The following is a 230,686-nucleotide window of genomic DNA, read 5'->3' as shown; positions in this document are numbered from 1 at the left end:
CTCGGCGACGACGGCAAGACCTACGGCGTCTCGCTCGGCACCGACACCCGCGGCATCTACTTCAACAAGAGCCTGCTGGAAGCGGCCGGACTCCCCGAGGACTGGCAGCCCGAGTCGTGGGACGACATCCTCGACGCCGCACGTGCCGTCAAGGAGAGCAACCCCGACGTCACGCCGCTGAACATCTACGCTGCGAAGGCGGCCGGCGAGGCGACCTCGATGCAGGGCTTCGAGATGCTCCTGTACGGCACCGACGACGAGCTCATGGACACGGAGTCCAACAAGTGGGTCACCGGCTCGCAGGGCTTCCTCGACGCGCTGACGTTCTACCAGACGGCGTTCGACGAGGGCCTCGGACCCGACCCGGCGGACGCGCTCGACGCGGCCTGGGGCTCGAAGGTGCAGAACGAGCTGCTCCCGCAGGGCAAGCTCGCCATCGCGATCGACGGCTCGTGGCTGCCGAGCGGCTGGATCTCGGGTGACAACGAGTGGCCCGAGTGGAACGACACGCTGGGCCTGGCCGCCATGCCGACGCAGGACGGCGGCGGCGACGGCTTCACCTCGATGTCGGGCGGCTGGACCCTCGCCGTCGGCGCGCACGCGTCCGACCCGCAGGCCGCGTTCGACTTCATCGCGCAGGCGCTGACGCCCGAGAACGCCCTCACCTACCACGAAGAGGCCGGGCAGATCGCGGTGCGGTCGGACGTGGCATCCAGCCAGGAGTACCTCGACTACAACGCGTCGTTCGAGTTCTTCTCGTCGCTGGTGGAGTACACCCACTTCCGCCCGGCCACGCCGGACTACTCGCAGATCTCGTCGAACATCCCCGTCGCCACGGAGTCGGTGATCACGGGTCAGGCGACGCCGGAGGACGCGCAGAAGGCGTACGACGACGCGCTGGTCGGCATCGTCGGCGAGAAGAACACGCAGGCCGGCTGATCGCACGATGACCGCCGTCACCGCCGACGGTCTGGCGGGCCGCGACCGGGGAACCGCTCCCCGGTCGCGGCGCCGCCCCGGCCGCTCGCTCTCACGCCTCCTGCCGCTCGTCCCGGCCGCGCTCATGCTGGCCGCGTTCATGCTGGGGCCCATCGTCTATTCGCTGTACGGGTCGCTCACCGATCGCGCCCTGACCGGGCCGCGCGCGGCGAACCCCCAGTTCATCGGGCTGCAGAACTACGCCGAGCTGTTCGGCTCGGCCGAGTTCTGGAACTCGCTGGTGCTGACCGTCGTCTTCGTGCTCGCGTCGGCCGTCATCGGCCAGAACGTGCTCGGGATGCTGCTGGCCGTGCTGGTGCGCAGCTCGGTGAAGCCGCTCAAATCGCTCGTGAGCGGTGTCGTGGTGCTCGCCTGGGTGCTGCCCGAGATCGTGGCGGCGTTCGCGATGTACGCGTTCTTCGCCAAGGACGGCACGCTCAACGTGGCGCTCGGCTGGTTCGGGCTCGAGCACACCGCGTGGCTCTTCTACTTCCCCATGCTGTCGGTGATCCTCGCCAACATCTGGCGCGGCACGGCGTTCTCGATGATGGTCTACAACGCCGCGCTCTCGGAGGTGCCGCCCGACCTGATGGAGGCCGCGACGATCGACGGCGCGACGGCCTGGCAGCGCTTCACCCGCGTCACGCTCCCGGTGATCCGCCGTTCGATCTCGACCAACCTGCTGCTCACGACGCTGCAGACCCTCGGCGTCTTCACGCTCATCTGGGTCATGACCGGCGGCGGCCCGGGCTCGTCGTCGGCGACGCTCCCGGTGCTCGCGTACCAGGAGGCGTTCAAGTTCGCGCAGGTCGGCTACGGCACCGCGATCGCCACCGTGACCCTCCTCATCGGCGCGGTGTTCTCGATCATCTACATCCGCGCCCTCAAGCCGGAGGTCGACTGACATGGCCGCCCAGACCGCGACCGAGACCCGCACGATCGTCACCGGGCGCCGCTCGCTGAGCGTCGCGGCCCCGCGCAAGCGGACGCACACGCTGACGTCATCCGTTCTTCTCAGCCTGATCGGCCTCCTCTTCCTGGTGCCGCTGCTGTGGGTCGTGTTCGCCTCGTTCGACGGCGACGCGACGGTGTCGATGCGGCTGCCCGAGACCTGGACGCTCACCAACTACACCGACGTCATGACGTGGGAGCTCGCGTGGCAGCCGTTGCTGAACTCCATCGTGATCTCGCTCGGCACGGCGATCATCACCGTCGTGGTCGCGCTGCTGGCGGCGTACCCGCTCTCGCGCTACAACGCGCGGTACCAGAAGCCGTTCATGTACGGCATCCTGTTCGGCACCGGCCTGCCGCTGACGGCGATGATGGTGCCGGTCTACGCGCTGTTCGTGTCGTTCGGGCTGCTGGACTCGACGTGGGGCGTCATCCTCTTCATGGCGGCGACATCGCTGCCCATGGCGATCTGGATGCTCAAGAACTTCATGGACTCCGTGCCCATCTCGCTCGAAGAGGCCGCCTGGGTCGACGGCGCGAACTCGATGCAGGCGCTCGCCCGCGTCGTCGTGCCGCTCATGCGGCCGGGCATCGGCGTGGTGTTCATCTTCGTGTTCACGGGTGCGTGGGGCAACTTCTTCGTGCCCTTCGTGCTGCTGTTCACGTCGAGCAAGTTCCCCGCCGCCGTCTCGATCTTCAACTTCTTCGGACAGTACGGCACCATCGCCTACGGGCAGCTGGCCGCCTACTCGGTGCTCTATGCGGCGCCGATGGTGGTGCTGTACGTCATCGTCCAGAAGCTCTCCGGCGCGTCGTTCGCGCTCGCCGGTTCCGTCAAGGGCTGACGCCCGCTCACCTGAAAGCACAGGCATGCACGACCGTTCCTCCCTCGCCCGTCTTCGCGTCGACCGCTTCGTCCTCGAGCGGCTCGTGCCGCACCTGTACCGCGGCTCGGCTCCCCTGCAGGTCACGCGATGGGATGCCGCCGGCGAACCCGTCCCGTTCGACACCGCCGCCGCGGGCGAGTACTCCCCCATCGCCGCGGGTGACGCGTGGGGTCGGCCATGGGGCACGACGTGGTTCCGCGTGCAGGGCGCCGTGCCCGGGGAGTGGCGTGACGCCGACGGCGCGCTGCCGCCGCGCACGCGCTCCGAGGTCGTCGTCGACCTCGGCTTCACCGCGGGCCAGCCGGGCTTCCAGTGCGAGGCCATGGTGTGGAGCACCGCCGGGCACCCCGTGCGGGGCATCGCGCCGCTCAACAACGCCGTCGCCGAGGCCGTCGACGAGGCGGGTCAGGTCGACGTGTACATCGAGGCGGCGTCCAACCCCGACGTCGGAAGCCTCTTCGTCTTCGCCCCGACGCCCGTCGGCGACCCGGCCACCGCCGGCGACGACCCCATCTACACGCTGCGGCACCTCGACGTGCGACTGCGCGATCTCGAGATCGCCGACCTGCTGGCCGACACCCTCGCGCTGCGCGGGCTCGTCGACGAGCTCGACGAAAGGTCGTCGCGGCGCGCCGACATCCTCGTCGCGCTGGAGCGGATGATCGACACCGTCGACCCTGACGACGTCACGGGAACCGCGGCCGACGGTCGCGCCGTGCTGGCGCCGGTGCTCGCGAGCCCGGCATCGGCCTCGGCGCACACGCTGCACGCCGTCGGCCACGCCCACATCGACTCGGCCTGGCTCTGGCCGGTGCGCGAGACGGTCCGCAAGGTGTCGCGCACGTTCTCGAACGTGCTGTCGCTCATGGACGAAGACCCGGACTTCGTCTTCGTCGCCTCCAGCGCCCAGCAGTACGCGTGGATCAAAGAGACGTACCCCGACCTGTTCGAGCGCATCCGCGCCCGCGTCGAGGAGGGCCGGTTCATCCCCGTCGGCAGCATGTGGGTCGAATCCGACACCAACATGCCCGGATCCGAGGCGATGGCGCGCCAGTTCGTCGCCGGCAAGTCGTTCTTCCTGCGCGAGTTCGGCCTCGACACCCCCGAGGTGTGGCTGCCCGACTCGTTCGGGTACTCCGGTGCGCTCCCGCAGATCGCCAAGGCCGCGGGGGCACGGTGGTTCCTGACGCAGAAGACGTCGTGGAACGAGACGAACCGGATGCCGCACCACACGTTCCAGTGGGAGGGCATCGACGGCACCCGGCTGTTCACCCACTTCCCGCCGGTGGACACGTACAACTCGCGCGTGACGGCGGCCGAGCTCGCCCACGCCGAGCACAACTTCGCCGACAAGGGGCAGAGCACGGTGTCGCTGCTCCCCTACGGCTACGGCGACGGCGGCGGAGGCCCCACGCGCGAGATGACCGCCGCCATCGCGCGCACCGGATCGCTGGAGGGCTCGCCGCGCGTCGTGCACAGCACACCGCGCCGCTTCTTCGAGACCGCCGAGGCGGAGTATCCCGATCCAGAAGTGTGGTCGGGCGAGCTCTACCTCGAATTCCACCGCGGCACGTACACCAGCCAGCTGCGCACCAAGCAGGGCAACCGCCGCAGCGAGCACCTGCTGCGCGAGGCCGAGCTGTGGGCGGCGACGGCGAGCGTGCGGTGCGGCATCCCGTATCCGGCCGAGCGGATCCAGCGGGTCTGGGAGACGGTGCTGCTCCAGCAGTTCCACGACATCCTGCCCGGCTCGTCGATCGCGTGGGTGTACCACGACGCCGAGCGGAACTATGCGTGGGTCGCCCGCGAGCTCGAAGAGATCATCGGCGAGAGCCTGCGCGCGCTGGCGGGTGAGGGCGACCGCACGCTCGTGGCGAATGCCGCACCGCACGACCGCGGCGGCGTGGCGGCGCTGGGCGCGGCGCCCGCCGCCGAGGCCGCTGACGTCGCTCCGGTCGCGGAGGGCAGCGGGTGGGTGCTCGACAACGGGATCGTGCGCGCGACCGTCGACGAGCGCGGGCTCGTCGTCTCGGCGGTCGACCTCGCGTCGGGTCGCGAGGTCGTGCCCCCCGGCCGGGCCGCCGGCCTGCTGCAGCTGCACCGCGACACCCCGACGCAGTGGGACGCGTGGGATGTCGACGTGCACTACCGCAACACGGTCCGCGACCTCACCGACGTCGTCGCGATCGGAGTGGAGGGTTCGGCGATCGTCGTGGAGCGCAGCTTCAGCGGCTCGACTGTCGTCGAGCGCATCAGCCTCGCCGAGGGGTCCCGTGTGGTGTCGTTCGCGTTCGAGCTGGACTGGCACGAGAAGCAGAAGCTGCTGAAGCTCGCCTTCCCGCTCGACCTGCACGCCGACCGCGCCGCGTCCGAGATCCAGTTCGGCCACATCGAGCGTTCCACGCACACCAACACGTCATGGGATGCCGCGCGCTTCGAGACCGTGGCACACCGGTGGATCCGCGTGGCAGAACCGGACTTCGGCGTCGCCGTCGTGAACGATTCGACGTACGGCCACGACGTCACCCGAGAGCAGCGCGACGAACGCGGCGGCACGATCACCATCGCCCGGCTGTCGCTCGTGCGGGCGGCGCTCTTCCCCGACCCGACCCAGGACCAGGGCCGCCACGAGCTGCGCGTCGGCCTCGTCGTGGGCGCGGACGTCGCCGACGCCGTCGCCGAAGGCTACCGCTTCAACCTGCCGCGGCGGCGGGTCGAGGGCGCCGGCGTCGAAGCCATCGCGCCGCTCGTCGCGGTCGACCGCCCCGGTGTGGTCGTCGAGGCCGTGAAGCTCGCCGAGGACGGCAGCGGCGACGTGGTCGTGCGGCTGTACGAGGCGCTGGGCGTGCGCGCCCGCGCCACGCTCACGGCCGGGTTCGACGCGGCCGGAGTGCGACAGGTCGATCTGCTGGAGCGGGAGGTGCCGGCCGACGGCGTGGTCGTCGACGGCGATGCGGTGCGCCTCGACCTGCGCCCGTTCCAGATCGTGACGGTGCGGTTCGCCCGCGCCTGACGGGCCCGGCACCGTGCACGGCGTCGGAACTCCGGCGCGACACGCCGGCGAGGGGATGCCTCCCGCCGGCGTGTCGGCCAGAACCTCCGGCGCCGTGCACCCGTTCTGCTGTGGGCGGAACGGGTCGCCGGGCGGCGGCATCCCGTTCTATCGTGACGCCATGGCCGAGATCATCCCGCTGCCGACGAAGCCCCGCACCGCTCCGCGCGACGTCGAGCCGCTGTGGCGCGACGCGCTCGGCGACCGGCTGCGGCGCCTGCGGCACGAGCGCGGCGAGCGGCTGGCCGACACCGCCGACCGCGCCGGCGTCTCGCCGCAGTACCTGTCCGAGATCGAGCGCGGCCTCAAGGAGCCGTCGAGCGAGATGATCGCGGCCGTGGCCGGCGCTCTCGACGTGACCCTCATCGAGCTCACGACGGGCGTCGTCGACGATCTGCGCTCGCGTGCCGCCGAACGCAGCGTCGTCGGCTGCCGCGCCACCTACGCGCTCGCCGCCTGACGGCTCCCTCCCGCAACCCCCTGGTCGATGTCGCGAGGCGTCGCTAGCGTGGGCCGGGTGACCCCCGCAAAGGCAGAGGCCGAGATCCTCGACATCGGCGGGCACGAGGTGCGGATCTCGAGCCCGACGAAGATCGTGTTCCCCGAACCCGGTGTCACCAAGCTCGACATCGTCCGCTACTACCTGTCGGTGGCCGACGGCGCGCTGCGCGGCGCGGGCGGTCGCCCGATGGTGCTCAAGCGGTTTCCGAAGGGCATCGACGCCGAGCCGTTCTTCCAGAAGCGCGTGCCCGAGAACCACCCCGAGTTCATCGACACGGCGACCCTGCAGTACGCCCGCGGCACGTCCGCCGAAGAGGCCGTGATCCGGGATGCCGCCGGCCTCGCCTGGATCGTCAACCTCGGCTGCCTCGACCTGAACCCGCACCCCGTGCGGGCGGAGGATCTCGACCACCCCGATGAGCTGCGCATCGACCTGGACCCGATGCCGGGCGTCGACTGGTCGCAGATCGTCGACGTCGCGTTCGTGGCGCGCGAGGTGCTCGACGATGTCGGGCTCGTGGGCTGGCCGAAGACCAGCGGGTCTCGCGGCATCCACATCCTCGTTCGGATCGCGCCGCTGTGGGACTACAAGCAGGTGCGGCTCGCGGCCGAGACGCTCGCGCGCGAGGTCGCGAACCGGGCACCCGGCCTCGCCACCGCGCAGTGGTGGAAGGAGGAGCGCGGCGAGAGCGTGTTCGTCGACTTCAACCAGAACGCGAAGGACCGGACGGTGGCCTCGGCGTACTCGATCCGGCCGCTGCCCGACGCGCGTGTGTCGACGCCGCTCGGCTGGGACGAGGTGCGCGCGCGCCGGCCCGAGGAGTTCACCGTGCTCACGGTCCCCGAACGCTACGCCGAGATCGGCGATCCGCACGCGGGCATCGACGACGCGGTCGGCACGCTCGACGGCCTGCTGCGCCTGGCCGAAGAGCTCGGCCCGGCCGAGAAGCCGCCGCGCGGCGGAAGCGCCGACGGCCGTCGCCAGTCCACCATGCCGCTCATCGAGATCGCCCGCACCAAGACGAAGTCCGAGTCGCTGGACGCCCTGAAGGAGTGGATCCGGCGCCACCCCGACGCGAACGCCCAGCTGCACCCCGCCGACGTGCTCATCGACGGCATGCGCGGCTCGAGCTCGCTCTGGTACCGCGTGCGCGTCAATCTGCAGCACGTCGCCCAGGACGATCGCCCCCCGCAAGAGGACCTCATCGCCGACTACGACCCGTGGGAGGGCAAGGTCTGGCCCGGAGCGCCGGGCGGCGCTCCCGGTCGTTGAGCGGAGCGCGCTCTGGCGCGCGCAGACGAAACGCCGTTGGCACGGGGGCATCCGTGCGCTCGAGGCGTTTCGTCTGCGCTCGTTCCTCGCTCCGCTCAACGGCCGGGTCAGGCGTAGCTCGGCACCCGCTCCAGCACGTGGTCGGCGAGGCCGTACGCGACGGCATCGGCGGCGGTGAAGACGCGGTCGCGGTCGGTGTCGGCGCGCAGCTGCGCGGCATCCTTCCCGGTGTGACGCGCGAGGATCTCTTCGACCTCGCCGCGCACGCGCACGAGCTCGTCGGCCTGCAGGATGAGGTCGGGGATCGCGCCGCGCCCCTGCCCGGCGGGCTGGTGCAGCACGACGCGCGCGTGCGGCAGCACCGACCGCTTGCCGGCCGCACCGGCCGCGAGCATGATCGCGCCGACGCCGATGGCCTGCCCCACCACGGTCGTGGCGACGTCCGGCCGCACGTGCTGCATCGTGTCGTATACGGCGAGCATGGCCGACGGGTCGCCGCCCTCGCAGTTGATGTAGAGCTGGATGTCGCGCTCGGGGCTGTCGGCGTCGAGATGCAGCAGCTGCGCGATGAGCGCGTTGGCGACGCCGGCGTCGATGCCGGTGCCGAGGTACACCACCCGCTCGGCGAGCAGGTGCGAGTAGACGTCCATGATGCGGTCGCCGCGTGGATGCTGCGCGACGACATTCGGGATCGTGTAGCCGCTCATGCCGCCACCTCCGCCCCGACGCCGAGGCCGGCCGGTCGCCGGCGGCGGGGAACGACCTGCGCGAAGTCGTCGACGATCGCGTCGATGAAGCCGTACTCCCGCGCCTGCTCGGCGGTGTACCACCGGTCGTGCAGCGAGTCCTCGAAGATGCGGTCGATCGGCTGACCGGTGTCGGCCGACACGATGCCGAGCACGGTGTCGCGCGTGAAGCGCAGGTCGTCGGCCTGCACCTCGACGTCGACGGCCGATCCGCCGATGCCCGCGGAACCCTGGTGCATCAGGATCCGCGCGTGCGGGAGCGCGCGTCGCTTGCCCGGAGTCCCGGCCGAGAGCAGGAACTGTCCTGCGCTGCACGCGAGACCGAGCGCGAGGGTCGAGACGTCGTTGGGGATCAGGCGCATCACGTCGCGGATCGCCAGCATCGACGGCACCGAGCCGCCGGGCGAGTGGATCCACAGGGCGATGTCGGCCGTCTCGTCCTGCGCCGCCAGTGCCAGCAGCTGCGTCGCCAGCAGCGTGCCGTTGTCGTCGTCGAGCGGGCCGTCGAGCACGAGCACGCGCTGCTGGAACAGCTCGCGCCGGGCCTCGGCCCCGAACTGGGGGATCTTGCCTTCTTCTGCCATGACCCCAGCCTGCGCGCGACGCCGGCCTGCGGCATCCGATTCCGCTCCCGGCGGCTCTGCCCACGGCGGATCGCCGCGAGGCCGCCCTAGCTCGAGACCTGCTGCAGGCGGACGCCCAGCTGCGCGTACCAGTCGCGGACCGCCTGCTGCTGGGCGGCATCGCAGGTGCGGCCGTAGCCGATGTTGACGTCCCAGTACTCGTACGCGCTGGTCCAGACGCGGTGGTCGAGCTTCCAGCCGTCGAGGAAGGTCAGCGCGAAGCAGTCGGCCATGAACTCGTCGTCGCCGCCGAAGGCCGGCAGCGCCGCCGCCGTGGCGTCGGGGTTGGTGAACTGCAGCACGTGCGCGAACTCGTGGTACGCGACGCCCGCCCGCAGCTCGTCGGTCATGAAGGGCTGGGCGTCACCGGCCGCGTCGAAGTGGACGAGGTACGGGTCCTCCCCGGCGACGCAGCCCAGAATGCCGTCGTCGCCGGTGCCGCAGTACTTCTCGTCGACGATCGACCGGACGAACCCGCGGCCGAGCCGGTCGATGACGGACTCGTAGGCCGTGCCGGTGGCGTTCGACGCGGCCTCGGCGTCGGCCGCGCTCAATGCGGTCTCGAGCTCGGCGCGCGCGGCATCGACCTGCGCGATGTCGCGGGTCATCGCGGTCGCATCCCGGCGGTGCGTCCAGCCACGGTGCGCGAGGGACTCGTACGTGCCCCACGGCACGAGCGAGGCCGTGAGCACGCCGTCGAAGCGCGCGGCGGTGTCCATCAGTGCGGACATCGCCGCGCCGAACGTCTCCTTCTTCTCGATCAGCTCCTTCTGCTGCTCGATCTCGTCCTGCTGCTCGCGGATCCTGTCCTGCTGCTGCGAGATGCGGTCCTGTGCGAGGACGAACTGCACCGCACCCCACGCGCAGGCCGCCAGCGCGAGGACGAGGGCGACGCCGAGGATCCAGATCGCGACCGTGGCGCCCCGCGAGCGCCGCGGTCGGTCTTCACTCGACCCGAACACGGCCGGGGCGAACCCAGCCGCGGCGCCCGGCGTATCGGCAGCCCGCGTATCGGCACCCGGCGGAAACCCTGCCGCGGCACCCGGCACCCGGCGCACCGGCCGGACCGATCTGGGGCGCCGCTTCCTGGCCTGCGTTCGGCGCGCCCGCGCCCGGATTCGACGTGGCCGGCGGCAGCCGCTCCGGACTGCTGAGCGGCCCGGGTGGGACCGCGTCGTCCGCGGCGCCGGGAGTCGCGGGACGGTCTTGCTCCATGCGGTGATCGGCCTTTCTCGGTCCATCGCCGCGACGCTGCGGCTCGACGCACGTGTGCGGTCGCGTCATCCTATCCCGGTGCCCGCCCGGCGATTTCGGTGAGTCGCCAAGAAACGCCACCGACAGCCGCGACTTCTGGCGAATCGCCAAGACAGACCGCCCGGCGGCTTTCGGCGAGTCGCCGAGAACCGCCGCCACGGAGGCAGATTCTGGCGAGTCGCCGACAACCGCCGCCACGGAGGCAGATTCTGGCGAGTCGCCGACAACGCCCGGCGCCTCAGCGCGCGCGGCGCGAGGGATGCTCGACCGCGGCGCGCAGCGCGGCCACGAGCGCCGGACGCACCGCGTCGGGCGCGAACGCGGCAGCTGCGGCACGGGCGTGCGCCGACAGCTCTGCGCGGCGCCCGTCGTCCTGCAGCAGACCGATGAGCGCGGCCGACAACGCCCCGATCTCTCCCGGCGGCACGAGCACGCCGGCGTCGCCGACGGCCTCGCGCGGACCGTAGCGGACGTCTGTCGAGACCACCGGCAGCCCGCGCGCCAGCGCCTCGGCGATCGAGAGCCCCTGCCCTTCGAACGCGGTGGAGGTGAGGAAGACAGCGGACCGGTCGAACACGGCGTCGCGCTCCGCCGTCGCGCCGTGCAGCGTCACCGAGGCAGAGACGCCGAGCTCGTCGACGAGCGCCTGCAGCTCATCGCGCAGCGGCCCGTCGCCGTACACGTCGAGCTGCGCGTCGGGCACGGCCGCGACGACCGCAGGCCACGCCCGCACGGCAAGGTCGACGCGCTTCTGCGGCGCGAGCCGGTTGAGCATCACCACCCGGTGCGGATCGCGGGATGCCGCGGCTCGGGGCTCGTCGCCGAGCTCGATGGTGTTGGGCGCGACGTGGAACGTGCCCGGATCGCCGAAGCGCTCCGCGACCTCGTCGCGCTGCGCTTCGGTGGGCCACACCACCGCGTCGTACGCGTCGAGCGTCCGCAGCCACCGCTCCCACAGGCCGGTCACCGGCGCGGTGGGGTCGTCGTGCGGAGCCGGAAGATGCGAGTTGTGGATCGTGTGCACGAGCCGCACGCGCGGGTCGTCCCAGTCCACGAGCGCCTCGCCGATCTGCCGGGACTCGCACACCACGACGAACAGGCGGTCGGGGTCGCCCGCGGCGGCGCGGCGCTCATCCGCGATCGCGTCCAGCCATGCGATGTACAGCCCGCGGAACCCGCGCAGCACGCGATCCCCCTCCGCCGTGTGCACCACGACGTTCGCGTCGCGCAGGTGCCACTCCGGGTCGTTCTCGAACACCGGCAGCTCCACGACGGCGCGGCCGCCGGCATCCCGAACCGTGCGATAGGCGACGCCCGGCGTCTGCCCGCCCGGCGAGCCCGCCCGCGACAGCCGCTGCCCGCCGGAGAGGAGCTCATCGAACAGGTTGCGCATGCGCGACACCTCGGGCACGTGCCCGCCGTCCACGAACGCCTGCCGCTGCGCGGCATGCACCTCGGGCGACTGACCGTCGACGCTCAGCATCAGCGGCTCGCGCGCGCCCGCCTCCTCGAGCAGCCGCAGCCGGGCCGGCACCGCCACGGCGAACCCGCCGTCGAGGCCGAGCGCGATCCGGCTCCCCAGTACCACGTAGTCGGCATCGGGCAGCTGCGCGTCAGGGCTCACCCGTCCATCCTCCCCCGCGAACACGTGCCGAAACGAATGGATGCCGCAAGCCAGAGCTTGCGGCATCCATCTCAGATCACTCCCACTCGATGGTCCCCGGGGGCTTCGAGGTGACGTCGAGGACGACGCGGTTGATCTCGCGCACCTCGTTGGTGATGCGGTTGGAGATCTTCGACAGCACGTCGTAGGGCAGGCGCGTCCAGTCGGCGGTCATCGCGTCCTCGGACGACACCGGGCGCAGCACGATCGGGTGACCGTAGGTGCGGCCGTCGCCCTGCACCCCCACCGAGCGCACATCGGCCAGCAGCACGACCGGGCACTGCCAGATCTCGCCGTCCAGGCCCGCCTTCGTCAGCTCTTCGCGGGCGATGGCGTCGGCATCGCGCAGAATCTCGAGACGGTCAGCGGTGACCTCACCCACGATGCGGATGCCGAGGCCGGGGCCCGGAAAGGGCTGACGCGAGACGATGACCTCGGGAAGGCCCAGCTCGCGGCCGATCGCCCGCACCTCGTCCTTGAACAGGGTGCGCAGCGGCTCGACGAGCTCGAACTGCAGGTCCTCGGGCAGGCCGCCGACGTTGTGGTGCGACTTGATGTTCGCGGTACCGGTGCCGCCGCCGGACTCGACGACGTCGGGGTACAGCGTCCCCTGCACCAGGAAGCGGATCGGCTCGCCCTCTGCCGCCGCCTCGGCGACCAGGTCGGCCTGCACCTTCTCGAACGCGCGGATGAACTCGCGGCCGATGATCTTGCGCTTCTGCTCGGGGTCGCTCACACCGGCGAGGGCGTTCAGGAACTGCTCGCGCGCGTCGACGGTCACGAGGCGCACGCCGGTGGAGGCGACGTAGTCCTGCTCGACCTGCTCGCGCTCGCCCTTGCGGAGGAGCCCGTGGTCGACGAACACCGCGACGAGCTGGTCGCCGACGGCCTTGTGCACGAGCGCGGTCGAGACGGCCGAGTCCACGCCGCCCGACAGGGCCGACAGCACGTGGCCGGTGCCGACCTGGGCGCGGATCTTCTCGACCTGCTCGGCGATGACGTTGCCGCTGTTCCAGTCGGCGGGAAGGCCCGCCGCCTTGTGCAGGAAGTTCTCGATGACGTTCTGGCCGTAGTCCGAGTGCTTGACCTCGGGATGCCACTGCACGCCGTACAGCCGGCGCTCGTCGCTGCCGAACGCGGCCACCGGGGTCGCTCCGGTCGACGCGAGGACCTCGAAGCCTTCGGGCGCCTTGGCGACCTGGTCGCCGTGGCTCATCCACACGTTCTGCTCCACCGGCTGACCGCCCAGCAGCACGCCGCCGTCACCCGTGACGGCGGCATCCGTCGCACCGTACTCGCGCAGTCCGGTGTTGGCGACCTCGCCGCCGAGCGCCTGCGCCATGACCTGGAAGCCGTAGCAGATGCCGAGCGTCGGCACGCCGAGCTCGAACACGCCGGTGTCCAGCGCCGGAGCACCCTCTTCGTACACCGACGACGGGCCGCCCGACAGGATGATGCCGACGGGGTTCTTCGCCGCGATGTCGGCCGCCGTCGCGGTGTGCGGCACGATCTCGCTGTACACGCCGGCCTCGCGGACGCGGCGGGCGATCAGCTGCGCGTACTGCGCGCCGAAGTCGACGACGAGGACCGGACGCTGGTCGGTCTCATTTTGTTCGGTCAACGCTTGTTCTCCGTAGGGATGGCGTGAGTGAGGGACGAGTGCTCGGAGCGCGAGTGCAGTTCATCGGCCTCGCGCTGCGCGAGGTAGGACTTCACGTCGCGGGCGACGCGGGCCTCCATGAAGAACGACAGCAGCGGCACGATGCCGCCCGCCGCGAGCATCGCCAGGCGGCCGAGGTTCCAGCGCATGAGGCTCCACACGCGGAAGCACGAGATGAGGTACACGACGTAGAACCAGCCGTGCGCGACCAGGATGCCCAGCGACAGGTTGAACCCGTCACCGGTGGACTCCAGGCCGGAGGCGGTCTCGACGACGGGCGCGAACCACAGGAAGCCGCCGGATCCGCCGAGGAACAGCTCGTAGCCGACGGCGTACTTGACGACCATCTCGGCCACGAGCAGCAGCAGCATGGTGCCCGTGATGATCGAGCAGATCTGGTAGAACTTCAGGGCTCCGCGGATCGCCGGAAAGGAAGCGAGCTTCGGGGCGCGGGGCATGACCCCCAGTCTACCCGCGTGTCGCCGCGGCCCCGCCGGGGCCGTCGTCGGCGCCCTCGGCCTCCTCGTCGTCTGCCAGGTCCTCGAGCTCCTTCTCCCACGCGTCCTTCGCGAGGCGGTACCAGAGGTAGAAGGCGAAGCCCGCGAAGACCGCCCACTCGACGGCGTAGAAGATGTTCAGCCAGTTGACGGTCGACCCCTGTTCGGGCGCCGGCGACGAGATCGCCTCCAGTCCGCCGAACGCCTCGCCCGACGCGAGATACGGCCGGAACACGCTGAGCTCGTCGACGTCGTGCCAACGGCCCAGCAGCGCTGCCGGCGACATCCGCGTCATGGTCTGCGGGTCCGCGCCGTGCGGTGGGAGCACCGGTCCCTCGTCGGCGATCAGGCGACCCGTCACCGTGACCGGATCGGCATCGGATGCCTCGTCCTCGAGCTTCTCGACGGCTGCGTGCGCGGCATCCGTCGTCGGCGCCCAGCCGAGCGCGACGGCCACCGACACCGGGCCGGCGACGTCCGTCTCGCCCTCGTCGAGACGCAGCTGACCGGTCACCCAGTAGCCCTTCACGCCGTCGTTGTAGCGGGACTCGACGATGAGGAAGTCGCCCGGCACCCACGTGCCGTCCGCCTCGACGCGCTGGCCCACCAGGGGGTCTTTGAGGTACTCGCCGGGCTGCACGACGTCGCCGATCGGGCGCACCTCTTCGGTGGCGCCCGGCGGCGTCGGGTTCACCTGCACCGCGCGGGCGAGCTGCCACTGCCCGAGCCACGCGAAGACGCCGGCGACGACCAGGCACAGCAGCAGCATGCCGATCCATCGCGGCCGCAGCAGCACCTCGCGCAGGGTCGGCGGGAAGACCTCCGGTGCGGGAGGAGATTCGGGCGAGGGTGAGCTCATCCCGCGGCGTACGGGGCGACGACGACCTCGACGCGCTGGAACTCCTTGAGATCGGAGTATCCGGTCGTCGCCATCGACTTGCGCAGCGCCCCGATGAGGTTCGCCGTGCCGTCGGCCACGGGCGCGGGGCCGTACAGGATCTCTTCGAGCGAAGCGACCTGGTCGACCTTCACGCGCTTTCCGCGCGGAAGCTTGGCGTGGTGCGCCTCGGGACCCCAGTGGAAGCCGCGGCCGGGGGCATCCGTCGCCCGTGCCAGCGCGACGCCCAGCATGACGGCATCCGCCCCCATCGCGATCGCCTTGACGATGTCGCCCGACGTGCCCACGCCGCCGTCGGCGATGACGTGCACGTAGCGCCCACCCGATTCGTCGAGGTAGTCGCGACGCGCGCCGGCGACGTCGGCGACGGCGGTGGCCATCGGCGCGTGCAGCCCCAGCGTGGCGCGGGTCGTCGACGCCGCTCCCCCGCCGAATCCGACGAGCACGCCCGCGGCGCCGGTGCGCATCAGGTGCAGGGCCGCGGTGTAGGTCGACGCGCCGCCGACGATCACCGGGACGTCGAGGTCGTAGATGAACTTCTTGAGGTTGAGGGGCTGGTCGACGCTCGACACGTGCTCGGCCGACACCGTGGTGCCGCGGATCACGAACAGGTCGACGCCCGCGGCGACGACCGTCTCGTATAGATCCTGCGTGCGCTGCGGCGTGAGCGAGCCGGCCACGGTGACGCCGGCCGCACGGATCTCGGCGAGCCGATCGCGCACCAGCTCGGGCTTGATCGGCTCGGAGTACAGCTCCTGCATGCGGCCGGTCGCGGCGCCCTTGTCGAGGCCGGCGATCTCGGCGAGCAGCGGCTCGGGGTCGTCGTAGCGCGTCCACAGCCCCTCCAGGTCGAGGACGCCGAGGCCGCCGAGCTGGCCGAGCATGATCGCCGTGCGCGGACTCACGACCGAGTCCATCGGGGCGCCGAGCACCGGGATGTCGAAGCTGAACGCGTCGATCGTCCAGGCCGTCGACACGTCCTCGGGGTTGCGCGTTCGCCTCGACGGCACCACCGCGATGTCGTCGAACGTGTAGGCGCGACGCGCGCGCTTTGCCCGGCCGAGTTCGATGTCCATGCTCACGCGTCCAGCCTACCCGCCACCCTCCGTGCCACCCGATTCGGCCTCCCATCCGGGTTCGGGGCGCGCGCCGTGCGTTCGGGGCGCGCGCCCTGCGTTCGGGGCGCGCGCCCTGCGCCCCGAACGGACGAACCGCGCCCCGAACGGCGGGTCCTCACCGGGCACGCACGACGCGGGCCTCGTCCCACACCGGGGCGTCGGACTCGAACACGCGGCCGTCCGAGCCGAAGACGAGGAAGCGGTCGAACGACTTCGCGAGCCACCGGTCGTGGGTGACGGCGAGCACGGTGCCCTCGAAGCGCGCGAGCGCGTCCTGCAGCGCCTCGGCCGAGACGAGGTCGAGGTTGTCGGTCGGCTCGTCCAGCAGCAGCAGCGTCGCACCCGAGAGCTCCAGCAGCAGGATCTGGAACCGCGCCTGCTGGCCACCCGAGAGGCTGTCGAACGTCTGCTCGGCCTGCGCCACGAGACCGTAGCGGTCCAGGGCGCTCGACGCGGCGTCGCGCGGCAGCCCCGCGCGGGCGTCCTCGCCGCGGTGCAGGATGTCGAGCAGCGTGCGTCCGTCGAACTCGGGATGCCGGTGCGTCTGAGCGAACCAGCCCGGCACCACGCGGGCGCCGAGGATCGCACGCCCCTCGTGCGCGACCGGCTCCAGAGCGGCGCCGGTCGCGGTGATGTGCCCTAGCCGCCCGTCGGGGTCGGTGCCGCCACGGGCGAGCAGGCGGAGGAAATGCGACTTGCCCGATCCGTTCGACCCCAGCACGGCGACGCGGTCGCCGAACCACACCTCGACGTCGAACGGCTTCATGAGCCCGGTGAGCTCGAGCCTCTCGGCGACCACGGCGCGTCTGCCGGTGCGCGCACCGCGCAGCCGTACGTCGAGGTCCTGCTCCTTAGGACGCTCCCGCGGCGGCCCGGCCTCTTCGAACTTGCTGAGCCGCGTCTGGGCGGCGCGGTACCGCGAGGCCATGTCGCTGTTGTTCGCGGCCTTCACCTTGAGCATCGCGACCAGCGCCTTGAGCTTCACGTGCTGCTCGTCCCAGCGCCGGCGCAGCTCGTCGAGCCGTGCCATGCGGTCCTCGCGAGCGCGGTGATAGGTGCCGAAGCCCCCGCCGTGCACCCACGCCGTGCTGCCCGCGCCACCGGTCTCGAGCGTCACGATGCGATCGGCCGCGCGCGCCAGCAGCTCACGGTCATGCGACACGAGCAGCACCGTCTTCGGAGTCTCGCGCAGGCGATCCTCGAGCCACCGCTTGCCCGGCACGTCGAGGTAGTTGTCCGGCTCGTCCAGCAGCAGCACCTGGTCGGGGCCGCGCAGCAGCGCCTCCAGCGCCAGCCGTTTCTGCTCGCCGCCCGACAGCGTCGTGAGCTCGCGGTACCGTGCACGCGAGAACGGGATGCCGAGGGCCGCGGTGGTGCAGGTGTCCCAGACGGTCTCGTATTCGTAGCCGCCCGCCTCGGCGTAGTCGGCGAGCGCGCCGGCATAGCGCATCTGCGTGTCGAGGTCGTCGTGCTCGATGATCGCGGCCTCGGAGTCCTCGAGCTCGCGCGCCGCGCGGCGCACCCGGTCGGGCGCGACCGAGATCAACAGGTCATGCACGGTCTGCCCGGGCCCGCCGTGGCCCACGAACTGGTCCATGACGCCCAGGCCTCCGTCGATCGAGACCACGCCCGAGAGCGCGGGCGTCTCGTCGCGGATGATCTTGAGCAGCGTCGTCTTGCCCGCGCCGTTCTGGCCGATGAGCGCTGTCGTCGATCCTTCGCCCACGCGGAACGAGACCTCGTCGAGCAGCGGTCTGCCGTCCGGCAGCGCGTACGAGACGGCGGCGATGTCGATGTAACCCACGGGGTTCCCCTCTGCTCCGGTGCGCCACTTGCGCTGAGCGAGGAACGAGACGAAGCGTTTCTCGCCGAAGGGGAGCCGACCAGACTATCCGAGTCGGCGGCGTTCGTGACCGCGGGGATCAGGCCGCCGGGGCGGCGTAGCGGCCGGACCTGACAGCCCGCTCGCGGGCCTTCGCGGCCTCGACCTCGCGGTTCTTCGGCGGGGCCACGGCGACGAGGTCGTCGAGGAGGTGCTGCGTGATGTGGGCGATCTCGTGGACGGCGTGGTCGAACGCCTCCTGGTTCGCCTTCGAGGGCTTCGTGGTGCCCGCGATCTTGCGCACGTACTGGAGCGCGGCGGCGTGGACCTCTTCGGAGGTCGCGGCGGGCTCGAAGTTGTGGAGCGTGTGGATGTTCCGGCACATGTGCCCGACGATACGCCGGACGCCCGACGTCGTCACCCCGGGCGGAGTACCGCGCGACGAGCCGCCTCGACGACGACCGGATCCGCGCACCCGGCCGCGAACCCCGCGATCCTCCGGTCGATCTCACGCTGCAGCACCCGGGTGCCGATCCACTCGGCGAGCGGCGCGAGCCACGCCGGGCGGCACGAGAAGTTGTAGCGCCACACGGCTCGCGTGCCCTCGCCGGCGGGTTCGAAGCGCCAGCCGCCGCCCATCTTCTCGAAGAACCAGGGCCCGTCGATCATCTTCATGCCCACCGACGTCGGCGGCCGGTACGAGACGTACTCGCTCACCATCCGCAACCCGCTGCGCTGCACCGTGAGCGTGCGCACGCCCTTGCCGGCGGCATCCACTCCGTCCAGGAACTGCTGTCGGCGGATGAAGCGGTCCCACCGCAGGCGCACCGCGCCGGTGGTCTGCGAGACGGCGAACGCGAGATCGGGCGGGAGGGGGACGACGGCGGACGCCTCGACGACGGGCACGCTGCTGCTACCGGCGCTCGTCGCTACCAGCGCTCGTCGCCGCGCGGAAGCACGTCGAGCACATGCGGGAGCTCGGTCGGGAAGCACGAGTGGAAGAGCTCGGTGATCTGCGGGTCGGAGCCGTAGTCGTCGACGATCCGCAGGCCGATCATCGTGCTGATGAGCATGCCTTCCGCCATGAACGTGCGGGCGCCGTCGGCGTCGAGCCCCATCTCGTCGCGGAAGAACCGCCATACCTGCGCGAATCCCCGCCGCGAGGCGGGGCCGATCACGGGATGGCTGCCGAGCAGATACCCGTGGGCGAGGGTCTGGTGCAGGCCGCGCACCTCGATGAGGTCGACGAACGCCTGCCCGATGCGCTTGCCCGCGGCCTTCTCCTCGCTGATCGACGGGTCGGGATCGGCCGACGTGTCGGAGAGCGCCGCGCGGAACGCCGTGAGCGTCCGTGTGAGCGCGTCGTCGAGTGCGGCGAGGAAGAGGTTCTCTTTCGAGCCGAACAGCCGGACGACGTACGGCTGGCTGACGCCGGCGGCTCGCGCGACCTCGTCGGTGGTGGCTCCCTCGTATCCGCGGGCGCCGAAGACGGCGAGCGCGGCCTGCAGGATCTGCCGGCGCCGTTCATCGGACGACAGCCGCCTGCCGCCCTCGGTCGTCTCGTCGACCGCGACTGCTCCGTCGCCCAGTGCTGCAGAAGTCATGTCGAAAGGTTATCAGCGAATGACTTGACTTTGTAATCAGTCGATTACTACATTGTCGTCCAGCAAGTAATCATCGAATAACAACCGGAGATCTCCATGTCCGCAGCAGCACCGCCCACCGCCACCCGGCGGTCGCGCCCGTTCGCCCTCGTCCTCGCCGCGGCATCCCTGCCGATGTTCATGGCGACGCTCGACAACCTGGTCATGACCAACGCGCTCCCGGTGCTGCACCGCGACATGGGGGCCAGCGTCGAAGAGCTGCAGTGGTTCGTGAACGCCTACACCCTCGCGTTCGCGGGCACGATCCTCATCGCGTCCGCCCTCGGCGACCGATTCGGCCGCCGGACGGTCTTCGCGATCGGCATCGCCGTGTTCGGCGCCGGGTCTGTGCTCGCCGCCCTCAGCACGGATCCCGGACAGCTCATCGCCGCGCGCGCCGTGCAGGGATTCGGTGCCGCTGGCGTGATGCCGCTCTCGCTCGCACTGCTCAGCGGAGCGGTGCCGGCGCAGCGCCGTCCGCTGGCCATCGGCATCTGGGGCGGCGTCGCCGGGCTCGGCGTCGCGGTCGGCCCGCTCGTCGGCGGCGCCATCATGGAGGGCTGGAACTGGCAGGCGATCTTCTGGATCAACGTGCCCGTGGCCCTCATCGCCATCCCTCTCGCCCTCGTCGTACTCAACAACGACTTCGGCGCCCGCGCTCGCATCGACGTGCCCGGTGCGGTGCTCGCCGCCGCGGGCGTCCTCGCGCTCGTCCACGCGATCGTCCGCGGCAACGACGACGGCTGGGACTCGTTCGGCGTGATCGCCGAGATCGTCGTGGGCGCGGTCCTCGTCGTCGCGTTCCTCGTCTGGCAGCTGCGCGCGAAGGCGCCGCTGGTTCCGCTGCGGCTGTTCCGCGACCGCTCGTTCTCGATCACCAACATCATCGGATTCGCCTTCAGCTTCGGAACGTTCGGCGCCGTGTTCCTCCTGATCCAGTACCTGCAGGTCGTGCAGGGGTCATCGCCGCTGGAGGCTGCCGTGCAGACCACTCCGTGGACCCTCGCACCGATGTTCATCGCTCCGGTCGCCGGAATCCTGGCGCCGCGGGTCGGCACGCGCCTGCTGCTCGTCGTCGGCCTCACCCTCCAGGGCATCGCGCTCACCTGGATCGCGGCCGTCATGGCGACCGACCTGGATTACCCCACTCTCATCGCGCCGTTCGTGATGGCCGGCGTCGGCATGGCGCTCGTGTTCGCCCCGTCCGCCACGGCGCTGCTGGCCACCCTCGGGCTCGTCGACCACGCCAAGGCGTCGGGCGTGAACTCGACCGTGCGCGAGCTCGGCGTCGCACTGGGCACGGCTGTCATGACCGCGATCTTCGTCGGGGCAGGCGGCGAGCTCCTGCCCGACAGCTACGTCGACGCCGCACGTCCCGCGGTGTTCACCGGGGCCGCGGTGCTCTTCGTCGCGGCAGTCGTCGCACTGTGGCTGCCCGCGGGGAAGTCGGTGGGATCGGATGCCGCCACCCGGGCGACCGCCGGCACCGAGGCCGCCGAGCCCGAGCTCGCGCCCACGGCATAACCTCGCCGCGTGTGCCCACCGCCCTCGCCCGACCGGCGAGGGCGGTGCGGTGCGCGCAGGGCGCGGTCAGTCCCCCTTGCCCCGCATCAGGCGCGTGAACGGTCCGTCGAAGACGAAGAGCAGGAAGGCGATGGACCCGAGCCAGGGCGCGAGGGCCACGACGACGATCGCGATGAGGAGGGCGCTCAGCGCACCGCGACCGTACGCCGCGGCCTCGGCCTGGCTCATGTCGGGCAGCATCTCTTCGCGGTGGCGCATCGCCCAGCGCCACTGCAGCCAGCTGCACAGGATCGCGCACAGGAACGCCACCGGCATGGCGAGCCTGCCGGCGAAGTACTCCGAGTACTCGGTGATAAGGCCCGTGGCGAAGGGGACCAGCACGATGAACAGCAGACGCGCGTTGTTGAGCCAGATCATCATGCCGTCGACGTGAGAGATGTGCTCGAACTGTCGCACGTGCTCGACCCACAGCAGGCACAGCAGCGCGAAGCTCAACGCGAAGTTGAGGAAGAGCTCCCACATGCCGCCGAGCGCCGCCCACATCTCTGCGTCGGTGTCCACGGCGCCCAGCGAGTGCGAGGTGAGGTCGAGCACCAGCAGCGTCGCCGCGATCGCGAACACGCCGTCGGTGAACGCCTCCAGCCGCACGGTGCGCTGCGACGCCTCCGCGTGAGCGCGCTGTCTGATCATGGCGCCAGGCTAGCGACACGGCAGTCGGCGCCCGCCATCACACTCCGTCATGCCGCCGGCCGGCGCTTCGCAGGGCGAGAGGATGGTTGTGCGCCCCGATGCCGCAGCCGGCGGCCGGCGCATGGGGAGGACTCTCGTGACCGAGCACGTTCCGTTCGTCGTCGTCGGCGCAGGCGCCATGGGTCTGGCCACCACGTGGCAGCTCGCCCGGCGCGGTCACCGCGTGCTGACGCTGGAGCGGTTCGCGCGGGGCCACACGCGCGGTGCGTCGCACGGCGCCACCCGCAACTTCAACAACGCCTACGGCAGCGCCCACTACCTCGACCTGCTCACCCTTGCGCGCAGCGAATGGGACGAACTGGCGCGCACGACCGGCGAGCCGCTGCTGCGCCTCCACGGGCTGGCGAGCCACGGCGACCGGCAGCTCCTCGAAGGGGTGCACGGCGCCCTCGTCGCCCGCGGCGAGCGCGCGGAGGTGCTGGCCGCGACCGAGGCCGCGCGCCGCTGGCGCGGCATGCGGTTCGACGGGGACGTGCTGTTCACTCCTGACGCCGGGGTCGTGCGCGCTGCGGCTGCGCTCGAGGCGCTCGAGCGGGCGGCCCGTTCGCGCGGCGCCGACATCCGCTTCGCACACGCGGTCACCGTCGTCGACGAGGGGCCGTACGGGGTGGCTCTGACCGTGGATGCGGGCGGCGAGCGTCTCGACGTCGTCGCCGACACGGTCGTGGTGACGGCGGGCGCCTGGACCGCCGGCATCCTTCCCGATGCCTTTCCGCTCCCGCGCCTGACCGTCACCGAAGAGAGCCCCGCCCATTTCGCCCCGCGGTCGGCCGACCTCGCGTGGCCGTCGTTCAACCATTTCGTGGACCCGCAGCGCGGGCCCATCGGCAATGTCTACGGCATGCCCACCCCCGGCGAGGGCGTCAAGGTGGGCTTCCACATGGTCGGTCCTGTCGTCGACCCGGACGCGCGGAGCTTCCGGCCCGTGCCCGAACAGGCGGCGCAGCTGCGCGAGTACGTCGCGGAGTGGTTCCCGGGCCTCGAACCCCACACCGCCGCGCCGATCAGCTGCACGTACACCTCGACCGACACCGAGGACTTCGTGCTCGATCGCCGCGGCCGGATCGTCGTCGGCGCGGGCTTCTCGGGTCACGGCTTCAAGTTCACGCCCGCGGTCGGTTCGGTGCTCGCCGACCTCGCGACGGACGACTCCGCCCGCGCCGCCGCGCCGTTCCGCCTCGCCTGACCGACGGCATCCGTTTCGCGAACGTCGCAGATGCGCGCGAAGCTCGCAGATCTCCCGCGGAATCCTGCGAGCTCGGTGACATTCTGCGAAGTCTGTGAGGCAGGAGGTGGCCTCAGGCCGCCAGATGAAGGCCCGCGGCGACGGCTCGGCGGACGGTGCGCTCCAGGGTCGGCCAGTCATGGACGACCTGTGCGTAGCTGAAGCGCAGCACTGTGTAGCCACGGAGCCGTAGTTCTGCGTCGTGCGCGATGTTCGCGCTGCGCTGCGCGCTCGACGAGTGGAACTCGTATCCGTCGATCTGCAGGACCAGACGATCCCCGACGAGTACGAGGCACTGAGCAATGTGCAGCAGCGCGTCTGCGGTGGTCCCCACCAAGGAGCGTGCAGCCGGAACGATCGGCTTCGTCCAGTGCGTGACGCCCCGCGCGCCCGGGGTATGCGCGGACGCCGAGCCGGGATGGACGTGCAGGTGCAGCTCATGTCCGATGCCTTCCGGCATCCACCAGCCTCGCCGTTGCGCGAGGGACGTGCAGGTGACCCGCCCACCTGCCAGCGCCGCCAGGCGCAGATCGGCGGGAGCGTCCGGAGCCGCCAGCCACACCCGCCGGATCCGCTCCGCGTGCCGGTCGCGCACGAAGGCGCGGACCACGGCGAGCGCGATTCCCGCTCGCAGCGCCTCATCGCGATGGACGATTCCCCCCTGTCGTGCGATCCAGGCGCCAAGCTGCTCTGTCGTCTGCGTGGCGCGGCCGCGGCCGGGACGGCGAAGAGCGGATGCTGCCGGCCCGGGTGGGCCGACGGCATCCGCTCTTCTTCCCGCGAGGCGGGTTACTTCTTGTAGTTCGGGGCCTCGACGACGATCTGCACGTCGTGCGGGTGCGATTCCTTCAGCCCGGCGGCCGTGATGCGGACGAACTTGCCCTTGGCCTTGAGCTCGTCGATCGTGCGGGCGCCCACGTAGAACATCGACTGACGCAGGCCGCCGACGAGCTGGTAGGCGACGGCCGAGACGGGGCCGCGGTACGCGACCTGCCCCTCGATGCCCTCGGGGATCAGCTTGTCGTCGCTGGGGACGTCGGCCTGGAAGTAGCGGTCCTTCGAGTACGAGGTCTTCTTGCCGCGGGTCTGCAGCGCACCCAGCGACCCCATGCCGCGGTACTGCTTGAACTGCTTGCCGCCCTGGAAGACGATCTCGCCCGGCGACTCGTCGGTGCCGGCGAGGAGGGAGCCGAGCATCACCGTGTCGGCACCTGCCACGAGCGCCTTGGCGATGTCGCCCGAGTACTGCAGGCCGCCGTCCGCGATGACGGGCACGCCCGCCTCGCGCGCCGCGAGCGACGCCTCGTAGATGGCCGTGACCTGGGGCACGCCGACGCCGGCGACGACGCGGGTGGTGCAGATCGAGCCCGGGCCGACGCCGACCTTGACGGCGTCGACACCCGCGTCGATGAGCGCCTGGGCGCCCTCGCGCGTCGCGACGTTGCCGCCCACGACGTCGATGTGGGCGAACGACTCGTCGGCCTTCAGGCGGCGCACCATGTCGATGACGCCGGCGGACTGGCCGTTGGCGGTGTCGACGACGATGACGTCCACACCGGCATCGCGCAGCGCCTCGGCGCGCTGCCACGCGTCCCCGAAGAAGCCGATGGCGGCGCCGACGCGCAGACGGCCCTGCTCGTCCTTGGTGGCGAGCGGGTACTTCTCGCTCTTGTCGAAGTCCTTGATGGTGATGAGGCCGGCCAGGGTGCCGTCCTCGTCGATGAGGGGCAGCTTCTCGACACGGTGCCGGGCGAACAGCGCGATGACCTCGCCGGCGCTGATGCCGACGCGGCCCGTGACGAGGTTCTCGGTCGTCATGACGTCGCGCACCTTGGTGGTCTGGCGCTCGAAGCCCGAGACGAAGCGCATGTCGCGGTTGGTCACGATGCCCACGAGGTGGTTGTCGGCGTCGACGACGGGAAGGCCCGAGATGCGGTACTGCGCGCACAGCGAGTCGACCTCTTCGATCGTCGCGTCGGGGGTCGTCGTGATCGGGTCGGTGATCATGCCGGACTCGCTGCGCTTGACGCGGTCGACCATCGACGCCTGGTCCTCGATGGAGAGGTTGCGGTGGATGATGCCGATGCCGCCCTCGCGCGCGATCGCGATCGCGAGGCGGGCCTCGGTGACGGTGTCCATCGCGGCGGAGGCCAGCGGCGTGGCCACCGTGATGCGCCGCGTGAGCCGCGACGAGGTGTCCGCCTCGCTCGGGATCACGTCGGTGTGCCCGGGCAGCAGCAGCACATCGTCGTAGGTCAGTCCGACGAAGCCGAAGGGGTCGTTGTGCTCCATGGGTCTCCTCGCGCGCGGCGCGTTCGATTGAGGGGTGGGCGGCGGCGGCCGGCGCGTTTGTGACGCTCCGTCTTCGATTCTAAGCGCGCGAAGGGGCCGATTTGTTCCCGCAGAAACGGCACGCGCGAGGGCGCGCGCGTGAGGCCTGTCCGGTGCGATTTCGATCGGATCACGTATCCACAGGTGACCGTAGGCGAAACAGCGACGACACATTACAGTCGTAGCGTCGCCATCACGGCCGATGCGACCCGAGCTTCGGTGTCCGCGTGGTGGCGAACTGGAGGTTCTGTGGGCAATACGACCGCACTCGCGCGGCGGCGACACCGGTCCGCGCGACCATTCGCGCTCGCCGCCCTGTTCACCCTGTTGGTGGCGGCGCTGCTTGTGAGCCTGGCCCCGCCGGCCTTCGCGGCCGACGACGATCCGGCCGACTATCCGTATGCGATCGCCGGCAACGTGCGCTCGGCGGGCGAACCCATCGAGGGCGCCACGATCACCGTCACCGGCGACGACTTCGAGGGCGAGGCGACCACCGCCGAGAACGGCAGCTGGCGCGTGCCGGTGCCGTCGAAGGACGTGACCTACACGGTCGAGCTCGACGAGGACAGCCTGCCCGACACGGTGGCCGTGCCCGATGACTTCGAGTTCACGCAAGAGGTCACCTTCGGCCCGTCGAACACCGTCACCCGCAACTTCACGCTGGGCGCGGCAGAGCGCACCACGGTGAGCTTCTGGGATCAGTTCCTCTCACGCGCGGTCAACGGCCTGAACTTCGGCCTGATGCTCGCCCTCGCCGCGATCGGCCTCTCGCTCGTCTACGGCACGACGGGCCTGTCGAACTTCGCGCACGGCGAGATGGTGACCTTCGGCGCGCTGGCCGCGCTGCTGTTCACGACCGGCTTCGGGCTGTCGATCTGGCTCGCCATCCCCCTCGCGGTCGCGGTGTCCGCCGTCTTCGGATGGGGGATGGATGCCGGGATCTGGCGTCCGCTGCGACGCAAAGGCCTCGGCACCGTGCAGCTCATGATCGTCTCGATCGGCCTCTCGCTGGCGCTGCGCTACACGTACCAGATCTTCATCGGAGGCGGCACGCAGCAGCTGCCGGGTGCGGTGGCGGCCTCGATACCCGGTCTCGGGCCGATCCGCCTCACGGTCACCGACGTCATCAGCATGGCGCTGTCGATCGTCGTGATCGGGATCTTCGCGTGGTGGCTCATGCGCACCCGCATCGGGCGGGCCACCAGGGCGGTGTCCGACAACCCGTCGCTCGCGTCGGCCAGCGGCATCGACGTGGATGCCGTCGTCCGCGTGGTGTGGATCGTCGCGGCCGCGCTCGCGGGCCTGTCCGGCATCCTGTGGGCGTACTTCCGCCCGGGCATCAAATGGGACATGGGCACCAGCATCCTGCTGCTCATCTTCGCGGCGGTGACCCTCGGCGGTCTCGGCACGGCCTTCGGGGCGCTCATCGGGTCGCTGATCGTGGGACTCCTGGTCGAGCTGTCGACGCTCTGGATCCCCTCCGACCTCAAGTACGTCGGCGCGCTGGTCGTGCTGATCGTGATCCTGCTGTTCCGCCCACAGGGCATCCTCGGTCGCCGAGAGCGAATCGGATAAGGCGCGCTATGAACTGGCTCCAGATCATCAACAACACGCTCGCGCAGATCCTCGCGCCGGCGACGCTCGGCTACGTGCTCGCCGCCATCGGGCTCTCGGTGCACTTCGGCTTCGCGGGACTGCTCAACATGGGTGTCGCGGGTTTCATGGCCATCGGCGCTTACGGCTTCGCGATCTCGATCCTCTCGTTCGGGATCCCCTGGCCGCTGGCGGCCCTCATCGGCCTCGCCGGGTCGGTCATCTTCGCCATCATCCTGGGTGTCCCCACGCTGCGGCTGCGGGGCGACTACCTCGCGATCGTGACGATCGCGGCCGCCGAGGTGCTCCGCCTGCTGTTCCTCACCTCGGCCTTCCGGGGCGTGACGGGATCCGCCGACGGCCTGTCCGGATTCCAGGCCGGGTTCCGCGCGAGCAACCCGCTCCCGCCCGGCCGGTGGGGCTTCGGCCCGTGGACGTACCAGTCCGACCAGTGGTGGGTCATCATCGTCGGGACGATCGTCATCGCGATCACTGTGCTGTTCGTCTGGCTGCTCATGAGCAGCCCGTGGGGTCGCGTGCTGCGCGGCATCCGCGAAGACGAGGACGCGGTGCGCTCGCTCGGCAAGAACGTCTTCGCCTTCAAGATGCAGGCGCTGATCGTGGGCGGCATCATCATCGCGGCGGGCGGCATCGTCACGGCGATGGGGACGAACGTCAACCCGAACGTGTACGTGACGTCGCAGACCTTCTACGTGTGGACGGCGCTGCTGCTCGGCGGTGCGGCCACGATCTTCGGACCGGTGCTGGGCGCCGTGCTGTTCTGGATGGTCCGCGCGTTCCTCTCGAACCTGCTGCCGGCGCTCGTCGAGATCGGCTGGCTGCCGTTCCTCACCACCGAGCAGAGCCAGATGCTCGTGTTCGTGCTCGTGGGCGTGGCGCTGATGCTCCTGGTGATCTTCCGCCCGCAGGGCATCCTCGGAAGCAAGAAGGAGCTGACCTTTGTCCGCTGAGGTAGTCCCCCCGACCCGCAGGCCCAAGTCGACGGGCCTGCACAAGGGCGAAGCCCGCCCCGGTGTCGAGAAGGTCGATCCGATCATCGTCGCCGACGGCGTCACGCGCGTCTTCGGCGGTCTGACCGCCGTCGACGTCGAACATCTCGAGATCCCGCGCAACGCCATCACGGCGCTCATCGGCCCGAACGGCGCCGGCAAGACCACGCTGTTCAACCTGCTCACGGGGTTCGACAAGCCCAATGAGGGATCGTGGTCGTTCGACGGCACCAATCTGGCCGGCATCCCCGCCTTCAAGGCGGCCCGCATGGGGCAGGTGCGCACGTTCCAGCTCACGAAGTCCCTCGGCCTGCTCACGGTGCTCGAGAACATGAAGCTCGGCGCCACGCGCCAGTCCGGTGAGCGGATCTGGGCGAGCATCCTGCCGTTCCTGTGGCGCAAGCAGGAGAGCGAGATCGAAGACAAGGCCCGCGACCTGCTCGTGCGCTTCAAGCTCGACGCCAAAGAGAAGGACTACGCCGCGTCGCTGTCGGGCGGTCAGCGCAAGCTGCTCGAGATGGCCCGGGCGCTCATGAGCGACCCGACCCTCGTGATGCTCGACGAGCCGATGGCCGGCGTGAACCCTGCCCTCACCGAGTCGCTGCTCGACCACATCCTCGATCTCAAGGACCTCGGCATGACCGTGCTCTTCGTCGAGCACGACATGCACATGGTGCGTCACATCGCGGACTGGGTCGTGGTGATGGCCGAAGGCAGGATCGTCGCCGAGGGTCCGCCCGAGACCGTCATGAAGGACCAGGCCGTCATCGACGCGTACCTCGGCGCGCACCAGGACGTCGACCTCGGCGTGGTGACCGGTCGCATCGAGGGCCAGCTCACCGCGGAGGCACAGGAGCTGGTCGAGACTGCGCGCGAGCTGGATCAGGCGATCGAGATCGAGAGCGCCGAGCCCCTGCCGCACGACGGCGACGAACCGGAGGAGCAGAAGTGAGCGACACGGCACAGGCGCCCGCGCCCGCCCCCACCCCGACCGCGCAGAACGTGATCGAGGTGCGGAGCGTGACCGCCGGCTACCTCCCGGGCGTCAACATCCTCAACGGGGCGAGCCTGACCGCCGCGAAGGGCGAGCTCATCGGCATCATCGGCCCCAACGGCGCCGGCAAGTCGACGATGCTCAAGGCCATCTTCGGTCAGGTCAAGATCCGCGAAGGCTCTGTCGTCCTCAACGGCGAAGACATCACGGGGCTCCGCGCGAACAAGCTGGTCGCGAAGGGCGTGGGGTTCGTGCCTCAGACGAACAACGTCTTCCCCAGCCTGACGATCGCCGAGAACCTGCAGATGGGCGCCTACCAGCGGCCCAAGATCTACGCGGAGCGGGTCGACTTCATCACATCGGTCTTCCCCGACCTCGGCAAGCGGCTGCAGCAGCGCGCCGGCTCGCTGTCGGGCGGTGAACGCCAGATGGTGGCCATGGGCCGCGCCCTCATGATGGACCCGCACGTGCTGCTGCTGGACGAGCCGTCCGCCGGTCTGTCGCCGTCCCGGCAGGACGAGGCGTTCCTGCGGGTCTCCGAGATCAACAAGGCCGGCGTCACGACCGTCATGGTCGAGCAGAACGCGCGCCGCTGCCTGCAGATCTGCGACCGCGGCTACGTCCTCGACCAGGGCCGCGACGCCTACACCGGCACGGGCCGCGAGCTGCTCAACGACCCGAACGTGATCGGCCTGTACCTGGGCACCCTCGGGGCCTGACGCGTCGGCTGCGGCCGACAGCGAGAAAGCAGAGAGTGGATGCCGCGGCATCCACTCTCTGCTTCTGCTGTCTGCGGGGCCGTCGTCCGCGCGCCGCAGGTGGCTCGAACGAGAGCGGGGCCCCGGTCCGAAGACCGGGGCCCCGCCTGTCAGCTCGTCTCAGCCGATGTTGAGGAACGAGTAGTTGTTGTCGTCGCCGTACTCGAAGACGCCGATCGTCGCCTCGGTCGGGTCGCCGACCTCGTTGAACGTGATCGGACCCGACACACCGTCATAGTCGGCGGTCTCGCCGCTGATGATGATGTCGGCGCACTCCGCGAACGTGGTGCACTTCGTTCCGCCGTTGGTGCCCGAGACGTTCTGCAGGTGCGCAGCCACGTCAGGACCAGCAGACGAGCCCGCCTCGAGGGCGGCCAGCGCCAGCAGGATCACTGCGTCGTACGACTCCGGACCGTAGGTGAAGTCCTTCAGCTCAGGGTTGCCCTGGCCGGTGTAGAAGGCGTTCAGGTCGGTGCGGAACTGCTCGATCGAGGCCGGGTCGACCGCGGGGTAGGTGCCCTTCGCGCCGGTCAGCGTGCCCTCGTCGAACTCGTCGCCGAAGTTCGAGAGGTTGCCGTCGACGAAGTACATCTTGTCCTTCGGGTAGTCGGCGCCCACGAGCTCGGGGATGATCGTCTTGACCTCTTCGAACGTGATCAGCGCGATCGCGTCCGGGTCGGCCGCGAGGACGTCCTCGACCTGCGCCGAGAAGTTCGTGTCACCCGTGTTGTAGAGCGACGCGGCGACGACGTTGCCGCCGGCGGCCTCGAACGACTTCTTGGTGAAGCAGGCCAGACCGGTGCCGTACGAGTCGTTCAGCACGATCATGCCGAGCGTCTCGTTGCCGTCGCCGGCGATCAGGTTGCCGAGCACCTCGCCCTGCAGCACGTCCGACGGAGCGGTGCGCCAGTACAGGCCGTTGTCCTCGTATCCCGTGAAGGCAGCCGACGTGTTGGCCGGCGAGAACTGGATCGCGTTGGCGGCGATCACCTGGTCGATGAACTGCAACGACGTTCCCGACGACGCGGCGCCGATGATCGCGGTGGCGCCTTCGCCGAGCACGCGCGGGATCTCGGTCTCGTAGGCCTTGTTGTCGGTGTCACCCGAGTCGCCCTGCACGAGGTTGATGTTGATGCCCTTGCCGGCCGCGTTGACGTCCGACGCCGCGAACTCAGTGCCCGCGATCTCGGGCGGGCCGAGGAAGGCGAGGTTGCCGGTGACGGGCAGCGCCGTGCCGATCGTGTAGGTGAGATCGGTCGCCGGACCCGTCGACGTTGACGTGTATTCCGGGGAGTACGCAGCGGGCTCTGCCGCGTCGCAATCGATCGGGAACTCGAAGTCGCTGGCCTTGGCATCGTCGGTCGAGTCCGGGGTCGAACTGCCCGAGCATCCGGCCAGGACGAGCGCGCTCACGCCGACCAGGGCGAGGCCGCCGAGGATCGTCGCGGCGCGCGAGCGGGTGAAGACGCTCATAATGCTCCTTGCTTGTATGGACAAGGGACGGCATCGGGGTGCCGTCCCGGTGACCCCAACCTAACCGCGACAAGCGTTCGCGAATGTTGCCGTTCGTTAACGATGTGTAACGGGCTGGACCGGGGGATTTCGATCCGATCTCGTTGATTCGACCCGGTATACCCCTGGTGGGTATAAGCTCGTTCCGCGGTACCCCTCAGGGGTATCCTTGGAACCTCACGAGAAGGGCGACGACATGACCGGCTTCGAGAAGAGCACTGTCGAGTACAAAGTGACGGGGATGAGCTGCGGGCACTGCGAGGCGTCCGTGCGCGGCGAGGTGTCGAAGCTCGCCGGCGTCGAGGACGTGCAGGTGAGCGCCGCCGACGGCACGCTGCGCATCGTCTCTGCGGCGGACCTCGCCGACGAGGCCGTCATCGCGGCCGTCGACGAGGCGGGCTACACCGCGGTCCGCGCCTGATGTCGTCCTCGGCCCCGACCGCCCGGATCGAACTCGAGATCGGCGGGATGACGTGCGCCTCGTGCGCCGCGCGGATCGAGAAGCGCCTGAACCGGATGGACGGGGTCGAGGCGTCCGTCAACTACGCGACCGAGAAGGCCGTCGTGAGCGCACCCGCGGGCGTCGATCCTCAGGCACTCATCGACGAGGTCGTCAAGACGGGCTACACCGCCGTGCTGCCCGCTCCCCCGGCCGCTGCCGCCATCGACACGACGGGTGACGAGCCCGCCGATCCCGAACTCGCGAGCCTGCGCCAGCGGCTGATCGGCTCGATCGTGCTGTCGGCGCCGGTGGTCCTGCTGGCCATGATCCCCGCGCTGCAGTTCACGTACTGGCAGTGGGCGTCGCTCGCGCTCGCGGCGCCGGTCGTGGTGTGGGGCGCCTGGCCGTTCCACCGCGCGGCCTGGATCAACCTGCGCCACGGCGCGGCGACGATGGACACGCTCATCTCGCTCGGCGTCTCGGCGGCGTTCCTGTCGTCGCTGTACGCGCTGTTCTTCGGCCACGCCGGCATGCCCGGCATGACCCACGCGTTCGAGTGGTCGGTGACGCCGAGCGACGGCGCCGGCGACATCTACCTCGAGGTCGCCGCCGGCGTGACGACGTTCGTGCTCGCCGGACGCTACTTCGAGCAGCGGTCCAAGCGCCGCGCCGGCGCCGCCTTGCGCGCTCTCCTCGAGATCGGCGCGAAGGACGTCGCCGTGCTGCGCCCCGCTGCCGACGGCGCCGTCGCCGAGGTGCGCGTGCCGATCGCCGAGCTGCGCGCCGGCGAGGAGTTCGTCGTGCGCCCGGGTGAGAAGATCGCGACCGACGGCGTCGTCGCCTCGGGCACCTCCGCTGTGGACGCTTCGATGGTGACGGGCGAATCCGTCCCCGTCGAGGTCGCGCCCGGCGATGCCGTGATCGGCGCGACGGTCAACGCCGGCGGTCGCCTTGTCGTGCGCGCCACGCGCGTGGGCGACGACACCCAGCTCGCGCAGATGGCGCGGCTCGTCGAGGACGCGCAGTCGGGCAAGGCCAAGGTGCAGCGCCTCGCCGACCGCATCTCGGGGATCTTCGTCCCGATCGTGCTGCTGATCGCGCTCGGCACCCTGGCCGGCTGGCTGCTGACGGGTGCGTCGGCGTCGATGGCGTTCACCGCCGCGGTCGCTGTGCTGATCATCGCGTGCCCCTGCGCGCTCGGGCTCGCCACGCCGACGGCCCTCCTCGTCGGGACGGGGCGCGGCGCTCAGCTCGGCATCCTCATCAAGGGTCCCGAGGTGCTGGAGTCCACGCGCACCGTCGACACCGTCGTGCTCGACAAGACCGGCACCGTGACGACCGGCCGCATGTCTCTGGTCGACGTCGTGGTCGCGGGACAGCGGGTCCCCACGCCCCCTCCGGGCGCCGCCGGCACCTCGCCCGGAGCCTCCGGGCGCGTGGGCCCAGCCGCATCCACCGGCCGCGCGGAGCTGCTGCGCCTCGCCGGGGCCCTCGAGCACGCCTCCGAGCATCCCATCGCACAGGCGATCGCCCGCGCGGCGGCCGACGAGACCGGCGCGCTGCCCGCGGTGGAGTCGTTCCAGAACGTCCCCGGCAAGGGCGTGTCCGGCGTCGTTGACGGGCACGCGGTGCTCGTCGGGCGCGACGCATTGCTGGCCGATTGGGCATTGACCGCGCCCGCCGACATCGCCGCCGCGAAGGACGCGGCCGAGGCTCTCGGCCGCACGGCGGTGCTCGTCGCATGGGACGGCGAGGTGCGCGGTGTGCTCGTGGTCGCCGACCAGGTCAAGCCCACCAGCGCCGAGGCGGTCGCCCAACTGCGCTCGCTCGGACTCACCCCCGTGCTGCTCACCGGCGACAACGCCGCCGCGGCGCGCGCGATCGCCGACGAGGTGGGGATCGACCGCGTGATCGCCGAGGTCCTCCCGCACGACAAGGTTGCCGTGGTGAAGGAGCTGCAGGCCGAGGGCCGCGTCGTGGCCATGGTGGGCGACGGCGTGAACGACGCCGCGGCGCTCGCGCAGGCAGACCTCGGCCTCGCCATGGGGACGGGGACGGATGCCGCGATCGAGGCCTCCGACATCACCCTGGTGCGCGGCGACCTGCGCAGCGCCGCCGACGCCATCCGGCTGTCGCGCGCGACGCTCGGCACGATCCGCGTGAACCTGTTCTGGGCGTTCGCGTACAACGTGGCCGCCCTGCCGCTGGCCGCGCTCGGCCTCTTGAACCCTATGATCGCGGGAGCGGCCATGGCGTTCTCGAGCGTCTTCGTGGTCGGCAACAGCCTTCGCCTGCGGCGGTTCCGCAGCCTCTCGCACTCACGTCGTTGAAGGAGTCAGACATGACCGACACCGCACTGGATCAGGCTCCCCTGGACCACGATCACGGCCACCACGGCTACATCACCGACAAGGACAAGTACCTCAACCGCCTCAAGCGCATCGAGGGGCAGGCCCGCGGCGTCCACAAGATGGTCGAGGACGAGAAGTACTGCATCGACATCCTCACGCAGATCAGCGCCCTCACCTCCGCACTGGAGGCCGTGGCCGTCGGGCTGCTCGACGACCACCTGCGGCACTGCGTGGTGGATGCCGCCCGCCTGGGCGGCGAAGAGGCCGACGCCAAGATCACCGAGGCCACGCAGGCGATCGCGCGTCTCGTGCGCTGACGCCGCGTCTACCACCGGCAATTCTCGCGCCCGCGCATGTCCCCGCCCTATTCGTTCGCGCTGTCGAAATCGGCATGTGCGCACGCTTCTTTCTGGCGCGAATGCCGATTTCGACAGCGCGGACTGACGGGGGTCACCGGAAAGTGCAGCGGATGCCGGTTTCTGCAGCGCGAAGCCGGTCCACGGCCCGCCACGCGCACGAAGTTGCGGGGCGGATCGCGCGTCCCGGGCAGAGCGTGACTGCGCGCACGCGCCGGGCAGAGCGTCAGCGCGCGGCGCGCACCCGCCGGGCGTGGACGATCGAGTCGACGGTCAGCACGATCAGTGCGACCCACACCAGGCCGAAGCCGATCCAGCGCTCCAGCGGCATGGGCTCCTGCAGCACGAGCCAGCCGATGAGGAACTGCAGGATGGGCGCCGCGAACTGCAGCAAGCCGATCGTCGTGAGCGACACCCGCCGCGCGCCGGCGGCGAACAGCAGCAGCGGCACTGCCGTGATGACGCCCGTGAGGCTCAGCAGCACGGTGTGCTCCCAGCCGTAGGCGCCCATCGTGAGGCCCTGCGTCCCCGCCACGACCACGAGCACGATCGCGGCGATCGGGGTCAGCCACATCGTCTCGAGCGTGAGGCCGCTCACGGCGTCGACGGACGGTCCGACCTGCTTCTTCACGAGGCCGTAGAGCCCGAAGGATGCCGCCAGCGTGAGCGCGATCCACGGGAAGGCGCCGTACCCCACGATGATGACGATCACGGCCGCGACCGCGATGCCGATCGCGACCCACTGCGTCGCGCGCAGCCGCTCGTGCAGCACGAGCACGCCGAGCATGACGGTCACGATGGGATTGACGAAGTAGCCGAGGCTCGTCTCGATCACGTGGCCGCTCAGCGCCCCGAGGATGAAGACCTGCCAGTTGATGTAGATGAGCACGCCGGCCAGCGCTGTGAGCCACAGCAGCCGCCGTTGCTTCATGATGGCGACCAGGCGCCCCCACGTCCGCGTCACCGTGAGCAGCAGTGCGCAGAACACCAGCGACAGCACGATGCGCCACGCGACGAGCTCGAACGGGCCGGTCGGCGCGAGCAGCAGGAAGTACAGCGGCAGGAAGCCCCACAGCAGATAGGCGATGAGCCCGTACACCGTGCCGAGGGTCCGCTCCCTGCCCGGCTCGCCCGATGAGGGCGGCAGCGAGATCCCCGCGGTGGAGGCGGCGGATTCCGCCAGGTCTTCGACGCCGGCTTCGGTGGGGCGGGATGCCGGTTCGGAACTCACCGTTCCAGCCTAGGACGGCGTCCGCGGGGCGGACGCCGCGCAGGGGCCGCCGACATCCTTCCGACTGCCGATCGTCGTGCGATGCCTGCCACGCCCGGGAACGACGAGAGGGCCGGATGCCGAAGCACCCGACCCTCTCGGTACGCGGAGTGCGCTGGACTCAGCGGACGACGACCGCGAGCACGTCGCGAGCCGACAGGACGAGGAACTCGTCGCCGCCGAACTTGACCTCGGTGCCGCCGTACTTGCTGTAGATCACGCGGTCGCCGACGGCGACGTCGAGCGGGATGCGGTTGCCGTTGTCGTCGATGCGGCCGGGGCCCACCGCCACGACCTCGCCCTCCTGGGGCTTCTCCTTGGCGGTGTCGGGGATGACCAGACCGCTGGACGTGGTCTGCTCGGCCTCGACCTGCTTGATGACGATGCGGTCCTCGAGCGGCTTGATGGAAACCGACACGGTCTACCTCTTCTTTCTTGAGACTGAAGACTCGTTAGCACTCTGACGTTGAGAGTGCTGACGCCAGTCTAGGCAACGCATTGGCACTCACGCAACGTGAGTGCCAATGCGCGTCACGCACGCGGCCAGCCGGGCTCGCGCCTACCGGACAGCGACGATTCGGTCGAGGTGTATCAGGTCACCCGCCAGCGCCCTCAGGGTTGACATGACCGAGTTCCACGACCCACCCCTCGCGTCATCCCACTCATGGTGGTAGAACTGACCGCGGGGGACCATTGTCCTGAATTGGGGAGTTCGGGCGCATGTCGTTGAGGACGTACGTCCTCGCCGTGGATGTGGGAACGAGCAGGATCGCGGCATCCATCGCGAGCGTCGATGCTGAGGGAAACATCGAGACGACCCGCTTCGCGCTGGGCAGACAAGCGGACAGCGCGCCGAGTGCCGTCTTCGTCTGCGACGAGGACCTGCTGTTCGGCGAGGCGGCCGAACGTCGCGGACTGGCCCAGCCGGAGCGACTGATCCGCGAATTCAAGCGACGCATCGGGGACGACGTGCCCGTCGTCGCGGCCGGCCACCGCTACGCACCCGAGGATCTGTTCGCACGAACCGTCACGTGGGTCGTCGAAGCGGTCGCGGAACGCCAGGGAACCCATCCCGAGGCGATCATCGTGACGGTCCCCGTCGCGTGGGGCGACTACCGGAGGAGCCTCGTCACGGCGGCGCTCGCACGCGAGTCGGAGTGCCGGGTGGAACTGGTGAGCGAGCCGGTCGCCGCGGCCTGGCACTACGAGTCCGCGTCCCCTCTGCCACCGGGCAAGGTGCTGGCGGTCTACGACCTCGGCGGAGGAACGTTCGATGTGGCCCTGGTCGGCAAGGACGTCGATGAGCTGCGGATCATCGGGACCCCGACCGGCATCGGCGACTTCGGCGGCGCGGACTTCGACGACCTGGTGCTGCGCACGACCGTCGCGGCGGCGGGCCTGACCGCCGACGAACTGGCGTCCGACGCCGGGGCTCGCGTGGGACTCGCGTCGCTGCGCCGTGAATGCATCGAGGCCAAGGAGGCCCTCTCGTTCGATTCCGAGGCCGCGATCCCGGTCCTCGTCGCGGGTTCGGCGAGCTCGGTGCGGATCACGCGCAGCGAGTTCGAGGACCTCATCGGAGCAGGCATCGAGCGCACGATCGACGTGCTGCACGACTCTCTCGAGACGTACGACATCGGCGACCGTCTCGATGCGATCCTGCTGACCGGGGGCTCATCACGGATTCCGCGCGTCGCGCAACTCCTGTCCGAGCGATTCGATGTGCGCATCGCTGTGGATGCCGACCCCAAGGCGATCGTCGCCCTCGGCGCGAGCCGAGTCCTCATCGACCGCTTGACGCGCACCCCCGGTGAGCTGGTCGGCCTGGAAGACGGGGCGGCGGCCGCATCCGCACTCGTCGTGGCCGATGCCGCGCGGCCGGCCGCATCCGCCCACGCCGCGGCGGGAAGCTCCGCCACGAGCGAACCCAAGCGTCGCCGGTGGTTCCAACGGCTTCCCGCGACGACGGCGATGGCCGGCGGGGCGCTCGTGCTCGCGAGCGGCATGGTGCTGCTCAGCTCGTCGACTCTCGGCAGCGCGTCGCGCATCGGTCTGGACACCCCCGCGTACGCCGACCCGCGCCAGGCCGCACCCGGTACGGGGCAGGCGGTGGAGGCCGCGGCATCCGAACAGGGACCGACCGCGCCCGAGGATGAGGCGGTCGAACCGGAGACGCGCGTCGCGAACCCCCGGGTCGATGCGCCGAAGAAGCCAGCCCCGGACGATCGTGCGCCCGGCACTTCCGTCGCCCCGCGAGCCGGCAACCAGGTGCCGGCACCCGGTACGACGTCGCCGTCGGCGAACGGCGACGGGGGCTCCGCCGCGGACGGGAACGGCTCGTCGACGTCGACCAGTCCCGAGCCGGATCCCACGACAGATCCTGCGTCAGTGGCCGATCCCGCACCGGTCCCATCTACGGACCCCGACCCGGGCCCGACCACCGATCCCGAGCCCGCACCGGCCGCCGACCCGGAGCCGGCTCCGACCCCCGATCCCGACCCTCAGCCCGAACCCGAGCCGCAGCCGCAACCCGATCCCGAGCCCCAGCCCGAACCCGAGCCGCAGACGCAGCCACAGCCACAGCCGACGCCGGACCCGACGCCGCCCTCCCTCCCCGATCCGCAATGATGTCCGCGCTTCCCACGCTGATCGTCGCACGCGACTGGACGGCATCGCATGCCCAACTCGACGACATCCGGTTCCCGGGTGAGAGCGCGCGGGCAGTCGTCTCTGGCAGCGCCGGGTCCGGCAAATCGACGCTGCTGCGGAGCCTCGCGCGCATGCTGGCGGACGAGGGCGTCGAGACGGTGATGTCGCGCGCCGCGACCGACATCCCCGCGACGCCCCCCTCGACAGTCCTCCTCGTCGACGACGCGCACCAGCTCGACGTGGACCGACTGCGTGTGCTCGCGGATCGCGCAGACGACCCCGATGCCGGACTCATCGTGGCCGCGCGGACGTGGCCCGCCCCGGCGGAACTCGCGCCGGTGCTGTTCCGCCTCGAGCGCAGTCACCCCGCGATCCTGCTGGGCGAGGTGACGCGGCCGCAGTTGCGCTCGGAGCGCCCGGATCTCGGCGACTGCGAGGACGCGGTCCTGCACCTCACCGGGGGCATCGCCTGGCTCGTCCACGAGTGTGTCGGCGCGCATGACGACACGGACTGCGCCGACGACCCGGAACACCGTACGCTGCACGAGAGCCTGCGGCCCCGCATCCTGCACCGACTGATGTCGGTCTCCCCGGATCTGCGCAGGCTGGTCGATGATCTGTCGCTCGGCCTGGCTCCGCTGGCGAATGCCGACGGCCGGGGTGAGGACCTGGAGTCGCTGCTCTCGGAAGGATACGCCGAGGGCCTGCTCACCGGCGACGGCAGGCCTGCGCCGGTCGTGGCCGAGTCGGTGCGCGCTGTGGCGCCGGTCACGCGAGTGATCGACGCCATCCAGTCGCCGGGCTCGTCCGCATTACGAGACGAGGTGGTGCTCCGGAGCTTCGATGGCATCACAGATGCGCGTGCCTCTGCGGCCCTGGCTGCACGGGCCCGAGCCGTACTGCCGGGCGACGCTGCGCTCGCCGCCGCACTGCTCGAGCAGTCGGTGGCCTGCGGCGCCGATCCCGCGGCGATGGTCCGCGAACGCGCCCAGGCCGCGTGGATGCTCGGCCGACTCGATGAAGCGGGGGTGCTGCTCGACACGCACGCCGCGTCGGCACCGGCCGATTCCTCGGGCGAGCTCGCCGACCTGGCTGCTGCGCTCTGGGCCGACCGCGGCATGGTCAGGCTCGCGGACGAGACGTATCGCGCGAGGATCCCGCGCGATGACCCCGCCTCGGCCACGCGAGCGCGCGTCGCGGCCGCGGGGGCGGGGCGCACTCCCGCACCACAGGCGGTCGCGCCCGGATCGCCGATGCCCACACCGCCTTCCCTGCTGCTGACCGCCTACGAGCTCCTCGATCGCGGCCTGGTTGCGACGCTGTCGGCGACGACCCCGATCTCTGCGCTGTCGGACCTGCAGCGGGCGTCGGAGCTGTACACGGCATCGGCCGACTCCGGCCCATCCGTCGAGCTCCCCGCCGTGATCGCGGCCGCGGCGGCGATCGGCCTCGGCGATCTCAAGTCCGCGCAGACGATCGTCGACGACGCGCTCACCGGAGCTCAGGGCGGGTCCCACCGCGAGCCCCGGCTCGAGCTGTGGTCGGCCTGGATCTCGCTGCAGCGGGAGCGTCCCGTCGAGGCCCGCGCGGCCCTGGCGCGCGCGACGCACGGCAGGGCGCTCTCTCCGCGCGACGACGCCTTCGCCGCGACCATCGAGATCGGACTCGCCCGCCGCTACGATGACGCTGCCGGCCTCGCTGCAGTGTGGGAGGCATCGCACGCCCGCATCACCCGCGTCGAGCCTGACCTCTACTCGCTGCTGCCGCTGGGCGAGCTGGTCATCGCCGCGGCGCGTGTCGGCGCTCCCGAAGCGATGGAGGCGTCCTTCGAAGCCGGTCTGAGCCTCGTCGCCGCACTGGGTGAGCCGCCGGCGTGGTCGACCTCGCTCCACTGGGCAGGCATCCAGCGTGGAATCCTGCTCAACCGCCCGAAAGCTCTCATCCCGCACGCACGCGCGATGGTGTCCGCCGCATCCCACAACCGCCTCGCCGCGCGCATGGCACAGGCGGGGCGCGTGTGGACGTCGGTGCTGGCAGGCACGGTCGACCCCGACGCCGTCGAGAACGCCGCTCGGGGTCTGGCCACGGTCGGGCTGGCATGGGACGGTGCGCGGCTGGCCGGACACGGAGCCGGCCGCTCGGACGACCGCAAGGTGATCGCGCGCCTTCTGGCGTGCGCGCGCGAGCTTCACCCGCGCGATTCGCTCCGGCCGGCAGACGGCGGGGAGCACGCCGAAGCCCCCGACTCCGCGGGCGACAGCCCGCTCAGCGAGCGGGAGCGCGAAGTGGCAGAACTCGTGCTGCAGGGCAAGACGTACGCAGAGATCGGCGAGGCGATCTTCATCTCGCCTCGAACCGCCGAACACCACATCGCGCATATCCGGCGCCGCCTCGATGCGACGTCCCGATCGGACCTGCTTGCGAAGTTGCGCATCGCATTGGACGTCGCCGCGCCGCCCACGCGGGCCGCACCCGAGGAGTCGCTCCCGTGACCCCGCACCAGACGCTCCGGAGCATCGGGGGAACTCCCGATGCTCCCGCGATGGTGCTCACCTACCCTGATTCCACCCGCAGATGATCATCACCGTGGAGGTGTTGAGAGATGACCACGCCTCTGGCGACTGTCGCCAACTCGATCATCGAGTTCATCCTGAGCCTGCTGCGCGATCCCGCGGCGCTCAAAGAGCTCGAGGACGACCCTGAGACCACGCTGGCCAAGAACAAGCTGGCGGGACTGTGCGCCGACGACGTCCGGGCAGTCGCACCGGTCATCTACGACCGTCCCGATGTCGTCCCGCGCACAGCTGCGCATCCGCAGCCCGCGAGTACGCACGCCGCCCCCGCGAGTCACGCCGATGTCGTCAACGAGCTCACGCGGATCACCACGAGTTGGACGATGATCGACAACCGCTCCACGATCATCGACCAATCGGTGAACCAGAACATCTGGACCGAGGGCGGTGACGTGAGCCAGATCTTCGACCAGTCCGCCGGGATCGCGTCCGGCGACGGGTCGATCGCCGCCGGCGAGGACACCACGATCGACAACTCGAGCAACGTCGACGCCGATGCGGGCGACGACACCCTTGCCGGACTGCCCGGCGTCGTCGATCCGCCAGACGATGCCACGGATGCCGCACCGGGCGCTGAGGCCGGCGCCGGCGCCGGCGTCGGCGCCGGCTCCGGATCCGGCTCGGATGCAGACTCGGCCGACGATGCGGACGCGGGAGCAGCAGTTCCGGTCGAGACCGACCTCGACGCCCTGGCAGAGGAGACGGTCGACCAGCAGGCGATGCTCCAACCGGATGAACAGCTCGCGGCCTCGGTCGACGCCGGTGTCCCTCAGGACGCGGTCGACGTCGTCGAGAGCGTCCCCTCGGTGCCCGCCTACGACGCTCCGGCACCCGAGGTGGACGATGCGGTGTGGAGCGAGCCGGCCGAGCCGGCCGTCGTCGACGAGGTCGCCTACGCCGACGACCTCACCGAAGAGCAGTAGCGACAGTGGCCGAATCGACGTATCCGGGCGGGCAGGGCTCTGCCCGGCCCGCCGTCGTCCCCTCGCAGCCCGCGACTCCTGCCGATGAGTCGCCGAAAGCGCCGCCCTCTCGCCCGTCGCTCACGAGTCCCAACGCGGCACCCGTGCTCACCAAGCTGACACCGCCCTTCTCGGTGCGGGTGGCGCAGTTCTTCTGGATCGTGAGCTTCCTGGTGGGCGGCTTCGCCGTGGTCTACGACGTCATCATCCGTCGGGAGCAGCTGCCGCTCATCGTCGAAGCAGTGCGTGCGGTCGATCCGAGCCGGAGCGAGCAGACATACACGACAGCGGCCGACATCATCTTCTGGTCGCTGTTCGGTGTTCTGGTAGGCGTGCTGCTCGTGCAGATCACCCTGATGGTGTCGTTCATGGCGCGCAGACCGAACGTGCGCTGGTGGCAGCTGCTGACCTGGGTCGTGCAGGTGGTGACGCTCGCACTGGCGCTGGACCTCGCGCTGACCGGCGAACACGCCGAGCCGCTGCGACTCATCCTGGCGGCGCAGTGCGCGTTGGTGCTGCTCGCGCTGCTCGCAAGCGTCATGCCGAAGGCGATCGCCTGGTCAGCGCGGAAGCACGACGTCGTCCGCCATCGTCAGGACGACGCCGCCGTCGGTTGAGGCGACCTGCTCCAGGCTGCGGATCACGGTATGGCAGAGGCCCACTGCTCCGCGCTCGGTGAGCGGCGACTCCGCGATCCCACGCCATCGCGTCAGCAGTTCGTCCGCGCGGTCACGCACCGTGGCCGCGTCCGCCGACTCATCGAGCCCGAGCCGGACCCGGGGTGCCGCGCCGCTGCCCCCCACGATGCGCTCCGCCTCCTGCAACAGCTCGGGCGACAGCGCGTAGCCCCCGGCGCGTGTGCGCGACAGCGCGCCCAGCTCCCGCAGCGAGTGCGTCGTGGCGAAGATCCGCTCGATCTCGGCGAGCAGCGCGTCGCTCCCCGGCCGGGGATTCTCGCGCAGCACCGCTTCAAGCCCCGGCAGCGATCCGTAGACCTTCAGCGTGCCGGCGCGCGCGCGGAAGTGGTCTCGTACCATCGCCTGCAGCGTGTTCAGCCCGCTGCGCTCGAGGAGTCCCTCCGCGAGCGCGGTCGACGTGATCGCTCCGCCACGGATGAGCGCTGCCGACAGTCGGATGCCGTACAGCCCGAAGCGGGCGAGCAGATCCCGCCGCGCCGCTTCGGTGAGATCGATGGCATCAGTCGGGCGGGCGAACCGGTCTGCGGACAGCAGCATCTTCTCGCGGGTCGCCCGGTCCAGACCCGCGATGAGTGTGAGCGCCTGGAATTCGTTTTCGCGAAGCGTCCGAGCCGTTTCGGCGACCAGCCCCGCCACGGGGATGACGTCCAGGACGAGGGCGTGCAGGTCGCCGTCGTCCGCGTAACGCCGCGCCACCTGTCCGGCTGACAGCAGGGAGTCGATGCGCGCCGAGCCGATCTCGTCGGCGCGCGACAGGACGGCAACGGCGTTGACCGTCAGCGCACCGCCCAGGGCAGCATCCCGGAACGACTCCAGGAAGTGGCGGTCGGACGAATGCAGATGCCGCATCAGATAGATGACGGCGTCGGGGGCGGACGCTGCGCTCTTGCGCGTCAGGAAGTCGGTCGCCCGCGCCGAGACTTCTGTGGAGAGCGAGGCGATGCCTGGTGTGTCGATGAGGATGAGCGACCGCAGGCTCTCGGACGGCCATCCCACGTCGATCCATGCGACCTCGTCGGCCGTCGCGCCGTCCAGGTCGATGACGACACGGCCGCCGTCGCGCTGGAAGCGCAACCGGCGCGGCGCGCCCTCGTGGGGGTACAGCACGATGCCGGGTGTCGACGCGCGCCGGTACCAGGTCACGACGCGCGTGCACTCTCCGGCATCCGTCGCGGCGATCGACTCGCCGAGCATCGCATTGAGGAGCGTCGACTTCCCTGCCTTGACCATGCCCGCCAGCGCAAGACGCAACGGGCTCTGCAGACGACGGTCGAACGCGCGGATGACCTCCGCGACGGGGTCGTCGGCATAGAGTTCGAGCGCCTGCTGCGCGATACGCCGCGCGTCGGCGAGGGCTGCTTCCGTCATGCGATACGGCTCTCCGGCTCTTGGTCGCTCATCGGACGATCGCCGCTCGCTCCGGCGGGGGCGCGACCGCCGGAGCGGCGATCTGCGTGCGCAAGGTCTCGAGTTGACGCAATTGCGCGCCCAGCGTCTTCACGCGCTGCTCGCGCTTGCCGCTGTCGACGCTCGCCGCCTGCTTTGCGGCCGTCATCGCCTCGGTGAACGAGCGGTGCAGCTCGTCGGCGAGCGCGCCGAAGTGGTCCCGCGCGGTGCGCTGCACGACGCGCAGGCGGTCCTTGAGCTGCTTCCCGGCCTGGAAGATGACCTCGTCGATGTGGCGGCGGACGATGTTCTTCGCCTCGGCCTGCCTGCGCGCGAGACGGTTGCCCATGTCTTCGCGGAATGCGCGACGGCCGACGATGACGCCGGCGATGAGCGACAGCGGATTGATGAGGGGGAGCCCGATCAGTCCCGTCGCCAGCCCCACCATCAGCACGCCGCCGTACGAGCCGCGCACGCCGATGAAGATCTTCTCGGCCGCACTCATGCGTCCCTCATCGAGATCGCTGATCGCCTCGACCGGATCGAGCACGCCCGCGGCATCGGCGACGTCGATCGCGGGCAGGCTCTCCTCCCCCTCGAGGAAGAGCTCGGCGACCTGCTCCGAGAGCCACCGCGCCCGCTCGTCGGTCCACACGAACGTCTCCGACACCGCGGACGAGATCCTCTGGTCGAGCCATTCCGTGATCTGGTCCCAGATCGGTCCCGGGTCACCGTCGTCGATGGATGCCTCCGCCTCGCGTTGCACTTTGCGGAGGCGATCACGCAGATCGTGCTCCATGTCGGCGATCAGATCCGCAACGCCGTCGGTGAGCGTCACCTGCCACCGGGCGGAGCGGCTGCGGAACTCGTCGGCACGGGACTTGGCCTCTTCGAGCTGAACCAGCAGCCGGGGGCTCTCATCGGGGTCGACCAGCGCGGTGAGCTCCGACCGCAGGGCGATCGTGAGCTGCTCGACCACCGAGGCGAGGTCGTGCAAGGCGCTGCGCTCGTGGATCTGCTCGGCACGCTCGAGGATCTGCTGACGCAGGTGACCGACGAGGTCGGGGAAGCCGGATTCGTCGTTGAGCTCGGCGTCGCGCGTCTCGGCCGCGAGCAGGCGCAGGTCGCTCGACACCGAGAACATCGGGATGTCGCCGATCTTGGACAGATGGCTCCGGTCGATGCGCTCGATCTCGCGCCACTCGGGATACAGGTCGGTCTTGGCGAGGACGGCCGCGACGTTCGGCGAGACCCGCATCGCGTGTCGCAGGAACTGCATCTCGGGTTCGGTGTACTCCTGCGACGCATCTGAGACGAGGATGACGGCGTGCGCACTCGACAGCGCCGAGAGGGTCAGCAGCGCGCTGCGCGAATCGAGTCCGCCCACGCCGGGGGAATCGACCAGACGCAGCCCGCCGCGGAGGATCTCGCGCGGCAGCAGCACCTCTGCGGAGATGATCCGACGGATGTTCTCGGGGTTGCCCTTCGCCGAGACGAAGTCGGCCAACTCGGCGAGCGGAACGACATCCCGCCGGGGTTCGACGTTGCCCTCGCCCTCGGGCTGCACCAGGACACTCGCCGACGCCTCCGATGCGTATCCCACCACGGTCGGCACCGTGGTGGCGATGTCGTCGTCGACGGGACAGGCCGGCGCGTTGACCAGCGCGTTGACCAGCTTGCTCTTGCCCTGCTTGAACTCGCCCACGATGATGACCCGCACGTGCGGATCCCGCAGGCGATCCCGGGTCTGGATGAGACGGCGCACGAGATCACGACGACCCGCCTGGGCCGCGGCTCTTCCGACCTGGCCCACCAGTTCGAGGAGGGCGCCGTCCGCATCGGGAGGGGCGGCCGGCACTCTGTCGTCACGGTGGGCGTCGTCGTCGTGTTCCGTCAACAGCTGCGCTTCCTTGCTCTCTTCCCGCGCGAGTCCAGGTCAGGCCGGGAGATCGAATGCGGTGGCGTCGGGCTCGCCTCCGAGCTCGTAGAGGTCCGGCCGATCGCCCCACAGCGCGTCGGCATCGACATCCCAGTCGGACACCGACACGTTCTCGATCTCTTCCGTGAAGACGTTTGCGAAGGGATATCCGCCGTCGAACCCGTCAGAATCAGCGTCCGCTGCCCCGAGATGTGCAGCGTCCAGATCCTCACCGGCGATCCCGGCGGCGTCGGCGGGCACGACGTCAGCGGGCGCGACGTCACCCGGCGTATCGCTCATGTCGTCCCAGTCGTGGCCACCGGCCATCGCACTCTCCTCGTCGCTCGGAGATCTCACGGGGTCTGCTCATCAGTATCGCGGTCGATCCGCCATGACGGTATGGGGTGCGTGTGCGCCCGACCGCAGGAGCGGTCGGGCGCACAGGCATCCCCAGTTCGGATGGCGCTCCCCCATTCAGAAGAGGTCGACCTCGTTCTGCTCGGCATCCGGGCTGTTGACGATCCCGTCGTTCTGCAGTTCGACGTCCACATCCACGTCCGACTCGTACTCGTTGAACGCGTCGTCCAGATCCACATCGGTCGAGTTGTCCTGGAACGAGTCCTCGATGTCGGTGTTCGTCGAGTTGTCGGTGTTGAAGGCATCGTCCAGCTCGACGTCCACATCGGTCGAGTTGTCGGAGTTGTCCTGGAACGAGTCCTCGATATCCGTGTCGACATCCCAGTTCGTCGAGTTGTCGGTGTTGAAGGCGTCCTCCATCGCGACATCCACGTCGGTGTCGACCGAGTTGTCGGAGTTGTCCTGGAACGAGTCCATGATCGACACCGAGTTGTCCTGGAACGAGTCCTCGATGTCGACATCGATGTCCCAGTTCGTCGAGTTGTCGATGTCCACATCGTCACCCGCGGCGACAGCGCCGTCTCCGGACGCGAGACCACCCTGCTGCCCGAACATCTGGAACACGCCACCCGAGCCGTTCGCCCAGATGTTCTGGTTCACCGACTGGTCGAACATCGTCGACCGCGCGTCGATGGTCAGACCGCCTGCTGCGGCGGCACCGCCGGCGCCACCGCTGAGGTTGAGGTCGCGGAAGCCGGTCTGGTACTGACGGACGCCGGTCGTGATCGAGTGGTCGTTGAGCGTCTGCTGGTTGAACGAGTCGGTGATGTCGACGTCGGTGTCCCAGTTGCTGGAGTGATCGTCGTTGAACGAGTCGGCGACGTCGACGTCCACGTCGGTGTTGGTCTCGTTGAACGAGTCGTCGATGTCGACGTCCACGTCGGTCTCGGTGGAGTTGTCCGAGTTGTCCGAATTGTCGGAGTTGTCCGAATTGTCGGAGTTGTCGGAGTTGTCCGAATTGTCGGAGTTGTCCGAGTTGTCCGAGTTGTCGGTGTTGGTGGAATTGTCGGAGTTGTCGTTGAGCGAGTCGTCCAGGTCCACATCGACGTCGGTCTCGGTGTTGCCCGAGTCGTCCACATCGATATCGGTGGAATTGTCCGAGTTGTCCGAGTTGTCCGTGTTGGTGGAGTTGTCGTTGAACGAATCCGCCAGATCGACGTTCGTCTGCAGACCCAGAAGGTTCGTGTTGTCGTCGGCCATGATGATCTTCTTTCTTGACAGGTTGCCGGTCGGCGTGTTGGTAACGAGTTTCGGCGCTCGGCAGCATCCGGTCATCGGGAGCTGTCCCCCCAGAACCCCCTCTGCCGCCCGGGGTTGTATGGGGGACGCCCGGCGGCCGCCGGCGAGGGGCCGTAGGCTCGGCGGGTGGACCTCGCCGAACTCGGAGCCCTGCTGACGCGTGAAGGGCTTGCCCTGCTCGACACGCTGCCTCCCCTGGAGTCGTCCGACGATGTCGCCCGCGTCGTGACGCGCCTGCGTCGCGACGGGCACTCCCCTGACCTGGTGTCGGCCGTCGTCGGGCAGGCCCGGCTGCGCACGCGCGCGCGGGCCAAGTTCGGCGATCTGGCGGAGCGCATGCTGTTCACCCGCGCGGGCCTGGAGCAGGCCACCCGGCTTCCGATCGCCGCACGCCACGCGGCGCGGTTCCGCGACGCCGGCCTGTCGCGCGTCGCCGACCTGGGCTGCGGCATCGGCGGTGACGCCCTCGGCCTCGCGGCGCTCGGCCTGCGGGTGGTCGCGGTCGACGCCGACGAGGTGACGGCCGGCATCGCCGCGTACAACCTCGCCCCGTTCGGGGACGACGTCGAGGTGCGGCACGGCACCGCCGAGGCGACGGACCTCGACGGCGTCGACGCCGTGTGGCTCGACCCCGCCCGCCGGACCGCCGGACACAGCGAGACGACGCGCACGCGGCCCGAGGACTGGTCGCCGTCGCTCGACTGGGTGTTCGACCTGGCGCAGCGGATGCCGGCAGGCATCAAGCTCGGTCCGGGCCTCGACCGCACCCTCATCCCCGACGACCTCGAGGCGCAGTGGGTGAGCGCCGACGGGTCGACGGTCGAGCTCGTGCTGTGGTCGGGCGTGCTCGCACGGCCCGGGGTGAGAAGAGCAGCGCTCGTCATCCGCGGGGATGCCGCCCACGAGCTGACGTCCGCGCAGGATGCCGCCGACGAGCCCGCCCGCGAGCTGGGCGCATATCTGCACGAGCCGGACGGCGCGGTCATCCGTGCGCGCCTGATCGGCGAGGTGGCACGGTCGCTCCAGGCCGGGATGCTCGACGAGCACATCGCCTACCTCACATCGGACGAGGCCCTGACCTCGCCGTTCGTGTCGACGTTCCGCGTCCGCGAGGTGCTCCCGGCGGACCCGAAGGCCCTGTCGAAGGCGCTGCGCGACCGCGACATCGGCCGGCTCGAGATCAAGAAGCGCGGCGTCGACCTCGACCCGGCCGTGTTCCGCACGAAGCTCAAGCTGCGCGGCGCGGGATCGGCGACGCTGTTCGTCACCCGCATCGGCACGCGACGCACCGCGATCCTCGCCGACCGCGTCTGACTCCGTCGTGGGTGGGGAGGGAGAGCGGCTCAGCCGATGAGGTTCGCGCGCATCGCAGCGTACAGCAGCCAGCCGGCGCTGTAGAGGATCGACACCGCGCCGATCACGATGGCCCAGACGGCCATGGCGCGGCTCTCCAGCGGCCGCCGCAGCGCGAACACGGCCGACACGACGGCGACCAGGCCGATGGGGAACCCCCACCCCACGAACAGCGACACCACGAGCCCGATGATGGCGAACGCGAGCGCCCAGCCGGCGAGGCCCTTGTGGATCTGCGGTTCGTCGGACGCGAGCCACTGCGCCGACGCGGGGGTGAGGTCGCCGTCGGGCTCCGTCGGGGCCGACTGCACGGTCACGGCGATGGGAGCCGTCGGCAGACGGAAGAATCCGCCCCGGTGCGACCCGGGCAGCATCGACGACGCGGCGACGATGTCGATGTCGGGCGAGGCGGGCTCGACCTTCGGCGGCTCGACCTTCGGCGGCAGCGGCTTCGGCGGCGCGGATGCCGCGGCCTCCGGCATCCCTTCGAGGCCGTCCGTGCCCTCCGAGCTCTCCGCCTCGTTCGCGGCCTCTGCACCCGTCGAAGGGCGCTCGTCCGACGGCGGCGCGTCGGGGTCGGCGTCGGGGGGCGGCATCCGCTCATCGGTCATGAGGACTCCGCGACCTGGATCTCGGTGACGGGCAGCGTCGAGTCGGCGCCGAAGGCGAGCGTCGACGGCTGCCGGCCCGACATGATGAGCTCCGAGGCGAGCGCCGCGATCATGGCGCCGTTGTCGGTGCACAGCGACAGGGGCGGGATGCGCACCGTCACGCCTTCGGCCGCGCCGCGTTCGAGCGCCGTGTCGCGCAGCCGCCGGTTGGCGATCACGCCGCCGCCGAGCAGCAGGCGCGGCACGCCGTGGTCGCGGCACGCGGCGAGCGCCTTCGTCACGAGCACGTCGACGACGGCTTCGCGGAAACTCGCTGCCACGTCGGCCACCGGCACCGGCTCTCCTGCCGCCTCGCGCTGCTCGACCCAGCGGGCGACCGCGGTCTTCAGCCCCGAGAACGAGAAGTCGTAGCGGTGCTTCGCCATGTCGCTCGCGCGCGAGAGCCCGCGCGGGAACGCGATCGCCGTCGGGTCTCCGGATGCCGCAGCCCGGTCGATCTCGGGCCCGCCCGGATACGGCAGGCCGAGCAGACGGGCGACCTTGTCGAAGGCTTCTCCGGCCGCGTCGTCCATCGTCTCGCCGAGCAGCTCGACGTCCGTGGTGAGGTCGCGGACGAGGAGGAGCGAGGTATGCCCGCCGCTGACGAGGAGCGCGACGGTGGGATACTCCAGCGGCTCCGCGTCGTCGTCGAGGATGTCGGCGGCGATGTGACCCACGAGGTGGTTCACGGCATAGAGCGGCCTCTCGAGCGACACCGCCAGCGCCTTCGCGGCGCCGACGCCCACCATGAGAGCCCCGGCGAGCCCCGGCCCGGACGTCACCGCGACCGCGTCGATGTCGGCCAGCGCCACACCCGACTCGGCGAGGGCGGCTTCGATCGACGGCTGCAGCGCCTCCAGGTGGGCGCGTGCGGCGACCTCGGGCACGACCCCGCCGTAGCGCGCGTGCTCGTCCATGGAGCTCGCGATCGTGTTCGACAGCAGCGTGCGGCCCCGCACGATGCCGATGCCGGTCTCGTCGCAGCTCGTCTCGATGCCGAGCACCAGGGGCTCGGTCGCCGAGCTCGTCGAAGCGTTCACGAGCACACCCCTCCGTCCATCCCGGTCGCCGATCCGCCCGTCCTGGTCGCCGAGCCCGCCGACGCGCTCCAGCCGCGCAGGTCGAGCTTCATCACCACGGCGTCCACGTCGTCGGGCTGGTAGTAGCGCGGCTTGCGGCCGATCTCGAGGAAGCCCTCCGACACGTACAGCGCCTGGGCCACCGGGTTGTCGGCGCGCACCTCGAGGAACACATCGGCGACGCCGCGGCTCACCGCCTCCGCCAGCAGGGCGCGCAGCATCGCGCGACCCCGGCCGCGGCCCCGGGAGGCCTCGGCGATCGTGATGGTCTGGACGTCGGCATCCTTCGCGTCCTTCACGGCCCGCAGCCCGGCGTAGCCGACGAGGCGGCCCGCTTCGTCGTCGACCACATACCAGCCGTGGGGCGATGCGAGCTCTTCGCGCATCATCGCCTCGGACCACGCGTCCGTCGGGAACGACGCCCGCTCGAGCGTCATGATCGCGGCGAGGTCATCGCCGGTGGCAGGCCGCAGGGTCATGCTTCGTCTCGCTCCCCGTCGCCGATCGACCGCGGCGCACCGCCCGCCGGCTCGCGCAGCACAGGCACGCCCACCCGCTTCGGCGCATGCGGCAGCGTCACGTCGGGCGAGCGCAGGTACAGCGCGTCCGCCGGTCCGATCGTGCGGCCGGCGGCGAGGGCTCGGGATGCCGCCAGCGCGAGCATCGCGGCGGGGATGCGGTCGGCATCCCGGCGCACCGCGCCCGCGTCCGCGAGCACCGCGTCCAGGTCGTCCCTGGGCACGAGCGCGGGCTCGGCGAGGCGGACCGGCAGGCCGTCGGCGTCGAGACCCCGGTACAGCGTGTACGCGAACTCCCGGCGCCGCGCGTCGGTGACGACGGCGAAAGGCTCGTCGGCGGCATCCTCGTAGCCGCCCGTGAGCGCGTCGTGGAGCAGCAGCTCCAGCGCGACGGCGTCGTGGCTCACCACCGGGACGACGGGCACCGCCCGGCCGAGCGCGAACGTGCGCGCGGCGGCGATGCCCACCCGCAGGCCCGTGAAGGGTCCGGGGCCCATGCCGGCCGCGACGTGCGTCACGTCGGACGGACCGATGGATGCCTCGGCCAGCGCCCGTTCGATCAGTGTGCCGATCATCTCGGCATGGCCGCGGGGGTCGGCGCTGACGGTCTGCGCGCGGATGACGCCGTCGGGCTCGACGACCGCCACCGCGGAGCCGAGCGACGTGTCGATGCCGAGGATCACCCTCCCAGGGTAGTCGGGCATCTCGGGGCGTCGCCCGCCGGGGCCGAGACCGACTCAGAACGCGTCTCGTCTTCGGAGGCCGGAGCCCCCGGCGCTCAGTGACCGGAGGCGGTGTGCCGCGTCACGACCACGCGGCGCGGCGAGTCGGCGTCGAGCTCGGCCTCGTGGGCGACCGTGCCGCACGCGTCGTCGACACCATGGCCGTGCCATTCGCGCTCGATCTCGAGCTCCCACCACACATCGCGAAGGCCGTCGACCATGCCGCGGCCCCACTCGACCACCACGACCGAGCCGTCGTAGTCGATGTCGAGGTCGTCGAGCTCGGCGGGCGATCCGAGGCGGTACGCGTCGACGTGCACGAGCGGCGCGCCGCCGTCGAGCGACGGATGCGTGCGGGCGAGCACGAAGGTGGGGCTCTGGATCGGCCCGCGCACATGCAGTCCCTCGCCGATGCCCCGTGTGAGCGTCGTCTTGCCGGCACCGAGGGGACCGGTGAGCACGACGAGGTCGCCGGGTCGCAGCATCCGCCCGATCCGCCGGCCGAGCTCCTCCATGTCATCAGGAGAGGCGATCTCGTGCGACCCGGCGATCGGGTCGAGGCCGCTCACTCCGCCACCTGCCTGCGGGGAACGCGCGCGCCGATGCGCGTCACGATCTCGTAGTTGATGGTGCCGGCGGCATCCGCCCACTCCGTCGCAGACGGCGCACCCAGCGTCGGATCGCCGAAGAGCACCGCCTCGTCGCCGACCGCGACCGTCTCGTCGCCGACGTCGACGACGAACTGGTCCATCGCGATGCGGCCGGCGACGGTGAACCGTCGACCGCCGATGACGACCGGCCCCGCGCCCGATGCCTGTCGCGGCACGCCGTCTGCGTAACCGACGGGCACGAGCGCGAGCGTCGTGTCGCGGTCGGTGCGGTAGTCGTAGCCGTACGAGACGCCCTTGTCGGCCGGCACGCGGCGCACGGCGGCGACCGCGCCGCGCAGCGTCATCGCGGGACGCAGGCCCAGGTCTGCGGACGTGCGATCCGCGAACGGCGACAGCCCGTACAGGCCGATTCCGATGCGCACGCAGCCGAGCCTCGACTCGGGCAGGTCGATCGCGGCGTGGGTGGCGGCGATATGCCGCAGCGGAGGCGCCAGACCGAACGATGCGGCGACCGCGACGCCGTCTTCGAACGCGCGCAGTGCGGCGCGGTCGTCGTCGTCCGACGCGTTGGAGAGATGGCTGAAGAGCGCGACGACGCGCACCCGCCCGATGCGCTCCAGCCGGGCGGCCTCGGCGAACACCACGCGGTAGTCGTCGGGCGCGATGCCGTTGCGTGAGAGCCCCGTCTCCAGCTTCAGGTGCAGCGCCACCGGACGATCCGCGGATGCCGCCGCCGCAGCCTTCTGCAGCTGGTCGAGGCTCGAGATGCCCAGCTCGATGCCGTGCGCGGCGGCCTCCGCGAAGTCGGCTCCGGGAGCGTGCAGCCACGCCACGATGGGAGCGTCGATGCCCGCGCGACGCAGCGCCAGCGCCTCGGTGATGTCGCTCACCCCGAGGCGGTCGGCCCCGCCGGCGAGCGCGGCGACCGCGGAGCGCACGGCGCCGTGCCCGTAGCCGTCGGCCTTGACGACCGCGATGATCTGCGAACCGGTCAGCCGGCGCAGGTGGCGCACGTTGTCTTCGATGGCACCGGTGTCGACGGTCGCCTCGCGCAGCGCTCCGGTGGGCAGGCGGCTCATGCGGACTCCTCCGGGGCTGCGGGTGGGCGAGACGGGGCGGTCGGGCGAGACGAGGCATCCGGGCTGAGACCGCGGACGCCGTCCTCGGTGGCGGCCGGATCCCCCGGTCTCGGCGAGACCTGGGCTGCCGGGACGGACTCGGCGATGACGTACGCGGTCGCGAGACCGGCGTCGTGCGACATCGACAGGTGCACGACGGTGATGCCGCGCGCGGCGACGACGGCCGCGGTCGACCCGGTGAGTGAGAACACCGGGCGGCCGGAAGGCTCCGACGCGACCTCGATCTCGGTCCAGTGGACCCCGTCCGATCCGCCGAGGGCTTTGATGAGCGCCTCCTTGGCGGCGTAACGGGCGGCCAGTGAGTGCGGCTTCAACAGTCGCTCGTTCGGCGAGAACAGCCGTTCGAGCAGCCGCGGCGTACGCGAGATGGTGCGCTCGAACCGCGGGATGTCGACGAGGTCGACGCCGATTCCGACGATCACGTGCACCTCCTGCCGCGCCGGTGCGCGGCATCCGTCAGACTACCTCGACGGCGCCCCGCCCCGCCCCGCCCCGCGACCATGCCCCACCCCCGCCGACGATGCGCTCCCCCGCACGACCATGCCCCATCCCACGCGACCATGCCCCATCCCGCGCGACCATGCCCTCCCCCACGCGACCATGCCCTATCCCACGCGACCATGCCCGTCCGGGCACGACCTTGCCCGGACATGCTCGGCGCCGAGGGGGCAAGCTCGGCACCGAAGGGGCAGGCTCGGCGCCGAGGGGGCATGCTCGGCACCGAAGCGGCATGCTCGGCGAAGGAAGGGCAGGCTCGGCGAAGGAAGGGCATGTTCGCGGGCCGGGCGACGAGCCACGGCACGCACGAGCGCGTGCTGGTGAGGAGTGGATGCCGGCGGCCGGGGCCGCCGGCATCCACTCACTCGACGGTGACGGACTTGGCCAGGTTGCGAGGCTGGTCGACGTCGAGGCCCTTCGCCGTGGCGAGGCCCATCGCGAAGATGTGCAACGGCACGACGGCCAGGAGCGGCTCGAAGAACGGTCCGGCGAGCGGGATGCGCAGCACCTCGTCGGCCTTCGGCAGCACGGCCGCGTCGCCCTCTTCGGCGATCGCGATGACGCGGGCCCCGCGGGCGCGGATCTCTTCGATCGACGAGACGACCTTCTTGTGCATCTCGGCCGAGGTGACCGGCGACGGCACGACGACGAACACCGGCTGACCGGGCTCGATGAGCGCGATCGGGCCGTGCTTGAGCTCGCCGGCGGCGAAGCCCTCGGCGTGGATGTAGGCGAGCTCCTTGAGCTTGAGCGCGCCTTCCAGGGCGATCGGGTAGCCGACGTGACGGCCGAGGAACAGCACCGAGCGGGTGTCGGCCATCCAGTGTGCGAACTGCTCGATGCGGGGCTGCTCGTTGTCGAGGATGCGCTGGATCTTGGCGGGCACCGCCTCCAGCTCGCGCACGTGCTCGGCGGCGTCGGCGGCCGACACGGCACCGCGCACGCGCCCGATGTGCAGACCCATCAGGTACAGCGCCGTGATCTGCGCCACGAAGGCCTTGGTCGAGGCGACCGCGACCTCGGGACCGGCGTGCGTGTAGACGATGGCGTCGGACTCGCGCGGGATGGTCGCGCCCTGCGTGTTGCACACCGACAGCGTCTTGGCGCCGTGCTCGCGGGCGTACTTGACGGCCATGAGCGTGTCCATGGTCTCGCCGGACTGGCTGATCGAGACGACGAGGGTGTCGGGGCCGATCACCGGATCGCGGTAGCGGAACTCGTGCGCGAGCTCGACCTCGACGGGGATGCGGGTCCACTGCTCGATCGCGTACTTGCCCACCTGGCCCGCGTACGCGGCGGTGCCGCACGCGATGACGATGATGCGCGAGATGCCGGCGAACAGGTCGTCCAGGCCGTCGAGCTCGGGGATGACGACTTCGCCGTCGTGGATGCGGCCGCGCAGCGTGTTGGCGACGGCCTCGGGCTCTTCCGACACCTCCTTGGCCATGAACGACGACCATCCGCCCTTCTCGGCCGCGGCGGCATCCCACGTCACCTCGAACGGCTCGACCTCGACCGGGTTCCCGGCGAAGTCGGTCACCGTGACGGCGTCGGGGGTGATCGCGACGATCTGGTCCTGGCCGATGGCGAGGGCGTTGCGGGTGTACTCGACGAAGGCGGCGACGTCGGAGCCGAGGAAGTTCTCGCCCTCGCCGAGGCCGATCACCAGCGGCGAGTTGCGGCGCGCGCCGACGACGAGGCCCGGCTGCTCCTGGTGCGTGGCGAGCAGGGTGAAGGCGCCTTCGAGGCGCGGCGCGACCGCGCGGAACGCGGCGACCAGGTCACCCGTGCGCCGGTACTCGCGGCCGAGCAGCACGGCGGCGACCTCGGTGTCGGTCTCGCTGCGGAACGTGAAGCCCTCCGACAGCAGCTCGGCCTTGAGCTCGCCGAAGTTCTCGATGATGCCGTTGTGGATGACGGCCAGCCGGTCGTCGTCCGCCAGGTGCGGGTGCGCGTTCCCGTCGGTCGGACCGCCGTGGGTGGCCCACCGCGTGTGGCCGATGCCGGTGGTGCCGTCGGTGAGGGGCCGTGCGGCGAGGTCGTCGCGGAGCACCTGCAGCTTTCCCGCCCGCTTGCGCATGCCGAGGCCTCCGTCGGCGTCGATCACCGCGATGCCCGCGGAGTCGTAGCCGCGGTATTCCAATCGCGACAGCCCCGAGATCAGCACATCCTGGCTCTGACGAGGGCCCACATATCCGACGATTCCGCACATGCGGTCCATGGTAGGCGGACGGTTTTGCGCGGTTCCTTTACGAATAGTGGATGCCGCCGGCCGCGGCATCCACCTGCCAGTTCTGGCGAGTCGCCAAGTTCAGCGTCTCGCGCCGGCAGATCCTGGCGACATGCCGTCGCACGACCGGGACGCCGTTCTGGCGAATCGCCAAGACTGCCGCGCTCGATGTGCCGGATCCGGCGACTCGCCACAATCGCACGCTCGTCGGAGGGCACCGCTCGACGGCCGGGCTCGACGGTCGGGCTGGGCGCTACAGCTTGCGCAGCAGGACGGTCTCGACCTTGTGGTCGGCCGCCTTCTGCAGCACGAGGTTCGCGCGGTGGCGCGTCGGCAGCACGTTCTCTTCGAGGTTGGGAAGGTTGATCGTGTTCCAGAAGCCGAGCGCGCGCTCCACGGCCTCGTCGTCCGACAGCTGGGCGAACACGTTGAAGAACGAGTTCGGGTTGCTGAACGCCGCGCGGCGCAGGGCGAGGAAGCGGTCGACGTACCACTGAGTGATGTGGGCGGCATCCGCGTCGACGTAGATCGAGAAGTCGAACAGGTCGCTCACCGCGACGTCGTTGGGCGTCGGGGGCGGCTGCAGCACGTTGAGGCCCTCGACGATGACGATGTCGGGCCGGCGCACGGTGACGACCGCGTCGGGCACGATGTCGTACCGCATGTGCGAGTAGAACGGCGCGCGCACCTCGGCGGCGCCGCTCTTGACCTCGGTGAGGAACGACACGAGGGCGCGCCGGTCGTACGACTCGGGGAAGCCCTTGCGCTCCATGAGCCCGCGACGCTCGAGCTCGGCGTTCGGGTAGAGGAACCCGTCGGTCGTGACGAGCTCGACGCGGGGCGTGCCCGGCCAGCGCGACGTCAGCTCGCGCAGCAGGCGCGCGATCGTCGACTTGCCGACGGCGACCGAGCCCGCGACTCCGACGATGAACGGGGTCGTGGAGTCGTGCTCGCCGAGGAAGGCCGACTCCTCGGCGCCGAGTCGCTTGGTGGACTCGGCGTACAGCGACAGCAGGCGCGACAGCGGCACATAGACCTGCGCGACCTCGTCCATGTCGAGCCGGTCGCCGAGGCCCCGGATCTGCACGATCTCGGTCTCGCTGAGCGGCTGCGTCATGCCGGCCGCCAGGCGGGCCCAGTCGGCGCGATCGATCTCGCGGTAGAGCGAGAGGGCGGGCGCGAGGGCGCTGGCGTCTTGCACGGTGGCTTCGTCGGCGGACATCGCGCCCATCGTAGCCGCTGGCACGAGAGGAGGACCCACCCGCAGGATGGGTCCTCCTCCTGTGCGACGCGTCAGCTGGTGAGCGTGTCGTGGCCGTGGGCGCCGTCGAGGCCGCCACCGCCACGGCCGAAGGTGCCCTCGGGGCCGGCGGGCTCGGGCAGCAGCAGCCCGCCCGGGACGTCGACACCCGGCACGCCGTTGACCAGTTCGGTCGAGTAGGCGTACGCGAGCACGGCGAGCGCGATGGCGTCGGAGTTGACCTCGAGCGCCTGCATGCTGAGGTTGTCGATGTCGTCGCAGGACTGGTGGTAGCACGGGTCGAGCCACTCGCCCGCGGTTCCTCCCCAGATGGCCGCCTGCTCGGGCGTCTTCTCCTCCTCGGCTCCGGTGAACAGTCCGCCCGCAGGGATGCCGGCGAGGATGAACGCCTCGTAGTCGCTGCGGCCGCTGAACTCGGCGTCGTCGTACGGCTGTCCGATGCTCGTGTAGTAGCGCTCGAAGAGGTCCTCGATCTCTACCGACCCCGGCGGCACGACCACCGGCGCCTCGAAGCTGCTCTCGTCGCCGTCGTAGACCATGAAGACGTAGTTCGGCGACGCGATCATGTCGAAGTTGAGGTACAGGGCGATCCGATCGCGCTCCGTGTCGGTGAGGCCTGCGACGTACCCGGCCGACCCGACCAGGCCGACCTCTTCGGCACCCCACCAGGCCAGGCGCACGGTGTTCTGCGGCTTCAGCTTCGACATGTTCTGCGCGATCTCGAGCAGCGCCGCCGATCCGGAGCCGTTGTCGTTGATGCCCGGGCCCTCGGGGACGGAGTCGAGGTGGGCGCCGGCCATGACGACGTTGTCGGGGTTCGCGCCCGGAAGCTCCGCGATGACGTTCTTCTGCGGGTGGTTCTCGACGATCTGGGTGACCGTGGCCGTGGAGCCGGGCTGGGCGAGCGACGCACCCGCATCGAACGACGTCGAGATCACCGGGATGTCGAGGGCGTCGGGGTTCTCGCCGATCAGCGTGACGTTGGTGAGGACGTCCATGCGGTCGGGCGCGTTGCCCTGGTTCATGATGACGACGGCCTCGGCGCCGGCCTCCTGCGCGTTGCGCGCCTTGACGCCGAACTCGCACGTGCCGCGCTGGACGAGCGCGATGTCTGTGGCGCCCGAGAAGTCGAGGCCCTCGAAGTCTGCGTCTTCGCAGCCACTGGTCACGGGGGTGCGCGGCTGCGCGAGCACCAGGTCGACGGGGATGATCGTGCCCGTCACCGACCCTGAACCCGAGCCCTCCGAGAAGCTGCCGGCCGGGTGGACGACGTCCTGCGGGGTCAGTTGGTGAAGCTCCGGGGTGAGGGGCAGCAGGTAGTCGAACTCGTCGATCGACACCTGCCAGCCGGCCGCCTGGAGGGTCTGGACGACGTAGTCGACGCTCGCCTCGTATCCGGCGGTGTCGACGGCACGGTTGCCGCCGTTGGCGTCCGCGATCTCTTGCAGGGCGTTCAGGTGCTCCATCGCTCCCGCCGCGCTCACGCAGTCGAGCAGCTTCGCGACCGTGTTGTTGTTGCGCTTGTCGCACGCGGTGCCGGGCGCGGCGTTCGCCGCCGCGACGGGCATGACAGCCAGAGCGAGGGCTGTCGCCCCGGTGGCTGCGAGCGCCACCGCGCGGAGCGCGGAGGTGCGTGATCGATTCATGGTCTTCTCCTCGGTGTCGGGCGGTCTTCGTCGGCCGCCGTATGCGCGGACGCCGTCGTCGGCGTCCGCCCTCAGGAACAGGTGCCAGGTCGGCACCCTGCCGCCGACGCTAGGCGCACCGGCGGCAGGGCGGTAGCCCTGCCGTGCGCTTCTCATCCGCCGCTCATCTGCGGTTCTTCGCCCTTCCCCGCCTGGGTGCGCACTCCACGGCGGACTGCCGCACGCACGGGCGGGATGCCGTCCCCGAAACGTGAGGCTGCGACGAGGGTCCGCCCCGCTAACCTGAACGCGTGCGCTTGGGAGTTCTCGACATCGGCTCGAACACCGTCCACCTGCTGGTCGCCGATGTGCGCCCCGGCGGGCGCCCCCTGGCCACGACCAGCCAACGCACCGTCCTGAGGCTCATGCGCTACCTCGCGGAGGACGGCTCCATCACCGAGGAGGGCGTCACGGCGCTCGTGTCAGCCGTCGCCCAGGCGCGCGACCTCGCCGCCGCCGAGCGCGTCGACGAGCTGCTCGCCACCGCGACGAGCGCCGTCCGCGAGGCCACGAACGGACCCGAGGTCATCGCCCTCATCGAAGAGGCGCTGGGCCAGCCGCTGCAGGTGCTCGGCGGCGAGACCGAGGCGCGCTACACCTTCCTCGCCGTCCGCCGCTGGTTCGGATGGGCGGCCGGCCAGATCCTGCTGTTCGACATCGGCGGCGGCTCGCTCGAGCTCGCGGCCGGTGCCGACGAGCTGCCGGAGGCGGCGGCATCCGTCCCCCTCGGTGCGGGCCGCATGACGGTGCAGTTCCTGCCGGACGACCCGCCGGGCGAAGAGGCCGTCGACCGGCTGCGGCGCCACGCACGCGAGACCCTCGCGCCGGTCGCCGAATCGTTCGGCGCCCTCGCGCGGCCCGACCACGTGGTCGGCTCGTCGAAGGCGATCCGCTCGCTGGCGAAGCTCGTCGGGTACCCGGTGCCCGGCTGGTCGGGGATCGAGCGGATGCTGCTGCCCCGCGCCGCGCTCGGCTCGTGGATCCCGCGCCTGGCCCGGATCCCGGCGTCGGCGCGGCAGGAGCTGCCCGGCATCACGCCGGACCGGACCTTTCAGATTGTCGCGGGCGCCGTCGTGCTGCACGAGGCGATGCGCGCGCTCGATGTCGACGAGCTCGAGGTGTCGCCGTGGGCGCTGCGCGAGGGCGTGCTGCTGCGCTACATCGAGTCGCTCAGCTGGAGCGCTGCGGCGGATCGGTGATCACCGGCTGCGGCTCGACGGGTGTGCCGTCCTCGTTCCAGAACAGCGGGCCGTCTGCGGGGAAGTAGAACATCGGCACCGAGTCCGCGCCCTCGGTGGCGGGCTGACGGCGCCAGTGGTCCACCCCGGTCATGTCGGGGTCGTCGAACACCATGCCGTTGAGGTCCCACGGGCTTCCGGGTGCACACGAGGTGTCGGCCGTCACCAGGATCTTCTGCAGGTCGACTTCGACGGTGACCACCGCGCGCCCGACCGGGTCGCCCTCGGCGATCACGTTCCACTGCGCGCGGTCGCCCGAACCGTACACGGCCGTCTCGGGGTCCAGCCCGAGATCCTTGAACGCGGCGACCGCGTCGTCGCTCACCTGCTGCGGGTCGCGGTCCGCCAACGGCGCGCTCCGCCGGTACTCGAACACGTAGCCGTCGAGCGATCCCCCGCTGTTCGGGCACGAGCCGGCGCCGGCGCCGTATCCGCCGGCCGTGGCCTCCCACTCGCCGTCGTCGACAGCCATCAGCACGGAGTGCATCGCGTCCCACATCGCGGTGAACCGCTGCTGCCCGTCCTGGTACAGCGCGTCGCCCTGGGGAGCCTGGGGAGCACAACCCGTCATCGTCAGCACCATTCCGACGACCGTCGCCGTCAACGCCCGCAGCGCGGTGGCGCGCCGCCGTTCAGTAGATGTAGCCATAGCTGCCTGTCTGTGCCTGGATCTCGAGCACCTTCACCCAGAACGGTATGTCGGTGCCCTCGCCGCCCGGCTCGGTGCCCGGCTCACCGGTCTTGATGATCTGCGACACGTTGTAGAACGACTCGCTGCCCTGCTGCAGGTAGCCGCCGGGTGAGCTCTCCCACGGGAAGTTCGCCCCGCCGTGGGCGCTGTGCCCGGGTGTCGGCAGCAGGGGGCGGCCGTCTGCGTCGACGCCGCCGTTGCTGTCGAACTCTGTCACGCCGTCGAGCGACGTCGGCGAGGTGCCGTGCCCGAATCCCGTGCCCTGCCCGACGGGGGCCCAGAAGTCGCGTTCCGACATCGTGGCGTAGATGCGGGGCGCGTCGGGCGACTGCAGGTTCGCCCGCACGTCCTCGTCGTCGGGCAGGCCCGCCGACCCGACGGTGATGAACTTGTCGACGCCCAGGCCGTCCGGCGCCGACCCGATCGCGAGGGCCGCCGTGGTGCTGCCGTACGAGTGGGCGATCACGTCGATCTCACTGTCGGGGAGCAGCGCGCCGATCCCCTGCAGCATCGACCGCAGGGCGGGTGCGCCGTTCTGCGCGCGACTCATGGCGGGCTCTTCGGCGAAGTTCGGCGAGTCGTAGCCGAACCACGCGATCGTCGCCGAGCCGGTGCCGACAGCAGCGTTGAGGTTTCGGGCCGAGTAGCCCCAATCGGCCATCTCGGACACCTGCGACATCATGCCGGGCACGAGCGTCGACACCGTCGTCGCGGCGAACGGCCCGTACCAGAGCGCCGCGGTGGTCTGCTCAGCACCGTCGAGGTCGAACGCGATCAGCCGGCCCTGGCGCTCAGAGACCTCGATGTGGAGTGTCTTGACCTCGGTGGCGAGCGGTTCGGGGAGGTCCGTGCGCTTCACCAGTTCGGCGAGCCGGGCCTCGTTCACCTCGGCGCGCACGTCGAACGGGATGCCGTCGAGGTTCCCGATGATCTCCGGATGCTTCTCGGCGAGCTCGGCCTGCAGCTCGGGGTGCGCGCGCCACAGTGCGAGGACGGCGGCCGGATCGTCGGCGGCCAGGAGCTGGTCGAGCAGATCGCGGGCGTCGCGGGTCAGGGTGACGCCGGTCCCGCCGGCCAGGGCCGACATCGCGGCGTCGTAGGCGGCATCCCATTGCGAATAGTGCGACTCCCACGTCGCCCAGAGATCATCGAGGGCGCTCTCTGCCGCCGCCTTGTCGGCTGCGGCATCGCCTGCCACCCGATCGGCGGCGGCGATGTCTTCGGGCGTGCCCGAGTACGACGTCCACAGGGCGTTCTGGCCGGCGTGCTGGAACGCGGCATCGGCGCTCCGGGCGCGGGCGTGGGCGTCTTCGATCTCGTCGACCATGCGGTTGGCGGGCACGGCGTGCGCCGTGAACGCGTCGGAGTAGCGCGCGAGCACCGTCGACAGGTGCTCGGCCTCGACGATGTCCGCGGTCAGCGCGGTCGAGGTCTCGAGCGCGTCTTCGCGCGACGCGGTGATGGACCGGCCCTTGCCCGGGAGCTCGCGCACCGCCTGCATGCGCGTGCGCAGGTCGCCCGCCCGGTCGCCGATGCTGTCGAACCGGCTGACCCACCACGACATCGACCCGGTGTCGCCCTCGATCCGCTCGAGCGGGTAGCCGTGGTTCGGGGAGATCAGGCTCATCCGCTCAGCTCGGCATCGAGTTCGCTGTACTTGTCGGCGATCGCCTGCACGTCGCCGCCGACACCCGAGGCGGCGGCGGAGTGATCCCGCACCGACGTGCGCAGCGCGGTGAACCGTCGGTGCATCTCGAGCCGCAGCGAGGGCCGGTGTGCGGGGTTCCCGATGCCGACGTCGTCGCCGTTGAGGTCCGCGGCGGCCTCGAGGACCCGCTGCGAGGCGGTCTGGACCGCGGTCGCCGCAGACGTCAGCTCGTGGTAGTACACCTCGACATCCGGCATCCGTCCCCCTCTCGTCGGTTCGATCCTAGGGAACTTCGCCGCCCTCCCGATGGGGAGAATCACCCTCTCGTCCGCGGATTCTTCCTCAGGGACTGCGAAAGGGTGGATGCCGGCGGCCGCGGCCGCAGGAATCCACCCCTTCGCGGGTCGGGTCAGCCGAGCGCGGTGACGGTGCCGAAGAGCCGCAGTTCGGCCACGTTGAGGATCTGGCCGTTCACCAGCCGGATGTACCGGTACGCGGTGTGATCGGCGATGGTCCAGCGCTGCCAGTCCAGCGTCTTGGCGGGCGCGGCGGGCGTGAGCCGGGTCCACGTCTGGAAGTCGTTCGACCCTTCCAGCCGCATGTCGGCGATGCGGGACGTGCCGTACCCGTCCTGGCGGACGAGCAGCTCGGCACCGGTCAGCGACACGGTCGCGCCCTCACCGAAGTCCCAGACGTTTCCGTACAGCCCGGAGTTGAGCCGGGTGTCGGAGTGCGATGCGGGATCGCCGTCGAACATCTTGACGGTGTAGTTCGTCCACGCGGTGTCGACGACGCCGTCGGGCCGCAGCATCCGCGCCCCGCGGAAGGCGTCGTCGACGAGACCCTCGTCCGTCGACACGAACAGCGTCGACCCGTCGGTCGTCGCCTGCACCGGGTCGGCCGCACGGCCGTCGGGCGTCGTGAACGCGACGGTGAACGAGACCGACGCGCCGGCTTCTACGCCCTCGGGAACGGCCGCCGACGCCACCCATTGCCCGGCCGCGGGCGAGGTCACCTGTGCGGCGACGCCGAACACGGTCGCCGTCACGCCCGTGTTCCCCGCGGGTCCGGTCAGGTGCAGCTCGACGTGGTCCCCGGGGACCACGCGTCGCGCGACGCCGTCGGGCGACGACATCGTGACGGTGTCCATCGACCCGACGGCCTCGCTGCGCACGCCGTCGATCCGGATGTCGGCGATGCTCCAGATGCCCGGGTACGCCGGGTCGGACGGGACGCCCGGCTCGTCGACCTGGAACTTCAGGAACCGGAACCGCTGGTCGCGCACGTCCGCGCGCACCGGGACCCATTCGACGGCGGCATCCTGCCCCGCGTTCGGGTGCTCGGTCAGCAGCGTCCAGGTCGCGCCGTCGTCGGAGCCGTACACGTTCGTCCCCTCGGCGCGGTTGGGGAACGTGTCGCGCGCCTGGAACCCGAACCCGGTCGATGCCACGCGGAAGCCCGGGCCGAAGTCGAACACGATGGCGGGCACGCGCTGGTCGCCCCACGACGTCTGGTTGTCGCCGTCGGCGAGCGCGCGCAGCTGCGACGGCGTGAGCGCGGGTGCGGTCACGATGCCGGTGTAGTCGAGCGTGCCGTCGGTCAGCAGCGGGTTGAGCAGCCGCAGGTCGGCGATCGCGGCGCCCAGCTGAGCCAGCAGACCGGCGAAGGTGGCCGCGTCGGCGCTCTTGACGGCGTCCTTCGCCTGCTGGCGAAGGCTCGCGACGCGCTGCCAGTCCGCGGACACGTAGTCCTCGGCGGCGCCCTCGATGCGGTCCATGAGCTTGCCGATCGCCGATGGGCGGGTCGGCGCGACCGTCACGGACACCGGCAGGGCCGTCACCGAGGTGCCGTCCGATGCGACGACGAGCAGGTCGCTGTCGCCGGCACGCGCCGGCGTCCACGAGACCGTGTCGCCCGACAGCGACGCGCCCTGGGGTGCATGCTGCAGCGAGAGCGCGGGGGCGCCGCCGCCGGCATCCGTCACGCCGAACGAGCGCGACCACGCCTCGCCGCGCACGGCCATGACCTGGACGGCAGGCGCGTCCGCGAACACGGGCGGTGTCAGCACGCCGTTCGCCTGTGCGAGGACCCCCGCGACATCGACCGAGGCGTCCGACCCCGTCGCGGTCAGGACGACGATGTTGTCGCCCACGGCACCCGGCGTCTTGTCGGTGCTGAGGTCGAGCCACACGTAGCGCCACTGGCCGTCGGTGTCGGGCACCACGATCTCGGCGAACGGCACCTCCTGCGAGGTGCGCGCCAGCTGCAGTCGCGCCACCCCGTCGCTGCGGACCTTGACGCCCACGAGCGCGGTCTTGCTGCGGTCCGCCCAGACGGCGCGGCGTACGGCGACCTGGGCATCGTCGGCGGCCGCGTCGAGCCGCACGTAGGCCGTGCCGTCGGCGTCGGCGCCCGCCTGCGCGCCCGCACCGAGCGCCGTGCCGAACGTGCCGACCGACAGTTCGGGCGACGGAGCCGTCGGGGCCACGGAGCCCTCGACCTCGGCGAGCTGCTCGGGGAACGCGACCCAGTACTCGGCCCCGGTGTAGTCCGAGCCGCGGTCGTTCCAGAAGTTCTGGATGCCGGTGCCGTAGTAGTACAGCGGCCCGTCGCGGTGGGCGTAGAGGTCGGCGACGTGCGGCGCCTCTGTCTCGACGTCGACCCCGGCCACGTAGCGGTACTGCAGGTACGCCTCGCTGAGCGGATCCTGCAGCCGCCCGCGGTACGCCTGCGAGATCGAGCCGCCCTCGCTGGCCGGGATGTAGGGCACCTCTTCGCCCATCATGAACGCGTAGAACGTGTCGGCGCCGGCGAGGATGCGGTCGTCGAGGAAGCGGTACGGCGACACCGCGTCCGCCGCAGTCGAGACGGTGCCGGCGACCGGGTCGATTTTGGTGCCCTGGTTGTCCACGAGGCGCGCGAGGGCGACGAGGATGTCGACGTCCCCCTGGCCGTGGGCCTGGTCGCGCAGCATCTCCATGTGCTGCACGAAAGGCGCACCGGTGGTGTTGCCGGGGGCGTCGGCGGGGATCTCGCGGAAGATGGAGGCGAGCGCGCCGTTGACGTCGCCGCCGTACAGGTCGTGCTCGCTCTCGTAGGTCGAGTTCACCGTGAACCACTCGACGTACTTCGCGTACAGGTCGGCGTCGTCGAGGAAGATCGCGGCGGCGACCATGCCGATGACGCCGTAGAGGTGCTGGTTCCACAGCCGGTTCTGCGAGTACAGGAACGTGTCGAGCACGGGCCGCACGAGGTTGTCTTCGATGCGCTGCTGGTCCGTCGCCGTCCAGCGCAGGTCGTAGCCGTCGAGCGTGGCGTTCGAGGGCTCGGTGCCGCGCACCACCTCGGCCGCGATCAGCATGTAGTACAGCGGCACGCCGGTGTGGATGTGCGCATCGGCGAAGTACGCGTACTTCGCCGGGTCGAGGCCGCTCCACGTGCGCAGGACGTGCAGCGCGTTGGCGCGGTACTGCTCGTCGCCCGTGACGACGTACTCGAGCGCCTGCGCCATCGCGCCGAGGCTGTCGCGCAGCGCGCTGGAGCGCATGCCGGCGTTGTCGTACGCGTCGTTCTTGGGGGTGTCGGTGCCGGGCTGCGCGATCTCGGGCACGAACGTCCGGGCGGCGTACTTCGTCTGCGACATGGCGTCGTAGTAGCTCGCCCACGGGTCGACGCCCGCGAGCACCTGCGTGCGCATGTTCTCGAGGTGGTCGGCGGTGAACCCGACCCCGGGGTGGGCGAAGCCGGCGTCGCTGAGCGTGCGCACGATCGCGGGCGGGGATGCCGTCGCCACCGGCTCGACGGCGGCTGCGGGCTGCAGTGCCGTGACGGCGCCGGCCGCCGCCAGTGCGGCGGCGGTGACGGTCGCGATCAGGCGCCGGAGGGAGCGTCTGCGATGGATCCTCATCGATCTCTCTTTCCTGTCGCCACGGTCGGCACCGACCGCGGATGGTGGGGACTGCAGGATTGGATAACGTTTGCCACTTAACGATGACGGGTGGACCTGCCCCCGTCAAGGGCCGATCTCAGCCGGTGCGCTCCAGATCGAAGCGCTCCGGATCGAAGCGCACGGTGACGCTGCCGACGTCGGCCGTCCAGCCGCGGCCGTCGAGATCGTCCGCGCGCACGCCGAAGAAGAGGCCGGTGAAGCGCAGGCGCGGCCCGTGGTCGTCCGACAGCGTCCATGCCGGATGCACGCCGGGGACCGGCATCCACTCCTCCGACGCAGCGGCCGCCCACGCGAAACGCAGGTCCGGGCCGTCGAGGGCCATCCGCAGCCGCAGCGCTCCGCCGGGCGCGGGGATGGGCTCCGAGCGCGTGGTGACGCCGCCGTCGCGGCGCACCACCCGCAGGTGCCGTCCGTTCTCGTCGTCGTACGTGACCTGCAGCTGGATCCACCCGGAGCGGTCGTACCAGGCGATCGGGCCGGCCGATTCTCGCGGCGAGCGCGGGTCGGCGTCGAGGGCGGTCTCGAACGACGCGCGATGCTCCTCGACCCGCGTGAGGATCATGGACTGGTCGAACACCGACGCCGCGGAGTGCCCGCCGCGTAGCCGCAGCCATCCCGGCCGGGCGTCGAGGTCGGCGACCCCGGGCGGCAGTGCCGCCCGCAGCGTCGACCAGCGCCGCCCGTCGAGGGCGCCGGCCGCGAAGTCGTCCGTCCAGCCCCGCGGGCCCGGTGCGGCATCCTCGCCCTCGTCCTCGTCCCCGAGCGGGACGTCGACGGATGCGTGGTGCCCGCCGTCGGCGAGGCGCAGCCAGCCGTCGTCGTCGAACACGACCCGCTGCAGGCACGTCTCACGCCCGAGGGTGCTGTAGCGCTCCCCCAGGTGCAGCGTCGGGCGACTGGCGAGATGCACGAGCCACCACTTGTCGTCCGGCGTCTGGACGAGCTCGCCGTGCCCCGCCTTCTGCAGGGGATGCCCGGGCGCATCGCGGGTCGTCAGCACCGCCTCACGCGCGTCTCGCTCGTACGGGCCGAGCAGGCTCCGCGAGCGCGCCACGGTGATGCCGTGGTTCCACCCGGTGCCGCCCGCGGCGATGAGCAGGTGGTACCAGTCGCCGATCCGGTAGAGGTTCGGGCCTTCGACCAGGCCCTCCTCTCGGTAGATCCTGACGGCGTCACCGCTCGTGCGCCGCTCGTCGGGGAGGTACTGCTCCAGGACCAGGCCCGAGAACGAGGGATGCTCGGGACGCTGGTCCCACTGCACGCCGACGATCCAGTGCGTGCCGTCAGGATCGTGGAAGAACGAGAAGTCGAACCCCCGCGAGCCGAGGTGCACCGGCGCGCTCCACGGTCCGTCGATCGACGGCGCCGTCACGAGGTAGTTGTCGATGTCTTTGTCGTCGCCGTCCATCGTGCGCACGATGGAGTACGCCAGCCAGAACCGGCCGTCGGCGTACGAGAGGCTCGGCGCCCACACGCCGCCCGAGTCGGGGATGCCGCGCAGGTCGAACCCGTCGTCGAGGGGGTGCCCGATCGTCGTCCAGTGCACGAGGTCGCGCGAGTGGTGCAGCCGCACGGCGGGGTGGAACTCGAACGTGCTCGTGGCGATGTAGTAGTCGTCGCCGACGCGCAGGATCGACGGGTCGGGGTTGAACCCGCGCAGGATCGGATTGTGGATGACGGGCACGACGGGTCTCCGGGATCGTCAGGGCACGGGGTGGGCGAACGGCTCGCCGGCGACGAACCGCTCGATCTCGGCGAGCGCCGCCTCGCCCAGGCGCTGCAGCTCGACGCCCATCGAGCCGGCCAGGTGCGGCGTGAGGAAGACGTTGGGCAGCGCGTAGAGGACGTGCCCCGCGGGCAGCGGATCGGGATCGGTCACGTCGAGGATCGCGCGCAGTCGTCCGCGCTGCAGCTCGGCGACGAGGGCGTCCTGGTCGACGAGCGAGCCGCGCGCGGTGTTGATGACGGTCGCGCCGTCGCGCAGCGCGGCGAGCACCTCCGCCGACACCATGCCGGCGGTCGACGGCAGCTCGGGTGCGTGGATCGACAGCAGGTCGCTGCGCGCCGCGAGCTCGACGAGGTCGCCGACGAGCTCGGCGCCGAGAGCCGCGGCGTCTGCGGTAGACGCGTACGGGTCGTACAGCAGCACCCGGACGTCGTTGCCGCGCAGCTTCTGCATGACGAGGGTGCCGATGGCCGACGCCCCCACGATGCCGACGGTCGTGCCGTACAGGCCCGCCCGCGGAGCGGCAGCCTCACGGGCGATGAACCGCTGCTCGGCGGTGTACTGCCGCGACAGCCAGAACGCGTCCTTCGCGGCCAGCGTGATCATCGCGTGGGTGAACTCGGCGACCGGGATCGCGTTGGCCGCCTTCGCGGTGGAGATGCGGATGCCGCGGCCCGCCGCCTGCGCGTCGAGCCAGCCGATCCCCCCGCCCCAGTGGACCACGGCGCGCAGCCCGGTGAAGGCGGCGATGTCGTCCGGGCCGGCCGGTGTCGCTCCCCATCCCGCGATCAGCAGGTCGACGCCGGCGGGATCGGGGATGCCTGCGGCCGAGGTGGCGGCATCCCCCTCGATCTCGACCAGCTCGGACAGCCGCGACCGCGTGTCGGGGCCGAAGACGAACGGCACGAGAGCGGGGTCCATCAGCAGCGCCGCCCTCATGCGCCGAGCTCCTGGATGCTCCACTCGTCGCGCCATTCGAGGACGACCTCGCCGTCGCGGATGCGCAGCGGCAGCCACACCGGCTCGGACTCGGCGAGCGCGTCGGGCCTCCAGCGGTCACCGACGTAGACGTACCCGTCGCCCACCGGCACGACGACGCTCACCTGCGAGTCGAAGGTGCGGGTGCCGACCGGCGCGATGGGGCGCCAGTCGTCCCACGGGCCTTCGAGCGCGGGGGCGCTCGTGTACATGTTGTCGTTCAGGTCCCAGCCGGTGAGATCCGAGCCGAAGAGGTAGTAGCGCCCGTCGTCGTGACGCACGAGCGTCGGCGACTCGTACCCGATCTCGGGTCGCGCCTGCTGACGCAGCGTCGCGACGAGCGCCTCGACGCCCAGGCGGTCCTCGCGCAGACGGTAGATGTGCAGCCCGTGGTCGCGGTCCTCCGACAGCAGGTAGCCGACGCCGTCCTCGTGGAACACGCCGATGTCGCGGCTGATGTTGCCGAGCGGCCGCTCGCTGCCGACATACTCGTACGGCCCCTCCGGCTGGTCGGCGATCGCGTACCCGACCCGCGCGTAGGCGTAGTCGTCGCTCTCGACGTGCAGCAGCATGACCCACCGCCCGTCGGGGCGCTGCAGCACCTTGGGGCGCTCGATCACCCGGTCCGCGCCGAGGTCGCCCTCGCCCGCGACCAGGGCGTCGCGCTCGAACGTCCACGTCGCGAGATCGGGCGACGAGTAGCACGCGACGGCGGTGAACAGCCCGCCCGCAGCTTTGTCCTCGCCCCACGCGAACCAGCGGTCACCGATCCGCTGCAGCCCGATCCCGTGCAGCTGCGCGGTGCGGCCGCGGTCGTCGACGAACACGCGGCCGGGGCGGATCGTGCCGCGCTCAGCCACGGGTCACCCGCAGCACGCGCGCGCCGAGGCCGGACGGGGTCACGACGTGCAGCCCGTCGGCTGCAGCATCCAGCCCCCAGTCGGCGCCCTCGCGAGGGAACAGCACTTCTGCCTCGCCGTGCGCCCCCGGGATCGTGAAGCCGGCGGGCGCGGCATCCCGGTCCCACACGAACAGCAGGTCCCTGTCGGGCGTATGCAGGCCGAGGCATACGACGGACGCATCCCAATCCGGCAGCCCGAGCGGCCAGAACGGCGTCGCCTGGCGCAGCTCGTCGCGCAGCCCGCGGTGCAGCGCAACGGCCTCGCGGATGCGGTCGCGCTGCTCGGGGCGCAGCTCGTCGAGGAAGCCCGACAGGTACAGCCGCCCGCTCAGTCCCGTGACGAGCGTGAACACGGTCTCTTCGTCGCTCATGTCGCGTGCCGGGTACGCCCAGTTGCCGCATTGCTCCGGAAGGATCGAGGCCGGCGCCGACGCGGCGATCGGCGGGTACAGGCGGAAGTCCTGCTGATCGCTCGTGGACTGCAGGTGCGTGACGGCCAGCAGCGCGTAGTCCGCGCGCATGGCGCCGGAGCTGCAGTTCTCGATCCGCAGCAACGGGTGGCGCCGCTGCACGCTCACGAGCCAGTCGCGGAAGGCCCTCGTGTGCCCCAGTAGCCCGTCTCCCGCCGCCGTCGCGAGATGCTCGGTGCCCGCACCCGGATTGATGTTGTAGTCGAGCTTGAGGTAGCGCACGCCGTACTCCTCGACCAGATGGTCGACCGTGGCGTCGAGGTGCGCGCGGGCCGCGGGGTGGCGGAAGTCGAGGTGGTAGCGGCGGTCCTCCTGCACGCGCTCCCCGAACCGCACGAAGAACGCCTCGTCGGGCAGCTCCGCTGCGGCGGGGCTGTCGATCCCGACGACCTCGGGCTCGAGCCAGAGCCCGGGCGCCATGCCGGCGTCGCGGATCGCGTCGATCACGCGGCGAAGGCCGCCGCCGGGGAACCGGGCGGGCGCCTCGCGCCACTCGCCGACACTCGACCACCAGTCGCCCACCTCGGGGTCGGCGAACCAGCCCGCGTCGATGCAGAACACCTCGGCGCCCGCCTCGGCCGCCCGCTCGATGAGGGGCAGCAGCTTGTCGGTCGTCGGCTGCCCCATCAGCGTGTTCATGAAGTCGTTGTACACCACCGGCAGCGGCTGCTCTGCGGCGGCGCCGCGCAGCCACCGGCGGTAGCGGGTGAGCTCGGCGATCGCCCCGTCGCGTGAGAGGGGGGATGCCGCCACCGCCACGGGCACGGCGGTGAAGGTCTCACCGGGAAGGAGCTCGCGGGCGAACTGGTGCTCGAGGTCGGTGGGGCCGAGCAGTGACAGCACCCCGCCGTCCCGTGCCTGGCTCAGGTCGGCGTGCCAGCCCGCGCTCGTCTCGATCTGCCATGCGAGCGCCTCGCCGTGGGCGCCCAGCAGGTACCCGCACGGGACGTGCTCGCCGCTCGACCAGGCGCCGTGGCTCGTGAGCGCGCCGTGACCGCGCGCGTCCTGCGCGTGGAGGGCGAGGTCGATCTCAGGCAGCAGCGTGCGCACCGGCACCTCGCTCCAGCGGTCCTCGGCGAGCCATTCGCTGCGCGCCGTGCCCCACACCGCGGTGTCGAGGTCGCTCTGGGCGTGCCCGAACCCGATGGTCGCCGACGACACCGCCGTCACCACCACCGCGGTGCGGCCCGCGTTGCGCACCTCGCTCTCGATGCGCACGGCGCGCGCGCCGGCCGGGGCGGTGACGGTCGTGCGCACCTCGACGCCGGTGCGGGAGTCGCCCTGCACGACGACAGCGCGCGTCGCGTCGGCGTCCGCGGTGACCTGCGATCCCTGCACCCGCAGACGCTCCCCCACCGCCGATCGCCAGTACGCCTGGCTGGTGCGCGCCCGCTGCTCCGTCGACGTGAACACCTCGACGAGCGCGACCGACGCCCGGCCCGCGAACCCGGACGACGGGACGACGAGGGATGCCGGCGCCTCCGGGCTCCAGCGGAGCTCGAAGGCCCCCACCCGCGCCCGGGCGGTCGGGGGCGCGGCCTCGGCGGGGGCGTCACGGGTGATGGCGGTGTCGGTCACGATGTCGAGCTCGTCTCGTCGGTGCGGATCAGACGCAGGGCGTCGTTGCAGATGTGGATGCCGGCGCCGAGCAGCGCCGGGAGGAACAGGGCGAGGGCGGGCCCGAGCAGCGGGATCGCGGTGGCGGCGAGGCCGAGGCCGATCAGCAGCAGCCAGCTCAGCGCGATGTGCGGGCGTCGCCCGATCGCCGTCGCCGCGGCGGCCACGGTCTCGACAGGGCGCTTCAAGTCCTGCGCCGTCGCGAGGACGCACACGCCGACCAGCAGGGCGGCGGCGAGCGCCGCTCCCGCCGCGACCAGCAGCAGCACGGTGTCCGAGCCGCCGAACAGCGCGAGGTCGTACTGCAGCAGCACCGTCACGAGCGACAGCGACGCCGCTGCCCACCAGAGGCGGCGGCATCCATCCGCGAACGCGGTCCAGAACGCGCGCACGGCACGCGCTTCGCCACGCTCGGTCAGCAGCAGACGCGAGGCGCGCAGCAGCGCGTAGCTGGCGGGCGCGACCGGCAGCAGCGAGGCGGCGCCGAGCCACACGGCCAGGTGCGTCGGCTGCCAGCCGACGAGGCTCGTGAACGCGAGCAGCGGCACCAGGCAGGCCAGGTACGACACCGACACGGTGAAGTACCCGAACACGGCGAGCACCGTGGCTGCGAGAGGTCCGTCGAGCGCGAGCAGGGCCCGCGCCTTCGCCGCGATGACGCTCATCCCTTCACCGCCCCGACCGACATGCCCTTGATGAAGTAGCGCTGGAACGCGGCGAAGATCGCCACCGAGGGGATGATCGCGAGGATCGCGCCGGTGTAGATGAGCTGCCACTGCGACGTGAGCAGACCCACCATGCGGTTGATCGCGACGTTGATGGTTCCCGCCGACGACGAGTCGAGGAACACCAGGGGGATGAAGAAGTCGTTCCACAGCCCGAGCGCCTGGATGATGACGAAGGCCGACGTCACCGGCAGCAGCATCGGGAACACGATCGACCAGAACGTGCGCAGTCGTCCGGCCCCGTCGATGGACGCCGCCTCTTCGACGTCGATGGGCACGCTCTTGAGGAAGCTGCAGTACAGCAGGATGCCGAAGCTCGCGGCCCCGCCGAGGTGCACGAGGATGACGCTGGTCAGCGTGCTGTACAGGCCGACCTCGTTGAACCCCTTCACGAGCGGGATCATGCGCACCTGGAACGGGATCATGAGGCCCGCGATGAAGAGGATGTACATGAACCGCGACGTGCGCCCGCCGACGCGTTCGATGCCGTAGGCGGCCATCGGCACGATCGCCACCAGCAGCACGACGGTCGCGACCGTGATGATGAGGGTGTTGACGAGCGCCTCGCCGTAGTCGGTCTGCTGGAACAGCTGCACGTAGTTGTCGAGGGTGAACTGCGTGGGCAGTCCCATCGGGTCCATCGTGATCTCGGCGTACGAGCGGAACGAGTTCAGCAGCGCGTAGATCACCGGGCTCGCCACGATCAGCACCAGCACGGCGAGCACGATCATGACGACGACCTGGCCCGGTGTGAGCCGCTTGCGGGGGGATGCCGTCCTGCGGCGTCCGCGGCCCGGCGCGGGTCGTGGGGCGACGAGCGTGTGCGTCTCGGTGCTCATGCCTGGATCTCCCTCTTGCGCATGTAGGCGTTCGCGGCCACGGTGCTGACGATCACCACGAGGAAGAGCACGATGGCCGCCGCGCTGCCGAAACCGGCGCGGTACTCGCCGAAGCCGACCTTGTAGATGAAGAACGCCATGGTCTCGCTCACGAACCCGGGGCCGCCCGAGGTGAGCACCATGACCTGGTCGAAGATGGTCCAGCCCGCGATCATCGCGAGCGTCATGTTGACGGTGACCGCGCCGGCCAGCATCGGCCAGGTGACGTGGCGGAACACCTGACGGCTGTTCGCGCCGTCGATGCGCGCGGCCTCGATGAGCTCCTGCGGCACCGACTGCAGGTTGGCGAGGTAGATGAGGGTCGTGTTGCCGCCCAGCGTGAAGCACGTGATGAAGAGGATGACGCCCACCACGATCGAGCTGTCGCCGAGCCAGTCGCGCGCCCAGTCCGGGAAGCCGGCGTCGCGCAGGAAGGTGTTCACGGCGCCGAAGTTGTAGTTGAGCAGGTACTTCCACACGGTCGCGAGGATGAACGCGCTCACGAGCGACGGCAGGTACACCGCGGTGCGGAACAGCCCCTGCCAGCGGCCGACCTTGTCGAGCATCAACGCGACGCCGAGCGAGATGGCGTTGACGATCACGGCCGAACCGAGGCCGAGGATCAGGGTGTTCCTGACGGCGTTCCAGAAGCGGCCGCTCGTGAGGATCTCTTCGTAGTTGCGGACCCCCACGTAGTCGTAGTCGGGGCTGATGCCGTCCCAGTTCGTGAAGCTCAGCTGCAGCGACTGCAGCGACGGCACGATCACCATGAGCAGGTAGATCACCAGCGCCGGAGCGATGAAGCCGAGCATCACCCAGCGCGCGGAGCGGAACCGGCGGGTGCGGCGCTTCTCGGCCGCGGGTCCTGCCGGCACGAACGGCACGTCGTCGGGCGCGCCCTCGGGGGCGCCGTCGAGCGGTCCTTCACCGCTGAGGCGGACGGCGGCGCCGACCACCTGCGTCTGCCCCTGCAGGGCACTCTGATCTGTCATGGAGACCTCCTCGCCTCCGCGGGGCGGTGCCCGGGACGACGCCCGGGCACCGCGTCACGCGTGTCAGCCTGCGGCGACCGTCTTGTCGAACTCGGCCTGCACCTTGGCGATCGTGTCGTCGATCGACGACTGACCGTCCTGCATCTCGATGCGCGCCTGGCGGAAGAACGTGTTGAACGCGCTGAACGTCGACAGGTCCGACACGTTCTCGAACCACTGCAGGTTCGGGTTCTCTAGCAGCGCGAAGTAGTCCTTCGACCCGGGGATCGACGTGTTGCGCTCGATCTCGTCGGACGCCACGATGTTGGGCGCGAGCCACCCCTGCGACTCCATGAGGTTCGCCGTGTCGACCTGGTAGAAGTACTCGAGGAACTCGGTCGCCGAGGCGTACTCGTCTTCGTCTTCGGCCGCCTGGGCCGAGATCGCGAGGCCGCCCGCGGTGTCGCCGTTGACGGCGTTCTTCAGCACGTTGATGGTGCCGTCCTCGGCGGGGATGATGAACAGCCCCGCGTTGAAGTCGGGGTCGACCTTGTGGATGTCGTTGAGACGCCCGATGCCGGCCGACGACGTCGCCATGACCGCCATGTCGTTCACGAGCAGCGTCGTGGTCTGGGCGTCCGCCGTGGACTGCCATCCCTCGAGCACGTCCTCGTTCGTGATGTCGAGCAGCTCCTGCAGGGGCTCGCGCAGGTCCTCGATCGACGCGTCGCCGTTCTGCACGGCGGTCCAGAACCCGCCCTCGTCGCCGTACGCCGCGAAGTAGGGCGCGGCCAGCGGCTTCCAGAGCTGGTCGCTGGGCCACACTTCGGCCGCTGCCGTCGCCAAGGGCGCGTCGCCGTTCGCCTTGATGTCGGCGAGCAGGTCGAGGAAGTCGTCGTACGTCTCGGGCACCTCGAGGCCGTTCTCTTCGAAGTAGTCCTTGTTGTAGACGATGTTGAGGCCGATCTCGCCGTTGAGCGCACTGTACGGGACCGTGTAGACGTTGCCGTCCTCGGCGCTGCCGAACGCCTCGGGCTGGATGAGCTCCGTCACCGACTCGGGGATCGGCGCCAGCTTGCCGGCATTGACGTACGTCAGGGTGTCGCGCATGTCGACGACCGCCGGCCAGTTGCCGGTGGCGTCCATCGTCTTGAGCGCCGTGGCGTAGTCGCTGCCCGCGGGGAGCGGGTCGAGCTGCACGTTCGTCGTGTCGCTCTGCTCGTTGAACGCCGTGACGACCGCGTCGACGACCGAGTTCCAGGTCTCGTCGCCGGTCGCGTAGAGGAACCGGATGGTCGTCTTCTCCTGAGCGCCGGAGTCGCCGTCGGAGCCCGAGCCGCTGCCGCTGCAGCCCGTCAGTGCCAGTGCCGCGACAGCGAGTCCCGCTGCCCCGGCGACCCAGGGCGAGCGGCGGCCCAGCCGGGCGCGCACCCCTGCCCGCGTCGTTGCGTCGTGCATGTGATCTCCCTTGATTCGTGCCGGAACGTTTCCGTCTCGGAGAGAGTACCTCAAAGTGGACAACGTTTGCCACTCTTTCTTGTAAAGCGCTTTCCGACCGCTGCCGGCAAGGGAAGTCGGCGAATGGATGCCGCCCGCGTGCGATCGCGGGTCAGCGCGGTTCGAGCGCCAGGCCGTGCAGGATCGGGGTCGCGGTGAGCGCGACGGCGCCCTCGGCATCGGCGTCCTCGTCGAGCACCAGCGCGAGCGCCGCCCCGCCGAACCGCTCGAGCGGCACCTCGACGGTGCTGAAGCCGGGCAGCACGTCGCCGAGCATCGGGACGTGGTCGAATCCGGTCACCTCGATGTCGTCGGGCGTTGCGACGCCGAGCTCGCGCAGCCGGGCGATGACGCCCACCGCCATCGCGTCGCTCATCGCCGCGATCACGTCGAACTCGCCCAGCCGGTCCTGCAGCAGCCCCGCCGCCCGGTACCCGCCGTCGCGAGAGAACTCGGTGTGCACGACATCGCGGTCGTCGACCTCGATCCCGCGTTCCCGAAGACCCTCGACGAACCCGCCGACGCGCTCGAGTGCGGTCACCTCGCCCGCGGGACCCGAGACGATCGCGAAGCGCCGGTTGCCGGCATCCGCGAGTCCTTCCGCCAGCAGCCGGGCGGCATGGCGGTTGTCGACCGTCACCGTGGGGAACCCGAGGTCGTTGTCACCGATGACCACGATGCGGGCGCCGTGGTCGCGCAGCACCGTGAGCTGCTCCTTGACCGCGGCCTCGCGGGCGGCGTCGGTCGTGCGGCTCGTGGCCATGACGACGGCGAGGTGGCGTTCGCCGCGCAGCTGCGTGAGCAGCTCGATCTCTCGCGCCGAGTCGTCGCGCGTCGTCCGGACCGCGACCGAGACGCCGCGCTCCTCGGCGGCGTGCATGACGCCCGAGATCATGGTGGCCGACCCGAAGTCGTCGATGTCGCCGACGATGAAGGCGACGGTGTTGGCGCGGCCACCCTTGATGGTCTGCGCGGCAGGGCTCACCGAGTAGCCGAGGGTGCGCGCGGCCTCCTCGACGCGGCCGCGCAGCTCGGGCGATCCGCTCTGCTTGCCGCGCACGCCGCCGTTGAGCGCGCGCGATGCCGCGGGGACCGAGACCCCGGCGAGGCGGGCGACGTCCGCGAGGGTGGCAGGCTTGGCGCTCTTCGACATTCGTCTCCCCGGGGCATGCGCGTGCTGATAACGCTATCCAGTATCCCGGATGCCTGCGGCCGCGCTGTGCCGTGCCGGCTCAGCGGACGACGGCGGTGACGGTCGCGAGGCGCGCGAGCACCTCCTGGCTGATCGATCCCAGCAGGAACCGGGCGAGCGCGCCTCGGCCGTGCGAGCCGACGACGGCCAGACGCGCGTCCGCGGCGAGTTCGCCCAGAATCTGCGACGGGTAGCCGCGCTCGACGCGCGGGACGATCTCGAGGTCGGGGTACTGCGAGCGCAGCCCCGCGAGCGAGATCGAGAGCGACTCTTCCGTCAGCTTCGCCAGGTTCTCCAGGTACTCCACGGGATACACGCCCATGTTGCGCGGCACCTCCAGCGGCGTCCACACCGACACCGCGATGAGCGGCTCACGCAGGCGGTCGGCCTCTGCCGCTGCGAACGCAACGGCTTTCTCGCCCACGGGCGATCCGTCGACGCCCACGACGACCCCTGAGCGGCCTTCGATGTCGAAGTCCGGAACGACGACGACGGGGCAGCGTGCGCCGGCCGCGATCCGCAGCCCGTGCGCACCGCGCGCGGCCTTCGACCCCGGTCCGCGGTAGTCGCTGCCGATGACGAGCAGCGCCGCACCCTCCGACGCGTCGAGCAGTCGCGAGACCGGGTTGCCGCGCTCGACGCGCGTGCGCACCTCGAGTCCGCCTGCGGCGATGCGGGATGCCTCGGCCTCCGCCCGCGCCTGCGCCTCGGCCAGCGCGGCCTCCACGATCGCCCCCTCGCCCACCGCGCCGGTGGCTCCGCCGACGATCGCGAGCAGCTCGAGGGGCTGACGCCGCTCCGCCGCACGCTGCGCGGCCCAGTCCACCGCGCGGCGCGAGACTGCGGCATCCGTGACTCCGACGACGATCGCTTCACCCACGATGACTCCTCTCGGTCGCCTTCAGGCTAGCCCGACCCGCCGTTCGCGCGCAGGCCTCGGGGCCGTGACAAACCCCGGTCGGACACGGCAAGGTCCCGGCGCGCACTGCGCCGGGACCTTGCCGTGACTGCTCTGAGACCTACAGCGCGAGGCGCTCGCGCACGACGTCGGCGAGGGTCTCGGCCTGATGCCGGGCCTCGTCCTCCGAGGCCGCCTCGACCATCACGCGCACGAGCTGCTCGGTGCCCGACGGGCGCAGCAGCACGCGGCCCGAGACGCCGAGCGCCGCGGTGGCCCGGGCGACGGCATCCTGAACCACCTCGTCGGTGGCGGCGAGGGTGCGGTCGACGCCCTTCACGTTGATGAGCACCTGCGGGAAGACGGTCATGACCGACGCCAGTTCCGCCAGCGTGCGCCCGGTGCGGGCCATCTCGGCCACCAGGTGCAGCCCGGTGAGCAGGCCGTCGCCGGTGGTGGCGAACTCGCTCATGATGACGTGGCCGGACTGCTCGCCGCCGAGCGAGAAGCCGCCCTCGTTCATGCGCTCGAGCACGTACCGGTCGCCGACCGCGGTCGTCTCGACGTGGATGCCGTTGGCCGTCATCGCGCGGTGCAGACCGAGATTGCTCATGACGGTGGCGACGAGGGTGTCGTCCTTGAGCTGGCCGCGTGACTTCATCGACACCGCCAGGATCGCCATGATCTGGTCGCCGTCGACGACGTTGCCGTCGGCGTCGATCGCGAGGCACCGGTCGGCGTCGCCGTCGTGCGCGATGCCCACATCGGCGCCGGCATCCACCACCGCGCGCGCGAGCACGTCGAGGTGCGTCGAGCCGACGCCGTCGTTGATGTTGAGCCCGTCGGGGTCGGCGCCGATGACGGTGACACGCGCGCCCGCGTCGCGGAACGTCTCGGGAGAGACCCCGGATGCCGCACCGTGCGCGCAGTCGATGACCACGTGAAGCCCGTCCAGCCGGTGCGGCAGCGAGCCGAGCAGGTGCACGACGTAGCGGTCCTCGGCGTCGGCGAAGCGGCGGATGCGGCCGACCGCGGCACCGGTCGGCAGCAGCTTGTCGCCGGCCATCGCGGATTCGATGCGCGCCTCGACGACGTCGGGCAGCTTGACACCGCCGCGGGCGAAGATCTTGATGCCGTTGTCGGGAGCCGGGTTGTGCGAGGCCGACACCATGACGCCGAAGTCGGCGTCGATGTCGGCGATCAGGAACGCCGCGGCGGGCGTCGGCAGCACGCCGGCGTCGAGGACGTCGACACCCGACGAGGCGAGGCCTGCCGCGACCGCGGCCGAGAGGAACTCGCCCGACACGCGCGGATCGCGCGCGACGACGGCGGTGAGGCGCTTGCCGGCGGCCTTGCGGGCCTCGGCAGAACGGCCCTGGCCCAGGACGACGGCGGTCGCCTGGGCCAGGGACAGAGCGAGATCGGCGGTGAGGGGGCCGTTGGCCAGCCCCCTCACGCCATCCGTGCCAAAGATCGGCATGCGGAGGTGAAGCCGATCAGCGCTTCGAGTACTGCGGCGCCTTGCGGGCCTTCTTGAGACCGGCCTTCTTGCGCTCGATGACGCGGGCGTCGCGCGAGAGGAAGCCGGCCTTCTTGAGGGTCGGGCGGTTGTTCTCGGCGTCGATCTCGTTCAGCGCGCGGGCGATGCCGAGGCGGAGCGCACCGGCCTGACCCGAGGGGCCACCACCCGAGATGCGGACGATGACGTCGTACGCGCCGTTGAGGTTGAGCACCGTGAACGGGTCGGTGATGAGCTGCTGGTGGAGCTTGTTCGGGAAGTAGTCCTCGAACGCACGGCCGTTGACCGTGATGGTGCCCGAGCCGGGGATGACGCGCACGCGGGCGATGGCCTGCTTGCGACGGCCGACTGCGGCGCCCGAGACCGAGAGCACGGGGCGCTCGGCGGCGACGACGGTCTCGTCGATCGCGGTCTCGGTGGAGTAGCTGGTGGGGGTTTCTTCGATGTTCGCCATCAGTGTGTCCTGTTCTGTGCGGCGCTTACTGGGCGACCTGGTCGAAAACGTACGCGGTGGGCTTCTGCGCCGCGTGGGGGTGCTCCGCGCCGCGGTACACCTTGAGCTTCGACAGCTGGTCGCGGCCGAGCGAGTTCTTCGGGAGCATGCCGCGGACAGCCTTCTCGACGGCGCGCACGGGGTTCTTCTCGAGGAGCTCCGAGTAGGTGACCGACTTGAGGCCGCCCGGGTAGCCCGAGTGACGGTAGGCCTTCTTCTGCTCGAGCTTCTGGCCGGTGAGGGCCACCTTGTCGGCGTTGATGATGATGACGAAGTCGCCCTGGTCGATGTGGGGGGCGAACGTCGGCTTGTGCTTGCCACGCAGGAGCGCGGCGGCGTGCGAGGCGAGACGGCCGAGGACGACGTCAGTCGCGTCGATGACCAGCCACTCGCGCTGGGCTTCGCCAGCCTTGGGGGTGTAAGTGCGCGTCACAGTAGTGCTGCTTTCTTGATTCGAACGGAGAGGTTCGTGAATCCCACTCCGGGGTGGTTCCGCTCCGCTTCGGTCGTTGAGCGAGCGAAGCGAGACGAAACGGAACACGCCAGTGGAGGGCTCACGTTCGTGGTGCCGGGTCAGCTGAGCCGGACACCAAATGACAAGTCTACGTCATCGAAGAGACTCGGCCAAACCGCGCATTACCGCGCGGCGTCACCATAAGAGAAGCGCCACGCCGAGCGCGTTGTAGACGAGGTGGGCGGCGATGGCGCCTCCCAGCCGCCCGGTGAAGAGGGTGAGGATGCCGCACCCCAGCCCGACCAGCGCCCAGGCGACGATCTGCCCGAGAGTCGCACCCGCGTAGCTCGCCATATGCAAGAGGACGAACGCCGCGGTCGAGATCAGGATGGCCACCGCACCCGCGAGCAGACGGCCGGCGGCGAGCGCGTCGCCGAGCGCGCGCTGTACCAGTCCCCGGAAGTAGAGCTCCTCGATCAGCGGGGCCAGCACGACGGAGGCGATCGCCGCGACGACGACGGCCGCGGTGACGGTGCCGAACGGTCCCCCGAGCGTCCCCGTCGTGGGGACGAACAGCTCCACCACCGCGCGCAGCGCCAGTCCGACCGCCAGACCCGCGAGGACGTCGAGCCATCGCCACGGACGAAGGCCGGTCGCAGGACCGACTCGGCGCTCCGCACCGGCGACCACTGCAGCCGCGACCACGGCGAGGGCCAGTGGTGCGAGCACCAGCACGATGTCGAGCAGAGCGCCGCCGACCCCCTCAGGGCTCGGCCAGCCGGGTGAGCGCCGGGCGACGAGCAGGAGAAGGAGCGTGGCACCGAAGGCGATGGCCGCGATACCGATCGCGACCCACGGCCGCGACCACGCCCGACGCGCAGCAAGGACTCCCGGGCGGTCCTGCGACCGCTCGGGAGCCCTCAACGAGCTGCTCGTCAGCGCTGCGAGGCGCGACGACGGGCGACCGCCGCCGCGACCGCGATGCCGCCGATGCCGATGGCGCCGACACCCAGCCAGATGGCCGCGGCCGGAACCGTGCCACCCGTGGCGGGCAGTCCGGCACCACCCCCGCCGCCGGCCGCAGCGGTGACCGTGATGGTCGCCGAGCCGGTCACGGCGCTCTCATCCGGAGCCGTGCCCGAGGCCGTGACGGTGTAGCTGCCGGCGGTGGTCGGCGCCGTGAACACGGTGCTCACCGAACCCGACGCGTCGGCGGTCTTGGTGGCGGTGGTCGCGGTGAACACCAGCGAGGCGATCGAGCCGCCGGTCGAAGTGAACGACACGGTCGAGTTCGGCATGAACCCGGTACACGTGACGGTGGCGTTGCCCCCGACGGCAACAGACGTGGGGCTGACGGTGCAGGTGACGCTGCTCGGATACTCGGCCGCGGTCGCTGCTGCAGCACCACCACCGAAGACGAGCAGGCCCGCTGCAATCAGCGCGGGGAGGATTTTCTTGCGCATCGATCGAACTCCCGAAGTTCATTTCGAAGGGGGCAAGGTGCCCTTTCGTCAGGGATTTTCCCCGACGAGTCGCCACGTTACCCCCGCGTCGAAGCCCTGGCTACCCCTGAACGTTTCGCGCCGGTAAACGTTCGCTCGGAGCCATGCGCCCTCGTCACCCCCAGAAGGTGCCCACCAGCGCCAGTGCCACGAACATCGCGTTGTAGACGATGTGGACGAGCACCGCGCCCCAGATCCGGCCCGTGAGCATCACCAGCAGGGCGCACACGAGACCGAGCAGAGCGACCCCGACGACGGCTCCCGACCCCGCTGCGAGGCTGTGCGCGATCGCGAAAGCGAGGGTACTCACGACGACCGCCACCACTCCGGCCGAGACCTTGCCGAGCGGGCGGCGCAGCACCGTGTACACCGAGACGAGCAGCACACCGCGGAAGAAGAGCTCCTCGATGACCGGCGCAACGGTGACAGGGGCGAGCACGTCGGTGATCCACGTCCCCGCGGGCACCCGGCCGTCGACGCGCAGCAGCGACGGGAAGGCGCCCGACGCGGCATCCCCGGCCGACAGCCATCCCTGCACGACGCGCAGAGCACCCCCGAGCACGAGTCCGTAGAGCACGTCGATGCCCCGCACCCGCAGCAGGCCCGCGGGGCGCGACATCGAGAAGGCCCACACCACGACCACGAGCATCGCCACGAGCGGAACGATCGACGCGGCGATCGCGGTCCAGCCGGCCGGGTTCAGCATCGCCAGCGCGGCCGAGCACAGTACGCCCGCGCCGAGGGCGAGGAGGGATGCCGCGATCAGCCACTCGCGCCACCGCAGAACCGTGCGTCCGCCGAGGCGCCAGTCAGTGCGCGGGGCACGCCGGCCAGAACGGGACTGCGGAGCGCCGGTGCCCTCATCCGCCGGTGGCGGGGGCGGTGGGATCTCGGCCCACGCGATCTCGCCGAAGGCAGACTCGGCGACCGGTGCCGACGGCGGATTCTCGCCCGGCACCCGCGCTGCCGTGGCGTGCGGCTCGATAGGCTGGTCGCGCACGCGCCCACGTTACCCTGCTCCGTGGAGGCCACCCGGTGTTCGAGATCCTCGCGGTGTGCACCGGCAACATCTGCCGGTCGCCGCTGGCCGAACAGCTGCTGCGGCTGCGTCTCTCGGACCTGCGCCCGCGTGTCGCGAGCGCGGGCACCCGGGGCCTCCCCGCCGCGCAGATGACACCTGAAGCAGCGCACATCGCCGTCGCGCTGGGGGTTCCGTCCTCAGAGACGCTGGCGCACCGATCGCGCTGGCTGACCGAGCAGCACCTCACGTCGCCCGATCTGATCCTCACCATGACCCGTGACCACCGCCGCGCGGTCGCCGAACTGGCGCCGTCGCGACTGCGATCGACCTTCACCGTGCGCGAGTTCGCGCGGTTGGCGCAGGCCGCGCCGGCGGACGAGCTTCGCGCCGCAGCATCCACCGCACCCGACGACTCGGCGCGCGTGCGCGCGGTCGCCGCCGTCGTCGCGTCGTACCGGGGGCTCTCGCCCGCACCCGACGACGCCGCGGACGACGACGTGATCGACCCGTTCGGGCAGCCCTGGAGCACGTACCTCACCTCTGCGCAGCAGCTCACGCCCGCCGTCGACAGCATCGCGCGCACCCTGCGGAGCGCATTGGGCTGATCGCGCTCCCCCCGCGGCCCACACCCCTGTGGAACAATGGCCGGATCACCGCCACCTTCGAGAGGCAGCATGGAGCTCACCGACTACATTCGGATCCTGCGCAAGAACTGGGTGATCATCGTCGTGGCCACTCTCGTGGGCATCGGCGTCGGCGCCGTCTGGTCGCTCACGCGCACCCCGGAGTACGAAGCGCAGAGCACGGTGTTCGTATCGACGCAGGCCGGATCGACGATCCAGGAACTGCAACAGGGGTCGAGCTTCACGCAGTCACGTGTGCAGACGTACTCCAACCTCGTGACCACCCCCATCGTCATGAACCCGGTCATCGCCGAGCTCGATCTCGGCATGACAGCGGGCGAACTGGGCGCCGAGGTCGAGGCATCCGCCGCTCTCAACACCACCCTGATCACCATCACGGTCACCGACACCGACCCGGTGCGTGCGGCCGACATCGCGAACGCGCTGGGTGCTTCGCTGACCTCGGCGGTCGAGAAGCTCGAGACGCCGAACGGCACCGAGACGAGCCCCGTGCGCCTGTCGCGGGTGAAGGACGCGCTGCCGCCGCTCACCCCGTCGAGCCCGAACGTCCCGCTCAACCTGGCGCTCGGGGGGCTCATCGGCCTCGCGCTCGGCATCGGCATCGCGGTGCTGCGCGCCGTGCTCGACACGCGCCTGCGCACACCCCGCGACGTCGAGCAGATCACCGATCGACCTATCATCGGCGCGATCGCGTTCGATCCGCGTGCGAAGGAGCGTCCGCTCATCGTGCACGCCGATCCGCTGAGCCCTCGAGCGGAGTCGTTCCGCGCGCTGCGCACGAACCTGCAGTTCCTCGACATGGGCGGGCGGTCGTCGTTCGTCATCACGTCGAGCGTGCCCAATGAGGGCAAGTCGACGAGCACGATCAACCTGGCCATCGCCCTCGCCGATGCGGGCAAGAAGGTCGCGCTGCTCGACACCGACCTGCGTAAGCCGAAGGTCGCCGAGTACCTGGGCATCGAAGGCGGCGTGGGGCTCACCGACGTGCTGATCGGGCGCGCCCGGCTGAGCGACGTGATGCTCCCGTGGGGCAACCGCAGCCTCTACGTGCTGCCCGCGGGCAAGGTCCCGCCTAACCCGAGCGAGCTGCTCGGCTCTGACAACATGCACACGCTGCTCGAGGTGCTCGAGCGTGACTTCGACGTCGTGCTGTGCGACGCGCCCCCTCTTCTGCCGGTGACGGATGCCGCCATCCTGGCGAAGGCCACCAGCGGCGCGATCGTGATGGTCTCGGCCGGCCACACCAACCGCCATCAGCTGTCGAGCGCGCTCGACGCGCTCGAGACCGTCGGCGCACGCATCGCGGGCATCACGCTCACGATGGTGCCGACCCGTGGCCCGGACGCCTACGCGTACGGATACGGCTACGGGTACGGCGGTGGCTACGGTTACAGCCAGCGCCCGGACGCGAAGGCATCGAAGCGCGCGCGTGGCACACAGGCGTCGGCCGCGTCGAGCAAGCCCGACGAACCGGCATCCACTCGCGCAGCAGCGCCGCCCGCGACCGACGGCATCGAGATCCCGCCGCGTCCGGCGCAGCCGGTCGCTCCCGCGGCCTCATCCCGTCGCGCGCAGCAGAGCGCCGCGGCCGACGGTACCGGCACCGTGACCCTCGACGACATCGTCCGTCAAGCCGGCAGCGCTCCCGGCACGTCCAGCCCCGGCGACCCGCTCCCCTGATCCCGGGTACGCGCGTGGACCGCACCGGCATGTCGAGGTGGCTCGCCATCGCCGCGGTGGGCGCACTCGTCGTGGTCGTGGCCGTGCTGGCGGTCGTGGCCTACGAGCACGCCCATCCGCCGTCGCCGACCGGCAAGGCCGAGCCCGTGCCGACGTTCACGCTCGGCGTGCGGGTGCCGACGCCCACTCCGACGGTCGACCCGGACGTCGTACCGCCGGCGCAGCGCAGGCTGCTGGCGACGGGCGGCGAGCTGTGGTGGCGCACGACCGTGGGCGCATGCAACGGTCCGGCGCCGATCGTAGAGCGCTCGACCGACCGCGGCGCGACCTGGACCACCGTGACCCCGAACTACCTCGGCATCTCGCAGGTGCAGACGCTCTCGGCGTTCTCGGCGCGTGACGCCGAGCTTGTCGCCGCGATGACCGCCTGCGACGCCCAGGCGCTGCGCACCTATACGCGTGGCGAGTTCTGGGAGTCGTATCCGGACGTGCTGGCGGCATCCCGCTACGTCGATCCGAAGGATGCCGGTTCGGTGCGGCTCCCGTCCGGCCCGGTCGCGGCACCCTGCAAGGCGGCCTGGGGACTGCATGCCGAAGGCCCGGTGGTCGCCCTGGTGTGCGACGAGCTCGCGTGGTCGTGGTCGGGCTCGGAGTGGTTGCAGCTCGCGCCGGAGGGAGTCGTGGCACTAGCGATCGACGGCAGCGATGTGCTCGTCGCGCATGAGGATGCCGGGTGCCCGGGCGTCGCCGTGTCGCGCATCGCTGTGAGTGCGCCCGACACAGCGACGCCCATCGGCTGCGCGGAGTCCGCAGACCCGACCGCGCCCATCGCGATCGATGACGCCGGTGGTTCGGTCACGATGTGGACGGGCCCGACTTTTCTCGAAATCACCCCCTGACCTGGATGCCGCATCCTGCTAGCCTCCAATTCAGGGACCGTTTCATGACGACACCGGACTCGACTTTGCACGATTCAGCCGACCCCACATCGGCTGGCTGGTCGAGTCCTGCGAACACGAGGAACCCCACTGTGACGTCGACAAACATCGACGCGACACCGGCGTCGCAGAATCACGGCGAGTCCGCCGATAGTGTTCCTGGAGCGCTCTCCGAGGCCGCGTCCGACGAGCGATCGAGGCGCGACTGGCGGTCGTCCTACGCGCGTCGGCTTCGAGCGAGCGACTTCCTCGTACTCGTGTGGGTCGTCTACGGCACCCAGATCCTGTGGCTCGGCATCGAGCCGCCACGGGTGTCGGGACTCGACGAGCTGAACTACTGGATCTTCTCGGCCGGGCTGGTTGTCGGGTGGATGGTCGCTCTGGGCCTGATCGACTCCCGCGACTATCGCGTGATCGGTACCGGTACGACCGAGTATGTCCGGGTCGCTGATGCGAGCCTGCGCCTGTTCGGACTGATCGCGATTGCCGCCTTCCTGCTGCGCGTCGACATCGCGCGCGGGTACTTGATCATCGCGCTCCCCCTGGGAATCGGGATGCTGGTCCTCGAGCGATATCTTTGGCGCCAGTGGCTCGTCGCCCACCGCAGACTCGGTGAGTATTCGGCACAGGTACTTCTGGTGGGGTCGGAGACGTCGGTCGCTCAGATCGCTCGTGAGCTCACACGCACGTCAGCGACGGGCTACCGAGTGGTCGGGGCCTGTGTACCGCGCGGCGGGTCGGGCGCAACGGTGGCTGACACCGATATCCCGATCGTCGGTTCCGTCGACGCCGTCGAGCGCGCCATCGCGATCACCGGGGCCGACACTGTCGCCATCACCAGCACCGACGACCTGCCGCCATATAAGGTGAAGCAGATTTCCTGGGAGCTCGAGTCGGGCCGCCAGCATCTCGTCCTCGCTCCCAGCATCATCGACATCGCCGGCCCTCGCATCCACAGCCGTCCGGTGTCGGGGCTCCCACTGATTCACGTGGAGACTCCTCGATTCTCCGGTGGCCAGCGATTCACGAAGCGCACTTTCGACATCCTCGTGTCCTCGCTGCTGATCGTGGTGTTGTCTCCGGTGCTTCTGGTCGTGGCACTGGCGGTGAAGGCCTCCGACCCCGGCGCTGTGCTGTTCTCGCACGAACGCATCGGCCGCGGCGGCAAGCCATTCTCGATGCTGAAGTTCCGCTCTATGCGGGTGGGTGCCGAGGATGAGCTGGATGCGCTGTTGAAGGCGCAGGGAACGGGAGAGATCCCCCTCTTCAAGGTGAAGGACGATCCGCGGGTCACGCCACTCGGACGCTTCCTGCGCAAGTACTCGATCGACGAGCTGCCGCAGCTGTGGAACGTGCTCGCCGGCTCGATGAGCTTGGTCGGGCCTCGGCCTCAGATCGCCGCAGAAGTGGCACTGTACTCGGATGCCGCCCGCCGCCGTCTGCTCGCACGTCCCGGTATCACCGGGCTCTGGCAGGTGAGCGGGCGGAGCGAGCTCTCATGGGAAGACGCCGTGAAGCTCGACCTGTACTACGTGGAGAACTGGTCGCTGCTCGGCGACATCGCGATCCTGATGAAGACTCTCAAGGCCGTCGCCGCCCCCGGCAGCTCGGCACGTTGATGGCAGCGACGCAGCGGCCTTCAATGGGCCCCACGGTGCGAGAGTGAGGGAGGGGCGACCATTGATCCGAATGCTCGTCGCGTCACACCGCGAGGCGGTTCATCCGGTGGACCCCGCATACTTGCCTGTCCACGTCGGAAAGGCGCGATCGGATCTCAACCTCGGGTATCAGTCGGATGCTGACGGGGCGAATATATCGCTGAAGAACGAGTCCTACTGTGAGCTGACGGCGATCTACTGGGCGTGGAAGAATCTGCAGGCCGATGCGATCGGCCTCAGCCACTACCGGCGCTACTTCCGTGGTGATGCGCCGGGCCCGAGTGGCTCGAACGTGCTCTCCGGGAACCAGATGACCGAGATCATGGCGAAGAGCGACATCGCCATCGGCCGACCGCGGAACTACGTCGTCGAAACTGTGGAGTCGCACTATAGACACGGCCATCACGGCAGTGACCTGGATGCTGTGCGCATGATCCTGGCTGATGCAGCACCCGATTACGTGCCCAGCTTCGAAGCTGTCATGCAAAGCCGCCGACTGTCGCTCTACAACATGTTCCTCATGCGCGCAGAGGTCTTCAATTCATACGCGGCCTGGCTGTTCCCCATCCTTGAGGCCAGCGAACCGCTCATCGATAACGCAAAGCGCGATTCATACCAGCGACGGACCCAAGGCTATCTCGGTGAACGCCTGCTGAATGTCTGGGTTCGCGCGAACATGCGCGAGTTTCGAGTCAAGTTGCTTCCGATCGTCAACACGGAAGGCGAGCCCAAACTGACGAAAGGCGTCAATATGCTTCGGCGAAAAGTGTCGGGAAGCCGGCGTGCCTGATCAGCTGAGTCGCATGCGCGCCTTCTTCGCCCATCGCAGCCCGACAATGGGGGCGTACCAACGGCGCCAGATCACGACGAAGAGCAGCTTCCGCCCAACACTGGCCCGGCTGAGCCTGCCCGAAGTCATCAGTCCTCCCGTGATGACGAACTGGCGGCGAAACGCCCGGTAGGCAGATCGCGACACCCCCGATGCAGGTGCATCCGGATTCGAGAAGACATTGTTGACCGCATCCTTGATCAACTCCAGGGCGTACATCTGTAGCGCCATGTCGGAGACGTGCCCCGAACGACCGGCCGTCTCCATGATTCGCAAATAGCTGTCCAGGATTTCTGGCCTGTACCGGTTGGAGATGGATCCTTTGATGTCGACGCGATACTCGACGAGAGGGTCATCGATGATGACTATCCTCGGGTCCCTGCCCAAGAGACGGATCATCCATTCTGCGTCCGACCGTTTCACGATCGAGCCGTCGAACCTGAGCTCGTTGTCGAGAAGGAAGGCTCGGCGGACGAACTTCGACCACGGAACCCCGATCACGAACGACGGCGATTCACGACCGACAGAATAGAGATCGAACATCTCTTCAAGAAGGCCTGCAGGCGTCGCACCGGCTTCATACGCAGCGAGCGAGTAGGTCTCCGTCACCGGTCCACCATCGGCACTGAACCCACACCCGCTGGTGAGGACAACGTCCATGCCCGACAAGTTGGACAGTCGGCCCCAAGCCTCTGCCTGCGGCCGCACTCTGTCGTCGGGGTCGACGAAGGTGAGCCAGTCCCCTTTCGCCAGGTCGATTCCAAGGTTACGCGCGGCCGCCACGCCCGAGTTCTCCTGACGCACGTACCGGGCCCGCTCGTCGGAATGCGGCAGATCGGCCAGATAGGCGACGAGTTGCTCGTCGGTCGACCCGTCGTCGACGATGATCAGCTCAATCGGTGTATCGACCGCGAGCAAGGATTCGATGGCCTGCCGTACCCAGTCCCGTCTGACGTTGAAGACGGGCACCACGACGCTCACCAGCGAATCCATCCAGCTATTCCGTCCGTCGGAGACACCCTGCTGTCCACAACCTATCCTGCCCGCGGTCTCACACCCGCCAGCAGACCGAACGGCGCCATGCAACCGGAGACGCGTAGAACCCCGAGGGTCTGGGCGGCAGCGAGACTACGGTGCCAAGATGGGTCGCATGCGAGCGTCGGACAGCACCGGTCGTGTCACGGCCGGCAACGCGATGATCCCGGTCGGGGTCGCACTCACCGTGCTCAGCATTCCGCTCGGGATCGAGTTGCCCGTGAAGGGGCTCTCCGTCGCAAGTCTGTTGCAGGTCGCAGCCGTTCTGTGCCTCCTGCCCGCTAGCCGATGGTTCTCGCGGAACGACGTGCTGCTGCTCGCCGCGCTCACCGTCTCGCTTCCCGTGTCGTTCCTGCCTCTGACGCTTATCACGGATCACGAACCAGCATGGCTGCAGATCATCTTCTTCGAGATCTGCTTCGTCCAGCTCTTCCTGTTCATTCGGGCATCGCAGCACTACCCCGTAAGGATCATTTCTCGGCTCTGGGTCAACATCGCTGCAGCGACGGCGATCGTCGTGGGTGGTTACGAATTTCTCTTCGATCGCCAGGGTTACCTGACCCTGTACTTCGACGATAAATCACACGCGGCGGTCGCGCTCACCTGTCTGGCATTCCTCGTGCTGTGGGTCAATGACAGTTTCATCAGCATGCCCATCGCAATACTGCTGTACTTCGTCTCGATGGCTACCGCTTCGCGCTTGGTGCTTTTCGCCATGCCGTTCCTTGCCATCGCAGTCCTGCTCGCCTACGCCAAATCTCGTCGGCGCGCCCGCAACGCGCTCGCCGTCTATGGCCACCATCTGCTGTTGTTCGCTACCCCCGTGCTGACGCTATGGCTGGCCGCCACATCGCTTACCGATAATTTGGCGTCTCGGCTTTCCGCCACTGATCAAGCAGCAGCGAAGTCGACCCTGGCACACTTCGAGTTGATCAGGCTGGCGTTCGAGGTCAAAGTGAGCAACATCTCGTTCCTCCTCTTCGGAATGGGTCCAGGAGGATTCGCGGACGCCGTGACCACCTCTGGCATCGACACAAACCGGCTCGCTGCATACGACCCGGCATCCTATCGGAATGTGCTCCTGGGCTGGCAACCGGTGCACTCTGCCACGGTGTCAATTCTGACAGAATTCGGAATTGTCGTTTCGATATCGGCAATCGTTCTCGTGGTGGCCATCTTCTCGGCGCTCATTCGACGTCGAGAATGGACGATGCTCCTCCTCCTCATCAGCGTGCTGATCATGACGACGTTCTATTCCAGCCACAACGAGCCATTCTTCACAGCTGTGCTGTGCCTGGTAGCCGCATGCGCTTTTGGAGTCGACGCGACATTCCCGCTTCGACAGGGGGTTGAAGCGCCCGTGAGCGCACGTGATGGGTCGTTGCGAGGCCGGACGTAGCCGCGCCCGTGGCATCAATCGACTGGACTCGCGCTGTGGTGCAGCGACAGTTGAGAAGCGATTCTGGTCAGCTCGTCGCGCGCCGCCCGCATCTTCGGTGCAAGCTCCCGCCGGGATTCCAGCACGTGGTCCAGGTATATCGCGAGCTCTCGCTCGTCAGCCTCACCAGGAATCGCAGCCAAATCGAACCCGGCGGCGCGAAGGGTTCGACCGGTCTTCATGTCGGCGTGCCCCAGTAGTGCCCCCGGCGCGGCGCCCTCAACCATGCCGAGGATCAACCCGTGCACTCGATTCCCGAGCACGATGACAGATCGCGCATACATCGCTCGGACGTCTTGCTCCAACTGTTCGAGAGGACGGTCAGTCCCCCCGACATGAAGAGCGCCAAGTGAGCTCGCGAGTCGTCGATTCGCCTCGACATCGCGCCGAACTTGACTGACCACGACCAACTGATATCCGCGATCAGCTGCCCAAGCCTGGACGGCGCCCAGTGCCGTCGGCGACGGAAGTGGCTTGTCGGCCCGGTAGCACAGAGCCACGAACGACCTCGGCTCTCCGGCGTTGCTCGCCGGCAGGGCAAAGGCCCAGTCGGGCGCCACGTGGCCCCGCCCGAACAAGTCCCGGGACTGCTGGTCTCGCCAGATGTTGATTCGCGCGAGCCGGCACGCGAGCTCATGTCCGAGGCTGAGCGGTCGTTGTCTATCGCGGGCGCCGATTCCCACCCTGATGCCTGGGTTTGCCCGAAAACGACCGATGGCAAGGAGCCATACCGCGGTCAACCCGATGAGGAACTCATGCCACGACGACGAGATCTCACCCGGGTTGGCAACGAAAACCGCGCTACTTCGTCGGGCCATTCCTCGGGTGGCAGCGATCAGCCATCTGAATCGGGAGCGATAGACACGGGTCCGGTCGTTCAGATCGAGGGCGGCAACGTAATCCTCCGGCGCCCGACCGATGAACACGTGCCAGTCTCCGAGGCGGGCGAGTTGACTCACCATCGCGCGACGCAGAATGCTGTCGCCCAGGTTGTCGTACTGGCCGGTGAGGATCGTGTAAACCGATCGCGGATGGTGGTCTGCCGGTTGGCTCCGCTTCCTCACAGTCCCGCCCCGCGGTCGCTTTGGGCGCACGGCGTTCGCGCCGCCGTCTCACGGAGAGGTCTGGCCGGAACCCCCACCACGACCAACCCCGCCGCGATGTCGGTGACCACTGCTGCCTGCGCACCGACCGTTGCGCCGGGTCCGACTCGACGGCCGGGAATGACGGTCGCCCCTGCCCCGAGGAACGTGTACTCCTCGATGGTCGCACCGCCGGTCACGGTGCAGCCGGGGCTGAGAGTGGCGAAGTCGCCGATCGTGACATCGTGACTGACCGAGCTTGCAACGTTGATGTGAACATGCGCGCCGATGCGCACATCAGTGGAGACAGTCACGCGCGGAAATACGACGAGGCCCCGCAGATGAGTCACCGTGGGCCCGATGAGGGCATCGTCGTGGATGAAGCTCACAAATCGCGCGCCTCGTGCCTCGAGGGATAGCGCCACGCTCGCCCGATCGACAGGATCGCCGATGGCACAGATGAAGAGGTCCTCGGCATTCGGGATGAAGTCGCGAATCGTTCCGGTCAACGGTGCACCCAGGGGCTTCGCCGGTTCGACGTCATTTATGAACGCAATGTGCTGGATTCCATGCTCGCCCAGGAACCGCGGCGAGGAACGAACCCACGTGAGGATCTCGCGGCCATGACCACCCGCTCCTGCGATCACCAATCTCGTCATCCGGCCTCGCCCTTCGGATCGTCCGGCGCTGGGCGCCGCAGCATTCCTATCCATGCTCGTCTACAGGCTACGAGGCCTATCACTCCGTACGTCACCCAGATCGCGGGCACCGTGACCACTCCGGCTTCGTCCGAGATCACTATCGAGACGATGGCCAGTACGATCGCAAGCCCCATGAGCAGATGAATGCGCACGCGTGGGTAGCGGTACCAGATCCGCGCCGAAGCCTCGGTCTTCATGACGAAGAGCAGCCAGAACGACATTGCCGCGGCAATCACGGATCCACTGGCACCGAGCGGCGGGACGAGGACGAGGTTCAGGCCGATTCCGGCGGCGAGCGCGACCACCGTCGCAACGAGTGCGAATGACGTGCGCCTTGTGACACCGATGCCAGCGCTCGTGATCTCACTCAACGTATAGAGCAGCGGTTGAGCCACCGTGCCGATCACGAGGTAGATCACCGATGAGTACTCATTCGGGAGGATGAAGTCCAGCGTCCATGAGAACGTACCGACGGCCGCGAACGCAAGGGCCACAATGGCCAGTCCCCGATCACGCACCTTCTCGACGAGTTCCACGTGCACGCCTTCCGACACCCTGCGATACAGAATCGGAGCCCAAACGATTGAGAAGATCGACTGGATCACCGTGGCGACACCCGCAACGCTCACGGCGACCGAATACACTCCGAGTTCCTCAAAGGTCGAGCGTCCCCGCAGGGCGAAGCTCCCCACTGCCGCCAGGGAGACTGACGCCAATGAGGCAAGACACAGCGAGACGCTGTACGCGAGCATGCGTCGCATCAGCCCTAGGCTCTCGCCGTCTATCCGGGCCCGCGTCCAGGTATGCCAGGTACCGATCGCGAGCGGAACCAGCGCGAGCATGGTGGCAGAGACGAAGAACACCATCAGCACGGCGAAGGTCGAGGGTAGTAGCGAACCGATCAAGACGACTGCCGCTACCAGCGCGAGTTTCGGCACCGACTGCGACACCGCGAAGAGCAGTCCCCGCTCCTCCATGCGGACGACAAGCGAGAGCGACCTCACGGCGATCGTCGTCGCGATGGTGGCCAGCACCCCCCACGCCCACATCGGCTCGTCCACGCCGAAAAGCAGCCGCGAGATCTGTCCCGGCCAGATCGCCGTGACAAACGTGAGCAGGATCAGCAACGCGACGGGGGGCACCAGCGATGCCGCGAAGATCGCCGACTTCGTGCGGTACTCGTGGTACTCACGGACATAGGCCTGGTCGAGTCCGAGGAACGCGAGCACCATGGCGAGACTCGCAGTGGTCTGCAAGATGTTCAATCGCCCGACGTCGGCGGCTTCGTAGTGCCATGCAACGACGGGAATGGTGATCGCACCTGCCGCAGCCGCGACGATCGGGCCGAGGGCGAACTGCGCGATCCTGCTGACTCTCAAGGCCTCGCGCGCTCCTCTGCTACCGTCATGCGGCGCGAGCGTCGAGTATGCGGATCACGTTCGCGACGTTCTGCTTTACGACCTCGTCGCCCCAGAGAGCTTCGAGCACAAGCCTGTTCTGAACTGTTTGAGGATCATCGAGGCGGCCCGCGGCGAATCCGTCGGAGACGAGATCGCTGAGTCGCCGTACGACAGCCCCGTGCTCGGCGAGGAACGTGTATACGGGGCTGTCGTCGTGCAGAATGACATCCGCGCCGGCCCATAGCGAGATGATGATGTTGCCGAGAGCTTTCTGGCGTCGTTGTCCCATCACTGCGTGCCGACAATTCATGACAATCGCCGCGTACTCGTCGAACGGCACGCGTTCGACCAGCGGAACGAAGTCGCCACCGAACGCATTGCGTCCAGCCGAGACAACAGCCGAGATGTACGCAGGGTCACCGTCGTAGCTAAGTGGAACTACTACTTTTCGACCGTCGAGCGGCAACGACCCCAGCTTCGCGAACACATCCAAGTGATTGTTCGTCACGTCCGCGGAGTTGCCGACGATGATGTCTTCGCCTGTCACCTCACCGCCCAGCGATTGCAGGTCGCTGAGCGCCGCATAGTTCAATTGAATGTACTCAGCACTCGAATGAGGAAACCGGCGCTGGAACACTTCGTAGTCTGTGTCAATCGGAGCGGAGAACAGATCCGTCCTCTTCGCCGCAGCATTCCTCAAGCGGGTCGTCACGGCGGCCTTGATCTTTCGGAGAGGCGGGCCCGAGTTGACCTTCCGCTCGGCGTCGATCGCTGCAGTCATCGGGTCCAGCAGGTCCGCATGGATCGACTTGCCGTCGCCGTAGTAGTCCCAGCCGTATCCGCTCCACACCACCGTCGCTCGCGGGTGCGCGAGCACCGCACCCAGCGCCGCCGCGTTGGTCATGTTGTGGAATATCACCGCATCATACGCACGGATGCGCCTGAGTCCTGCGATCCGCTGGATCAGACCTGGGCCGACCACCGTCAGATGCTCGGAGGCAATCGGATATCGGAGTGTCCGGGCGGCATCGGTGGAGCTCACGATGTAGTCGCTCTGCCCAGGCGACAACTCCTCGAACCAGAGGGCGAACCGAGCGCTGTGCAGAGAGTCCCTGGCAAACTGGAGCACACGCGCAGTCATGAGTCCCACCGTGGCACTACGCCAGTGGCGTGATTCGCGCACACCGGAGGTCGCCGCTCGATCATCGCGCGAGCGTCCCAGCGATGATGTCGGTCACGCGGTCGATCGCGTCGGCGTCGATCGCAGAACCTGTAGGAAGCACAACGACCTGATCAGCTACAGCCTCCGTGTGCGGCAACCCCTTACCGGCGTTCGGCCAGTGGCTGCGGTACGGCTCCATCCGATGCGCTCCGGGCCAGAAATATCTACGTGCCAGGACATTGTGCGAGCGAAGATCGCTGATGACGTCGTCGCGGCGCCCGCCCGCGACGAGGGCGACGACATATTGGTGATTGGACTTCGTTCCCTCGGGTGCGACCTCGTGAAGCGTGATACCGCGAATGTCCGCCAGCTTTCGTGAGTACCGCTCAAAGTTCGAGGTGTTGATCTCTGTGAACTTCTCGACATCGTCGAGGTTCACCAGCCCCATCGCCGCGCAGATCTCCGTCATCTTCGCGTTGCTGCCCAGACGGATCACGTTGTCTTCGCCCGCGAAGCCGAAGTTTCGACTCAGCCGAAGGTTTGCCGCCAGGACGTCATCATTCGTGGATATTGCTCCCCCCTCGAACGAGTTGAAGAACTTCGTGGCGTGGAAACTGAAGATTTCTGCCACGCCGAAGTTGCCGATGCTCCCCGATTCGGTTGCCACTCCGAAGGCGTGCGCCGCATCGAGGATGAGTTTCAGCCCGTACTCGTCGGCGAGTTGCTGCAGCTCTCGCACAGCTGCCGGACGACCCCAGAGATGCACTGCCAGGATCGCGCTCGTCTCCGACGTGATCCGGTTCCTCACCGACTCGACGTCGAGGGTGTGCGTTTCGGGGTCGATGTCCGCGAAAACGGGCCGAAGTCCACGCCAGGCGATCGCGTGGGCGGTCGCCACAAAGGTGAAGGAGGGAACGATCACCTCGCCCGTCAGCCCGAGGCCCTCCACCACCAACTCGAGTCCGAGCGTACAGTTCGCGACGGCGATCACATGCTTGACTCCGAGGAACTCACTCAGGCTTGATTCGAATTCTCGGACGAGCGGACCGTCGTTCGTGAGCCATCGACGATCGAAGATCTCCGAAGCCAGGGCGAGGAACTTGTCGCGATCGCCCATATTCGGCCGTCCGACATGGAGGGGTTGCTCGAAGACGTTGGCCTCGTTGATTTCCATATCTCCTCGGCGTTTCGGATGCGTCATACATCGATTCCAAGAGGAGCGATGAGCGCTCGGCGCCCGAACCCCGTCGCGGATGAATCATCAGCCTATACCTGAGGTCAGAAGCTACAAGCGGTCGCCGTACGATCGGATATCGAGCAGCCGCAAAGCAATCCGTCGACGTGCCGCTCAACCTCGTTACATCCCTCTGATAGAAAGAGCGCGCGGCCTCCCGGGTCGGGGAACACGAGGGAAGAATGCGTCTTTCGGTCATCGGATGTGGGTACCTCGGGGCTGTGCACGCGGCGGCGATGGCATCCATCGGGCACGAGGTGGTCGGCATCGACGTCGATCCGCGCAAGATCGAGGCGCTCTCGCGCGGCGAGGCTCCGTTCTTCGAGCCCGACCTCGAAGAACTGCTCGCGGCGGGCGTCTCGTCGGGGCGGCTGACGTTCACGACCGACATCGCCGCGGCAGCCGGATCGGACGTGCACTTCATCGCGGTCGGAACACCGCAGCAGTCGGCGAGCGAGGCCGCCGACCTCACCTACGTGAACGCCGCGGTCGACGGGCTCCTGCCCCATCTGCGCGCGGGCGACGTCGTCGCCGGCAAGTCCACGGTGCCCGTGGGCACCGCAGCAGTCCTCGCCAAACGGGTGAACCCCACAGGGGCGACCCTCGTCTGGAATCCGGAGTTCCTGCGCGAAGGCTGGGCCGTCGAAGACACGATCCACCCCGATCGCATCGTCGTCGGCATCGAGCAGACCGATGCGCAGCCGTCCAGCGAGCCGATCCGCGGGCTCTCGGTGCGCGAGCCCGGAATCACCTGGCCCGTCGCAGCGACCGGTCCCGACTCGTCGCCCGACACCGCCGACGACGTCGTCGCGACGATGAAGGCGGTGTACCACCCGGCGGTCGCGGCGGGCACGCCGTTCATCGTCACCGACTGGGCGACGGCCGAGCTCGTGAAGGTCGCGGCGAACGCGTTCCTCGCCACCAAGATCTCGTTCATCAACGCGATGGCCGAGATCGCCGAGGTCACCGGCGCCGACGTCACGCAACTGGCCGACGCGATCGGGCACGACGAGCGCATCGGCCGCCGCTTCCTGGGCGCGGGCATCGGGTTCGGCGGCGGGTGCCTTCCCAAAGACATCCGCGCGTTCTCGGCCCGTGCCGAAGAGCTCGGGCGCGGCGAGTCGGTCACCTTCCTCCGCGAGGTGGATGCCATCAACCTGCGTCGCCGCGAGCGCGCGGTGCAGCTCGTGGTCGATGCGGTAGGCGGCTCGGTGTTCGAGAAGAAGGTCACCGTGCTCGGTGCGGCGTTCAAGCCGCACAGCGACGACATCCGAGACTCCCCCGGACTCGACGTGGCGGTCCGGCTGCGCGGGCTCGGGGCATCCGTCACCGTCACCGACCCCGCCGCCATCCCCAACGCCCGGCGACTGCATCCCCAGCTCACCTACGTCGACGACCGCGACGAGGCCATCCGCGACTCCGACGCGATCGTGCTGGTCACCGAGTGGGACGAATACCGCCGCGAGCTCTCGCCCGAGCATGCGTCGTCGCTCACCTCGTGCCGCGTCGTCGTCGACGGACGCAACGGGTGGGATGCCGCCGCCTGGCGCGCCGCCGGCTGGAGCTACTACGGCATGGGGCGGCCGTGAACCGGCCCGACGCGACTCTCGCCCCGGTCGCCGCCGACCGATAGCCTGCTGCCCAGTTCGTGTGCCGCATCCACTCAAGGAGGACCCATGACCAATCGCCCTCTCGGCGTCACCATCGTCGCGATCATCGCGTGGCTGTCGGGCTTCTTCCAGATCGTCGGATCGATCTTCGGGATCATCGGCGGCCTCTTCATCACGTGGCCCGCGATCCTCGCCTGGATCAGCCTGCTCATCGGCATCATCACCCTCGTCGTGGGCGTCGGCCTGTGGCGCGGCAACCCGACCGCCCGCACCATCGCGGCCATCGTGTTCGTCGTCACGATCGTGCTCGAGCTGCTCAGCGTGTTCGCCGGCGAGAGCCTGTGGTCGGCGATCTGGGGAGCCCTGCTGCCGATCATCGGCCTGATCCTGCTGTACACGCGCCAGGCGCGCGCCTACTTCGGCTCCTGACGGTCAGGCGCGACGTCAGCGCGATGGCCCTCGCTGCTCGATGATCCACACGACGGCGAGGCCGATCGCCGCGCCGCCGACGTTCGCGACGACGTCGGCGACGCTCGACGTCCGCGCCGGCAGAAAGAGCGCCTGGCCCGCTTCCATCGCCAGCGATGCCGCCAGCGCGATCGGAACGACCCACGCCCGCCGCGCCGGGAGCACCAGGGCCAGCAGCACCCCGAACGGCACGAACATCGCCACGTTCGCGAGCGACTCGATGACGTCGTATGTGAGCAGCGGCACCGCGCGTGAGATCGCCCGCAGCAGCCCCGAAGCGCCCCGATCGACCGGGACGGGCCAGAACGCGATGAACGCGAGTGCCGTCAGGTAGCAGAGGAGGATCGGGATGCCGTGCCGCATGCCCGCCCGCGCATCCAGCGCCGTCGCACGAGCGACCGGCGTACGCGTGATGGTCATGCCGGCCCCCATCCGTCCGCCCTGCAAGGAACCCCGCGATGCGCCGAGTCTACCGGCCGCGACCGCCGCGGCCCAGGCCCGCGAGACGGCAGAGGATGCGGCATCCACGCGCGATTCTCGGCCGTCACGGCCGCTTTCTCATGACCACGAACGGGTCGGTCATCGTATGGTGGTCCGGTGACCGACTCGGTGCTGCCACGCTCCGCCCGCATCGCCGGGCGCGTGTTCGCCTGGGTGCTCGCGGCCCTTCTGGTCGCGACGGTGATCGCCGCCGCATGGGTCGGGATCCGCGGCGTGCTGGCCTACGGCCATCTGCGCGACGCGCAGGCGTCCGCCACGGACGTCCGCGCGAGCCTGTCCGACCCGGCTGCCGCAGCGACGGCCATCGACGCCCTCTCCGAAGACACCGGGGCCGCCCGCGCCCTCACCTCGGACCCGATCTGGAGCCTCGCCGCCGGGCTTCCGTGGGTCGGCCCGCAGCTGGCCGCAGTGTCGGCGGTGGCGGCATCCCTCGACGATGTCGCGGGCACCGCGCTCACGCCCCTCTCCGAGGTCGCCTCGACGTTCCAGGTCGATGCGCTGCGCCCCCAGGGCGGTCGCATCGACGTCGACACCTTCGCGCAGCTGAGCCCGGCCGCCGCCTCGGCCGCCGAGGGCGTGGCGTCGGCGGAGTCCTCGATCTCGGCCGTCGACGACGCAGCGCTCCTGTCGCCCGTGCGCGACGCGGTCGACGAGGTCGACCAGCTGCTCACCGAGGCGGGAGCGGCCACCGAAGCACTGGCCAACGCCACCGCCCTGCTCCCGGCCATGCTCGGGGCGGAGGGGCCTCGCGACTACCTCGTGCTCTTCCAGAACAACGCCGAATGGCGCTCGCTGGGCGGCATCCCGGGCGCCATGGCGCTCATCCACACCGACGGCGGCACGATCTCGCTGGCGGCCCAGGAGTCCTCGTCGGACTTCCCGGAGTACCCGGAGTCGGTGCTTCCCCTGGGCGACGAGATCGAGGCCATCTACGGGCAGCGCCCGGGCAAGTGGATCCAGAACGTCACCCAGGTGCCCGACTTCACGGTGTCGGGGTCGCTCGCGCGCGAGATGTGGGCGCGCCAGCACGGCGGCCAGCAGGTCGACGGCGTCATCGCGCTCGATCCGGTCGCCCTGTCGTACATCCTCGAGGCGACCGGCCCCGTCGCCCTGCCGGGTGGCGACACCCTGACGTCCGAGAACGCGGTGCCGCTGCTGCTGAACGAGGTCTACCAGCGCTATCAGCGCCCCGCCGACCAGGACGCCTTCTTCGCCGCGGCGGCCGCCGCCGTCTTCGAGGCCCTCGCCGCAGGAGACGTGGACCCGGCGAAGTTCGTCACCGCCCTCGGGCGGGCGGGTGACGAGAATCGCCTGCTGCTGTGGAGCGCCCACGAAGACGACCAGGCGCTGCTCAACGACACCACGCTCTCGGGCCCGCTCCCCGTGACCGACGACGACACCGCTCGATTCGGCGTATACGTCGACGACGGCACGGGCTCGAAGATGAGCTTCTACCAGACCCTCACCACCGACGTGGCGTGGACCGAGTGCACCGTCGACGCCGCGGGGGATGCCGGCGGCACCGCGACGGTCACCGCCACGATCGCCAACAACGCGCCCGCCGACGCCGCGAGCCTGCCGTCGTACATCACAGGCGGTGGGAGGTACGGGGTCGCACCCGGGACCACCCGCACGGTCGGGTACGTCTACATCCCCGAGGGGTGGGAACTCGCCGACGCGCAGCTGAGCACCGGCGGCGGCTTCGGCGGCGGCGTGCACGACGGTCGCCGTGTCGTCAGCTTCACCGTCGACCTCGGCCCCGGCCAGTCGGCCTCGGCCGTGGTGACGGCGCACCCCGTCGTGCCTGGCGCGGCGGTGATCGACGCCGTCGAGACCCCCACACTGACGCCGCCCACGGCCATTGCCGCCACCTGCGGGGCGCCCCTACAATGACGGGGAGCATGCGAGCATCCATCCGAGTTCTCGTCGCCACCGTCATCGCCGGCGCGGCAGCCCTCGCGGCGCCCGCGGCTCACGCCGCCACGATCTATCCGCCGACAGGGTCCTGCGTCGTCGATCCGACCACGACGACTCCCGGCGGAACCGTCGCGTTCTCGTGCGCGGCAGAGACCTTCTCGCCCAACGAGCAGGTGACGATCACCGTCACCGGCGAGAACGGGGCGGCTGCTGAGATCGGCTTCGTGCGCACCGCGATCGCCACGGCGAGCGCCGATGCGACCTCCACGGCAGACGGATCGCTCGCGAGCATCGACATCACGCTCCCCTCCGACGCGCGCGGCACGTACAACATCGCCGCCGTCTCGCCGACATCGGCCGGCGGCACGGCCGCGGTCACGGTGACGTCGGCAGACGGCAGCCTTCCCACCACGGGCCTCGACAGCGCGGCGCTGACCTGGCTGTGGGTCGCGGGTGGCGCGCTCGTCGTGGCGGGAGCAGCCCTCGGCGTCGTCGCCGTCGTCCGCCGCCGTCGCGACCTGCGCTGACGCGTCGCGACGCGACGACCATCTGGTCGTAGAAAGAATTACTTCTTTCAAGAAGGAATATCTTCTTCTGAGATACAATTCTTTCTATGGAGCTTCAGCGACCGCTCGCGGTCGTCACCTCGGGGGTCGACGGCGACGTGCTGCGCGTGCTCGGCTCCACCCACGCCGAGTTCAGCGTGCCGCGACTGCATGAGCTAATTCCCGATCGTTCCATCCCCGGCATCCGCCGCTCCGTCGAACGACTGACGACGCAGGGCATCGTCGAACGGCTGAGCATCGGGCGCGTAGCCGCCTACCGGCTGAACGACGACCACCTCGCCGCGCCGGCGGTCCGAGAGCTTGCCGATCTCAAGAGCGCTTTCCTCGAGAGGCTACGACGGCACGTCGGCGCGTGGCCGCACCCGCCCGTGTTCGGGGCGCTGTTCGGGTCGGCTGCCCGCGGCGAGATGCGGCCGGACAGCGATCTCGACATCATCCTCGTGCGCCCTGACGATGCCGAGGACGACGTCTGGGCTCGCGGCCTCGCCGACCTCACGCGGGCCGCGAGTACCTGGACCGGCAACGATGCTCGCATCATCGACTTCGCCACCGAAGAGATCACCGATGCGGCGACAGAGCCACTGCTGCGCAGTGTGCTCGCCGACGGCATCGCCTTCACCGACGACGCCGACTGGCTTCGACGAACGCTCAGAAAGAAGGGGAGCCGGTGACTCCGAAGAACCAGCGGACGAAGGACTGCTCGCCCACCGAACGTGCCGGACGAATGCAGCAAGCTGAGGGGTTCTGGCAGGATGCCGAAGACCTACGCGAACTGGGCGAGGCCAGTCCGAACAGCGTCGTCACACTGTACGTGCACGCCGGCATCGCTGCGGCAGACGTGATCTGCTGCGCGAAGCTGGGCGAGTATTCCAACTCCGCGAACCACAACGAGGCGATCACGCTGCTCCAGAAGGGGGACGCGTCACTGGCACCGTCGCTCGCGCGCCTGGTGGGTATGAAGTCGGCAGCCGGCTATGGCGCAAACCCCGTTTCAGCGCAGCGCGTGACGACGGCACGCAGCGCCGCCGAGAAGCTCGTCGTCGCCGCTCGCGCCGTCTGACATCAGCGCGTCGCGGACGAGCCCTGAGCTCCGCGCCGCCGACCGCGTTGACGCGTCGCGACGCGCACGTCGCGGGTCGCGGGTCCTGTCGCACGGCGGCACTATCGTGGCGGGCATGTCGCACTCCCCCTCGACGACGCTGGAACGCACCTACCGGTACCTGCGCATCGGCGTCGCGGGAACGGTCGTCGCGATCCTGCTCGCCGTCGCCCAGGCGGCGACGAGCTACGGCTGGCTGACGTCGATCAGCGACTACTTCTACACGCCCGCACGCGACGTCTTCGTGGGCGCCCTGGTCGCGGTGTCCCTCGCCCTCCTCGCGCTGTCGGGGCGTGGCGTCGAACGCGCGCTGTTCGACGCCGCCGCGCTGTTCGCCCCGCTCATCGCGTTCGTGCCGACGACGCTCGCGCCCGACGCCGTGCCCGGCGTGCCGGTGGCGTGCCCCGACACCACGCGCTGCTTCCCGCCGCAGTACGAGCCCGACGTCGCGAACGGCGTCTTCGTGTACCTCGTGATCGGCGGCCTCGTCGTGCTCGTCGCCCTGCTGCTGGCGGCGCTGCGCCAGGTGTCGCTGACCGCAGTCTGGCCGTCGCTGCTCATCGCGGTCGTCGTGCTCGCGGTCGTGGCGCTGACGTGGGGCTTCGTGCGCGAGGCGTTCCTGCAGTACGGGCACGTCGTGGCGACGACCGCGTTCTTCGGGCTGTTCGCCGCGGCCGCCGTGAGCAACGCCTTCCCGCGGCGGGGGCCGGCGCCGTCCCCGATCTTCCGCGTCCTCTACCTGGCGATCGCGATAGGGCTCGTCGTGCTGCTCGTGGCCTACGCGATCCTGCTTCCGCAGACCGGGACCGCCGGCATCCCGATCGTCCTCATCGTCGAGACGGCGGCCCTGGTGCTGTTCTTCGCGTTCTGGGTCGTTCAGGGCATCGAGAAGTGGCCCGACCCCGACCCGTCGATCATCGCCGGCTGACGCGCCGACCTCACGCGGCGCCGGTCTCGGCTTCGGCGATCTCTACCGTCCGCCGCACGCCGGCGGCGGGCCGTGCGGTCACGAGGATCGGAAGGTGGTCACTGAGACCCTGCGGCAGCGTGCGGACGCGGTCGATCTCGAAGCCGACCGACGTCGCGAAGTCGTAGTGGCCGCGGAAGAAGCGGTACCGCGTGTAGGTGCGCGAGTCGCTGAGGTTCAGCTCGTACCCCTGGTCGCGCACATGCTGACCGAGGCGCTCCTTGAACACGGGGTAGTTGTAGTCGCCGACCATGATCGCCGGCACGCCCTCGCCCAGCTGCTGCAGCTCGGCGAGCGCCGTGCGGATCTGGTGCCGCCGCAGCGAGTTGAGCGCGGTGAGCGGGGCCGCGTGGAACGACGCGACGATGACATCGTGGTTCTCGTCGATGTCGTGCAGCCGCACACCGAGCAGGCGCTCCTCGGCCGGCTTCAGCACGCGGTCGTGCAGCGACTTCTTCAGCGCGAGCGCGCGCACATCGACGGCGCGATACGTGTTCTCGCGGTAATAGACGGCGAGTCCGAGACGGTTGCGCTGCGTGGAGTCGGCCAGGCGCAGTCCCGCGATCTCGTCGGGGATGTCGGTGGTGTCGGCTTCCTGCAGGCACAGGGCGTCCGCTCCGTAGCGCTCGACGAGGTGGACGAGCTCCCCCGCCGCGCGGTGCTTGCGCAGGTTGTACGAGATGACCTTCATGTCGTGGCAAGCCTATGCCGAAGGCCTGTCCGGCGGGTGTCCTCTCGGCGTCTGCATCCTGACCTCACAGCGGAATGTACGAAAAGTGGATGCCGCGCCTCTTGGTATTCGTCAACCCGAACCTGGAGGACCCCCATGTCTGCAGCATCCGCCACGTCATCCGTGAGCGACGTCCGCACCGATCTCGCGGACGCGGTCGGCGCGAGCCGCACGTCGCGCGAGGCGGCCGAGCGCGCGCTGCGCCTCGCCGTGGCCGTGCGCGCACGTGCGGGCGAGGCGCTGGAGCGCACCGCGCGCCGCGCCGGCGTCGACGAGGTCGAGCGCGCCCGTCTGCGCGGCGAGTACGCCGCCGCGGCCCGCGTGGTCGCCGACCGACGCGCCGCGCTCGACGCCGCCCGGGAGTTCGAGCGCGCCGCGACGGTGGTCGCCGACGCGTTCGAGGTCGAGGCATCCTCGGCGAGCCCGCTGGCCGCAGCCCTGCTGGAGCTGATCGGCTCGCAGGCCGGTCGCGCCGGTGCGCGCGGACGCACGGCGCGCACCTCCACCCGGCGTACGACCTCCACTCGTCTCGGCGCCACGCGACCGCGCACGGCCTGAGGCTCAGCCGCTCTCGTAGAGTCGGCTGCGTGGCCCTCTCACGACGAACGGCGGTGCTCCTGGCCGTGGCCGGGTTCGTCGTCGTCGCGGCCGTCGTGCTGACCGTCGTGCTCGTGACCACCGCGCAGGCGCCGCATCCGCCGGGCCGCGGCACCGTCGTGGTCGCGTCGGAGCAGTCCACGGCGAGCGTCGCGGCCGAACGCGCCCCCGACGGCAGCCCCGAGCTCGCCGCGGCGCAGTACCTCAGCGCGCAGCCGACCGCGGTGTGGCTCACCCCCGAGGCCGACCCCATCGATGCCGTCGGCGAGCGCATCGCACAGCTCGCCGACGAGGCGCGCGCGCAGTCCGCCCGCGTCGCCGTGGTCGTCTACGGCCTGCCGGGACGCGACTGCGGCGGGCATTCGGCCGGCGGTCTCGATCCCGACGACTACGCCGACTGGACCCGCGCGATCGGCGAGGCGCTGCGGGATGCCGCCGACACCTCGCCGATCGTGCTGCTGGAGCCCGACAGCCTGGCGCTCGCCCCCGAGTGCGGGAACGAGGCGGAGCGCATCGACCAGCTCGCCGCCGCGGTGCAGGCACTCGCAGCGGAGCGCACGTGGATCTATGTCGACGGCGGGCATTCGGACTGGCTGCCCGCCGAGCGGATGGCGGCGCTGATCCGTCAGGTCGACCGGGCGTCACGGGCGGACGGCGGCGGCGGCATCCGCGGGTTCGTCACCAACGTGTCGAACTTCATGCCGACCGCCGACGAAGTCGCGTACGCCCACGATGTCGCGGCACGACTGGACGGACTGCACGCCATCATCGACACCTCGCGCAACGGCGCGGGGTCGGACGGCGAATGGTGCAATCCCCCCGGGCGCCGCGTCGGAGAGCCCGGCGGAGCGCTCGGCGACCCCGTCGTCGACACCAACCTGTGGGTCAAACCCCCGGGCGAGAGCGACGGCGAGTGCAACGGCGGCCCTCCGGCCGGGCAGTGGTGGCCCGAGGCCGCGATCGAGCTCACGAGGGACGCCGTCGCGGGATGATCTCTCCGCCCGTCCGGGCCGGTGTGTAGCATCGGGAGTACTTGCGCATGCGTCGGGGGCCGCGGCTGGGGTCGGCAATCGGCGCAGCCACGGCCACCGCCTGAAAGAAGACGCATGAGCACCCCTGCTGACGACCTGAAGACGGCGGTCATCATCGAGGACGACCCCGAGATCCGCCACATCCTCTCGGAGGTACTCGAATCGTCCGGATTCTCGACCGTCTCGGTCGGCAACGGCATCGACGGCGTGCGTGCGGTCCTGACGTACAAGCCCCTGCTGACGACGATCGACGTCACGATGCCGGGCATCGACGGGATCGAGGCCGCCAAGCGCATCCGTGCGCAGTCTGACACGTTCATCATCATGCTGACCGGCCTGAGCGATGAGGCCGATGTGATCGCCGGGCTGGGCGCGGGTGCCGACGACTATCTGCTGAAGCCGTTCCGTCCGCGCGAACTGCGGGCGCGCGTCGAGGCGCTGCTGCGCCGGTCCCGCGGCCTGCCGCCGACGGCGGCACCGGCGCCGGCTTCGCAGGGTAGCGTGGGGCCGTCGTTCCCCGCGGCACGCGTGGCCACCGCGTCGACCCCGGTCGTGCCGGTCGTCGCCGATGCCGTCGTCGTGCCGGTGCCCGCTGCTCCGACCGCATCCGGTCCTGCGCCCCTCGGCAGCGACGGCGAATGGCTCGTCCACCGCGACCTGCGACTTCATCCCGAGAACCGCGTCGTGCTGATCGGCGACGACGAGCTTGAGCTGACGCGCACCGAGTTCGACCTGCTCGCGACCCTGCTGGAGTCCAAGCGCCGGGTGCGCAGCAAGGCCGACCTCACCCTGGTGCTGCGCGGTGAGTCGTACGTCACGAGCTACTACGTCGGGGATGCCGACAAGCGCGCCGTCGAAGCGCACATGACGAATCTGCGCCGCAAGCTGGGCGAGAGCGCGGCGAACCCGCGCTACATCGAGACGGTGCGAGGGGTCGGCTACCGACTCACCGCCGAATCCGCCTGACCGGCCGCCACGGCTGGAGACGTCCGCTCGCCCCACACGAGCAGACGTCCCGCCGCCGGCCCCGGGGGTGGCCGCCTCCCCTGGCGGTCACCCCCGGTTTCCTCCCCCTGGCGCCGAAGTCCCCAGACCGGCGCCTTCCCCAGTTCCGACCCGTTTCGGGTACGGGTCAGACCTTGTATCCGTGCTGTCGACGGATGAGCTTGAAGAACATGGACAGTGTCTGCAGCACCGTCACGACCCCCACGATCGGCCAGCCGATCCACAGGATGGTGGACTGCACCATCGGGCCGAGCATCGACCAGATGACGGCGGTCGCGATGAGCACCGCGATCACCACGATGAGGGGCGTCCAGTGGCCGATGCCCGCACCGCGTTCGGCCTTCGCCTGCATCGCCCAGTTGTCGACCTTCTTGCGCGAGAGGAACCTCGTCCAGGAGCGGGCGAAGTAGCTCAGGCGCAGCCACATGTAGATCTCGGCGGGCACGAGCGTGACGGCGAACAGGATGTCGCGGGCGTTGCGGTTGCCCATGGTGAGCGCCATGCGAGTGTTGAGCGCGATCGCGACGGCCGGAGCCAGCAGCCACCACGGCGAGAAGACGAACGCTCCGATCGACAGCGATCCTGCCAACAGCACCACGAACGCGACACGCACGAACAGGTTGGTCAGCATCCCGAAGTTCTCGAGCCAGCGCACCCGCAGATTGGGGTGGAACGGCTGCCCCTTCGTGTCGCCGCGCTGACCGGGCCACATCAGCTCGATCGCCCCGTACGTCCACTTGACCTGCTGGGCGTCCAGGGCGCGCAGCGTCGTCATGCCGCCGACGTCGGCGCGGGCGAACGGGCTGATCTTGGTGAGGTAGCCGGCGCTCTTGATCTGCAGTGACAGGAGCGAGTCCTCGACCTCGGAGTCCTTCACCCACGGCGTCGACTGGCGGTTGGCGGTCATGACGTCGCGCAGGGCCTGCGTCGAGAAGATCGAGAACTGGCCGCCGAGCACCGCCATGTTGCGCCCGCGCAGCAAGTTGTGCAGGTTGAAGGCCGCGAACTGCGCACGCTGACCGGTGGTGAGGAACCGTGCGACCAGGCCCTTGATCGGGCGATCGTCGATCGAGTAGATCGCCGAGATGCCGCCGATGCGGGTGTCGGAGATCGCTTCGGCCTCCAGGTACTCCACCGCCCTCGCATCGGCCACGGTGTCACCGTCGACGCCGAGCAGGTAGTCGTAGCCCTCGACGAGGGAGTAGCCGTAGTTGAGGGCGCCGACCTTCTTGTCGGGGTTCTTGCCGATGTCGTGGACGAACACCTCGGTGAACTGCTCGCCGAGCTCGGTGACCACTTCGTGCGGACCCGCGTACTCCGAGGCGACGCGCACGGTCCCGTCGGAGGTGTTGTTGACGACGACGTGGATGGCGTCGGGCACCCGCGTCTGTGCGAGCAGCCCCTCGATCACCTGTGCGATCGAGGACTCCTCGTTGTACGCGGGGATGACGCAGCCAATCGTCGACCGGTGCAGCGGCCCGTCGTCCAGGACCGCCTCGAAGTCGTCCGAGAATCCGTGCGACGGGTCGGCGACGACCTCCAGCGCGGTCGCGCCCGGCACGGGGCGTGCGTTGCGCGCACTGCGGGTGAGGGGCACCAGGTCGGTCACTGTCGTCGCTCTCGTCTCATCGTTCCCCGGGTTCTCGGGGCTGCACCCAGACTGGTATGCCGAGCGCAACGCCTGCCCGAGAGAGGGCGAGAGCTGCCGCAAGGTTTGCGCAAGGCATCCGCAAGAGACCTGCGCACTTCTCGGGGAGCCGACCGAAATCCCGGATGAACCTGGAAATAGGATCGATTCATGCGTATCGGGGCGGCACGGGGGACGTTCGTCGTCGGCACGCCCGATGCCCGCACGCGATCGATCTGGCTGACCCAGCTCGTCCTCGCCGCCAGCGTGCTCATCACGGCGATCCTCGTGATGGTGCTGCAGCCCGCGACCTTCGGCAAGTGGAACTTCCTCGTCGGCACGCTCGCGGTCGTGGTGCTCACGCTCGCCACGCTGGCCGCACCGTGGTCGCGGCTGCCCGCGCCGGCGGTGCTGGCGGTGCCCTTCGCCGATGCACTGGCGATCGGCCTCGTCTCCAGCGGGACTGAACTGCGGCTCGGCTACCTCTGGGTGTTCCCGGTGATGTGGGTGGCGATGCACTTCCGGGCGGCCGCGCTCGCGGTCATGCTGTCGCTGATCGGGCTCATCCTGCTCGTCGACTCGACGGTCACCCCCGGCAGCATCGCCGCGCTGCGCGTGTTCGTCGTGCTGATCTCGCTCACGTTCATCGGCATCACGGCGCACCTCGCGCTGCGGCGCACCCGCTCGCTCCGGCGCCTGCTGCGCCGCCAGGCGGGGCGGCTGACCGCCACGCTCGGCCGGCGCTCCGACCAGGAGCGGCGCACGATGGAGATCCTCAACGGCATCGACACCGGCATCGTCCGGCTGTCGGAGGCCGGCAGCGTCCTCGCCGTGAACGACGCGTACTCCCGCCTGTACGGGCTCGATCGGCTCGACCCCACCCTCCCCGCCAGATCGGTCGAGTACACCGGACTGCGCGGGATGCCGGTGCCCTATTCCGAGCGGCCGTTCTCACGGGCCGCCCGCGGCGAGACGTTCACCGACGCGTCGGTGTGGCTGTTCACCGCCGAAGGAGAGTGGCGCGCACTGTCGGTGACCGCGAAACGCCTGGCCGCGCGCGGCGACGAGGACGCCGGCGTCCTTCTCCTCGTGCACGACGTCACGGCCCTCACCTACGCACAGCGCGAGCGCGAGCGCTTCACCGCCATGGCCTCTCACGAGCTCAAGCACCCGCTCACCGTGATGATCGGCAATGCCGAGCTCGCCCTCGAGCTCGACGACCTCACCCCCCGGACGCGCGAGCGGTTCGAGTCGATCATCGCCGCAAGCGACCGCATGCTGACAATGACCGAGAGTCTCGTCACCACGTCGCGCCGCGGCTTCGGCGGACGCGACGAGGTGGACGACATCGACCTGAGGCTGATCGTGCTCGACTCCGTCGCCTCGTTCCGCGCGACCGCGGCCTCGGCCGACATCGCGATCGACGTCCGCGCCGACGAACCCCTGCCCATCGCTGCCGACGGCTTCCGGATGCGCCAGGTCGTCGACAACATCGTGAGCAACGCCATCAAGTACACGCAGAGCGACGGCGAGGTGCGCATCCGCGCGGCGGTCGACGGCGGCAGCGTCGTGCTGACGGTCGCCGACACCGGCATCGGCATCGATCCCGACGACCTGCCGCGCGTCCTGACACCCTATTTCCGCGCCGCCGAGGCGAAAGAGAAGGCGGGCGGCACCGGGCTCGGTCTGGGCATCAGCAACGACATCGTGCAGGCCCACGGCGGCACGCTCTCACTCGAGAGCGAGGCCGGCGCGGGGACGACGGTGACCGTGCGGCTGCCGCTCGCCGAGACGCCCCGCGCCGCAGACGACACGCACCGGAGGGATCCGTCATGACCGCTCTCCTCTCCGGGGCCGGGATCGACCTCGGCATCGCGCAGGCGGTGATCACCACGCTCGCGACGATGCTCACGATCGGCATCGCGTTCCTCGTGAAGCCCGGGCGAGCGACGCTGTACTGGAGCTTCGCCTTCGCACTGGCGATGGCGGCGACGTACGGCGTCGTGGCCGGCGACGTGACGGGGATGGAGACACTCCGTCGCGCGTCGCTGGGCGCCCTCATGGGATCGCCCGCGCTGCTGTGGTCGGGATTCCGGGCGGACTGGGGCATGCGCCCGCACGTGTGGGCGGGCCCGCTCGTCGCCGTCGCGTCGGCCCTCGCGCTCGCGCTGGCGGGCGATGTGGCGTGGTTCACCCTGGCATACCGCACCGTGTTCTTCGCGGCATCCGTCTTCGCGGCGCTCTTCGTCGTGGACTGGGCCCGCCGCGGCGCGGCAGCCCGGGCGGACCGACTGCTGCTGCCGCTCGCGATCGTGTCGATCGCGTTCTTCGTGACCGGTGCCGCGACCTTCATCGCGGGCCTGGTGTTCCCGCCGTCGGGCGGCGACGATTTCACGCTGGTGCGCCTGGTCTCGTCGGCGGGGATGCTGGTCTATGTCGCGTGCGCGCTGATCGCGGTCGTCGGTGCCACCGCGCGCGACGGCGGGCTGGGGCGCTCGACGACGGTGTCGTCGGCGTGGCAGCAGTTCGAGCGGACCGCCGGCGAGCGCCTGCTGCGCGCGCAGAAGTCCTCGGAGCCCTGGTCGGTCGTCTTCCTGGCGATCGACGACGCCGCCGACATCCGGCAGAGCGCGGGCGCTCCGGCGTTCTCGAGTCTGTCGGATCGGCTGGAGGCCACCGCGCGCGAGGTGTTCCCCGCAGAATCCGACGTCGGCTCGCCGTCCGCCGGAGCAGTCGTGGCGCTGGTGCCGCGGCCCGAGGCGACCGTCCGCGACCTGCTGCGCACGGCCCTGGAGCGCATCACGGAGCTGGACGTCGACGGAGCGCTCCCCATCAGGCCGACGGCGAGCGCGGGCTGGGCGCCGGTCTCGGTGCTCGGCTACGACCTCGACACGCTCGTGTACACCGGCCGCGAGGCGGCGCGTCTTGCCAGCGGCAAGGGCGGCGACCGCTGGGAGCGGGTGAGTGCCGCGACGGTCGAACGCCTGATCAGCCGGACAGAGCTACCGTGACCGTGTCGGTCGCCGTCTGCTTGGCATACTCGCTCGACGTCGGCGTGGTCTGCACGAGGAAGTCGTAGCTGAACTGCAGCGTCACCAAGGTCGCCTCGGCGGGCACGGGACCGACGTTGAACGTCTGCGAGTAGCTGTACGGATCGAGCACGAGGTATCCGGGGCTCACGGTCGAGGCATCCACCTGCGGCTCCAGCGGGTCCAGCGGCCCCGCCGCGGACGACGGCACCGCCGTCATCGACGCCCGCTGCAGATAGACCTTCTGGCCGTCCGCGGGCTGGACCGTCGTCGTCAGCCCGATGCTGACCGGCTTGACCGCCTCGGGCGTCCAGCGGTCCATCGCCAGCGTCGACCAGTAGTCGACGGTCGCGGTCACCGGCCCCGCGGTCAGCTCCCGCTGCGTGGACCCGGTCGACAGATCGTTGGGCACGGGCGTCGGCACGGCCGACGACGTCATGGTCGGCGTGGCACCGCCCTGCGGATCCCACGGGGCCGGACCGCACCCGGCGAGAGCGGCGGCGGCGACCGCACCGACCGCGATGACGGCGACGAACCGGCTGACCTTGCGCATGCGACCCCCGTATCCACCCCCCGGCGGGAAACGTCCGGTCAGTCTAGCGGCGCCCTCGCGCGCACGAGGGGTTCTAGAGCGCGCGCCGCGCGCGGGTCTGCTCCGCGCGCTGAGCGAGCAGCTCGTCCGCAGGGTACCCGACCTCGGTCAGCGTGAGCCCGCGGGCGGCGAGCACCTTCACCTCGGGCACGCGCTCCTGGGCATCCCGGATGTCGACCACGTCGTCCGCGTCGAGGCGCCCTTCCCCGACCGCGACGCACGCGCCGACGAGGGCGCGCACCATGCTGTGGCAGAACGCGTCCGCCTTGACGTTGGCGACGAGCACGCCGGCCGCGTCGCGGTGCCAGTCGAACTCGAGCAGCGTGCGGATGGTCGTCGCCTCTTCGCGCGGCTTGCAGTACGCCGCGAAGTCGTGCAGCCCGATGAGGGCCCGGGCGGCGACATCCATCGCGGTCTCGTCAAGGGCGGCGCGCACGGTGGTGGTGCGATGGCGTTCGAGCGGGTCGTAGCCGGTCACCGTGTCGGCGATGCGGTACTCGTAGCGGCGCCACACGGCCGAGAAGCGCGCGTCGAAACCCTCGGGGGCGAGGCGCGACCCGGTCACGGCGACATCGGAGTACGCGCCGAGGACCCCGGTGATGCGGGCGGCGAGCGCGTGAGCGCGGTCCTCGGGCGTCTGGGGCACGGCCGACGGGCGAGCATGCCGCGCCAGCACCCGCTCACGCTGTGCCTCATCGAGGTCGACGTGCGCCACCTGGTCGCTCGCGTGGACGCCGGCGTCGGTGCGGCCGGCGACGACGAGCCGCGGGCTGCCGCCGACGACGCGCGCCAGCGCGGTCTCGAGCGTCTCCTGCACCGTGCGCAGCCCGGGCTGGCGGGCCCAGCCGCGAAAATGCGTGCCGTCATAGGCGATGTCGAGCCGGATGCGCACGCTCCCACCCTATTCGGCGAGGGATGCCTCAGCCGACGACCGCCCGGCCCCTCGGCAGCTGGCGGCCCACCGCCTGTAGAGCGGACGCCGCCTGCCGCAGGCGGTTGTCGCTCTCGCGCACCATCTCGCGCGCCACGACCGGGTGGGCGCGAACGATGTCGTCGAGCACCGCGACCGGCACGACGAGCACATCGACCTCGGTCGTCGCGACAGCCCGCGAGACCGTGTGCGTGCGCGACAGGGCGGTGAGCCCGACCGGGTCGTCGACCCCGAGCACCGCGATCTGCACGAAGCCCTCGTCGTCGGTGGGGATGCCCAGCATGACGCTGCCCGCGAGGATGAAGCGCGTCTCGACAGGCACGACGCCGGGCCGCAGGAGGGATTCGCCGGCGCAGTAGCGCTCCAGGCGAGTGTGGGCGGCGAGGGTGTCGGTGTCGCCCGGGGCGAGACTCAGCGCCGGCGCGATCTGGCGCAGGGCGTCCTGCAGCCGCGCGGGCGTGCGCCACTCATCGGTGAGATCGCCGTCGAGGTGCAGGTCGGCGCGGCGCGCGGCGTACCAGACGCGTGTCGAGAACGCGTCGGCGACGGCATCCCGGTCCCCCGGTGAGCGCAACGGGATCGCGACCTCGTAGCGCGAGCTGCCGAGCGTCTTCGCGGTCGGCTCGGGGCCGGCGGCGATGAGCGGAATGTCACGGGCGACCGTGACGAGCAGCTCTCGGACGCGCCCGGGCGGGTCGTCGCTGCCGAACTCGAACGTCATCGTGGCGGCGTACGGCTCGGGATTGCGCGACAGGTTCGTGAAGGTCCCGCCGGCGAGCTCCGCCGTCGGCACCACGACGGTGCCGTTGCCCGTCTCCAGGTGCACGGCGCGCCAGTTGACCTCGACGATCTGCCCGCGCGTGCTGCCCATCTCGATCCAGTCGCCGAGCTCGAACGGCGCCTCGAAGACGAGGAACAGGCCCGACACGATCGAGCCGACCGCGTTCTGCAGCGCGAGGCCCACCACGATCGAGGTGATGCCCAGGGCGGCGAAGACACCCGCGACGTCGGCATCCCACACCCACCAGAAGACCGCGGCGATGCCGAGCACGATGAACACGAAGCGGATCAGGTCGCTGAAGATCGTCGGGAACCGGTCGCGCCACGACCCCTTCTCGGCCCGGTGGAACACCAGGTGGTTGACCGCGTTGATCGTCACGACGATGACGAGCAGGCCGAAGATCGTCCAGACCACCTTCGGCCACGTGCCCGAGCCCTCCCACGCGCCCGGCTGACTCAGCAGCACCAGCACGCCCGCGACGGGCACGACGTAGTTGCGCACCATCGCGACGATCGGCGCCGCCCGGCTGCCGCGGCGCACGAGGGCGTTGTAGAGCTCCGTCAGGCCGATCAGCGCGAGCGGCAGCCCCACCGACACGATGACGGCGGGCCAGAACCAGGGCTGCTGCACGATGTCCGACACCGGTGCCTCACGTCTCCGGGGCCGTGTTCACGGGCACGACAGCGGGGGTCTCGACCTTCCACACCCGCTGGCCGCCGCTCTGGGTCTCGATGTCGCCGGCCGGGCGCACCGGGATCGAATCGGGCAGCCGGTCGGCGACACGCTGGGTGATGTAGATGCCCGGCTCGTCCGAGTCGCCCTGCACGCGGAACGCCAGGTTGACGGCATCCCCCCACATGTCGTAGACGACGCGGGCGCGGCCGATCAGGCCGCTCGTCACCTTGCCCGAGTCCAGACCCGCCCGCAGCGACAGCTCCACGCCCTGCTGCGCCGAATAGCGCTCGAGGATCGTGTCGAGCTCGCGCGCGAACTCGACCGCCCGGCGCGCGTTGTCGACCCGGGGCGTGGCGAGCCCGCAGCTGGCCAGGTAGCTCTGCCGCGTCGTGCGCACCCGCTCGACGCCGTGCCGCTCGGCGGCCTCGTCGAACGACCGCACGAGGTCGTTCAGCCGCGCGATCGCCTCGTCGGACGACAGCGACAGCGCCCACGCCTCGAACCCGACGATGTCGGCGAACACGACGGTCACGTCGTCGCTGTCCTGGGTGATGGATGCCTCGTCCCCCGGCTTGTACCTGCTCGCCATGCCCTCGGGCATGAACGACAGGATGAGCTCCTCGTTGGCCCGCTCCTGGTCGGCGATGAGCTGCGACTTCACCTGCAGGCTGCGGCTCATGTCGTTGAACGCGTCGGCCACGTCGGCGAGCTCGTCGCTGGAGCCGGCGTCGACCTGCACCCCTTCGTCGCCCTTCGCGATCCGCTGGGCCGCCGTCTTGAGCCGCCGCAGCGGCCGCACGAACACCTGGGCGAGCACGAGCGACAGCAGGCAGACGAAGATGATCATGCCGGCCGTCGACAGGATGAGGTTGCGGGTGAAGTCCTCGACGGGCACCATCGCCTCGGCCTCGGTCTGCTGGGCGACGATGACCCAGTCCAGTCCGTCGATGTCGAGCGGCGCGTATGCCGAGAGGCTCTCGCGGCCCAGGTAGTCGGTCTCCAGCAGCGTGCCGGTGTCGCCGGCGAGCGCACGCGTGACGGCATCCGCCCCGATCGACTGATGCAGCAGGGTGTCGCCGTTCTCGACGCTCAGGCGCGCGGCCTCGGGCGCGAGCCCCGCCGCCACGGCCGCCTTCGCATACGCATCCGGGTCGTCCTGCAGGGTGCGCGAGATCGACCGCATGAGGCCGTCCTGGCCCACGAGGTACGTCTCTCCGGTCGCACCGAGACCGTTCACCGCGAACTCGCCGCCGACGGTCATCACCTCGTTGATGCGATCGATGGGCAGCTCGACCGCGAGCGCGCCGATCACCTCGCCGCCCTCGGCGATGGGGGTCACCGCCCATCCGGCCGGGTTCCCGAGGCTCGGGTTGTACCCCGCGAAGTCCGCCAGCACGACATTGCCGACGATGTTGCGCGCCATCGCCTCACGGTAGGCGTCAGCGAGGTTCGACAGCCGGTACGGCCCGTCGAAGAGATTCGTGCCGAGATCGACGCCCTTGTAGGCCGTGTAGACGACGTCGCCCTCGGTGTCGATGAGCAGCACGTCCTCGAAGTCCTGCAGCTGCGTCATCGCACGGAAGTACGGGTGGTACGCGCGATGCGCCTGCGTCCACGCGCTGGCATCGTCGGCGCCGTCGTTGCGGATCGCGTCGGCCCAGTCGTCGTAGGGCGTCACGTAGTAGTACTGCAGGTACCGCTGCGCCGCTGTGTGCGGCGCGAAGCTCGTACCGTCCACGGTCTCGCCCGTCGCCTCCGCCAGCTGCGCCGCGAAGACGTCCCGGTAGTACCCGTCGACCGCCGTGGCGGCCGAGCCGTCCAGCGGAACGCCCTGCAGCTGCGCGTAGCCGTCGGTGAACGCCCGCAGCGCCTGCTTGCTGGTCTCGCCCAGCGCGGCCAGCCGCACCGCGCTCTCGATGCCGTCGAACAGCTGGGTGACCTCGCGAGCCCGGTTCTCGCGGATCTCGACCAGCCGCTCGTACGCGATCCCCCGCAGCGCCTGCGTGCCGTTGACGTAGCCGATGACGCCGACCACGATGCTCGACAGCACGCTGACCGACAGCAGCATGATGAGCAGGATGGAGTAGATCGACAGCCCCGCCCGCCGTCGCGCGCGCGGTGTGCCCACCCACTGCGCCGCCTGATCGACGGGCGCTGCGCGCGCGGCAGGCTCGCTCGACACCCCAGAAACGGACACGCTCTCTCCCTTCGCGCGCCCTGTGTACCGCACGCTCGCGCGCGCGTCCCCAGTGGCCCCCGGCATCCCCATTCCGCCGAGGCTGGCCCCACCTTAGCGCTCGGCCCCCTCACGGGCATAGAGGCCTGCGCCGTCGACGTGATACGCGCCGGGGCCGACGTAGACTTGCTGTTTCCCCTCTCCCTGTTGCTGCAGAACTCATGTCGTCGATCGCGCCCTCCGCTCCCCCGTCCGCCCGGTTCCCCGGACTCGACGGCCTCCGGGCGATCGCCGTGATCCTCGTCGTCGCGTATCACCTGTTCCCGCCCGCTGTGCTGCCCGGCGGATTCGTGGGTGTCGACGTCTTCTTCGTGATCAGCGGCTTCCTCATCACGAGCCTGCTGCTGCGCGAACGCGCCGCGACGGGCCGGGTCGCGCTCGGGCGCTTCTGGCAGCGCAGGGCGCGGCGTCTGCTGCCGGCGCTGGCTCTGGTGGTGGCGGTGTGCTCGACACTCGCCTGGCTCGTCGGCGGCGACGTGCTGGTGCGCCTGGACGCGCAGGTGCTCGGCGCATCCACATTCAGCTACAACTGGGTGTCGGTCGCCGGCGGCGGCGGATACTTCTCGGCCGCGACGCCCGAGCTCTTCCGCAACTTCTGGTCGCTCGCGGTCGAGGAGCAGTTCTACCTGCTGTGGCCCGTGGTCTTCCCCCTGTTCCTGCTGCTGCCGCGCGCGTGGGCGCGGGCCGGCGCCGCGTTCGCGCTGGCGCTGGCCTCGGCCGCGTGGATGGGCGTGGTCCTCGCCCGCGGCGGCGACCTCACCCGCGCGTACTTCGGCACCGACACGCACGCCTTCGGCCTGCTGCTGGGCGTTGCCCTCGCTTTCGCCCTGCCCGCGCTGCTGCGTGCCGGGACGGGCGCCTGTTCGGCGTCGAGAGCACATGATCTCGCCGAGAGCACACGTCCCGCGCGCACGCAGCCTGTGCGTTCGGCGAGAGCACATGATCGCGAGGGGGTGGAAGGGCAGGATGCCGCCACGCGGCCGCACTGGATGCAGACCGTGATCGCGCGCAGGGTCGCCGAGCTCGCCGGTGTCGCCGCGCTGGTCGGCATCGTCGTCGTCGCGTCGCTGCCGTCCGCGGGTTCCGGCGGCGCGTTCCCCGGCGCCCTCCTCGCCGCGAGCGTGCTGAGCGCCGTCGCGATCACCGCCGGCGTGTGGCCCGGCGCACGATTCGGCCGCGTGATCGACGTCGCCCCGCTGCGGTGGATCGGCGACCGCTCATACGGCATCTACCTGTGGCACTGGCCGCTGCTCGTGCTGGCGCTGGCCGTGCTCCGCGGCTCGACGACGGCCGCCGTCGTGCCTCTGCCCATCGGCCTCGGGGTGCTCGCACTGACGCTCGCGGCATCCACTCTGTCGTACCGGTTCGTCGAGACGCCGGTGCGCCGGCTCGGGTTCCGGGCGTCGCTGCGCGCGCTGCGGCGCCGACTGCGGGGCGGTCCGCGGGCCCGCCTGCGCGTGTTGGGTGCCGGGCTCGCCGGCGTGCTCGTGCTCGCAGGCACCGGTGCAGCGCTGGCCGCCGCGCCCGACGAGTCGAGCGCCGAGGCCGCCGTCGAGGCGGGCCGCCGTGCACTGGCCAAGGCCCGGGTGTCGCCCGAGGTCAGCCCGACGCCGGCCGCGACGCCGGCCGCGGGCGACGGCGGCGTGACCGGCGACCAGATCAGCGCCGTCGGCGACTCGGTCATGCTCGCCTCGGCGGGCGGCCTCATGGAGCGTCTCCCCGGCATCCAGGTCGACGCCGAGGTGTCGCGCCCGATGCGCGCGGGACCGGGCATCGTGGAGCGCCTGGCCGCCGACGGCGAGCTGCGCCGTTACGTCGTCATCGCGCTCGGCACGAACGGTCCCGTCGACCACGACGCGCTCGACCGCATCGCCGCCGACCTCGGCCCCGATCGCAGCCTCGTGCTCGTCAACGCCTACGCGCCCCGCGACTGGATCCCGGGCGTCAACGCCGACCTGCAGGCGTTCGCCGCCGCGCATCCCGACGTCGTCGTCGCGGACTGGGCCGGCGCCATCGCCCCGCACGAGGATCTGCTCGCGGGCGACCACATCCACCCCGGAGACGCCGGCGGACGCATCTTCGCCGACACCGTCGCCGCCGCCGTCGACCAGCTCGCCGACGAGCGCCGCGAGCGCGCGGAGCTGTTCGTGCGCTTGCAGCAGGCGCGCCTCGACGCCGACCGCTGAGCCCCTTCCTCGGCACCCGCCCGCGCCCCGCGCCCCCACCCGCCCGCGCCCCACCCCCGCCCGCCGCTCCCCTGTCACCATCTGCTTCCTGACACCGCAGACCGCGACAGGGGAAGCCCGGGAGTCATTGCTCGCCTGTCGCAGGTTGCGGTGGCGAGCCGCGGAGTGTGACAGGCGAGCGGGGCAGCCGGCATCCATCCCCGCAACGCAGCGAGACCCGCCACCCTGACGGGTGACGGGTCTCGCGGTGCAAGGGTGCCGGGCGGCGACGCCCGGCGGGTCCGATTACTCGGACTTCTCCTCGGCGGGAGCCTCGACGGCGTCCTCGGCCGCAGCCTCAGCGGCAGCGCCCTCGTCCTGCGACTCGGCGCCGGCCTCGACCTCAGCGGTCTCGTCGGCAGTCTCCTCAGCGGGAGCCTCCTCGACCGGGGCCTCCTCGGCGACCGGCGCAGCCTTGGCGGCAGCGGCCTTCTTCGCCGACGGCTTCTTGGTCACGGGCTCGAGGACGAGCTCGATGACCGCCATGGGCGCGTTGTCGCCCTTGCGGTTGCCGACCTTCGTGATGCGGGTGTAGCCGCCCTCACGGTCCGCGACCAGCGGCGCGATCTCGGTGAACAGGACGTGCACGACTTCCTTGTCACCGATGACCGACAGCACGCGACGACGCGCGTGCAGGTCGCCGCGCTTGGCGAACGTGATCAGGCGCTCGGCGAGCGGACGCAGGCGCTTGGCCTTGGTCTCGGTCGTCTTGATCGACTTGTGGGTGAACAGCGCAGCGGCAAGGTTGGCAAGCAGCAGACGCTCGTGTGCGGGGCCGCCTCCGAGGCGGGGACCCTTCGTGGGCTTGGGCATTCTCAGTTACTCCAGTGTGAAAAGTCGGGTCGAGTTCGTCGAAGTCGGCTGATCCGAATCAGTGATCGCGACGTTCGGACACAGCTCAGACGGTCTCGTCGTCGTATCCGCCGTAGAAGTGCGCGCCGTCGAACCCGGGGACCGAGTCCTTCAGCGACAGGCCGAGCGAGATGAGCTTGTCGCGCACCTCGTCGACCGACTTCTGACCGAAGTTGCGGATGTTCATGAGCTGCGTCTCCGACAGGGCGACGAGCTCCGACACGGTGTTGATGCCCTCGCGCTTGAGGCAGTTGTACGAACGGACCGACAGGTCGAGATCCTCGATCGGCATCGACAGCTCGTTCGACAGGACGGTCTCGACCGGCGCCGGGCCGATCTCGATGCCCTCGGCCTCGACGTTGAGCTCGCGGGCCAGTCCGAAGAGCTCCGTCAGCGTGCGACCGGCCGACGCGACGGCGTCGCGCGGGGTGATCGACGGCTTGGTCTCGACGTCCAGCACGAGCTTGTCGAAGTCGGTGCGCTCGCCCGCACGCGTCGCGTCGACGCGGTACGAGACCTTGAGGACCGGCGAGTAGATCGAGTCGACCGGGATCTGGCCGGCCTCGGCGTACTCGTTGCGGTTCTGCGTGGCCGACACGTAGCCGCGGCCGCGCTCGATGGTGAGCTCGAGCTCGAACTTGGCGGTGTCGTTGAGCGTCGCGATGACGAGCTCGGGGTTGTGCACCTCGACACCGGCCGGAGCCGAGATGTCGGCGGCGGTGACCTCACCGGCGCCCGTCTTGCGCAGGTACGCGGTGATGGGCTCGTCGCGCTCGCTGGAGACGACCAGCTGCTTGATGTTGAGGATGATCTCGGTGACATCCTCCTTGACACCCGGAATGGTGCTGAACTCGTGGAGGACGCCGTCGATGCGGATCGACGTCACGGCTGCGCCGGGGATGGACGACAGGAGGCTGCGACGCAGCGCGTTGCCGATCGTGTAGCCGAAGCCGGGCTCGAGCGGCTCGACGACGAAACGGCTGCGGAACTCCCCGATCTTCTCCTCGGTCAGAGTGGGACGCTGTGCGATGAGCACTATGTGTTCCTTTCGATCACGTGCCCGCTATATGACACGTGCGGTGAGTGAGGTGTTGAGTTTTGATCGGGATGCCTCGAGGCGAGGCATCCGTACGCATGTGGCAGCCGGGGCACCATGACGGTGCCCCGGCTCCGAGATGTCAGACGCGGCGGCGCTTGGGCGGACGGCAGCCGTTGTGGGCCTGCGGCGTCACGTCCTGGATGGAGCCGACCTCGAGGCCGGCAGCCGTCAGCGAGCGGATCGCGGTCTCGCGGCCCGAGCCCGGGCCCTTGACGAAGACGTCGACCTTCTTGACGCCGTGCTCCTGCGCCTGGCGGGCAGCGGACTCCGCGGCCATGCCGGCGGCGTACGGCGTCGACTTGCGCGAGCCCTTGAAGCCCACGCCACCCGACGACGCCCAGCTGATGACGGCGCCCGACGGGTCGGTGATCGAGACGATCGTGTTGTTGAACGTCGACTTGATGTGGGCCTGGCCCAGCGCGATGTTCTTCTTCTCCTTGCGGCGCGGCTTGCGCGCGGCGGACTTGGCCTGTGCCATGTTGCGTTCTCCCTAAATCCTGGGGGCCGCGCCTTAGCGCGCCTTCTTCTTGCCGGCGACGGTGCGCTTCGGGCCCTTGCGGGTGCGCGCGTTCGTCTTCGTGCGCTGACCGCGCACCGGGAGGCCGCGGCGGTGGCGCAGGCCCTCGTAGGAACCGATCTCGACCTTGCGGCGGATGTCGGCGGCGACCTCGCGACGGAGGTCACCCTCCACCTTGTAGTTGCCTTCGATGTAGTCGCGGAGCGCGACGAGCTGGTCGTCGCTGAGGTCCTTGACGCGGATGTTCTCGTCGATCTCCGTCGCCTTGAGGATCTCGTTCGAGCGGGTACGGCCCACGCCGTAGATGTACGTGAGGGCGATCACCACGCGCTTGTCGCGCGGGATGTCAACGCCGGCAAGACGTGCCATGCGGTTCTCCTGGGAGTGAGTGGAGGTGTGGAGCAGGATCGGTGCCCGGGCCTCCGCCCGAGGTGTCCCCCGCGAACGGGTTCTGATCCTGCCTGAGGTTCGTATTCAGTTGTGGAGAGTGGATGCCGCGGCTCGCGCGGCATCCACCAAGCCGGATCTCAGCCCTGGCGCTGCTTGTGGCGCGGGTTGCTCTTGCAGATCACCATGACGCGGCCGTGGCGGCGGATGACCTTGCAGTGGTCGCAGATGGGCTTGACGGAGGGGTTGACCTTCATGATTTCTTCTCTTCGCTGTCTTCACCGGGCACGCCGGGGCGTGGGGTGTTACTTCTCGACCGGTCTAGCGGTAGCGGTAGACGATGCGCCCGCGGGTGAGGTCGTAGGGCGACAGCTCCACGACGACACGGTCCTCGGGGATGATGCGGATGTAGTTCTGCCGCATCTTGCCTGAGATCGTGGCAAGAACCTTGTGTCCGTTGGACAGCTCAACGCGGAACATCGCGTTGGGCAGAGCCTCGGACACGACGCCCTCGATCTCGATGACACCGTCTTTCTTCGCCATACGCTCGCTAACACTTGTGCAGACCGGTCGATCTGCGGTGGATGGGATCGGTGCTACGACACGCCAATGAAGGCGCAACGCACCAAAGATCAAGCATACGTGATATTGGGGACCTCGGCAAGCTGGCGCGGCCCGTCATCGCCGCAGACAGAGGAGGAGTGGATGCCGCGGCCCGCGGCATCCACTCCTCCCGAGGCTGTCACTGGAACAGCGTGCTGAGCTGGCCCGCCGGCGGGAGCTGCGAGTTCGCGATGACGTTGCCGTTGACCGCGATCGTCGGCGTGCCGATGCCCGACGAGCCGGGCTGGATCGGAGTCTTCGCCGTCATCTCGGTGACGTAGCCGGCGTACGTGCCGTCGTTGACGCACGAGTCGATCCCGCTCACGCCCACATCGGACGCGATCGCCAGGATCTCTTTGTTGGTGAGACCCTTCGAGCCCTCAGTGGGCTGCTGCGCGAACATCTGCTGCAGGAACGGCAGCGACTTCTCGGCATCCTCCACCGCGACGCAGTACATGGCGTTCGCGGCGCGCGTCGAGTACTGGGTGTTCTGCGACTGGCGGTCCAGGATCGAGATGGGGTGGATGTCGAGCGTGATGCTGCCGTCGTCGACCATGCCCTGGATCTCGGAGCCGTAGGTCTCTTCGAACTGGCCGCACACGGGGCACATGAAGTCGACGTACGTCGCGAGGTTGTCTGTCCCCTCGCCCACGTGGATCGCGCCTGTCTCGGCATCGATGTTCGACGCCGACGGAGTGTTCACCTCGGTCGGCAGCGGCTTGGGCGCCGCCGCGTTGTTGAGCGTGATGACGAGCACCGTGACCAGGACGAGGGCGATCACAACGCCCGCCGTCACCCAGATCGCGAACCAGTTCGTCTTCTTCGCTGCCTGTGCCTTTGCCATGTGTGTCGAGCCTCCTAGGCGATCGCGCGCGGGGTCACGCCGAACGGTGCAAGTCCCGCGGCTCCCCCATCGGGTGCGGTGAGCACCCAGATACCGTCATCGTGCACGGCGACGCTATGTTCCCAATGTGAACCGGCTGTGCCGTCGACCGTGGACACCGTCCAGCCGTCGTCCTCGACGAACGTCGCCTGGTCGCCGATGACGACCATGGGCTCGATCGCGAGCACGAGGCCCGGACGCACCTCGGGACCCGGGTCCGGCACGCGGTAGTTGAACACCGACGGCGACTCGTGCATCTTGCGGCCGATACCGTGGCCCACGTACTCGCGGAGGATCCCGTAGGTTCCGGACTCGGGCGAGTTCGCCTCGATGTACGCCTGGATCGCGGTGCCGATCTCGCCGATGTGCTTCGCGGTCGCGAGCGCCGCGATCCCTGCCCACATCGATCCCTCGGTCACGTCCGACAGGCGCTGCCGCTCCGCGACGACCTCAGGCCGTTCATCGTCGGGCAGCACGATCGTGAAGGCCGAGTCGCCGTTCCAGCCCTTGAATTCGGCACCGGCATCGATCGAGAGGATGTCGCCGGCGGCCAGCACGCGATCACCGGGGATGCCGTGCACGACCTCTTCGTTCACCGACGAGCAGATCGTGTGCCGGTAGCCCCGCACCATCTGGAAGTTCGACTTCGCACCCCGGGACGTGATGAGCGCGGAGGCCGCGGCATCCAGGTCCAGCGTGGTCACCCCGGGGGCCACCAGCGCGCGGGCCGCCTCGAGGGCTGCCGCCGTGATGAGGCCGGGCTCGACCATCGCCCGCAGCTGAGCGGGCGACTTGTAGATGGAGCGACGCAGCGCCACGGGTCAGGCGGCCGCCCCGCGGCCGAGGCCGCGGGCCTGCAGCGACGCGATGATGCGGTCGGTGATCTCGTCGAGCGAGCCGACGCCGTCGACGCGGTCGACGACGCCGCGCGTGCGGTAGACGTCGAGGATCGGCGCCGTCTCGCGCTCGAAGATCGCCAGGCGGTTCGCGATGACCTCTTCGGTGTCATCGCTGCGGCCCTGCTCGGCGGCACGCTGCGAGATGCGGGCGATGCTCTCTTCACGCGGCACCACGAGCTCGATCACGGCGTCGAGCTGCTCGTCGCGGCCCTCGAGGAACTCGTCGAGGTGCGCCACCTGCGCGATGTTGCGCGGGTAGCCATCGAGGAGGAACCCGTCCGCCGCGTCAGGCTGCGACAGCCGGTCGCGCACGACCGCGCTGGTCAGCTCGTCGGACACCAGGTCGCCGGCCTCGATGATGGCCTTGACCTGCTGGCCGAGCTCGGTGCCCGCCGCGACCGCGCCGCGGAAGACGTCGCCCGTCGAGACGGCGGGGATGCCGAACGCCTCGGCGATGCGGACGCCCTGGGTGCCCTTGCCCGAACCCTGCGGGCCGACGATCAGGAGTCGCGTCATCGGAGAAGCCCTTCGTAGTGGCGCTGCTGGAGCTGTGCGTCGATCTGCTTCACCGTCTCAAGGCCGACGCCGACGATGATGAGGATCGAGGCGCCGCCGAACGGGAAGTTCTGGTTGGCGCCGACCGTCGCCAGTGCGATGAGCGGCAGGAGCGCGATGAGACCGAGGTAGATCGAGCCTGGCAGCGTGATGCGCGTCAGCACGTAGTCGAGGTACTCGGCCGTGGGACGACCCGCACGGATGCCGGGGATGAACCCGCCGTACTTCTTCATGTTGTCGGCGACCTCGACGGGGTTGAACGTGATCGCGACGTAGAAGTACGTGAATCCGACGATGAGCAGGAAGTACAGGATCATGTACAGCGGGTGGTCGCCCTTGACCAGGTACAGGTTGATCCACGTGACCCAGCCCGGCACGTCCTGACCCGCCTGCGGCTGGTTGAACTGTGCGATGAGCGCCGGGATGTACAGCAGCGACGAGGCGAAGATGACGGGCACGACGCCGGCCATGTTGACCTTGATGGGGATGTACGTGTTCGTGCCGCCGTACGTGCGGCGACCCACCATGCGCTTGGCGTACTGCACCGGGATGCGCCGCTGCGACTGCTCGACGAAGACGACGAGCGCGACGACGATGATGCCGACGGCCAGCACGAGGAGGAAGACCTCGAAGCCCTTGGACTGCCAGATCGCCCACATCGAGACCGGGAACTGCGCGGCGATCGACGTGAAGATCAGCAGCGACATGCCGTTGCCGATGCCGCGCTCGGTGACGAGCTCGGCGAACCACATGATGAGGCCGGTGCCGGCGGTCATCGTGATGATCATGAGCAGCTGCGCCCACCACACGTCGTTGGTGAGGAGCTGGTCGCACTCGGGGATGCCGGTCGTGCCGAACAGCTGACCGCTGCGGGCGACCGTGACGAGCGTCGTGGACTGGAGGAGCGCCAGCGCGATCGTGAGGTAGCGCGTGTACTGCGTCAGCTTGGCCTGGCCCGCCTGGCCCTCTTTGTAGAGGGTCTCGAAGTGCGGGATGACCACGCGCAGCAGCTGCACGATGATCGTCGCGGTGATGTACGGCATGACGCCGAGCGCGAAGATCGACAGCTGCAGCAGCGCTCCACCCGAGAACAGGTTGACGAGCGACAGCAGACCTTCGGTACCCGACGACTGGCGCAGACACTCCTGCACATTCGGGAAGTCGACGAACGGCGCCGGCACGTGCGCGCCGAAGCGGTACAGGGCGATGATCGCCAGAGTGAATGCGATCTTCCGCCGAAGGTCGGGAGTGCGGAAGACCCGCGCGATGGCGCTGAACAAGAGGATTCCTCCAGAGGGGGTGCCGGCACAGTCGATGTGCCGACGTCCAGGGTAACCCAGTGGGGGCCGGAGCAAGCTCCGACCCCCACTGTGCCTGTATTACTTGACGGTGCCGCCCGCGGCGACGATCTTCTGCTCGGCGGAACCCGAGACCTTGTCGACCGACACGTTGAGCTTCACCGAGATGTCGCCGGTGCCGAGCACCTTGACCTTCTCGTTCTTGCGCACTGCACCCTTGGCGACCAGGTCGCCGACGGTGACGTCGCCACCGGCCGGGTACAGCTCCGCGAGCTTGTCCAGGTTCACGACCTGGTACTCGACGCGGAACGGGTTCTTGAAGCCGCGGAGCTTCGGGGTGCGCATGTGCAGCGGCATCTGCCCACCCTCGAAGCCGACCTTGACCTGGTAGCGAGCCTTCGTACCCTTGGTACCGCGGCCCGCGGTCTTGCCCTTCGAGCCCTCACCGCGACCCACGCGGGTCTTGGCCTGGTTCGCGCCGGGGACCGGACGCAGGTGGTGCACCTTCAGCACGCCGGGGCGCGCCACGGGGGCATCCTTCTTCGCCGGGGCGGCCTTGGCGGGCGCCTTCTTCGCGGCAGCCGGCTTCTTGGCGGCGGCCTTCTTCGGAGCCTCGACGGTCTCGACCGTCTCGGCCTTCTTCTCAGCCTTCTCGGCCATCAGTCGATCTCCTCAACCTTCACGAGGTGCGCGACGGTCCGGACGTAACCGCGCGTCTGCGCGTCGTCGGGACGGACGACCGAGTCGCCGATCCGCTTCAGACCGAGCGAACGCAGCGTGTCACGCTGGTTCTGCTTCTCGCTCACCTTGGACTTGACCTGGGTAACCTTCAGGCGCGCAGCCATCAGACACCTGCCTTCGCAGCGGCCGCGGCCTCAGCCTCGGCACGGACGAGACGGGCGGGGGCGACCTGGTCGAAGTCGAGACCGCGACGCGCGGCGACCGCACGGGGCTCCTCGAGCTGCTTCAGGGCCTCCACCGTCGCGTGGACGATGTTGATCGTGTTCGACGAGCCGAGCGACTTCGACAGCACGTCGTGGATGCCGGCGCACTCGAGGACGGCACGCACCGGGCCACCGGCGATGACACCGGTACCGGCAGCGGCGGGGCGCAGCAGCACCACACCGGCAGCGGCCTCACCCTGCACCGGGTGCGGGATGGTCGAGCCGACGCGCGGCACGCGGAAGAAGTTGCGCTTGGCCTCTTCGACACCCTTCGAGATCGCCAGCGGCACCTCACGGGCCTTGCCGTAGCCGACGCCGACCACACCGTTGCCGTCGCCGACGACGACGAGCGCGGTGAAGCTGAAGCGACGACCACCCTTGACGACCTTCGAGACGCGGTTGATGGTGACGACGCGCTCGAGGAACTGGCTCTCGTTGCGGTCACGACCACCGCGGTCACCGCGGGTCTGGTTGCGCTCGCGACCACCGCGGCGCGGCTCGCGCTCGCGCTCGGCGGGCGCCGTGGCGGCCTCGGCCGGAGCCTCGGCAGCTGCCTGCTCGGTCACGATGTTCTCCTTGTTGTCACTCACAGGTTCAGACCTCCCTCGCGGGCGCCGTCGGCGATCGCCGCGACACGGCCCGCGTAGCGGTTGCCGCCACGGTCGAACACAACGTCCGAGACGCCGGCGGCCTTCGCGCGCTCGGCGAGCAGCTCGCCGACCTTGCGGGCCTTGGCGGTCTTGTCAGCGTCGGACACACGCAGGTCGGTCTCGAGCGTCGACGCCGAAGCGAGGGTGTGGCCCTTGCTGTCGTCGACGATCTGCACGAACACGTGACGCGACGAACGCGTGACGACCAGGCGCGGACGCTCGGGGGTGCCGACGACCTTCTTGCGAAGGCGGGCGTGACGACGCGCGCGCGCGTCGGACTTCGACTTCACAGCCATGGTTACTTACCAGCCTTTCCGGCCTTGCGCCGAACGACCTCGCCGGCGTAGCGCACACCCTTGCCCTTGTACGGCTCGGGCTTGCGGATCTTGCGGATGTTGGCCGCGGCCTCGCCGACAGCCTGCTTGTCGATGCCCGACACCGTGAGCTTGTTGTTGCCCTCGACGGTCAGCGTGATGCCCTCGGGAGCCTCGACGAGCACCGGGTGCGAGAAGCCGAGCGCGAACTCGACAGCCGTGCCCTTCTGCGCGACGCGGTAACCCGTGCCGACGACCTCAAGGCCCTTGGAGTAGCCCTGGGTGACACCGATGATGTTGTTGTTGATGAGCGTGCGGGTCAGGCCGTGCAGCGAGCGCGACTCGCGCTCGTCGTCGGGACGGGTCACCAGGACCTGCGCCTCTTCGACCTTGACCTCGATGGGACGGGCCACGGAGAGCACGAGCTCGCCCTTGGGGCCCTTGACGGCGACATCCTGGCCATCGACCGAAACGGTCACACCGGCGGGGATGTCGATCGGAAGACGACCGATACGCGACATGTCAGATCACCACACGTAGGCGAGGACTTCCCCACCCACGCCCTTCTGCTCGGCCTGGCGGTCCGTGAGGAGGCCAGAGGAGGTGGACAGGATGGCGACGCCGAGCCCGCCGAGAACGCGGGGGATCTCGGTCGACTTCGCGTAGACGCGGAGGCCGGGCTTCGAGACGCGCTTGATGCCGGCGATCGACCGCTCGCGGTTCGGGCCGTACTTCAGCGTCAGCGTGAGGGTCTGGCCGACGCGTGCGTCGCTGACCTCCCACGACGAGATGTAGCCCTCCTGCTTGAGGATGTCGGCGATGTGGGTCTTGAGCTTGGAGCTCGGCAGCGACACGGTGTCGTGGTGCGCCGAGTTCGCGTTGCGCAGACGGGTCAGCATGTCTGCGACCGGGTCTGTCATTGTCATTTCTGGGTTCCTTCGTTCACGAGGTATCGGCTGGCGTTACACGCCAGACGACCTTCCATGATGGCCGTATTCAGTTGTGTGAGCGGATGCCTCGGCCGGAGCTTATGCGCCGGCCGAGGCATCCACGGGTCACGCCTGGGCGTCCTCGGACTTGAACGGGAAGCCGAGGTGGCGCAGCAGCGCACGGCCTTCGGCGTCCGTCGAAGCCGACGTCACCACAGTGATGTCGAAGCCGCGCACGCGGTCGATCTTGTCCTGGTTGATCTCGTGGAACACGGACTGCTCCTGGAGACCGAAGGTGTAGTTGCCGTGACCGTCGAACTGCGCACCCGACAGGCCGCGGAAGTCGCGGATGCGGGGCAGGGCGAGGTTCACCAGACGGTCCAGGAACTCCCACGCGCGGTCACCGCGGAGGGTGACGTGCGCGCCGATGGCCTGGCCCTCGCGCAGCTTGAACTGCGCGATCGACTTGCGAGCCTTGGTGACGACCGGCTTCTGACCGGTGATCTTGGTGAGGTCGTCGACCGCACCATCGATCACCTTGCTGTCGCGAGCAGCCTCGCCGACACCGGTGTTCACGACGACCTTGACCAGGCCGGGGATCTGCATGACGTTCGCGTAGCCGAACTCTTCCTGCAGCGCCTTCTTGATCTCGGCGTTGTACTTCTGCTTCAGGCGGGGCTGGATCTTGCCAGCCTCCACGGCAGTGGTGGTGCTCATGTTCAGAGGTCCTTGCCTGACTTCTTCGCGTAGCGCACGCGGACGGTGCGCTTCACGCCGTCCTTCGTCTGCTCCTCGACGCGGTGACCGACGCGGGTCGGCTTCTTGGTCGAGGGGTCGACGAGCGCGACGTTGGAGATGTGGATCGGGGCTTCCATCGTCTCGATGCCGCCCGTCTTGGTGCCGCGCTGCGACTGGCCGACGCGGTTGTGCTTGGTGACGTAGTTCACGCCCTCGACGATGACGCGGTTCTGCTCGGAAAGGACCTCGAGGACCTTGCCCTGCTTGCCGCGGTCGCCGCCGCGCTCGGGCTTGGCGCCCGAGATGACCTGAACCAGGTCGCCCTTCTTGATCTTGGCCATGGGGTCAGATCACCTCCGGTGCGAGCGAGACGATCTTCATGAACTTCTTGTCGCGAAGCTCACGGCCGACCGGGCCGAAGATACGGGTGCCGCGGGGCTCCCCGTCGTTCTTCAGGATGACGGCGGCGTTCTCGTCGAACTTGATGTAGGAACCGTCGGCACGACGGGTCTGCTTGACGGTGCGGACGACGACGGCCTTGACCACGTCGCCCTTCTTGACGTTTCCGCCCGGGATCGCGTCCTTGACCGTGGCGACGATGATGTCGCCCAGGCCGGCGTAACGACGGTTGGAGCCGCCGAGCACGCGGATCGTGAGCAGCTCCTTGGCGCCGGTGTTGTCGGCGACCTTGAGGCGGGACTCAGTCTGAATCACTTGGCCTTCTCCAGAATCTCCACCAGACGCCAGCGCTTGGTGGCGCTCAGCGGGCGGGTCTCGTTGATGAGGACGAGGTCGCCGATGCCGGCAGTGTTGCCCTCGTCGTGCGCCTTGACCTTGGAGGTGCGGCGGATGACCTTGCCGTACAGCGGGTGCTTCACGCGGTCCTCGACCTCGACGACGATGGTCTTGTCCATCTTGTCGCTGACGACGTAGCCGCGGCGCGCCTTGCGGTAGCCACGGGCGTCGGCGTCGCGGACGTCGTGCGCGCCGTGCTCGACCTCAACGGCCTGCTTCTTCTCAGCCATCACTCGGCCTCTTCCTTCGCAGCCTCGTCGGCGGCATCCGCCTTCTTGGCCTTGGTCTTCTTCGCCTTCGTCGCGGTCTCCAGCGGCGCGGGCGTGGCACGGATGCCGAGCTCGCGCTCACGGATCACGGTGTAGAGCCGCGCGATGTCGCGCTTGACCGCACGGATGCGGCCGTGGCTCTCGAGCTGGCCGGTGGCCGACTGGAAGCGCAGGTTGAACAGCTCTTCCTTGGCCTTGCGCAGCTCCTCGACGAGGCGCTGGTCTTCGAACGTGTCGAGCTCGCTGGGAGCGAGCGTCTTGGTGCCGATCGCCATTACGCGTCGCCCTCCTCGCGCTTGATGATGCGTGCCTTGAGAGGCAGCTTGTGGATGGCACGGGTCAGGGCCTCACGAGCGAGTTCCTCGTTGACGCCGGCGACCTCGAAGAGGACGCGACCCGGCTTGACGTTTGCGACCCACCACTCCGGCGAGCCCTTACCCGAACCCATGCGGGTCTCGGCGGGCTTCTTGGTGAGCGGACGGTCGGGGTAGATGTTGATCCACACCTTGCCGCCACGCTTGATGTGACGGGTCATCGCGATACGAGCGGACTCGATCTGACGGTTCGTCACGTAAGCGGGGGTGAGCGCCTGGATGCCGAACTCGCCGAAGGAGACCTTCGTGCCGCCGGTGGCCTGGCCGCTGCGGCCGGGGTGGTGCTGCTTGCGGTACTTGACCTTGCGGGGGATGAGCATTACGCCGACGCTCCTTCTGCCACGGGGGCCTCGTTGCGGCGGTCGCCGCCACGCTCGCCGCGGTCGCCACGCGGGCCGCCACGACGGTCGTCACGACGACGGTCAGACTTCGGCGCGTTGGCCTGCTCGCGAGCGAGCTCCTTGTTGGTCAGGTCGCCCTTGTAGATCCAGACCTTCACGCCGATGCGGCCGAAGGTGGTCTTCGCCTCGTAGAAGCCGTAGTCGATGTTCGCGCGCAGCGTGTGCAGCGGCACACGACCCTCGCGGTAGAACTCCGAACGGCTCATCTCGGCGCCGCCGAGGCGGCCGGAGACCTGGATGCGGACGCCCTTGGCGCCGGCGCGCTGAGCGCCCTGCAGGCCCTTGCGCATCGCGCGGCGGAACGCCACGCGAGCGGTGAGCTGCTCGGCGATGCCCTGCGCGACGAGCTGAGCGTCGGCCTCGGGGTTCTTGACCTCGAGGATGTTCAGCTGGATCTGCTTGCCGGTGAGCTTCTCGAGGTCGGCGCGGATGCGCTCGGCCTCGGCGCCGCGGCGACCGATCACGATGCCCGGGCGGGCGGTGTGGATGTCGACGCGGACGCGGTCACGCGTGCGCTCGATCTCGATGTTGCTGACGCCGGCACGGTCGAGCTGCGTCTGCAGCAGCTTGCGGATCCGGATGTCCTCGGCCACGTAGTCGGCGTAACGCTGTCCCGGCTTCGTCGAGTCCGAGAACCAACGCGACACGTGGTCCGTGGTGACGCCGAGGCGGAAGCCGTACGGGTGAACCTTCTGTCCCATTACTTGCTCGCCTTCTTGCTCTTGCCAGCCTCAGCCGTCTCAGCGACCTCGGGGGTCGAGAGCACGACGGTGATGTGGCTGGTGCGCTTCTTGATCTGGAAAGCACGACCCTGCGCGCGGGGCTGGAAACGCTTGAGCGTCGTGCCCTCGTCGACGTACGCGTTCTTCACGTACAGGTCCTGCTCGTCCAGGTACTCGCCGTCCTTGTCGGCCTTCACGCGAGCGTTCGCGATCGCCGAGGCGACGAGCTTGTAGATCGGCTCGCTCGCACCCTGCGGTGCGAACTTGAGGATGGCCAGGGCCTCCTCAGCCTGCTTGCCCTTGATGAGCGCGACGACACGACGAGCCTTCTGAGGGGTCACGCGGATGTGTCGCACGCGTGCGATGGACTCCACCATTTCTCTCTCCTCTGCCCCCGCGTCAGCGGCGGCGGCCCTTCTTGTCGTCCTTCACGTGGCCGCGGAAGGTGCGGGTGGGCGCGAATTCGCCCAGCTTGTGGCCGACCATGGTCTCGGTCACGAACACGGGGATGTGCTTGCGACCGTCGTGCACGGCGATGGTGTGACCCAGCATGGCCGGGATGATCATCGAACGGCGCGACCAGGTCTTGATGACGTTCTTGGTGCCGGCTTCGTTCTGGACGACGACCTTGCGAAGCAGGTGCTCGTCGACGAAGGGGCCCTTCTTAAGGCTGCGAGGCATCTTCCTCTACTCCTACTTGCGCTTCTTGCCGGCGTTGCGACGACGGACGATGTACTTGTCACTTTCCTTGTTCGCGTGACGGGTGCGGCCTTCGGCCTGGCCCCACGGCGAAACGGGGTGACGACCACCGGACGTCTTGCCCTCACCACCACCATGCGGGTGGTCGACCGGGTTCATCGCGACACCGCGGACGGTCGGGCGGATGCCCTTCCAGCGGTTGCGGCCGGCCTTGCCCCAGTTGATGTTCGACTGCTCGGCGTTGCCGACCTCGCCGACGGTCGCGCGGCAGCGCGCGTCGACGTTGCGGATCTCGCCCGAGGGCAGACGCAGCTGGGCGTAGGGGCCGTCCTTGGCGACGAGACGCACCGACGCACCGGCCGAACGCGCGATCTTCGCGCCGCCGCCGGGGCGGAGCTCGATCGCGTGGATCACGGTACCGGTGGGGATGTTCTTCAGCGGCAGGTTGTTGCCCGGCTTGATGTCGGCCGAGGGACCCGACTCGATGATGTCGCCCTGCTGGAGCTTGTTCGGGGCGAGGATGTAACGCTTCTCACCGTCGAAGTAGTGCAGCAGCGCGATGCGCGCGGTGCGGTTGGGGTCGTACTCGATGTGCGCGACCTTGGCGTTGACGCCGTCCTTGTCGTTGCGACGGAAGTCGATGACGCGGTACTGACGCTTGTGGCCACCACCGATGTGACGCGTGGTGATGCGGCCCTGGTTGTTGCGGCCACCGGTCTTGCTGAGCGGGCGGAGGAGCGACTTCTCCGGCGTCGATCGCGTGATCTCGGCGAAGTCGGCCACCGACGAGCCGCGGCGACCCGGGGTCGTGGGCTTGTACTTGCGAATAGCCATAGTTCTCTAGTCCTCGTTCCCGACCGTCAGCCGACTGCCGTGAAGATGTCGATGGTGCCCGACTTCAGGGTCACGATGGCACGCTTGGTGTCCTTGCGCTTGCCGGTGCCGAAGCGGGTGCGACGGGCCTTGCCCGCGCGGTTGAGCGTGTTGACCGCAGCGACCTTGACGCCGAAGATCTTCTCGATCGCGAGCTTGATCTCGGTCTTCGAGGCACGCGGGTCGACGAGGAAGGTGTACTTGCCCTCGTCGATGAGCGAGTAGCTCTTCTCCGAAACGACCGGCTTCAGGATGATGTCGCGCGGGTCCTTGTTGACGGCGGTCATGCCGAGGCCTCCTCGGTGGCGGCGGTCTTCGACGAGACGAACGCGTCGTAGGCGGCCTTGGTGAAGACGATGTCGTCCGAGACGAGCACGTCGTAGGCGTTGAGCTGGTCGAACGGCAGCACGTGCGCGAACGGGATGTTGCGGACGCTGAGGACGCTGATGTCGTCCGTGCGGTCCACGACCACGAGCACGTTCTTGACGGCGCCGAGACCGGTCAGGACCGCGGCAGCGGTCTTGGTCGACGGGGCGCCCTCGATGCCGAAGGACTCCACGACGTGCAGACGCTCGCCACGAGCACGGTCGCTGAGCGCGCCCAGGAGGGCGGCGGCGATCATCTTCTTGGGGGTGCGCTGCGAGTAGTCGCGCGGCTTCGGGCCGTGCACGATGCCACCGCCGGTCATGTGCGGCGCGCGGATCGAGCCCTGGCGGGCGTTACCCGTGCCCTTCTGCTTGAAGGGCTTGCGGCCGGCGCCCGAGACCTCACCGCGACGCTTGGTCGAGTGGGTGCCCTGGCGAGCCGCCGCGAGCTGCGCGACGACGACCTGGTGGATGAGCGGGATGTTCGTCTTGACGTCGAACAGAGCGGCGGGCAGCTCAACCGAGCCGGCCTTCTTGCCGTCTGCCTTCACGACGTCGAGCGCGAGAGTCGAGTCAGCCATGAGATCAGGCACCCTTCACTGCGTTGCGGACGTAGACGATGCGGCCACGAGCACCGGGGACGGCGCCCTTGACGAGCAGCAGACCCTTCTCGGCGTCGATGCCGTGCACCTTGAGGTTGAGAACGGTCACGCGCTCGCCACCCATACGGCCGGCCATGCGCATGCCCTTGAAGACGCGGCTCGGGGTCGACGATGCGCCGATCGAACCGGGCTTGCGGTGGTTGCGGTGCGCACCGTGCGAAGCGGAGACGCCCTTGAAGTTGTGACGCTTCATGACACCCGCGGTGCCCTTGCCCTTGCTGGTGCCGACGACGTCGACCAGCTGGCCGGCCTCGAACGTGCCGTCCACCGTGAGCTCCTGACCGAGTGAGTAGTCAGCGGCGTCCGCGGTGCGGATCTCGGTGAGGTGACGGCGCGGGGTGACACCGGCGGCCTCGAAGTGGGCCGTCTGGGGCTTGTTCACCTTGCGGGGGTCGATCTGGCCGTAGGCGATCTGGACGGCCTTGTAGCCGTCCTTCTCCGGCGTGCGGACCTGGGTCACGACGTTCGGAGCGATCTCGATGACGGTGACGGGAACGAGCTTGCCGTTCTCGTCCCAGACCTGGGTCATGCCGAGCTTGGTGCCCAGCAGGCCCTTGGAAACCTTGTTGTTGATGTCAGCCATGTCGAACCTCAGAGCTTGATCTCGATGTTGACATCGGCCGGGAGGTCGAGGCGCATGAGCGAGTCGACCGCCTTGGGCGTCGGGTCGACGATGTCGATCAGGCGCTTGTGGGTGCGCATCTCGAAGTGCTCGCGGCTGTCCTTGTACTTGTGAGGCGAACGGATCACAGCGATCACGTTCTTCTCGGTCGGAAGGGGCACCGGGCCCACAACCGTCGCGCCCGCACGGGTCACGGTGTCGACGATCTTGCGCGCCGACGAGTCGATGACCTCGTGGTCGTACGACTTCAGGCGAATGCGGATCTTCTGTCCCGCCATTGTCTGCTCACTCTCTTTCTCGCGTCATACCCCTGTGGCATTGGACGCACATGGGCGCTGAGCGCCCTGGCACTGTTCCTCGCGGCCGCTCGGTTCCCGAGCTTGTCGAGGGATGCTGCACCGCTGTTCTGCTGTCAATCCGGATGCCGCGCCGAAGCGCCGCTCCCGGCATCCGTTCTCCGCCCGCGCAGAGCATGGCTCCGCTGGAGGTGGATTCTGGATGTGGTGGTTCTGCTGCCCGCGGCCTAGGACCCTGCGCGTTGCGCCGCCTATGCACTGCCCTGGCAGTGATCCAGCGCACGCCAAGAGGGGCGCCGGAATGTGGAACCTCACTAGTCTACGTGCAGCCCGGGCGTGTCGCAAACTCGGGCGTGTCGCGACGCGGGTATGCTCGGGCGTTTCTCAGGCGGCATCCGCTGCGGAGAGGAATGGATGCCGCCGGCACGGCGGAAGGGGCGGCCGGTGCTTACCCGCGGGAGGTACTCGCGCCCGCGACCGAGCCCTCGCCATCGGGAGTGGCGAAGGGCTCGGCCCCCGTCACAACAGCGCTGACGGGGTGGGGTGAGAGGACGGACCTCGGGGCAGCCCGGCCTCTGTCGTAACGACGCAGGGCGCCCCAGATGGGGCCCCCTCCCAATCACGCAACGGCAAGTGAGAATGATGCGGTCGTGCTTCCCCAAGCGGTTCGGCATTTCTCCCCAAACACGAGCCGAAGCGTGTTCCCGGGGCAAAGCTATGCCTCGCAGGTGATCCCGTCAAGTAGCGGCTCGACAACAACGCGGACGGCGCCAGGAGCCTGCCTCCGCGTCGACGGCCCGTGCTGAGACAGTCGAAGCGGCCCGGGTCGCCCCGGGCCGCTTCGACTGTCTCAGGTCACTCGTTGCCGACGGCCTTGTCGATGTTGTCGCGCACACCGTCGACGTGCTGGTCGATGCTGTCGGGCGCCACCTTCTTCACGAAATCGGCAGCGGCGTCCAGCACGTTGTCGCTGACGCCCTCGGCCTGCTCCGACTTGAGGACGTCGTCGATCTTGTCCTTGTTCTGCTCCAGGAAGTCCTTGCCCTGGTTGACGATGTCGTCGATTCCCATGCTCACTCCTTCTCGCCCCGACTGCGGCGTCACGTCACATTCTCGCGGGAGGGATGCCGCCGGCGGAACCCTTTCCGGCAAGCGGCGTCCGCCACGCGCCGGGCTATCTCATGCCGATGGAACGCAGATACCCCGCGAACACGTCGAGGGAAGCGAGCTGCTCGAATCCGTAACGGTCGCAGCGCCACCCGGTCGCACGCACGACGAGCCGCTCGCGTTCGTGCTGGTCGGCCGCCACTTGGGCCGCGGTCCGCCCCGACATGAAGTCGGCGTCGGCGATCTTGATCGCGCCGTCGAACTCCATCCAGCGACCGCGCTCCGGCCACGCCTGATCGAGAAGCGCGAACCTGCCGTCGCCGAGCTCGACGCGCAACTGCAGCTGCGGAGGCGGAACGCCGAGCTGCAGCATCCACAATCGCGACACCGCCTCGCCCGGAAGCTGCGTTCGGCCGTCGGCCAGCTCGGTGAGGACGCGGGCTTGGCGGATGCCGCGCGCCCTGGTTCCGGCGACCACCCGCTCTCGCACGAGCGTTCGGAACGCCTCGGCGCTCGTGTGGTCGTACGTCAGCGCGACCTCGTCCCACGCCGTCTTGCGCAGCGCGTCGTCGAACGCGACGATCCCCGCTTCGGGTGAGCCGGTGCGGATGACGTCGTACACCGTCCGGTCGAGCGACGTCACCCGGAGCCCGTCGATGAGGGCGACGTCGTTCTCGGGCAGCGGCTCCTGATGCCGGACCACGTCGGCGGTGTCGCGTCGCGTGTACGGGCGCGGGACGATGACGTCGACCCTGTCGCTCCGGGTGCGGAACACGGATTGCCGCCACAGCGCCGACGCTGTCGCGCGGCAGAACGTCGCAAGCCCGTCCCGCTGGCGCGACGCCACGGCGTGCGCGAGCGTACGGAGCCGCATCTCGCTGTACAGCTGCTCCCACTCGGATGCGAGGGCGTACGCACCCGGACGGACGCGTGCGAGCAGCCCGGGCGCGATCCCGACTGGCGCGCCAACGTCGAGCCGCACGCCTGCACGGTCGAACAGCGCGATCCGTCCGTCACGTATGGCCATGCATCCGATCGTGGCCAGCCGCGTTCAGCCCGACCAGGGCGCTGCACACGTGTGTGGACAAGTCGCGCCGCTCTCGCCCCTGTGGAGGACGCGCCGCCTCCACGACCATGCCCCCCTCGGCACGCCGGCCGTGTCCCTCTCGCCGCGAGCATGCCCATCCGCGGCCGACCTTGCCCCTTCCATCGCGACCGTGCCTGTTCCGGCCGGGGGCATGATCGCGGACGACACGGCATGTTCGCGACCCAGAGGACATGGTCGCGCAGGGCAGGGCATGGTCACGAACCAGAGGGCATGGTCGCGCAGGGCGGGGCATGGTCGGGGGGCCGGGGGGGCGGGCGAGCGGGCGGGGGGGGGGAACGACAAGAGGGCCGCACCCTTGCGGGTGCGGCCCTCTCTACAGCAGTCGAAGATTACTTGATGATCTTCGTGACCGTGCCGGCGCCGACGGTGCGGCCACCCTCACGGATGGCGTAGCCGAGGCCCTCCTCCATGGCGATCGGCTGGATCAGCTCGACCGTCATGTCGGTGGTGTCGCCGGGCATGACCATCTCGGTGCCCTCGGGCAGCGTGATGACGCCGGTGACGTCGGTGGTGCGGAAGTAGAACTGCGGACGGTAGTTCGTGAAGAACGGGTTGTGACGGCCGCCCTCCTCCTTGGACAGGATGTACGCCGTGCCCTCGAAGTTGGTGTGCGGGGTGACCGAGCCGGGCTTCACGACGACCTGGCCGCGCTCGACGTCGTCACGCTTGGTGCCGCGCAGGAGCAGACCACAGTTCTCGCCGGCCCATGCCTCGTCGAGCTGCTTGTGGAACATCTCGATACCGGTGACGATCGTCTTCTGCGTCGGGCGCAGACCCACGATCTCGACCTCGGAGTTGATGGCCAGCGTGCCACGCTCGGCGCGGCCCGTGACGACCGTGCCACGGCCGGTGATGGTGAAGACGTCCTCGATGGGCATGAGGAACGGCTTGTCCTTGTCACGCACCGGGTCGGGGATCGACGAGTCCACGGCCTCCATCAGGTCGAGGATCGACTGCGTCCACTGCTCGTCGCCCTCGAGAGCCTTCAGGCCCGAGACGCGCACGACGGGGGCGTTGTCGCCGTCGAAGTCCTGCGACGAGAGGAGCTCGCGGACCTCGAGCTCGACGAGCTCCAGGATCTCCTCGTCGTCGACCATGTCCGACTTGTTCAGCGCGACCAGCAGGTAGGGGACGCCGACCTGCTTGGCGAGCAGCACGTGCTCACGCGTCTGAGCCATCGGGCCGTCGGTGGCGGCGACCACGAGGATCGCGCCGTCCATCTGAGCGGCACCGGTGATCATGTTCTTGATGTAGTCGGCGTGACCCGGGGCGTCGACGTGAGCGTAGTGACGCTTCGGGGTCTCGTACTCGACGTGCGAGATGTTGATCGTGATACCGCGCTGACGCTCCTCGGGAGCCGAGTCGATCGACGCGAAGTCGCGCTGCACGTTGGTGGCCGACGGGTACTTGTCGGCGAGCACCTTCGAGATAGCTGCGGTGAGCGTGGTCTTGCCGTGGTCGACGTGACCGATCGTTCCGATGTTCACGTGCGGCTTGGTGCGCTCGAACTTGGCCTTAGCCACTGGGTCCTCCTCAGGACGTTCGTGTAGAGGTTCCGGACGCTGGTGTGCGTCGGTCGTCTACGGGGATGTCTCCAGCTTAGTAGAGACGGTTCTGTTGATTCTGTGTGAAGTTGTGCCGCCGGGATGCCTCGTCACCGAGGCATCCCGGCAGAAAGGGTTACTCGCCCTTGACCTTCTGGACGATCTCGTCAGCGACGTTGCGAGGAACCTCGGCGTAGCTGTCGAACTCCATCGAGTACACCGCGCGGCCAGAGGTCTTCGACCGCAGGTCGCCGATGTAGCCGAACATCTCGGACAGCGGCACCAGAGCCCGGACGACCTTGACGCCCTGGGCGTCCTCCATCGACTGGATCTGGCCACGACGCGAGTTCAGGTCGCCGATGACGTCACCCATGTACTCCTCGGGAGTACGCACCTCGACCGCCATGAGCGGCTCGAGGATGACGGGGTTCGCCTTGCGGACGGCCTCCTTGAAGCCCATCGAGCCGGCGATCTTGAACGCCATCTCGGACGAGTCGACGTCGTGCGAGGCACCGTCGAGGAGGATCGCCTTCACGCCCACCATGGGGTAGCCGGCGAGCACGCCGACGTTCATGGCGTCCTGGAAGCCCTGGTCGGTGGGTCCGATGTACTCGCGCGGGATGCGGCCACCGCTGACCTTGTTCTCGAACTCGTAGATCTTGTCGGCCGTGACCTCGAGAGGCTCCAGCGCGAACTGGATCTTCGCGAACTGACCCGAACCACCGGTCTGCTTCTTGTGCGTGTAGTCGTGACGCTCGACGGTCTTCTTGATCGTCTCGCGGTACGCGACCTGCGGCTTGCCGACGTTGGCCTCGACCTTGAACTCCCGCTTCATGCGGTCGACCAGGATGTCGAGGTGCAGCTCGCCCATGCCCTTGATGACGGTCTGGCCGGTCTCGGCGTTCTGCTCGACGCGGAACGTCGGGTCCTCTTCGGCGAGCTTCTGGATCGCGAGACCCAGCTTCTCCTGGTCGGCCTTCGTCTTGGGCTCGATGGCGACCTCGATGACCGGCTCCGGGAACGTCATCGACTCGAGGACGACCTGGTTGGCGGCATCCGACAGGGTGTCACCGGTGGTGGTGTCCTTGAGGCCGATGACGGCGTAGATGTGACCGGCGGTGACCGAGTCGACCGGCATCTCCTTGTTGGCGTGCATCTGGAAGATCTTCCCGATGCGCTCCTTCTTGCCCTTGGTCGCGTTGACGACCTGGGCACCCGAGTCGAGGTGACCCGAGTAGACGCGGATGTAGGTCAGACGGCCAAAGAACGGGTGCGTCACGATCTTGAACGCGAGCGCCGCGAAGGGCTCCTCGCGGTCGGCGTGACGCTCGATGATGATCTCTTCGTTCTTCGGGTCCTTCGCCTCGATGGCGGGGACGTCGAGCGGCGAGGGCAGGTAGTCCACGACCGCGTCGAGCATCGGCTGCACGCCGCGGTTCTTGAACGCCGAGCCACACAGGACCGGGTAGATCTCGGAAGCGATCGTGAGCTTGCGGATCGCCGCCTTGATCTCGGCGACCGTGAGCTCCTCACCGCCGAAGTGCTTCTCGAGAAGCTCCTCGTCGGTCTCGGCGACGGTCTCGAGGAGGATCTCGCGGTACTCGGCGGCCTTGTCGGCGAGGTCGGCCGGGATCTCCTGGATCTCGTACTTGGCGCCCATGGTCACGTCGCCCTTGGCATCGCCGGGCCAGACCAGCGCGCGCATCTCGACGAGGTCGATGACGCCCACGAAGTCGTTCTCAGCACCGATCGGCAGCTGCAGGACGAGCGGCTTGGCCTTCAGGCGGTTGACGATGGTGTCGACCGTGAAGTAGAAGTCGGCGCCCAGCTTGTCCATCTTGTTGACGAAGCAGATGCGGGGCACGTCGTACTTGTCGGCCTGACGCCACACCGTCTCGGACTGGGGCTCGACGCCCTCCTTGCCGTCGAAGACGGCGACGGCGCCATCGAGGACGCGGAGCGAACGCTCGACCTCGACCGTGAAGTCGACGTGGCCGGGCGTGTCGATGATGTTGATCTGGTTCTTGTTCCAGAAGCACGTGACGGCGGCCGACGTGATCGTGATGCCGCGCTCCTGCTCCTGCTCCATCCAGTCGGTGGTGGCAGCGCCGTCGTGCGTCTCGCCGATCTTGTGGTTGACGCCCGTGTAGAACAGGATGCGCTCGGTCGTCGTCGTCTTGCCGGCATCGATGTGCGCCATGATGCCGATGTTGCGGACCTTGTTGAGGTCGGTGAGCACTTCTTGTGCCACGGGGTGTCCTTACGGGTTGAAGGTGGTTCTGGGGCGTTTCGTCTCGCTCCGCCCGCTCAACGACCGGGGCCCGGTCGTTGAGCGAGCGAGGTACGAGCGAGACGAGACGCTCTGACGCTGATTACCAGCGGTAGTGCGCGAAGGCGCGGTTCGACTCGGCCATCTTGTGGGTGTCCTCACGGCGCTTGACCGCGGCACCCAGGCCGTTCGAGGCGTCCAGGATCTCGTTCTGCAGACGCTCGGTCATCGTCTTCTCACGACGACCCTTCGCGTAGCTCACGAGCCAGCGGAGCGCCAGCGTGTTGGCACGGTGAGGCTTGACCTCGACCGGCACCTGGTAGGTCGAGCCACCGACGCGGCGGCTCTTGACCTCGAGCGTGGGGCGCACGTTGTCGAGCGCCTTCTTGAGCGTGGCGACGGCGTCCTGGCCGTTCTTCGCCTCGACACCCTGCAGGGCGCCGTAGACGATCGACTCGGCGAGCGACTTCTTGCCGTCGACGAGGATCTTGTTCACCAGCTGGCTGACGATCGGGGCGCCGTAGACCGGGTCGTTGGCGACGGGACGCTTGGGAGCGGGACCCTTACGAGGCATCTGACTCAGCCCTTCTTCGCGCCGTAGCGGCTGCGAGCCTGCTTACGGTTCTTGACAGCCTGGGTGTCGAGCGCACCCCGGACGATCTTGTAGCGGACACCCGGAAGGTCCTTCACACGGCCGCCACGGACCAGCACGAGCGAGTGCTCCTGCAGGTTGTGACCCTCACCGGGGATGTACGCGGTGACCTCGGTGCCGTTGCGGAGCTTGACACGGGCGACCTTGCGCATCGCCGAGTTCGGCTTCTTGGGCGTGGTCGTGTACACGCGGGTGCAGACACCCGCCTGCTGCGGGTTCGCCTTGAGCGCCGGCGCCTTGGTCTTCGAGACCTTGGGCGAGCGACCCTTGCGAACCAACTGCTGAATAGTTGGCACGTTCTCTCCTCATAATGCTGCACGGTGACAGCGTCGTGGTTTCACCACAGACCCACCGGCGCGACAGGAACCTGTCGTGCGTTTCGTGGTGGGTATGCCGTGGGGGTGGCCTGTTCGCAGACCGTTCCCTGAATGCGGCGCCCGCCCGGCCGCCGACACGCCGAGGCACGTCGGACGGCGCGCGTGAGCGCACACCCGATCTATGATACGTGGGTTTCGGGGGTCGGGCAAACGCGGAGTGGATGCCGGCGGCCGATGCCGCCCCTCAGGCCCGCCCCGTGCGATTCCTCCGTGCCAGGACCGCATGGGTGCGCGCGAGCGTGCCCAGCGGCGCGGCGGTGAGCCGCGTCTGCTGCTGCGGTGCGATCACGCCCGCGTCGCGCAGGGTGCGCAGGGCCGCATCGAGATCTGCGCGGATGCCGTCGCGGTCGGTCTGAGGCAGCTCATCGATCGCCGAGCGCACGGCCAGCACGGGGTTGCCGCGCCCGCGTGCGGCGCTCCCGCGCCGGCGTCCACGGACCAGCTGCACGATGCCGGTGACGAGAGCCGCCGCCGTCATCAGCAGGAAGACGGCGAACCACGCCCATCCCCCGGCGATCGTCTCGGCGTAGAACGGGTAGGTCGCGGCGATCACCCCGCCGATGACGGCCTGAGCGAACGAGAGCACCGCGATCTGCGCCGAAACCTCGGCGTCCGGCTTGAGCCACTGCCAGCGCAACCCGACGTACGCCAGCGCACCGAGACCGGCGATGACGACGGGTACGGTCGCGTCGGCGCCGAGCCGGACCGGGATGCTGACGAGTCCGAGCGCGATGAGCGGCCAGAACTCCACGACGATCGTCAGGAGTCCCCACGCCGAGAAGGTGCGGGCCGGGCGCGCCCGGAAACCCTCGGCCGAGGCATCCAGGAGCTCTTGCACCTCGGGGTGCGCGGCGTACGCGCTGCGTTCGAGCGCGTCCCAGTCGAGTGGCGTTCCGTCCGCGACGCTCGTGCGCGCGTGGTCGGCTGCGGTGATGACGTCGTCACTCATCGCGCGCCTTTCCAGAAGAAAGTGGATGCCGGCGGCCTGGGCCGCCGGCATCCACTCGAAGAAGACGTCGTCAGTTGCCGGCGAGAGCCTGGTCGGTGTCCTTGATCGCCTGCATCATCTTGCGCAGCGACTCGCCCATGTCGGAGATGCCCTCGATGGCCTTCTCCAGACCCGTGGTCAGCTCGTTGTACCCCTCACCGAACTTGCCCGACGCGTGCTGCGTCTTGAAGTCATCGCCCAGCAGACGGTCCACGTCGCTCTTCAGGCGACGCAGCACGTCACCGATCTCTTCGCGACCCGAGTCGAGCTTGCCCGCCATCGACTCCATCTCGCCGTAAGAAGCCTTGAAATCAGCCATGATCCGTCCCTTTGTCAAAATCAGCGGACCCGATCAGGCCCACCGCCAGGCTACGACAACCCCCCACCACACCCACATGGGGACCATTCCCCATGTGGGTGGGCTCAGGCCGAGTACGCCCGCAGCAGCGTCGCCGCGTCGTCGGCGTCCAGCTCGTCGCGCTTCATGAGGGTCAGGATGCCGTCGGCGTACGCCGCGCGTCGGATCATCGCGGCGTCGGCGTCCTCGCCGGCGACCGCGTCGGCGAGCGCCGCCGCGGTGCCGTCGACGGGCGCGGGGGCCGCCGCCGGAGCGCGGCGGGCGCCGCGCAGGAGGAAGGCCGCGACACCGTAGAGCACCGCCGCGACCACCATCAGGACGATGCCGGCGATGACGGACGGCTGCATCAGGAACGGGTCATCGGCCACCCGCAGGCATGCGACGACGACACCGACGAGCACCCAGATCGCCAGGATGATCGGCACCGCCGCACCGACGAGGGGCCGCGACACGCGGCGCACGTAGACGAGCCCGACGATGGACATCACCAGCGAGACGATGCCCGACAGCAGGGCGACCTGGTCGAGGTCGGACACGAAGCCACCACCCGCCCGGGCCGGCAGGATCGCGGCCGGCGCGAGCAGCGCCACGATCAGCAGGATCACGAACCAGGCGACGTGCCCGCGGCCGCCCATGGTCTCCGCCCCGTGTGAGGCCGGGCTCGGAGCCGACGCGGCTGCCGCCATCGTCCGCTGCGTCGCCACCTGCACGTCGTTGCGGTAGCGCGCGTAGGCGGCCGTGATCCGCGTCCGTGCGTCGCCGTCCGCGGCCGCCGACTGCAGCTCCCACGCGATCGCCGGGATGGTGAGCCGCCCGGCGTCGAGCTCGGCGGCGCGCCGGCGCACGCGCGATCGGCGGTCACCGCCCCTCGTGCCGATGCCGGCGTACGCCGCCGCGACGTCGGGCGTCGCCGCCACGAGCTCGTTCCACTCCTCAGTCGCGCCCACCGACTCCTCCTCCGATGAACTGCAGATCGCCCACGAGGGCGTCGAAATCCGGCAGCGCGACGCCGATGGCGGCGAGGTCCGCGTCGATCAGCTCGACGAGCGTCGTGCCCTCGCCGCGCATCCGGACGGCACGGACCACGCCCATGGCGGCACGCTGGTCCTGGTCGCCTTCCGCGACGATGTACGCGCTGCGCCAGGCCCCCGGCACACCCTCGATCGCCTCGATGACGGGGTCGGTCACGCGCGCGTCGTCGGTGCGGAGCATCTCCAGGACCTGCTCCTGCGGAATGACCTCGTCCACGTCGATGACGTGGACGATCGCCTCGAACCCGCCCTGCACGGGGAAGTACCAGAAGCGTCGTGTGGCCGGCCAGTCCGATTCGGCCAGCAGCCGCGCCCGTTCCGCGAGCCCTTCGCGCTCGTCCGGACGGAGAGCGGCCTCTTGCGCGATGTCGTGCGCCCAGGCCGCGGCGTCGGGCCACCCGGCGAAGGGGAAGAACAGCGGAACCTCGATCCACAGCTCCGGGTCGTAGTCGGGGCCTTCGTCGGGCGCCTCTCCGGCCCTCACCGGGCCGACCATGTGAAAGTGCCCATGATGGCATCCAACAGGACGAGCACGTCCTCGGCAAAGTCGCTCTCGGCCTCGCCCGCGGCATACAGCAGCGACCCGCTCACCACGGCGGGCGTCCGGCGGGAGCCGCGCGGCGCCTCGAACAGATAGCTGACGGTGCGTGATCCCGCATCCTCGCCGCCCTCGCCGGGCAGGCCGGCGCGCCGCTGCTCCCAGCGCCACACCTCGAGGCCGTCCTCATCGCGTCCGCGCGCGAAGACAACGGACTTCGCCTCGACGCGCTGCGCGAACTCCTCCAGCCGGTCGGGCGAGCGCACCGGCGCCGGGGCGACCGTGATCGACGCCGGGATCACGATGTCGTCGACCGGCGCCACAGGCAGATAGCAGGCGACGGCCTTCTGGCGTCGCAGCTCGGTGAAACCGGCGTGCACGAACTGGCGCACCGACATCGTCTCGGCGGGTGTGCTGCGTTCGCGCAGGACGGCCATCATGTTGGCCGTCAGGCGGCGCTCCGCTTCGGCGTCGACGCCGAAGCGCGCCCAGCCCGGCGGCAGCACGACCGAGAACTCGAGTTCGGACTCCTGGTTCGCCGCCAGCTCGGCACGGAGATCATCCACCACGGCATTCAGTATTTCTCACGCGCATCGCCGTAACCGGGGATGAGCGAGAACACCGGGTCGAGTCCGGCCGTGAAGCCGCCCACGTTGAAGGCGGACTGGACCCCGCTCGGCATGACGGTCGTCGCCCGCGACGAGCGCAGCCAGGCCGACATGCCGCGCACCTGCCCCGACGCGCCGGAGGTGAGGTCGGCCACGAACTGGGGGAAGTCGCCGTAGCTGCGGTGTCCGCCGCGGATGGAGTTCCACACCCACTTGACGTTGACGGTGCGGCCTCCGAGGATCTCGGCCGTGCGCTGCTGCGCCCACTGCTGTGCGCCGCGACGGCCGCCCGGGCCGGTGAAAGTGCGGTTCAGCGACTCCCAGAGCGTGCGCCTGCCGTGGCTCATCGCGTTGATCGCCGTACCGGGACGCAGGCGGCCGGCGAGGTTGCTGAACATGCGCACGGGGGTTCCACCCGCCCGCAGGGCACCGGCGATCGGCTTGACGAACGGGATGAGTCCGACGATGTCGAAGGCGATGTCGCTCCACGACGCCCGCCCCTTCGTCATCAGGTAGATGTGCCCGACGAGGCTGATGACGGTCAGGATGGCGACCGCCGCGAGCAGCACGGCAGCGAGCGGCGCCGCGACGAAGATGGCGATGATCGCCAGCGCCATCGCGGCCCATCCGACCGCCTCGATGAAGACGTCGATGGCGTCGTCCCACCAGCTGTCGTTGTTGTCGGCCTGGGCGATCGCGGACTCGATTCCCGTCACAGCCGCCTCGTACGCGTCGGACCAGTGGCCGAAGGCGCGCTCGAACTGCGGCCACAGCTCATCGAGACGGCCCTGCGCGGCCGAGACGGCCCCCTGCGCGTCCGACACCTCGCCGGCCGCGGCCTGGCGCTGCGCCTCGGTGGGCTCGTCCTCCCAGATCCACACGCGGTCGAGGTCCCGCTGCGCGTCCTGCGCGTCGGCGAGCGTCGCCTGGCCGGCGCGGCGGTCGTCGTCGGCATCCTGGATCTTGGGCACCAGCGGGGTGATCAGCCGCTGCGCCTCGGCGAGCGCCGTCGCGTACGTGCGCAGCGTGCTGCCGGTCTTCGAGTACCGCTCCCCCGCCTTGCTCAGATCGGCGTGGACGTCGCCGGCCTCTTCGCGCACCTTGTCGACGGCGTCCGAGATCTGCGTCTTGCCCTCGCTGATGCGCGACAGGGACTTCGCCGCGGACGTCATCGTGGCGCCGAGGGTCTCGAGGCGCTGACCGCCGGTCTGGATCTTGCCCGCCTCGCCGTCGAGCAGCTGGAGGCGGTAGTGGTGCGCGGGCGAGTACAGGGGCGCCTCGTACGCATACGGGTACGTCATGGTGTCTCTTCCGTTCAGACCGGGGTGTTGTCGCGGCCGGAGTTCGCGAGCTGGTCGCGCTGCGCGTCGGACATCTGGGTCGCCAGGTCGGTGTCGAGCTTGAGGAATCCGTCGATGATCCCCTGCAGGTGGTCGCGCACTCCGGTGAGCGATTCCTTCAGCTTGTCGCGGTTGTCGTTCCAGTCGCCCTCGAAGTCGTCGACGCGGTCGCGCAGCGATCCGCGGCCGTCCGGGCGCCCGATCGCGCCCTCGATCTCGTCGGTGTTGTCGGCGGCGTGCTCGAACTCGGAGATCGCCGCCGACAGTCCGGCGGTCACCTCTTCGAGATCCTCCATGTTCAACCAGACCCGGTCGGCCATCGCTGCTCTCCTCCTCGTGCGGGTCGTCGCCGTGGCCCGCGAATGTCCGGACCGGCGAGATCCTCAGCCAGGCTAGCCAACGGCCGCCGAGCGGCACATGGGGACCATTCCCCATGTGGACAAGATCAGCCGACCAGCGGCAGCTGCACCGTCACGAAGCGCCCGTTCTCGACGAACAGACCGCGTCCGGCGGGGAACTCATGGCGCTGCACCTTGGGGAACGGAACCTTGAAGAGCGACTCGCCGTCGTAGCTCTCGGGGCGCAGCGCGATGCCGTGCCTGCCCGCCTTGAGCTCGCCGATGAGTCCGTAGCCGCCCGAGAGCTGCGTCACGTCGCCGTCCGCCACCAGGAAGTGGTCGCTGCGGTTGACGGCCTGGAACAGCTCCTTCAGCGGCCGCTCGGCGTCGGTGTCGCCGAACTCGGTGATGTTCTCGACCACGATGACGATGCGACTGGACACGGTCTCGTCGGCGACGATGTCCTTCAGCTCCTTCGCGAGGGTCCGGGCGTCCTCGATCCCGATCGCCGAGCGGCGCCACGCGGTCTCGTCGCGCAGCACCGCACGGCGTCCGCCGAAGTGGAACAGCTCGACCTTCGGGTCGAACCGCTGCATCGCCCGCATGATGCCGCGCACGGCGGTCGTCTTGCCGGACTGCGGCGGGCCGGCCACCACGAAGGTGCCCACGGGCTCGAAGCCCTTGGGTCCGAGCGTGTCGTCGCCGACGCCGAGCACGGGGAGCGCGTCGATGCTCGCGGGCAGGGTGGCGGCATCCAATTCGGTCGGAAGCGAGCCGATGTTCCGGGCCTCGATGGCCCCGGCGGCGCGCAGCGCCGCGGCGAACTGCTCGGCCGCGGCGTTCTGCTCGGCGACGTTGGTGGTTCCGCCGATGACCGCGATCTGCGTCTCGAGGCCGTCGACGATGGCGCGGCCGGGGACGCTGCGCTCGTTCAGGACGTCCTTGGGGACGCCGAGGATCGAGTACGCCCCCTCGTCCGACATGCGCAGCACGACGCGCTTGGTGACGTTCGCGCTGACGGCGGTCGGAACGGCGCCGTAGCGGTCCGCGGTGGCGACGACATGGATGCCGAGCGGGCGGCCCTCACCGAGGATGCGCATGAAGATCGCGTAGTAGGCCGCGCGGGCGGATGTCGTCTCCCAGTCCTGCTTGAAGACGCCGAAGCCGTCGAGGAGCAGGATGACGCGCGGCTCGGTGACGTCGCCCGTGATCGTGCGGTACTCCGACAGCGACGCCGCGTTCACCTCCGAGAACCGCTTGCCGCGGTCGTCGAGCATCTGACGGAGCGTCCGCAGTAGCCGCTGCACGCGCTCCACGTCGTCGCCCGAGACCACCGAGCCCACCTGGGGCATCGTCTCGAGCGAGCGCAGCGCCCCGGTGCCGAAGTCGATGCCGTACACGGCGACGCGCCCGGTCTGCGGGCGGGCGCCCGCGGCGATGCCGATGGTGCGCAGCGCGGCCGACTTGCCGGCGCCGCTCGTGCCGTACACGAGCATGTGGCCGTCGGTGTCGGGGCTGAAGAACACGGCCTCCTGCAGCTGGCGCTGCGGGATGTCGGCGAGTCCGAGCGGGATGCGGTCGTCGCCCGACATCGGAAGATCGCGCAGGTCGATCGTCGTGGCGAGGTCGTCGAGCCACGGCCGGCGGGGAGCGGGGATGCCGGCGTCCGCGGCCGCCTCGACCAGGTTCGCCACGAGGCGCTTCTGGTCGTTCGGGCCGAGGTCCTCGTCGTGCGTGTCGGACTCGCCCTCGCCGTCGCTCTCCCACAGGGTCACCGAGCCGAACCGCAGCTCCGCCACACGCACCTGGGCGCGGTCGGGCTCGTCGGTCGTCCATCCTCCGGCGTAGCCGGACTGGAACGGCACGAGGCGGCCGGGGCCGGTCTTCGCGATGCCGCGTCCGGGCAGAGACGGGTCGAACGTGGACGCGACGACGTCGCCCACGACGTCGTTGGAGTCGGCGGCGTCGGCCATCCGCAGTGCGACACGCAGGTTCGTGTTGGCGCGCAGGTTGTCTTTGATGACGCCGGCGGGCCGCTGGGTGGCCATGATCAGGTGGATGCCGAGGGACCGGCCTCGCTGGGCGATGTCGACGACGCCGTCCACGAACTCGGGCACCTCGGTCGCCAGCGCCGCGAACTCGTCGATCACGAGGATGAGCGCGGGGGGCGTGTCGGGATCCTGACGCTTCTCCAGCTCCAGGAGGTCCTTGGCCTTCTTGCGGTTGAACAGGTGCTCGCGGTGGTGCAGCTCGGCCCGCAGCGACGTCAGCGCCCGGCGCACGAGGTGCGGCGACAGGTCGGTGACGAGCCCCACGGTGTGCGGCAGGTCGACGCAGTCGGCGAACGCCGAGCCGCCCTTGTAGTCCACGAACAGGAACGTGACACGGTCGGGGCTGTACTCGGCCGCCATGCCGAGCACCCACGCCTGCAGGAACTCGGACTTGCCCGAACCCGTCGTGCCGCCCACGAGCGCGTGCGGACCCTGCGTGCGCAGATCGAGCGACATCGCGTCGGGGCTCCCCTGGCCGATGTAGGCCTTGAGCGTGCCCGCGCGCTTCAGGCGCGGCCGCGGACCGCGGCGCCGGTCGATGATCGAGTTGTTCTGCCGCCACCGTTCGATCGCGGCCTGCGGCTCGGCAGCCATGTCGGTGCCGATCAGTCGCAGCATCGACACGTTGGCGGGCAGGTCGGACGAGTCGGCGGCGACCGAGCTGGAGTCCACCACGGGAGCCAGGCGCTTCGCGAAGATCTCGGCGTACCCGCGCGAGACGCCCTCGACCTGCACGGTGCGCGTCCGGTGGCCGGCGCGCACCCAGCCGACCATGGCGTCCTCGAGCCCGCCCGACACGTCGATGAACGTGCGGCAGGCGGCGGGCAGCGACTCGACGGTCGGGGCGACGAAGATCGTGAAGACGCCGGCATCCGGTCCGCGTTCGATCACCTGCGTGAGCCGGGGCCGGTCGACGGGCGCGTCGTGCGTCACGAACAGGACGAGCGACACATCCCCGACCGCCGACGCGTCACGGCCTTCGCCCACGCTCTTGCCGAGGGCCATCGACGTCTCGTTCTCGGACACCGGGCCGCGGCGGGTGGCCGATCCCGACAGGCGCTCGAGGATCGCCTCTTCGAGCCCGTTGAGCAGCGCCGTGCCCGCCGACTGGCTGTCGGCGAGGGCCATCTCGGCGAACGGGGAACGCGGGCTGGTGGTGTGCGGCAGCCACTTCATCCACTCCATGTCACCGGTCCAGGCAGGGTCGATGATCGCGGCGGTGACGACCTCGTTGGGCGCGTGCAGGCCGAACAGCTGGACGCCGAGGCCCCGCACGACGTCGGCGGCGAGCTCGCGAGGACCGGCGATGCCGATCGCGCCCGCCGACGGCAGCAGCTCGATCGCCGGCACGTCGTCGATCTGCGCGAACCGCTCGCGCAGCACCCGCACCTGCTGGGCGTACTGGGCGATGCCGCGCTGGTCGTTCGGCTCCTGCACGGTGTTGCGGCTGTCGGCCGTGCCGACGCCCAGCCGCAGTCCCAGGAAGTTCCAGTGCTCCGGCCGCCGCGTCCACAGCAGCGGGCCGAGCGACATGGCGTTCTCGTAGATGGTCGCGGTCGCCGGCGCCTCGGCCCGGCGGCGCTCCCGCTCCAGGCGCTCCTCCTCTTCGAGGGACTGCTCCAGCTCGTCGATCTGCGTCTCGAACGTCTCGATCTCCAGCTCCAGCTTCTTGCCCTGCTGGGTGCGCTGGCCGATGAAGTTGCCGAGCATCATGAGCGGCGCCATCACCACGATCAGCAGCGACGTCGGCCGCTGCGTCATCGCGAACATCGCGAGGCCCAGCAGCACCGGCGCCATGATCATGGGCCACGGGAAGATGCGCGGATCCGCCTCGTTGGGGATGATCGGATGCCGGAACTCACGGCCCGTGTAGCGGTCCTCGACACGGGGCGAGCGGTTGAACATCAACGCCCCGCCGCGCTCCAGCACGAGCGAGTCGTCCGTCTGCACGCGCGGGGCGAGGGCGAACGACACCTCGGTGGAGCCGATCGTGATGCGCTGACCCGGCAGCACGCGCACGCGCTGCACGAGACCGCCGTCGACGATGAGCCCGTTCGCCGAGTTGAGGTCGATGAGGTCGATGCCCTGATCGACGTCGACGCGGGCGTGGCGCTTGGACACCTGCGGGTCGTCCAGCAGCACCTGCGCGGGAGCGACGCGGCCGATGACGCTCGACCCTGCCGGCAGCGGGATCGTGCGGCCGGCGTCGGGACCGTTGTGGATGCGCATGACGGCGGCGGTGGCGGCGGCATCCATCCCCGTCGCCAGCGCGGGGACCACGGACGCGTCGAACCCCGATCCGATCGGGGCGTCGGCGATCGGCATGGCCGGGTTGAGGTGCACCGGCTGCCCGGCAGGCGAGGCTACCAGCAGCGTCGGGACCTCGCTCGCGTTGACGCCGCCCGGCGCCGCGAGCGCGTCGCCGTCGGCGAGCGCCCGGGCGACGTCCTGGACGGTCGCCGTCGCATCGGCGGTCACCAACACGTCGACGGAGGATCCCACGCCACGACGCAGACTCAGCTTCAGCTTCACGAATCAGCACCTCTCGCCACGAGTTCGAACGACCTGCCGCCCACCTGCACCGACCAGCCGAGCGGCACCCGCGCCGCCTGATCGGACGGCACGTCGACCACGTCGCCGCCGGGCGACACCAGCTGGGTGCCGTTGCGGGAGCCGCGGTCGGCGACCCACAGGCCGTCGGCGTCCTGCCCGAAGGCGGCGTGCGTCTTCGACATGAGCCGCTGCGGGTCCTCCAGGCGCACGAGCGCCTCGACCTGCTCCCCCGCGGCGGGCTCCGGATCGCGGCCGATGAGGCCGCGCGCCGGGACGCGCACGATGGAGCCGTCGTCGAAGCGGATCATCGCCTGCGCGCGGCGTGAGCCCACCGGCCCCGTGCCCGGGCTCGCCGGCGAGGGCGCAGGGGTGGCGGAGGCTTGCGGCACGGGCGCGGGTGCAGGGGTGGCGGAGGCTTGCGGCACGGGCGCGGATGCCGGCACCGGCTGAGCAGGCCCCTCCGCGGGGGCTGCATCCTGGCGCGGCAGCGCGCCGCGGGCGGCGGGTGCGGCGGGCGCAGATGCTGCGGGCGCCGCCGCGGGCGTGACCCCCGGCGCACCGGTGACGAGACCGGTCGCCGCGTGGGCGGTCGCCGCGCCGCCGGGGACCTGGGCGATCACGCTCGCGTCGATGCCGTCCGACACGGCCTCCCACTGGGCGCCCGTGCTGCCGGGGCCCACGACGCCGGCCCGCGAGCGGGCGCCGGGGATCCGCAGCGCGGTGGCGGCGTCCGCGTCGCTCGCCATGGACGGCAGATTCTCGCTCTGCTCGGGGCGCCCCGCCGCCGCACGCCGCGCATGACGCAGTGCCTTGGCATCGAACGGGTCGAGCCCGGCGCGCGCGTCGATCACCCAGCATCCGCCGACGCGATCCAGGATGCTGCGCCCCCGGCCCTGCGGATCCCACAGACCGGAGGCGAACATCAGGGCGGGGCCGACGAGCGGCACGATTGCGCTGGCCCACAGCACGAGCGCGCGCAGCACGACGTGCCAGAAGCCCGCCCGGCCGAGGTCGTCCACGGCGATCGACCGGAGTCGCATGGCGGCCTTGCCCGCGGTGACGCCGCGGCGGCCGTGCAGCGCGAGCTGCAGCAGACCGAACAGCAGCGGCAGGACCGTGCCGATGATCACGAGCAGCGGCCCGACGAACGACGTGTCACCGCCGGCCACCATGAGCGCGCCGACCACCGCGGGCGACGCGAGCAGCAGCCAGATGCCCGCGTCGATCGTGAAGGCGAGCGAGCGGATGCCGGGCGCAGCCGAGACGATCCCGAGGACCTCGGGGTCTTCGGGAGCGGGTGGGGGCGGGACGGATGCGGGGAGGGTCATCGGAATCCTCGGTTCAGGTCAGCAGCAGCACGAGCGCGACGACGGCGGCGGCGAGCACCACGACGGACACGGCGACCGCGATCAGCGCACGGCGGCGACGACGACGCGTCGCGGTGCCGTCCGCGGCCGGAGGAGGCGTGACGGACGACGGCGGTGCGACGACGGTCCGGGCCGCCACCACCGGTGCGACCGATCGCGGCGCCCGACGGTCCGGCGTCTCGTCGCCCGGCACGTAGGCGGCGCGACGCGCGACCGGCGGGGCGCCGGGGCCGGCAGGCGGTGCCGCCGGGGCGGCGCGGCGCACCGAGCGCAGCACGGTCTCGTCGGTGCGGTCCTCGATCGTCGTCCCGCCCGTGGTGCGCGTCTCGGACGGCGCCGAGGTCCCCGAAAAGGGCTCGGGCGCCGTGGGGCGGCGTCCGGCGATCGAGGTGGCGTCGAGATCGTCAGGCTGCGGGGGCACCGGCGTGCGACGCGGCGCGAGCGCGGTGCGGTCGTCCAGCTCGTCGCCCTCGACCGGCGCGGAGGCACGTCGGGGCGCCAGCACCGTGTCGTCGTCGAGCTCTTCGGGCGCCGGCGACGGCGCCCTGCGCGCCGACAGCACCGTGGCGTCGTCGGGCACGACACCGCGTCGGGTCGAGAGGACGGTGTGCTCGTCGAGGCCGTCATCGGCCGCCGGGTGCGGTGCGCGACGTCGCGTCGACAGCACGGTGGACTCGTCGGGCACGTCGGACGCCGGACGCGGCGCCGCGCGATGCGTCAGCTCGTCGTCGGGCTCGGGGACGATCACCCGTCGCTCCGCTGCAGCCGGACCTCGGCGTCGCCGAGCAGGAAGCGGTCACCCGCCTCGACCTCGACGCCGGGGGTCGCCTCGACTTCGGTGCCCATGACCGTCGCGAACAGGACGCCGTTGGTGGAGTCGAGGTCCACGACGTACCAGCGGTCGTCGCGCAGCTGCAGCCGGGCATGGGTCTTCGACACCGTGCCGTCCTGGATCGGGACGAGCTGCGCGGTCGGGAACTCGGCGTCCGCCGACGGGCGGCGTCCGAGGATCACGACGTCGGACGTGAGGGCCACCGGGTCGCCGGTGGGAGGAAGCAGCGTCCACTCCGTGCGCTTGCGACGAGCGATGACGGTCTCGTCGAACACGTCCTGCTCGTCGTCGTCCGGCACCTCGGGCCTGGTGTGCTGCGCAGACACCGACGAGCGCGCCGCGAACGGGATGCCGGCACCGGCAGCGCCCGTGACGGCCGAGACCGGGCCGGATGCCTCCGGGAACGCGTCCGCCTCCGGCATCGGAGAGTGCGCAGGGGCCCACGGCTCGCGGTCCTCGCCCGTGATCGCCGGGAGCGGCACGTCGGTCACCGGCGGGCGCATGATGCCCTCGCCGGGTGTGGCCGGCGACGACGGCTTCGGCGCGTACCTCTCGGGCGCCTCGGGCACCTCATACGCGGCCGGGACAGCGGGGATCGCCTCGGGGCCGGACGAGGGCACCGCCGAGATCGGCGCGGGAGCGCCCGGGAAGGCGCCCGTCACCTCGGCGCTGTGGTCGGTGGTGTCGAGCCCGAATCCCTGCCACGCGTCCGTGTCGCCCGAGGAGGCCGGGGATGCCTCGGGCACCGGCGCGCCGTCCAGAGCCGCTTCGGCGGCTGCGGCCGACACCGGTCGGCCGGGCAGCGGCGGCGGCGTCCATCCACCGGGCGGGGGCACCACGACGGGCGCGGCGGACACCGCGGGAGCAGGAGAGGCGGCCGCCGCAGGAGCGGCCGGGGCAGGGGCGGCGGGAGCGGGAGCGGGCACGACCGGAGCCGGCATCGTCTCCGGTGCGGCGGGCGCGGCGGCAGCCGGAGCTGGAGCCGGGGCGGCGGGTGCCGGCGGCGTGTAGGCGGGCGGGGGCGCGAAGCCGCTCACGGCGGGATCCGCCGCCGGTGCGGGGAACGCGGCCGTCGCGCCCGCGCGCGACGCCGGCGTGGGGAACGCCGGCAGCGGCGGGAGCCCCGCGGCTGCTTCGGCAGCACGCCGGGAGGCGGCTGGGCCCACGCGCCCGGAGGCTCCGCGCGACGCGTCAGCGGCGCGTGGAGAAGGCGTGGGGACAACTTCTCTTCCGACCCAGCGGGCGCTCCCCCAGCCGATCACCGACGCCCAGACGGGGAAGACGAGCACGCCCAGGACGGTCATGCCGACGCCGAAGCCGAACGCGACGCTGAGGCGGTAGACGACGAACACGAACACCACCACCAGCACGATGGCGCCCAGCACCGGGACGAAGGCGACGAGGAGCCACCAGCCCGACAGGCCCGCGAGCTGCAGCAGCACGACGGAGTTGAGGATCGGCACCCACGCCTTCCACGACTCGACCCCGGACTTGCGGAACACCGCTGACAGGGCCAGCGCGATCCAGACGTACACGGCCGCAGACAGCAGCAGGCTGATCAGCGACCCGACGAGGGCTGCGGTGGGATCGGTGGCGTTCATGGCGTGGGACGCACGGGCTCGGCCCGTCGTCTCCCCCTTTCGGCGATTCGGGCCTGATCGGCGGATCGGGCCTGGTCAGCGGATCGAGCGCGTGAGCCCGCTTCGGGCTTCAGCGGGCGGAGCAACGACCTCAACGATATTGCCGCACCGGCGGCGCTCCAGAAACCCGCCTCGCGACGGATCCCGCGGCGCTCCTCGTCGACGGCGCGCCAGTAGCCCGCGGCGTCGTCGTCCGACATCTCGGCGGGCGAGAACACGGCACGGTCCGCCTCGCGTGCGAGTCCGGCGCCCGCGGGCGTCGCGAACGATGCGGCGAGCTCGCTGCGGGTGAGGGTGCGCCCCGCGGTGCGGCCGCTGTCGATCGCCGCGTCGACGTACTCGTCCCAGCCCCCGGCGACCTGCGTCGCCGGGGTGCCGCTCCGGCGACGACGACGCCGACGCGCGGCCTTGGCCCACACGATCGCGAGGAAGGGGCCGAACGCGAGCAGCAGCACGAGCAGGGCGATGCCGCCGATCCGCAGGATGGGCCACAGCCACGCCAGGTCCAGCGCGGTCTGCTGCTCGTCCTGGTCATCCGACGCGGAGTCCTCCTGTGTCGGGTCGGGCGGCACGACCTCTTCCACCGTGTCGGGGCGGACCTCCGTGACGTTCTCGGGGTCGCGCTGCTCGGTGACGTCGAGGCTCGGGCTCTCGCGGTACTGCGGCGTGACGTCGATGGCGGTCCAGCTGCCGTCGGCCGCCTGCACCTCGGTCCACGCGGTGAGATCCTCGGCACGGCAGGCGCCGTCGTCGCACACCGACAGCTCCGGGTCGGCACTCGTCAGACGCGCGCCCAGCACGACGCGGGACGGGAAGCCGAGTTCGCGGGCCATGAGCGCGACCGCCACGGCGAACTGCTCGTCGTCGCCGATCGCCGCGACGTAGTTGCCGGAGACCTCGGCGCGCGGGTCGCTCTCGCGCTCCAGCAGGCGCGAGAACATCGTGTCGATGCGCGCGAGCGAGTGGCCCGACGCGCTCGGCTGGAACGCGTAGTCGCCCAGTGCCTGCGTCCACGCCGGCGCGCTCTCGCCCTCGCTGAGCCCGTGGCTCAGGTAGCCCCGCTCGCGCAGCAGCTTCACGAGACCGGCGAGCTCCGCGCCGTCCGACCCCGTCGCATGCTGGTCCATCCACGTGCGCAGGCTGTCGGGCGCGGCCACGCCGCCCTGGCTTCCGGGCGCCTTCAGCCCGTCCAGCTCGGCCGACGCCGGGGTGACCGCATGCACGACATACGAGTCGCCGGCGGCGAGACCTCCGCCGGCGGTCTGCACGCCGGCGGCCGCCGAGGCGTTGTAGTAGAAGCGATCGGCGAGCGACGCGGCCCGGTCGCCGTCGAAGTCGACCGCCTGCAGGCGGCCGGCGGTCGGCATCCAGATCTCGTCCCACGTGCCGATCTCGATCGTGAGCGCGACCTCGTCACCCTCGCCGGCGTCGAGGGTCGAGGGCACCCGGACGAAGCGGCCGGCGTCGACCGCGCCCTCGCCGCCGGAGCGGAACACCTCGCCGTCGTAGGCGTCGAGGGTCGCGATGCGCACGCGCTCGGGCAGCGCGCCCGAGGCCGCCTCGACGGTGAACAGCACGTCGCCGGCGCGGTCGTCGGCGAACAGCGACCGGTACTGCGCGAGCGGGCTCACCTCTGCCGAGAGGTCGATGTCCGGACCGACGGCCGAGCGCAGGACATCGCGGTCTGCGCCCCGCGCGGCGTACGGCACGACGGCGATCGCGATGACGAGCGCACCCACGACCATGCCCGTGCCGAGCACGGTGCGGCGGCGATCGGCCCCGGTGGGCCGGCGCGAGATGCGCACGCCGCTGGAAGCCGCGGCCCGCTGGAGTGCCCGGATGCGCTGGTCGTGCGTCCGCCAGGCGAGCCACAGCAGACACGTAAGCAGACCAGCGACGCCGATGGCGGTCTCGATCGGGGCGTACAGCGTCACGGGACCGAGCGTGAGAGGCGCGCTGACGGACGTGCGGCCGAAGAACAGGCCGAACGACACCATGCCGAGCGCCACCGGCACCGCGAGGTAGGCGGCGCGGTCGTCGCGCCATGCCAGCAGCAGGACGAGGCACGTGCCGATCAGGAACACCACGAGCGCCGGCACGAGCAGATTGCGGTACGAGCCGACCGGCAGCTCGACCGTCACGAGGTCCTTCCACGCGAACACGAGGCCGTTCGCGAGCTCGGCGAGGCCGCGCACGAGCTCGGGCACCGCGCCCAGCCGCGAAGGCACCGCGAGCGGCACGCCGACGAGCACGACCGTGACGGCGAGCACGCCCGCGACGATCGCGGCGTTCCAGCGTCGCCACCACGCGACCGCGGCGATGGCGCCGCCCAGGACGGAGCCGACGGCGACGAGCAGCAGGAAGCTTCCCGAGCGGTAGATGGGCCAGGCCGCGACGGCGGCCACGACGACGATCAGCAGCGTGAAGACGGCGCCGGCGGCGATGCGCGGCACGAAGAGACGGGGCGCCGCGCGGCGGTCCGACGGGTCGCCGGGGGATGCGGCATCCACTCTCGCGCCCCCGACGGGGACCTTGCCCGTCCCCGGAGCGCCCGGCACCATGCCCGCGCTCACGATGTCGCTCCTCGCAGCAGCAGGCCCGCGAGGTCGTCGAGCGTTCCGACCGTCAGCACGGTCATGCCCGAGACCGGCTGCATACGCGGGTGGGCGCGCTCGTCGCAGATGAGGCCGACGACCTCGGTGTCGGCGGGGAACGCGAGAGCCGCCTGCTGCAGACGTGTGAGAGGCACGCGCGAGCCGACCACGACGAACGCGATCGACAGGCGCTCGCCCGACTCCGCGGTCAGGCGGCACACGTCGCCCACCGGCATGGTGCTCTCGAGCAGGTCGACGCCGCTGAAGCCGTCGAGCATCGGCCGGGGCGCCGCCGACGGGATGTGCCGGTTCGCGCGCAGCCGGCCGCGGACCACCCGCGGGATCTCGGAGCCGACGACGATCTGCACGTCACGGGCGTCGTGCACGGCGCGCAGCCCCAGCGATGCCGCGCACGAGACGGCCAGCTCGAACTCGTCGGAGTCGGCGTACTCGGCCTCGGACACCGCCAGCACGACGGCCATGCGCGAGCGCCGCGACTCCTCGTACTGCCGCACCATCAGGCGGCCCGTCTTGGCCGTCGACTTCCAGTGGATCTGCCGGCGGGAGTCCCCGGGCGCGTATTCGCGGATCGCGTGGAACGACATGTCGGCGTCGACGAGCCGACGTGTCGGGTTGCCCTCGAGGTCGCGGATGAGTCCGGCGCTCGTCGACGGCAGCGATGTCGTCCGGGGGTGGACGTAGACCTCGTGCACGTCCTCGAACGCACGCTCGCGGTGCAGCAGCCCGATGGGGTCGCTGCGCACCGTCGTCGCCGGTCCCACCGTCACGATCCCCCGCCGCATGCCGGGGATGTCGAGCGGCTGGGAGATGTGGTGGCCGGGCCGCAGCAGCGGCACCCCGAACTCCACGAGCCCCGCGCCGACCGGGATGTCGATGCGCCCGGGCAGCGACAGGCGGTGCCCGTCGTTGCGCACCACGATCTCGCCGGCCACGTCGTCCCCCGCCACGACCCGCTCGTGCGTGAGCGTCAGGTCGACGTCGTACGAACGCGCCCCGAAGAGGAATGGGATCGCCGCCAGCAGCAGGAGCACGGATGCCGCACCCGCGACCATCCATTCGACCCAGCCGAACAGCATCCCGAGCACCAGCCCGATGGTCGCCGCGAACGCGACGAGCGCGCCGGCGGGCCGGATCGTCTCGGCCGACCACTCGGCCGCGGTGCGGATGCCCGAGCCGGCGGCGCGCCACACACCCGTCCACCACACCGCCGCGCGCACGAAGGCACGCGACCGGCGCGACCGCCCGGTGCCGAACGCCGTGCTCGTCGCGGTGACGTGCGTGCGTCCGGACGCGCCGGTGCGACCGGCCGTGCCGGTGGAGTGGACGGTGCGGGTGAGCCGCGACTCTTCGAGCGTCATGCGGTCTCGCGACGTGAGGGCGGGGCGACGTCGAGCAGCACCTGCCCGACGACGGTCTCTTGCGTGACGCCGTCGAACTCGGCCTCGGGGTGCAGGATCAGGCGGTGCGAGAGCACCGGCACGGCCAGCGCCTTCACGTCGTCCGGCGTCGCGTAGGTGCGGCCCTGCGACGCGGCGCGCGTGCGCGCCGCGCGGGTGAGGGCGAGCGCGCCGCGGATGCTGACGCCCAGGCGCACCTCGTCGGCCGTGCGGGTGCTGTCGACGAGGCGTGCGATGTAGTCCAGCACGAGTGCGTCGACGTAGACCTGGGCGCCGAGATCGGCCATGCCCACGAGCGCCTGCGGCGTGATGATCGGGGTGAGCTCGGCGGTCGCGACGGCCGCGCCGTCGAGGATCCGCACGGTCGCGGCGTGATCCGGGTACCCCAGCGACGTGCGCATCATGAACCGGTCGAGCTGCGCCTCGGGAAGCCGATAGGTGCCGGCCTGCTCGACGGGGTTCTGCGTCGCCAGCACGAGGAACGGCACGCCGACCGGACGCGAGACGCCGTCGATCGTGACGCGCCCCTCCTCCATGACCTCCAGCAGCGCCGACTGCGTCTTCGGGCTCGCCCGGTTGATCTCGTCCGCCAGCACGATGTTGGCGAAGATCGGCCCGGCGTGGAACTCGAACACGCCCTCCTTCTGGTCGTAGACGCTCAGGCCCGTGATGTCGCTCGGCAGCAGGTCGGGCGTGAACTGGATGCGCGTGTTGGTGCCCTGCACCGACTGCCCCATGGCGCGGGCGAGCGACGTCTTGCCCGTCCCCGGCACGTCCTCCAGCAGCACGTGGCCGTCGCTCAGCATCGCCGTGAGCACGAGCTCGACCACGTGGCGCTTGCCCAGCACCGCGCGCTCGACGTTGTCGGCGATCTGGCCGAACGTCTGCGCGAACCAGTCGGCCTGCTCCTGCGTGATGGTCATGTCGTTGTCGTCCTTGGTTCGGGGAGGGAGAGTGGATGCCGCGGCCCTGGGTGGCGGGGCGGCCCGGGTTCAGGCGTCTGTTCCGCTCAGCGGGCTACGGGGCTCGATCGCGTATCCAGGTGGTGCCGTTCCAGTACGCCTCGCTGTCGTCACCGAGCGACACGTACTGCCCCGGCGTCCAGGCGGTGGTCTGCCCCAGCGCCCCGAGCGAGCGGAGTTCGCTGAGGTTGCCCGGGAGACGGGCGTAGTCGGGCGTGAAGTACCCGGGGGAACCCGCGACGACGCCGGTCGGCAGCGGTTCGTTGGGGGTGCAGTTCGTGACGCCGAAGGTCCGGCTCGCGTCGTTCAGTCCGTACGCGCCCCACGAGGCGGTCCACTTGAGACCCTCGATCGTCGCGGTGCCCGCCGGCACCTTCCAGCCGCCCTCATAGGTGAGCTGACGGCCGTTCTTCGCACGGAAGACGACGCTCGCGTCGCTCCACGTGATCGCCGCCTTCTTGCCGCCGATGGCCGACGAGTTGCCGCCGAGTGCCAGCGTCTGGCCGCCCGCGCACGCGCCGATGCTCCAGTTCGCCCACACCTGGTACGGCGCACTTCCCGCGGCAGGGGTCACCGTCGCCCTGGCCGAGTCGTAGCCCCAGAACTGGTGGTGGTACCACACCTGGATGCCCGGGTCGTTGTCGAAGATCGTGTTGTTCGGGAAGTTCGAGAACTGCACCTCGTTGTTGCGCGGGGGCCGCTCCGGAGACGTGGGGGGCGCCGTGATGACCCATTCGAAGCGGCTGCCGCTGTCGCGCGGCTGGGCGCCGACCACGAAGGTGTAATCACGCGGAGCCTTGCCCGACTGCTGCGCACGGGTGCTCGCTGTCGACTCGGCTCGACCGTACGAGCGGTCGCCCCAGACCGATTCGACGCAGACGCGGTACGTGTACTCGTTGCCGTCGTCCACCACGAACTGGGCCCGGAACGAGGTGTCGGTGCCGCTGTTCGCGGGCTCTTCGGCGACACAGCGCTGGCCGTCCTGGACGACGCCGAACTCGAGCGTGGATCCGTCGCCGTTGCGGTTCGCCGAGGCGGCAGCCGTGATCGTCGAGGTGCCGTCGCCGTTGGACGCGGAGGTGAGCGTGAGGTACGGGGACTGCGGCGCGCCGACGCCGTTCGTCGTGACCGTCACCGTGCCGCCCGACGTGCTTCCGCCGAGTCCCGGCGGAAGCTCGAACCTCGAGTACGGCGTGATCCTCACGAGGGTCGCCTGATTCGTGCCGACGCGGTACCACGGCACGTCGACCGTGGGCCGGTTGCCGTTCACCGGCACCCGGACCGTCTCGCCGGTGTCGCTCTTGATCTCGAGGCTGCCGGTGGATCCGGTGTCGATGCCGTCGATCACGAGCGAGACGATGCCGCCCTGGCCGTCACCGGTCACGACGGGCTCGGCCGTCACGCGCTGCGGCGCCGGCGGCGCGTCGTACGCCCAGGCCACGGTGCGCACGCTCGACTTCGACTCGCCGACGGAGTTGACCGCCCACGCCTCGTAGGTGCGCTGCTCGCCGTTGGGCGCCGGGATCGCGGGGCACACACCGTTCGCGGTGCAGCGGGCGACCTCCTGCCCGTTCCAGCGGATGACGAAGCCCGTCAGCGCCGGGTAGGCCAGGCGGGCCTCGCCGGGGTCGACCCGCAGCGTCGCGGTGCCGTTGGCGTACGAGGCCTGCGACACGCTCGCCGGCGACTTGGGGTAGCCGAGCAGATCCAGCAGCACGCGGCCGTCGCGCTCGGAGTTGGTGATGCGGCCCTGGGCGTCGCGGACCGAGAACGAGGCCGTGCAGGTCGCACCGGGCGCGTCCCCCGTCCACGACGCGGTGACCGAGGTCGCCGACGCCACCGCGAAGCTCACGCCCGCGCACGCGCCGGTGGGCTGCACAGAGACGAGTTCGAGCGGGGTGCCGGGCAGCGGGTTGACCTCTCCGCTCGCCCCGATGACCGGGATGCCGCACGACGAGCCCGAGGCCTGCGTGCACTGCTTCACGACCGAGCCGCCCTGGGGCAGCGTCGACGGCGCCGCCCCCACCCGCAGGATGAGGCGCGCCGGCGCGACGGCCGGGTGGCTCGTCACCGACACCATCACGACCTCCTCCGACCCCGGCACGGCGCGGTCGGCGCCCGTGACGGTGAGGGTGGAGCCGTTCTGCGTGACCTCGAACCCGGCGCCGGAGTGCTCGGTGGCGTAGGCGATGCCGTCCCAGTCCGCACGCAGCTGCCACGTCGTCATCGTCTTCAGGTCGTATGTCGCCGTCTCGCCCGGACCGACCGTGATCGAGGCCGGACGCAGCTCGGGCTGGGGGTCGCGCGGCTTCACCGTGACCGGCACCGACAGGTACGTCCAGTCGGTCTTGCCGTCGAGCCGGACCTGCACCCGGCACGCGTCCACCCAGGGCGCGCCCGTGCCCGCGTCGTACCGCACGGTCGTGCCGGACTCGATCGCGCACACGGCCTCGGGACGCGCGCCGGACGCCTGGACCTCGGCGCCGACCTCGAGCCGCGAGCCCTTGGGGCGTGCGACGAGCTCGGCCATGTCGAACGTGGTCGACTCCTGCTCGGTCACCTCGGGGGTCTTCGCTCCCGCTCGCAGGGTCAGCGCGAGATCGTCGTCACCGGGGACACGGAGGAATCCGTACGAGGTGACCTCCTCGCCCGCCGAGTTCACGCCGGTCACCGCGAACGGGATCAGCCGGGTCTTCTCGGGCAGCTCACCGCGCAGCTTGGAGCCCTGGACCGAGACGCCCTCGGGCTCGCCCCACAGCGACAGCGTCAGATCGCCCACGTCGCCGCCCGACCACGTCACCTTGTCGCCCAGCACATCCACGCCGCGCGGGAAGTCGTCGCGCGTCTCGACCGTGAGGTTCGTGTCGGCGACAACGGGGAAGTCGGGCACGCTCTCGCGTACGACACGCACCACGACGAGACCGCGGCCGGTGTTGCCGGAGGACGACTCGACGTCGTACAGGAACGACATCGTCGTCGGCTCGTCGCCCGCTGCGATCACGACCGTGGCGTCGTCGACGTCGAGGATGCGGTCGTTCAGGCGCGCGTACTCGGGGTTCTCGCTGCCGTCCATGAGAGCTGCGGGAGCGTCGGGCCGGATGTCGGTGACCGTCAGCGTGCCCATCGTCGGATCGACGTCGTTCGAGAGCGGGCTCACCCGGATCGTGTTGCCGTCGCCCGCCTGCACCTGCACGTAGTCGGTGTAGGTGATCGGGCTCGGGTTGGCCTCGCTGTCGAGCACGCCGATGCGCACGGTGCCCTCGGCGCTCTCGCCGAACGAGTCGACCACGCGGTAGCGGAACGAGACCTGGCCCTTGTCGCCGGGAACGCTCGTGTAGATGATGGATGCCCCGTCCGCGGCGATCGTCGCGGCACCGCGCTGCGGCTGCTCCACGATGCGGTCGAGGGTCACGACGTCGCCGTCGGGGTCCATGCCGAAGCCGTCGAACTCGATCTGCGCGGCCTGGCCGCTGAGCACGCGGCCCTCCATGGTGTCGGCGGTCGGCGCGCGGTTCGCGTCGTCGTCGATCACCTGCACCCGCACGGTGGCGGTGTCGGCGAGCGACGGCGATCCCGTGGTGAACACCGAGTAGTCGATGCCGTACTCGCCGGGCGCGTCGGGGGCCAGGTAGCGCAGCACGTCACCGGACGCGAAGGCGAGGGCGTCCGGCGTCGACGAGGCGACGGATGCCGGATTGAGCGTCGGCCGCCCACCCGCCGGCGAGATGTCGTTGTCGAGGACGGGGATGTCGATCTGCGCACCGGCCCGCACGACGACGGTGTCGTCGACGGCGATGGGTGCGAGCTCGGGAGCCGGCGGCAGCAGGTACACGGTGGCCTGGCCCTGTGCGCTCGAGCCGGCATCCTCGGTGCCGTCGCTCACGAGATACGTCACGGTGCCGAGGCGGCCTGGGCTCCCGTCGGCCGTCGTCCCCGACACGCGCAGGTGATTCTGCCCGACGGCGTCCACCGAGAGGGTGGCACCGTCGTCGGCGCGCGCGACGACGTCGCTGAGCAGCAGCACGCGTCGCGTCGGGTTCGACACGGCGTCGAACACCTCGAGCGTGGCGTCTTCCTGCGGATGGACGAAGGCCACCACCGGCGACGTGGCGAGCTGGGCGGGCGCATCGGCGGGCAGCAGCGTCATCCGCGCCGTCCCGGTCGCCTCGCTCGTGCCGTCGGTCACCGTGAAGTCGACGCGGTAGGTGCCGGGATCCTTTGCGGTGAAGTCGAACGACGTCGAGCCGCCGACGACGGTCGCGGTCGCGGCGGCGTCGTCGAGGACGCGGACGGAGTCCAGCGACAGCGTCCCGGCGGTGCCGGTGACGTGCTCGGCGACGTCGACGGTGATGCTCGACGCGACGGTGTCGGTCACGGCGAACGACTGCACGGCGAGCTTGGGCTGCGGCGAGACGCGCACCACGAGCGACTTGACCGCCGTCTGTCCCTGCGTGTCGGCGACGGTCACCGCGAGCTCGATCATCTGCTCGCCGGTCTGACCGTCGTCGCTGTGCTGGTAGACGACGTCGCCGCCCGGCGTGGCCGCGACGCTGCCGACGCCCTTGACGTTCTCGACCGACAGCAGCAGCAGCGGGTCGCCCTCGGGGTCGACCCAGCCGTTGAGCACCGGCACCGTCACGGTGCCGCCCAGGGCGACCTCGGGCTGCGGCCACTCGACCAGGCAGCGCTCGACGCCGCACCACTCGGGCGCCGACTCGGCCCCGGCTCCCGCGACGGCGAGCGTGACCGTCGTCGGCTCAGAGTTGAGCCCGTTCTCGGCCGTGCCGTCCGTGACGGCGTACGAGAACGTCGCCGAGCCTGTCGCGTCGGCGGCGACCTGCACCGCGAAGCGCTGGCCATCGTCGGTGACCGTCACGCTCCCGAACCCGGGATCCAGCCCCGCGACCGACGCGGGGTCGATGGTCAGCACGTCCTCGTTGGGGTCGTGGTCGTTCAGCAGGACCGGGAGCGTCGCCAGCGCGCCGGGGCGCACCCCGAAGGCGTCCGGCTCGGCGATCGGCGGCTTCGGGTCGAGGACGACCTGCAGCTGCTCGTCGCTGGGCACCGCGTCGGGATCGGTGCGGTCATCGAGCGTCCAGTCCTGGCTCGAGGTGATCAGCGCACCATCGGGCACCGACCATGCCCAGCCCGACCGCGTCTCGTTGAGGATCATGGCCGAGGCGCCGGCCACGAACGCCGGTCGCCGGGCGTCGCCCATGCTCTCGCCGTTGTAGTCGAGGGGCACCGTGCCCTCCCCGGACCGCCACAGCAGACCGCCCGCGTCGCCCTGCCCGAGCCACGCGGCGTAGGTGACGCCGTCGTGCGTGACCGGCTGAGCCGGGGTGCCCACGACGGCGCCGTTGCCGCCGCCGACCTCGACCTGCATGTCGGAACCGTCCACCGGCACCCGCACGAGCGTCGTGTCGTCGGCGAGGTAGACGCTCGAGCCGCGCGCGTCGGGCGCGCCGACCACCACGGTGCTCGTCATCGGCGCCTGCTCGACGGCATCCTGGCCCCGCAGCCACACGTCGCCGTCCTCGGTGTCGACGAGCGCCCACGTGTCGCCGGCGGCGGTGATCGCCGGCGCCGACAGACCCTCGGGGTCGAGCGCGTCGCGGCCGCGGACGTCGGCGTCGGCGATGTCGTAGCGCAGCACCGAGCCGTCGGCGCGGGAGTAGGCGAACAGCATGCCGCGGGTGTCGACGGCGATGGCGTCCGCGGTGTACTGCGGCGCGTTCTCGTCGTCCGAGGGGAACGGGTCGAGCTTCGCCGCCGGACCGCCCGACAGGCGTCCGGCGTACACGGCGCCTGAGTCGGTGAGGTAGGCGGCGTAGTCCCCCGCCGTCACGACCTCGGTCGTTCCCGCAGGGGTCTTCTGCGACGACTGCAGCGCCTCTTCGTCGAGATCGGCCGGCATGGACTCGTCGATGCGCGTGATGGTGCTGTAACTGTCGCTGAACAGGTACGCGCCGTCGGCGGTCTGCACGACCTGGTCGGGGTTGCTGATGCTGCGGACCGTGTCGAGCTCGCCCACCGACGTGTTCACGCGGGCGTAGCGGCGACCGTCACCGGTCTGCAGGGCCCACACGGCCGTGTCGACGTCGGGGGTCTCCTGCGCGTCGAGGCCGGGCCACACCACGCTCACGCCGACGACCGCAGCGACCACGGCTCCGGCGGCGATCAGGCCGAACAGGGTGCCGCGGCGCATGCGGCGTCCCTCCGCCATCAGAGCGCTCCCGTCGCGACGAGCGTGACGACGACGGCGCCCGCGCCGACGACGAGGCCCGCGCCGATGCCGATGAGCCACGGCAGCGCGCGACGGAGTCCTTCGCGGCCGCGGCGACGGGCGGGCGACGAGATCTCGGTGTCCTCGTCACGGGCAAGCGCGGCGACGCCGGTTCCCGCGCGCGACTTGCGGGTGAGGTCGCGCTCGACGCGCGAGCGTGCCGGACCCCGCAGACCGGAGTCGGCGAAGTCCACGGGGGCGGATGCCGGCGACCATTCCGCGTCCGGGATCTCCAGCGGCGTGGGTGAGAGGCCGAGCTCGGCCTGCACCGCCCGCAGCGCCTCGCCGAAGGCGCGAGCCGAGTCGTGGCGGCGGGCAGGGTCCCGGTTCATCGCGGTGGCCAGAAGCGTCTGCAGTGCGACCGGCACGTCGTGACGAGGGATCTCGACGTACGACGCCCGCGCGATGCGCCGGCGCAGGAGGTCCTTCGTGTTCTGCCCGCGCTCCCGGCGCTCGAACGGACTGTGGCCAGCCAGCAGCGAGTACACGGTCGCGCCGAGACTCCACACCTCGCTGGCGACGGTGCCGCTCGTCTGCTCGGCGACGACCTCGGGCGCGCTCCACGGGATCGACATCGCGAGGACCTCGCCGCCGCTCTTGCGCTGCAGCGACGCCGAGATGCCGAAGTCGGCGAGCACCGGGGTCCCGAAGGTCGTGATGAGGATGTTGCTCGGCTTGACGTCGCGATGGATCAGTCCGGCGCGGTGCGCGGACTCCAGCGCGCTCGCCATGCGCACGCCGATCGCCAGCACCTCGTCGACCGGCATCCGCTCGACGCGGTAGCGCTGCGACAGCGAGCCGGGACAGAACTCCATCACGATGTAGGGGCGGCCGTCGGCCGAGATGCTCGCCTGGTAGACGGTGACGATCGACGGGTGGGCCGACAGATGCGCGAGCACGTCCGCCTCGGCGTTGAACATGCGTCGCAGCTCGGGGTCGCGCACGTCGCTGGGCATGACCTTGACGGCGACGTTGCGGCGCGGCATGTCCTGCTCGTACAGGAAGACATCCGCGAATCCACCCGACCCGAGCGGGCGGATATAGGCGAGCCCGGGCAGGATCGGGGGTGCCGAAGGGAGCCGCGTTGCCACCGCACCTCCCCTTTCCCCGAACCCGATGTCTGCATGCACGCCGCGCTGCGGCAACAAACCTGGCTAGCCTAACAAACCAGCCCTGCGAACGAGCCACGGTCCACCCGTGACAGGCATCCGGGCGCCGTCGCGCCCGCGAATTGATGGATTCAGTCCAACTCATCGGGTTCATGCGGGTCGAACGGCGCATCCAGCGACTTCGTCAGGTCGGCGAGCATCGCCTCGATCTGCGGCTCGACGTACTCGGCGACGGCCGCCTGGATCCGCAGCCGGTGGTGCAGCAGGATCGTGCACACCTCGCGACCCACCATGTTGGCGTAGTCGTCCGCCAGTCCGACTTCCTGACGGAGCGCCGCCTTCGCCTCATCGGTCAGCGGCGGCAGCGCGGGCACATCGGCGTCCGCCTCTTCGGCGAGCCCGGCGATGGTGAAGAGGAACGGCGCGCCGGGCAACGGCTCGGGGTCGAGCGGGAGGCCCTCGAACTCGGGGTCCAGCCCCTCGCTCGGCCGGTAGCTGCGCGCCCGGTTGCGGGTCGCCTGCTGGTCGAGCTCGGCCTGGAGCATGGGCAGGTTCAGCGCGGTGTACTCCGCGACGGAGCGGTCCACGATCGTCTTCACACGCGTCGACAGTCCGTGCTGAACGCCGTGCGGCACGTCGGCGCCGAGACCCGCGGCCGAGAGGACCGGCGACCCGAAGCAGCGGCGGCACGGCGCCGTGCGTCCGCGGTGCGTGGCGGGCTCCCAGCGGGGCAGCCACGCGAGCCAGGCGTCCACCGCCTGGCTGACCTGGGTCTCGAGCGACCGCTCCACGCGGTCCACGGTAGTACGCGCACCCGCTCAGCGCCCGGAATCACGGCGGAACGAGGGGATGCCGTCAGCCCGACGCCGGGGTCGGTCTGCCCGGGCTCAGGGCTCGGAGGGGTCCTCCCACGGCCAGCGCGGGCGTCGGGCTCGCGTGCGCACCAGTGCGATGCCCGCCCACGCGCTCACGAACGCCGCCCCGGCGACGACGGCTCCGAACCACGAGGTCGCCAGGCGGCCGGCGACTCCTGTCGCGACGCCCAGGTCGGCGCCCGTCGCGACAGCGGCGACCCACACGCCCCCGATGTAGGCGAGGAACGCCGCCGCCGTCGTCCATACGACACCCCAGAAGGACGGGCCCCGGCTCGCGGCGGGATCCCGTGCCGCGACGGAGGTCGCCGGCGTGACGGCATCCCTCCGCTCGCCCGCGCGCCCGATCGACGCCCACAGCCCGCCGGCGAAGGCCAGCACGGCGAGGATCATGCCGACGATCCCCGGGATCTGGCCGAGGCCGGGCGTCGCGATGACGTCTTCGCCGGTCGCGAGGCTCACCATGCCGAGGCCGAAGATCGTCAGCGCGGCGAAGCCGATCGTCGCGAAGGCGAGGGCCACCGCCGGGCGCACCGACCCGCCCGGCGCTCCTGCGGAACCCTGAGCGGCCATGTCTCCAGCGTACGTCCGACCTCCGGCGCGCGGGCCGGCTCGGCCGCCGGCATCCGGGACCGCCCCCGTGAGACCCGGGATCTGGGCCGAGAGCCGTGGCGCGGCGCCCGGTCTCGACGTGAATCCCAGGTTTCGACGAGTTTCCCCGGTCTCAGCGAGACCGGGGATTCGTCGGATGCGACGGCCGCAGCGACTACGGCCGGACGAGCTGCGGGCCCGCCTCGAGGGTGCGCTCGTACTCGCGCTGCGCCTCGACGTTGAGCTCGGTGACGCGCTTCGCGCGTGCGGCGGCCCAGGCGCCGAACCAGATCGTCAGCTCGCGGCCGATCACGAACGCGCCGAACGCCAGCGGGGTGAGCAGCTGGCTTTCGACGAGGTCGGAGCCCTCGCTGGCGGTGAGCTCCCAGAACGGGGCCTGGAACAGCGCGCCCAGGATGTGGCCCCCGTAGGCGGCGGCGCCGACGAGCAGGCCGAAGACCACCCACGCGCCCCACCGGCCGCGGTTGATGATCGCGCCGAGCAGCCAGAAGGCCAGGAAGAAGACGACCACCGGGACCCACAGCGACCACGTGCGCAGCGCGTCGAGCACGGTCGTGCCGATGTTCTCGCCCGTCACGTCGCCCTCGATCGCGCGGACTCCGATCCACAGCGCGAGGTACAGCACCGCGAACGAGAGGGCGGCGAGCAGGCCGATGGCGCCGGCGGCGGCGCGGTTGCCGCGGGGCCGCGGAGCCTCGGGAGCCTGCACGAAGATCGGCTGCGGGGCGGCCGCGGCGACGACCGTCGCCTCGGGCACGACAGGCTCGCTCGGGGTGATGACGGGCGCGTCGACCACGGTGGGCGAGTCGTCAGCCGCTGACGTGTACACGGCGGTGTCGGCGACGGGAGTCGCGGGGACATCGAGGGATGCCGCCTCCGCCGAGTCCCACGGGTCGGGCTCTGCGGGGGCAACGGTCTCGGGTGCGGCCACAGGCTCGGGCTCGGGCTCGCGCACGACCGTGGCATCGGCGGGCTCGGCCGGGCTGTCCGTCACGGTCTCCGCGGGGGTCTCGGGCTGTGACGCGTCGGCCGTGTCGGCGCCGCGCCCTGCGGCCTCGGCTTCGGCGAGGCCTTCGTTCGCGCGGCCGACGACGTCGTCGACGCCGCCGCCGGGCTCTTCGACGGGCTCGCCGTAGGACGACTTGGGGTCACTCATCGTCAGCACTCCTCACGCCGGGCGTGCGCCCTGCAGTGCGACAGTATCCCGTGCCCGCTCCCATGCGGCGCAGGCGTGCCGGGCGCGGCGCGGACGGCCGCCGCCTATTAGCCTGGGTCGATGGCACCCCCAGCGATCCGGCTCACCGCGGTGGCGGCATCCGCTCTCTTCGCACTCGCCGCGCTCACCGCGTGCGCCCCCGACGACGCGCCCGAGGGCGGCTTCACCTTCACGCCGACCCCGTCGGCGACGCCCACGGCGACCCCCACGCCCACGCCGACACCGACGGCACAGGCCGAGATCCCCACCGACTGCCGTGCGATCCTCAACGCCGACGTGCTCGCGCAGCTCGAGGGCGTGCCGCTGAACGATCCCGCGTTCGGCGCGTCGGGCCCGCAGCCCGACGGCAGCCTCATCTGCGTGTGGGGCGACCCGGCGGCCGATGCCACGAACCTCGTCACCACCATCAGCTACGTCTCTCGCGGCCCGGCGCTGGAGCAGCTCAACAAGCTCAAGGACGAGGACGGGTTCACCTGCTACACGCCCGACAGCGGCACGCGCTGTGAGAAGACCTGGCAGGACCCCAACTATCCCGTGACGTCGGGGCGCACGCTGTACTGGCGCGACGGCGTGCTGATCGACACCCGGTACTCCAACCTCGCCCCGACGGGCTACACCACCGCGGTGGTCGCCGCCATCTTCGGCTGAGCACCTCGAAGCCTGAGCCTGCGCGCTATCCGAACACGTGGTGCTCCAGGCGGGCGCCGAAGTCCTCGGGATGCCACCCGGTCTCGACGCTGACGAGCCACAGTCCGTTGCGCAGCGTGTGCAGCTCGACGACGCTCCCCCGGGTGCGCGTGCACTCCAGCGCGGCGTCGGAGGACGAGCACGCGAAGCCGTCCGAGGTGAGCGACGGCTCCGCGAGCGCCGACGCATCGGCGTCGATCCGCGCCAGCGTCGTCACGATGCCGCCGCCGTCGAACCGCCATACGCACGTCACCGCGACGTCGGCGGTCACCGCATCGGCGAACGCGTGGGCCTCCGTGGCGGGCGCGGCGAGCGATTGACTCAGCAGCGACCCGGGATGCCACGTCAGCTCGTTCCAGAGATCGTCGGAGTACATCGACCGGCAGTCGACGGCGGCGCCGGTCGCGGCGTCCTGGGCCGGCGTCGGCACGGCCGTCGGCGCAGGGAGCGGCGCGGTCGCGTTGCGCAGCGTGTCGCCGAGCCACGCGACGGATACCGGCACCATCGGCAGCGACAGCCACACCAGGGCCCCGACGACGGCTGCGCACAGCATCCCCGCGGGCACGGCGATCCACGCGTTGCGCCCGCCGATCCGTGCCATGGTCCCCCCGACCGTCACCCCCACGGTAAGACGGCGAGAGGGATGCCGCGCCACGGCGCGCGGCGTGCACCCGAGCATCCCCCCCGCGCGGGCCCGTGATGATACTCGCTGCGCGCCCGCGGTTCCAGTCCCTCGGCGCATGCGCGACCATGACGGACGTTGGTCTCCCGCAGCGACGCGACGGATCTCCCCCCGCAGGGCCGCGGACGACAGGAGCAGGAGCATGTCCACATTCGAGCAGGCGCCCCGCGACGGCACCACGACGCCGGGCGACGACGTGAAGGAACGGGCCATCGACACGGTGGCAGAGGTCGACGCCGGGGCGATGTACGTGGCCGGCGTCGCGGTCGACGAAGCGGTCGACACCGCACGAGACGCGAAGGAGGCGGCGCGCGGCTTCTTCGAAGAGACGCGCACGCAGCTGGCGGATCAGGCCGCGGTGCAGCAGCGGCGGGCCGCCGACGCGCTGCGCGGCACCGGCGACGAGCTGGAAGAGCTGACCTCCGGAGCGACCTCCGGCGGAGCCGCGACCGACGCGGTGCGCATGATCGGGCGGCAGACCCGCCGCGCGGCCGACTGGCTCGAGCAGCGCGAACCCGCGGATGTCGTCGGCGAGGTCCGGCGGTACGCCCGCCGGCACACCGTGGCCTTTGTGGTCACCGCGTTCGCGGTCGGCATCGTCGCGGGTCGCGTTACCCGGGCCCTCGTCTCTGATGCACACGACACCGGCGGTTCGCGCGATGGAGCCTCGCGGGGTCGGAGCGGCGGCATGGTCGCCACCCCGGCATCCGCTTCCGGGACCGTCGGCGGACGGCGTCCGAGCAGCGCGACCCTCGGCACGCAGGGAGGCACAGTCGCGGGCGACACCCCGATCGCCGACGCCCTCGGGCAGGACGCACGGGCGGGCGGCACGACGACGCCGGGCGGACCGGCATCCACCCCGCTCGCCGGGGGCGCCGACGCCGGCGCAGACCGCTCCGGCGACGCATGGTCGCCGAGCGGCGGGACACGGCCATGACCGACATGCCCACGCCGTCTCAGCAGAAGGCGGCCGAGACGTCGCTGGGTGACCTCGTCGGCGAGGTCTCGCGCGACCTGTCGGCGCTGATGCGCCAGGAGCTCGAACTCGCCAAGGCCGAGCTCTCGGAATCCGCGAAGCGCGCGGGCGCGGGAGCGGGCCTGCTGGGCGTGGCCGGATACGCGGCCATGATGGCGGTCCTCTTCCTGAGCCTCGCCCTGTGGTGGGCACTCGGGACGCTGGTGGGCCTCGGCTGGTCCGGCGTCATCGTCGCCACGGTCTGGGCCATCATCGCCGGCATCCTCTACGCGGTCGGGCGCCGACGCCTCGCATCCGTGCGAGGAGCCCCGCAGACCGTCGAGACCGTCAAGGAGATACCCGAAGCACTCAGAAGGAACCAGGAGAACCGATCATGAGCAATCCCGACCAGATCCGCGCCGACATCGAGGCGACGCGGGGCGAACTCGGACGAGACGTCGACGCCCTCGCCGACAAGGTCTCGCCCCCGAAGATCATGGAACGCCAGCGGACACGGGTGCGTCAGGCCTTCGGCGACGTCAGAGATCACGTCATGGGGGTCGCCGACGACGTCGAGGACACCGCGAGGGGTGCAGCCGGCGACGTCGGAGACGCCCTGAGCGAGCTGCCGGGCAAGGCCCGACGGACGGCGCAGGGCGCCCCGATCGTGGTGGGCCTGCTCGCTGCGGGGGTCGGCTTCCTCGTCGCGAGCCTCATCCCGGCGACCGATACCGAGAAGCACCTCAGCACCGCGCTGCGCGACCGCGCCCAGCCGATGGTCGACAAGGCGATGGAGGTGGCGAAGGATGCCGCACAGGACGTCGCGGCCGAGCTGAAGGGTCCCGCCCAGGACGCCGTCGAGGAGGTCAAGGAGTCGGCGATGTCGTCGGCGCAGACCGTCAAGGACGAGGCGCAGCACACGGCGGAGCGCGTCAAGGAGAACGTCACCGAGAACGCCGGCGGCTCGGACCGGATGAACACCGGCGGGCCGGGCAGCATGGGGTGAGGCATCCGATTCCCCAGGAACGGCGAAGGGCCCCGGCGAACCGGGGCCCTTCGTGAGTTCTGGACTCAGTTGTAGTCGGTCGAGAAACCGTCCGTCGAGAAGCTGTCGAAGTCGACGTAGCTCAGGTCGGCGTCGGTGTACGCGCCGTCCGAGGCGAAGATGCGGTTCGGGTACCGCTCGCTCTTGGCCTCTTCCGTCGCCTCGACCGTGACGTTGCGGTACTTCGCAAGTCCGGTTCCGGCGGGGATGAGCTTTCCGATGATGACGTTCTCCTTGAGGCCGACGAGCGGGTCGCTCTTGCCCTCCATGGCCGCCTGCGTCAGGACGCGGGTGGTCTCCTGGAACGACGCGGCCGACAGCCACGACTCGGTCGCGAGCGACGCCTTCGTGATACCCATCAGCTCGGGACGACCCGACGCCGGGCGCTTGCCCTCGCCGACCGCCTCGCGGTTGATGTTCTGGTACTTCTTGAAGTCGACCAGCTCACCCGGCAGCAGCGTGGTGTCGCCGTGGTCGACCACGGTGACCTTCCGCAGCATCTGACGGACGATGACCTCGATGTGCTTGTCGTGGATCGGCACACCCTGCGAGCGGTACACGCCCTGGACGCCGTTGACGAGGTACTTCTGCACCTCGCGGGCACCCTGCACGCGCATGACCTCCTTGGGGTCGAGCGTTCCGACCTGCAGGGGCTGACCCACGGTGACGTGCTGTCCGTCCTCGACCAGGAGCGTCGCGCGCTTCAGGACGGGGTAGACGTGCGGCTCGTCGCCGTTGTCGGGCGTGAGGATGACCTTCTTCGACTTCTCGGTCTCGTCGATCGTGATGCGGCCGTCGGCCTCCGCGATCGGCGACGCGCCCTTCGGGGTGCGGGCCTCGAACAGCTCCTGCACGCGGGGAAGACCCTGCGTGATGTCGTCGGCCGAAGCCGAACCACCGGTGTGGAAGGTACGCATCGTCAGCTGCGTTCCGGGCTCACCGATCGACTGGGCCGCGATGATGCCGACGGCCTCGCCGATGTCGACGATCTTGCCGGTCGCGAGCGAACGGCCGTAGCACTTCGCGCAGACGCCGACCGCCGAGTCGCAGGTGAGCACCGAGCGCACCTTGATGGACTCGACACCCGCCTCGACCAGCTTGTCGATGAGCACGTCGCCGACGTCCTCACCGGCCGAGGCGACGACCTCGCCCGAGGGCGAGACCGCGTCGGCCGCGAGCGTGCGGGCGAACACCGAGTTCTCGACGTTCGCGTCGCGCACGAGCACGCCTTCGCTGTTGGGCGCCGCGATGACGAACTCCAGGCCCTTGGTGGTGCCGCAGTCCTCTTCGCGGATGATGACGTCCTGCGAGACGTCGACGAGACGACGCGTCAGGTAGCCCGAGTCGGCGGTACGGAGGGCCGTGTCGGCCAGGCCCTTACGGGCACCGTGCGTCGCGATGAAGTACTCCGCCACCGACAGACCCTCGCGGTACGAGGAGATGATCGGACGGGGGATGATCTCACCCTTCGGGTTGTTCACCAGGCCTCGCATACCCGCGATGTTGCGGATCTGCAGCCAGTTACCACGGGCGCCCGACGAGACCATGCGGTTGATGGTGTTGTCGGCCGGGAAGTGGTCGCGCATCGCCTTCTGGACCTCGTCGGTCGCCTCGGTCCAGATCTTGATGAGCTCCTGACGACGCTCGGCGTCGGTGGTGAGACCCTTCTCGAACTGCGCCTGGACCTTCGCGGCCTGCTTCTCGTAGCCCGCGACGATCTCGCCCTTGTTCGGGGGCGTCAGGATGTCGCTCAGCGCCACCGTCACACCCGAGCGGGTGGCCCAGTAGAAGCCGGCGTCCTTGATGCGGTCGAGGGATGCCGCGACCTCCACCTTCGGGTACTCCTCGGCGAGCTTGTTCACGATCTGCGACAGCTTGCCCTTGTCGGCCTGCTCGCGGACGAACGGGTAGCCCTTGGGGAGCGTGTCGTTGAAGATCGCCTGGCCGAGCGACGCGTCGACGAGACCGTGGCGCTCGTAGCCCTCGGGAGCCTCGCCCTCGAGGAAGGCGAGACCGGGGATGCGGATGCGGACCTTGGCCTGCAGGTCGAGGGTGCCCTCGTCCTTCGCCAGGATCGCCTCGCCCACCGAGCCGAACACACGACCCTCACCGGCTGCGCCCTCCTTGACCGTGGTCAGGTGGTGCAGACCGATGATCATGTCCTGCGAGGGCAGGGTCACCGGGCGGCCGTCCGACGGCTTCAGGATGTTGTTCGACGCCAGCATCAGGATGCGGGCCTCGGCCTGGGCCTCGACCGACAGCGGCAGGTGCACGGCCATCTGGTCACCGTCGAAGTCGGCGTTGAACGCCGCGCACACGAGCGGGTGCAGCTGGATGGCCTTGCCCTCGACGAGCTGCGGCTCGAACGCCTGGATGCCGAGACGGTGCAGCGTGGGCGCACGGTTCAGCAGCACGGGACGCTCGCGGATGATCTCTTCGAGCACGTCCCAGACCTCGGGACGCGTGCGCTCGACGGCGCGCTTGGCGGCCTTGATGTTCTGCGAGTGACCGAGGTCGATGAGGCGCTTGATCACGAACGGCTTGAACAGCTCGAGCGCCATCTGCTTGGGCAGACCGCACTGGTGCAGCTTGAGCTGCGGACCGACGATGATGACCGAACGGCCCGAGTAGTCCACGCGCTTGCCGAGCAGGTTCTGGCGGAAGCGACCCTGCTTTCCCTTGAGCATGTCGCTCAGGGACTTCAGGGCGCGGTTGCCGGTGCCGGTGACGGGACGACCGCGGCGGCCGTTGTCGAACAGCGCGTCGACGGCCTCCTGCAGCATGCGCTTCTCGTTGTTGACGATGATCTCGGGGGCACCGAGGTCGATCAGGCGACGGAGGCGGTTGTTGCGGTTGATCACGCGGCGGTACAGGTCGTTCAGGTCGGAGGTCGCGAAGCGGCCACCGTCCAGCTGCACCATCGGGCGCAGCTCCGGCGGGATCACCGGGACGACGTCGAGCACCATGGACGCCGGGCTCATGCCCGTCATCAGGAACGAGTTGACGACCTTCAGGCGCTTGATCGCACGGATCTTGCGCTGGCCCTTGCCCTCCGAGATCTGCAGGTGCAGGCTCTCGGCCTCGGCGGCCAGGTCGAACGCCTCCAGGCGGCGCTTGATCGACTCCGCACCCATGTGGGCCTCGAAGTACTGACCGAAGCGGTCCTGCAGCTCGTGGAAGATCTCGTCCTCGCCCTTGAGCTGGCCGACCTCGAGGTTGCGGAAGTCCTCCCACACCTTCTCGAGGCGGGTGACCTGGTCGTCCGCGTTCTTGCGGATCGAGGCCATCTCCTTCTCGGCGGCGTCCTTGACCTTCTTCTTCTGGTCGGCCTTGGCACCCTCCTCCTCGAGCGCGGCGAGCTCCTCCTCCAGCTTCTGGAGGCGGGCGGCGACACGCGCGTCGCGGCGGTCGGCGAGCGTCTTCAGCTCGAGGCGGATGTTGTTCTCCTGCGTCGAGAGGTCGCGGTGGCGCGCCTCCTCGTCGACCGAGATCACCATGTACGCGGCGAAGTAGATGACCTTCTCGAGGTCCTTCGGCGCCATGTCGAGCAGGTACCCGAGGCGCGAGGGCACGCCCTTGAAGTACCAGATGTGGGTGACGGGCGCGGCGAGCTCGATGTGGCCCATGCGCTCGCGGCGGACCGAGGACTTGGTGACCTCGACGCCGCAGCGCTCGCAGACGATGCCCTTGAAGCGGACGCGCTTGTACTTGCCGCACGCGCACTCCCAGTCGCGCGAGGGTCCGAAGATCTGCTCGCCGAACAGACCGTCCTTCTCGGGCTTCAGGGTGCGGTAGTTGATGGTCTCGGGCTTCTTGACCTCGCCGTAGGACCAACGACGGATGTCGTCAGCGGTGGCCAGGCCGATGCGAAGCTGATCGAAAGTGGTTGATTCGAGCACTGGTTCTCCTGTGTCGGAAATTCGTTCGTTACCTGGCGCGCTTAGATCTCGTCGATCGACGAGGACTCGAAGCGGCTGGAGATGTTGATGCCGAGCTCCTCAGCGGCGCGGAAGGCGTCGTCGTCGGTGTCGCGGAGGTTGACCGCCGTGCCGTCGGCCGAGAGGACCTCGACGTTCAGGCAGAGCGACTGCATCTCCTTCATGAGCACCTTGAAGGACTCGGGGATGCCGGGCTCCTGGATGTTCTCGCCCTTGACGATCGCCTCGTACACCTTGACGCGGCCGAGGATGTCGTCGGACTTGATCGTGAGGAGCTCCTGGAGCGCGTACGCGGCACCATAGGCCTCGAGGGCCCACACCTCCATCTCACCGAAACGCTGACCGCCGAACTGCGCCTTACCACCGAGCGGCTGCTGGGTGATCATCGAGTACGGGCCCGTCGAGCGCGCGTGGATCTTGTCGTCGACGAGGTGGTGCAGCTTCAGGATGTACATGTAGCCGACCGAGATCGGAGCCGGGAACGGTTCGCCGGAGCGGCCGTCGAACAGCTGCGTCTTGCCCGTCGAGTCGATCAGGCGCACGCCGTCGCGGTTCGGGGTCGTCGAGTCGAGCAGACCCGCGATCTCGTCCTCGAAGGCGCCGTCGAACACCGGCGTGGCGACCTTGGTGCCCGCCGGGGCCTCGAACGCCTGCTCGGGCAGGTGCGCGGCCCACTCGGGGGTGCCCTCGACCTTCCAGCCCTGCTTGGCGATCCAGCCCAGGTGCAGCTCGAGGACCTGGCCGAAGTTCATTCGACCCGGGATGCCGAGCGGGTTGAGGATCACGTCGACCGGCGTGCCGTCGGCGAGGAAGGGCATGTCTTCGACCGGAAGGATCTTCGCGATCACACCCTTGTTGCCGTGGCGGCCGGCGAGCTTGTCGCCCTCGGTGATCTTGCGCTTCTGGGCGATGTAGACCACGACGCGGCGGTTGACGCCCGAGCCCAGCTCGTCGTCGCCGTCCTCGGCGTTGAACTCCTTGACGGCGATGATCGTGCCCTGCTCACCGTGGGGCACCTTCAGCGACGTGTCGCGGACCTCGCGGCTCTTCTCGTTGAAGATCGCGCGGAGCAGGCGCTCCTCGGCCGACAGCTCGGTCTCGCCCTTGGGCGTGACCTTGCCGACGAGGATGTCGCCGGGACGCACCTCGGCGCCGATGCGGATGATGCCGCGCTCGTCGAGGTCCTTCAGCAGGTCGGGGCTGACGTTGGGGAGGTCACGGGTGATCTCCTCCTTGCCGAGCTTCGTGTCGCGCGCGTCGACCTCGTACTCCTCGATGTGGATCGACGAGAGGGTGTCGTCCTTCACCAGGTTCTGGCTCAGGATGATGGCGTCCTCGAAGTTGTGGCCCTCCCACGTCATGAACGCGACGAGGAGGTTCTTGCCGAGCGCCAGCTCGCCGTTCTCGGTGGCGGGGCCGTCGGCGATGACCTCGCCGGCCTCGACACGCTCGCCGGCCGAGACGACCACGCGCTGGTTGTACGACGTGCCCTGGTTCGAGCGGTCGAACTTGCGCAGGAAGTAGTCCTGCGTGCCGCCCTCGTCCAGCTGCACGGTCACGACGTCGGCCGAGACCTCGACCACGACACCGGGCTTCTGGGCGGTGACCACGTCACCGGCGTCGATGGCCGCGAAGCCCTCCATGCCCGTGCCGACCACCGGCGACTCCGAACGGAGCAGCGGGACGGCCTGACGCTGCATGTTGGCACCCATGAGGGCGCGGTTGGCGTCGTCGTGCTCGAGGAACGGGATGAGCGAGGTCGCGACCGACACCATCTGGCGCGGCGAGACGTCCATGTAGCCGATCTCGTCCGAGTGGAAGAGGTCGACCTCGCCACCGTTTCCACGGCGGGCCAGGACGCGGTCCTGGGCGAAGCTGCCGTCCGACTTCAGCTCGACACCGGCCTGCGCGACGATGTAGTCGCTCTCTTCCGAGGCGGTCAGGTAGTCGATCTGGTCGGTGACCTTGCCCTCGACCACGCGGCGGTACGGCGTCTCGATGAAGCCGAACGCGTTGATGCGCGCGAACGAGGCGAGCGAGCCGATCAGACCGATGTTCGGGCCTTCCGGGGTCTCGATCGGGCACATGCGGCCGTAGTGCGACGGGTGGACGTCGCGGACCTCGACGCCGGCGCGCTCACGCGACAGACCGCCGGGGCCCAGGGCCGACAGACGGCGCTTGTGTGTCAGGCCCGCGAGCGGGTTGTTCTGGTCCATGAACTGCGACAGCTGCGACGTGCCGAAGAACTCCTTGATCGCCGCCACGACGGGACGGACGTTGATCAGGGTCTGCGGCGTGATCGCCTCGATGTCCTGCGTGGTCATGCGCTCGCGGACGACGCGCTCCATGCGCGACAGACCGGTGCGGACCTGGTTCTGGATGAGCTCGCCGACCGCGCGGATGCGGCGGTTGCCGAAGTTGTCGATGTCGTCGACGTCCAGGCGGATCTCGGCCGGCTTGCCGCCGCGCACGCCGTCGAAGACGACGTCGCCGCGGTGCAGGCGCACCAGGTACTTGATCGTCGCGACGATGTCGTCGACCGTCAGCACCGAGTCGGTGAGCGGCTTGTCGAGACCGAGCTTGTGGTTGATCTTGTACCGGCCGACCTTGGCGAGGTCGTAGCGCTTCGGGTTGAAGTAGAAGTTGTCCAGGAGCGCGCGGGCTGCCTCGGCGGCGACCTGCTCGCCCGGACGGAGCTTGCGGTAGATGTCGCGGAGCGCGTCCTCCTTGGTGAGGATCGTGTCCTTCGACAGCGTCTCTTCGATCGACTCGAAGCCGGCGAACTCGCCCAGGATGTCCTCGGACGTGAGGCCGAGCGCCTTCAGGAAGACGGTGACGGACTGCTTGCGCTTGCGGTCGATGCGCACGCCGACCTGGTCGCGCTTGTCGATCTCGAACTCGAGCCAGGCACCGCGCGAGGGGATGACGCGCGCCGACACGATGTCCTTGTCGGACGTCTTGTCGGGGGTCTTGTCGAAGTAGACGCCGGGCGAACGGACGAGCTGCGACACGACGACGCGCTCGGTGCCGTTGATGATGAACGTGCCCTTGTCGGTCTGGAGCGGGAAGTCGCCCATGAAGACCGTCTGGGTCTTGATCTCACCGGTCTGGTGGTTCATGAACTCGGCCTCGACGTAGAGCGGGGCCGCGTACGTCTTGCCGCGCTCCTTGCACTCCTCGATGGAGTACTTCTCGGGCTCGAGGTACGGGTTCGTGAACGAGAGCTGCATGGTCTCGCTCAGGTCCTCGATCGGCGAGATCTCCTCGAAGATCTCCTCGAGTCCCGAGACCTCGGGCACGTCGGTGCGACCGGCGGCCTTGGCGTCGGCGACGCGGGCCTTCCATGCCTCGTTGCCGACGAGCCAGTCGAACGACTCGGTCTGCAGCGCGAGAAGGTCAGGGACCGTCAGCGTGTCGGAGATCTTGGCGAACGAGAGGCGGGAAGCTCCGCGTCCGTTCTTGGGGGTGGTGGTGGGATTGGATGCGTTGCGCGCAGCAGCCAAGGGGATTACCTCCGTGGGCCCGTAGGGCTCGTTTCCTTGTCGTCAGGTGGAGTGCTCTTCGTCCCCGAAGCCCGCGCACCACGCCTCGCGACGAGCGAGGGGGCACAGGCACAGCCGACCACCATATGAGGGCAGGGGGAATCCAAGAGCGCAAAGACCTACTATACGTCGCACGACGCGCCGTGTCCAGTCGGATTCTTGACGAGTTTCGGATGCTGCGGTATAAAGCCTGATTCGGATACATCCATGAACCGAGACCATGGCGTGAAGCGCGCCGCAGGGCCATGATGTGCACATGACTGGGGGACGATCCCCCGTGATCCGCACTCCCGATCAGCGGATCCGGGTGTTCGTGAGCTCGACCCTGCGTGAGCTCGCGGAGGAACGCGAGGCGGTCAAGGCCGCCGTGGAGCGACTGAGACTCGCGCCGGTGATGTTCGAGCTGGGGGCTCGGCCGCACCCGCCGCGGGAGCTGTACCGCTCCTATCTGGCACAGAGCGACGTGTTCGTGGGGATCTACGGCGCGAGCTACGGGTGGGTGGCCCCGGGCGAGGAGGTGTCGGGGCTGGAGGACGAGTACAACCTCGCGCCGCCGGCCATGCCGAAACTGATCTACGTCAAGGACGGCGACGAACGCGACGACCGCCTGGCGGCGCTCATCGGGCGCATCCAGGCCGACGACACGGCGGCGTATCTGCACTTCCGCTCGGCGGCCGAGCTGGAGGACCAGGTCGCTGCCGACCTCGCGATGCTGCTCGCCGAACGGTTCGACGAGTCCCGCACCGATCCCGCGCCCGAGGCGCCCGGGCAGCCTCTCGTCGGGCGCGTGCCGGTGCCGTACACGACGACGATCGGCCGCGACGCCGATATCGACGCCGTGCGGACGCTGCTGGCCCGCGGCACCGACCGGGTCGTGAGCCTGATCGGCCCCGGCGGCATCGGCAAGAGCCGACTCGCGATCGAGACGGCGCTGGCGTGCGAGGACCTCTACCCCGACGGCGTCTACTTCGTGCTGCTCGAGGGCGTGCTCGAGCCGGGGCTGCTGCTTCCGACGATCGCGTATCACCTCGGCATCCGCGACAACGGCGAGGCGGCGCTGGAGGAGCGCATCGCGCATGCGCTCGAAGACCGGCGCGTGCTGCTGGTGCTCGACAACTTCGAGCAGATCGTGGATGCCGCACCCGTCCTCGTGCGGCTGTACACGGTGGCCCCGACGGCGACGTTCCTCGTGACGAGCCGGATCGTGCTGCGGATCCGCGGCGAGCGCGTGTACGAAGTGCCGCCCCTGCCGACGCCGCGCGGCGACCTCCCGGCGAGCCTCGACCCGGCGACCCGGACCCCGGCGGTGGCGCTGTTCGTCGACCGCGCCAAGGCGATCGACCCGGGGTTCGACGTGACGCCGGGCAACGCGGCCGACCTCGCCGCGATCTGCCGGACGCTGGAGGGGCTGCCGCTGGCGATCGAGCTGGCGGCCGCGAAGGTCCGGATCCTCACACCCGCGGGTATCGCGGAGCGGCTGGGGCAGAGCCTGCCGCTGCTGACGGCCGCCGTGCGCGACCTGCCGGAGCGGCACCGCACGATGCGCGCGACGATCGACTGGAGCGTGAGCCTGCTGCCCGATGCGCAGCGCGACCTGCTCGAGGACCTCGGCGTGTTCGCGACGCGGTTCACGCTCGACGCGGTCGAGGCGCTCGGTCGCGGTCGTTCGTGGGACGGCCAGGCGATCGACGGCCTGGCGGCCCTCGTCGACGGGTCGCTCGTCAAGCAGTACGAACTGGGCGGACGCCGCGTGTTCTCGCTGCTGGCGATCGTGCGGGAGTACGCGCTCGGCCGGCTCAAGGAGCAGGGAGAGGCCGTGCGGGTCCGCCGCGCGCACGCCGACTACTACTGCGCGCTGGTGCGCCGCGTCGCACCCGACCTCGGCGGTCCCGGCCAGGCCGATGCGGTCGCGCGCCTCGGGCTGGAGCTGCCGAACCTGCGGGCCGCCGTCCGCCATCTCGTGCACACGGATCGGCTCGACGACGCCGGCGACTTCGCATGGAGCCTGCTCATCTACTGGTGGATCTCGGGCTTCTTCGCCGAGGTGCGGGTGTGGATGCTGGAACTCCTGGAGAAGCAGCACGATCAGCCCATCACGCCGCACACGCGGGCGATCGCCTGGTTCTTCGCCCTGTGGGGCGAGATGTGGCAGCGCCCGAGCGAGCAGGTCGTCGCCGGACTCGGCGAGTGCGTGCGGCTGTTCAGCGAGTCGGGCGATGCGGATGCCGCGGCCATGGCGCTCGCCGCGCGAGCGACCGCGCGGGTGCAGTTCTCCGACCTCGACTCCGACAAGGCCGAGACGGAGCTGCGCGAGGCCGTCGTGCGGCTGCGCGAGCAGGGGAACGCATGGGCCGAGGCGATCACAGAGGTCTCGCTCGGGCGGCTGGCGTGGGTGCGCGGCGCCACCGACGACGCCCTCGCCCACTTCGATCGCGCGAGCGCCGTCGCGCAGGAGCACGGCGACCTGTTCACGACCTCGGTCGCCGGCAACCTGCGATCGCGCCTCAACTTCCAGCTCGGGCACCTCGAGACCGCCGAGCACGAGTTCGTGCGCACCCTGCTGCTCTCGGTCCGGCTGCACTACGACGAGGGCATCGCCTACGGGCTGGAGGGGGTGTGCGCCGTGGCCGCCGCCCACGGCGAGGCGTGGCGGGCGGCGGCGCTCGCCGTGGCGGCCGGCGAGATCCGGCGCCGCATCGGCATCTTCGACGTGGAGGCCTTCACCGTCCACACCCCGTACCTCGACATCCTGCGCGGCCGCGACCCGGCGAGCGTCGAGGCCGGCGAAGTCGCAGGAGCCGAGTTCACCCTGGCCGAGGCGGTGCTGCTCGCACTCCCCGACCACGAGCACGACGAGGTGGCCGCGACGCTCCACGCCTGGTGAGGCCGTCAGGCGGCTCCCCTGTCACGGGTCGTGGCCCGGCGGCGCAGGCCGCGACAGGGGAACAGAGCCGCGATGGATGCGGCGGCTCAGGCGTGGCGGAAGCGGATGCGCGTCCCCGGCCGAGCTTGCGCCACGAGGTCGAGCGACGCGTCCGTGACGACGGCGATGACGGGGTAGCCGCCGGTGACGGGGCCGTCGGCGAGCAGGATCGTCGGGCGTCCGGACGGCGGCACCTGCAGCGCCCCGGGGACCATGCCCTCGCTGGGCAGCTCGCCGGTGCGGGCGCGGACGAGCTCCGGACCGCCCAGGCGCACGCCGACGCGATCCGCGTCGCCGGTGACGGTCCACACCGCGTCGTACAGCGCGGTGCCGGAGGCGAACCAGTCCGCGCGGGGACCGGGCGCCAGGTCGAGCTCGAGCTCGTCGTCGTGCGGCGCGCCCCACGACTGCGGCGGGGCGACGGGGATCGGCGTCGAAGCCGGCGTACCCACGTGCACGCGGTCCCCCGTGCGCAGCGCGGCCGGGCCGAGCCCCGCGAGCAGATCGGTCGCGCGCGAGCCGAGTGCTGTGGGCACATCGATGCCACCTCGCACCGCGAGGTAGGCGCGGGCGCCGTGCGCGAACCAGTCGACGTGCAGTTCGGCGCCGGCAGGCCACGCGTGCGCCTCGAACGGGTCGACGTCGCGGCCGTCGAGCCGCACCGGACCCCACGCGCCCGTGACGGCGAACCACAGGTCCGCGTCGGCGACGGCGCGCAGTCCGCCCATCGTCACCTCGATCGCCGCCGCACCCTCGGGGTTGCCCAGCAGCCGGTTCGCCGTCCGCAGCGCGGCACGGTCCAGCGCACCGGACACCGCCACCCCGATGGATGCCGCCCCCGCACGTCCCAGGTCCTGCACCGTCGCGAGCAGCCCGGGTTCGAGGATGCGCAGGGCGGCCGTTCGGGGCCGGGTTGCGGCATCCACTTCACGCCCGTCGTCTTGCGCGGCTCCGCTTTCGTCGAAATCTCCTGATCTCGCTGAAACAGGACGATCCGGCGCAGAACGTCCTGCGTCGGCGAGATCTCCTGATCTCGGTGAGGGCAGGGGGGCGATGCGCCCCGCCGTGCGGGGGCGGAACCGCACGCGGGCTCCGGGGGTGAGGAGTGCCGGGGATGCCGCATCCGCATCGAACAGCGGCGCCCGGGTCGTGCCGATCAGCTGCCAGCCGCCCGGGGTGTCGCGCGGATACGCGCCGGAGAACCTGCCCGCCAGGCCCACGGAGCCGGCGGGGACGCGCGTGCGCGGCGACTCCCGCCGCGGGACGTCGTAGGGCCAGTCGTCGCTGACGAGGTAGCCGAAGCCCGGGGCGAACCCGGTGAACGCGACGCGCCACCGCGCCGCCGCGTGCCGTCGCACGAACTCGTCGGCGTCGATGCCCAGCAGCGCGGCGGTGTGTTCCACGTCGGCGCCGTCGTACGCGATGTCGAGTTCGACGAGAGGTCCCTCGGCGGCGTCCCCCAGGGACGCCCCAGCGGCGGCGCGCAGCGCCCAGCTCTTCGCCGAAGCCACGGGCAGCACGCGCGGGTCCACACGCACGAGGACGGTGCGGGCCGCCGGCACGAGGTCCGTCACACCGTCGGGCCGCGACGCGGCGAGCGCCCCGTGCACGGCGAGCACCTCGTCGAGACCGTCGACCTCGACGAGGAAGGCACGCTCCCCCATCGGCAGCGTCCGCGCGCTCACCACGGTGCGCGGACCTCCACGCCGGCCGCGTCGAGAGCGGTCCGCACCGCGCGGGCCATGTCCACCGCCGACGGCGAGTCGCCGTGCACGCACAGCGATGCGGCATCCGCCCGCACCGACGTGCCGTCGACCGCCTCGACCACGCCCTCGCGCGCGAGGCGCACGGCACGGGCCGCGACCGCCTCGGGATCGTCGAGCAGCGCGCCGGGCTGCGTGCGCGGCACGAGCGAGCCGTCGGGCCGGTATCCGCGGTCGAGGAAGGCCTCGCGCACGAACGGAAGACCGACGGATGCCGCGGCCCCCTCGATCTCGCCCGGCAGGCCCAGCACGGGGAGGGGCCGGCCGAGGCGCTCGGCGAGTGCGCCGACGGCGCGGGCCACGGCGCCGGCCTGAACCCGGTCTGTGATCACCGCGTGGTACAGCGCGCCGTGCGGCTTGACGTAGCGCAGGTCGCCACCGGCGGCGACCAGGGCCGCCAGCTGCTCGGCGACGACGGCCTCGAGATCTGCGGGGTCCATCTCCATGGCGACGCGGCCGAAGTTCGCGCGGTCGGGGTACGACGGATGCGCACCGATCGCGACGCCGAACCGCGCGGCGCGGGCGACAGTGTCACGCAGGGACGCGGCATCCCCGGCATGTCCGCCGCACGCGACGTTGGCGCTGGAGATCACCGCGAACATGGCCTCGTCGTCGGCCGTCGGCACGCCGTCGACGGTCTCGCCGAGGTCCGCGTTGAGGTCGATGGCCGCCATGCCTCCACGGTAGTGCGGGCGTGCAGCGATGGGTTCCGCGTGCACGATCCGCCGCCGACGGGTACGCCGGGCTACCGTTGACCCATGGCACGCACGCGGGACGAGGCCCCGGCCCCCTCGGCGAGGCTCTCGGACGGCACGATCGCGCGCGTCGTCCCCTCGCCGTTCGGCGGCGGGTGGGAGCTCGACGTCGACGGCACGCCGCAGTCGCACGTCGACCTCGACGATCCGACGCACCTGCACTTCGAGTACGTCGCGCGCATGGGCGCGGTGATCGATCGGCTCAGGATGCCGCGTCAGCCGCTGACCGCCATCCACCTGGGTGCGGGCGCCCTGACCATCCCGCGCTACGTCGAGGCCACCCGGCCGGGCTCGCGGCAGCAGGTCGTCGAGCTCGAGCCCGCGCTGTGGGACCTCGTGCGCGAGAACCTGCCGCTCCCCCGCGGCGCGCAGATCCGGGTGCGCATCGGGGACGCCCGCGAGGCGCTCGGACGCCTGCCCGCAGGACTGGTCGGCGCCGCCGACCTCGTGGTCTCGGACGTGTACTCCGGCGCACAGACCCCGGCGCACCTCACGACGGTCGAGTTCTTCACCGAGGCCGCCCGCTTCCTCGCCCCCGACGGCGTGCTGCTGGTCAACGTCGCCGACGGGGCAGGGCTCGCCTTCGCTCGCCGCGAGGTCGCGACCGTGCAGGCCGTGCTCGAGCACGTGATCGTGCTCGCCGAGGTGCAGACGCTGAAGGGCCGGCGCTTCGGCAACCTCGTCATCGCGGCATCCCGTCAGCCCCTGCCGACGGAATGGCTGCCGCGTCTCATGGCGGCCGGCCCCCACCCCGCGAAGGTGGCCGAGGGCCGCGAGGTCGACGACTTCGCGAGGGGCGCCCGCGTCGCCACCGACGCCGACGCGACGCCGTCGCCCAAGCCGTCCGCGTCGATCTTCACCCGCTGAGCCCCGGTCACCCGCCGCCCCTGCGCAGGATCACGCCCGGGCGGCGGCATCCCGCTGCACGTTGGTGACGAGTCGCCACCACCGCCGCGCGCGGCGCGTGGAACGTGGCGGATCGCCAGGACTGACCGAGTGGATGCCGCGACCCGGCGTGGCACGCCGGCCCGCGCGACGGCGACAGGCACACTGGAACGAGCCGCTCGGGCGCAGTGAAGGGAGTCACACGTGAGCTACATCAGCGGGTACGACCCCGACACCCTCCGCGAGAAGGTGAGCCCGACGCAGTGCCGCGACCGGCTCGAAGAGATCGGCGAGCAGCGCAGCCTGCCCGCACTGCTCGAACGCGTGTGGCTGCTGAAGGTGCTCGACCGGGCCGACGAGGCCCTCGTCGTCTCGGAGCAGTCGGTGCGCGTCGCGCGTATGGCCGGAACCCGCAAGGACCTGCTGCGGGCACGCATCCTGCATGCGACGGTGCTGCAGGCGCAGGGCAAGTACCCGGCCGCCTGGCACGAGCTCACGACGTGCGCCGAAGAGGCCGAGGGGCAGGGATGGGCCGGCATCGGCGCCTTCGCCCACATGCATCGCGGCAAGGTGAGCTACGACGACGGGGACTACGAGGCCGCCCGCAAGGACTTCAAGCGGGCCCTGTTCCTGCGCCAGGAGTCGGGCGCCACCGAGGACCAGCTCGAGTCCGTGCTGATGGCCATCGACGCGGCGGATCAGCGCCGGGCCGCGGCATCCGTCGCCAGCTGAGGATGCCTCGGCCATGAGTGTCGGAGATATGTTCTAGCCTCACGCACATGTCGGAATTGCACCGCGTGCGGCAGTGGGCCGAAGCCCTGATCGCCGCCCACCTCGACGCGTCGTGGACGTTCGGGTTCGACAACGCCAAGCGCCGCGCCGGACTCTGCGACTACACGAACAAGCGCATCAGCGTGTCGCGCTACCTCGCGGCCCGCTACGACGACGACACGAACCACCAGACGCTGCTGCACGAGGTCGCGCACGCACTCGCCGGGCCGCGCGCCGGTCACGGGCCGCGGTGGAAGGCCATCGCCCGCGAGCTCGGCTACGTCGGCGGCACGACCCACGCCGGCGAGACCGCGACAGAGCTGGCGCCGTGGATCGGCGTGTGCCCCGCCGGGCACGTCGCCTACCGGCACCGCAAGGCCACCCGCCCGACCTCGTGCGCCAAGTGCGCGCGCACCTTCGACGAGCGCCATCTGTTCACCTGGACGCGTCGCGAGATCACCCCGGCGGCCCGCCTCGCCGCGCTGACCCCGCGTTAGTGCGGGCAGGGCGCACCGTGCTTTGAGCGGAGCGCGGTTGGGGGCGCGCAGACGAAACGCGGTGCGGCACGGGGCCGACCGTGCGGACGAGGCGTTTCGTCTCGCTCCTTCGTCGCTCGCTCAACGGCCGGTGCGGGCCGGGCACGCGGCAGCGGGTCAGTAGGCGACGAAGACGCCGTCGCGCAGCACGGGGACGACGGATGCCGCATCCACCGCGGCCGCGTTGAGCACCTCGTCGCGGGCGTCGCGGGCGAGCAGTTCCTGCCCCGAGCCGCTCGCGGTGAGCAGGTGCCGCAGCGCACCGCGCAGACCCCGGAAGGCCTCGGCGGCGGCCGCCGACTCGGGTGACGTGTGGTCGATCCCGAGGGCGCCGAGGGCGTCGACGATGGCGCCCGCACCGAACTGGTCCTCCGCGGCGAATCGTAGCGCCGCTCCGGGTTCCCGCCCGGTGAGCTCACCGGCGGCGATGACGGCGATGGAGGTGCGGTCGCCACGACGGTGCTGCACATCGAGGACGGCGCCGGCCACAGCCGAGGCGTTGCGCAGGCATCCGAGCAGCACGGTGGCGCCCGTGGCCGCTGCCGCCTCCGCGATCGCGGCGCCGTTGATCGACACCGCGTGCGCCGACGCGTCCAGCGGCACGGAGTCGCCCCAGGCGACGGCATCCGTCACCGTCGTCGAGAACCGCAGCACGTCGACCACGACCACCACGTCGGCCGGCGCGAGCCGCGCCAGACCCGCGGCGCCCCACTCGAGACGGACCTGGTAGCGATGCTGGTCGAACGGCGTGTCGGGCATCCGTCCAGCGTAGGCGCGCCAGCCGTCCGTCTGAACTCGTCCTGGCGCTCCCCTCCCGTGCGCCGATCATGTGCTCTCGCCGAGCGCACACGCCAGCCGCGCGCACGACGTGTGATCTCGGCGAGAGCACATGATCGCGGCAAGAAGGGGGAGGGTGCGGTGCGACACTGGAGCATGCGGATCCTGCTGAAGTTCGTGATCGACTGCGACCCCGACGCGGCGTGGCGGGCGCTGCACTCGCCGCGTGCTGTCGCCGAGCTGTACGGCCCCCTGCTCGACCTGGAGCCGCTCGTGCCGAGCGGTCTGCCGACGAGCTGGAGCCCGGGCGACGACGTCCCGGTGCAGCTGGCGGCGTTCGGCATGGTGCCGATGGGGCGGCAGCTCATCCACGCGAGCGAGCGGGTCGTGGACGAGCCCGCGGGACGCGTGCGGATCTTCCGCGACAGCGGCATCCCCCTCACCGGCCCGCTGTCGAGCCTGGACGTCTGGGACCACCAGATGGCCGTCTCACCGGCTCCGGACGAGCCCGGCAAGACGCTGTGGCGCGACCGCCTGGTGTTCGCAGGGCCGACCGCGGCGATCCTGTGGCCGGTGCTCTGGAGCGCGTGGCAGTGGCGCGAGGCGCGCGTGAAGGCGCTCGCCCCGACCTGGGCGCACGACCCCGAACCCGACGACGTCGACGGGGAGTGATCCGGGATGCCGGGGGCACCGGCATCCCGGATCTTCACGCCTGCGGGATCACGGTGAGCACGCGCGCGACGTACTCGAGGAACTTCGCCATGTACATGCGCAGGAACTCCTCGGTCGCCGGCACCGTCACCTCGCCGTCCGCCTCGATGAGCCCCGGCGTGAAGTGGATGTAGGCCTCGGGCGTCGTCATCTGGCGCGCGTTGAGGAAGCTCAGGGTGCTGCGCAGCGACTGCTGCCCCACCGCCGTGCCGATCTGTCCGGCCGACGCTCCGATCACGCCGACGGGCTTGTCGGACCACGCGTTCTGCCCCCAGGGCCGGCTGCCCCAGTCGATCGCGTTCTTCAGCGCGCCGGGCAGCGACCGGTTGTACTCGGGCGTGACGAACAGCAGCGCGTCGGCCGAGCGCACCGCGGCCTTGAAGTCGAGGGCGGACTGTGGGTAGTCCGCGTCGAGGTCGCGGTTGTACAGCGGAAGGTCGGCGTACGAGATCTCGAAGAACTCGAGCTCGGGCGGCGCAAGCTTCTCCAGGGCGACGGCGAGGCGGCGGTTGATGGACTCGCGTGACAGGCTGCCGATGATGACGCCGACGCGGTAGGGCGGTTCGTGCTCAACGATCTCGATCTGCATGCCGCCAGCCTGCACCCGTCCGGGCCGCGACGCACCCCCTCCGGTATCACCCGCGGCCGAGGCACCCTCTCCCCTGCATGGACACCGCCGCACAGGAGCCCGGACCGCGCACGCTCGTGCTGTGCCTCGACGGCACAGGGAGCGAGCCCGAGTCGGGGGTCACGAACGTCGCGCGCCTCTACGCGATGGCTGTCAAGGACGATCAGCAGCTCGTGTTCTACGACCCCGGTGTCGGCACGATGGGCGCTCGCGGTGCGGTCACCCCGTTCGGCGCGTGGCTCACCCGCACCGCCGGTCTCATCGTCGGGTACGGGATCCGCGACAACATCGCCGACGCGTACAGCTGGCTGATGGCGCACTACCGCGACGGCGACCGGATCATGCTGTTCGGCTTCAGCCGCGGGGCGTACACGGCGGTGGCGCTCGCCGGAGTGCTGCGCAGCGTCGGCCTGCTGCGGCCCGGAGCCGAGAACCTCGTGCCGTACGCGCTGAAGATGGCGCTCGCCGGCGGCGGCGACAACGCGTCCGCGACCGAGGAGCGCGCCTTCTGGAGCACGCGATCGTCGTTCGACCAGGGATTCGGCAACCCCGCGTTCCGGCGGTTCGCGAAGCCGGTGACGTTCCTCGGCGTGTGGGACACCGTCAAGTCCGTCGGCTGGTTCAACCTGCGGGCGCGGTTCGAGCAGGTGCGCTGGCCGTTCACCCGCAACGTGGACGGCGTGCAGACCGGGCGCCTGGCGCTCGCGCTCGACGAGAACCGCCGCGCCTTCACCGAGTACCGGTTCGGCGCCGACAAGGAGGGCGTGAAGGTCGTCGACGACCCCCGCCGCGACCTGCAGGAGATGTGGTTCGCCGGCGTGCACAGCGACATCGGCGGCCAGTACGAGGACGACCACGGCCTGTCCGACATCTCGCTGGAGTGGATGACGGCCGAGGCCGTCGCCGCGGGCCTGCGCATCGACGCGAAGGCGTACGACCGGCTGCTCGGCGTGACCGGCGGTGCGGCCGTCCGGCCCGAGTGCGCGGAGGGCCGCATCCACCGCCACCAGTGGTACTGGGCGATCGCCGGGCTCGGCTGGCGTCGCCGGCATCCGGCCCGCGCCGATCAGCTGCATCCCTCGGTGCAGCGCCGCGTCGACGCGACCGCCGCGAGCGCGCAGCCGTACCGGATCACGTGGGCGCGGTGACATGTCCGAGATCACCGGGTACGAATCGCAGGATCAGCCGCGCACCCACGTGACGCTGCGGCTCATCGCGCAGGACCCCGCCGTCAAGGGCGATGACCGGCGCATCCTGACCGCGAAGGTCAAAGTGCCGTGGTCGCGCATGGAGGACGGACCCCGCGGGGCGCGCCTGCACGTCGTGGACTTCGACACCGCGACCGGCGAGTACTTGAAGCACCCCGGGATCCCCGATGACGACGTGTACGCCGACGCCGAGGACGAGGACCTGCTCGACGACAAGGCGTTCCACGCGCAGCACGTGTACGCGACGGCCGCGCGCACTCTCGCGACGTTCGAGTCGGCGCTCGGCCGCCGCCTGTCGTGGGGCTTCGAAGGCCATCACCTCTACCTGGTGCCGCACGCCTTCGCGGAGGCCAACGCGTTCTACTCCGACGACGATCACGCCTTGCTGTTCGGCTACGTGCCGTCCGGGGATCCCCGACGCCGGCCGGTGTACACCTGCCTCAGCCACGACGTCGTGGTGCACGAGACCACGCACGCGGTGCTGGACGGGCTGCGTCACCGGTTCCTCGAGCCGAGCCTGCCCGACCAGGCCGCCTTCCACGAGGGGTTCGCCGACATCGTCGCGCTGCTGTCGGTGTTCTCGATGCGACCCGTCGTCGAGCAGGCGCTCGGCCGCGCCGACAAGGACGGCCGCATCTCGCGCGACCGCGTCGATCCCCGGCGCCTGCGCCACGGCGTCCTGACCGGCGTCGCGGAGCAGATCGGGCGCACCCTCACGCAGGGACGCGGCGCGCTGCGGGCCTCGGCGCTGAAGCCGCCGCCCGCCGACTGGGCGGCGCTGCGGGTCTACGACGAACCGCACCGCCGCGGCGAAGTGCTCGTCGCCGTCGTGCTCGACGTGCTCATCGACATCTGGTGGACTCGTCTGCAGGCGCTGTTCTCGCGGCCCGGATCGAAGGCGAAGGACGTGACGGTCGACCGCACGCGCGCCGCCGAAGAAGGCGTGAAGGCGGCATCCCAGCTGCTCACCATGCTCATCCGCGGTCTGGACTACCTGCCGCCGGTGGAGTTCGAGTTCGGGGATCTGCTGGATGCCGTCCTGCTGGCCGACGCGGAGGTCGTGCCCGACGACGACCTGGGGTATCGCGACATGCTGGCCCGGCGGTTCGAGGCCGCCGGCATCCTTCGTCCCGATCGCAACGCGGACGTCCTCGAGGCGGAGCTGACACCCAGGTACCTGGGGATCAACTACGCGAGCCTGCGCAGCGACCGCGACGAGGTGTTCCGGTTCCTCTGGCAGAACGCGCCGCGACTCGGCGTCAGCACCCGCTTCTACACGATCGTCGAGTCCGTGCTGCCGACGCAGCGCATCGGCCCCGACGGGCTCATCGTGCCCGAGTCGGTCGCCACCTACGTCCAGATGGTCGACATGACGGCGGGCGAGTTCGCCCGCGAGTCCGAGCTGCCGCTGCCCGAGGGGATCGACGACGACACCCCCGTGCAGTTCTTCGGCGGCGGCACCCTGGTCTTCGACCAGTTCGGCCGCCTGAAGCTGCACGTCTACAAGCGCATCGACGACTGGCGCCGCCAGGTCCGCCGGCTCGCGTACCTCGACAGCACGGGCCGCCGCGACACCAAGGGCCGGCTCGGGTTCTCGGAGGGCCGCTCGCGCGGGCAGGCGTTCGCGGCGCTCCACAGCACCGATCTCAGCTCCGGGGAGGCATGGTGAGCACTCCTGTCCGCGTCCGCGTCCGCATGTACCAGGTCGGGTTCGGCGACTGCCTCCTGATCTCGGTCGAGTACGACGAGCCTCTCGCCGACGGCCGGGCCGAACGCCACATCCTCGTCGACTACGGCACGAGCCATTCGCCGCGCAAGGGCTTCGTGCGCGGTCGCATGGCCGACGTCGCCGCGCTCATCGAGCAGCACACCCACGGCGTGCTGGACGTGCTCGTCGTCACCCACCGCCACCGTGACCACCTGCGGGGCTTCGAGGTCGACGCGGGTGCCGAGATCCTGCGCCGGCTCGCGCCGAAGGTCGTGCTGCGCTCGTGGACCGAGAACCCCGGCCTCGCGGCGGATGCCGCGGGCCCCGCGGACGAGCCCGGCCTGGCCGCAGCGCCCGGGGGCCCGGCCGCAGCGCCCGCCGGTCCGGCCGCAGCGCCCGCGGACGGCGTCGTGGGACCGGCATCCATCCGCTACGCACGGCTGCTCGGCACGGCCCAGGAGCATGCCGGCGCCCTGGCGGGCCTGGCCGCGCACGACAAGCTCGTCGCAGCGGCGGCCGACGAGCAGCTGAAGAACGCCGACGCCGTCAAGCTGCTCGACGAACTGTCGGCCGACCGGCGCGGACGCTATCTGTACACGGGGGCCGACGCGGGGATCGCCGACCTCGTGCCGGGGCTCGTGACGACGGTGCTCGGACCCCCGACGCCGGACCAGGAGCCCGATGTCACGCGCCAGGCCGAGGACGACGACGAGTACTGGCTCACGGCTCTCGATGCCTCGCTCGCGCTGTCTACCACGATCGCGGCCGCGGAGGCCGGGGATGCGGCAGAGGCCGACGCCGACGGGTACGGCGACAGCGTGCCGGTCGGTCCGGGTCCGGTGCGGTGGCTCATCGACAACCTCAAGGCGCAGCGCACGCATTCGCTGCTGCGGCTGGTGCGCAACCTCGATGACGCCCTCAACAACACGAGTCTGCTGCTGCTGTTCGAGATCGGCGGGCTGTCGCTGCTGTTCCCGGGCGACGCGCAGATCGAGAACTGGCAGCACACCCTCAAGCGCTTCGCGAAGGAGCCCGAGCTGCGCGCCAAGCTCGCGAGTGTCGACCTCTACAAGGTGGGCCACCACGGCAGCCGCAACGCGACGCCGCGCACGCTCTGGAGCCTGTGGAAGGACCGCCCCGACACGCTGCCGCGACTGACGACGCTCATGTCGACCCGCAGCGGGGTGCACGGCAAGGCCGTCGACACAGCGGTGCCGCAGGACAACCTGGTCGCGGCGCTGAAGGAGGTGTCCGACCTGTACTCCAGCGACGACGATGCGCGCGCCGACTCGACGTACCTCGAAGTCGAGGCAGAGGTCGCCCAGGGCGGCCCGTTCCGCCTGGTGCCGCCGACGCCCTGACACCAAGGAGGGAGGCCGTCGCGCGAAGCCTGCGCGACGGCATCCCCCGTCTCAGTCGGCGAGCGCCGCGACCGGGGCCACCCGGGTGGCCAGACGCGTCGGGACGACGGCGGCGACGAGGGTCAGCACGGCGGTCGCGGCCACGATGATCGCGACGGGCAGCCAGGGCACCGCGGGTGCGACCAGGGTCGGCGCCGACCACGACGGCGGCACCGCCACCGAGCCGAGGAGCGACTGCGCGCCGGCCCAGCCGTACGCGATGCCGAGCACGAGCCCGGTGACGGTCGCGGCGATCGTGATGTGCGCGGCCTCCAGCAGCACCATGCGGCGCACCTGACCGGTCGACACGCCCAGCGCACGCAGCAGACCGAGCTCGCGCCGACGCTGCACGACGCCGATCGTGAGCAGGTTCACCAGGCCGACGGCGGCGATCACCGCGGCGACCGCGACGAGGCCCATCATGATGGCGGCGAACGTGTCGACGAGCGTCGTCATCTCTGCCGGCGCCTCGCCGCCGCCCGACGCGATCATCACCGCTTTCACGGTCTCCAGCGCGACGGCGAACATCGTGACGAGCGTGACCCCCATGACCACGCCGATCGCCATGCGGCTGGAGCGCTCGGGGTACCGCAGCGCGTTCTCCGCCGCCAGGCGGGCCGTCGCCGACCGCCCGAACACGCGGCCCACCAGGCGCAGCACCGGCGGCATGACGAGCGTCGCCCCGAGCGCGAGTCCCGTGAACGAGGAGATGCCGCCGAAGAACGCCACGATCACACCGAGCGGTGACACCAGGCCGAACACGATCCCGAGCGCCAGCAGCGCCGCACCGATCACGAAGAGCGTGATCGCCACGCCGTTGCGTCCGCCGCGTCGGGCGACCGCCTCGTGCGAGGTCTCGACCGAGCCGCCGAGTGCCTGCAGCGGCGTCACCGTCAGCACGCGCCGCGAGCCTGCCCACGCGGCCGCCCACGTCGTGAGCGCCACCACGACCGCCGGAAGAACGAGCACGGGCTGCAGCACGGCGTAGTCCACGCCGTCGAGCCCGAGCAGCTGCGTGGCGAGCACCACGCCCGCCCACGACACGAGCGTGCCCCCGACGAGGCCGATCGCCGCCCCGATGACGCCGACGACGAGGCCCTGCCGGCCGACCTCCTCACGCTGCGACCGCGCGGACGCCCCGATGAGACGCATGAGCGCGATCCGGCGCGTGCGTCCGGCGATGACCGTGGCGAACGTGTTGGCGGTGACGATCGACGCCACGTACACCGCGACGCCGATGAGCAGGAAGCTCAGGATCACGATCACGGCGGCGAGGGTCTCGCTGTCGCCGATGTACGGATTGGCCTTCAGCATCGCCCCGATGAATCCCGTCGCGCTCAGCAGGACCGCGCCGAACGCGCTCGAGATCGCCGCGACCAGGATGCTGCCGCCCATGCCCCGCTCGCGCAGCCACGGCAGCGGTGCGGAGCGCTTCGCAGGAGTGGATGCCGCGGCCTCCGGCATCCGGCCTGTCGGGGTCTGCGCGACCGTGGTCATGACGCCACCTGAGCGGTCGCGACGGCAGCAGCCGGGACGGCCGTGGTGTGCGCGGCGGTGCCGAGCTCGGAGGCCAGCATGTAGGCCGAGATCTCCTCCGCGCTCTGCCGAGGCTTGTCGGCCACGATGCGCCCGTCGCCGAGGAACAGCACGCGATCCGCGTGGGAGGCGGCCACGGGGTCGTGCGTGACCATCGCGATCGACTGGCCGTGCTCGCGCGTGGCGGCAGCCAGGAGCGCGAGCACCTCGCGGCCCGACCGCGAGTCGAGGTTGCCGGTGGGCTCGTCGGCGAACACCAGGTCCGGCGCCGTCGCGAGGGCACGGGCGATGGCGACGCGCTGCTGCTGCCCGCCCGACAGCTGGTGCGGCCGGTGACCCAGGCGGCTGGAGAGCCCGAGACGCTCGACGAGCCCGTCGATGCGGGCGCGCTCCAGCGCCGTGGGCCGGCGTCCGTCGAGGTCGAACGGCAGCATGATGTTGCCGAGGGCGTCCAGCGTCGGGACCAGGTTGAACGCCTGGAACACGAAGCCCACGCGGCGGCGGCGCAGGATCGTGAGCTCCAGGTCGGACAGCCCCGTGATGTCGGTGTCGCCGATCCACGCGCGGCCCGAGGTGGGGGCGTCCAGACCCGCCATGATGTGCATGAGCGTCGACTTGCCCGAGCCCGACGGGCCCATGATCGCGGTGAACTCGCCGCGACGGATTCCGACGCTCACGTCGTCGAGCGCGTGGACGGTGCTCTCGCCGGCGCCGTACGTCTTGGTGAGCTGCTGCACCCGGGCGGCGAGGCCCAGGTCGGTCGATGAGAGTTCCATGCCTACGACGGTATGGATCGCTCACGGCCCCGCGCGTCGGCCTGGAGAGGCATCCCCCTACATCGCGAGGATGATCCGGCCCGGCTTCACAGCCGCCCGACGGCCTCTGCGATGCCCTGGTGCAGCGCCTCGTGCTCGTGCGGCAGGAGCTGCTCGCCGCCGGTGAACTCGTACGGCGTCCCGCGGCCGGTCTCGATGAGGGCCTTGAGGCTGCCCCGCACGAACATGCTCCACGCGTTGGCGCACGTCTCGTAGCAGGGCACGTCCTGCCCGAGGCCCTCGTGCGTGAACACGACGGCGGCGCCGTCGCCCGCGGGGGTGATCTCGAACCGCACGGTGGTGCCGTTCCACTCCTGGTGGTCGTCGACGAAGTCCAGGTAGCTGCCCGTCACGAGCCACTCGACGAGGCTGCCCGGCTCGAGGGCGGTGACGCGGAACCCGGAGTAGTGCAACCCGGGCACGACGTAGACGAACTCGTCTCCGACGGCGGCGGTCGTGCCGGTGATGCGGCCCCACCACGCGGCGACGTCGCTGATCGCGTCGAACGCCCGCTGCGGCGTCGCGGCGACGGTGATGGTCGTGGTGTAGTCCTGCGACATGCCTGCTCCTTCGCTCGGCACTTGCATCATGCAAGCGCGCTTTGCAGGCAGAGTAGCCCCGGGTGCTTTCGTGACGCAAGTACCTAGCTCGCCTCAGGCGAGGCGGCCTCGTCCGATGTCAGCAGGACCGCATTGCCGTCGGGGTCCTCGACGATCGCCGCGTACGGCCCGACGGTCTGCGTCGGAGGCATGCGCCCGACGTACCCGGCCTCGACGAGCTCCGCCCAGCGGCTGTCGACGACGGAATCCTCCCCGACGTAGAACTCCAGCAGCTGCGAGTACCCGCTGCCGGAAGGACGCGACCACGTCGGGTCGTACACCGACGCGAAGGACGTCGTGATGAGGAGCGTGACGCCGCTTCCCATCCGGTGCGCGACGACCGGACGACCGCCCGGCACGACGTCGGGGATGTCGAGCCCCAGCCGCTGGTAGAAGCGGACGGACGCCTCGAGATCGGCGACTTCGAGCACGACCATGCTGAGCTGCAGTTCCATGGCGCCGATTCTGCCGCCCGGCGGCGACACCCTGCTACGCGAGATCGTGCTCGAAGGCGAAGACCACGAGCTGCACGCGGTCGCGCAGTCCCAGCTTCGTGAGGATGCGGCTGATGTGCGTCTTGACGGTCGCCTCCGACAGGAACTCTCGCCCCGCGATCTCGGCGTTCGAGAGCCCTCGCGCCGCCAGCGCGAAGATCTCGCGTTCGCGGTCGGTGAGCTCGCCATAGGCCGGCGGGACCGGGCGGGGCGCGGCATCCGCGAACCTCTCGAACAGCTCGCGGGTCGCGGATGCCGCGATCACGGCCGAGCCGGAATGCACCGTGCGGATCGCCGCCAGCAGGAACTCGGGATCGGCGTCCTTCAGCAGGAAGCCGCTCGCCCCCTGCCGGATGGCTCGCGCCGCCGCCTCGTCGAGATCGAACGTCGTGAGCATCACGATGCGCGGCGCCGGCACGCCCTCACGGGCGTCGGCGAGCAGCTCGGCCGTCGCGGCGAGCCCGTCCATGACCGGCATCCGGATGTCCATGAGCACGACGTCGGGCGCGCTCGCGCGCACCATCTCGACGCCCTCCCGGCCGTCGGACGCCTCGCCGACGACCTCGAGGTCGGGCTGCGAGTCCACGAGCATGCGGATGCCGGCGCGGAACAGCGCCTGGTCGTCGACGAGCGCGACGCGGATCATGCGGGTCCTCCGATCGGGATGGTCGCCCGGACGATGAAGTCGCCGTCCTCGGCTCCGGCCTCCAGGCGCCCGCCGGCGAGCTGCGCCCGCTCGCGCATGCCGATGATGCCGTGGCCGGGGCGGTCGCCCGACGCGGACACGGCGGCCGGGTTGCGCACCGCCAGCTCGACGCGGTCCGGCAGCCATGACAGCCGGACGGCGACGGCCCCGCTGGGCGCGCCATGGCGCAGCGCGTTCGTGAGGGCCTCCTGCAGGATGCGGTACACCGCGAGCTGCACCGCCGCGGGCGGCTCCCCGGGCGGGGCGGGGTCGACGTCGACGAGCAGCGGGACGCCCGCCGCCCGCACCTGGGCGTACAGCTCCTCGAGGTCGGCGATGGTCGGCTGGGGGCCGTCGCCCTGCCGATGCCGCAGCTGGCCCAGCAGCAGGCGCACGTCGGCGAGCGCCGAACGGGCCGTGGTCGAGATCGTCGCGAGCGCCTCGGTCGCGACCGCGAGATCGGATGCCGCGGCGTAGCGCGCACCGTCGGCCTGCGCGATCACGACCGCGAGCGAATGGGCCACGACGTCGTGCATGTCGCGGGCGATGCGCACGCGCTCCTGCTCGGCCGCCGTCTCGGCCTCCGCCCGCTGCTGCGCCACGCGGGTCTCGCGAGTGCGGATCGCGGAGCGCACGAGGGCGCCGATCGTCCACGACAGCCCGAGCGCGAACGCCGCGGCGATGAGGGTCATGAGCGCCAGGGGCAGCGTCTGCCACGTGAGCCCGCCGCCGGCGAACGACGGGCCGGCGAAGAGGTACACGGTGATCACCAGCGCGCCCACCAGCGCCGACGCGAATCCCGCCCAGTACGCCGCACGGGAGCCGTAGGCGGCGGTGGCGAACAGCACGCCGAAGATCGCGAGGTCGCTGAAGCTCGGCGGCCGCCCGAGCCCCATCTGCACGAGCGCCCCCACCCAGGCGAGTCCGAGCGCGAGGAGCGGAGACAGACGTCGCACGGCAAGCGAGCACGAGAAGAGCGCCGCGATGAAGCCGCCGACGATCACCTGACCGGCAGAGCCCAGCTGGTACTCCCAGCCGAACGCGCCGGTCTGCACCAGTACGGCCTCGATCGGCCAGGCGATCAGGAAGTACACGACCGCGAGCGCCAGATCGACCACGAGCTGGGACGTCTTCAAGCGGCGGAACACCGTCTCACGGTACGTGAGGATGGGCCGCGGCGGCATCCGTCGCGGGCTGTAACCCGGGGCCGCGGCATCCGTCGCCAGATGTATCCGCGGCCGGGGATGACCCGCGGAAAGGTCTGCTGGACCCACCATTGCGCCGCACCCGGTGAGGCTTTACTGTCGCGTCACAGACCGAAACCGACGGGAAACGTCGAGTCGACAGGATCAGGCAGCAGGGGTGCTCGCCCGATCGGCCCCGTCGGTCCTTCACCCGAGGGACCAGAGCGCGCACTGCCCGCGCAGGAACGGAGAGACGAATGACGACGGTACGCGCGGCGATCTCGCAGACCACCTGGACGGGCGACAAGCAGTCGATGCTCGACAAGCACGAGGGCTTCGCGAGGGACGCCGCGGGCCAGGGCGCCCAGGTCGTGTGCTTCCAGGAGCTGTTCTACGGCCCGTACTTCGGCATCACGCAGGACAAGAAGTACTACCGCTTCGCGGAGCCGGTCGACGGCCCCATCGTGCAGCGCTTCGCGGCGCTCGCGAAGGAGCTCGGCACGGTCATGGTGCTGCCGATCTACGAAGAGGCAGAGACCGGCGTGTACTACAACACGTCGGTGCTGGTCGACGCGGACGGCACGATCCTCGGCCAGTACCGCAAGCACCACCTCCCGCACCTCGACCGGTTCTGGGAGAAGTTCTACTTCCGCCCCGGCAACCTCGGCTACCCGGTCTTCGACACGGCGGTGGGGCGGGTCGGCATGTACATCTGCTACGACCGGCACTTCCCCGAGGGATGGCGCGAACTGGGCCTGAACGACGCGCACATCGTCTTCAACCCCAATGCGACCAAGCCCGGCCTCTCGAACCGGCTGTGGGAGGTCGAGGGACCCGCCGCGGCAGTGGCGAACGGCTACTTCGTGCTGCAGCCCAACCGCGTCGGCCGCGAGGACAACGAGTACGGCGACCTCGCCGTCGACTTCTACGGCACGAGCCAGGTGATCGACCCGCGCGGGAACTTCGTGGGCGAGCGCGGCTCCGGGACGCACGAGGAGCTGCTCGTGCGCGACCTCGACCTCGACATGGTGCGCGAGATGCGCGACGACTGGCAGTTCTACCGAGACCGCCGGCCCGACTCGTACACGAAGATCGCGAAGCCGTGACGCTTCGACAGGCTCAGCGACCGGAGAACTGACATGGCAACGACACTGATCACAGGCGGCACCGTCGTCTCGGCGACCGGACGCGGCGAGGCCGACGTGCTCATCGACGGCGAGACCATCGCCGCCGTGCTGGCCCCGGGCTCTCAGCTGCTCGGCACCGATGTCGCGGCATCCGTCGACACCGTCATCGACGCGACAGGGAAGTACGTGATCCCGGGCGGCATCGACGCCCACACGCACATGCAGCTGCCGTTCGGCGGCACCGAGGCATCCGACACCTTCGAGACCGGCACGCGGGCGGCCGCCTGGGGCGGCACGACGAGCATCATCGACTTCGCGGTGCAGCGCTACGGCGAGCGCGTGCAGGACGGCCTGGCCGCGTGGCACGAGAAGGCCGCGGGCAACTGCGCGATCGACTACGGCTTCCACCAGATCATCGGCGGCGTCGACGAGGACTCGCTCGCGGCCATGCGCGGGCTCGTGGACGAGGGGATCACGAGCTTCAAGCTCTTCATGGCCTACCCCGGCGTCTTCTACTCCGACGACGCGCAGGTGCTGAAGGCGATGCAGGTCTCGAACGACACCGGCCTGCTCACGATGATGCACGCCGAGAACGGGCCCGCGATCGACGTGCTCGCCCAGCAGCTGGCGGAGGCCGGCAAGAAGGCGCCGTACTACCACGGCATCGCGCGCGCGTGGCAGATGGAGGAAGAGGCCACGCACCGGGCCATCATGCTGGCGAACCTGACCGGCGCGCCGCTGTACGTCGTGCACGTGTCGGCGAAGCAGGCCGTGGAGCAGCTCGCGTGGGCGCGCGACCAGGGCTGGAACGTGTTCGGCGAGACCTGCCCGCAGTACCTCTACCTGTCGCTGGAGGAGCAGCTCGGCGGGTTCAGCGAGGAATGGGGCCAGTTCGAGGGCGCGAAGTGGGTGTGCTCGACGCCGCTGCGCTCGCGGCAGGAGGGCCACCAGCACCACATGTGGCAGGCGCTGCGCACCAACGACATCCAGATGGTGTCGACGGACCACTGCCCGTTCTGCATGAAGGGCCAGAAGGACCTGGGGCTCGACGACTTCCGGGCGATCCCGAACGGCATCGGCTCGGTCGAGCACCGCATGGACCTCATGTACCAGGGCGTCGTGACCGGCAAGATCACGCTCGAGCGCTGGGTGGAGCTCACCAGCACCACCCCGGCGAGGATGTTCGGGCTCTACGGCCGCAAGGGCGTCATCCAGCCCGGCGCGGACGGCGACATCGTGGTCTACGACCCGAACGGGCACACCTCGATCGGCATGGGCGAGGGCCGCACGCACCACATGAACATGGACCACTCCGCGTGGGAGGGCTACGAGATCGACGGGCACGTCGACACGGTGGTCTCGCGCGGCAAGGTCGTGGTCGACGGCGGCCAGTACCTCGGGGCGAAGGGCGACGGGCGGTTCCTCAAGCGCGGCCTGTCGCAGTACCTGGTGTGAAGCGGCCGGTGCACAGCATGGATTTCGGCGTCGTCCTGCAGACCAACCCGCCCGCGGCCCGCACGGTGCAGCTGGCCACACTGGCCGAGGCCCACGGCTTCAGCCACGTGTGGACGTTCGACTCGCACCTGCTGTGGGAGGAGCCCTACGTCATCCACTCCGCGATCCTCGGCGCTACGAACCGCGTCGTGGTCGGCCCCTTCGTGACGAACCCGGCGACGCGGGACTGGACGGTCACGGCATCCGTCTTCGCGACGCTCAACGAGATGTACGGCAACCGCACGATCTGCGGCATCGGACGAGGCGACTCGGCAGTGCGGGTCACCAACGGCAAGCCCACGACGATGGCCGAGCTGCGCGAATCGATCCACGTCATCCGCGAGCTCGCCAACTCGCGGGCGGTCGAGTACCACGGCGCGACGCTGCAGTTCCCGTGGAGCCGCGGCTCCGAGCTGGACGTCTGGGTCGCCGCCTACGGACCCATGGCGCTGCAGCTGACCGGCGAGGTCGCCGACGGCTACATCCTGCAGCTCGCGGACCTCGACATCGCCGCGTGGATGATCAAGACGGTGAAGGATGCCGCGGCCGCCGCCGGCCGCGACCCCGAGTCGCTCGCGATCTGCGTGGCCGCGCCCATGTACATCGGCGACGACTGGGAGCACATGCGCGACCAGTGCCGCTGGTTCGGCGGCATGGTCGGCAATCACGTGGCCGACATCGTCGCCAAGTACGGCCATCACGGCGAGGGCGTGCCCGAGTCGCTCACCGACTACATCGAGCGCCGCAGCGGCTACGACTACAACACGCACGGCAAGGCCGACAACGACCACGTCGACTTCGTGCCCGACGACATCGTGGACCGGTTCTGCGTCCTGGGGACGGCATCCGATCACATCGCCAAGCTCGAGGCCCTGCGCGACCTCGGGGTGACCCAGTTCGCCGGGTACCTGCAGCACGACAACAAGGAAGAGACACTGCGCGTCTACGGCGAGACCGTGATCCCCGCGCTGCAGACCCATCTGACGGCGAAGGCCTGACCGGTGGCCCACTCCCAGACCGCGAGGGGTCATCTGGCGGACGAGGGTGTGGAGAGCACCCGACCCCTCGGCGGCCAGATGGCCCCTCGCGGATCTGAGGTGCGGCGCAAGCGGCGGCAGAGCGAGCTGCGCGGGTGGATCGCGGCGGGCTGGGGAGCGCTCGGGGTGCTCGCCGTGCTCGCGCTGTGGGAGCTGTACAAGTTCGTCGGCCCGGCTGAGGGCGTGGTGATCGGGGCCGTGCAGGGTCAGGCGGGGTCGGGCGTCATGATCCTGCCGCGCACCCACGACCGCGCCATGCCGCACGTGTGGGACATGGTGGCGCGCCTGTTCGCTCCGACGAGCGGCGGCGACACCCCGCCGCTGTGGGTGTCGGTGGCGGGGGCCGCCCTCGTGACACTCGGGATCGCCGCCATCGGCTGGCTGATCGGCGTGATCGTCGGCGCGGCACTCGGTCTCGTCATGCAGCGGTGGCAGCTGCTCGAGTGGGGCCTGCTCCCCTGGATCGTCGTCAGCCAGATCGTGCCGCTCATCGCGTTCGCCCCGGTCGTCAACGCGATCGGCAACCAGATCGACCGCGGCGGCGGGACGTGGCCGCAATGGCTGTCGGTCGCGGTGATCGCGTCGTACCTCGCGTTCTTCCCGGTGGCGATCGGCATGCTGCGCGGCCTCGCCTCGCCCGACCGCATCCATCTCGACCTGATGCGCAGCTACGCGGCCGGGTACTGGCCGACGCTCGTGCGGCTGCGCCTGCCCGCGGCGGTCCCGCACCTCCTGCCGGCGCTGCGCCTCGCGGCGGCGAACGCCGTGCTCGGCGCCGTCGTCGCCGAGGTGTCGATCGGCATGCGCGGGGGCATCGGGCGCATGCTCATCCAGCTCGCCGGACAGGCCTCCAGCGACCCCGCGGCGCCGTGGGGCCCGACCTTCGGCTCGATCGCGCTCGGACTCATCGCCGCCGGCTCCGTCGCCCTCATCGGGCTCGGGCTGGCCAACTACCGCAGAGGAGAGGCGGCATGACGCCTGACGTCCCCGACCAGAGCGAGCGAGCGGATGCCGCCGCCTCGGCCGCCCCGGCGGTGCGGGCCGCCGGCGTGAGCAAGGTGTTCGCCACGAAGACGGGCGACGTGGCCGCCCTGTCGGAGATGGACCTGGACGTCGCGGCCGGCGAGTTCGTGGCCCTCATCGGGCCGTCCGGATGCGGCAAGTCCACGCTGCTGCGCCTCATCGCCGACCTCGACCAGTCGACGACGGGCACGCTGGAGATCTTCGGCAAGCCGGCGCGACGCGCACGTGCCGACCAGGACTACGGCATCGCCTTCCAGCAGGCGGGTCTGCTCCCCTGGCGCACGGTGGGCGCGAACATGGCGCTCCCGCTCGAGCTGCACGGGACGGGCAAGGCCGAACGCTCGGCCCGCGTGTCCGAGCTGGCCGAGCTGGTCGGGCTCGCCGAGTTCATCGATCGGTACCCCGACCAGCTGTCGGGCGGGATGCAGCAGCGCGTCGCGATCGCCCGCGCACTGGCGGCACGGCCGAAGCTGCTGCTGATGGACGAGCCCTTCGGCGCACTCGACGAGATGACGAGGGAGCGCCTGCAGACCGAGCTCACCCGCATCGCGGCAGAGACCGGCGCGGCCGTCGTGTTCGTCACGCACTCCATCCCCGAGGCGGTCTTCCTGGCGGACCGCGTGGTCGTCATGAGCCCGCGTCCCGGGCGCATCACCGACGTCGTCGACGTGACGCTCGGCGAGCGCTCGGAGGCGCTGCGGGAATCGCCGGAGTTCTTCGACCGTGTCACCGCCGTGCGCGAGGCACTGCACGGCGCGCCCGTCGCGAGGGCGAGCGAGTCATGACCGACACGGTCACCGCCACCCTGCCCGGCCCGAGCCGCCCTGCCGGCCGGTCCCGCGGCGCGGGCCCCGGCGAGCGTGGACTGCCGGGATGGCTGCGCTGGGTCGCGCCGATCGTCGTCGGCGCCGTCATCGTCGTGGTGTGGTGGTTCTGGGTCGACGTGCTCGGCACCGCCCCGCGCATGCTGCCGAGCCCGTTCGCGATCCTCGCGGAGTTCGTCAAGCGGTGGCCGATCATCGCGCAGGACATGACGATCACGGCGACCAACGCCCTCATCGGCCTCGTGGTCGGGTCGCTCCTGGCCATGCTGTTCGCGGGGCTCGCCGCGGCCGCCCGGCCGATCGACGGCATGCTGGCACCGCTGGTCGCCGCCCTCGCCGTCATCCCGATCGTCGCGATCACCCCGATCCTCAACACGATGTTCGGCGCGTCGAGCCAGTTCGGCCGCCAGGCGGTCGCCACCATCGCGGCGTTCATCCCGGTGTTCGTCAACGTGCTGCGAGGCCTCCGGCAGACGCGTCCGGTGCACCGCGACCTGCTGCGCGCGTCGGCCGCGTCGGGCTGGCAGACCTTCCGGTTCCTGACGCTGCCGACCGCGCTCCCCTACCTGCTGACGGGCCTGCGCATCGCCAGCTCGCTCGCCGTCATCGCCGCCCTCGTCGCCGAGTACTTCGGCGGCCCGGCCGACGGCATCGGCACCGCGATCGCCACCTACGCCAAGTCCGGCCGCGCGGCGCTCGCGTGGGCGTACGTGCTCGGCGGCATCCTCATCGGCCTCGTGTTCTACCTCGTGACCTCGCTCCTGGAGCGCCTGGCGACGCGGAGGTCGCCCGCCTGATCTCACCGACCTCAAGGGGAAAAGCAGCACCAACGAAAGGAACGCAATGACACAGCAGCATTCGCGCGGCCCGGGCATGCGCCGTGGCCTCTTCGCGGCATCCGCCTTCACCGTCGCGGCCCTCGCACTCGCCGCGTGCTCCGGATCACCCGACGCCTCCGACACCGGCGGCGGCGACGACTTCGAGCCGATCACGTCGCTCAAGCTGCAGCTGCAGTGGCTGCCGCAGGCGCAGTTCGCGGGCTACTACGTCGCCCAGGAGAAGGGCTACTTCGAGGAGGAGGGCTTCGACGACGTCGAGATCATCCCCTCCGGCGGCGACATCGTCCCGCAGGACGCGCTCGTCGACGGCGACGTCGACTTCGCGATCGCGTGGGTGCCGAAGGTGCTGGGCACACTCGAGGCCACCGGCGTCGAGCTGACCGACATCGCTCAGGTGTTCCAGAAGTCGGGCACCCTGCAGGTGTCATGGAAGGGCGACGGCATCACGTCGGTCGCGGACTTCGAGGGCAAGCGCATCGGCTCGTGGGGCTTCGGCAACGAGTGGGAGATCTTCGCCGCGATGGCGGCCGAGGACCTCGACTCCACCACGGTGTCGATCACGACGCAGGACTTCTCGATGAACGCCCTGCTCGACCGCGACGTCGACGCCGCGCAGGCGATGACCTACAACGAGTGGGCGCAGATCCTGGAGGTGGTGAACCCCGACACCGGGCAGCTGTACCAGCCCGAGGACTTCGACGTCGTGTCGTACGAGGACACCGAGGGCGCCATGCTGCAGGACGCGGTGTGGGCCGACACCGAGCGTCTCAAGAACGACCCCGCCTACGCCGACGCGGCCGTGCGGTTCCTGAAGGCGATCACGAAGGGCTGGGTCTACGCGCGCGACAACGCCGAGGAATCGGCGTCCATCGTGTACGACATCGCCTCGACGGCCGAGGCGGCGTTCCCGGTGGGTCCGGTCCACCAGCAGTGGATGATGAACGAGGTCAACAAGCTCATCTGGACGGGCGCGGACTTCGGCCTCGTCGACAAGGCCGCATGGGACAAGACCGTCAAGGGCGCGCTGGCGGCCAAGAACCAGGACGACCTCGAGCTGATCACCACCGAGCCCGCCGACTCCGCGTACTCGAACGAGTACATCCAGGAGGCTCTGGACCAGTTGAAGGAGGAGGGCGTCGAGGTGAGCGGCGAGTACACCCCGATCGACGTCGTCCTCACCGAGGGCGGCCAGTAGCGACTGCGTCCGCGTTTCGTCTCGCTTCGCTCGCTCAACGACCAGGTTTCTGCTCGTTGAGCGAGCGAGGCACGAGCGAGACGAAACGCCCCACCGCACGGACGACCCTTGACCCGGCGGCGCAGAACAGGGAACGTTGCGACATGACCGAAGACCTCGACGCCCTCGCGAAGGAGCTCGACCGCGACCACGTGTTCCACTCCTGGTCGGCGCAGGCCGGGCTCGACCTCCCGGTGATCGCCGGCGGATCGGGCACCGTGGTGTGGGACCACGCCGGACGCCGCATGCTCGACTTCTCGAGTCAGCTGGTGAACGTCAACATCGGGCACCAGCATCCCGCGGTCGTCGAGGCGATCCGGACGCAGGCGGCCGAGCTCGCGACCATCGGTCCCGCGACGGCGAACCTCACGCGCGGCCGTGCCGCCGAGCGCATCCTGTCGCACGCCCCGGCGGGGTTCCAGAAGGTCTTCTTCACGAATGGCGGCGCCGACGCGATCGAGAACGCGATCCGCATGGCCCGCCTTCACACCGGCAGGGACACCGTCCTGTCGACCTACCGCTCGTACCACGGCAACACGGGCGCGGCCATCGTCGCGACGGGCGACTGGCGCCGCATGGCGAACCAGTACGCGCGCGGACACGTGCACTTCTTCGGCCCGTATCTGTATCGCACCGAGTTCTGGGCCACCAGCCCCGAAGAGGAGTGCGAGCGCGCCCTGCACCACCTCGAGCGCGTCATCCAGTCCGAGGGCCCAGCGACGATCGCGGCCCTGCTGCTGGAGTCGATCCCCGGCACCGCGGGCATCCTCGTGCCGCCGCCCGGCTACCTCGCCGGCGTGCGCGCACTCGCCGACCGCTACGGCATCCTGCTCATCCTCGACGAGGTGATGGCGGGCTTCGGCCGCACCGGCCGCTGGTTCGCGTTCGACGGCCACGACGTGGTGCCCGATCTCATCACCTTCGCGAAGGGCGTCAACTCCGGCTACGTGCCGGTCGGCGGCGTCATTATCTCGGAGCCGATCGCCGCGACGTTCGACGAGCGCGTCTTCCCCGGCGGCCTCACCTACTCCGGGCATCCGCTGGCCGCGGCATCCATCGTCGCCGCCCTCGACGCGATGCAGAGCGAGGGCATCGTCGAGAACGCCCGGCGAGTGGGAGAGGATGCCATCGGCCCGGGCCTGCGGGCGCTCGAAGAGAAGCACCCGCTCATCGGCGAGGTGCGCGGCGAGGGCGTGTTCTGGGCGTTGGAGCTCGTCTCCGACCGTGAGTCGCGCCAGCCCGTCGGGGCGGACGTGATCGGCCGGCTCAAGAAGGAGCTCGTGACGCGGGGGCTGCTGCCCTTCACCGCCGACAACCGCATCCACGTCGTGCCGCCCTGCGTCGTCACCGATGCGGAGGTCGAACACGCCATGGCGATCTACGATGAAGCACTGACGAGCGTCGAAGGCGACGGTCACTGAGCCCGTCGAAGTGCTGACGCGTGCATCCCGCCTCACGAGGGCGGTTCCAAAGGAGGAACACGATGACTGACACGATTCCGCGTACCGAGACCACGGTGCTGGACCACTGGGTGAACGGTGCGCCGTGGACCGGCGCATCCGATCGCTCCGGCGACGTCTACAACCCGGCCCTGGGCACGGTGCAGAAGCACGTGCGCTTCGCGTCACGCGAAGACGTCGACGCCGTGGTCGACGCCGCTTCGGCCGCATGGGCGCAGTGGCGCGACGCGTCCATCGCCAAGCGGCAGGCGGTGCTCTTCGCGTTCCGCGAGCTGCTCAACGAGCGCAAGGAGGAGCTGGCCGAGATCCTCACCGCAGAGCACGGCAAGGTGCTCTCGGACGCACGCGGCGAGATCGCCCGCGGCATGGAGGTCGTGGAGTTCGCGTGCGGCGTGGGGCACCTCACGAAGGGCGCGTACTCCGAGAACGTCTCCAGCGGCATCGACGTGTACACGCTGCGGCAGCCGCTCGGCGTCGTCGGCATCATCAGCCCGTTCAACTTCCCGGCGATGGTGCCGCTGTGGTTCTTCTCGATCGCGCTGGCCGCCGGCAACGCGGTCGTGCTGAAGCCCTCCGAGAAGGACCCCACCGCGGCCAACTGGCTCGCCGGGCTCCTCACCGAGGCGGGGCTCCCCGACGGCGTCTTCAACGTCGTGCACGGCGACAAGGAGGCGGTCGACGCGCTCCTGGACCACCCCGATGTGCGGGCGATCTCGTTCGTCGGCTCGACCCCCATCGCGAAGTACGTGTACGAGAAGGCCACGAGTGCGGGCAAGCGGGTGCAGGCCCTCGGCGGCGCGAAGAACCACATGCTGGTGCTGCCCGACGCCGACCTCGACCTGGCCGCCGATGCCGCCGTCAACGCGGGGTTCGGCTCGGCCGGCGAGCGCTGCATGGCGATCTCGGTGGTGCTGGCGGTGGACTCGGTCGCCGACGCGTTCGTCGCCAAGGTCGCCGAGCGCATGGGCGGCCTGAAGGTCGGCGACGGCCGGCGCGGCACCGACATGGGTCCGCTCATCACCGGCCAGCACCGCGACAAGGTGGCGTCGTACATCGATGTCGCCGGGGCGGACGGCGCATCGGTCGTCGTCGACGGCCGCGGCATCGAGGTCGACGGCGACGCCAATGGCTTCTGGCTCGGCCCCACCCTCATCGACAAGGTGCCCACGTCCTCGTCCGTGTACGGCGACGAGATCTTCGGGCCGGTGCTGTCCGTGGTGCGCGTGTCGGGCTACGAAGAGGGCCTCGGCATCATCAACACGAGCCGCTACGGCAACGGAACCGCGATCTTCACGAACGACGGCGGCGCAGCCCGTCGGTTCCAGCGCGAGGCGACCGTCGGCATGATCGGGATCAACGTGCCGATCCCGGTGCCGGTGGCGTACCACTCGTTCGGCGGCTGGAAGGCCTCGCTGTTCGGCGACGCGAAGGCGTACGGCCCGCACGGGTTCGACTTCTTCACGGCTGAGAAGGCCGTCACCTCGCGCTGGCTCGATCCCTCGCACGGCGGCATCAACCTGGGCTTTCCCCAGCACGACTGACGTGGCGCCCGCGCCCGGCCCGCTCAGGGTCCGGGCGCGGGGGCGAACACCGTCAGCGCGGCCGGGCGGGCGACGCAGCGCAGCCGGAAGCCGCCCGGATCCCGCTCCTCGAGCTCTCCGTCGTGGACGAAGACCGAGGGATGCCCCGCCTCGGGCCTGACCGTGATCTCGAACTCGCGCAGCACGAGGCGTTCCACGTCCTCGTCGCGCGGATACAGACGCAGCGCGCGCAGGACGGCGGCACTGCGCTCGCCGAACGCGAGCGATGCGAGTGCGCGCACCTTCGAACCGCGGGCGTGGTGGATGCGGATGTCGAGCACACCGGTCTCGGCCTCCTGACGCTGCATCGTGGCGACGCGCTCGGGGTCGTTGCGGCCGACGCTCACGAACACCGACCACACGCGTGCGCGGCGTCCTTCGCGGACGATCGTGAGCGGCTCGGCGCGTCGGAGCGCGCTCGCGGTGGCGAAGACACCGCCGATCCACTTGCCGAGGCTGCTGCGGCGTTCGCGCTCCTCGATGAGCTCGGGGTACGCACCGACCGACACGACGTTGAGCACCGTGAGGGGCTCGTCGTCGTCGGCCGTGGCATCCGCGACGCCGACCTCCACGCTCGAGCCGGCCTGGAAGGCGTCGATCGCGATCTCCACGCTGTCGAGTCCGAGGGCGCGGACGAAGTGGTTGAACGTCCCGCCGGGCATCGCGAACAGCGGCCGCTCGTGTCGACGCGCGAGGTGCGCCATGCGCGACACCGAGCCGTCGCCGCCGTAGATCCCCAGCACGTCGGGTGCGGCATCCGTCCTCATCGCCGCGGCCACCACCTCATCGAGGTCCTCGCCGTCGGCGAGCTCACGCACGACCGCCTCGGGAAGACGATCGGCGATGGTCGGGGCGGGGTCGGGGCGGATCACCGCCGTGCCCGAGCGGGCGTTGCGGACCAGCAGGACGCCGCGGCCGGTCGCGTGCGCAGTGTTCGCAGGATCCATGGGCCGAGGCTATCGATCCGGTCGCGGTGGCCCCAGGGGTTGCGCACCGCTCCGCGTCCTGCAAAGGGAGGCGGCGCTCGTCCCGCTCACGCGGGGAGGATCGGCCGGTTCTCGTAGAACGTCTGCAGCACGACGGTGGTCCGGGTGTTGACCGAGGCCGCCGAGCGGATGTCGCGGATCAGGCTCTCGAGGTGACGCGGAGACGCGACGCGCACGAGCAGCATGTAGCTCGAATCGCCGGCGATCGAGTGGCAGGCCTCGATCTCGGCGAGGTGCTCCAGGAGCTCGGGCGCGTTGTCGGGCTGCGCGGGGTCCAGCGGCGTGATCTCGACGAACGCGGCGAGCGGCTTGCCGACCGCCTCGGCGTCGACGACCGCCCGGTAGCCGCGGATGACGCCGCTGCTCTCCAGACGCTTGAGCCGCGCCTGGACGGCGGACACCGAGAGTCCCGCCTTCTCGGACAGCTGCGCGAGCGTCGCGCGTCCGTCCCGCGAGACCTCATCCAGGATCCTCAAGTCGACAGCGTCTTCCACACATGGAAGAATATCCCTAAGACTCGGCATTCGCCGGAAAATTTCCTGTCATTGACGGATCGGAGGTTCACATGTCCAGCACCGCTCTTCCCACCGCGAAGGCGATCGTCGGCGAACCCGAGGTCGTCGAAGACGCGGCGCATGCCGAGACGAGCGACGCCTGGCTGCGCCTGAAGGCCGCAGCCACCGCCATCCAGCCGCTCCAGATCAAGGACGGGTCGATTCCGGATGCCGCAGCCCATGCTGACGCCCAGACGTACGTCGACGAGATCACGGCCGGCATTCGCGCCCTGGCCCCTGCCTTCCCGCACGACGCCGAGTACCTGGCTGCGTCGGTCCGCGACTTCGAGCGCTGGGCGGCCGAGGGGTTCGGCGTCCCGGACTTCCTGGACTCGCTGAACGCCTTCCAGCCGCAGCAGCACCGACGTGACGGCATCCGCCATCTCGTCGTCTTCCCGATGTACACGCAGAACGGCTCGTCCGAGCGTCACGTCGAGGCCGTGCTGGTCGAGGTGATCTGGCCCGAGTTCATCGCGCAGCTGGAGTCCGGCGACTACGGCAACAAGCTGTTCGTGTCGCTGCGGTTCGTCGACTTCACGCCGGGCTACGACACCAACTCCGCCGTGCTCTTCCCTGAGACCGTCGCGATGCGCGAGATCCCCGCGTTCACGTGGGGCGCGATCTTCCAGGATCGCGAGGCGGCCCGCTTCCGCCGTGTCGTGCGCGCCGCGGCCGACATCACCAAGCTCGACCTGCCCGAGGGTGCCGCGCGCATGCTCGACGACCAGGCGCTCACCGAGAAGACCTTCGTGATGTGGGACATCATCCACGACCGCACGCACATGCGCGGCGACCTGCCGTTCGACCCCTTCATGATCAAGCAGCGGATGCCGTACTTCCTGTACTCGCTCGAAGAGCTGCGCTGCGACCTCACCGCCTTCCGCGAGTGCGTCGCGATCGAGAAGCGGCTCACGGCGCGCGTGGATGCCGGCGAGAGCCTGGATGCCGCCGAAGCCGAGATGCTCGAGCACGCGAAGCTCGTGCAGTATGCCGTGATCTTCGACCGCATCTTCCGCTTCGCGATCACGGGCTCGCGCGTGCGCAACTACGACGGGCTGGGCGGGCAGCTGCTGTTCGCCTGGCTGCACCAGCGTGACGTCCTGCACTGGACCGACACCGCGCTCGCGTTCGACTGGGACGACGTGCCCGCCGCCGTCGTCGCGCTCGGGGACGCGATAGACGAGCTGTACTGGCGTTCGATCGACCGGCCGAAGACCGCGCACTGGCTCGCGGCCTACGACCTCGTCCGCGGCACCCTGACGCCCAACCCGGCGTCGGCGTGGGCGCGCGGCCTTCCCGACGAGATCCTCGCGGGCGCCCCCAAGGGATACACGGATGCCGTCATGGACGACGAGTTCCCGCTGTCGATGTTCTTCGAGGCCCTCGACAAGAAGATGAAGCCCGTCATCGAGTCCACCGCGGGGATCACGGGTGCCAGCTCCTGATCCCGCGGTCGCAGAGCGGCTCGTGCTCGTCGCGGGGGCGACGAGTGCGAGCGGCCTGGCGGCGGCGCGCGGCCTGCGTGGGGCAGGCGCGCGCGTCGTCGCGGTAGGCCGTGACGCCGAGCGTCTCACTGCGCTCGGCGTCGCGGTGCCCGGCCTGCACACCGAGGTGTGCGACCTGACGGACGAGGCCGCGGTGACGGCCCTCGCCGAGCGCGTGCACGCCGGCGAGGGCGCCGTCGACGGCGTGCTGCACCTCGTCGGCGGCTGGCGCGGCGGGGGCGGCCTCGCCGGCCAGACCGAGGCCGACTACCGCTTCCTGGAGGAGTCCTTCACGGCCCTTCGTCACGTCAGCCGGGCGTTCGACGCCGATCTGCGGGCCTCCGCGGCCGGCCGCCTGGCCGTCGTCTCGTCGACCGCCGTCGCGCGCCCGCTCGCCGGGGGCGCGAACTACGCCGCGGTCAAGGCGGCGACCGAGGCCTGGACGCGCGCGGTCGCGCAGGGCTTCGCGAAGGACGCCCGGGATGCCGGCCGGCCTCTGTCGGCGGCATCCACGATCTTCCGCGTCAAGAGCCTCGCCGGGCATGAGGATGCCCTCGCCCAGGCGTACATCGGCCTGTGGGACGCGGACGCCGCGTCCGTCAACGACACCATCATCGACCTCGAAAACTAGGCTGGACATTCGTGACCACGATCCACGACCCGAACCTGCGGGGCTTCGCCTCCGACAACTACTCCGGCATCCACCCCGAGGTGCTCGCGGCCATCGCCGCCGCCAACGACGGCCACCAGGTCGCGTACGGCGATGACGTCTACACCAAGCGGCTGCAGGACGTGATGGCCCGCCACTTCGGCGAGGGCGTCGAGGCGTACCCCGTCTTCAACGGCACCGGCGCGAACGTCGTCGGCCTGCAGTCGATGCTGCCCCGCTGGGGCGCCGTGGTCTCGGCCGGCACCGCGCACATCAACGTCGACGAGGGCGGGGCCCCGGAGCGGGTCGCAGGGATCAAGCTGCTCACCGTGCCCACGGACGACGGCAAGCTCACCCCCGAGCTCATCGACCGCGAGGCGTGGGGCTGGGGCGACGAGCACCGCGCGCAGCCGCTCGTCGTGTCGATCACGCAGTCGACCGAACTCGGCACGCTCTACACGCCCGATGAGATCCGGACGATCGCCGACCACGCGCACAGTCTGGGCATGAACGTGCACATGGACGGCTCCCGCATCTCGAACGCCGCGGCATCGCTCGATCTGCCCTTCCGCGCCTTCACGCGCGACGCGGGGGTGGACGTCCTCAGCTTCGGCGGCACCAAGAACGGCGCGATGCTCGGCGAGGCCGTCGTCGTGCTGAACCCCGAGGCCTCGCAGGGGCTGAAGTTCCTGCGCAAGCTCGACATGCAGCTCGCGTCGAAGATGCGCTTCGTGTCGGCGCAGCTGCTCGCGCTGCTCGAGGGCGACCTCTGGCTGCGCAACGCGTCGCACTCGAACGCGATGGCGCAGCGCCTGCGCTCGGGCATCGAAGCGGGCCTGGCCGACGGCTCGATCCAGGGTGTCGCGTTCACCCAGCCGACGCAGGCCAACGGCGTGTTCGCGACGCTGCCGGACGGCGTCGCCGACCGGCTGCGCTCGTCGTTCCGCTTCTACGACTGGGATGCCGCCAAGAACGAGGTCCGCTGGATGTGCTCGTTCGACACGTCCGAGAACGACATCGACGCCTTCCTGGCCGCGATCGCCCGCGAGACCACCGCGGGCTGACCGGCCGCGGCACATCCACGCCGCGCCACGCTCGGAGATCACGCGTATCTCGGAGGGATCCGCCCGATACGTCCGAGTGGTGCGATTTCTCCGAGCGTGGCGCAGCGCGGCGCAAGACGAAACGCGCCTGACCTTGACGCAAGGCCAGGCGCGTCTCATGTGTGGTGGGGCGTGCGAGTCAGTCTCTCGCAGCCGCCCCGGGCTCCTCATCGCCCGCAACGGCCTCGGCCTGGTCGGTCTCGCCTTCGGCCTCGACCTGGGTCTCGTCGGCATCGCTCTCGTCGACCTGGGTCTCGTCGGACTCGAACGCCTCGCCGGACTCGGCCGCCTCGCCGGACTCGAACGCCTCGCTGGACTCGGCCGCCTCGCCGGCGACGACGGGGCCGTCCACCGGCGCCTCGTCCACGACGGTCTCCTCGTCGGCCGGCTCTGCGGCGTCATCCGAGGCGACAGCGGCCAGCACGCCTTCGGGGCGGATGAGCTCCTTGACCTCGGCCATGAAGCTCATGAGCTGGTGCTGTTGCCAGCGCAGCTGGCGGGTGCGGTCCTCGGCGTCGCGCAGCACCGACTGCGAGTGCGTGGTGACGAGGTCGATGATGCGCTCGGCCTTCACGTGCGCCTGCTCGAGGTGCTCGCGGGCGCGCAGCTGCGCGTCGGCCTCGATCTGCTGCGACTGGGCGCGCATCAGGCGCTCGAAGTCCTCTGCCTTCGCCGACACGCGCTGCGCGTGGTCGAGCGACGCGGTGACCTGCTCGTTGGCGTCCTGCGTGATGCGCTCGGCATGGGCGACGGCCTGGTTGTGCAGCACCAGGAACTCCTGGTGCGCGTCGTCCTGCCGGCGGGTGAGGGATGCCTCGAACTCGAGTGCCCGCAGACGCAGCTCGCGCACCGCCTCCTCGGCCTCGGACCGATCGCGGGCTGTCTCGCGGGCGACGGTCGAGCGCAGCATCGCGGCGCCCTTCTCGGCCTCGGAGCGGATCGCCGCCGCCTCGCGCTCGGCCTGCGACACCTTCTCGGCGGCGTGCGCGGTCTCGCGTTCGATGCGCGCCTCGTGGGCGGTGAGCTCGGTGTCGATCTTCAGTCGCACCTGCTGGGCGTCGTGCTGCGCCTGCGACACGATGGCCTCGGCCTCGGCGAGGGCGGCCGTCCGCCGGTTGGCGTTCTCTTCGCGCGCGGCTTCGAGCAGGCGGTCGCCCTGCACGCTGGCGTTGCGGATGAGCAGGCTCGCCTGGTCCTCGGCGACGCGCAGCACCTCTTCGAACTTCTGGCGGTTCGGCGACTCGGTCGTCGCGCCGACGAGCTCGTCGGTGAGCGCCTGCACACGCTGCTCGGCGTCGTCGAGCTTGGCCTGGGCGACCTCGAGCTCGGCCTTCAGCCGCTCGGTCTCGTCGCCCTCCTCGGCGCGCGCGGCCGCCGCGTCGACGGCGGCCTGCTGCAGCTCGGAGCGGTGCCGGGCGTCGGACTCGTCGAGCGCTGCCTGGAGGCGCTCGATCTCGGCCTGGCGCTCGGCCAGCGTCGCGTCGATCTCGGCCTGGCGCTCGGCGATCACGGCGTCGATCTCGGCCTGGCGGCGCTCGGCGGCCGCCTGCAGCTCCGCCTCCAGACGCTCGGCCTTGGCGCGGCTCTGGGCGACTGCGGCGCCGGCACGACGCTGGTGCTGCTTCAACTGCGCGACCTCGTCGGACGCGGCGCGCACGCGCGCGTCGAGGCCTGCGATCGCGGCATCCACCTCTTCTTTGTCATACCCGCGAAACGTGGTGGTGAAGCCCGAGCCGAACGCCGTCGCGGCGGGTTCGCTGATGAGGCTGTCGAAGGCGGACGAGTCTTCGGGGCCGGAGCTCTGGACGCCTGCAGGGTTGTCGGACATCTTGTGTCTTTCGCTTCTTTGCTGATCGCGGTGGGGGGTGTTTCGCGGCGTCGGCGAGCGTTCGGCGACAGCGACGCGTTCACCGCCCACTCGGCGCGCCGGCGACCTGGTCGCCGGCGCGCGAGCAGCGAAGACCGCCTCGCCCTCGACGACACCGGGGGGTTGTGTCGGCAGGGTGACTGCGCATCGGGTAGCTGAACCATACCCCGACCGGCGGTGTCCGCGAAACGGGCGCTCCGGTCAGTGGCCGGCGAGCCAATCGCGGTACGCGTCGAACGTCGACGGACGCCCCAGGAACGCCTCGACGAGGTCGCGGGCGTCGCGGGTCCCGCCCGGTTCGAGCACCTCCGCGCGGTAGCGCAGCGCGGCCTCGGGATCCATGAGCCCGGCACCGAATCCGCTCAGCAGATCGCGGGCGATGACGAGGCTCCACTGGTACGTGTAGTAGCACGCGCCGTAGCCGGTGAGGTGCCCGAACCCGGCGTAGGGATGCCGCCCGCGCAGGGGCTGGACGGGGCTGGTCGTGGCATACAGCCGCTCGGTCTCGCCCTGCAGGTCCGAGGGGCGATCCACGTGCAGGTGGTACGAGACGTTCGCGTGTCCGAGCTGACGGCGCACCTCCAGGCCGCGGCCGAAGGCGTCCGCGATCCGCATGCGCTCGACGAGGTCGGCCGGGATCGGCTCGCCCTCGGCGTCGACCGCGAACGACGCCAGGACGCCGGCATCCCACGCCCACTCCTCGAGCAGCTGACTGGGCGCCTCGACGAAGTCCCACTCCGTCGCCACGCCGCTGAACCGCGCGAAGCGGTGCCGGCCGCCCAGGATGTCGTGCACCAGGTGCCCGAACTCGTGGAAGAACGTGACGACCTCGTCGTGCTCCAGCAGGCCGCGCGAGAAGTTGCACAGCAGGGCCGCCTCGGGAAGCACGCGACCGGTGACCCCCGGCGCGATCGGGAAGCACGCGGCGTGGCTGAACTTGCCCTCGCGCGGGTGCAGGTCGAGGTGGATGCGGCCGAGCCGGTCGCCGTCGCGCACGACGTCGTACGTGCGCACGTCGTCGTGCCATGCCGGAGCGTCGACGGCCACGTACTCGACGTCGAACAGCCGCCCGGTGATGTCGAGCACGCCGGCGGCGACGCGGTCGAACGGCAGGTACGACCGCACGCGCTGCGCGTCGACGTCGTACTGCTCGCGCTTGACGGCCCCCAGCAGGTGCCAGAAGTCCGCGATCGTCACCTCGTCGGCCTCGGGCACGTCGCGCCGCAGCCGTTCGAGCAGCACCGGGTACTCGGCCTCGGCGGCGGCGAGGGATGCCGCGTCCAGCCGTTCCAGGAACTCCGGGATCGCCGCCCCCGAGCCGATCATGCGCGTCTCGGTCTCGTAGTCGGCCCAGTCCGCGTAGCCGAGGAGGCGGGCGCGCTCGGCGCGGACCTCCAGCAGCTCCGCGAGCACGGCGTCGTTCTCGGGCCACGCCAGGTCGTTGTAGGCGCCGACGACGGCGAGCCGGGTCGCGCGGTCGGTCGCGTACTCGCGGATCGGCATGAGGTCGGGATAGTCGGTCGACAGCGTGACCATCCCCTCGTCGTCGACGGGATGCGCGTCGACGAAGTCCTGCGGCATGCCGGCGAGCCCCGCTGCCGGCACGCGGATCTCGCGGCGCCCGTCGCGGACGTGACGCGAGAACGTCAGCGCCAGCTCGGTGTCGCGGTCGGCGAGCTGCCGCGCGCGCTCACGGTCCGCCTCGGAGAGCTCCACTCCCCCGCGGCGGAAATCGCGCAGCACGTGGGCGAGCAGCCGCGCCTGGTCGTCGTCGAGGCCCTCGGCCGAGGCATCCGCGAATCCGCTCCAGAGACCGCGGTCGAGCAGACGCGCGGCCGACAGCGACTCGACGGCCTGCACCTGCTGTTCGGCGACATCGCGCACATCGGCGTCGGGGTGGGCCTCGCTCACGATGTAGGCCTCGTTCATGGCCTCGCGCAGCGCGATGTCGGCGTCGTTCCACAGGTCGAGACGTTCGGCGGCGCCGAGGCCGGTCTCGGTGCGAAGGCGCTCATCGAGCTCGACGACGCGGGCGATCCGGGCGGCCGGGCGCTCGGCGGCGAAGGCCGCCCACCCGGCTGCGTCGGCGGGGAAGGGGAGGGGTTCGGGGGTCACCCGTCGAGCCTATGCGGGGGCAGGTATACGCGCGAGGGCGGATTCAGCGCAGGGCGCCGACGCTCGCGAGGGCGAGCCGGATGAGCGTCCCGCGGCCGCCCTCCATCTCGGCCGCGAGCGCGTCCGACGACGCCTCCTCGGGCGTCAGCCACGTCACCTCCAGCGCGTCCTGCCGCGGCTCGCACGTCCCGGTCACCGGCACGACGAACGCGAGCGAGACCGCGTGCTGGCGGTCGTCGTGGTAGGCGCTCACCCCGGGAAGGGGGAAGTACTCGGCCACCGTGAACGGCGTGGGCTGCGGCGGAAGCAGCGGGAACGCCATGGGCCCGAGGTCGTTCTCGAGGTGCCGGAACAGAGCATCGCGCACGGTCTCGCCGTAGCGCACGCGGCCCGACACGATCGTGCGGCTGATCTCGCCGAGCGGCGACGCGCGCAGCAGCAGGCCCACAGAGGTCACCTGCCCCATGCCGTCGGTGCGCACCGGCACACCCTCGACGTACAGCATCGGCAGTCGGCGACGAGCCTCTTCGAGCTCGATGTCGCTCAGCCACGCGGGGTTGGAGATGTTGCCGGCGGGCGGGCCGAACGGCTCGTCACCCGCAGGTTCGGGGTCGGGAGTGCGCACGGACATGCCTCCTGTATACCCCGCGGAGCCCTCCGGCGCCGATCCCGAGCGCCGTGCACGCGCGGATGCGAGGATGTCGGCATGACGGAAGCGCTCGTGCTCGATGCCGACGCCGTCCTGTGGTCGGCCGATCCCCAGGCCCTCGCGGGGCGGCACCTGCTGCTCCTGCTCCACGGCTACGGGGCCGACGAGCACGACCTCTATCCGCTGCGCGCCTATCTGCCGGAGCAGTTCGCCGTCGCCAGCCTGGCCGCTCCGCTCGCACCGCCGTGGCCCGCTCCGGGGCGCTCGTGGTACCCGATCGAGGGGCTCGACGGCCGGGATCCCTCGCACGTCACCCGGGCGGCGGAGGCCGTGATCGCCTGGGTCGACGCGCACGCCGCGGGGGCGGCATCCATCGGTCTTCTGGGGTTCTCGCAGGGTGGTGCGGTGTCGCTGCAGGCGCTGCGGCTCGACCCGCCGCGGTTCGCCTACGCCGTCAACCTCTCGGGGTACGTCACGCCCGGCGGAATGCCGGGAGATGCCGAGCTCGCAGAACGGCGTCCGCCCGTGTTCTGGGGACGCGGGACGAACGACGACGTCATCCCGGGGTTCCTCGTCGAGCACACCACCCAGTGGCTGCCCGAGCGAGTCGACCTCAGCGGTCGCGTGTACCAGGGCCTCACGCACAGCGTGTCGGAGGCCGAGCTCGCCGACGTGCGCACGTTCCTCGACAAGCGTCTCGACGACCTCGACGGGGACTGACGGAGGGGCCGGGCCGCCGGCATCCGGCCCCTCCGCCCGCGCCTACTTCGTGACCTTCACCGTGACCGGCGCCGACGCCGTCTCGCCGTTGGCGTTCGTGAACACCGCGACGAGCGTGTGGGTGCCGACGGGCACCCCGGTGAGCGCGACCGACGCCTTCTGGGCGTTCGGCGTGGCGGCCTTCAGCGATCCGCTGCCGACCACGACCCCGTCGAGCTCGAACCGGTAGGCGGTGGCGTTGGTGCCCCACCACAGGTTCGCGGTCGCCGTGAACGAGCCGTCGCCGTCGCGGTTGTCGTGGCTGACCACCGGCTTGCCCGGGGCCGCCGCGGTGACGGTGACGGTGGTCGACGACGTCTGCGTGACACCCTGCGCGTTGATCAGCTCGCCGGTGTACACGTACGTGCCGTTCGGCTTGCCGGTGAACGCGAGGCCCGTGGTCTGCGACGTGCCGGTCGCGGTGAGCACCTTGGTCGCGACGAGCGTCCCGTTCTCGTAGAGACGGAAGACGCTGCCCGGGATGCCCCACCACAGGTTCATCACGACGTCGTAGTTCCCGTCGTGCAGGCCGTAGTCCCACCCGCTCGTGTTCGACAGGGTGCCCACGCCCGGCTTCGCCTTCGCGTCGTCGTCGGGAACCACCAGGATCGTCGAGGACGCCTCGGTGACGAGCCCGGCGTGGTTGGTCGCCGTCACCGCGACCACGACGTCGCCGGCGAGGCCGGAGAGGTCGACGGCGGCGTCCGGCTTCACGGACTCCCCTGCGACCGTGACTTCGAGCGAGCGGATCCCGCTCTCGGGGTCATCGGCCGTGATCGCGAGCTGCAGCGGCCCGTCGGCCACGACGGTGCCCGACGGCAGACCTGCGACGACCGGGGCCGTGTCGTCGCCCGCCGGCGCTGCCGTGTACGCGATGCTCGCCTGCGGCACCTCGCCCATGCCCGCACCGAGGTAGTAGCTGGTGTGCGGCGGCTGGTTGTAGGCACTGTTCTGCGACGCGATCGACTGGCGGTACTGCGAGTCGTGCATCAGCGTCGGGATGCGCTCCTCGGTCACGTCGGTCGTCGTGAACACCCGCAGCGCGTCGCCGGCGTCGGTGCGCACGATGAGCTCTTCGCGCCAGTCGCCGAGGATGTCGGCCTGCAGCGACGGGTTGCCCTTGGTGGTGTTGTTCGTGAGCGTGCCGTCCAGTCGCGCGAGCAGCTCCTCCTGCTTCGTGGCCGGGTTCCACTCCGAGATGGTCGGCACGCCCGTCGCCGTCGCATCGGTGTAGTCGTGGTCGAAGATCTCCTGCGAGAGGTCGCCGTCCCAGTTGATGACGAAGTTCGCCGCGGGGATGTCGGTCGACAGCAGGTCGCCGTGCTCGGACTTCAGCGACCCCGTCGGCGAGTTCCACACATTGCTGCCGATGTTCCACGCTTCGGCCCCCGGGCTCGTCGGGTCGATGTCGCCCGCCGCGCCGCGGCCGGTGTCGGTCGTCGCCGCCGTCTTCCAGATGACCTCGCCGGTCTCGGCATCCCGCATCGTCGCTCCGATGCCGCCGTTGCCCGAGACGTCCTCGTGCACCGCGAAGACCTCCAGACCCGGGCGGTCGGTGACGAAGTCGCTCACGTGCAGCGCGTCGCCGTGCCCGAGTCGGGTGTTGTAGAGCACGGTGCCGTCGTCGTCGATCGTCATCGAGCCGAACACGATCTCGTCCAGGCCGTCGCGGTCGACATCGGCGGTCACCAGCTGGTGGTTGCCCTGACCCTCGTACTGCTTGCCGGCGGCGTCGGAGTCGAACTTCCAGCGCTCGACGAGGTGGCCGTTCTGAAGGTCCCACGTCGTGATGACGGTGCGCGTGTAGTACCCGCGGCTGAACACCAGGCTGGGGTGCTCGCCGTCGAAGTAGCCGACGCCGGCGAGGAACCGGTCGACGCGGTTGCCGTAGGCGTCGCCCCACGCGCTCACGGTGCCGCGCGGCGGGTCGTACGACACGGTGTCGATGACGCCGCCGGTGCGGCCGTCGAAGACGCTCAGGTACTCGGGCCCGCTCAGGATGTAGCCCGACGAGTTGCGGTAGTCCGCGTTCGCGTCCCCGATGACCTTGCCCGTGCCGTCCGTCGTGCCGTCGGCCGTCTTGAACGACACCTCGGCGCGGCCGTCGCCGTCGAGGTCGAACACGATGAACTGGGTGTAGTGGGCGCCGGCGCGGATGTTCAAGCCGAGGTCCATGCGCCACAGGCGCGTGCCGTCGAGCTTCACGGCATCCATGTACACCCGGCCGGTGTAGCCGGACTGCGAGTTATCCTTCGAGATCGAGGGGGCCCACAGGAAGACGACCTCGTACTGCCCGTCGCCGTCGAGGTCGCCGACGCTCGCGTCGCCGGGGGCGTACGTGACCGTCTGCCCGTCGGGCAGCGTGACCGGTGCCGGCTTGTCGAGCGGGATGTCGAAGAACTGGTCCGGGCGCACTCCGAACTCGTCGGTGACGGTGACCTCGCGGTCGCCGACGAGCGCGGTCACGAAGTACGTCGAGTCGGCCGTGCCGTCGGCGTCGACGTAGTTCGTCGACCCGGTGATGGGCGCGTCGGTGATGCGGACACCATCGCGGTAGACCTGGAAGCCGAGGTTCCGGTCGTCCAGCCCCAGCAGGCGCCAGCCGAGGTACACGCCCTGGTCGACCGCGACTGCGACGGGTGCGCGGTCGAGATACTCGACCTGACGCACGAGGGTCGTCGCGACGGCGGTGGTGTAGACCTCGGACTCGGGCGAGGATCCACCCGCGTTCAGCGCCACGAGCTTGTACAGGTACGGGCGGGTGGTGAGCACGTCGGTGTCGGTGTACGTCGCGACGTCGACGGTCGCGACGAGCGTGTACGGCAGATCGGCGCGCGTCGAGCGGTAGACCTTGTACAGGTCGGCGTCGCCCGCGTCGGTCCACGACAGCGTCAGCTCGTTGCGCTCGATCGAGGTGGTGGCGATGCCCGTCGGCGCCACGGGCTCGGCGACGGACGCGTCGACGACCGCCGCGGCGACGCGGTCGCTCTGCCGCGAGGTGCGGGCGTCTTTGAGCGTCGCGACGGCGTACTCGTACGACTCCCCGAGTGCCACGTCCGTGTCGGTGAACGCGGTGTCGCCGGTCGTGCGTCCGATCTCGGCGAGGTCGCCGCCCGGCGTCGCGCGGTAGACGACGTAGCCGGTCGCGCCATCGACGGCGTTCCACGCGAGCGATACCGAGAGGTCTCCGGTCGCGTCGACACCGGCGACGGCGAGGCCCGAGGGCGCAGCGAGCTGCGACTGCACGCGGATGCCGTTGACCCGCCCGTCGCCGCCGGTGACGCGGATGTTGAGCTGGCCGTCGGTGACCGTGACCGCGGGGAAGTAGTGCTCGTCGATGACGCCGGTGGTCGTGCGGGGACCCGCATAGGCCGTCCCCTCGACGTCCCAGGCGGTGTTGTTGCTGGCGATGAGGTCGCCGGCCCACGTCGTCACCTCGTACGTGCCTGCGGGCACGTCCACGGCGAACGCCTGCGTGTTGCCGATCGTGAAGTCGCGGCCCACGGTGTTGTCTCCGCCGCGGTCGCGGAACCCGTTCGACGCGGGCGCGGTCGTGAAGCCGTAGCCGGTCGCAGCCGTGTACGCGCTGCCGGGGTTGATGCCGATCCAGCCGTCGACGACGGGTGTGGCGGGCCCGCCGAAGTCGAACGACAGGTCGACGGGTGCTTCGGCGGCGACAGCGGGCGCCGCGGTGGCCAGCAGGCCCACGGTGAGCGCACCGGCGGTGAGGGCGCCGATGCGGCGGCGCCAGGGCGAATGGGGCGATCGGGAACGCACGGGATCTCCTTCGATCAGTTTCGACGACGACGTCGGTGGGGGATGATCCTCGCGCGAGCGGGAAAGCGCTTGCCGCTTGAATCGATACAATCCTGCTCGCGATGGCGGCCCGGCGTCAAGAGCGCGCGGACATGTGACGCGGTCTCGGGGATTCACTGGCGGCATCCAGCCGGGTCCGCTATCGTTGCGGAGGCCTTGTCCCCTCGGTGAGGAAAACCATTGAAGAACTTCGACGCGACCGCGCTGTAATCGCGCTGCTCCGTCGTTCCTCGACGCACCAGCGCTTGACGATTTCGCGCTGGCCCGTCGATCGGCCGCTTCTGGTCCCTCTCCGGCACGCCCGGTGAACGAGGTTCCGCCACGGCCCCCGGTGTCAGCGCATGACTGACCCCAGGAGGCCTCATGCCCACCAACACCCTCACACCCGCGATCGTCCTCGATCGCGTCTCTTTCACCTGGGCCGACGGCACCGTCGCCCTCTCGGACGTCTCGGGATCGTTCGGCACCGGCCGGACGGGCCTGGTCGGACGCAACGGCTCCGGCAAGTCCACGCTGCTGCGCCTCATCGCCGGCGACCTCGCGTCGTCGGCCGGGCACATCACCCGGACAGCCGATGCCGCGTACCTGCCCCAGCGGCTCACCCTCGACGTGGACCGGCCCGTGGCCGATCTGCTCGGAGTGGGCGACACGCTGCGGGCTCTGCGCGCCATCGAGTCCGGCGACGTCGACCCGCGCCACTTCGACGCCGTCGGCTCGGACTGGGACGTCGAGGCGCGCGCCCACGTGGCACTCGCCGAAGCCGGACTCGCTCCCGAGATGCTCGACCGACGCGTCGGGCAGCTGTCGGGCGGCGAGGCCGTACTGACCGCGATCGCCGGCATCCGCCTGCGCAGCGCGCCCATCGCGCTGCTCGACGAGCCGACGAACAACCTCGACCGCGAGGCCCGCGCGCGCCTGCACGACATGGTCCGCTCCTGGCGCGGCGCGCTGGTCGTGGTGAGCCACGACACAGCGCTGCTGGAGCTCATGGACGACACCGCCGAGCTGTACGCCAACGAGCTGTCGGTCTTCGGCGGCCCGTACTCCGAGTGGCGGGCGTGGCTGGATGCCGAACAGGACGCCGCCCGCGACGCCGAACGCGCCGCGAAGCAATCGCTCAAGCGCGAGAAGCGCCAGCGCATCGAGGCCGAGACCACCATCTCGCGCCGCAAGGCCATGGGCGACAAGGCGTTCGTCGAGAAGCGGGTGCCGAAGATCATCGCGAACGGCCGGCGCATGGCGGCTGAGGTCTCGGCGGGCAAGCTGCGCGGCGAGAAGGCCGAACGCGAGGCATCCGCCCGCGAGGCGCTCGACGCCGCCGGCCGCCGGGTCCGCGACGACGCGTCGATGAAGATCGACCTGCCCGACCCCGGCGTCCCCGCGGGTCGCCGCATCGCGACGATCGGCGACGGGTCTCGGTCCTGGGTGATCCAGGGCCCCGAGCGCGTTGCGCTGATCGGCCCGAACGGTGCCGGCAAGACGACGCTGCTGGAGAAGCTCGTCGACGAGTCGGACCCCGGCACGGCGACGCTGCACACCGACCGCGTCGGCTACCTGCCGCAGCGGGTGGACGGGCTCGACGAGTCCGCCTCGGTGCTCGACAACGTCGCCGCGGTGGCTCCGCACGTGGGCGTGGTCGAGCTGCGCAACCGGCTCGCCCGGTTCCTCATCCGAGGGGCCGCGGTGGAGCGCCCGGTGGCGACGCTGTCGGGCGGCGAGCGGTTCCGGGTCGCGCTGGCCCGGCTCATGCTGGCCGATCCGCCGCCGCAGCTGCTCGTGTTCGACGAGCCGACGAACAACCTCGACCTCGACACGGTCGACCAGCTCGTCGATGCCATCGCCGCCTACCGCGGCGCGGTGCTCGTCGTCAGCCACGACGACGCGTTCCTCGACCGCATCGGCGTCAGCCTCACGCTCGAGCTCGACCGCGAGGGGAACCTCACCGAAGGGTGAGCCCGGGCCGCGGCATCCCCTCTTCAGCGAGATGGATGCCGCGGCCTGCGCCCCCGAGAACATGGGGGTTCTCCCCCATGTGCGGACGGGCCGAGGCGGCCAGGATGGATGACATGAACGCACTCATGAGACCCCGCCAAGGACGCCTGATCGCCGGCGTCTGCGCCGCGATCGCGAACCGCTTCGGGTGGAACGTGACCCTGGTGCGCGTCCTCACCGCGATCGCCGTGATCTTCTTCGGCCTGTCGCTCTGGGCCTACATCATCCTCTGGATCCTGATCCCGAACGAGGCGTGAGCTCCGCCGGTCACTTCCAGCCGGAAGAGGCGGCCGTGGCCAGAGCGGTGACCGCTTGTTCCGCCGTCCAGCCGGCATCCGTCGCGATGTACGCGGTCAGCGCGTTGACGCCGTCGGTGAGGGTGTAGCCGGCCGACGTGATCGCCTGGTAGTTGGACGACAGCCAGGCAGAGATTCCCGGCACACCGGTGTCGACGGGCTGGTCGCCGTCGGCCGGGAGCGTCCAGGCCTGACCGGCCGACGAGTACACCTCGACGATGTGGGCGCCGTCGTTGAGATAGCAGTTCGACCAGTTCGAGGCCGTGGTGGCGAGCACCACCCCAGGCAGCGGCGGGTCGATGAACCCGCCGCGGTCGCCCGAGAATTCGGCGCCCAACGCACGCGACAGGGTGTCTGCGAGCGCGGAGCAGTCCAGCTCGCCCCACCATCCGGCCTGATCGCGCACCCACAGCGCCGGACTGGACTCTGCGAAGTTGCGGAAGACGATGGCGCCGATCGCCGCGGTCCACTCGTCGATCCGATCCCGGTCGGCCTCGGCGAACGACTGGAACGAGGCTCCGAGCCACAGTCTCTCGTCCTCGGCCTCGCCCGAGCACACCCACTGCGCGTCGCAGTCCGCGAAGTAGAACGGTGCCTGGTCCTCGGGGAACTCGGCGTCGCCCAGGCCGTTCCGGTCGAGGATCTCCAGGCGCACGGCCGCACCGCCGGCCTCCCAGCTGCACGCGAGCCCGCCGACGTTTCCCGCGTCGCCGTCGCTCGACGACGACGCGAGTGTGAGGGGCGTGCCGACCACGCTCTGCAGATCGGCGGCCGAAAGCGCGCGCTCGCACTCGCCGTCGAACACCGTCGGGGGCTTCTCGCCCGGAGCGACCTCCTGTGCATCCGGCGTCGCGGTGGGCGTCGGCTCGACGCTCGCGACGGGTGTCGGGTCGGCCTCCGGCGGCGCCGGGGACGCGCATGAGCTGAGCACACCGCCCAGGACGAGAGCAGAGAGGGCGAGGGCAAGGCGTCGTCGCAAGGCGTCTCCTAGGGGGCGGTCCCGTGACTCTACCGGCGCACGGCCGACGA

206 protein-coding genes and 1 pseudogene (1 of these 207 cut by a window edge) are annotated in these 230,686 nt (G+C 70.3%); 67 read left to right on the top strand and 140 right to left on the bottom strand.

Going from position 1 to position 230,686, the window contains the following annotated elements:
- From FB391_RS02305 to ligD, 6 genes are all read left to right on the top strand, one after another.
- Nucleotides 1-939: the 3' portion of an extracellular solute-binding protein gene (locus FB391_RS02305; protein WP_141892662.1), read on the top strand. It extends 414 nt beyond the left edge of the window; only the last 939 of its 1,353 coding nucleotides appear in the window; its start codon lies beyond the left edge, outside the window; it ends in the stop codon at nt 937-939.
- A 7-nt stretch (nt 940-946) separates the two neighbouring features.
- Nucleotides 947-1,882 (top strand): carbohydrate ABC transporter permease, encoded by a 936-nt coding sequence (locus FB391_RS02300; RefSeq protein ID WP_141892661.1) that lies wholly within the window; start codon nt 947-949, stop codon nt 1,880-1,882.
- 1 nt (nt 1,883) lies between these two features.
- A complete protein-coding gene (locus FB391_RS02295; RefSeq protein ID WP_185842899.1) occupies nt 1,884-2,774 on the top strand; it encodes a carbohydrate ABC transporter permease in 891 nt (296 codons plus the stop codon).
- Between the two features lie 25 nt (nt 2,775-2,799).
- Nucleotides 2,800-5,829, top strand: coding sequence for an alpha-mannosidase (locus FB391_RS02290; RefSeq protein WP_141892660.1), 3,030 nt, complete (start codon nt 2,800-2,802; stop codon nt 5,827-5,829).
- A 160-nt stretch (nt 5,830-5,989) separates the two neighbouring features.
- Nucleotides 5,990-6,328: a helix-turn-helix domain-containing protein gene (locus FB391_RS02285; RefSeq protein ID WP_141892659.1), complete on the top strand. Its 339-nt coding sequence runs from the start codon at nt 5,990-5,992 to the stop codon at nt 6,326-6,328.
- Nucleotides 6,329-6,385: 57 nt separating this feature from the next.
- Nucleotides 6,386-7,642 carry a non-homologous end-joining DNA ligase gene (ligD, locus tag FB391_RS02280; protein ID WP_141892658.1) on the top strand — a complete coding sequence of 419 codons (1,257 nt, stop codon included), beginning with the start codon at nt 6,386-6,388 and terminating at the stop codon, nt 7,640-7,642.
- A 107-nt stretch (nt 7,643-7,749) separates the two neighbouring features.
- On the opposite strand, the gene FB391_RS02275 is transcribed toward ligD, so the two are convergent.
- The 12 genes from FB391_RS02275 to FB391_RS02220 form a co-directional block, all read right to left on the bottom strand.
- A complete protein-coding gene (locus FB391_RS02275) occupies nt 7,750-8,349 on the bottom strand; it encodes a ClpP family protease (protein ID WP_141892657.1) in 600 nt (199 codons plus the stop codon).
- On the bottom strand, nt 8,346-8,972 hold the full coding sequence (locus FB391_RS02270) for a ClpP family protease (RefSeq protein ID WP_018171581.1): 627 nt from the start codon (nt 8,970-8,972) through the stop codon (nt 8,346-8,348). The genes FB391_RS02275 and FB391_RS02270 overlap by 4 nt, the downstream gene beginning before the upstream one ends.
- An 86-nt stretch (nt 8,973-9,058) precedes the next feature.
- Nucleotides 9,059-9,973, bottom strand: a complete 915-nt coding sequence (locus tag FB391_RS02265) for a hypothetical protein (RefSeq protein WP_141892656.1) — start codon at nt 9,971-9,973, stop codon at nt 9,059-9,061.
- Nucleotides 9,974-10,503: 530 nt separating this feature from the next.
- Nucleotides 10,504-11,889, bottom strand: coding sequence for a glycosyltransferase (locus tag FB391_RS02260; protein WP_185842898.1), 1,386 nt, complete (start codon nt 11,887-11,889; stop codon nt 10,504-10,506).
- 76 nt (nt 11,890-11,965) lie between these two features.
- On the bottom strand, nt 11,966-13,549 hold the full coding sequence (gene guaA / locus FB391_RS02255) for a glutamine-hydrolyzing GMP synthase (protein ID WP_141892654.1): 1,584 nt from the start codon (nt 13,547-13,549) through the stop codon (nt 11,966-11,968).
- Nucleotides 13,546-14,046: a DUF3817 domain-containing protein gene (locus FB391_RS02250; RefSeq protein WP_141892653.1), complete on the bottom strand. Its 501-nt coding sequence runs from the start codon at nt 14,044-14,046 to the stop codon at nt 13,546-13,548. The genes guaA and FB391_RS02250 overlap by 4 nt, the downstream gene beginning before the upstream one ends.
- Before the next feature lie 10 nt (nt 14,047-14,056).
- A complete protein-coding gene (locus FB391_RS02245; protein ID WP_141892652.1) occupies nt 14,057-14,944 on the bottom strand; it encodes an SURF1 family protein in 888 nt (295 codons plus the stop codon).
- Nucleotides 14,941-16,059 carry a GuaB3 family IMP dehydrogenase-related protein gene (locus tag FB391_RS02240; RefSeq protein ID WP_141893612.1) on the bottom strand — a complete coding sequence of 373 codons (1,119 nt, stop codon included), beginning with the start codon at nt 16,057-16,059 and terminating at the stop codon, nt 14,941-14,943. Before FB391_RS02240 ends, FB391_RS02245 begins: the two co-directional genes overlap by 4 nt.
- 157 nt (nt 16,060-16,216) lie before the next feature.
- Nucleotides 16,217-17,905, bottom strand: a complete 1,689-nt coding sequence (locus FB391_RS02235; RefSeq protein ID WP_141892651.1) for an ABC-F family ATP-binding cassette domain-containing protein — start codon at nt 17,903-17,905, stop codon at nt 16,217-16,219.
- Between the two features lie 118 nt (nt 17,906-18,023).
- Nucleotides 18,024-18,308, bottom strand: a complete 285-nt coding sequence (locus FB391_RS02230) for a DUF2277 domain-containing protein (RefSeq protein WP_141892650.1) — start codon at nt 18,306-18,308, stop codon at nt 18,024-18,026.
- 32 nt (nt 18,309-18,340) lie between these two features.
- Nucleotides 18,341-18,829 carry a type II toxin-antitoxin system RatA family toxin gene (locus FB391_RS02225; protein WP_141892649.1) on the bottom strand — a complete coding sequence of 163 codons (489 nt, stop codon included), beginning with the start codon at nt 18,827-18,829 and terminating at the stop codon, nt 18,341-18,343.
- A gap of 23 nt (nt 18,830-18,852) precedes the next feature.
- Nucleotides 18,853-19,527, bottom strand: a complete 675-nt coding sequence (locus tag FB391_RS02220; RefSeq protein WP_141892648.1) for a TetR/AcrR family transcriptional regulator — start codon at nt 19,525-19,527, stop codon at nt 18,853-18,855.
- Between the two features lie 96 nt (nt 19,528-19,623).
- Between FB391_RS02220 and FB391_RS02215 the strand changes: the two genes are divergently transcribed.
- Nucleotides 19,624-21,090 (top strand): DHA2 family efflux MFS transporter permease subunit, encoded by a 1,467-nt coding sequence (locus tag FB391_RS02215; RefSeq protein ID WP_141892647.1) that lies wholly within the window; start codon nt 19,624-19,626, stop codon nt 21,088-21,090.
- A 66-nt stretch (nt 21,091-21,156) separates the two neighbouring features.
- On the opposite strand, the gene FB391_RS02210 is transcribed toward FB391_RS02215, so the two are convergent.
- A complete protein-coding gene (locus FB391_RS02210) occupies nt 21,157-21,780 on the bottom strand; it encodes a TMEM175 family protein (protein WP_141892646.1) in 624 nt (207 codons plus the stop codon).
- 136 nt (nt 21,781-21,916) lie between these two features.
- On the opposite strand from FB391_RS02210, the gene FB391_RS02205 reads away from it, so the two are divergent.
- Complete coding sequence (locus FB391_RS02205; RefSeq protein ID WP_141892645.1) at nt 21,917-23,026, top strand: FAD-dependent oxidoreductase; 1,110 nt, start codon at nt 21,917-21,919, stop codon at nt 23,024-23,026.
- A 112-nt stretch (nt 23,027-23,138) separates the two neighbouring features.
- Here the strand turns inward: FB391_RS02205 and FB391_RS19855 are convergent, their stop codons facing one another.
- Together FB391_RS19855 and guaB are read right to left on the bottom strand one after the other, a co-directional pair.
- A complete protein-coding gene (locus tag FB391_RS19855) occupies nt 23,139-23,525 on the bottom strand; it encodes a PDDEXK family nuclease (RefSeq protein WP_246093324.1) in 387 nt (128 codons plus the stop codon).
- A 329-nt stretch (nt 23,526-23,854) separates the two neighbouring features.
- Entirely contained in the window at nt 23,855-25,357 is a 1,503-nt protein-coding gene (gene guaB / locus FB391_RS02195) for an IMP dehydrogenase (RefSeq protein WP_141892644.1), read from the bottom strand.
- Between the two features lie 354 nt (nt 25,358-25,711).
- On the opposite strand from guaB, the gene FB391_RS02190 reads away from it, so the two are divergent.
- The 4 genes from FB391_RS02190 to FB391_RS02175 are packed head-to-tail and all read left to right on the top strand — an operon-like array spanning nt 25,712 to nt 29,712.
- On the top strand, nt 25,712-26,971 hold the full coding sequence (locus FB391_RS02190; protein WP_141893610.1) for a branched-chain amino acid ABC transporter permease: 1,260 nt from the start codon (nt 25,712-25,714) through the stop codon (nt 26,969-26,971).
- Nucleotides 26,972-26,979: 8 nt separating this feature from the next.
- The gene (locus FB391_RS02185) at nt 26,980-27,960 is read left to right on the top strand and encodes a branched-chain amino acid ABC transporter permease (RefSeq protein WP_141892643.1); all 981 of its coding nucleotides are present in this window, start codon (nt 26,980-26,982) and stop codon (nt 27,958-27,960) included.
- Nucleotides 27,950-28,951 carry an ABC transporter ATP-binding protein gene (locus FB391_RS02180; RefSeq protein ID WP_141892642.1) on the top strand — a complete coding sequence of 334 codons (1,002 nt, stop codon included), beginning with the start codon at nt 27,950-27,952 and terminating at the stop codon, nt 28,949-28,951. The genes FB391_RS02185 and FB391_RS02180 overlap by 11 nt, the downstream gene beginning before the upstream one ends.
- Complete coding sequence (locus FB391_RS02175; protein WP_141892641.1) at nt 28,948-29,712, top strand: ABC transporter ATP-binding protein; 765 nt, start codon at nt 28,948-28,950, stop codon at nt 29,710-29,712. The genes FB391_RS02180 and FB391_RS02175 overlap by 4 nt, the downstream gene beginning before the upstream one ends.
- A gap of 159 nt (nt 29,713-29,871) precedes the next feature.
- Here the strand turns inward: FB391_RS02175 and FB391_RS02170 are convergent, their stop codons facing one another.
- Nucleotides 29,872-31,224, bottom strand: a complete 1,353-nt coding sequence (locus FB391_RS02170) for an ABC transporter substrate-binding protein (RefSeq protein WP_141892640.1) — start codon at nt 31,222-31,224, stop codon at nt 29,872-29,874.
- Nucleotides 31,225-31,459: 235 nt separating this feature from the next.
- Here FB391_RS02170 and FB391_RS02165 point away from each other — a divergent pair, with 235 nt between their 5' ends.
- The 3 genes from FB391_RS02165 to FB391_RS02155 are packed head-to-tail and all read left to right on the top strand — an operon-like array spanning nt 31,460 to nt 34,373.
- Nucleotides 31,460-31,684: a heavy-metal-associated domain-containing protein gene (locus FB391_RS02165; RefSeq protein ID WP_141892639.1), complete on the top strand. Its 225-nt coding sequence runs from the start codon at nt 31,460-31,462 to the stop codon at nt 31,682-31,684.
- A complete protein-coding gene (locus tag FB391_RS02160; RefSeq protein WP_141892638.1) occupies nt 31,684-34,035 on the top strand; it encodes a heavy metal translocating P-type ATPase in 2,352 nt (783 codons plus the stop codon). Before FB391_RS02165 ends, FB391_RS02160 begins: the two co-directional genes overlap by 1 nt.
- 11 nt (nt 34,036-34,046) lie before the next feature.
- Nucleotides 34,047-34,373 (top strand): metal-sensitive transcriptional regulator, encoded by a 327-nt coding sequence (locus tag FB391_RS02155; RefSeq protein WP_141892637.1) that lies wholly within the window; start codon nt 34,047-34,049, stop codon nt 34,371-34,373.
- Between the two features lie 265 nt (nt 34,374-34,638).
- On the opposite strand, the gene rarD is transcribed toward FB391_RS02155, so the two are convergent.
- Entirely contained in the window at nt 34,639-35,559 is a 921-nt protein-coding gene (gene rarD / locus FB391_RS02150; protein ID WP_425462938.1) for an EamA family transporter RarD, read from the bottom strand.
- A 244-nt stretch (nt 35,560-35,803) separates the two neighbouring features.
- Nucleotides 35,804-36,100 carry a co-chaperone GroES gene (groES, locus tag FB391_RS02145; RefSeq protein ID WP_045275440.1) on the bottom strand — a complete coding sequence of 99 codons (297 nt, stop codon included), beginning with the start codon at nt 36,098-36,100 and terminating at the stop codon, nt 35,804-35,806.
- 302 nt (nt 36,101-36,402) lie between these two features.
- Between groES and FB391_RS02140 the strand changes: the two genes are divergently transcribed.
- From FB391_RS02140 to FB391_RS02125, 4 genes are all read left to right on the top strand, one after another.
- The gene (locus FB391_RS02140; RefSeq protein ID WP_141892636.1) at nt 36,403-38,310 is read left to right on the top strand and encodes an Hsp70 family protein; all 1,908 of its coding nucleotides are present in this window, start codon (nt 36,403-36,405) and stop codon (nt 38,308-38,310) included.
- Nucleotides 38,310-40,823 carry a LuxR C-terminal-related transcriptional regulator gene (locus FB391_RS02135; RefSeq protein WP_141892635.1) on the top strand — a complete coding sequence of 838 codons (2,514 nt, stop codon included), beginning with the start codon at nt 38,310-38,312 and terminating at the stop codon, nt 40,821-40,823. The genes FB391_RS02140 and FB391_RS02135 overlap by 1 nt, the downstream gene beginning before the upstream one ends.
- A gap of 110 nt (nt 40,824-40,933) precedes the next feature.
- Nucleotides 40,934-41,827: an IniB N-terminal domain-containing protein gene (locus FB391_RS02130; RefSeq protein ID WP_141892634.1), complete on the top strand. Its 894-nt coding sequence runs from the start codon at nt 40,934-40,936 to the stop codon at nt 41,825-41,827.
- A 143-nt stretch (nt 41,828-41,970) separates the two neighbouring features.
- A complete protein-coding gene (locus tag FB391_RS02125; protein WP_141892633.1) occupies nt 41,971-42,483 on the top strand; it encodes a hypothetical protein in 513 nt (170 codons plus the stop codon).
- Here FB391_RS02125 and FB391_RS02120 read toward each other — a convergent pair.
- The 4 genes from FB391_RS02120 to FB391_RS19580 all read right to left on the bottom strand — a co-directional run bounded on the left by FB391_RS02120 (nt 42,427) and on the right by FB391_RS19580 (nt 47,485).
- Nucleotides 42,427-43,932, bottom strand: a complete 1,506-nt coding sequence (locus FB391_RS02120) for a dynamin family protein (protein WP_141892632.1) — start codon at nt 43,930-43,932, stop codon at nt 42,427-42,429. The genes FB391_RS02125 and FB391_RS02120 overlap by 57 nt on opposite strands.
- Before the next feature lie 28 nt (nt 43,933-43,960).
- Nucleotides 43,961-45,847 carry a dynamin family protein gene (locus FB391_RS02115; RefSeq protein WP_246093322.1) on the bottom strand — a complete coding sequence of 629 codons (1,887 nt, stop codon included), beginning with the start codon at nt 45,845-45,847 and terminating at the stop codon, nt 43,961-43,963.
- Nucleotides 45,848-45,886: 39 nt separating this feature from the next.
- Entirely contained in the window at nt 45,887-46,195 is a 309-nt protein-coding gene (locus tag FB391_RS02110; protein ID WP_141892631.1) for a hypothetical protein, read from the bottom strand.
- 147 nt (nt 46,196-46,342) lie between these two features.
- Entirely contained in the window at nt 46,343-47,485 is a 1,143-nt protein-coding gene (locus FB391_RS19580; RefSeq protein WP_185842897.1) for a hypothetical protein, read from the bottom strand.
- A 165-nt stretch (nt 47,486-47,650) separates the two neighbouring features.
- On the opposite strand from FB391_RS19580, the gene FB391_RS02100 reads away from it, so the two are divergent.
- Entirely contained in the window at nt 47,651-48,838 is a 1,188-nt protein-coding gene (locus FB391_RS02100) for a THUMP-like domain-containing protein (protein ID WP_141892630.1), read from the top strand.
- A 29-nt stretch (nt 48,839-48,867) separates the two neighbouring features.
- On the opposite strand, the gene FB391_RS02095 is transcribed toward FB391_RS02100, so the two are convergent.
- The 10 genes and pseudogenes from FB391_RS02095 to FB391_RS02050 all read right to left on the bottom strand — a co-directional run bounded on the left by FB391_RS02095 (nt 48,868) and on the right by FB391_RS02050 (nt 59,231).
- On the bottom strand, nt 48,868-49,488 hold the full coding sequence (locus FB391_RS02095) for a DUF4190 domain-containing protein (RefSeq protein ID WP_141892629.1): 621 nt from the start codon (nt 49,486-49,488) through the stop codon (nt 48,868-48,870).
- Nucleotides 49,485-50,567, bottom strand: a complete 1,083-nt coding sequence (gene tsaD, locus FB391_RS02090; RefSeq protein WP_141892628.1) for a tRNA (adenosine(37)-N6)-threonylcarbamoyltransferase complex transferase subunit TsaD — start codon at nt 50,565-50,567, stop codon at nt 49,485-49,487. Before tsaD ends, FB391_RS02095 begins: the two co-directional genes overlap by 4 nt.
- Complete coding sequence (gene rimI / locus FB391_RS02085; RefSeq protein ID WP_141892627.1) at nt 50,564-51,085, bottom strand: ribosomal protein S18-alanine N-acetyltransferase; 522 nt, start codon at nt 51,083-51,085, stop codon at nt 50,564-50,566. The genes tsaD and rimI overlap by 4 nt, the downstream gene beginning before the upstream one ends.
- The gene (gene tsaB / locus FB391_RS02080) at nt 51,082-51,807 is read right to left on the bottom strand and encodes a tRNA (adenosine(37)-N6)-threonylcarbamoyltransferase complex dimerization subunit type 1 TsaB (protein ID WP_246093320.1); all 726 of its coding nucleotides are present in this window, start codon (nt 51,805-51,807) and stop codon (nt 51,082-51,084) included. The genes rimI and tsaB overlap by 4 nt, the downstream gene beginning before the upstream one ends.
- 95 nt (nt 51,808-51,902) lie before the next feature.
- Nucleotides 51,903-52,415: a tRNA (adenosine(37)-N6)-threonylcarbamoyltransferase complex ATPase subunit type 1 TsaE gene (gene tsaE / locus FB391_RS02075; protein WP_141892626.1), complete on the bottom strand. Its 513-nt coding sequence runs from the start codon at nt 52,413-52,415 to the stop codon at nt 51,903-51,905.
- Nucleotides 52,412-53,536 (bottom strand): alanine racemase, encoded by a 1,125-nt coding sequence (gene alr, locus FB391_RS02070; RefSeq protein WP_185842896.1) that lies wholly within the window; start codon nt 53,534-53,536, stop codon nt 52,412-52,414. Before alr ends, tsaE begins: the two co-directional genes overlap by 4 nt.
- 128 nt (nt 53,537-53,664) lie before the next feature.
- A pseudogene (locus FB391_RS02065) lies at nt 53,665-54,018 on the bottom strand (holo-ACP synthase); the annotation flags it as partial.
- Between the two features lie 437 nt (nt 54,019-54,455).
- Entirely contained in the window at nt 54,456-56,306 is a 1,851-nt protein-coding gene (gene glmS / locus FB391_RS02060) for a glutamine--fructose-6-phosphate transaminase (isomerizing) (RefSeq protein ID WP_141892625.1), read from the bottom strand.
- Between the two features lie 271 nt (nt 56,307-56,577).
- Nucleotides 56,578-57,546, bottom strand: coding sequence for a type I pantothenate kinase (gene coaA / locus FB391_RS02055; protein WP_141892624.1), 969 nt, complete (start codon nt 57,544-57,546; stop codon nt 56,578-56,580).
- 71 nt (nt 57,547-57,617) lie between these two features.
- Nucleotides 57,618-59,231: a M20/M25/M40 family metallo-hydrolase gene (locus tag FB391_RS02050; RefSeq protein ID WP_141892623.1), complete on the bottom strand. Its 1,614-nt coding sequence runs from the start codon at nt 59,229-59,231 to the stop codon at nt 57,618-57,620.
- A gap of 290 nt (nt 59,232-59,521) precedes the next feature.
- On the opposite strand from FB391_RS02050, the gene FB391_RS02045 reads away from it, so the two are divergent.
- Nucleotides 59,522-60,469, top strand: coding sequence for a Ppx/GppA phosphatase family protein (locus tag FB391_RS02045; protein WP_141892622.1), 948 nt, complete (start codon nt 59,522-59,524; stop codon nt 60,467-60,469).
- Here FB391_RS02045 and FB391_RS02040 read toward each other — a convergent pair.
- The 20 genes from FB391_RS02040 to FB391_RS01945 all read right to left on the bottom strand — a co-directional run bounded on the left by FB391_RS02040 (nt 60,441) and on the right by FB391_RS01945 (nt 83,617).
- A complete protein-coding gene (locus tag FB391_RS02040; protein WP_141892621.1) occupies nt 60,441-61,157 on the bottom strand; it encodes a hypothetical protein in 717 nt (238 codons plus the stop codon). The two genes, FB391_RS02045 and FB391_RS02040, sit on opposite strands and share 29 nt — an antisense overlap.
- The gene (locus FB391_RS02035; RefSeq protein ID WP_141892620.1) at nt 61,141-62,826 is read right to left on the bottom strand and encodes an alpha/beta hydrolase; all 1,686 of its coding nucleotides are present in this window, start codon (nt 62,824-62,826) and stop codon (nt 61,141-61,143) included. The genes FB391_RS02040 and FB391_RS02035 overlap by 17 nt, the downstream gene beginning before the upstream one ends.
- On the bottom strand, nt 62,823-63,104 hold the full coding sequence (locus FB391_RS02030; protein WP_141892619.1) for a hypothetical protein: 282 nt from the start codon (nt 63,102-63,104) through the stop codon (nt 62,823-62,825). The genes FB391_RS02035 and FB391_RS02030 overlap by 4 nt, the downstream gene beginning before the upstream one ends.
- 152 nt (nt 63,105-63,256) lie before the next feature.
- Nucleotides 63,257-66,754, bottom strand: coding sequence for an alginate lyase family protein (locus tag FB391_RS02025; RefSeq protein WP_141892618.1), 3,498 nt, complete (start codon nt 66,752-66,754; stop codon nt 63,257-63,259).
- Between the two features lie 118 nt (nt 66,755-66,872).
- Nucleotides 66,873-68,480, bottom strand: a complete 1,608-nt coding sequence (locus FB391_RS02020) for a glycoside hydrolase family 43 protein (protein WP_141892617.1) — start codon at nt 68,478-68,480, stop codon at nt 66,873-66,875.
- An 18-nt stretch (nt 68,481-68,498) separates the two neighbouring features.
- Nucleotides 68,499-69,461, bottom strand: coding sequence for a hydroxyacid dehydrogenase (locus FB391_RS02015; protein ID WP_141892616.1), 963 nt, complete (start codon nt 69,459-69,461; stop codon nt 68,499-68,501).
- The gene (locus tag FB391_RS02010) at nt 69,458-70,360 is read right to left on the bottom strand and encodes a family 43 glycosylhydrolase (protein WP_246093319.1); all 903 of its coding nucleotides are present in this window, start codon (nt 70,358-70,360) and stop codon (nt 69,458-69,460) included. The genes FB391_RS02015 and FB391_RS02010 overlap by 4 nt, the downstream gene beginning before the upstream one ends.
- The gene (locus FB391_RS02005; RefSeq protein WP_141892615.1) at nt 70,353-72,449 is read right to left on the bottom strand and encodes a glycoside hydrolase family 36 protein; all 2,097 of its coding nucleotides are present in this window, start codon (nt 72,447-72,449) and stop codon (nt 70,353-70,355) included. Before FB391_RS02005 ends, FB391_RS02010 begins: the two co-directional genes overlap by 8 nt.
- Nucleotides 72,446-73,153: a hypothetical protein gene (locus FB391_RS02000; RefSeq protein ID WP_141892614.1), complete on the bottom strand. Its 708-nt coding sequence runs from the start codon at nt 73,151-73,153 to the stop codon at nt 72,446-72,448. The genes FB391_RS02005 and FB391_RS02000 overlap by 4 nt, the downstream gene beginning before the upstream one ends.
- Nucleotides 73,150-74,052 carry a carbohydrate ABC transporter permease gene (locus tag FB391_RS01995; protein WP_246093318.1) on the bottom strand — a complete coding sequence of 301 codons (903 nt, stop codon included), beginning with the start codon at nt 74,050-74,052 and terminating at the stop codon, nt 73,150-73,152. Before FB391_RS01995 ends, FB391_RS02000 begins: the two co-directional genes overlap by 4 nt.
- Nucleotides 74,049-75,083 carry a carbohydrate ABC transporter permease gene (locus tag FB391_RS01990; RefSeq protein ID WP_141892613.1) on the bottom strand — a complete coding sequence of 345 codons (1,035 nt, stop codon included), beginning with the start codon at nt 75,081-75,083 and terminating at the stop codon, nt 74,049-74,051. The genes FB391_RS01995 and FB391_RS01990 overlap by 4 nt, the downstream gene beginning before the upstream one ends.
- Before the next feature lie 63 nt (nt 75,084-75,146).
- The gene (locus FB391_RS01985; RefSeq protein ID WP_141892612.1) at nt 75,147-76,520 is read right to left on the bottom strand and encodes an ABC transporter substrate-binding protein; all 1,374 of its coding nucleotides are present in this window, start codon (nt 76,518-76,520) and stop codon (nt 75,147-75,149) included.
- A gap of 151 nt (nt 76,521-76,671) precedes the next feature.
- Nucleotides 76,672-77,712: a LacI family DNA-binding transcriptional regulator gene (locus tag FB391_RS01980; RefSeq protein ID WP_141892611.1), complete on the bottom strand. Its 1,041-nt coding sequence runs from the start codon at nt 77,710-77,712 to the stop codon at nt 76,672-76,674.
- Between the two features lie 79 nt (nt 77,713-77,791).
- On the bottom strand, nt 77,792-78,631 hold the full coding sequence (locus FB391_RS01975) for a universal stress protein (RefSeq protein WP_141892610.1): 840 nt from the start codon (nt 78,629-78,631) through the stop codon (nt 77,792-77,794).
- 139 nt (nt 78,632-78,770) lie between these two features.
- Complete coding sequence (gene glmM, locus FB391_RS01970; protein ID WP_141892609.1) at nt 78,771-80,129, bottom strand: phosphoglucosamine mutase; 1,359 nt, start codon at nt 80,127-80,129, stop codon at nt 78,771-78,773.
- A 16-nt stretch (nt 80,130-80,145) separates the two neighbouring features.
- Entirely contained in the window at nt 80,146-80,622 is a 477-nt protein-coding gene (gene rpsI / locus FB391_RS01965; protein ID WP_141892608.1) for a 30S ribosomal protein S9, read from the bottom strand.
- Between the two features lie 25 nt (nt 80,623-80,647).
- The gene (gene rplM / locus FB391_RS01960; protein WP_141892607.1) at nt 80,648-81,094 is read right to left on the bottom strand and encodes a 50S ribosomal protein L13; all 447 of its coding nucleotides are present in this window, start codon (nt 81,092-81,094) and stop codon (nt 80,648-80,650) included.
- Between the two features lie 216 nt (nt 81,095-81,310).
- Complete coding sequence (locus FB391_RS01955) at nt 81,311-82,039, bottom strand: CPBP family intramembrane glutamic endopeptidase (protein ID WP_185842895.1); 729 nt, start codon at nt 82,037-82,039, stop codon at nt 81,311-81,313.
- Between the two features lie 11 nt (nt 82,040-82,050).
- Nucleotides 82,051-82,578 (bottom strand): hypothetical protein, encoded by a 528-nt coding sequence (locus tag FB391_RS01950; protein WP_141892605.1) that lies wholly within the window; start codon nt 82,576-82,578, stop codon nt 82,051-82,053.
- Between the two features lie 154 nt (nt 82,579-82,732).
- On the bottom strand, nt 82,733-83,617 hold the full coding sequence (locus tag FB391_RS01945; RefSeq protein ID WP_141892604.1) for a CPBP family intramembrane glutamic endopeptidase: 885 nt from the start codon (nt 83,615-83,617) through the stop codon (nt 82,733-82,735).
- Nucleotides 83,618-83,652: 35 nt separating this feature from the next.
- On the opposite strand from FB391_RS01945, the gene FB391_RS01940 reads away from it, so the two are divergent.
- The 5 genes from FB391_RS01940 (at nt 83,653) to FB391_RS01920 (ending at nt 89,348) form a co-directional block, all read left to right on the top strand.
- Complete coding sequence (locus FB391_RS01940; RefSeq protein WP_141892603.1) at nt 83,653-84,243, top strand: arsenate reductase/protein-tyrosine-phosphatase family protein; 591 nt, start codon at nt 83,653-83,655, stop codon at nt 84,241-84,243.
- A gap of 69 nt (nt 84,244-84,312) precedes the next feature.
- Nucleotides 84,313-85,962, top strand: a complete 1,650-nt coding sequence (locus FB391_RS01935) for a tyrosine-protein kinase domain-containing protein (protein WP_141892602.1) — start codon at nt 84,313-84,315, stop codon at nt 85,960-85,962.
- Nucleotides 85,963-85,976: 14 nt separating this feature from the next.
- Nucleotides 85,977-86,861, top strand: coding sequence for a hypothetical protein (locus tag FB391_RS01930; protein WP_141892601.1), 885 nt, complete (start codon nt 85,977-85,979; stop codon nt 86,859-86,861).
- Between the two features lie 131 nt (nt 86,862-86,992).
- On the top strand, nt 86,993-88,519 hold the full coding sequence (locus FB391_RS01925; RefSeq protein ID WP_246093317.1) for a sugar transferase: 1,527 nt from the start codon (nt 86,993-86,995) through the stop codon (nt 88,517-88,519).
- 70 nt (nt 88,520-88,589) lie between these two features.
- The gene (locus FB391_RS01920) at nt 88,590-89,348 is read left to right on the top strand and encodes a DUF4422 domain-containing protein (RefSeq protein WP_141892599.1); all 759 of its coding nucleotides are present in this window, start codon (nt 88,590-88,592) and stop codon (nt 89,346-89,348) included.
- Here the strand turns inward: FB391_RS01920 and FB391_RS01915 are convergent, their stop codons facing one another.
- Nucleotides 89,349-90,368 (bottom strand): glycosyltransferase family A protein, encoded by a 1,020-nt coding sequence (locus FB391_RS01915; protein ID WP_185842894.1) that lies wholly within the window; start codon nt 90,366-90,368, stop codon nt 89,349-89,351.
- A gap of 169 nt (nt 90,369-90,537) precedes the next feature.
- Here FB391_RS01915 and FB391_RS01910 point away from each other — a divergent pair, with 169 nt between their 5' ends.
- Nucleotides 90,538-91,821, top strand: a complete 1,284-nt coding sequence (locus FB391_RS01910; protein WP_185842893.1) for a hypothetical protein — start codon at nt 90,538-90,540, stop codon at nt 91,819-91,821.
- Between the two features lie 14 nt (nt 91,822-91,835).
- Here FB391_RS01910 and FB391_RS01905 read toward each other — a convergent pair whose 3' ends face one another.
- The 5 genes from FB391_RS01905 to FB391_RS01885 all read right to left on the bottom strand — a co-directional run bounded on the left by FB391_RS01905 (nt 91,836) and on the right by FB391_RS01885 (nt 97,379).
- Nucleotides 91,836-92,924, bottom strand: a complete 1,089-nt coding sequence (locus tag FB391_RS01905; RefSeq protein WP_141892596.1) for a polysaccharide pyruvyl transferase family protein — start codon at nt 92,922-92,924, stop codon at nt 91,836-91,838.
- Entirely contained in the window at nt 92,921-93,601 is a 681-nt protein-coding gene (locus tag FB391_RS01900) for an acetyltransferase (protein ID WP_185842892.1), read from the bottom strand. The genes FB391_RS01905 and FB391_RS01900 overlap by 4 nt, the downstream gene beginning before the upstream one ends.
- Nucleotides 93,598-95,022 (bottom strand): lipopolysaccharide biosynthesis protein, encoded by a 1,425-nt coding sequence (locus FB391_RS01895; RefSeq protein WP_141892594.1) that lies wholly within the window; start codon nt 95,020-95,022, stop codon nt 93,598-93,600. Before FB391_RS01895 ends, FB391_RS01900 begins: the two co-directional genes overlap by 4 nt.
- A gap of 25 nt (nt 95,023-95,047) precedes the next feature.
- Nucleotides 95,048-96,085 carry a TDP-N-acetylfucosamine:lipid II N-acetylfucosaminyltransferase family protein gene (locus tag FB391_RS01890; RefSeq protein WP_185842891.1) on the bottom strand — a complete coding sequence of 346 codons (1,038 nt, stop codon included), beginning with the start codon at nt 96,083-96,085 and terminating at the stop codon, nt 95,048-95,050.
- Between the two features lie 160 nt (nt 96,086-96,245).
- A complete protein-coding gene (locus tag FB391_RS01885) occupies nt 96,246-97,379 on the bottom strand; it encodes a DegT/DnrJ/EryC1/StrS family aminotransferase (RefSeq protein WP_221886271.1) in 1,134 nt (377 codons plus the stop codon).
- A 242-nt stretch (nt 97,380-97,621) separates the two neighbouring features.
- Here FB391_RS01885 and FB391_RS01880 point away from each other — a divergent pair, with 242 nt between their 5' ends.
- Both FB391_RS01880 and FB391_RS01875 read left to right on the top strand, forming a co-directional pair.
- A complete protein-coding gene (locus FB391_RS01880) occupies nt 97,622-99,028 on the top strand; it encodes a UDP-glucose dehydrogenase family protein (RefSeq protein WP_141892591.1) in 1,407 nt (468 codons plus the stop codon).
- Between the two features lie 87 nt (nt 99,029-99,115).
- Nucleotides 99,116-99,478, top strand: a complete 363-nt coding sequence (locus FB391_RS01875) for a hypothetical protein (protein ID WP_141892590.1) — start codon at nt 99,116-99,118, stop codon at nt 99,476-99,478.
- A gap of 15 nt (nt 99,479-99,493) precedes the next feature.
- Here FB391_RS01875 and FB391_RS01870 read toward each other — a convergent pair whose 3' ends face one another.
- The gene (locus FB391_RS01870; RefSeq protein ID WP_185842890.1) at nt 99,494-99,937 is read right to left on the bottom strand and encodes a VanZ family protein; all 444 of its coding nucleotides are present in this window, start codon (nt 99,935-99,937) and stop codon (nt 99,494-99,496) included.
- 177 nt (nt 99,938-100,114) lie between these two features.
- Between FB391_RS01870 and FB391_RS01865 the strand changes: the two genes are divergently transcribed.
- The 5 genes from FB391_RS01865 (at nt 100,115) to FB391_RS01845 (ending at nt 104,528) form a co-directional block, all read left to right on the top strand.
- Nucleotides 100,115-101,911: a DUF4012 domain-containing protein gene (locus FB391_RS01865; RefSeq protein WP_246093316.1), complete on the top strand. Its 1,797-nt coding sequence runs from the start codon at nt 100,115-100,117 to the stop codon at nt 101,909-101,911.
- Between the two features lie 8 nt (nt 101,912-101,919).
- Nucleotides 101,920-102,462, top strand: coding sequence for a cell wall protein (locus FB391_RS01860; RefSeq protein WP_141892588.1), 543 nt, complete (start codon nt 101,920-101,922; stop codon nt 102,460-102,462).
- An 86-nt stretch (nt 102,463-102,548) separates the two neighbouring features.
- Entirely contained in the window at nt 102,549-103,172 is a 624-nt protein-coding gene (locus FB391_RS01855; protein WP_141892587.1) for a nucleotidyltransferase family protein, read from the top strand.
- On the top strand, nt 103,169-103,561 hold the full coding sequence (locus FB391_RS01850; RefSeq protein WP_141892586.1) for a hypothetical protein: 393 nt from the start codon (nt 103,169-103,171) through the stop codon (nt 103,559-103,561). The genes FB391_RS01855 and FB391_RS01850 overlap by 4 nt, the downstream gene beginning before the upstream one ends.
- 115 nt (nt 103,562-103,676) lie before the next feature.
- Entirely contained in the window at nt 103,677-104,528 is an 852-nt protein-coding gene (locus FB391_RS01845; RefSeq protein WP_141892585.1) for a hypothetical protein, read from the top strand.
- Between the two features lie 10 nt (nt 104,529-104,538).
- Here FB391_RS01845 and FB391_RS01840 read toward each other — a convergent pair whose 3' ends face one another.
- On the bottom strand, nt 104,539-105,258 hold the full coding sequence (locus tag FB391_RS01840) for an endonuclease/exonuclease/phosphatase family protein (protein ID WP_141892584.1): 720 nt from the start codon (nt 105,256-105,258) through the stop codon (nt 104,539-104,541).
- A gap of 135 nt (nt 105,259-105,393) precedes the next feature.
- Here FB391_RS01840 and FB391_RS19575 point away from each other — a divergent pair, with 135 nt between their 5' ends.
- The 3 genes from FB391_RS19575 to FB391_RS01830 all read left to right on the top strand — a co-directional run bounded on the left by FB391_RS19575 (nt 105,394) and on the right by FB391_RS01830 (nt 107,891).
- Nucleotides 105,394-105,855, top strand: a complete 462-nt coding sequence (locus tag FB391_RS19575; protein ID WP_185842889.1) for a hypothetical protein — start codon at nt 105,394-105,396, stop codon at nt 105,853-105,855.
- A 29-nt stretch (nt 105,856-105,884) separates the two neighbouring features.
- Nucleotides 105,885-106,886: a glycoside hydrolase family 6 protein gene (locus tag FB391_RS01835; protein ID WP_141893603.1), complete on the top strand. Its 1,002-nt coding sequence runs from the start codon at nt 105,885-105,887 to the stop codon at nt 106,884-106,886.
- A gap of 114 nt (nt 106,887-107,000) precedes the next feature.
- Nucleotides 107,001-107,891, top strand: a complete 891-nt coding sequence (locus FB391_RS01830; RefSeq protein ID WP_141892583.1) for a response regulator transcription factor — start codon at nt 107,001-107,003, stop codon at nt 107,889-107,891.
- 166 nt (nt 107,892-108,057) lie between these two features.
- Here the strand turns inward: FB391_RS01830 and FB391_RS01825 are convergent, their stop codons facing one another.
- Entirely contained in the window at nt 108,058-109,539 is a 1,482-nt protein-coding gene (locus tag FB391_RS01825) for a glycosyltransferase family 2 protein (RefSeq protein ID WP_141892582.1), read from the bottom strand.
- A gap of 189 nt (nt 109,540-109,728) precedes the next feature.
- Between FB391_RS01825 and FB391_RS01820 the strand changes: the two genes are divergently transcribed.
- Nucleotides 109,729-111,393 (top strand): sensor histidine kinase, encoded by a 1,665-nt coding sequence (locus FB391_RS01820; RefSeq protein WP_141892581.1) that lies wholly within the window; start codon nt 109,729-109,731, stop codon nt 111,391-111,393.
- A complete protein-coding gene (locus FB391_RS01815) occupies nt 111,390-112,568 on the top strand; it encodes a hypothetical protein (RefSeq protein WP_141892580.1) in 1,179 nt (392 codons plus the stop codon). Before FB391_RS01820 ends, FB391_RS01815 begins: the two co-directional genes overlap by 4 nt.
- Here FB391_RS01815 and FB391_RS01810 read toward each other — a convergent pair.
- From FB391_RS01810 to FB391_RS01795, 4 genes are all read right to left on the bottom strand, one after another.
- Complete coding sequence (locus FB391_RS01810) at nt 112,546-113,139, bottom strand: hypothetical protein (protein WP_141892579.1); 594 nt, start codon at nt 113,137-113,139, stop codon at nt 112,546-112,548. The two genes, FB391_RS01815 and FB391_RS01810, sit on opposite strands and share 23 nt — an antisense overlap.
- Before the next feature lie 73 nt (nt 113,140-113,212).
- The gene (gene truA, locus FB391_RS01805; RefSeq protein WP_141892578.1) at nt 113,213-114,070 is read right to left on the bottom strand and encodes a tRNA pseudouridine(38-40) synthase TruA; all 858 of its coding nucleotides are present in this window, start codon (nt 114,068-114,070) and stop codon (nt 113,213-113,215) included.
- A 28-nt stretch (nt 114,071-114,098) separates the two neighbouring features.
- Nucleotides 114,099-115,532: a mechanosensitive ion channel domain-containing protein gene (locus FB391_RS01800; RefSeq protein WP_141892577.1), complete on the bottom strand. Its 1,434-nt coding sequence runs from the start codon at nt 115,530-115,532 to the stop codon at nt 114,099-114,101.
- A gap of 7 nt (nt 115,533-115,539) precedes the next feature.
- Nucleotides 115,540-117,762 carry an adenylate/guanylate cyclase domain-containing protein gene (locus tag FB391_RS01795; protein ID WP_185842888.1) on the bottom strand — a complete coding sequence of 741 codons (2,223 nt, stop codon included), beginning with the start codon at nt 117,760-117,762 and terminating at the stop codon, nt 115,540-115,542.
- A gap of 200 nt (nt 117,763-117,962) precedes the next feature.
- Between FB391_RS01795 and FB391_RS01790 the strand changes: the two genes are divergently transcribed.
- Nucleotides 117,963-119,987 (top strand): acyltransferase family protein, encoded by a 2,025-nt coding sequence (locus FB391_RS01790; protein ID WP_141892575.1) that lies wholly within the window; start codon nt 117,963-117,965, stop codon nt 119,985-119,987.
- A 285-nt stretch (nt 119,988-120,272) separates the two neighbouring features.
- On the opposite strand, the gene rplQ is transcribed toward FB391_RS01790, so the two are convergent.
- From rplQ to FB391_RS01510, 55 genes are all read right to left on the bottom strand, one after another.
- On the bottom strand, nt 120,273-120,839 hold the full coding sequence (rplQ, locus tag FB391_RS01785) for a 50S ribosomal protein L17 (RefSeq protein ID WP_141892574.1): 567 nt from the start codon (nt 120,837-120,839) through the stop codon (nt 120,273-120,275).
- 85 nt (nt 120,840-120,924) lie between these two features.
- Nucleotides 120,925-121,914, bottom strand: a complete 990-nt coding sequence (locus FB391_RS01780; protein WP_018171471.1) for a DNA-directed RNA polymerase subunit alpha — start codon at nt 121,912-121,914, stop codon at nt 120,925-120,927.
- Between the two features lie 142 nt (nt 121,915-122,056).
- Nucleotides 122,057-122,455, bottom strand: a complete 399-nt coding sequence (gene rpsK / locus FB391_RS01775) for a 30S ribosomal protein S11 (protein WP_018171470.1) — start codon at nt 122,453-122,455, stop codon at nt 122,057-122,059.
- 33 nt (nt 122,456-122,488) lie between these two features.
- Nucleotides 122,489-122,863 carry a 30S ribosomal protein S13 gene (gene rpsM / locus FB391_RS01770; RefSeq protein ID WP_141892573.1) on the bottom strand — a complete coding sequence of 125 codons (375 nt, stop codon included), beginning with the start codon at nt 122,861-122,863 and terminating at the stop codon, nt 122,489-122,491.
- A gap of 158 nt (nt 122,864-123,021) precedes the next feature.
- Nucleotides 123,022-123,138, bottom strand: a complete 117-nt coding sequence (gene rpmJ, locus FB391_RS01765) for a 50S ribosomal protein L36 (RefSeq protein ID WP_005050492.1) — start codon at nt 123,136-123,138, stop codon at nt 123,022-123,024.
- A 64-nt stretch (nt 123,139-123,202) separates the two neighbouring features.
- Nucleotides 123,203-123,424 (bottom strand): translation initiation factor IF-1, encoded by a 222-nt coding sequence (gene infA, locus FB391_RS01760; RefSeq protein WP_018171468.1) that lies wholly within the window; start codon nt 123,422-123,424, stop codon nt 123,203-123,205.
- 199 nt (nt 123,425-123,623) lie between these two features.
- Nucleotides 123,624-124,328, bottom strand: a complete 705-nt coding sequence (locus tag FB391_RS01755; protein ID WP_141892572.1) for a DsbA family protein — start codon at nt 124,326-124,328, stop codon at nt 123,624-123,626.
- 14 nt (nt 124,329-124,342) lie between these two features.
- A complete protein-coding gene (map, locus tag FB391_RS01750) occupies nt 124,343-125,185 on the bottom strand; it encodes a type I methionyl aminopeptidase (protein ID WP_141892571.1) in 843 nt (280 codons plus the stop codon).
- Nucleotides 125,186-125,188: 3 nt separating this feature from the next.
- Nucleotides 125,189-125,782, bottom strand: coding sequence for an adenylate kinase (locus FB391_RS01745; RefSeq protein WP_141892570.1), 594 nt, complete (start codon nt 125,780-125,782; stop codon nt 125,189-125,191).
- On the bottom strand, nt 125,779-127,101 hold the full coding sequence (gene secY / locus FB391_RS01740) for a preprotein translocase subunit SecY (protein ID WP_141892569.1): 1,323 nt from the start codon (nt 127,099-127,101) through the stop codon (nt 125,779-125,781). Before secY ends, FB391_RS01745 begins: the two co-directional genes overlap by 4 nt.
- Nucleotides 127,102-127,200: 99 nt before the next feature.
- Nucleotides 127,201-127,779 carry a 50S ribosomal protein L15 gene (gene rplO / locus FB391_RS01735; protein WP_141892568.1) on the bottom strand — a complete coding sequence of 193 codons (579 nt, stop codon included), beginning with the start codon at nt 127,777-127,779 and terminating at the stop codon, nt 127,201-127,203.
- Nucleotides 127,779-127,964, bottom strand: coding sequence for a 50S ribosomal protein L30 (gene rpmD / locus FB391_RS01730; RefSeq protein WP_018171461.1), 186 nt, complete (start codon nt 127,962-127,964; stop codon nt 127,779-127,781). The genes rplO and rpmD overlap by 1 nt, the downstream gene beginning before the upstream one ends.
- Nucleotides 127,964-128,653: a 30S ribosomal protein S5 gene (gene rpsE, locus FB391_RS01725; protein ID WP_141892567.1), complete on the bottom strand. Its 690-nt coding sequence runs from the start codon at nt 128,651-128,653 to the stop codon at nt 127,964-127,966. Before rpsE ends, rpmD begins: the two co-directional genes overlap by 1 nt.
- Entirely contained in the window at nt 128,650-129,009 is a 360-nt protein-coding gene (rplR, locus tag FB391_RS01720) for a 50S ribosomal protein L18 (RefSeq protein WP_141892566.1), read from the bottom strand. The genes rpsE and rplR overlap by 4 nt, the downstream gene beginning before the upstream one ends.
- Before the next feature lie 2 nt (nt 129,010-129,011).
- Nucleotides 129,012-129,548 carry a 50S ribosomal protein L6 gene (rplF, locus tag FB391_RS01715; RefSeq protein WP_018171458.1) on the bottom strand — a complete coding sequence of 179 codons (537 nt, stop codon included), beginning with the start codon at nt 129,546-129,548 and terminating at the stop codon, nt 129,012-129,014.
- A gap of 6 nt (nt 129,549-129,554) precedes the next feature.
- Nucleotides 129,555-129,953, bottom strand: a complete 399-nt coding sequence (gene rpsH, locus FB391_RS01710; RefSeq protein WP_018171457.1) for a 30S ribosomal protein S8 — start codon at nt 129,951-129,953, stop codon at nt 129,555-129,557.
- A 129-nt stretch (nt 129,954-130,082) separates the two neighbouring features.
- Nucleotides 130,083-130,673 carry a 50S ribosomal protein L5 gene (gene rplE, locus FB391_RS01705; RefSeq protein ID WP_141892565.1) on the bottom strand — a complete coding sequence of 197 codons (591 nt, stop codon included), beginning with the start codon at nt 130,671-130,673 and terminating at the stop codon, nt 130,083-130,085.
- 2 nt (nt 130,674-130,675) lie between these two features.
- On the bottom strand, nt 130,676-131,035 hold the full coding sequence (gene rplX, locus FB391_RS01700; protein WP_141892564.1) for a 50S ribosomal protein L24: 360 nt from the start codon (nt 131,033-131,035) through the stop codon (nt 130,676-130,678).
- Between the two features lie 4 nt (nt 131,036-131,039).
- Complete coding sequence (gene rplN / locus FB391_RS01695) at nt 131,040-131,408, bottom strand: 50S ribosomal protein L14 (protein ID WP_018171454.1); 369 nt, start codon at nt 131,406-131,408, stop codon at nt 131,040-131,042.
- Entirely contained in the window at nt 131,405-131,719 is a 315-nt protein-coding gene (gene rpsQ, locus FB391_RS01690; protein WP_141892563.1) for a 30S ribosomal protein S17, read from the bottom strand. The genes rplN and rpsQ overlap by 4 nt, the downstream gene beginning before the upstream one ends.
- A complete protein-coding gene (rpmC, locus tag FB391_RS01685; RefSeq protein WP_045301493.1) occupies nt 131,719-132,033 on the bottom strand; it encodes a 50S ribosomal protein L29 in 315 nt (104 codons plus the stop codon). Before rpmC ends, rpsQ begins: the two co-directional genes overlap by 1 nt.
- Nucleotides 132,033-132,452 carry a 50S ribosomal protein L16 gene (rplP, locus tag FB391_RS01680; protein ID WP_018171451.1) on the bottom strand — a complete coding sequence of 140 codons (420 nt, stop codon included), beginning with the start codon at nt 132,450-132,452 and terminating at the stop codon, nt 132,033-132,035. Before rplP ends, rpmC begins: the two co-directional genes overlap by 1 nt.
- Nucleotides 132,452-133,234 (bottom strand): 30S ribosomal protein S3, encoded by a 783-nt coding sequence (rpsC, locus tag FB391_RS01675; protein WP_141892562.1) that lies wholly within the window; start codon nt 133,232-133,234, stop codon nt 132,452-132,454. The genes rplP and rpsC overlap by 1 nt, the downstream gene beginning before the upstream one ends.
- Nucleotides 133,234-133,632, bottom strand: a complete 399-nt coding sequence (gene rplV / locus FB391_RS01670; RefSeq protein ID WP_018171449.1) for a 50S ribosomal protein L22 — start codon at nt 133,630-133,632, stop codon at nt 133,234-133,236. The genes rpsC and rplV overlap by 1 nt, the downstream gene beginning before the upstream one ends.
- Before the next feature lie 22 nt (nt 133,633-133,654).
- Nucleotides 133,655-133,936, bottom strand: coding sequence for a 30S ribosomal protein S19 (rpsS, locus tag FB391_RS01665; protein WP_018171448.1), 282 nt, complete (start codon nt 133,934-133,936; stop codon nt 133,655-133,657).
- A 12-nt stretch (nt 133,937-133,948) separates the two neighbouring features.
- Nucleotides 133,949-134,788 carry a 50S ribosomal protein L2 gene (rplB, locus tag FB391_RS01660; RefSeq protein WP_141892561.1) on the bottom strand — a complete coding sequence of 280 codons (840 nt, stop codon included), beginning with the start codon at nt 134,786-134,788 and terminating at the stop codon, nt 133,949-133,951.
- A gap of 26 nt (nt 134,789-134,814) precedes the next feature.
- Complete coding sequence (gene rplW, locus FB391_RS01655; RefSeq protein ID WP_018171446.1) at nt 134,815-135,114, bottom strand: 50S ribosomal protein L23; 300 nt, start codon at nt 135,112-135,114, stop codon at nt 134,815-134,817.
- Nucleotides 135,111-135,773, bottom strand: coding sequence for a 50S ribosomal protein L4 (gene rplD / locus FB391_RS01650; RefSeq protein WP_141892560.1), 663 nt, complete (start codon nt 135,771-135,773; stop codon nt 135,111-135,113). The genes rplW and rplD overlap by 4 nt, the downstream gene beginning before the upstream one ends.
- A gap of 4 nt (nt 135,774-135,777) precedes the next feature.
- Nucleotides 135,778-136,437 carry a 50S ribosomal protein L3 gene (rplC, locus tag FB391_RS01645; protein ID WP_141892559.1) on the bottom strand — a complete coding sequence of 220 codons (660 nt, stop codon included), beginning with the start codon at nt 136,435-136,437 and terminating at the stop codon, nt 135,778-135,780.
- An 8-nt stretch (nt 136,438-136,445) separates the two neighbouring features.
- Complete coding sequence (rpsJ, locus tag FB391_RS01640) at nt 136,446-136,754, bottom strand: 30S ribosomal protein S10 (protein ID WP_106816553.1); 309 nt, start codon at nt 136,752-136,754, stop codon at nt 136,446-136,448.
- A gap of 873 nt (nt 136,755-137,627) precedes the next feature.
- Nucleotides 137,628-137,843, bottom strand: a complete 216-nt coding sequence (locus tag FB391_RS01635; protein ID WP_141892558.1) for an Rv0909 family putative TA system antitoxin — start codon at nt 137,841-137,843, stop codon at nt 137,628-137,630.
- A gap of 103 nt (nt 137,844-137,946) precedes the next feature.
- Nucleotides 137,947-138,906 (bottom strand): hypothetical protein, encoded by a 960-nt coding sequence (locus FB391_RS01630; protein WP_141892557.1) that lies wholly within the window; start codon nt 138,904-138,906, stop codon nt 137,947-137,949.
- Nucleotides 138,907-139,316: 410 nt separating this feature from the next.
- Nucleotides 139,317-140,510, bottom strand: coding sequence for an elongation factor Tu (gene tuf / locus FB391_RS01620; protein ID WP_141892556.1), 1,194 nt, complete (start codon nt 140,508-140,510; stop codon nt 139,317-139,319).
- Between the two features lie 157 nt (nt 140,511-140,667).
- Nucleotides 140,668-142,782 carry an elongation factor G gene (gene fusA, locus FB391_RS01615; RefSeq protein WP_141892555.1) on the bottom strand — a complete coding sequence of 705 codons (2,115 nt, stop codon included), beginning with the start codon at nt 142,780-142,782 and terminating at the stop codon, nt 140,668-140,670.
- 121 nt (nt 142,783-142,903) lie between these two features.
- A complete protein-coding gene (gene rpsG / locus FB391_RS01610; RefSeq protein WP_018171439.1) occupies nt 142,904-143,374 on the bottom strand; it encodes a 30S ribosomal protein S7 in 471 nt (156 codons plus the stop codon).
- 5 nt (nt 143,375-143,379) lie between these two features.
- On the bottom strand, nt 143,380-143,748 hold the full coding sequence (gene rpsL / locus FB391_RS01605) for a 30S ribosomal protein S12 (protein ID WP_018171438.1): 369 nt from the start codon (nt 143,746-143,748) through the stop codon (nt 143,380-143,382).
- A gap of 265 nt (nt 143,749-144,013) precedes the next feature.
- Nucleotides 144,014-144,778, bottom strand: coding sequence for a hypothetical protein (locus tag FB391_RS01600; protein WP_141892554.1), 765 nt, complete (start codon nt 144,776-144,778; stop codon nt 144,014-144,016).
- A 70-nt stretch (nt 144,779-144,848) separates the two neighbouring features.
- Nucleotides 144,849-145,136, bottom strand: a complete 288-nt coding sequence (locus tag FB391_RS01595; RefSeq protein WP_018171432.1) for a WXG100 family type VII secretion target — start codon at nt 145,134-145,136, stop codon at nt 144,849-144,851.
- Between the two features lie 104 nt (nt 145,137-145,240).
- Nucleotides 145,241-146,122 carry a hypothetical protein gene (locus tag FB391_RS01590; RefSeq protein ID WP_141892553.1) on the bottom strand — a complete coding sequence of 294 codons (882 nt, stop codon included), beginning with the start codon at nt 146,120-146,122 and terminating at the stop codon, nt 145,241-145,243.
- Entirely contained in the window at nt 146,109-146,690 is a 582-nt protein-coding gene (locus FB391_RS01585; RefSeq protein ID WP_141892552.1) for a hypothetical protein, read from the bottom strand. The genes FB391_RS01590 and FB391_RS01585 overlap by 14 nt, the downstream gene beginning before the upstream one ends.
- Nucleotides 146,687-147,313 carry a hypothetical protein gene (locus tag FB391_RS01580; RefSeq protein WP_141892551.1) on the bottom strand — a complete coding sequence of 209 codons (627 nt, stop codon included), beginning with the start codon at nt 147,311-147,313 and terminating at the stop codon, nt 146,687-146,689. Before FB391_RS01580 ends, FB391_RS01585 begins: the two co-directional genes overlap by 4 nt.
- A gap of 5 nt (nt 147,314-147,318) precedes the next feature.
- Nucleotides 147,319-148,653 (bottom strand): hypothetical protein, encoded by a 1,335-nt coding sequence (locus FB391_RS01575; RefSeq protein WP_185842887.1) that lies wholly within the window; start codon nt 148,651-148,653, stop codon nt 147,319-147,321.
- Nucleotides 148,654-148,667: 14 nt separating this feature from the next.
- Nucleotides 148,668-149,012: a flagellar protein FlgN gene (locus tag FB391_RS19570; protein ID WP_185842886.1), complete on the bottom strand. Its 345-nt coding sequence runs from the start codon at nt 149,010-149,012 to the stop codon at nt 148,668-148,670.
- Nucleotides 149,013-149,137: 125 nt separating this feature from the next.
- Complete coding sequence (locus tag FB391_RS01570) at nt 149,138-153,613, bottom strand: type VII secretion EssC family protein (RefSeq protein WP_141892549.1); 4,476 nt, start codon at nt 153,611-153,613, stop codon at nt 149,138-149,140.
- On the bottom strand, nt 153,610-154,962 hold the full coding sequence (locus FB391_RS20060) for an RDD family protein (RefSeq protein WP_141892548.1): 1,353 nt from the start codon (nt 154,960-154,962) through the stop codon (nt 153,610-153,612). Before FB391_RS20060 ends, FB391_RS01570 begins: the two co-directional genes overlap by 4 nt.
- A gap of 13 nt (nt 154,963-154,975) precedes the next feature.
- A complete protein-coding gene (locus FB391_RS01560) occupies nt 154,976-155,749 on the bottom strand; it encodes a hypothetical protein (protein WP_141892547.1) in 774 nt (257 codons plus the stop codon).
- The gene (locus tag FB391_RS19565; RefSeq protein WP_185842885.1) at nt 155,746-157,434 is read right to left on the bottom strand and encodes a DUF5684 domain-containing protein; all 1,689 of its coding nucleotides are present in this window, start codon (nt 157,432-157,434) and stop codon (nt 155,746-155,748) included. Before FB391_RS19565 ends, FB391_RS01560 begins: the two co-directional genes overlap by 4 nt.
- Nucleotides 157,431-160,046: a transglutaminase TgpA family protein gene (locus tag FB391_RS01545; protein ID WP_246093315.1), complete on the bottom strand. Its 2,616-nt coding sequence runs from the start codon at nt 160,044-160,046 to the stop codon at nt 157,431-157,433. Before FB391_RS01545 ends, FB391_RS19565 begins: the two co-directional genes overlap by 4 nt.
- Nucleotides 160,043-161,446, bottom strand: a complete 1,404-nt coding sequence (locus tag FB391_RS01540) for a DUF58 domain-containing protein (RefSeq protein ID WP_141892544.1) — start codon at nt 161,444-161,446, stop codon at nt 160,043-160,045. Before FB391_RS01540 ends, FB391_RS01545 begins: the two co-directional genes overlap by 4 nt.
- Nucleotides 161,443-162,408: an AAA family ATPase gene (locus FB391_RS01535; RefSeq protein WP_141892543.1), complete on the bottom strand. Its 966-nt coding sequence runs from the start codon at nt 162,406-162,408 to the stop codon at nt 161,443-161,445. The genes FB391_RS01540 and FB391_RS01535 overlap by 4 nt, the downstream gene beginning before the upstream one ends.
- 94 nt (nt 162,409-162,502) lie before the next feature.
- Nucleotides 162,503-168,655: an Ig-like domain-containing protein gene (locus FB391_RS01530; RefSeq protein WP_246093314.1), complete on the bottom strand. Its 6,153-nt coding sequence runs from the start codon at nt 168,653-168,655 to the stop codon at nt 162,503-162,505.
- A gap of 17 nt (nt 168,656-168,672) precedes the next feature.
- Nucleotides 168,673-169,824 carry a serine/threonine-protein kinase gene (locus FB391_RS01525; RefSeq protein WP_141892542.1) on the bottom strand — a complete coding sequence of 384 codons (1,152 nt, stop codon included), beginning with the start codon at nt 169,822-169,824 and terminating at the stop codon, nt 168,673-168,675.
- Nucleotides 169,825-169,973: 149 nt separating this feature from the next.
- Nucleotides 169,974-170,633, bottom strand: a complete 660-nt coding sequence (locus FB391_RS01520; protein ID WP_141892541.1) for a spermidine/putrescine ABC transporter substrate-binding protein — start codon at nt 170,631-170,633, stop codon at nt 169,974-169,976.
- 96 nt (nt 170,634-170,729) lie between these two features.
- Nucleotides 170,730-171,287: a hypothetical protein gene (locus FB391_RS01515; protein ID WP_141892540.1), complete on the bottom strand. Its 558-nt coding sequence runs from the start codon at nt 171,285-171,287 to the stop codon at nt 170,730-170,732.
- 193 nt (nt 171,288-171,480) lie between these two features.
- Entirely contained in the window at nt 171,481-172,482 is a 1,002-nt protein-coding gene (locus FB391_RS01510) for an ABC transporter (protein WP_141892539.1), read from the bottom strand.
- A 120-nt stretch (nt 172,483-172,602) separates the two neighbouring features.
- Between FB391_RS01510 and FB391_RS01505 the strand changes: the two genes are divergently transcribed.
- Nucleotides 172,603-173,190, top strand: coding sequence for a hypothetical protein (locus FB391_RS01505; protein ID WP_141892538.1), 588 nt, complete (start codon nt 172,603-172,605; stop codon nt 173,188-173,190).
- 25 nt (nt 173,191-173,215) lie between these two features.
- Here the strand turns inward: FB391_RS01505 and FB391_RS01500 are convergent, their stop codons facing one another.
- Entirely contained in the window at nt 173,216-173,830 is a 615-nt protein-coding gene (locus tag FB391_RS01500) for a hypothetical protein (protein WP_141892537.1), read from the bottom strand.
- A gap of 223 nt (nt 173,831-174,053) precedes the next feature.
- Here FB391_RS01500 and FB391_RS01495 point away from each other — a divergent pair, with 223 nt between their 5' ends.
- The 3 genes from FB391_RS01495 to FB391_RS01485 are packed head-to-tail and all read left to right on the top strand — an operon-like array spanning nt 174,054 to nt 175,872.
- On the top strand, nt 174,054-174,848 hold the full coding sequence (locus FB391_RS01495; protein WP_141892536.1) for a hypothetical protein: 795 nt from the start codon (nt 174,054-174,056) through the stop codon (nt 174,846-174,848).
- Nucleotides 174,845-175,264 carry a phage holin family protein gene (locus tag FB391_RS01490; RefSeq protein WP_141892535.1) on the top strand — a complete coding sequence of 140 codons (420 nt, stop codon included), beginning with the start codon at nt 174,845-174,847 and terminating at the stop codon, nt 175,262-175,264. Before FB391_RS01495 ends, FB391_RS01490 begins: the two co-directional genes overlap by 4 nt.
- A complete protein-coding gene (locus FB391_RS01485) occupies nt 175,261-175,872 on the top strand; it encodes a DUF3618 domain-containing protein (RefSeq protein WP_141892534.1) in 612 nt (203 codons plus the stop codon). The genes FB391_RS01490 and FB391_RS01485 overlap by 4 nt, the downstream gene beginning before the upstream one ends.
- A 65-nt stretch (nt 175,873-175,937) precedes the next feature.
- Here the strand turns inward: FB391_RS01485 and rpoC are convergent, their stop codons facing one another.
- Both rpoC and rpoB read right to left on the bottom strand, forming a co-directional pair.
- Nucleotides 175,938-179,810, bottom strand: coding sequence for a DNA-directed RNA polymerase subunit beta' (gene rpoC, locus FB391_RS01480; RefSeq protein ID WP_141892533.1), 3,873 nt, complete (start codon nt 179,808-179,810; stop codon nt 175,938-175,940).
- Nucleotides 179,811-179,851: 41 nt separating this feature from the next.
- The gene (gene rpoB / locus FB391_RS01475; protein WP_141892532.1) at nt 179,852-183,352 is read right to left on the bottom strand and encodes a DNA-directed RNA polymerase subunit beta; all 3,501 of its coding nucleotides are present in this window, start codon (nt 183,350-183,352) and stop codon (nt 179,852-179,854) included.
- Between the two features lie 316 nt (nt 183,353-183,668).
- Between rpoB and FB391_RS01470 the strand changes: the two genes are divergently transcribed.
- Nucleotides 183,669-186,275 carry an ATP-binding protein gene (locus FB391_RS01470; RefSeq protein WP_185842884.1) on the top strand — a complete coding sequence of 869 codons (2,607 nt, stop codon included), beginning with the start codon at nt 183,669-183,671 and terminating at the stop codon, nt 186,273-186,275.
- Between the two features lie 86 nt (nt 186,276-186,361).
- Here the strand turns inward: FB391_RS01470 and FB391_RS20055 are convergent, their stop codons facing one another.
- A complete protein-coding gene (locus FB391_RS20055; RefSeq protein WP_141892530.1) occupies nt 186,362-187,978 on the bottom strand; it encodes a 5-oxoprolinase subunit B/C family protein in 1,617 nt (538 codons plus the stop codon).
- A gap of 17 nt (nt 187,979-187,995) precedes the next feature.
- Nucleotides 187,996-188,751, bottom strand: coding sequence for a LamB/YcsF family protein (locus FB391_RS01460; protein ID WP_141892529.1), 756 nt, complete (start codon nt 188,749-188,751; stop codon nt 187,996-187,998).
- An 84-nt stretch (nt 188,752-188,835) separates the two neighbouring features.
- Between FB391_RS01460 and FB391_RS01455 the strand changes: the two genes are divergently transcribed.
- The 3 genes from FB391_RS01455 to FB391_RS01445 all read left to right on the top strand — a co-directional run bounded on the left by FB391_RS01455 (nt 188,836) and on the right by FB391_RS01445 (nt 190,985).
- Nucleotides 188,836-189,699, top strand: a complete 864-nt coding sequence (locus FB391_RS01455; RefSeq protein ID WP_141892528.1) for a spermidine synthase — start codon at nt 188,836-188,838, stop codon at nt 189,697-189,699.
- Between the two features lie 222 nt (nt 189,700-189,921).
- Nucleotides 189,922-190,449: a tetratricopeptide repeat protein gene (locus FB391_RS01450; RefSeq protein ID WP_141892527.1), complete on the top strand. Its 528-nt coding sequence runs from the start codon at nt 189,922-189,924 to the stop codon at nt 190,447-190,449.
- A 47-nt stretch (nt 190,450-190,496) separates the two neighbouring features.
- Nucleotides 190,497-190,985 carry a SprT-like domain-containing protein gene (locus tag FB391_RS01445; RefSeq protein ID WP_141892526.1) on the top strand — a complete coding sequence of 163 codons (489 nt, stop codon included), beginning with the start codon at nt 190,497-190,499 and terminating at the stop codon, nt 190,983-190,985.
- A gap of 156 nt (nt 190,986-191,141) precedes the next feature.
- Here FB391_RS01445 and FB391_RS01440 read toward each other — a convergent pair whose 3' ends face one another.
- Complete coding sequence (locus tag FB391_RS01440; protein ID WP_141892525.1) at nt 191,142-191,783, bottom strand: 2-phosphosulfolactate phosphatase; 642 nt, start codon at nt 191,781-191,783, stop codon at nt 191,142-191,144.
- Nucleotides 191,784-191,957: 174 nt separating this feature from the next.
- Between FB391_RS01440 and FB391_RS01435 the strand changes: the two genes are divergently transcribed.
- Nucleotides 191,958-192,473, top strand: coding sequence for a hypothetical protein (locus FB391_RS01435; RefSeq protein WP_141893600.1), 516 nt, complete (start codon nt 191,958-191,960; stop codon nt 192,471-192,473).
- 34 nt (nt 192,474-192,507) lie between these two features.
- Here the strand turns inward: FB391_RS01435 and FB391_RS01430 are convergent, their stop codons facing one another.
- Entirely contained in the window at nt 192,508-193,101 is a 594-nt protein-coding gene (locus FB391_RS01430) for an NADPH-dependent FMN reductase (protein ID WP_141892524.1), read from the bottom strand.
- Nucleotides 193,102-193,178: 77 nt separating this feature from the next.
- On the opposite strand from FB391_RS01430, the gene FB391_RS01425 reads away from it, so the two are divergent.
- Genes FB391_RS01425 through FB391_RS01415 form a run of 3 tightly spaced genes read left to right on the top strand, consistent with a single transcriptional unit; the run spans nt 193,179 to nt 197,417 of the window.
- A complete protein-coding gene (locus tag FB391_RS01425; RefSeq protein WP_141892523.1) occupies nt 193,179-194,288 on the top strand; it encodes a DUF2235 domain-containing protein in 1,110 nt (369 codons plus the stop codon).
- A gap of 1 nt (nt 194,289) precedes the next feature.
- Nucleotides 194,290-196,017 (top strand): gluzincin family metallopeptidase, encoded by a 1,728-nt coding sequence (locus FB391_RS01420; protein ID WP_141892522.1) that lies wholly within the window; start codon nt 194,290-194,292, stop codon nt 196,015-196,017.
- Entirely contained in the window at nt 196,014-197,417 is a 1,404-nt protein-coding gene (locus tag FB391_RS01415) for a ComEC/Rec2 family competence protein (RefSeq protein ID WP_141892521.1), read from the top strand. Before FB391_RS01420 ends, FB391_RS01415 begins: the two co-directional genes overlap by 4 nt.
- A 51-nt stretch (nt 197,418-197,468) precedes the next feature.
- Here FB391_RS01415 and FB391_RS01410 read toward each other — a convergent pair whose 3' ends face one another.
- The 6 genes from FB391_RS01410 to FB391_RS01385 all read right to left on the bottom strand — a co-directional run bounded on the left by FB391_RS01410 (nt 197,469) and on the right by FB391_RS01385 (nt 202,733).
- Nucleotides 197,469-198,953, bottom strand: coding sequence for an ABC transporter permease (locus FB391_RS01410; RefSeq protein ID WP_141892520.1), 1,485 nt, complete (start codon nt 198,951-198,953; stop codon nt 197,469-197,471).
- On the bottom strand, nt 198,950-199,768 hold the full coding sequence (locus tag FB391_RS01405; RefSeq protein WP_141892519.1) for an ABC transporter ATP-binding protein: 819 nt from the start codon (nt 199,766-199,768) through the stop codon (nt 198,950-198,952). The genes FB391_RS01410 and FB391_RS01405 overlap by 4 nt, the downstream gene beginning before the upstream one ends.
- An 86-nt stretch (nt 199,769-199,854) precedes the next feature.
- The gene (locus FB391_RS01400) at nt 199,855-200,367 is read right to left on the bottom strand and encodes an SRPBCC family protein (protein ID WP_141892518.1); all 513 of its coding nucleotides are present in this window, start codon (nt 200,365-200,367) and stop codon (nt 199,855-199,857) included.
- Between the two features lie 83 nt (nt 200,368-200,450).
- Complete coding sequence (locus FB391_RS01395) at nt 200,451-200,861, bottom strand: VOC family protein (protein ID WP_141892517.1); 411 nt, start codon at nt 200,859-200,861, stop codon at nt 200,451-200,453.
- Nucleotides 200,862-200,895: 34 nt separating this feature from the next.
- A complete protein-coding gene (locus FB391_RS01390) occupies nt 200,896-201,546 on the bottom strand; it encodes a response regulator (RefSeq protein ID WP_141892516.1) in 651 nt (216 codons plus the stop codon).
- Nucleotides 201,543-202,733 carry a sensor histidine kinase gene (locus FB391_RS01385; RefSeq protein ID WP_141892515.1) on the bottom strand — a complete coding sequence of 397 codons (1,191 nt, stop codon included), beginning with the start codon at nt 202,731-202,733 and terminating at the stop codon, nt 201,543-201,545. The genes FB391_RS01390 and FB391_RS01385 overlap by 4 nt, the downstream gene beginning before the upstream one ends.
- A gap of 293 nt (nt 202,734-203,026) precedes the next feature.
- Here FB391_RS01385 and FB391_RS01380 point away from each other — a divergent pair, with 293 nt between their 5' ends.
- The 9 genes from FB391_RS01380 to FB391_RS01340 all read left to right on the top strand — a co-directional run bounded on the left by FB391_RS01380 (nt 203,027) and on the right by FB391_RS01340 (nt 213,348).
- Nucleotides 203,027-203,875 (top strand): nitrilase-related carbon-nitrogen hydrolase, encoded by an 849-nt coding sequence (locus tag FB391_RS01380; RefSeq protein ID WP_141892514.1) that lies wholly within the window; start codon nt 203,027-203,029, stop codon nt 203,873-203,875.
- Between the two features lie 33 nt (nt 203,876-203,908).
- Entirely contained in the window at nt 203,909-205,351 is a 1,443-nt protein-coding gene (hydA, locus tag FB391_RS01375) for a dihydropyrimidinase (protein ID WP_141892513.1), read from the top strand.
- A gap of 17 nt (nt 205,352-205,368) precedes the next feature.
- A complete protein-coding gene (locus tag FB391_RS01370; RefSeq protein WP_141893599.1) occupies nt 205,369-206,388 on the top strand; it encodes a TIGR03842 family LLM class F420-dependent oxidoreductase in 1,020 nt (339 codons plus the stop codon).
- 78 nt (nt 206,389-206,466) lie between these two features.
- Nucleotides 206,467-207,402, top strand: a complete 936-nt coding sequence (locus tag FB391_RS01365) for an ABC transporter permease (RefSeq protein ID WP_141893598.1) — start codon at nt 206,467-206,469, stop codon at nt 207,400-207,402.
- Complete coding sequence (locus tag FB391_RS01360; RefSeq protein WP_141892512.1) at nt 207,399-208,235, top strand: ABC transporter ATP-binding protein; 837 nt, start codon at nt 207,399-207,401, stop codon at nt 208,233-208,235. The genes FB391_RS01365 and FB391_RS01360 overlap by 4 nt, the downstream gene beginning before the upstream one ends.
- Nucleotides 208,232-209,071, top strand: coding sequence for an ABC transporter permease (locus FB391_RS01355; RefSeq protein WP_141892511.1), 840 nt, complete (start codon nt 208,232-208,234; stop codon nt 209,069-209,071). The genes FB391_RS01360 and FB391_RS01355 overlap by 4 nt, the downstream gene beginning before the upstream one ends.
- A 46-nt stretch (nt 209,072-209,117) precedes the next feature.
- Complete coding sequence (locus FB391_RS01350) at nt 209,118-210,308, top strand: ABC transporter substrate-binding protein (RefSeq protein WP_141892510.1); 1,191 nt, start codon at nt 209,118-209,120, stop codon at nt 210,306-210,308.
- 143 nt (nt 210,309-210,451) lie between these two features.
- Nucleotides 210,452-211,768 carry an aspartate aminotransferase family protein gene (locus FB391_RS01345; RefSeq protein WP_141892509.1) on the top strand — a complete coding sequence of 439 codons (1,317 nt, stop codon included), beginning with the start codon at nt 210,452-210,454 and terminating at the stop codon, nt 211,766-211,768.
- Nucleotides 211,769-211,830: 62 nt separating this feature from the next.
- The gene (locus FB391_RS01340) at nt 211,831-213,348 is read left to right on the top strand and encodes a CoA-acylating methylmalonate-semialdehyde dehydrogenase (protein WP_141892508.1); all 1,518 of its coding nucleotides are present in this window, start codon (nt 211,831-211,833) and stop codon (nt 213,346-213,348) included.
- Nucleotides 213,349-213,371: 23 nt separating this feature from the next.
- On the opposite strand, the gene FB391_RS01335 is transcribed toward FB391_RS01340, so the two are convergent.
- A complete protein-coding gene (locus FB391_RS01335; protein ID WP_141892507.1) occupies nt 213,372-214,334 on the bottom strand; it encodes a diacylglycerol/lipid kinase family protein in 963 nt (320 codons plus the stop codon).
- A gap of 86 nt (nt 214,335-214,420) precedes the next feature.
- Nucleotides 214,421-214,867, bottom strand: a complete 447-nt coding sequence (locus FB391_RS01330; protein ID WP_141892506.1) for an Lrp/AsnC family transcriptional regulator — start codon at nt 214,865-214,867, stop codon at nt 214,421-214,423.
- A gap of 71 nt (nt 214,868-214,938) precedes the next feature.
- On the opposite strand from FB391_RS01330, the gene FB391_RS01325 reads away from it, so the two are divergent.
- Genes FB391_RS01325 through FB391_RS01315 form a run of 3 tightly spaced genes read left to right on the top strand, consistent with a single transcriptional unit; the run spans nt 214,939 to nt 218,124 of the window.
- Entirely contained in the window at nt 214,939-216,372 is a 1,434-nt protein-coding gene (locus FB391_RS01325; protein ID WP_141892505.1) for a DUF6421 family protein, read from the top strand.
- Nucleotides 216,359-217,042, top strand: coding sequence for an SDR family NAD(P)-dependent oxidoreductase (locus tag FB391_RS01320; RefSeq protein ID WP_246093311.1), 684 nt, complete (start codon nt 216,359-216,361; stop codon nt 217,040-217,042). Before FB391_RS01325 ends, FB391_RS01320 begins: the two co-directional genes overlap by 14 nt.
- Nucleotides 217,043-217,053: 11 nt before the next feature.
- Nucleotides 217,054-218,124 (top strand): threonine aldolase family protein, encoded by a 1,071-nt coding sequence (locus FB391_RS01315; RefSeq protein WP_141892504.1) that lies wholly within the window; start codon nt 217,054-217,056, stop codon nt 218,122-218,124.
- A gap of 178 nt (nt 218,125-218,302) precedes the next feature.
- On the opposite strand, the gene FB391_RS01310 is transcribed toward FB391_RS01315, so the two are convergent.
- The 3 genes from FB391_RS01310 to FB391_RS01300 form a co-directional block, all read right to left on the bottom strand.
- A complete protein-coding gene (locus FB391_RS01310) occupies nt 218,303-219,991 on the bottom strand; it encodes a coiled-coil domain-containing protein (RefSeq protein WP_246093310.1) in 1,689 nt (562 codons plus the stop codon).
- Between the two features lie 240 nt (nt 219,992-220,231).
- Complete coding sequence (locus FB391_RS01305) at nt 220,232-222,145, bottom strand: M3 family metallopeptidase (RefSeq protein ID WP_141892503.1); 1,914 nt, start codon at nt 222,143-222,145, stop codon at nt 220,232-220,234.
- A gap of 43 nt (nt 222,146-222,188) precedes the next feature.
- A complete protein-coding gene (locus tag FB391_RS01300) occupies nt 222,189-222,776 on the bottom strand; it encodes an NUDIX hydrolase family protein (protein ID WP_141892502.1) in 588 nt (195 codons plus the stop codon).
- A 75-nt stretch (nt 222,777-222,851) separates the two neighbouring features.
- On the opposite strand from FB391_RS01300, the gene FB391_RS01295 reads away from it, so the two are divergent.
- The gene (locus tag FB391_RS01295) at nt 222,852-223,514 is read left to right on the top strand and encodes an alpha/beta hydrolase (protein WP_141892501.1); all 663 of its coding nucleotides are present in this window, start codon (nt 222,852-222,854) and stop codon (nt 223,512-223,514) included.
- 42 nt (nt 223,515-223,556) lie between these two features.
- On the opposite strand, the gene FB391_RS20050 is transcribed toward FB391_RS01295, so the two are convergent.
- Nucleotides 223,557-227,330, bottom strand: a complete 3,774-nt coding sequence (locus FB391_RS20050) for a rhamnogalacturonan lyase family protein (RefSeq protein WP_141892500.1) — start codon at nt 227,328-227,330, stop codon at nt 223,557-223,559.
- A 402-nt stretch (nt 227,331-227,732) separates the two neighbouring features.
- On the opposite strand from FB391_RS20050, the gene FB391_RS01285 reads away from it, so the two are divergent.
- Nucleotides 227,733-229,322, top strand: coding sequence for an ABC-F family ATP-binding cassette domain-containing protein (locus FB391_RS01285; protein ID WP_141892499.1), 1,590 nt, complete (start codon nt 227,733-227,735; stop codon nt 229,320-229,322).
- Nucleotides 229,323-229,426: 104 nt separating this feature from the next.
- Nucleotides 229,427-229,618: a PspC domain-containing protein gene (locus FB391_RS01280; RefSeq protein ID WP_246093309.1), complete on the top strand. Its 192-nt coding sequence runs from the start codon at nt 229,427-229,429 to the stop codon at nt 229,616-229,618.
- Nucleotides 229,619-229,628: 10 nt separating this feature from the next.
- Here the strand turns inward: FB391_RS01280 and FB391_RS01275 are convergent, their stop codons facing one another.
- Nucleotides 229,629-230,636 carry a hypothetical protein gene (locus FB391_RS01275; protein WP_141892498.1) on the bottom strand — a complete coding sequence of 336 codons (1,008 nt, stop codon included), beginning with the start codon at nt 230,634-230,636 and terminating at the stop codon, nt 229,629-229,631.
- Nucleotides 230,637-230,686: the final 50 nt, after the last annotated feature.

The organism is Microbacterium kyungheense, assembly GCF_006783905.1.
In the GTDB taxonomy this organism is placed as follows: domain Bacteria; phylum Actinomycetota; class Actinomycetes; order Actinomycetales; family Microbacteriaceae; genus Microbacterium; species Microbacterium kyungheense.
Note: the sequence above shows the minus strand (reverse complement) of the source record. Positions and strands in the feature narration are given on the sequence as shown.

What these genes read in the sequence shown, in the direction of transcription:
- FB391_RS02300 (WP_141892661.1), top strand. Translation starts at nt 947, where the DNA reads ATGACCGCCGTCACCGCCGACGGTCTGGCGGGCCGCGACCGGGGAACC.
- FB391_RS02295 (WP_185842899.1), top strand. Translation starts at nt 1,884, where the DNA reads ATGGCCGCCCAGACCGCGACCGAGACCCGCACGATCGTCACCGGGCGC.
- FB391_RS02290 (WP_141892660.1), top strand. Translation starts at nt 2,800, where the DNA reads ATGCACGACCGTTCCTCCCTCGCCCGTCTTCGCGTCGACCGCTTCGTC.
- FB391_RS02285 (WP_141892659.1), top strand. Translation starts at nt 5,990, where the DNA reads ATGGCCGAGATCATCCCGCTGCCGACGAAGCCCCGCACCGCTCCGCGC.
- FB391_RS02275 (WP_141892657.1), bottom strand. Translation starts at nt 8,349, where the DNA reads ATGAGCGGCTACACGATCCCGAATGTCGTCGCGCAGCATCCACGCGGC.
- FB391_RS02270 (WP_018171581.1), bottom strand. Translation starts at nt 8,972, where the DNA reads ATGGCAGAAGAAGGCAAGATCCCCCAGTTCGGGGCCGAGGCCCGGCGC.
- FB391_RS02250 (WP_141892653.1), bottom strand. Translation starts at nt 14,046, where the DNA reads ATGCCCCGCGCCCCGAAGCTCGCTTCCTTTCCGGCGATCCGCGGAGCC.
- FB391_RS02245 (WP_141892652.1), bottom strand. Translation starts at nt 14,944, where the DNA reads ATGAGCTCACCCTCGCCCGAATCTCCTCCCGCACCGGAGGTCTTCCCG.
- FB391_RS02240 (WP_141893612.1), bottom strand. Translation starts at nt 16,059, where the DNA reads ATGGACATCGAACTCGGCCGGGCAAAGCGCGCGCGTCGCGCCTACACG.
- FB391_RS02230 (WP_141892650.1), bottom strand. Translation starts at nt 18,308, where the DNA reads ATGTGCCGGAACATCCACACGCTCCACAACTTCGAGCCCGCCGCGACC.
- FB391_RS02220 (WP_141892648.1), bottom strand. Translation starts at nt 19,527, where the DNA reads ATGACTTCTGCAGCACTGGGCGACGGAGCAGTCGCGGTCGACGAGACG.
- FB391_RS02215 (WP_141892647.1), top strand. Translation starts at nt 19,624, where the DNA reads ATGTCCGCAGCAGCACCGCCCACCGCCACCCGGCGGTCGCGCCCGTTC.
- FB391_RS02210 (WP_141892646.1), bottom strand. Translation starts at nt 21,780, where the DNA reads ATGATCAGACAGCGCGCTCACGCGGAGGCGTCGCAGCGCACCGTGCGG.
- FB391_RS19855 (WP_246093324.1), bottom strand. Translation starts at nt 23,525, where the DNA reads ATGCCGGAAGGCATCGGACATGAGCTGCACCTGCACGTCCATCCCGGC.
- guaB (WP_141892644.1), bottom strand. Translation starts at nt 25,357, where the DNA reads ATGGAGCACAACGACCCCTTCGGCTTCGTCGGACTGACCTACGACGAT.
- FB391_RS02185 (WP_141892643.1), top strand. Translation starts at nt 26,980, where the DNA reads ATGAACTGGCTCCAGATCATCAACAACACGCTCGCGCAGATCCTCGCG.
- FB391_RS02170 (WP_141892640.1), bottom strand. Translation starts at nt 31,224, where the DNA reads ATGAGCGTCTTCACCCGCTCGCGCGCCGCGACGATCCTCGGCGGCCTC.
- FB391_RS02165 (WP_141892639.1), top strand. Translation starts at nt 31,460, where the DNA reads ATGACCGGCTTCGAGAAGAGCACTGTCGAGTACAAAGTGACGGGGATG.
- FB391_RS02160 (WP_141892638.1), top strand. Translation starts at nt 31,684, where the DNA reads ATGTCGTCCTCGGCCCCGACCGCCCGGATCGAACTCGAGATCGGCGGG.
- FB391_RS02155 (WP_141892637.1), top strand. Translation starts at nt 34,047, where the DNA reads ATGACCGACACCGCACTGGATCAGGCTCCCCTGGACCACGATCACGGC.
- FB391_RS02140 (WP_141892636.1), top strand. Translation starts at nt 36,403, where the DNA reads ATGTCGTTGAGGACGTACGTCCTCGCCGTGGATGTGGGAACGAGCAGG.
- FB391_RS02135 (WP_141892635.1), top strand. Translation starts at nt 38,310, where the DNA reads ATGTCCGCGCTTCCCACGCTGATCGTCGCACGCGACTGGACGGCATCG.
- FB391_RS02130 (WP_141892634.1), top strand. Translation starts at nt 40,934, where the DNA reads ATGACCACGCCTCTGGCGACTGTCGCCAACTCGATCATCGAGTTCATC.
- FB391_RS02120 (WP_141892632.1), bottom strand. Translation starts at nt 43,932, where the DNA reads ATGACGGAAGCAGCCCTCGCCGACGCGCGGCGTATCGCGCAGCAGGCG.
- FB391_RS02110 (WP_141892631.1), bottom strand. Translation starts at nt 46,195, where the DNA reads ATGGCCGGTGGCCACGACTGGGACGACATGAGCGATACGCCGGGTGAC.
- FB391_RS19580 (WP_185842897.1), bottom strand. Translation starts at nt 47,485, where the DNA reads ATGGCCGACGACAACACGAACCTTCTGGGTCTGCAGACGAACGTCGAT.
- FB391_RS02095 (WP_141892629.1), bottom strand. Translation starts at nt 49,488, where the DNA reads ATGACCGATGAGCGGATGCCGCCCCCCGACGCCGACCCCGACGCGCCG.
- rimI (WP_141892627.1), bottom strand. Translation starts at nt 51,085, where the DNA reads ATGACCCTGCGGCCTGCCACCGGCGATGACCTCGCCGCGATCATGACG.
- alr (WP_185842896.1), bottom strand. Translation starts at nt 53,536, where the DNA reads ATGAGCCGCCTGCCCACCGGAGCGCTGCGCGAGGCGACCGTCGACACC.
- glmS (WP_141892625.1), bottom strand. Translation starts at nt 56,306, where the DNA reads ATGTGCGGAATCGTCGGATATGTGGGCCCTCGTCAGAGCCAGGATGTG.
- coaA (WP_141892624.1), bottom strand. Translation starts at nt 57,546, where the DNA reads ATGTCCGCCGACGAAGCCACCGTGCAAGACGCCAGCGCCCTCGCGCCC.
- FB391_RS02050 (WP_141892623.1), bottom strand. Translation starts at nt 59,231, where the DNA reads ATGAATCGATCACGCACCTCCGCGCTCCGCGCGGTGGCGCTCGCAGCC.
- FB391_RS02040 (WP_141892621.1), bottom strand. Translation starts at nt 61,157, where the DNA reads ATGGCTACATCTACTGAACGGCGGCGCGCCACCGCGCTGCGGGCGTTG.
- FB391_RS02035 (WP_141892620.1), bottom strand. Translation starts at nt 62,826, where the DNA reads ATGAGCCTGATCTCCCCGAACCACGGCTACCCGCTCGAGCGGATCGAG.
- FB391_RS02030 (WP_141892619.1), bottom strand. Translation starts at nt 63,104, where the DNA reads ATGCCGGATGTCGAGGTGTACTACCACGAGCTGACGTCTGCGGCGACC.
- FB391_RS02025 (WP_141892618.1), bottom strand. Translation starts at nt 66,754, where the DNA reads ATGAGGATCCATCGCAGACGCTCCCTCCGGCGCCTGATCGCGACCGTC.
- FB391_RS02015 (WP_141892616.1), bottom strand. Translation starts at nt 69,461, where the DNA reads ATGAGGGCGGCGCTGCTGATGGACCCCGCTCTCGTGCCGTTCGTCTTC.
- FB391_RS02000 (WP_141892614.1), bottom strand. Translation starts at nt 73,153, where the DNA reads ATGAGCGTCATCGCGGCGAAGGCGCGGGCCCTGCTCGCGCTCGACGGA.
- FB391_RS01995 (WP_246093318.1), bottom strand. Translation starts at nt 74,052, where the DNA reads ATGAGCACCGAGACGCACACGCTCGTCGCCCCACGACCCGCGCCGGGC.
- FB391_RS01990 (WP_141892613.1), bottom strand. Translation starts at nt 75,083, where the DNA reads ATGACAGATCAGAGTGCCCTGCAGGGGCAGACGCAGGTGGTCGGCGCC.
- FB391_RS01985 (WP_141892612.1), bottom strand. Translation starts at nt 76,520, where the DNA reads ATGCACGACGCAACGACGCGGGCAGGGGTGCGCGCCCGGCTGGGCCGC.
- FB391_RS01980 (WP_141892611.1), bottom strand. Translation starts at nt 77,712, where the DNA reads ATGTCGAAGAGCGCCAAGCCTGCCACCCTCGCGGACGTCGCCCGCCTC.
- glmM (WP_141892609.1), bottom strand. Translation starts at nt 80,129, where the DNA reads ATGCCGATCTTTGGCACGGATGGCGTGAGGGGGCTGGCCAACGGCCCC.
- rpsI (WP_141892608.1), bottom strand. Translation starts at nt 80,622, where the DNA reads ATGGCGAACATCGAAGAAACCCCCACCAGCTACTCCACCGAGACCGCG.
- FB391_RS01950 (WP_141892605.1), bottom strand. Translation starts at nt 82,578, where the DNA reads ATGCGCAAGAAAATCCTCCCCGCGCTGATTGCAGCGGGCCTGCTCGTC.
- FB391_RS01935 (WP_141892602.1), top strand. Translation starts at nt 84,313, where the DNA reads ATGGAGCTCACCGACTACATTCGGATCCTGCGCAAGAACTGGGTGATC.
- FB391_RS01920 (WP_141892599.1), top strand. Translation starts at nt 88,590, where the DNA reads ATGCTCGTCGCGTCACACCGCGAGGCGGTTCATCCGGTGGACCCCGCA.
- FB391_RS01910 (WP_185842893.1), top strand. Translation starts at nt 90,538, where the DNA reads ATGCGAGCGTCGGACAGCACCGGTCGTGTCACGGCCGGCAACGCGATG.
- FB391_RS01900 (WP_185842892.1), bottom strand. Translation starts at nt 93,601, where the DNA reads ATGACGAGATTGGTGATCGCAGGAGCGGGTGGTCATGGCCGCGAGATC.
- FB391_RS01885 (WP_221886271.1), bottom strand. Translation starts at nt 97,379, where the DNA reads ATGGAAATCAACGAGGCCAACGTCTTCGAGCAACCCCTCCATGTCGGA.
- FB391_RS01880 (WP_141892591.1), top strand. Translation starts at nt 97,622, where the DNA reads ATGCGTCTTTCGGTCATCGGATGTGGGTACCTCGGGGCTGTGCACGCG.
- FB391_RS01875 (WP_141892590.1), top strand. Translation starts at nt 99,116, where the DNA reads ATGACCAATCGCCCTCTCGGCGTCACCATCGTCGCGATCATCGCGTGG.
- FB391_RS01870 (WP_185842890.1), bottom strand. Translation starts at nt 99,937, where the DNA reads ATGACCATCACGCGTACGCCGGTCGCTCGTGCGACGGCGCTGGATGCG.
- FB391_RS01860 (WP_141892588.1), top strand. Translation starts at nt 101,920, where the DNA reads ATGCGAGCATCCATCCGAGTTCTCGTCGCCACCGTCATCGCCGGCGCG.
- FB391_RS01855 (WP_141892587.1), top strand. Translation starts at nt 102,549, where the DNA reads ATGGAGCTTCAGCGACCGCTCGCGGTCGTCACCTCGGGGGTCGACGGC.
- FB391_RS01845 (WP_141892585.1), top strand. Translation starts at nt 103,677, where the DNA reads ATGTCGCACTCCCCCTCGACGACGCTGGAACGCACCTACCGGTACCTG.
- FB391_RS01840 (WP_141892584.1), bottom strand. Translation starts at nt 105,258, where the DNA reads ATGAAGGTCATCTCGTACAACCTGCGCAAGCACCGCGCGGCGGGGGAG.
- FB391_RS19575 (WP_185842889.1), top strand. Translation starts at nt 105,394, where the DNA reads ATGTCTGCAGCATCCGCCACGTCATCCGTGAGCGACGTCCGCACCGAT.
- FB391_RS01830 (WP_141892583.1), top strand. Translation starts at nt 107,001, where the DNA reads ATGAGCACCCCTGCTGACGACCTGAAGACGGCGGTCATCATCGAGGAC.
- FB391_RS01820 (WP_141892581.1), top strand. Translation starts at nt 109,729, where the DNA reads ATGCGTATCGGGGCGGCACGGGGGACGTTCGTCGTCGGCACGCCCGAT.
- FB391_RS01815 (WP_141892580.1), top strand. Translation starts at nt 111,390, where the DNA reads ATGACCGCTCTCCTCTCCGGGGCCGGGATCGACCTCGGCATCGCGCAG.
- FB391_RS01810 (WP_141892579.1), bottom strand. Translation starts at nt 113,139, where the DNA reads ATGCGCAAGGTCAGCCGGTTCGTCGCCGTCATCGCGGTCGGTGCGGTC.
- FB391_RS01790 (WP_141892575.1), top strand. Translation starts at nt 117,963, where the DNA reads ATGTCGTCGATCGCGCCCTCCGCTCCCCCGTCCGCCCGGTTCCCCGGA.
- rplQ (WP_141892574.1), bottom strand. Translation starts at nt 120,839, where the DNA reads ATGCCCAAGCCCACGAAGGGTCCCCGCCTCGGAGGCGGCCCCGCACAC.
- rpsK (WP_018171470.1), bottom strand. Translation starts at nt 122,455, where the DNA reads ATGGCACAGGCCAAGTCCGCCGCGCGCAAGCCGCGCCGCAAGGAGAAG.
- rpsM (WP_141892573.1), bottom strand. Translation starts at nt 122,863, where the DNA reads ATGGCACGTCTTGCCGGCGTTGACATCCCGCGCGACAAGCGCGTGGTG.
- rpmJ (WP_005050492.1), bottom strand. Translation starts at nt 123,138, where the DNA reads ATGAAGGTCAACCCCTCCGTCAAGCCCATCTGCGACCACTGCAAGGTC.
- infA (WP_018171468.1), bottom strand. Translation starts at nt 123,424, where the DNA reads ATGGCGAAGAAAGACGGTGTCATCGAGATCGAGGGCGTCGTGTCCGAG.
- FB391_RS01755 (WP_141892572.1), bottom strand. Translation starts at nt 124,328, where the DNA reads ATGGCAAAGGCACAGGCAGCGAAGAAGACGAACTGGTTCGCGATCTGG.
- FB391_RS01745 (WP_141892570.1), bottom strand. Translation starts at nt 125,782, where the DNA reads ATGACGCGACTCCTGATCGTCGGCCCGCAGGGTTCGGGCAAGGGCACC.
- rplO (WP_141892568.1), bottom strand. Translation starts at nt 127,779, where the DNA reads ATGGCCGAGAAGGCTGAGAAGAAGGCCGAGACGGTCGAGACCGTCGAG.
- rpmD (WP_018171461.1), bottom strand. Translation starts at nt 127,964, where the DNA reads ATGGCTGCGCGCCTGAAGGTTACCCAGGTCAAGTCCAAGGTGAGCGAG.
- rplR (WP_141892566.1), bottom strand. Translation starts at nt 129,009, where the DNA reads ATGGCTGTGAAGTCGAAGTCCGACGCGCGCGCGCGTCGTCACGCCCGC.
- rplF (WP_018171458.1), bottom strand. Translation starts at nt 129,548, where the DNA reads ATGTCGCGTATCGGTCGTCTTCCGATCGACATCCCCGCCGGTGTGACC.
- rpsH (WP_018171457.1), bottom strand. Translation starts at nt 129,953, where the DNA reads ATGACAATGACAGACCCGGTCGCAGACATGCTGACCCGTCTGCGCAAC.
- rplE (WP_141892565.1), bottom strand. Translation starts at nt 130,673, where the DNA reads ATGAGCACCACCACTGCCGTGGAGGCTGGCAAGATCCAGCCCCGCCTG.
- rplX (WP_141892564.1), bottom strand. Translation starts at nt 131,035, where the DNA reads ATGGCCAAGATCAAGAAGGGCGACCTGGTTCAGGTCATCTCGGGCGCC.
- rpsQ (WP_141892563.1), bottom strand. Translation starts at nt 131,719, where the DNA reads ATGGCTGAGAAGAAGCAGGCCGTTGAGGTCGAGCACGGCGCGCACGAC.
- rpmC (WP_045301493.1), bottom strand. Translation starts at nt 132,033, where the DNA reads ATGGCGATCGGCACCAAGACGCTCGCTCCCAGCGAGCTCGACACGTTC.
- rplP (WP_018171451.1), bottom strand. Translation starts at nt 132,452, where the DNA reads ATGCTCATCCCCCGCAAGGTCAAGTACCGCAAGCAGCACCACCCCGGC.
- rpsC (WP_141892562.1), bottom strand. Translation starts at nt 133,234, where the DNA reads ATGGGACAGAAGGTTCACCCGTACGGCTTCCGCCTCGGCGTCACCACG.
- rplV (WP_018171449.1), bottom strand. Translation starts at nt 133,632, where the DNA reads ATGGTGGAGTCCATCGCACGCGTGCGACACATCCGCGTGACCCCTCAG.
- rpsS (WP_018171448.1), bottom strand. Translation starts at nt 133,936, where the DNA reads ATGCCTCGCAGCCTTAAGAAGGGCCCCTTCGTCGACGAGCACCTGCTT.
- rplB (WP_141892561.1), bottom strand. Translation starts at nt 134,788, where the DNA reads ATGGCTATTCGCAAGTACAAGCCCACGACCCCGGGTCGCCGCGGCTCG.
- rplW (WP_018171446.1), bottom strand. Translation starts at nt 135,114, where the DNA reads ATGACCGCCGTCAACAAGGACCCGCGCGACATCATCCTGAAGCCGGTC.
- rplD (WP_141892560.1), bottom strand. Translation starts at nt 135,773, where the DNA reads ATGGCTGACTCGACTCTCGCGCTCGACGTCGTGAAGGCAGACGGCAAG.
- rplC (WP_141892559.1), bottom strand. Translation starts at nt 136,437, where the DNA reads ATGGCTGACATCAACAACAAGGTTTCCAAGGGCCTGCTGGGCACCAAG.
- rpsJ (WP_106816553.1), bottom strand. Translation starts at nt 136,754, where the DNA reads ATGGCGGGACAGAAGATCCGCATTCGCCTGAAGTCGTACGACCACGAG.
- FB391_RS01635 (WP_141892558.1), bottom strand. Translation starts at nt 137,843, where the DNA reads ATGGGAATCGACGACATCGTCAACCAGGGCAAGGACTTCCTGGAGCAG.
- FB391_RS01630 (WP_141892557.1), bottom strand. Translation starts at nt 138,906, where the DNA reads ATGGCCATACGTGACGGACGGATCGCGCTGTTCGACCGTGCAGGCGTG.
- rpsG (WP_018171439.1), bottom strand. Translation starts at nt 143,374, where the DNA reads ATGCCTCGTAAGGGTCCCGCTCCCAAGCGTCCCGTCGCCAACGACCCG.
- FB391_RS01600 (WP_141892554.1), bottom strand. Translation starts at nt 144,778, where the DNA reads ATGAGTGACGACGTCATCACCGCAGCCGACCACGCGCGCACGAGCGTC.
- FB391_RS01595 (WP_018171432.1), bottom strand. Translation starts at nt 145,136, where the DNA reads ATGGCTGATTTCAAGGCTTCTTACGGCGAGATGGAGTCGATGGCGGGC.
- FB391_RS01575 (WP_185842887.1), bottom strand. Translation starts at nt 148,653, where the DNA reads ATGACGTACCCGTATGCGTACGAGGCGCCCCTGTACTCGCCCGCGCAC.
- FB391_RS19570 (WP_185842886.1), bottom strand. Translation starts at nt 149,012, where the DNA reads ATGGCCGACCGGGTCTGGTTGAACATGGAGGATCTCGAAGAGGTGACC.
- FB391_RS20060 (WP_141892548.1), bottom strand. Translation starts at nt 154,962, where the DNA reads ATGACCCTCCCCGCATCCGTCCCGCCCCCACCCGCTCCCGAAGACCCC.
- FB391_RS19565 (WP_185842885.1), bottom strand. Translation starts at nt 157,434, where the DNA reads ATGAACGCCACCGATCCCACCGCAGCCCTCGTCGGGTCGCTGATCAGC.
- FB391_RS01540 (WP_141892544.1), bottom strand. Translation starts at nt 161,446, where the DNA reads ATGACGCTCGAAGAGTCGCGGCTCACCCGCACCGTCCACTCCACCGGC.
- FB391_RS01535 (WP_141892543.1), bottom strand. Translation starts at nt 162,408, where the DNA reads ATGACCATCACGCAGGAGCAGGCCGACTGGTTCGCGCAGACGTTCGGC.
- FB391_RS01530 (WP_246093314.1), bottom strand. Translation starts at nt 168,655, where the DNA reads ATGCGCCGCGGCACCCTGTTCGGCCTGATCGCCGCCGGAGCCGTGGTC.
- FB391_RS01515 (WP_141892540.1), bottom strand. Translation starts at nt 171,287, where the DNA reads ATGGCCGCTCAGGGTTCCGCAGGAGCGCCGGGCGGGTCGGTGCGCCCG.
- FB391_RS01510 (WP_141892539.1), bottom strand. Translation starts at nt 172,482, where the DNA reads ATGAGTGACCCCAAGTCGTCCTACGGCGAGCCCGTCGAAGAGCCCGGC.
- FB391_RS01505 (WP_141892538.1), top strand. Translation starts at nt 172,603, where the DNA reads ATGGCACCCCCAGCGATCCGGCTCACCGCGGTGGCGGCATCCGCTCTC.
- FB391_RS01500 (WP_141892537.1), bottom strand. Translation starts at nt 173,830, where the DNA reads ATGGCACGGATCGGCGGGCGCAACGCGTGGATCGCCGTGCCCGCGGGG.
- FB391_RS01495 (WP_141892536.1), top strand. Translation starts at nt 174,054, where the DNA reads ATGTCCACATTCGAGCAGGCGCCCCGCGACGGCACCACGACGCCGGGC.
- FB391_RS01490 (WP_141892535.1), top strand. Translation starts at nt 174,845, where the DNA reads ATGACCGACATGCCCACGCCGTCTCAGCAGAAGGCGGCCGAGACGTCG.
- FB391_RS01485 (WP_141892534.1), top strand. Translation starts at nt 175,261, where the DNA reads ATGAGCAATCCCGACCAGATCCGCGCCGACATCGAGGCGACGCGGGGC.
- FB391_RS20055 (WP_141892530.1), bottom strand. Translation starts at nt 187,978, where the DNA reads ATGGGGGAGCGTGCCTTCCTCGTCGAGGTCGACGGTCTCGACGAGGTG.
- FB391_RS01460 (WP_141892529.1), bottom strand. Translation starts at nt 188,751, where the DNA reads ATGGCGGCCATCGACCTCAACGCGGACCTCGGCGAGACCGTCGACGGC.
- FB391_RS01455 (WP_141892528.1), top strand. Translation starts at nt 188,836, where the DNA reads ATGGCACGCACGCGGGACGAGGCCCCGGCCCCCTCGGCGAGGCTCTCG.
- FB391_RS01445 (WP_141892526.1), top strand. Translation starts at nt 190,497, where the DNA reads ATGTCGGAATTGCACCGCGTGCGGCAGTGGGCCGAAGCCCTGATCGCC.
- FB391_RS01440 (WP_141892525.1), bottom strand. Translation starts at nt 191,783, where the DNA reads ATGCCCGACACGCCGTTCGACCAGCATCGCTACCAGGTCCGTCTCGAG.
- FB391_RS01435 (WP_141893600.1), top strand. Translation starts at nt 191,958, where the DNA reads ATGCGGATCCTGCTGAAGTTCGTGATCGACTGCGACCCCGACGCGGCG.
- FB391_RS01430 (WP_141892524.1), bottom strand. Translation starts at nt 193,101, where the DNA reads ATGCAGATCGAGATCGTTGAGCACGAACCGCCCTACCGCGTCGGCGTC.
- FB391_RS01425 (WP_141892523.1), top strand. Translation starts at nt 193,179, where the DNA reads ATGGACACCGCCGCACAGGAGCCCGGACCGCGCACGCTCGTGCTGTGC.
- FB391_RS01420 (WP_141892522.1), top strand. Translation starts at nt 194,290, where the DNA reads ATGTCCGAGATCACCGGGTACGAATCGCAGGATCAGCCGCGCACCCAC.
- FB391_RS01410 (WP_141892520.1), bottom strand. Translation starts at nt 198,953, where the DNA reads ATGACCACGGTCGCGCAGACCCCGACAGGCCGGATGCCGGAGGCCGCG.
- FB391_RS01405 (WP_141892519.1), bottom strand. Translation starts at nt 199,768, where the DNA reads ATGGAACTCTCATCGACCGACCTGGGCCTCGCCGCCCGGGTGCAGCAG.
- FB391_RS01400 (WP_141892518.1), bottom strand. Translation starts at nt 200,367, where the DNA reads ATGTCGCAGGACTACACCACGACCATCACCGTCGCCGCGACGCCGCAG.
- FB391_RS01395 (WP_141892517.1), bottom strand. Translation starts at nt 200,861, where the DNA reads ATGGAACTGCAGCTCAGCATGGTCGTGCTCGAAGTCGCCGATCTCGAG.
- FB391_RS01390 (WP_141892516.1), bottom strand. Translation starts at nt 201,546, where the DNA reads ATGATCCGCGTCGCGCTCGTCGACGACCAGGCGCTGTTCCGCGCCGGC.
- FB391_RS01380 (WP_141892514.1), top strand. Translation starts at nt 203,027, where the DNA reads ATGACGACGGTACGCGCGGCGATCTCGCAGACCACCTGGACGGGCGAC.
- hydA (WP_141892513.1), top strand. Translation starts at nt 203,909, where the DNA reads ATGGCAACGACACTGATCACAGGCGGCACCGTCGTCTCGGCGACCGGA.
- FB391_RS01370 (WP_141893599.1), top strand. Translation starts at nt 205,369, where the DNA reads ATGGATTTCGGCGTCGTCCTGCAGACCAACCCGCCCGCGGCCCGCACG.
- FB391_RS01365 (WP_141893598.1), top strand. Translation starts at nt 206,467, where the DNA reads ATGGCCCCTCGCGGATCTGAGGTGCGGCGCAAGCGGCGGCAGAGCGAG.
- FB391_RS01360 (WP_141892512.1), top strand. Translation starts at nt 207,399, where the DNA reads ATGACGCCTGACGTCCCCGACCAGAGCGAGCGAGCGGATGCCGCCGCC.
- FB391_RS01355 (WP_141892511.1), top strand. Translation starts at nt 208,232, where the DNA reads ATGACCGACACGGTCACCGCCACCCTGCCCGGCCCGAGCCGCCCTGCC.
- FB391_RS01350 (WP_141892510.1), top strand. Translation starts at nt 209,118, where the DNA reads ATGACACAGCAGCATTCGCGCGGCCCGGGCATGCGCCGTGGCCTCTTC.
- FB391_RS01345 (WP_141892509.1), top strand. Translation starts at nt 210,452, where the DNA reads ATGACCGAAGACCTCGACGCCCTCGCGAAGGAGCTCGACCGCGACCAC.
- FB391_RS01340 (WP_141892508.1), top strand. Translation starts at nt 211,831, where the DNA reads ATGACTGACACGATTCCGCGTACCGAGACCACGGTGCTGGACCACTGG.
- FB391_RS01335 (WP_141892507.1), bottom strand. Translation starts at nt 214,334, where the DNA reads ATGGATCCTGCGAACACTGCGCACGCGACCGGCCGCGGCGTCCTGCTG.
- FB391_RS01325 (WP_141892505.1), top strand. Translation starts at nt 214,939, where the DNA reads ATGTCCAGCACCGCTCTTCCCACCGCGAAGGCGATCGTCGGCGAACCC.
- FB391_RS01310 (WP_246093310.1), bottom strand. Translation starts at nt 219,991, where the DNA reads ATGTCCGACAACCCTGCAGGCGTCCAGAGCTCCGGCCCCGAAGACTCG.
- FB391_RS01300 (WP_141892502.1), bottom strand. Translation starts at nt 222,776, where the DNA reads ATGTCCGTGCGCACTCCCGACCCCGAACCTGCGGGTGACGAGCCGTTC.
- FB391_RS01295 (WP_141892501.1), top strand. Translation starts at nt 222,852, where the DNA reads ATGACGGAAGCGCTCGTGCTCGATGCCGACGCCGTCCTGTGGTCGGCC.
- FB391_RS01285 (WP_141892499.1), top strand. Translation starts at nt 227,733, where the DNA reads ATGCCCACCAACACCCTCACACCCGCGATCGTCCTCGATCGCGTCTCT.
- FB391_RS01280 (WP_246093309.1), top strand. Translation starts at nt 229,427, where the DNA reads ATGGATGACATGAACGCACTCATGAGACCCCGCCAAGGACGCCTGATC.